The sequence below is a fragment of the Flavobacterium galactosi genome (assembly GCF_048158585.1).
Classification (GTDB): Bacteria; Bacteroidota; Bacteroidia; order Flavobacteriales; family Flavobacteriaceae; genus Flavobacterium; species Flavobacterium galactosi.
This window is the reverse complement of the sequence record NZ_JBLNKV010000003.1, coordinates 230687-461372: the sequence shown is the minus strand read 5'-3', so window position 1 is coordinate 461372 and position 230686 is coordinate 230687. Positions and strand designations below refer to the sequence as shown.

The 230686-nt window shown below is 33.7% G+C and carries 203 protein-coding genes and 7 tRNA genes (2 of these 210 cut by a window edge); 122 read left to right on the top strand and 88 right to left on the bottom strand.

The genetic code is table 11. From position 1 onward, the window contains the following. From sov to ACM55M_RS08745, 13 genes are all read left to right on the top strand, one after another. Positions 1 to 1247 carry the end of a T9SS outer membrane translocon Sov/SprA gene (gene sov, locus ACM55M_RS08805; protein WP_416857207.1) on the top strand. The gene continues 5905 nt to the left of window position 1, outside the view, so the window shows 1247 of its 7152 coding nt (coding positions 5906–7152); the start codon falls outside the window, past its left edge; it ends in the stop codon at positions 1245 to 1247. A 93-nt stretch (positions 1248 to 1340) separates the two neighbouring features. Beyond that, the gene (gcvH, locus tag ACM55M_RS08800) at positions 1341 to 1721 is read left to right on the top strand and encodes a glycine cleavage system protein GcvH (protein WP_416857206.1); all 381 of its coding nucleotides are present in this window, start codon (positions 1341 to 1343) and stop codon (positions 1719 to 1721) included. Further along, positions 1690 to 2097 carry a VanZ family protein gene (locus tag ACM55M_RS08795; RefSeq protein WP_416857205.1) on the top strand — a complete coding sequence of 136 codons (408 nt, stop codon included), beginning with the start codon at positions 1690 to 1692 and terminating at the stop codon, positions 2095 to 2097. The genes gcvH and ACM55M_RS08795 overlap by 32 nt, the downstream gene beginning before the upstream one ends. Before the next feature lie 183 nt (positions 2098 to 2280). Continuing rightward, positions 2281 to 3024, top strand: a complete 744-nt coding sequence (gene deoC, locus ACM55M_RS08790) for a deoxyribose-phosphate aldolase (protein ID WP_416857203.1) — start codon at positions 2281 to 2283, stop codon at positions 3022 to 3024. A gap of 18 nt (positions 3025 to 3042) precedes the next feature. Next, a complete protein-coding gene (locus ACM55M_RS08785; RefSeq protein ID WP_416857201.1) occupies positions 3043 to 5160 on the top strand; it encodes a gliding motility protein RemB in 2118 nt (705 codons plus the stop codon). Between the two features lie 105 nt (positions 5161 to 5265). After that, the gene (gene cyoE, locus ACM55M_RS08780; RefSeq protein WP_416857200.1) at positions 5266 to 6168 is read left to right on the top strand and encodes a heme o synthase; all 903 of its coding nucleotides are present in this window, start codon (positions 5266 to 5268) and stop codon (positions 6166 to 6168) included. A 2-nt stretch (positions 6169 to 6170) separates the two neighbouring features. Further along, positions 6171 to 6758, top strand: a complete 588-nt coding sequence (locus ACM55M_RS08775) for a cytochrome c oxidase subunit 3 (RefSeq protein ID WP_416857198.1) — start codon at positions 6171 to 6173, stop codon at positions 6756 to 6758. 42 nt (positions 6759 to 6800) lie between these two features. Then, positions 6801 to 7778, top strand: coding sequence for a cytochrome c oxidase subunit 3 (locus ACM55M_RS08770; protein WP_416857196.1), 978 nt, complete (start codon positions 6801 to 6803; stop codon positions 7776 to 7778). A 16-nt stretch (positions 7779 to 7794) separates the two neighbouring features. Beyond that, entirely contained in the window at positions 7795 to 8145 is a 351-nt protein-coding gene (locus ACM55M_RS08765) for a cytochrome C oxidase subunit IV family protein (RefSeq protein WP_416857195.1), read from the top strand. Between the two features lie 75 nt (positions 8146 to 8220). Then, entirely contained in the window at positions 8221 to 8862 is a 642-nt protein-coding gene (locus ACM55M_RS08760; protein WP_416857194.1) for a hypothetical protein, read from the top strand. Positions 8863 to 8874: 12 nt separating this feature from the next. Continuing rightward, positions 8875 to 9561 carry an SCO family protein gene (locus ACM55M_RS08755; protein WP_416857193.1) on the top strand — a complete coding sequence of 229 codons (687 nt, stop codon included), beginning with the start codon at positions 8875 to 8877 and terminating at the stop codon, positions 9559 to 9561. Position 9562: 1 nt separating this feature from the next. Then, positions 9563 to 10147, top strand: a complete 585-nt coding sequence (locus ACM55M_RS08750) for a DUF420 domain-containing protein (protein WP_416857192.1) — start codon at positions 9563 to 9565, stop codon at positions 10145 to 10147. 7 nt (positions 10148 to 10154) lie between these two features. Next, positions 10155 to 10406, top strand: coding sequence for a hypothetical protein (locus tag ACM55M_RS08745; RefSeq protein WP_416857190.1), 252 nt, complete (start codon positions 10155 to 10157; stop codon positions 10404 to 10406). A gap of 8 nt (positions 10407 to 10414) precedes the next feature. Here the strand turns inward: ACM55M_RS08745 and ACM55M_RS08740 are convergent, their stop codons facing one another. Next, positions 10415 to 11824, bottom strand: a complete 1410-nt coding sequence (locus tag ACM55M_RS08740) for a DUF4403 family protein (RefSeq protein WP_416857188.1) — start codon at positions 11822 to 11824, stop codon at positions 10415 to 10417. A gap of 227 nt (positions 11825 to 12051) precedes the next feature. Between ACM55M_RS08740 and ACM55M_RS08735 the strand changes: the two genes are divergently transcribed. The 3 genes from ACM55M_RS08735 (at position 12052) to tsaB (ending at position 15517) form a co-directional block, all read left to right on the top strand. After that, positions 12052 to 13455 (top strand): TolC family protein, encoded by a 1404-nt coding sequence (locus ACM55M_RS08735; RefSeq protein WP_416857186.1) that lies wholly within the window; start codon positions 12052 to 12054, stop codon positions 13453 to 13455. 6 nt (positions 13456 to 13461) lie between these two features. After that, positions 13462 to 14766, top strand: coding sequence for an efflux RND transporter periplasmic adaptor subunit (locus ACM55M_RS08730; RefSeq protein WP_416857185.1), 1305 nt, complete (start codon positions 13462 to 13464; stop codon positions 14764 to 14766). An 82-nt stretch (positions 14767 to 14848) separates the two neighbouring features. Further along, positions 14849 to 15517, top strand: a complete 669-nt coding sequence (gene tsaB / locus ACM55M_RS08725) for a tRNA (adenosine(37)-N6)-threonylcarbamoyltransferase complex dimerization subunit type 1 TsaB (protein WP_416857184.1) — start codon at positions 14849 to 14851, stop codon at positions 15515 to 15517. 8 nt (positions 15518 to 15525) lie between these two features. On the opposite strand, the gene ACM55M_RS08720 is transcribed toward tsaB, so the two are convergent. The 4 genes from ACM55M_RS08720 to ACM55M_RS08705 form a co-directional block, all read right to left on the bottom strand. Continuing rightward, positions 15526 to 16353, bottom strand: a complete 828-nt coding sequence (locus ACM55M_RS08720; RefSeq protein ID WP_416857183.1) for a mechanosensitive ion channel family protein — start codon at positions 16351 to 16353, stop codon at positions 15526 to 15528. A gap of 82 nt (positions 16354 to 16435) precedes the next feature. Then, positions 16436 to 16945 carry a YtxH domain-containing protein gene (locus ACM55M_RS08715; protein ID WP_416857181.1) on the bottom strand — a complete coding sequence of 170 codons (510 nt, stop codon included), beginning with the start codon at positions 16943 to 16945 and terminating at the stop codon, positions 16436 to 16438. Positions 16946 to 17246: 301 nt separating this feature from the next. Next, positions 17247 to 17447: a dodecin family protein gene (locus ACM55M_RS08710; protein ID WP_416857180.1), complete on the bottom strand. Its 201-nt coding sequence runs from the start codon at positions 17445 to 17447 to the stop codon at positions 17247 to 17249. A 122-nt stretch (positions 17448 to 17569) separates the two neighbouring features. Beyond that, positions 17570 to 18469: a NifU family protein gene (locus ACM55M_RS08705; RefSeq protein WP_416857178.1), complete on the bottom strand. Its 900-nt coding sequence runs from the start codon at positions 18467 to 18469 to the stop codon at positions 17570 to 17572. A gap of 152 nt (positions 18470 to 18621) precedes the next feature. Between ACM55M_RS08705 and ACM55M_RS08700 the strand changes: the two genes are divergently transcribed. Further along, complete coding sequence (locus ACM55M_RS08700) at positions 18622 to 19620, top strand: PorP/SprF family type IX secretion system membrane protein (protein WP_416857176.1); 999 nt, start codon at positions 18622 to 18624, stop codon at positions 19618 to 19620. Positions 19621 to 19632: 12 nt separating this feature from the next. Next, positions 19633 to 20151: a gamma carbonic anhydrase family protein gene (locus ACM55M_RS08695; RefSeq protein ID WP_416857175.1), complete on the top strand. Its 519-nt coding sequence runs from the start codon at positions 19633 to 19635 to the stop codon at positions 20149 to 20151. Between the two features lie 353 nt (positions 20152 to 20504). Here the strand turns inward: ACM55M_RS08695 and ACM55M_RS08690 are convergent, their stop codons facing one another. Further along, positions 20505 to 21206 (bottom strand): LytR/AlgR family response regulator transcription factor, encoded by a 702-nt coding sequence (locus ACM55M_RS08690; protein ID WP_416857174.1) that lies wholly within the window; start codon positions 21204 to 21206, stop codon positions 20505 to 20507. Between the two features lie 229 nt (positions 21207 to 21435). Here ACM55M_RS08690 and ACM55M_RS08685 point away from each other — a divergent pair, with 229 nt between their 5' ends. Further along, positions 21436 to 21798 carry a hypothetical protein gene (locus tag ACM55M_RS08685; RefSeq protein WP_416857173.1) on the top strand — a complete coding sequence of 121 codons (363 nt, stop codon included), beginning with the start codon at positions 21436 to 21438 and terminating at the stop codon, positions 21796 to 21798. A 1-nt stretch (position 21799) separates the two neighbouring features. Here the strand turns inward: ACM55M_RS08685 and murI are convergent, their stop codons facing one another. The 8 genes from murI to ACM55M_RS08645 form a co-directional block, all read right to left on the bottom strand. After that, a complete protein-coding gene (murI, locus tag ACM55M_RS08680; RefSeq protein WP_416857172.1) occupies positions 21800 to 22576 on the bottom strand; it encodes a glutamate racemase in 777 nt (258 codons plus the stop codon). 108 nt (positions 22577 to 22684) lie between these two features. Beyond that, complete coding sequence (locus ACM55M_RS08675; RefSeq protein ID WP_416849358.1) at positions 22685 to 23185, bottom strand: OmpH/Skp family outer membrane protein; 501 nt, start codon at positions 23183 to 23185, stop codon at positions 22685 to 22687. 20 nt (positions 23186 to 23205) lie between these two features. Continuing rightward, positions 23206 to 24438, bottom strand: a complete 1233-nt coding sequence (locus ACM55M_RS08670; protein ID WP_416857171.1) for an OmpH/Skp family outer membrane protein — start codon at positions 24436 to 24438, stop codon at positions 23206 to 23208. 37 nt (positions 24439 to 24475) lie between these two features. Continuing rightward, the gene (locus ACM55M_RS08665; RefSeq protein WP_416857170.1) at positions 24476 to 27220 is read right to left on the bottom strand and encodes a BamA/OMP85 family outer membrane protein; all 2745 of its coding nucleotides are present in this window, start codon (positions 27218 to 27220) and stop codon (positions 24476 to 24478) included. After that, complete coding sequence (locus ACM55M_RS08660) at positions 27153 to 27893, bottom strand: isoprenyl transferase (protein ID WP_416857260.1); 741 nt, start codon at positions 27891 to 27893, stop codon at positions 27153 to 27155. Before ACM55M_RS08660 ends, ACM55M_RS08665 begins: the two co-directional genes overlap by 68 nt. Before the next feature lie 4 nt (positions 27894 to 27897). Then, a complete protein-coding gene (gene porG, locus ACM55M_RS08655; RefSeq protein ID WP_416857168.1) occupies positions 27898 to 28581 on the bottom strand; it encodes a type IX secretion system protein PorG in 684 nt (227 codons plus the stop codon). Positions 28582 to 28737: 156 nt separating this feature from the next. Beyond that, positions 28738 to 29622, bottom strand: coding sequence for an NAD kinase (locus tag ACM55M_RS08650; protein WP_416857167.1), 885 nt, complete (start codon positions 29620 to 29622; stop codon positions 28738 to 28740). Between the two features lie 75 nt (positions 29623 to 29697). After that, positions 29698 to 30357: a CBS domain-containing protein gene (locus ACM55M_RS08645; RefSeq protein WP_416857166.1), complete on the bottom strand. Its 660-nt coding sequence runs from the start codon at positions 30355 to 30357 to the stop codon at positions 29698 to 29700. A gap of 113 nt (positions 30358 to 30470) precedes the next feature. On the opposite strand from ACM55M_RS08645, the gene ACM55M_RS08640 reads away from it, so the two are divergent. The 11 genes from ACM55M_RS08640 (at position 30471) to ACM55M_RS08590 (ending at position 42042) form a co-directional block, all read left to right on the top strand. Further along, positions 30471 to 31184, top strand: coding sequence for a pyridoxine 5'-phosphate synthase (locus ACM55M_RS08640; RefSeq protein WP_416857165.1), 714 nt, complete (start codon positions 30471 to 30473; stop codon positions 31182 to 31184). A gap of 170 nt (positions 31185 to 31354) precedes the next feature. Beyond that, positions 31355 to 32119, top strand: coding sequence for an alpha/beta fold hydrolase (locus tag ACM55M_RS08635; protein WP_416857164.1), 765 nt, complete (start codon positions 31355 to 31357; stop codon positions 32117 to 32119). Between the two features lie 50 nt (positions 32120 to 32169). Then, a complete protein-coding gene (locus tag ACM55M_RS08630; protein ID WP_416857163.1) occupies positions 32170 to 32514 on the top strand; it encodes a phage holin family protein in 345 nt (114 codons plus the stop codon). Positions 32515 to 32598: 84 nt separating this feature from the next. Then, on the top strand, positions 32599 to 32970 hold the full coding sequence (locus ACM55M_RS08625) for a hypothetical protein (protein WP_416857162.1): 372 nt from the start codon (positions 32599 to 32601) through the stop codon (positions 32968 to 32970). A gap of 146 nt (positions 32971 to 33116) precedes the next feature. Further along, positions 33117 to 34019, top strand: a complete 903-nt coding sequence (locus ACM55M_RS08620; protein WP_416857161.1) for a DUF3347 domain-containing protein — start codon at positions 33117 to 33119, stop codon at positions 34017 to 34019. A 58-nt stretch (positions 34020 to 34077) separates the two neighbouring features. Continuing rightward, on the top strand, positions 34078 to 34782 hold the full coding sequence (locus ACM55M_RS08615; RefSeq protein ID WP_416857160.1) for a DUF3347 domain-containing protein: 705 nt from the start codon (positions 34078 to 34080) through the stop codon (positions 34780 to 34782). A 2-nt stretch (positions 34783 to 34784) separates the two neighbouring features. After that, the gene (locus ACM55M_RS08610; protein WP_416857158.1) at positions 34785 to 35345 is read left to right on the top strand and encodes a helix-turn-helix domain-containing protein; all 561 of its coding nucleotides are present in this window, start codon (positions 34785 to 34787) and stop codon (positions 35343 to 35345) included. A gap of 106 nt (positions 35346 to 35451) precedes the next feature. Then, positions 35452 to 35901, top strand: coding sequence for a heavy metal-binding domain-containing protein (locus ACM55M_RS08605; RefSeq protein WP_416857157.1), 450 nt, complete (start codon positions 35452 to 35454; stop codon positions 35899 to 35901). A gap of 59 nt (positions 35902 to 35960) precedes the next feature. Beyond that, the gene (locus ACM55M_RS08600; protein WP_416857156.1) at positions 35961 to 38495 is read left to right on the top strand and encodes a heavy metal translocating P-type ATPase; all 2535 of its coding nucleotides are present in this window, start codon (positions 35961 to 35963) and stop codon (positions 38493 to 38495) included. Positions 38496 to 38532: 37 nt separating this feature from the next. After that, complete coding sequence (locus ACM55M_RS08595) at positions 38533 to 41178, top strand: multicopper oxidase domain-containing protein (RefSeq protein WP_416857155.1); 2646 nt, start codon at positions 38533 to 38535, stop codon at positions 41176 to 41178. Between the two features lie 45 nt (positions 41179 to 41223). Then, entirely contained in the window at positions 41224 to 42042 is an 819-nt protein-coding gene (locus ACM55M_RS08590; protein ID WP_416857154.1) for an MOSC domain-containing protein, read from the top strand. 174 nt (positions 42043 to 42216) lie between these two features. Here ACM55M_RS08590 and ACM55M_RS08585 read toward each other — a convergent pair whose 3' ends face one another. Next, a complete protein-coding gene (locus tag ACM55M_RS08585) occupies positions 42217 to 42396 on the bottom strand; it encodes a hypothetical protein (RefSeq protein WP_416857153.1) in 180 nt (59 codons plus the stop codon). A 144-nt stretch (positions 42397 to 42540) separates the two neighbouring features. On the opposite strand from ACM55M_RS08585, the gene ACM55M_RS08580 reads away from it, so the two are divergent. The 3 genes from ACM55M_RS08580 to ACM55M_RS08570 all read left to right on the top strand — a co-directional run bounded on the left by ACM55M_RS08580 (position 42541) and on the right by ACM55M_RS08570 (position 43907). Continuing rightward, positions 42541 to 42858: a hypothetical protein gene (locus tag ACM55M_RS08580; protein WP_416857152.1), complete on the top strand. Its 318-nt coding sequence runs from the start codon at positions 42541 to 42543 to the stop codon at positions 42856 to 42858. A 353-nt stretch (positions 42859 to 43211) separates the two neighbouring features. Next, a complete protein-coding gene (locus ACM55M_RS08575) occupies positions 43212 to 43385 on the top strand; it encodes a hypothetical protein (RefSeq protein ID WP_416857151.1) in 174 nt (57 codons plus the stop codon). Positions 43386 to 43529: 144 nt separating this feature from the next. Continuing rightward, positions 43530 to 43907, top strand: a complete 378-nt coding sequence (locus ACM55M_RS08570; RefSeq protein ID WP_416857149.1) for a hypothetical protein — start codon at positions 43530 to 43532, stop codon at positions 43905 to 43907. A gap of 158 nt (positions 43908 to 44065) precedes the next feature. Here the strand turns inward: ACM55M_RS08570 and ACM55M_RS08565 are convergent, their stop codons facing one another. Then, positions 44066 to 45040 carry a hypothetical protein gene (locus ACM55M_RS08565; RefSeq protein WP_416857147.1) on the bottom strand — a complete coding sequence of 325 codons (975 nt, stop codon included), beginning with the start codon at positions 45038 to 45040 and terminating at the stop codon, positions 44066 to 44068. 100 nt (positions 45041 to 45140) lie between these two features. Next, positions 45141 to 45884: a toll/interleukin-1 receptor domain-containing protein gene (locus ACM55M_RS08560; RefSeq protein WP_416857146.1), complete on the bottom strand. Its 744-nt coding sequence runs from the start codon at positions 45882 to 45884 to the stop codon at positions 45141 to 45143. A gap of 434 nt (positions 45885 to 46318) precedes the next feature. Here ACM55M_RS08560 and ACM55M_RS08555 point away from each other — a divergent pair, with 434 nt between their 5' ends. From ACM55M_RS08555 to serB, 7 genes are all read left to right on the top strand, one after another. After that, on the top strand, positions 46319 to 47644 hold the full coding sequence (locus ACM55M_RS08555) for a trigger factor (RefSeq protein ID WP_416857144.1): 1326 nt from the start codon (positions 46319 to 46321) through the stop codon (positions 47642 to 47644). 355 nt (positions 47645 to 47999) lie between these two features. Next, positions 48000 to 48674: an ATP-dependent Clp endopeptidase proteolytic subunit ClpP gene (clpP, locus tag ACM55M_RS08550; RefSeq protein WP_416857143.1), complete on the top strand. Its 675-nt coding sequence runs from the start codon at positions 48000 to 48002 to the stop codon at positions 48672 to 48674. An 86-nt stretch (positions 48675 to 48760) separates the two neighbouring features. After that, a complete protein-coding gene (clpX, locus tag ACM55M_RS08545) occupies positions 48761 to 49993 on the top strand; it encodes an ATP-dependent Clp protease ATP-binding subunit ClpX (RefSeq protein ID WP_416853622.1) in 1233 nt (410 codons plus the stop codon). Between the two features lie 291 nt (positions 49994 to 50284). Further along, positions 50285 to 50698 carry a VOC family protein gene (locus tag ACM55M_RS08540; protein WP_416857141.1) on the top strand — a complete coding sequence of 138 codons (414 nt, stop codon included), beginning with the start codon at positions 50285 to 50287 and terminating at the stop codon, positions 50696 to 50698. A 27-nt stretch (positions 50699 to 50725) separates the two neighbouring features. Further along, positions 50726 to 51166, top strand: coding sequence for an SRPBCC family protein (locus tag ACM55M_RS08535; protein WP_416857139.1), 441 nt, complete (start codon positions 50726 to 50728; stop codon positions 51164 to 51166). Positions 51167 to 51189: 23 nt separating this feature from the next. Continuing rightward, complete coding sequence (locus ACM55M_RS08530; RefSeq protein WP_416857137.1) at positions 51190 to 51624, top strand: VOC family protein; 435 nt, start codon at positions 51190 to 51192, stop codon at positions 51622 to 51624. Positions 51625 to 51819: 195 nt separating this feature from the next. Further along, positions 51820 to 53058, top strand: coding sequence for a phosphoserine phosphatase SerB (serB, locus tag ACM55M_RS08525; protein ID WP_416857135.1), 1239 nt, complete (start codon positions 51820 to 51822; stop codon positions 53056 to 53058). Positions 53059 to 53116: 58 nt separating this feature from the next. Here serB and ACM55M_RS08520 read toward each other — a convergent pair whose 3' ends face one another. Next, positions 53117 to 53266 (bottom strand): hypothetical protein, encoded by a 150-nt coding sequence (locus tag ACM55M_RS08520; RefSeq protein ID WP_416857133.1) that lies wholly within the window; start codon positions 53264 to 53266, stop codon positions 53117 to 53119. 12 nt (positions 53267 to 53278) lie between these two features. Next, positions 53279 to 54802: a GH3 auxin-responsive promoter family protein gene (locus tag ACM55M_RS08515; protein WP_416857132.1), complete on the bottom strand. Its 1524-nt coding sequence runs from the start codon at positions 54800 to 54802 to the stop codon at positions 53279 to 53281. 95 nt (positions 54803 to 54897) lie between these two features. On the opposite strand from ACM55M_RS08515, the gene ACM55M_RS08510 reads away from it, so the two are divergent. Further along, positions 54898 to 55692 carry a DUF2797 domain-containing protein gene (locus tag ACM55M_RS08510; protein ID WP_416857130.1) on the top strand — a complete coding sequence of 265 codons (795 nt, stop codon included), beginning with the start codon at positions 54898 to 54900 and terminating at the stop codon, positions 55690 to 55692. 54 nt (positions 55693 to 55746) lie between these two features. On the opposite strand, the gene ACM55M_RS08505 is transcribed toward ACM55M_RS08510, so the two are convergent. Next, positions 55747 to 58389, bottom strand: a complete 2643-nt coding sequence (locus tag ACM55M_RS08505) for an AsmA-like C-terminal region-containing protein (RefSeq protein ID WP_416857128.1) — start codon at positions 58387 to 58389, stop codon at positions 55747 to 55749. A 183-nt stretch (positions 58390 to 58572) separates the two neighbouring features. After that, positions 58573 to 60333, bottom strand: a complete 1761-nt coding sequence (gene sppA, locus ACM55M_RS08500) for a signal peptide peptidase SppA (RefSeq protein WP_416857126.1) — start codon at positions 60331 to 60333, stop codon at positions 58573 to 58575. A 137-nt stretch (positions 60334 to 60470) separates the two neighbouring features. Between sppA and folK the strand changes: the two genes are divergently transcribed. After that, positions 60471 to 61604, top strand: coding sequence for a 2-amino-4-hydroxy-6-hydroxymethyldihydropteridine diphosphokinase (folK, locus tag ACM55M_RS08495; protein ID WP_416857124.1), 1134 nt, complete (start codon positions 60471 to 60473; stop codon positions 61602 to 61604). Between the two features lie 16 nt (positions 61605 to 61620). On the opposite strand, the gene ACM55M_RS08490 is transcribed toward folK, so the two are convergent. From ACM55M_RS08490 to ACM55M_RS08480, 3 genes are all read right to left on the bottom strand, one after another. Next, positions 61621 to 63792, bottom strand: coding sequence for a T9SS type B sorting domain-containing protein (locus tag ACM55M_RS08490; protein ID WP_416857122.1), 2172 nt, complete (start codon positions 63790 to 63792; stop codon positions 61621 to 61623). 39 nt (positions 63793 to 63831) lie between these two features. Next, a complete protein-coding gene (locus ACM55M_RS08485) occupies positions 63832 to 64368 on the bottom strand; it encodes an RNA methyltransferase (RefSeq protein ID WP_416857121.1) in 537 nt (178 codons plus the stop codon). Between the two features lie 76 nt (positions 64369 to 64444). After that, on the bottom strand, positions 64445 to 64900 hold the full coding sequence (locus ACM55M_RS08480; protein WP_416849315.1) for a DUF1573 domain-containing protein: 456 nt from the start codon (positions 64898 to 64900) through the stop codon (positions 64445 to 64447). A 162-nt stretch (positions 64901 to 65062) separates the two neighbouring features. Between ACM55M_RS08480 and mutS the strand changes: the two genes are divergently transcribed. The 4 genes from mutS to ACM55M_RS08460 all read left to right on the top strand — a co-directional run bounded on the left by mutS (position 65063) and on the right by ACM55M_RS08460 (position 68517). Beyond that, complete coding sequence (gene mutS, locus ACM55M_RS08475; RefSeq protein WP_416857120.1) at positions 65063 to 67669, top strand: DNA mismatch repair protein MutS; 2607 nt, start codon at positions 65063 to 65065, stop codon at positions 67667 to 67669. Positions 67670 to 67817: 148 nt separating this feature from the next. Beyond that, positions 67818 to 67893, top strand: a tRNA-Gly gene (locus ACM55M_RS08470). A gap of 12 nt (positions 67894 to 67905) precedes the next feature. Continuing rightward, a tRNA-Leu gene (locus ACM55M_RS08465) sits at positions 67906 to 67991 on the top strand. Positions 67992 to 68169: 178 nt separating this feature from the next. Beyond that, positions 68170 to 68517 (top strand): DUF1508 domain-containing protein, encoded by a 348-nt coding sequence (locus tag ACM55M_RS08460; protein ID WP_416857119.1) that lies wholly within the window; start codon positions 68170 to 68172, stop codon positions 68515 to 68517. Between the two features lie 164 nt (positions 68518 to 68681). Here the strand turns inward: ACM55M_RS08460 and ACM55M_RS08455 are convergent, their stop codons facing one another. Together ACM55M_RS08455 and ACM55M_RS08450 are read right to left on the bottom strand one after the other, a co-directional pair. Next, positions 68682 to 68924 (bottom strand): hypothetical protein, encoded by a 243-nt coding sequence (locus ACM55M_RS08455; protein WP_416849311.1) that lies wholly within the window; start codon positions 68922 to 68924, stop codon positions 68682 to 68684. 338 nt (positions 68925 to 69262) lie between these two features. Next, positions 69263 to 70510, bottom strand: a complete 1248-nt coding sequence (locus ACM55M_RS08450; RefSeq protein WP_416857259.1) for a 3-deoxy-D-manno-octulosonic acid transferase — start codon at positions 70508 to 70510, stop codon at positions 69263 to 69265. Between the two features lie 231 nt (positions 70511 to 70741). Between ACM55M_RS08450 and ACM55M_RS08445 the strand changes: the two genes are divergently transcribed. The 3 genes from ACM55M_RS08445 to galE are packed head-to-tail and all read left to right on the top strand — an operon-like array spanning position 70742 to position 73353. Beyond that, positions 70742 to 71872 carry a DegT/DnrJ/EryC1/StrS family aminotransferase gene (locus tag ACM55M_RS08445; RefSeq protein ID WP_416857118.1) on the top strand — a complete coding sequence of 377 codons (1131 nt, stop codon included), beginning with the start codon at positions 70742 to 70744 and terminating at the stop codon, positions 71870 to 71872. Positions 71873 to 71877: 5 nt separating this feature from the next. Further along, entirely contained in the window at positions 71878 to 72336 is a 459-nt protein-coding gene (locus ACM55M_RS08440; protein ID WP_416857117.1) for a nuclear transport factor 2 family protein, read from the top strand. Positions 72337 to 72339: 3 nt separating this feature from the next. Then, on the top strand, positions 72340 to 73353 hold the full coding sequence (galE, locus tag ACM55M_RS08435; protein WP_416857116.1) for a UDP-glucose 4-epimerase GalE: 1014 nt from the start codon (positions 72340 to 72342) through the stop codon (positions 73351 to 73353). Between the two features lie 33 nt (positions 73354 to 73386). Here galE and ACM55M_RS08430 read toward each other — a convergent pair whose 3' ends face one another. From ACM55M_RS08430 to ACM55M_RS08405, 6 genes are all read right to left on the bottom strand, one after another. Continuing rightward, positions 73387 to 73638, bottom strand: a complete 252-nt coding sequence (locus tag ACM55M_RS08430) for a hypothetical protein (protein WP_416857115.1) — start codon at positions 73636 to 73638, stop codon at positions 73387 to 73389. Between the two features lie 119 nt (positions 73639 to 73757). Further along, the gene (gene fabD / locus ACM55M_RS08425; protein WP_416857114.1) at positions 73758 to 74633 is read right to left on the bottom strand and encodes an ACP S-malonyltransferase; all 876 of its coding nucleotides are present in this window, start codon (positions 74631 to 74633) and stop codon (positions 73758 to 73760) included. Positions 74634 to 74829: 196 nt separating this feature from the next. After that, a complete protein-coding gene (locus ACM55M_RS08420; RefSeq protein ID WP_416857112.1) occupies positions 74830 to 75780 on the bottom strand; it encodes a bestrophin family protein in 951 nt (316 codons plus the stop codon). A 32-nt stretch (positions 75781 to 75812) separates the two neighbouring features. Then, complete coding sequence (locus ACM55M_RS08415) at positions 75813 to 76538, bottom strand: hypothetical protein (RefSeq protein WP_416857111.1); 726 nt, start codon at positions 76536 to 76538, stop codon at positions 75813 to 75815. Positions 76539 to 76618: 80 nt separating this feature from the next. Next, the gene (locus tag ACM55M_RS08410; protein WP_416857110.1) at positions 76619 to 77893 is read right to left on the bottom strand and encodes a HAMP domain-containing sensor histidine kinase; all 1275 of its coding nucleotides are present in this window, start codon (positions 77891 to 77893) and stop codon (positions 76619 to 76621) included. A 117-nt stretch (positions 77894 to 78010) separates the two neighbouring features. Next, positions 78011 to 78685, bottom strand: coding sequence for a response regulator transcription factor (locus ACM55M_RS08405; protein ID WP_416857108.1), 675 nt, complete (start codon positions 78683 to 78685; stop codon positions 78011 to 78013). Between the two features lie 447 nt (positions 78686 to 79132). On the opposite strand from ACM55M_RS08405, the gene ACM55M_RS08400 reads away from it, so the two are divergent. The 4 genes from ACM55M_RS08400 to ACM55M_RS08385 all read left to right on the top strand — a co-directional run bounded on the left by ACM55M_RS08400 (position 79133) and on the right by ACM55M_RS08385 (position 86085). Further along, positions 79133 to 79732, top strand: a complete 600-nt coding sequence (locus tag ACM55M_RS08400) for an RNA polymerase sigma factor (protein ID WP_416857107.1) — start codon at positions 79133 to 79135, stop codon at positions 79730 to 79732. A gap of 149 nt (positions 79733 to 79881) precedes the next feature. Further along, positions 79882 to 81066: a FecR family protein gene (locus ACM55M_RS08395; protein ID WP_416857106.1), complete on the top strand. Its 1185-nt coding sequence runs from the start codon at positions 79882 to 79884 to the stop codon at positions 81064 to 81066. 158 nt (positions 81067 to 81224) lie between these two features. Continuing rightward, entirely contained in the window at positions 81225 to 84644 is a 3420-nt protein-coding gene (locus tag ACM55M_RS08390) for a SusC/RagA family TonB-linked outer membrane protein (RefSeq protein ID WP_416857104.1), read from the top strand. A 31-nt stretch (positions 84645 to 84675) separates the two neighbouring features. Next, the gene (locus ACM55M_RS08385; protein WP_416857103.1) at positions 84676 to 86085 is read left to right on the top strand and encodes a RagB/SusD family nutrient uptake outer membrane protein; all 1410 of its coding nucleotides are present in this window, start codon (positions 84676 to 84678) and stop codon (positions 86083 to 86085) included. Positions 86086 to 86241: 156 nt separating this feature from the next. Here ACM55M_RS08385 and ACM55M_RS08380 read toward each other — a convergent pair whose 3' ends face one another. Beyond that, positions 86242 to 86604: a DUF983 domain-containing protein gene (locus ACM55M_RS08380; protein WP_416857101.1), complete on the bottom strand. Its 363-nt coding sequence runs from the start codon at positions 86602 to 86604 to the stop codon at positions 86242 to 86244. 138 nt (positions 86605 to 86742) lie between these two features. Between ACM55M_RS08380 and ACM55M_RS08375 the strand changes: the two genes are divergently transcribed. Beyond that, entirely contained in the window at positions 86743 to 87558 is an 816-nt protein-coding gene (locus ACM55M_RS08375; RefSeq protein WP_416857100.1) for an AraC family transcriptional regulator, read from the top strand. 136 nt (positions 87559 to 87694) lie between these two features. Here ACM55M_RS08375 and purT read toward each other — a convergent pair whose 3' ends face one another. The 3 genes from purT to ACM55M_RS08360 form a co-directional block, all read right to left on the bottom strand. Further along, entirely contained in the window at positions 87695 to 88855 is a 1161-nt protein-coding gene (gene purT / locus ACM55M_RS08370) for a formate-dependent phosphoribosylglycinamide formyltransferase (protein ID WP_416857098.1), read from the bottom strand. Positions 88856 to 89090: 235 nt separating this feature from the next. Beyond that, positions 89091 to 90296: a pyridoxal phosphate-dependent aminotransferase gene (locus ACM55M_RS08365; RefSeq protein WP_416857097.1), complete on the bottom strand. Its 1206-nt coding sequence runs from the start codon at positions 90294 to 90296 to the stop codon at positions 89091 to 89093. A 106-nt stretch (positions 90297 to 90402) separates the two neighbouring features. Continuing rightward, positions 90403 to 91497 (bottom strand): fatty acid desaturase family protein, encoded by a 1095-nt coding sequence (locus tag ACM55M_RS08360; RefSeq protein WP_416857096.1) that lies wholly within the window; start codon positions 91495 to 91497, stop codon positions 90403 to 90405. Positions 91498 to 91604: 107 nt separating this feature from the next. Between ACM55M_RS08360 and rsmG the strand changes: the two genes are divergently transcribed. Together rsmG and ACM55M_RS08350 are read left to right on the top strand one after the other, a co-directional pair. Then, the gene (gene rsmG / locus ACM55M_RS08355) at positions 91605 to 92234 is read left to right on the top strand and encodes a 16S rRNA (guanine(527)-N(7))-methyltransferase RsmG (RefSeq protein ID WP_416857095.1); all 630 of its coding nucleotides are present in this window, start codon (positions 91605 to 91607) and stop codon (positions 92232 to 92234) included. A gap of 69 nt (positions 92235 to 92303) precedes the next feature. Continuing rightward, positions 92304 to 92978 (top strand): DUF2490 domain-containing protein, encoded by a 675-nt coding sequence (locus tag ACM55M_RS08350; protein ID WP_416857094.1) that lies wholly within the window; start codon positions 92304 to 92306, stop codon positions 92976 to 92978. 138 nt (positions 92979 to 93116) lie between these two features. Here the strand turns inward: ACM55M_RS08350 and pruA are convergent, their stop codons facing one another. The 12 genes from pruA to ACM55M_RS08290 all read right to left on the bottom strand — a co-directional run bounded on the left by pruA (position 93117) and on the right by ACM55M_RS08290 (position 110501). After that, positions 93117 to 94745 (bottom strand): L-glutamate gamma-semialdehyde dehydrogenase, encoded by a 1629-nt coding sequence (gene pruA, locus ACM55M_RS08345; protein ID WP_416857092.1) that lies wholly within the window; start codon positions 94743 to 94745, stop codon positions 93117 to 93119. A 293-nt stretch (positions 94746 to 95038) separates the two neighbouring features. Further along, a complete protein-coding gene (gene apaG / locus ACM55M_RS08340) occupies positions 95039 to 95425 on the bottom strand; it encodes a Co2+/Mg2+ efflux protein ApaG (protein ID WP_416849289.1) in 387 nt (128 codons plus the stop codon). Between the two features lie 81 nt (positions 95426 to 95506). Next, the gene (locus ACM55M_RS08335) at positions 95507 to 96760 is read right to left on the bottom strand and encodes a type IX secretion system plug protein (RefSeq protein WP_416857090.1); all 1254 of its coding nucleotides are present in this window, start codon (positions 96758 to 96760) and stop codon (positions 95507 to 95509) included. Positions 96761 to 96853: 93 nt separating this feature from the next. Continuing rightward, the gene (locus ACM55M_RS08330; RefSeq protein WP_416857088.1) at positions 96854 to 97624 is read right to left on the bottom strand and encodes a class I SAM-dependent methyltransferase; all 771 of its coding nucleotides are present in this window, start codon (positions 97622 to 97624) and stop codon (positions 96854 to 96856) included. A 140-nt stretch (positions 97625 to 97764) separates the two neighbouring features. After that, positions 97765 to 98583, bottom strand: coding sequence for a type I methionyl aminopeptidase (gene map, locus ACM55M_RS08325; protein ID WP_416857087.1), 819 nt, complete (start codon positions 98581 to 98583; stop codon positions 97765 to 97767). A 44-nt stretch (positions 98584 to 98627) separates the two neighbouring features. Beyond that, the gene (locus ACM55M_RS08320; RefSeq protein ID WP_416857086.1) at positions 98628 to 100016 is read right to left on the bottom strand and encodes a TolC family protein; all 1389 of its coding nucleotides are present in this window, start codon (positions 100014 to 100016) and stop codon (positions 98628 to 98630) included. Continuing rightward, positions 100016 to 101362 carry an HlyD family secretion protein gene (locus tag ACM55M_RS08315; RefSeq protein ID WP_416857084.1) on the bottom strand — a complete coding sequence of 449 codons (1347 nt, stop codon included), beginning with the start codon at positions 101360 to 101362 and terminating at the stop codon, positions 100016 to 100018. The genes ACM55M_RS08320 and ACM55M_RS08315 overlap by 1 nt, the downstream gene beginning before the upstream one ends. 2 nt (positions 101363 to 101364) lie before the next feature. Further along, complete coding sequence (locus tag ACM55M_RS08310; RefSeq protein WP_416857083.1) at positions 101365 to 103026, bottom strand: peptidase domain-containing ABC transporter; 1662 nt, start codon at positions 103024 to 103026, stop codon at positions 101365 to 101367. A gap of 30 nt (positions 103027 to 103056) precedes the next feature. Continuing rightward, positions 103057 to 103728, bottom strand: coding sequence for a TetR/AcrR family transcriptional regulator (locus ACM55M_RS08305; protein ID WP_416857081.1), 672 nt, complete (start codon positions 103726 to 103728; stop codon positions 103057 to 103059). 120 nt (positions 103729 to 103848) lie between these two features. Continuing rightward, positions 103849 to 105366, bottom strand: a complete 1518-nt coding sequence (gene gpmI, locus ACM55M_RS08300) for a 2,3-bisphosphoglycerate-independent phosphoglycerate mutase (protein ID WP_416857080.1) — start codon at positions 105364 to 105366, stop codon at positions 103849 to 103851. A gap of 141 nt (positions 105367 to 105507) precedes the next feature. Continuing rightward, on the bottom strand, positions 105508 to 107925 hold the full coding sequence (locus ACM55M_RS08295; protein ID WP_416857079.1) for a DUF5916 domain-containing protein: 2418 nt from the start codon (positions 107923 to 107925) through the stop codon (positions 105508 to 105510). A 182-nt stretch (positions 107926 to 108107) separates the two neighbouring features. Further along, a complete protein-coding gene (locus ACM55M_RS08290) occupies positions 108108 to 110501 on the bottom strand; it encodes a DUF5916 domain-containing protein (protein WP_416857078.1) in 2394 nt (797 codons plus the stop codon). Positions 110502 to 110689: 188 nt separating this feature from the next. On the opposite strand from ACM55M_RS08290, the gene ACM55M_RS08285 reads away from it, so the two are divergent. After that, positions 110690 to 111412: a murein L,D-transpeptidase catalytic domain family protein gene (locus ACM55M_RS08285; protein ID WP_416857077.1), complete on the top strand. Its 723-nt coding sequence runs from the start codon at positions 110690 to 110692 to the stop codon at positions 111410 to 111412. Here the strand turns inward: ACM55M_RS08285 and ACM55M_RS08280 are convergent. Continuing rightward, positions 111401 to 112987 carry a L,D-transpeptidase family protein gene (locus ACM55M_RS08280; RefSeq protein ID WP_416857076.1) on the bottom strand — a complete coding sequence of 529 codons (1587 nt, stop codon included), beginning with the start codon at positions 112985 to 112987 and terminating at the stop codon, positions 111401 to 111403. The genes ACM55M_RS08285 and ACM55M_RS08280 overlap by 12 nt on opposite strands. Next, on the bottom strand, positions 112980 to 113399 hold the full coding sequence (locus ACM55M_RS08275) for a GNAT family N-acetyltransferase (RefSeq protein WP_416857075.1): 420 nt from the start codon (positions 113397 to 113399) through the stop codon (positions 112980 to 112982). The genes ACM55M_RS08280 and ACM55M_RS08275 overlap by 8 nt, the downstream gene beginning before the upstream one ends. 197 nt (positions 113400 to 113596) lie before the next feature. Between ACM55M_RS08275 and ACM55M_RS08270 the strand changes: the two genes are divergently transcribed. Together ACM55M_RS08270 and ACM55M_RS08265 are read left to right on the top strand one after the other, a co-directional pair. Continuing rightward, positions 113597 to 113669: transfer RNA gene (locus ACM55M_RS08270), tRNA-Gly, on the top strand. A 48-nt stretch (positions 113670 to 113717) separates the two neighbouring features. Beyond that, positions 113718 to 113790, top strand: a tRNA-Gly gene (locus ACM55M_RS08265). 59 nt (positions 113791 to 113849) lie between these two features. On the opposite strand, the gene pepE is transcribed toward ACM55M_RS08265, so the two are convergent. Continuing rightward, positions 113850 to 114557, bottom strand: a complete 708-nt coding sequence (gene pepE / locus ACM55M_RS08260; RefSeq protein ID WP_416857074.1) for a dipeptidase PepE — start codon at positions 114555 to 114557, stop codon at positions 113850 to 113852. A gap of 182 nt (positions 114558 to 114739) precedes the next feature. On the opposite strand from pepE, the gene ACM55M_RS08255 reads away from it, so the two are divergent. The 7 genes from ACM55M_RS08255 to ACM55M_RS08225 all read left to right on the top strand — a co-directional run bounded on the left by ACM55M_RS08255 (position 114740) and on the right by ACM55M_RS08225 (position 120927). After that, positions 114740 to 115492 carry a hypothetical protein gene (locus tag ACM55M_RS08255; RefSeq protein WP_416857073.1) on the top strand — a complete coding sequence of 251 codons (753 nt, stop codon included), beginning with the start codon at positions 114740 to 114742 and terminating at the stop codon, positions 115490 to 115492. Continuing rightward, positions 115479 to 116207 carry a carboxypeptidase-like regulatory domain-containing protein gene (locus ACM55M_RS08250; protein ID WP_416857072.1) on the top strand — a complete coding sequence of 243 codons (729 nt, stop codon included), beginning with the start codon at positions 115479 to 115481 and terminating at the stop codon, positions 116205 to 116207. Before ACM55M_RS08255 ends, ACM55M_RS08250 begins: the two co-directional genes overlap by 14 nt. Next, positions 116197 to 116949, top strand: a complete 753-nt coding sequence (locus ACM55M_RS08245) for a peptidase associated/transthyretin-like domain-containing protein (RefSeq protein ID WP_416857071.1) — start codon at positions 116197 to 116199, stop codon at positions 116947 to 116949. The genes ACM55M_RS08250 and ACM55M_RS08245 overlap by 11 nt, the downstream gene beginning before the upstream one ends. A gap of 79 nt (positions 116950 to 117028) precedes the next feature. Beyond that, positions 117029 to 117532: a DUF6702 family protein gene (locus ACM55M_RS08240; protein ID WP_416857070.1), complete on the top strand. Its 504-nt coding sequence runs from the start codon at positions 117029 to 117031 to the stop codon at positions 117530 to 117532. 65 nt (positions 117533 to 117597) lie between these two features. Continuing rightward, complete coding sequence (locus tag ACM55M_RS08235; RefSeq protein WP_416857069.1) at positions 117598 to 119841, top strand: M1 family metallopeptidase; 2244 nt, start codon at positions 117598 to 117600, stop codon at positions 119839 to 119841. 112 nt (positions 119842 to 119953) lie between these two features. Further along, entirely contained in the window at positions 119954 to 120355 is a 402-nt protein-coding gene (locus ACM55M_RS08230; RefSeq protein ID WP_416857068.1) for a Sec-independent protein translocase subunit TatA/TatB, read from the top strand. Then, on the top strand, positions 120355 to 120927 hold the full coding sequence (locus ACM55M_RS08225) for a phosphatase PAP2 family protein (RefSeq protein WP_416857067.1): 573 nt from the start codon (positions 120355 to 120357) through the stop codon (positions 120925 to 120927). Before ACM55M_RS08230 ends, ACM55M_RS08225 begins: the two co-directional genes overlap by 1 nt. Positions 120928 to 121082: 155 nt before the next feature. Here the strand turns inward: ACM55M_RS08225 and ACM55M_RS08220 are convergent, their stop codons facing one another. Next, a complete protein-coding gene (locus ACM55M_RS08220; protein WP_416857066.1) occupies positions 121083 to 121724 on the bottom strand; it encodes an O-methyltransferase in 642 nt (213 codons plus the stop codon). Between the two features lie 82 nt (positions 121725 to 121806). On the opposite strand from ACM55M_RS08220, the gene rlmN reads away from it, so the two are divergent. Then, positions 121807 to 122850 (top strand): dual-specificity RNA methyltransferase RlmN, encoded by a 1044-nt coding sequence (rlmN, locus tag ACM55M_RS08215; RefSeq protein ID WP_416857065.1) that lies wholly within the window; start codon positions 121807 to 121809, stop codon positions 122848 to 122850. Between the two features lie 57 nt (positions 122851 to 122907). On the opposite strand, the gene ACM55M_RS08210 is transcribed toward rlmN, so the two are convergent. Then, on the bottom strand, positions 122908 to 123792 hold the full coding sequence (locus tag ACM55M_RS08210) for a hypothetical protein (RefSeq protein WP_416857064.1): 885 nt from the start codon (positions 123790 to 123792) through the stop codon (positions 122908 to 122910). 320 nt (positions 123793 to 124112) lie between these two features. Between ACM55M_RS08210 and ACM55M_RS08205 the strand changes: the two genes are divergently transcribed. Continuing rightward, complete coding sequence (locus ACM55M_RS08205) at positions 124113 to 125090, top strand: polyprenyl synthetase family protein (protein WP_416857063.1); 978 nt, start codon at positions 124113 to 124115, stop codon at positions 125088 to 125090. A gap of 213 nt (positions 125091 to 125303) precedes the next feature. Here the strand turns inward: ACM55M_RS08205 and ACM55M_RS08200 are convergent, their stop codons facing one another. After that, positions 125304 to 126377: an ATP-binding response regulator gene (locus ACM55M_RS08200; protein ID WP_416857062.1), complete on the bottom strand. Its 1074-nt coding sequence runs from the start codon at positions 126375 to 126377 to the stop codon at positions 125304 to 125306. Positions 126378 to 126857: 480 nt separating this feature from the next. Between ACM55M_RS08200 and ACM55M_RS08195 the strand changes: the two genes are divergently transcribed. Continuing rightward, positions 126858 to 127625, top strand: coding sequence for a response regulator transcription factor (locus ACM55M_RS08195; RefSeq protein WP_416857061.1), 768 nt, complete (start codon positions 126858 to 126860; stop codon positions 127623 to 127625). Positions 127626 to 128310: 685 nt separating this feature from the next. Next, a complete protein-coding gene (locus ACM55M_RS08190) occupies positions 128311 to 128760 on the top strand; it encodes a hypothetical protein (RefSeq protein WP_416857060.1) in 450 nt (149 codons plus the stop codon). 45 nt (positions 128761 to 128805) lie between these two features. Here ACM55M_RS08190 and ACM55M_RS08185 read toward each other — a convergent pair whose 3' ends face one another. After that, positions 128806 to 132369 (bottom strand): PAS domain S-box protein, encoded by a 3564-nt coding sequence (locus ACM55M_RS08185; protein ID WP_416857059.1) that lies wholly within the window; start codon positions 132367 to 132369, stop codon positions 128806 to 128808. Between the two features lie 293 nt (positions 132370 to 132662). Between ACM55M_RS08185 and dnaG the strand changes: the two genes are divergently transcribed. Next, positions 132663 to 134645 (top strand): DNA primase, encoded by a 1983-nt coding sequence (gene dnaG, locus ACM55M_RS08180; protein ID WP_416857058.1) that lies wholly within the window; start codon positions 132663 to 132665, stop codon positions 134643 to 134645. A gap of 153 nt (positions 134646 to 134798) precedes the next feature. Here dnaG and ACM55M_RS08175 read toward each other — a convergent pair whose 3' ends face one another. Both ACM55M_RS08175 and nadE read right to left on the bottom strand, forming a co-directional pair. Next, positions 134799 to 135428 carry a response regulator transcription factor gene (locus ACM55M_RS08175; protein ID WP_039108911.1) on the bottom strand — a complete coding sequence of 210 codons (630 nt, stop codon included), beginning with the start codon at positions 135426 to 135428 and terminating at the stop codon, positions 134799 to 134801. Positions 135429 to 135536: 108 nt separating this feature from the next. Beyond that, positions 135537 to 136328, bottom strand: a complete 792-nt coding sequence (nadE, locus tag ACM55M_RS08170) for an NAD(+) synthase (RefSeq protein ID WP_416857057.1) — start codon at positions 136326 to 136328, stop codon at positions 135537 to 135539. A 100-nt stretch (positions 136329 to 136428) separates the two neighbouring features. On the opposite strand from nadE, the gene gldB reads away from it, so the two are divergent. Beyond that, a complete protein-coding gene (gene gldB, locus ACM55M_RS08165) occupies positions 136429 to 137385 on the top strand; it encodes a gliding motility lipoprotein GldB (protein ID WP_416857056.1) in 957 nt (318 codons plus the stop codon). After that, the gene (gene gldC, locus ACM55M_RS08160) at positions 137385 to 137720 is read left to right on the top strand and encodes a gliding motility protein GldC (protein ID WP_416857055.1); all 336 of its coding nucleotides are present in this window, start codon (positions 137385 to 137387) and stop codon (positions 137718 to 137720) included. Before gldB ends, gldC begins: the two co-directional genes overlap by 1 nt. 88 nt (positions 137721 to 137808) lie before the next feature. Here gldC and yihA read toward each other — a convergent pair whose 3' ends face one another. Continuing rightward, a complete protein-coding gene (yihA, locus tag ACM55M_RS08155) occupies positions 137809 to 138429 on the bottom strand; it encodes a ribosome biogenesis GTP-binding protein YihA/YsxC (protein WP_416857054.1) in 621 nt (206 codons plus the stop codon). A 30-nt stretch (positions 138430 to 138459) separates the two neighbouring features. Beyond that, the gene (locus ACM55M_RS08150) at positions 138460 to 139233 is read right to left on the bottom strand and encodes an alpha/beta fold hydrolase (protein ID WP_416857053.1); all 774 of its coding nucleotides are present in this window, start codon (positions 139231 to 139233) and stop codon (positions 138460 to 138462) included. Positions 139234 to 139615: 382 nt separating this feature from the next. On the opposite strand from ACM55M_RS08150, the gene ACM55M_RS08145 reads away from it, so the two are divergent. From ACM55M_RS08145 to ACM55M_RS08025, 25 genes are all read left to right on the top strand, one after another. After that, a complete protein-coding gene (locus ACM55M_RS08145) occupies positions 139616 to 140089 on the top strand; it encodes a division/cell wall cluster transcriptional repressor MraZ (RefSeq protein ID WP_416857052.1) in 474 nt (157 codons plus the stop codon). After that, on the top strand, positions 140064 to 140972 hold the full coding sequence (gene rsmH, locus ACM55M_RS08140; RefSeq protein ID WP_416857051.1) for a 16S rRNA (cytosine(1402)-N(4))-methyltransferase RsmH: 909 nt from the start codon (positions 140064 to 140066) through the stop codon (positions 140970 to 140972). Before ACM55M_RS08145 ends, rsmH begins: the two co-directional genes overlap by 26 nt. A 6-nt stretch (positions 140973 to 140978) precedes the next feature. Next, the gene (locus ACM55M_RS08135; protein ID WP_416857050.1) at positions 140979 to 141326 is read left to right on the top strand and encodes an FtsL-like putative cell division protein; all 348 of its coding nucleotides are present in this window, start codon (positions 140979 to 140981) and stop codon (positions 141324 to 141326) included. Beyond that, a complete protein-coding gene (locus tag ACM55M_RS08130) occupies positions 141317 to 143320 on the top strand; it encodes a penicillin-binding protein (protein WP_416857049.1) in 2004 nt (667 codons plus the stop codon). Before ACM55M_RS08135 ends, ACM55M_RS08130 begins: the two co-directional genes overlap by 10 nt. Beyond that, positions 143317 to 144780, top strand: coding sequence for a UDP-N-acetylmuramoyl-L-alanyl-D-glutamate--2,6-diaminopimelate ligase (locus tag ACM55M_RS08125; protein WP_416857048.1), 1464 nt, complete (start codon positions 143317 to 143319; stop codon positions 144778 to 144780). The genes ACM55M_RS08130 and ACM55M_RS08125 overlap by 4 nt, the downstream gene beginning before the upstream one ends. A gap of 6 nt (positions 144781 to 144786) precedes the next feature. Next, complete coding sequence (gene mraY / locus ACM55M_RS08120; protein ID WP_416857047.1) at positions 144787 to 146016, top strand: phospho-N-acetylmuramoyl-pentapeptide-transferase; 1230 nt, start codon at positions 144787 to 144789, stop codon at positions 146014 to 146016. A 1-nt stretch (position 146017) separates the two neighbouring features. Continuing rightward, positions 146018 to 147349 carry a UDP-N-acetylmuramoyl-L-alanine--D-glutamate ligase gene (murD, locus tag ACM55M_RS08115; RefSeq protein WP_416857046.1) on the top strand — a complete coding sequence of 444 codons (1332 nt, stop codon included), beginning with the start codon at positions 146018 to 146020 and terminating at the stop codon, positions 147347 to 147349. Between the two features lie 73 nt (positions 147350 to 147422). After that, positions 147423 to 148712, top strand: a complete 1290-nt coding sequence (locus ACM55M_RS08110) for an FtsW/RodA/SpoVE family cell cycle protein (RefSeq protein ID WP_416857045.1) — start codon at positions 147423 to 147425, stop codon at positions 148710 to 148712. A gap of 60 nt (positions 148713 to 148772) precedes the next feature. Further along, positions 148773 to 149861: an undecaprenyldiphospho-muramoylpentapeptide beta-N-acetylglucosaminyltransferase gene (gene murG / locus ACM55M_RS08105; protein WP_416857044.1), complete on the top strand. Its 1089-nt coding sequence runs from the start codon at positions 148773 to 148775 to the stop codon at positions 149859 to 149861. A gap of 37 nt (positions 149862 to 149898) precedes the next feature. After that, positions 149899 to 151248: a UDP-N-acetylmuramate--L-alanine ligase gene (gene murC / locus ACM55M_RS08100; protein WP_416857043.1), complete on the top strand. Its 1350-nt coding sequence runs from the start codon at positions 149899 to 149901 to the stop codon at positions 151246 to 151248. Beyond that, positions 151235 to 151957: a cell division protein FtsQ/DivIB gene (locus tag ACM55M_RS08095; protein WP_416857042.1), complete on the top strand. Its 723-nt coding sequence runs from the start codon at positions 151235 to 151237 to the stop codon at positions 151955 to 151957. Before murC ends, ACM55M_RS08095 begins: the two co-directional genes overlap by 14 nt. 6 nt (positions 151958 to 151963) lie before the next feature. Beyond that, a complete protein-coding gene (ftsA, locus tag ACM55M_RS08090; protein WP_416857041.1) occupies positions 151964 to 153346 on the top strand; it encodes a cell division protein FtsA in 1383 nt (460 codons plus the stop codon). A gap of 51 nt (positions 153347 to 153397) precedes the next feature. Beyond that, entirely contained in the window at positions 153398 to 155353 is a 1956-nt protein-coding gene (gene ftsZ, locus ACM55M_RS08085; protein ID WP_416857040.1) for a cell division protein FtsZ, read from the top strand. A gap of 341 nt (positions 155354 to 155694) precedes the next feature. Further along, entirely contained in the window at positions 155695 to 156144 is a 450-nt protein-coding gene (locus tag ACM55M_RS08080; protein ID WP_416857039.1) for a GatB/YqeY domain-containing protein, read from the top strand. Positions 156145 to 156218: 74 nt separating this feature from the next. After that, positions 156219 to 156292: transfer RNA gene (locus ACM55M_RS08075), tRNA-Arg, on the top strand. Between the two features lie 82 nt (positions 156293 to 156374). After that, positions 156375 to 157184, top strand: a complete 810-nt coding sequence (locus ACM55M_RS08070) for a zinc-dependent peptidase (protein ID WP_416857038.1) — start codon at positions 156375 to 156377, stop codon at positions 157182 to 157184. A gap of 375 nt (positions 157185 to 157559) precedes the next feature. Further along, a complete protein-coding gene (locus ACM55M_RS08065) occupies positions 157560 to 160283 on the top strand; it encodes a hybrid sensor histidine kinase/response regulator transcription factor (protein ID WP_416857037.1) in 2724 nt (907 codons plus the stop codon). A 409-nt stretch (positions 160284 to 160692) separates the two neighbouring features. Further along, positions 160693 to 162234 (top strand): glycoside hydrolase domain-containing protein, encoded by a 1542-nt coding sequence (locus ACM55M_RS08060; RefSeq protein WP_416857036.1) that lies wholly within the window; start codon positions 160693 to 160695, stop codon positions 162232 to 162234. A gap of 738 nt (positions 162235 to 162972) precedes the next feature. Next, positions 162973 to 164289, top strand: coding sequence for a sugar porter family MFS transporter (locus ACM55M_RS08055; protein WP_416857035.1), 1317 nt, complete (start codon positions 162973 to 162975; stop codon positions 164287 to 164289). Between the two features lie 5 nt (positions 164290 to 164294). Beyond that, on the top strand, positions 164295 to 165893 hold the full coding sequence (locus ACM55M_RS08050) for a glycoside hydrolase family 32 protein (RefSeq protein WP_416857034.1): 1599 nt from the start codon (positions 164295 to 164297) through the stop codon (positions 165891 to 165893). Positions 165894 to 165905: 12 nt separating this feature from the next. After that, positions 165906 to 169055 carry a SusC/RagA family TonB-linked outer membrane protein gene (locus ACM55M_RS08045; RefSeq protein WP_416857033.1) on the top strand — a complete coding sequence of 1050 codons (3150 nt, stop codon included), beginning with the start codon at positions 165906 to 165908 and terminating at the stop codon, positions 169053 to 169055. A gap of 9 nt (positions 169056 to 169064) precedes the next feature. Continuing rightward, the gene (locus tag ACM55M_RS08040) at positions 169065 to 170804 is read left to right on the top strand and encodes a RagB/SusD family nutrient uptake outer membrane protein (RefSeq protein ID WP_416857032.1); all 1740 of its coding nucleotides are present in this window, start codon (positions 169065 to 169067) and stop codon (positions 170802 to 170804) included. Between the two features lie 241 nt (positions 170805 to 171045). Beyond that, the gene (locus tag ACM55M_RS08035) at positions 171046 to 172554 is read left to right on the top strand and encodes a DUF4960 domain-containing protein (RefSeq protein WP_416857031.1); all 1509 of its coding nucleotides are present in this window, start codon (positions 171046 to 171048) and stop codon (positions 172552 to 172554) included. Positions 172555 to 172772: 218 nt separating this feature from the next. Continuing rightward, positions 172773 to 172901, top strand: a complete 129-nt coding sequence (locus tag ACM55M_RS08030) for a hypothetical protein (RefSeq protein ID WP_416857030.1) — start codon at positions 172773 to 172775, stop codon at positions 172899 to 172901. 196 nt (positions 172902 to 173097) lie between these two features. Then, positions 173098 to 173994 (top strand): carbohydrate kinase family protein, encoded by an 897-nt coding sequence (locus ACM55M_RS08025; RefSeq protein ID WP_416857029.1) that lies wholly within the window; start codon positions 173098 to 173100, stop codon positions 173992 to 173994. Between the two features lie 81 nt (positions 173995 to 174075). Here ACM55M_RS08025 and rpe read toward each other — a convergent pair whose 3' ends face one another. The 6 genes from rpe to ACM55M_RS07995 all read right to left on the bottom strand — a co-directional run bounded on the left by rpe (position 174076) and on the right by ACM55M_RS07995 (position 180284). After that, a complete protein-coding gene (rpe, locus tag ACM55M_RS08020) occupies positions 174076 to 174738 on the bottom strand; it encodes a ribulose-phosphate 3-epimerase (RefSeq protein WP_416857028.1) in 663 nt (220 codons plus the stop codon). 394 nt (positions 174739 to 175132) lie between these two features. Then, on the bottom strand, positions 175133 to 175996 hold the full coding sequence (locus tag ACM55M_RS08015; protein ID WP_007137700.1) for a sigma-70 family RNA polymerase sigma factor: 864 nt from the start codon (positions 175994 to 175996) through the stop codon (positions 175133 to 175135). A gap of 163 nt (positions 175997 to 176159) precedes the next feature. Then, a complete protein-coding gene (locus tag ACM55M_RS08010) occupies positions 176160 to 178322 on the bottom strand; it encodes a polyribonucleotide nucleotidyltransferase (protein ID WP_416857027.1) in 2163 nt (720 codons plus the stop codon). 153 nt (positions 178323 to 178475) lie between these two features. Next, positions 178476 to 178742, bottom strand: a complete 267-nt coding sequence (rpsO, locus tag ACM55M_RS08005; RefSeq protein WP_066079886.1) for a 30S ribosomal protein S15 — start codon at positions 178740 to 178742, stop codon at positions 178476 to 178478. 106 nt (positions 178743 to 178848) lie between these two features. After that, on the bottom strand, positions 178849 to 179793 hold the full coding sequence (locus ACM55M_RS08000; RefSeq protein WP_416857026.1) for an energy transducer TonB: 945 nt from the start codon (positions 179791 to 179793) through the stop codon (positions 178849 to 178851). 35 nt (positions 179794 to 179828) lie between these two features. Continuing rightward, positions 179829 to 180284, bottom strand: coding sequence for a GAF domain-containing protein (locus ACM55M_RS07995; RefSeq protein WP_416857025.1), 456 nt, complete (start codon positions 180282 to 180284; stop codon positions 179829 to 179831). A 75-nt stretch (positions 180285 to 180359) separates the two neighbouring features. Here ACM55M_RS07995 and xrtF point away from each other — a divergent pair, with 75 nt between their 5' ends. The 8 genes from xrtF to ACM55M_RS07955 all read left to right on the top strand — a co-directional run bounded on the left by xrtF (position 180360) and on the right by ACM55M_RS07955 (position 187432). Further along, entirely contained in the window at positions 180360 to 180911 is a 552-nt protein-coding gene (gene xrtF / locus ACM55M_RS07990; RefSeq protein WP_416857024.1) for an exosortase family protein XrtF, read from the top strand. Continuing rightward, positions 180886 to 181329 carry an exosortase F system-associated membrane protein gene (locus ACM55M_RS07985; RefSeq protein WP_416857023.1) on the top strand — a complete coding sequence of 148 codons (444 nt, stop codon included), beginning with the start codon at positions 180886 to 180888 and terminating at the stop codon, positions 181327 to 181329. Before xrtF ends, ACM55M_RS07985 begins: the two co-directional genes overlap by 26 nt. Before the next feature lie 58 nt (positions 181330 to 181387). Beyond that, positions 181388 to 182218 (top strand): ATP cone domain-containing protein, encoded by an 831-nt coding sequence (locus ACM55M_RS07980; protein ID WP_416857022.1) that lies wholly within the window; start codon positions 181388 to 181390, stop codon positions 182216 to 182218. 42 nt (positions 182219 to 182260) lie between these two features. Continuing rightward, positions 182261 to 183616, top strand: coding sequence for an MBL fold metallo-hydrolase (locus ACM55M_RS07975; RefSeq protein ID WP_416857021.1), 1356 nt, complete (start codon positions 182261 to 182263; stop codon positions 183614 to 183616). 53 nt (positions 183617 to 183669) lie between these two features. Further along, entirely contained in the window at positions 183670 to 184086 is a 417-nt protein-coding gene (locus ACM55M_RS07970; RefSeq protein WP_416857020.1) for an HYC_CC_PP family protein, read from the top strand. 75 nt (positions 184087 to 184161) lie between these two features. Continuing rightward, a complete protein-coding gene (locus ACM55M_RS07965) occupies positions 184162 to 186171 on the top strand; it encodes a TonB-dependent receptor plug domain-containing protein (RefSeq protein WP_416857019.1) in 2010 nt (669 codons plus the stop codon). Between the two features lie 41 nt (positions 186172 to 186212). Beyond that, the gene (locus ACM55M_RS07960; RefSeq protein ID WP_416857018.1) at positions 186213 to 186554 is read left to right on the top strand and encodes a heavy-metal-associated domain-containing protein; all 342 of its coding nucleotides are present in this window, start codon (positions 186213 to 186215) and stop codon (positions 186552 to 186554) included. Between the two features lie 197 nt (positions 186555 to 186751). Further along, positions 186752 to 187432: a DedA family protein gene (locus ACM55M_RS07955; RefSeq protein WP_416857017.1), complete on the top strand. Its 681-nt coding sequence runs from the start codon at positions 186752 to 186754 to the stop codon at positions 187430 to 187432. A gap of 74 nt (positions 187433 to 187506) precedes the next feature. Here the strand turns inward: ACM55M_RS07955 and groL are convergent, their stop codons facing one another. The 8 genes from groL to miaB form a co-directional block, all read right to left on the bottom strand. Continuing rightward, positions 187507 to 189135 carry a chaperonin GroEL gene (groL, locus tag ACM55M_RS07950; RefSeq protein WP_416844654.1) on the bottom strand — a complete coding sequence of 543 codons (1629 nt, stop codon included), beginning with the start codon at positions 189133 to 189135 and terminating at the stop codon, positions 187507 to 187509. A gap of 120 nt (positions 189136 to 189255) precedes the next feature. After that, entirely contained in the window at positions 189256 to 189531 is a 276-nt protein-coding gene (locus ACM55M_RS07945; protein ID WP_035670228.1) for a co-chaperone GroES, read from the bottom strand. A gap of 136 nt (positions 189532 to 189667) precedes the next feature. After that, on the bottom strand, positions 189668 to 190012 hold the full coding sequence (gene secG / locus ACM55M_RS07940; protein WP_416857016.1) for a preprotein translocase subunit SecG: 345 nt from the start codon (positions 190010 to 190012) through the stop codon (positions 189668 to 189670). Between the two features lie 3 nt (positions 190013 to 190015). Beyond that, positions 190016 to 190870: a tetratricopeptide repeat protein gene (locus ACM55M_RS07935; protein ID WP_416857015.1), complete on the bottom strand. Its 855-nt coding sequence runs from the start codon at positions 190868 to 190870 to the stop codon at positions 190016 to 190018. Positions 190871 to 190950: 80 nt separating this feature from the next. Continuing rightward, positions 190951 to 191454 (bottom strand): LptE family protein, encoded by a 504-nt coding sequence (locus tag ACM55M_RS07930; RefSeq protein ID WP_416857014.1) that lies wholly within the window; start codon positions 191452 to 191454, stop codon positions 190951 to 190953. A 70-nt stretch (positions 191455 to 191524) separates the two neighbouring features. After that, positions 191525 to 192784, bottom strand: a complete 1260-nt coding sequence (locus ACM55M_RS07925; protein ID WP_416857013.1) for a sigma-54 interaction domain-containing protein — start codon at positions 192782 to 192784, stop codon at positions 191525 to 191527. 82 nt (positions 192785 to 192866) lie between these two features. Further along, positions 192867 to 193010 (bottom strand): hypothetical protein, encoded by a 144-nt coding sequence (locus ACM55M_RS07920; RefSeq protein ID WP_416857012.1) that lies wholly within the window; start codon positions 193008 to 193010, stop codon positions 192867 to 192869. 49 nt (positions 193011 to 193059) lie between these two features. Next, positions 193060 to 194505, bottom strand: coding sequence for a tRNA (N6-isopentenyl adenosine(37)-C2)-methylthiotransferase MiaB (gene miaB / locus ACM55M_RS07915; protein WP_416857011.1), 1446 nt, complete (start codon positions 194503 to 194505; stop codon positions 193060 to 193062). Positions 194506 to 194846: 341 nt separating this feature from the next. Here miaB and topA point away from each other — a divergent pair, with 341 nt between their 5' ends. From topA to ACM55M_RS07880, 7 genes are all read left to right on the top strand, one after another. Beyond that, positions 194847 to 197363, top strand: coding sequence for a type I DNA topoisomerase (gene topA, locus ACM55M_RS07910; protein ID WP_416857010.1), 2517 nt, complete (start codon positions 194847 to 194849; stop codon positions 197361 to 197363). Positions 197364 to 197445: 82 nt separating this feature from the next. Beyond that, positions 197446 to 198597, top strand: a complete 1152-nt coding sequence (locus ACM55M_RS07905; RefSeq protein ID WP_416857009.1) for a formimidoylglutamase — start codon at positions 197446 to 197448, stop codon at positions 198595 to 198597. A gap of 274 nt (positions 198598 to 198871) precedes the next feature. Next, positions 198872 to 200278 carry a T9SS ring complex lipoprotein PorK/GldK gene (porK, locus tag ACM55M_RS07900; RefSeq protein WP_416857008.1) on the top strand — a complete coding sequence of 469 codons (1407 nt, stop codon included), beginning with the start codon at positions 198872 to 198874 and terminating at the stop codon, positions 200276 to 200278. 56 nt (positions 200279 to 200334) lie between these two features. After that, positions 200335 to 200985: a type IX secretion system motor protein PorL/GldL gene (gene porL / locus ACM55M_RS07895; protein WP_416857007.1), complete on the top strand. Its 651-nt coding sequence runs from the start codon at positions 200335 to 200337 to the stop codon at positions 200983 to 200985. Positions 200986 to 201030: 45 nt separating this feature from the next. Then, positions 201031 to 202578, top strand: a complete 1548-nt coding sequence (gene porM, locus ACM55M_RS07890; RefSeq protein ID WP_416849212.1) for a type IX secretion system motor protein PorM/GldM — start codon at positions 201031 to 201033, stop codon at positions 202576 to 202578. Between the two features lie 48 nt (positions 202579 to 202626). After that, the gene (gene porN / locus ACM55M_RS07885) at positions 202627 to 203517 is read left to right on the top strand and encodes a type IX secretion system ring subunit PorN/GldN (RefSeq protein ID WP_416857258.1); all 891 of its coding nucleotides are present in this window, start codon (positions 202627 to 202629) and stop codon (positions 203515 to 203517) included. A gap of 100 nt (positions 203518 to 203617) precedes the next feature. Further along, positions 203618 to 204670, top strand: coding sequence for an NAD(P)/FAD-dependent oxidoreductase (locus ACM55M_RS07880; protein WP_416857006.1), 1053 nt, complete (start codon positions 203618 to 203620; stop codon positions 204668 to 204670). A 2-nt stretch (positions 204671 to 204672) separates the two neighbouring features. Here ACM55M_RS07880 and ACM55M_RS07875 read toward each other — a convergent pair whose 3' ends face one another. Further along, on the bottom strand, positions 204673 to 205056 hold the full coding sequence (locus tag ACM55M_RS07875) for a DUF983 domain-containing protein (RefSeq protein ID WP_416857005.1): 384 nt from the start codon (positions 205054 to 205056) through the stop codon (positions 204673 to 204675). Between the two features lie 86 nt (positions 205057 to 205142). Here ACM55M_RS07875 and ACM55M_RS07870 point away from each other — a divergent pair, with 86 nt between their 5' ends. After that, a complete protein-coding gene (locus ACM55M_RS07870) occupies positions 205143 to 207050 on the top strand; it encodes an ABC transporter ATP-binding protein (protein WP_416857004.1) in 1908 nt (635 codons plus the stop codon). A 35-nt stretch (positions 207051 to 207085) separates the two neighbouring features. Here the strand turns inward: ACM55M_RS07870 and ACM55M_RS07865 are convergent, their stop codons facing one another. Then, the gene (locus ACM55M_RS07865) at positions 207086 to 208054 is read right to left on the bottom strand and encodes an App1 family protein (protein ID WP_416857003.1); all 969 of its coding nucleotides are present in this window, start codon (positions 208052 to 208054) and stop codon (positions 207086 to 207088) included. Positions 208055 to 208117: 63 nt separating this feature from the next. Here ACM55M_RS07865 and ACM55M_RS07860 point away from each other — a divergent pair, with 63 nt between their 5' ends. Continuing rightward, the gene (locus tag ACM55M_RS07860) at positions 208118 to 209008 is read left to right on the top strand and encodes a diacylglycerol/lipid kinase family protein (RefSeq protein ID WP_416857002.1); all 891 of its coding nucleotides are present in this window, start codon (positions 208118 to 208120) and stop codon (positions 209006 to 209008) included. On the opposite strand, the gene ACM55M_RS07855 is transcribed toward ACM55M_RS07860, so the two are convergent. Continuing rightward, positions 209001 to 210149 carry a GNAT family N-acetyltransferase gene (locus ACM55M_RS07855; protein ID WP_416857001.1) on the bottom strand — a complete coding sequence of 383 codons (1149 nt, stop codon included), beginning with the start codon at positions 210147 to 210149 and terminating at the stop codon, positions 209001 to 209003. The genes ACM55M_RS07860 and ACM55M_RS07855 overlap by 8 nt on opposite strands. 97 nt (positions 210150 to 210246) lie before the next feature. Between ACM55M_RS07855 and ACM55M_RS07850 the strand changes: the two genes are divergently transcribed. Beyond that, positions 210247 to 210525 carry a 4a-hydroxytetrahydrobiopterin dehydratase gene (locus ACM55M_RS07850; RefSeq protein WP_416857000.1) on the top strand — a complete coding sequence of 93 codons (279 nt, stop codon included), beginning with the start codon at positions 210247 to 210249 and terminating at the stop codon, positions 210523 to 210525. Positions 210526 to 210582: 57 nt separating this feature from the next. Here the strand turns inward: ACM55M_RS07850 and ACM55M_RS07845 are convergent, their stop codons facing one another. Further along, the gene (locus tag ACM55M_RS07845; RefSeq protein WP_416849204.1) at positions 210583 to 211065 is read right to left on the bottom strand and encodes a DUF1761 domain-containing protein; all 483 of its coding nucleotides are present in this window, start codon (positions 211063 to 211065) and stop codon (positions 210583 to 210585) included. A gap of 182 nt (positions 211066 to 211247) precedes the next feature. On the opposite strand from ACM55M_RS07845, the gene ACM55M_RS07840 reads away from it, so the two are divergent. Next, complete coding sequence (locus ACM55M_RS07840) at positions 211248 to 212102, top strand: leucine-rich repeat domain-containing protein (protein WP_416856999.1); 855 nt, start codon at positions 211248 to 211250, stop codon at positions 212100 to 212102. A gap of 822 nt (positions 212103 to 212924) precedes the next feature. On the opposite strand, the gene ACM55M_RS07835 is transcribed toward ACM55M_RS07840, so the two are convergent. Both ACM55M_RS07835 and ACM55M_RS07830 read right to left on the bottom strand, forming a co-directional pair. Next, a tRNA-Met gene (locus ACM55M_RS07835) sits at positions 212925 to 212997 on the bottom strand. 32 nt (positions 212998 to 213029) lie between these two features. Then, a tRNA-Met gene (locus ACM55M_RS07830) sits at positions 213030 to 213102 on the bottom strand. A gap of 117 nt (positions 213103 to 213219) precedes the next feature. Between ACM55M_RS07830 and era the strand changes: the two genes are divergently transcribed. Both era and der read left to right on the top strand, forming a co-directional pair. Beyond that, complete coding sequence (gene era, locus ACM55M_RS07825) at positions 213220 to 214101, top strand: GTPase Era (RefSeq protein WP_416856998.1); 882 nt, start codon at positions 213220 to 213222, stop codon at positions 214099 to 214101. A gap of 213 nt (positions 214102 to 214314) precedes the next feature. Further along, positions 214315 to 215625: a ribosome biogenesis GTPase Der gene (gene der / locus ACM55M_RS07820; protein WP_416856997.1), complete on the top strand. Its 1311-nt coding sequence runs from the start codon at positions 214315 to 214317 to the stop codon at positions 215623 to 215625. 50 nt (positions 215626 to 215675) lie between these two features. Here der and ACM55M_RS07815 read toward each other — a convergent pair whose 3' ends face one another. Both ACM55M_RS07815 and ACM55M_RS07810 read right to left on the bottom strand, forming a co-directional pair. Beyond that, the gene (locus ACM55M_RS07815; RefSeq protein WP_416856996.1) at positions 215676 to 215918 is read right to left on the bottom strand and encodes a hypothetical protein; all 243 of its coding nucleotides are present in this window, start codon (positions 215916 to 215918) and stop codon (positions 215676 to 215678) included. A 137-nt stretch (positions 215919 to 216055) separates the two neighbouring features. Continuing rightward, positions 216056 to 216805 (bottom strand): DUF2490 domain-containing protein, encoded by a 750-nt coding sequence (locus ACM55M_RS07810; RefSeq protein ID WP_416856995.1) that lies wholly within the window; start codon positions 216803 to 216805, stop codon positions 216056 to 216058. A 111-nt stretch (positions 216806 to 216916) separates the two neighbouring features. Here ACM55M_RS07810 and ACM55M_RS07805 point away from each other — a divergent pair, with 111 nt between their 5' ends. After that, entirely contained in the window at positions 216917 to 219742 is a 2826-nt protein-coding gene (locus ACM55M_RS07805) for an outer membrane beta-barrel protein (protein WP_416856994.1), read from the top strand. Positions 219743 to 219838: 96 nt separating this feature from the next. On the opposite strand, the gene ACM55M_RS07800 is transcribed toward ACM55M_RS07805, so the two are convergent. The 7 genes from ACM55M_RS07800 to ACM55M_RS07770 form a co-directional block, all read right to left on the bottom strand. Next, positions 219839 to 222427 (bottom strand): TonB-dependent receptor, encoded by a 2589-nt coding sequence (locus tag ACM55M_RS07800; RefSeq protein WP_416856993.1) that lies wholly within the window; start codon positions 222425 to 222427, stop codon positions 219839 to 219841. Positions 222428 to 222672: 245 nt separating this feature from the next. Continuing rightward, complete coding sequence (locus ACM55M_RS07795; RefSeq protein WP_416856992.1) at positions 222673 to 223086, bottom strand: RrF2 family transcriptional regulator; 414 nt, start codon at positions 223084 to 223086, stop codon at positions 222673 to 222675. A 176-nt stretch (positions 223087 to 223262) separates the two neighbouring features. Further along, entirely contained in the window at positions 223263 to 224060 is a 798-nt protein-coding gene (locus tag ACM55M_RS07790; RefSeq protein ID WP_416856991.1) for a TPM domain-containing protein, read from the bottom strand. Next, positions 224060 to 224497, bottom strand: coding sequence for a TPM domain-containing protein (locus tag ACM55M_RS07785; protein WP_416857257.1), 438 nt, complete (start codon positions 224495 to 224497; stop codon positions 224060 to 224062). Before ACM55M_RS07785 ends, ACM55M_RS07790 begins: the two co-directional genes overlap by 1 nt. Before the next feature lie 149 nt (positions 224498 to 224646). Continuing rightward, complete coding sequence (locus ACM55M_RS07780; protein WP_416856990.1) at positions 224647 to 225240, bottom strand: LemA family protein; 594 nt, start codon at positions 225238 to 225240, stop codon at positions 224647 to 224649. A gap of 57 nt (positions 225241 to 225297) precedes the next feature. After that, complete coding sequence (locus ACM55M_RS07775; RefSeq protein ID WP_035670311.1) at positions 225298 to 225630, bottom strand: MerR family transcriptional regulator; 333 nt, start codon at positions 225628 to 225630, stop codon at positions 225298 to 225300. A gap of 51 nt (positions 225631 to 225681) precedes the next feature. After that, positions 225682 to 226659, bottom strand: a complete 978-nt coding sequence (locus ACM55M_RS07770; protein ID WP_416856989.1) for a M23 family metallopeptidase — start codon at positions 226657 to 226659, stop codon at positions 225682 to 225684. A gap of 384 nt (positions 226660 to 227043) precedes the next feature. Here ACM55M_RS07770 and alaS point away from each other — a divergent pair, with 384 nt between their 5' ends. Together alaS and ACM55M_RS07760 are read left to right on the top strand one after the other, a co-directional pair. After that, positions 227044 to 229692, top strand: a complete 2649-nt coding sequence (gene alaS / locus ACM55M_RS07765; protein ID WP_416856988.1) for an alanine--tRNA ligase — start codon at positions 227044 to 227046, stop codon at positions 229690 to 229692. A 333-nt stretch (positions 229693 to 230025) separates the two neighbouring features. Next, a protein-coding gene (locus ACM55M_RS07760) for a hypothetical protein (protein ID WP_416856987.1) crosses the window boundary here: on the top strand, positions 230026 to 230686 show its 5' portion. It continues 29 nt past the right edge of the window; 661 of the gene's 690 nt are visible here — the first part of the coding sequence; its start codon is at positions 230026 to 230028; its stop codon lies off the right edge, out of view.

Sequence of the window (230686 nt, the reverse complement as noted above, 5' to 3'; positions counted from 1 at the left end):
GATTCCTTGGTTCGTCAAGACCCTCGTTAGGATTTATTTTTGGTAGCCAAGATGATGTGCGATATGAAGCAGCAAAGAACGGATGGCTTACTAATTACCCTGATTTTAATCAAAATTATTCACAAGTAACTAATAAGTTATTTAAAGCTACTGCAAATGTAGATTTGTTGCCTGATTTGAAAATCGATTTGTCATTGGACAGAGCATATTCTAAAAATTTTTCAGAACAATATGATGTAACTGACGGACAATATAATTCGAGATCTCCCTATAGTTATGGTCTTTTTTCAATTTCTACAGTCTTAATAAAAACATCTTTCTCAACTAGTGATGAAAATGCATCTGTTGCTTTTGACGATTTTAGAAATAATAGACTAGCAGTTGCGAATCGATTGGCAACGCAGCGTGGGATAGATATCAATAATCCGGCAAATCTAGACGCGGAAGGATATCCTTTAGGGTATGGAAAAAATAATCAAGCGGTATTATTACCAGCTTTTTTAGCGGCGTATTCAGGAACTAATGCAACGGATGTTTCACTTGGGATTTTTAGAAATTTTCCAATACCAAACTGGGCTGTAAAATACAATGGATTGATGCGTTATACTTTTTTCAAAAAGAATTTCAAACGTTTTTCTATGCAACACAGTTATAGAGCTTCTTATACTATTAATTCGTTTAGATCTAATTTTGAATATGATAAAACGCCAAACGGTGTCGATGCAAGTGGTAATTTTTTTAACAGCACAATTATGTCAAACATCAATTTAGTGGAGCAATTCAGTCCACTTATCAGAATGGATTTTGAATTGAAAAGTTCATTGAAAGTGCTAACCGAAATAAAAAAAGATAGGGCATTGTCAATGAGTTTTGATAATAACTTATTGACGGAAGTAAAAGGAATTGAATATGTTGTAGGACTTGGTTACCGATTTAAAGATGTTATTTTCTCCTCCAGATTGGCAGACAATCCAACGGGAATCATAAAAAGTGATATCAACTTAAAAGGCGATCTTTCGTATCGAAATAATCAAACGATTGTTCGGTATTTAGATTATGATAACAATCAATTGGCGGGAGGGCAAAATATTTGGTCTTTAAAAATTACAGCAGATTATGCCTTCAGTAAAAATTTGACGGCAATTTTTTACTATGATCATTCATTTTCGAAAGCAGTAATATCAACTTCTTTTCCTTTAACAAATATTCGATCAGGATTTACGATGCGTTATAATTTTGGGAATTAATTTTTTTAAAATCTAAAGAAGATTTGAATTGAGATTGTTACATTTGTCACCTAAAATTCAATTATCAATTAATAATTATCAATTAGTATTTATATGAACATACCAGCAAATTTAAAGTACACTAAAGATCACGAATGGATTAGTATTGAAGGCGATATCGCAACAGTAGGAATTACTGATTTTGCACAAAAAGAATTAGGAGATATCGTATATGTTGAAGTGGAAACTTTAGACCAGACTTTAGAAAAAGATGAAGTTTTTGGAACTGTTGAAGCGGTTAAGACTGTGTCTGATTTGTTTCTTCCATTATCAGGAGAGATTATTGAATTTAATGACAAATTAGAAAATACGCCGGAAAGTGTAAATTCTGATCCTTATGGGGCTGGCTGGATGATAAGAATAAAGATTGCAAACGAAGCAGAAATTGATTCTTTACTTACAAGTGAATCTTACAAAGAACTTATTGGTGCCTAAACAATTTTATTTTTGGATAGCTTTATCTTGGACAGGGTTAATAGTCTTTTTTTGTTTGATTAAATCAAGCGATATTCCTGCCGTTCATATTGCGAATCTAGATAAAGTTGTTCATTCCTTTTTTTATTTTGTGTTTACATCGCTTTGGTTTTTCTTTTTTAAGAAGCAATTAAATAGTTTAACTATTTTTAAGCCTTTGTTACTATCATTTATGTTTTCCATTTTTTTTGGAATAGCAATCGAAATAGTACAAACGTTATTTACTACAACTAGAAAAGGAGATTTTTTTGATGTTGTAGCAAATTTATTGGGAGCGATTCTCGCTATTTGCGTAATTTTGTTTTTTAATAGGTACACTAACTTAAATAAAGTTTGATACGGATTAAAATCCCACTTCGGTGGGATTTTTTTATATAAAAAAATGATTTATTTTTTATAATCAAGAATTTATAAAATAAGATTGCATCTTTACGAAGTAGTTCTTAATAGTAATTAAATGTGAATTTAAAATGTATTTTTGTTAATTAGATTTTAACGATATCATGTAACCATAAGAAAAATGAATATTAAACAATATTTAGATTCTACTTATTTAAAAACAGCAATACAGGCAGGACTTAGTAAAGCTGATAATATCATTGTTGTTAAGAAATTTATTCAAGAAGCCATCGATGAGCATTTTAAGCTTATTATGATTCGGCCAAATATGGTTTCTATTGCCAAAGAAATGATTACTAAGGCGAACTCAAGTTTGCTGATAGGTACAGTAATTGATTTTCCGGAAGGCAAGTCTAGTGTAGATGTGAAAATTTCTGAAGCAATTCAAGCGATTGAAGATGGAGCCGATGATTTGGATTTCGTTTGTAATTACGAAGCATTCAAAAATGGGAATATTGATTTGGTTAAAGATGAAGTTCTAAAATGTACGCTTTTGGGACTTGAAAATAATAAAGTTGTAAAATGGATTATCGAAGTGGCGGCTCTCGATGATAAACAGATTATTCAATTGTCCGTTTTGATAAAAAATATTGTTATTTCGAATTTTAAAGAAGAATTGTACCAATCGGTTTTTGTAAAGTCATCAACAGGATTTTATAAAACAGTAGATGGTTTGCCAAATGGGGCTACAATTCCAACCATTATTATGATGTTGGAGAATGCTTCACCACTTCCGGTAAAAGCAGCTGGAGGAGTACGGACTTATGATGAAGCTGTTGAGATGATTCGATTGGGCGTAAAGCGAATTGGAACCTCGGGAGCAAAAGCAATTGCTGATGGGCAAAATTCACAAACTGATTACTAAATTCACAAAGAAAACAACATGAAAAAAGGTTTGTCAACATTACTTTTATCATTTTATTCATTTTTTATTTATTCGCAAGACATTAGTTCGACTCAATCGAGTGTTTCTGCCGAGCGGTTTCCTGTTTTTTTGAATTGTGAAAACTTGCAAGCTAAGGAGTTGGAAAAATGTTTTTATTATCAAGTGCAAAATTTTGTGTTTCAAAATTTTGAAGTCCCTGGAAATCTGAAGCAAAATAATTTCAAAGGTAGTGTAGAAGTACTTTTTGAAGTCGATAGTAATGGTATTTTCAAAGTAATTTATGTAAATGCTACAGAGGAGGATTTGATAAAAGAAACTAAGCGTGTTTTTGCAGCATTTCCAAAGATTAAGCCCTCCACTTATAATGGGAAACCAACGTATTCTAAATATACAATTGCAATTGCTATTCCAGTGAAAAGTCCGGAACAGTTGGCTTCGGATGCGTTAGCTCGGGCAGAAATTTTGCCAAATGAAACAAAGCAACTTACCGAATTAGATAGTATAGTCTATAAAAAATTCAATAATCCACAGTTCGAAAGTCATTTGAGTATTCCTTTTTCACATAGTTATTATTCTCAATTTGATGCTTCTTTGAATCAAGTTGGAAGTAATAATCATACGGCATCAAAACCGTATACTTATGTAGAGGTTTCCAAATATTATGATCTTAAAACAGTGAATGATAAACTCAAAAAAAATGTTTCTGGCTGGTGGGCCAGAAAATTATGGAATGAGAGTACGGTTGAAATTCAGGGAGAAGACTATTGGTTTACTTTGAATCCCATTTTGGATTTGCAAGTAGGTAAAGCATCTCAAACCAAAGCAAATTACACGTATGTAAATACCCGTGGGATTAATTTTCGGGGTGGATTAGGAAAGCAAATTAATTTCACAACGACAGTTTTTGAAAGTCAGGGGCGATTTGCGGATTATTACAATCGTTATGCGGAATCTATAAAGCCAGCTGGGGGGAATCCTGCGATTATTCCGGGTATGGGTATTGCCAAAGATTTCAAAACGGATGCGTATGATTTTCCATTGGCGGAAGCCAATATAACTTTTGCACCCAGCAAACATTTTGATTTACAATTGGGTTATGGAAGAAATTTTATAGGAGATGGATATCGCTCTTTATTAGAAAGTGACGGGGCGAGTCCGCATCCTTATTTCAAAATAAACACTAATTTTTGGAAAATAAAATACACCAACACCTATATGTGGCTTAAAGATGTTCGTCCCGAGGTTACGCTCGAAAGAACTTATGCCGCTAAATTTATGGCAAATCATTATTTGAGTTGGAATGTGTCGAATAAATTGAATCTGGGCTTCTTTGAATCGGTAATTTGGACCGACACAAATAACCGCGGATTTGATGTGAATTTTGTAAATCCAATTATATTTTACCGTTCGGTTGAATTTGCCTCCTCAGCCAGAAGTGGGAATGCGCTTTTAGGACTGACTTATAAATACAAATGGAACAATCAGATCAATACTTACGGACAATTTCTTCTTGATGAATTTTCTCTTGGAGATATTAAAAAAGGGGATAATAGCTGGAAAAATAAATTTGGCTATCAATTAGGAATTAAGTATTACAATGCATTTCAGGTTGATAATTTAGTACTGCAATTAGAGTACAACCATGTGCGTCCGTATGTGTATTCCCATAGTAATCCCATCACAAACTATGGTCATAACAATCAGAGTGTAGGGCATCAGTGGGGCGGAAATTTCAAAGAATTCTTGCTAATTGCCCGGTATCATAAAGACAGGTATTTTGCTGATGCAAAAATAACGATGGGTACTCGAGGATTGGATTTTGATACTACAGAAGACAGTTTTAATTATGGAGGGAATATTTATAAGGATTATGATGAAAAGAGAGCATTAAACAGCGGAGTAAAAGTAGGACAAGGAAATAAAACAGCTGTTTTTATAACGGATATACAAGCGGGCTATTTGATAAACCCAGCAACCAATCTGAAGCTTTATGGAAGCTATATTTATAGAAGTTTTGATCCAACAAAGAATACGGCAACGACTTTCAATGAAAGTACCAATTGGTTTACTTTAGGAATACGTTCCGATGTTTTTAACTGGTATTTTGATTATTAGCATCCGTTTTATTTCGAAAAGAGTTTTTTATGAATTGTTTTTTGTCAAATCCCTTTTGATAAACTACTTTTGCAAAAGTTTTTACAAAGCAAATAAACATTCGTATTGAACGCAACAGAAAATACCCTTTCATTAAAATCTATCTACATTGATTTCCGCGAAATAACCAAAGCGCGTCTCGCTGTTAGCGTCGTCTTTTCTTCTATTGCAGGATTTATGCTTGGGATTACGGATATTCATTCTTTCAGTTGGATGGTATTGTTGAAACTGGCAGTTGGAGGATATTGTATGGTAGGCGCTTCTAATGCTTTTAATCAGGTTATTGAGAAAGATTTAGATGCTTTGATGGATCGGACAAAGAATCGTCCTGTTCCGTCCGGGAGAATGTCTTCAAATGCAGCCTTGATTATTGCCAGCCTTCTTACTGTTATTGGAATTATTTTATTGTATACGATCAATTCTAAAACAGCCATGTTTGGCGCGATTTCTATATTTCTTTATACAAGTGTGTATACGCCATTGAAAACCATGACATCATTGTCGGTTTTTGTAGGGGCATTTCCGGGTGCAATTCCTTTCATGTTGGGATGGGTTGCTGCAACGGGCGAATTTGGCATAGAAGCAGGAACTTTATTTTTAATTCAGTTTTTCTGGCAGTTTCCACATTTTTGGGCTATCGGATGGTTTTTATATGAAGATTATGAAAAAGCAGGTTTTTTTATGCTTCCAACAGGGAAAAAAGATAAATCAACCGCCTTACAGATCATTCTATATACGGTTTGGCTTATCATAGCGTCGCTTTTGCCAGTTCTGGGTTATACGGGTCAGCTATTCATTACACCCATAGCGGCAATTATTGTGTTCTTGCTTGGGCTCTGGATGCTTTATTATGGCGTGCAATTATACAAATTGAGAACGGCAAAAGCCGCAAGGACTTTAATGCTGGTGAGTGTTTCTTACATTACATTGTTACAATTGGTTTATATATTTGATAAATTTTTAAGATAGTTATGGAAATTACAATGACAACAGACGAACATAAATCAAGAACAGCCCGGTCATACAAGTTGATACTGCTGTTTGCGATGGTTAGCATGACGATGATGTTTGCAGGACTTACTAGTGCTTTTGTAGTGAGTAAATCGAGAGCCGATTGGTTGAAGGATTTTCAATTACCAACTGCTTTTTATTATAGTACCGTTGCAATCATTGGTTGTAGCGTTACTTTTCATTTAGCAAAAAAAGCAATTCAAAAAGACAATCAAAAAGGAACAACTATATTTCTTTTGTCTACCTTAGCATTAGGAATTTTATTTGTGATTTTGCAATTCGCAGGCTTTGGTCAAATAGTGTCAAATGGGTATTATTTTACAGGAAGTGAGAGTTCAATAACAACAACTTTTTTGTATATTGTAACCGTTGTACACTTGGCTCACCTTGCTGGGGGGCTAATTTCACTGCTAATTATAATTTATAATCATTTTAAACAAAAATACAATTCAACTCAAACTCTTGGAATTGAACTAGGTGCGATGTATTGGCACTTTCTTGATTTTCTATGGGTTTATTTATTTTTATTTTTATATTTCTTTAAATAATAAAAAAACGTAAATTTGGGAACTTTTTAACGAATAACTTATATGGAAGCGACAGTTACTACTGCAAATAGTGAAGAAAAAACTTGGGGAGGCGGCAATGAGCCAATGGGAGCAAGTTATGGCAAATTGATGATGTGGTTTTTTATCGTATCGGATGCCTTAACATTCTCTGGATTTCTAGCAGCTTATGGATTTTCTAGATTTAAATTTATTGAGACATGGCCATTGGCCGATGAAGTGTTTACTCACTTTCCATTCATGCACGGGGTATCTGCTCCGATGTATTATGTAGCATTAATGACGTTTATTTTGATTTTTTCATCTGTGACAATGGTTTTGGCTGTTGATGCGGGTCATCAAATGAAAAAAGATAAAGTGGTTCTTTACATGTTTTTAACAATCATTGGAGGTATGATCTTCGTTGGTTCACAAGCATGGGAATGGAAAAATTTCATAAAAGGGGAATATGGTGCTGTTGAGACAAAAGGAGGTAGCTTACTTCAGTTTGTTGATAAAGAAGGACACCGTGTAGCACTTGCTGATTTTGCTGCAACCTTACCGGAAGAAAGAGAACAATTGACAAGAAGCAAAGGGAAGTGGTTTATGGATGAGTCTTCATTGGCATCTTATTCAGTTGCTGAAGTTCAAGCAGGTTTCAAAGCACATCCTGATCTTTTGATAAGAACTGAAACGATTACAGCTGAAAAGCAGAAAACTGTTCTTTCGAGAAAAGATTCAGAATTAAGATTAAGTCAAGCTAGTTTAGTGATCGAAGGAGCTAATTTAACGCACAATGAATACGGAAGTAAGTTATTTGCTGATTTCTTTTTCTTTATCACAGGGTTTCACGGTTTTCACGTATTTTCAGGGATCATTATTAATATCATTATATTTTTTAATGTTCTTGTAGGGACTTATGAGAAAAGAGGAAGTTATGAAATGGTTGAAAAAGTGGGGTTATACTGGCACTTTGTCGATTTAGTTTGGGTATTTGTATTTACGTTTTTCTACTTAGTTTAATTTTAGATTTATCATTATGTCACACGAACATGTTTCTAATACAAAAAGGATTTGGACAGTTTTTGGTCTCTTATCTGTAATAACAATTGTTGAGGTAATTTTTGGAATTATTAAACCAGATGTTCTTCACATGAATAGCTTTATGGCAATGAGTTTACTAAACTGGTTGTTTATAATCTTAACACTTGTAAAAGCATATTATATTGTATGGGCTTTCATGCACATGGAAGGGGAGAAAAGTACGCTAAAAAATGCAGTTGTTTTACCAGTAATTTTTTTAATATTATATTTGCTTTTCATTCTTTTGACTGAAGGGAATTATATTTATGAGGTTTTTAAGAATTCTACGATTAAATGGAATTTTTAACAAGATATTAATTCAAAAAAAGGGTACGCATTGCGTGCCTTTTTTTATTTTTGTACTTTAAATTTTATCATTGTAATGAAAAAGAATATCGTCCTTTTTGTCCTTTTTGTTTTACCTATTGTTGCTTATCTTTTTTTTGCATCCGGTATTAATAGTTTTACGAAGTTGCCTGTTATTACACCTAAAATTGCTGATTTTGGAGAATGGAAATCCTTAAACGGGGAAAAAGTCAGTTTGAATAATAAAATAACCATTTTAGGGTTTTCGGGTTCTGAAATTTTAAAAAACAGAGGTAATTTTTTTAATCTAAATGAAAAAATATACCAACGATACCATACTTTCAAGGATTTGCAATTTGTTGTGCTTTGCCCTTTAGGCACTGAAGGCGATACAAAAAAGGTAGTCGATGCTCTGGGTGCTTTTACTGATGTGAGCCAATGGCATTTTGTTTTTGCTTCTCCTCAAGAAATCGAAACGTATTATGATCAACTTAAACTTGTTGGAAATCTGGATAAAAATTTAGGTACTCCAAATGTTTATATTGTAGATAAAGAACGAAATCTGAGAGGGAGAAAAGAAAAGAAAGAGTATAAGGAAGGGTATAATACATTTCATCCTGCTGATTTAAGTAATGAAATGCTAGATGATTTTAAAGTTATTTTGTACGAATATCGTGCCGCACTTAAAAAAAATCATAACGCTACAAAAGAACTTTAATTCTGAGAATTTATGCTTAAAAATAAATCATACATAGGAATCTCCTTTATTATTTTACTTTTTGGGATTTATGCCGTGCCCAAAATAATTGATAGAATACAAAATAACGATATTGTAAAAGGAGATCGTTTGGATAAAGTTGACGCAACAAAAAATGATGATGATAAATTAGTGAAAATCGGTCCTGCTCCAAAATTTGAATTAGTAAATCAGGATAATAAAAAAATTAGTAATGAAACCTATAAAGGGAAAGTGTATGTTTTAGAATTTTTCTTTACAACCTGTCCTTCAATTTGTCCAAAAATGAATTTGAGCATGTTGGCTATTGAGAAGACTTTCTTTGGAAATCCTAACTTTGGAATTGTTTCGATTACTATCGATCCGGCTCATGATACTCCGGCAGTTCTAAAAGCACATGCTAAATTATTAGGAGTTAAATCGTCTAATTGGAATTTCCTGACGGGAGAAAAGGATTATATTTTTAACATTGCCAATAAAGGGTTTAATCTTTATGTTGGGGAAAACAGTAAGGTGAGTGGTGGTTTTGAGCATTCCGGATTGTTTGCCTTGGTAGATAAAAACGGTACTATCCGTTGCAGAAAAGATGACTTTGGCAATCCAATTTTATATTACGACGGATTAGATAAAAAAGGGGTTAGAGACATTCAACAAGATATTAATATTTTATTAAAAGATTAAAATGGAAGACAAATCGATTGAAAAAAAATATAGTAAATGGATTATTACCCTATCTGTACTTATACCAGTGGCTGTAGCTATACTTTTCAAAGTGAAACTGAAAGATTTTGGTATCCATGTTGCCCCTTTGCGTTTCTTACCTTCAATATATGCTACTATTAATGGCGTTACAGCTGTTTTATTGGTTTCGGCAGTCTTGGCGATTAAAAATGGAAAAAGAGTGCTTCATGAAAATTTAATGAAATCTGCAATTGCTTGTTCTATTGCCTTTTTAGTTATGTATGTTGCGTATCATATGACGGCCGATTCCACTATTTTTGGAGATAGCAATCATGATGGTGAAATAGACGTTGCTGAAAAATTGAATGTGGGCAATTTAAGACTGGTTTATTTTTTAATTTTGATTACACACATTATTTTATCGATTGTTATTATTCCACTTGTTTTAGTAACATATGTTCGAGCTTTAGCCCGTAGATTTGATAAGCATAAAAAAATTGCCAAAATAACATTCCCAATTTGGTTGTACGTTGCAGTTACTGGGGTTGTTGTTTACTTAATGATTTCACCATATTATGTTCAATAAAGATAAAATGAAAAAGATGTTAGCGATACGGTTTTCAAGATTTGTAAAGACTAGTTTCTTTCTTCTGATTTCTTTCTTCTTATACTTACCCGTAAATGCCCAATGTGCCATGTGTCGTGCCGCATTATCTGGCGAAGGGAATAAAGCTAAAGCAGCGGCAGTAAATGACGGAATTGTTTACTTAATGGTTATACCTTATCTTCTGGTTGGAGCTATTGGTTATGCTGTTTATCGCATGAGAAAGAATAAATCAAAGTAGATCCATAATTATTTTAAACCGTCAACCGATACATTTACGGTTCCTTTTACTTTTATAAAAGCAATGATTGCCTGATTGGTTAGTTCTATTTTTTGGAATTGAATATCCTCCATTTTCCCGTTTACAAAAACACCTGGCATTGGTGAATAATTTTTCAAATAATTCATCATGCTTTTTTTGCCTTCGTCTAAATTTGGTTTAATCGAATAGCGACAACTTTGCTGAATTTTTCTTAAGACCAATCCTTGAGCCAACCAATTAGCTGTTCGCATTAATTTGTTCTTTGTGTCCAAGGCATAATCTAATTTGTCAAAAAACACTTCTTTCGTTTTGTCATTATATTGTGGGAAACCTGCCAGATAAATGGTTCCGTTTACAGATCCCAATACATCTAAGGCAATTATCATTTTGCCGTTCTTGTGCCAAATAGCTACGTTTTGAACTTTAACTTTCTTACTTCCAGATCCAAATTCCTGTCCGGAGAAATTGGTAGTCATTATTTTTGAAGCTTCGTCATAAGGAGAAACGGCAACAATATTTGCGGTTATTTCTTCTGGAATTTTTATGACGGGTTTTAAAACAATTTTGTTTTTGTCAAATTTTGATTCGGGTTTCTTGCCTATCAATGTTTCCATAGTACATTTCATACCCATGTTTAGCAAAAAAGTATCGTTTTTTAGTTTGGCAGTAGTAGAATAGATTTCAATTGGAACAATACGAAGCCAGCTTTGATATTCTTCATTCATTTGAAAAGGGGTACAAATTTTTTCTAATGCGGAAAGAACATTAGGTTTGAAATCCATAGCTTTTGCTATAGCATCGTCAATTTTTTTTTCAATTTTAGATTTAAAAAGTTTGATCCCAGGATTAATCAGGTAAGTTACAGGCACATTTTTTCCAAAAATGGACATCGTTGGGCTTTCGTTCCAGTCTAATGATTTTAGTTCGGTTTTAGTGTTTAGTTTCCAGTTAATCAATCCGGTTTCACTTATTAAAGTCACCACGCCGTCCAGATTGAATTCTCGTGTGTCATAAAATTCAACACCCATTTTTTTTGTGCCAATTCTATATTTTACAATAGCCTTCAGCGGTAAAATAGTTTTTATTTTATCTCCAGCAACTCCTTTGTCATTTGTAATCGTAATTGGTGCTTGTTTCCAAACTTTCATTTCTATGTCATCATCTTCAATAATGTTGTCTTCATAGATTAATCCGTTTAAGATGGAGTTCGTTTGGTTTTCAATATCTTTTAGTTTTATGCTAATCGGCAAATTAATAAAAGAGGGAATGTTTTCGTAAACTAAGGGAATAGCATCATCGGGTTCCGGTTTTAATGTAGCTATTTTTTGAGAAGTGGAACAACCGGAAATCAACACGATAAGAAGGATAATCAATAAGATTGAAAAGGATTTTAGCATTTTGTTTTAGTTTAAAAGAGCAAAATTAACAAAACAAATATATTTTTAGTATTTTTTGTAACAAATGCTAATTTTCAAAGTCTAATTGTTTTTATAACGGATTCTGTTGTGAATTATTTTATAATATTTCTAAGTTCTTTAATAGAAAAACTTAAATTTGTTTAGCAGTGATACTGCACTTTTATTCGAAATATATGGGAAAAAGAAGTTTTCTTAGTTTAATTCTAATGTTAGTTTTTAGCATTACCATTCAGGCACAATCTAAAAAGTGGACCTTGGAAGAATGTGTGAAATATGCGATACAAAACAATATTTCAATCAAGCAAACCGAATTAGATTCCAAAACGGCTGCAATTGATAAAAAAGGGGCAATAGGAAATTTTCTTCCTTCTTTAAATGCGAATGCCTCCCATTCTTGGAATATTGGATTGAATCAGGATATTACAACAGGACTTTTACAAAATAAAACAACTCAGTTTACTTCTGCAGGAGCAAATATTGGGATTGATATTTATAAAGGCTTGCAAAATCAAAATACACTTCGCAAAGCCAATCTTTCGATAGTAGCCGCAAAATATCAATTACAAAAAATGCAGGAAGATGTAGCGCTAAATGTTGCCAATGCTTTTTTACAGATTCTTTTTAATAAAGAGAATTTAAAAGTGCAACAGGAACAATTAGGGATCAATCAAAAACAATATTCACGTTCAGAAGAATTAGTCAATGCAGGATCAATTCCTCGTGGAGATTTATTGGATATAAAAGCGACTGTAGCGTCTAATAATCAAAATGTAATTTCAGCTGAGAATGCTTTGTTGATTTCAAAATTGAGTTTAGCTCAGTTATTGCAATTAAAAGAATTTGAGCGTTTTGATATCATTGATGATACTAATGCTAAAGATGAAAACAATATTTTAGCACAAACTCCAGCAGCAATCTACGATAAGGCAAAAGAAAATAAAATCGAATTGAAAATTGCCAAAACCAATTTGGAGATAGCGGAGAAGAATGTTGCTATTGCAAAAGGGGCTTTTCAACCGACGCTGCAAGGATTCTATAGTTTTAGTTCCAGAGTTGCTTATAGTGACAGAATTATAGGTGTTCAGCCGAATACATCAAATCCTACATCTGTAGTTGGGTATGTAGAGGGGACAAATCAAAATGTTTTGCAAAATAATTTTTCTCCCGTTTTAGGAAATGCATTGCCATTTTGGGATCAATTTAGTAACAACAAAGGACAATCTTTTGGGGCGCAATTGTCTGTTCCAATTTTTAATGGGTTTTCAGCAAGAAATAATGTGGAGCGTTCTAAAGTAAGTTTAGAAAAATCAAAAATTGCATTAGAACAACAGGATTTGGACCTGCAAAGAAATGTTTTTACAGCCTTTACAGATGCGAAAGGAGCTTTGAATGCTCATGAATCTTCCATTATAGCATTAGAATCAAGACAAGAAGCTTATAATTATGCAAAAGAAAAATATGCAGTGGGATTGATGAATTCTTTTGATTTCAACCAATCACAAACGTTACTTACTAATGCACAATCAGAGGTTCTTAGAACAAAATACGATTACATTTTTAAAATTAAAATTTTAGAATTCTATTTTGGAATTCCAATCATTAAAAACTAGATTATTATGTCAAAAAAAACGATTTATATCTTAATTGGTAGTGCAGTAGTTGTTATTGCAGTATTGATAGTCCTTTCGAAAAAAGGAATTATTGGAAATAAAGATAAAGGTAAAGAAGTCGAAATAGTTCAAGTTGACGCTACTACAATAGTTGAAACTGTTTCTGCTACGGGGAAAATTCAGCCTGAAATTGAAGTGAAAATATCCTCAATGGTTTCAGGAGAAATTATTTCATTACCTGTAAAAGAAGGACAAGTAGTCAAAAAAGGTGATTTATTAGTAAAGATAAATCCGGATTTATATACTTCGGGATTAAATAGAACAGTTGCTAATTTGTCTGGAACTAAAGCAGGTTTGAGTCAGGCGGATGCCTCTTTTAAAGAAGCTAAAGCAAGTTATGACAGAAATAAAACGTTATTCGATAAAGGAATTATTTCCAGATCTGATTGGGATAAATCAATTGCTTCTTTTGAAGTTGCAAAAGCGACCAAACAAACGGCCTATTTTAATGTAAAAAGTGCTTCCGCTTCGGTAAATGAAGCTCAAGATAACCTAGGACGAACAATTATTTATGCACCTGCCGATGGAACCATTTCGGTGCTTAATGTAGAACTTGGCGAGCGTGTTTTGGGAACGCAACAAATGGCTGGAACAGAATTGTTGAGAGTTGCCAACTTGAATAATATGGAGGTTGAAGTTGATGTAAATGAAAATGATATTGTAAAAATAAAAGTAGGTGATGAAGCAAAAGTTGAAGTTGATGCTTATTTGAAAAAACAGTTTAAAGGAATTGTTACCAGTATTTCTAACTCGGCTAGTTCTTCTTTGACGGCGGATCAAGTAACTAATTTTAAAGTAAAAATTAGAATACTTAAAGAATCCTATCAGGATTTATTAGAAGGGAAACCAGACACGTATTCTCCTTTCAGACCTGGAATGACCGCAACAGTTGATATTATTACCAAAACAAAAAAGAATGTATTGTCTGTGCCAATTAGTTCCGTTGTAGTAAAATCAGATACCACTGCAGTGAAGGAAATAAAAATTGAGGATCCTCAATCCGATGAGAAAAAAGCAACACCTAAAAGTGATAAGAAATTGGAATGTGTTTTTGTAAAAGTAGGTGATAAAGCCAAAATAAGAATCATTAAAACTGGAATTCAGGATGATACTAACATTGAAGTTTTGACTGGACTTAAAAAAGGTGATGTAGTTATTACAGGACCGTACACTACAGTTTCGAAAGAACTTAATTCTGGAGATAAAGTAACACTAAAAACAGAAAAAGATAAAGAAGAAAGCAAGAAATAATACATAAAGTACATATATTTGAAAATCACAATTGTAAATTTTATTTTAGGGTTGTGATTTTCACGTTAAAATAAAAATAAAATTGGATTACATACTTAACATCGAAACCGCTACAAAAAACTGTTCTGTTGCTCTTGCAAAAGAAGGAAAAACAATTCTGTGCAAAGAAATAGCAGAAGAAGGGTATTCTCACGCCGAACGATTACATGTTTTTATTGAAGAAATTATACAGGAAGCCGGGATTACGTTCAAAGATTTAGTTGCTGTTGCGGTAAGTCAGGGCCCTGGATCTTATACCGGATTACGAATAGGAGTTTCTGCCGCAAAAGGGCTGTGTTTCGCTTTAGACATTCCTTTGATTGCTGTTGATACCCTGAAAACGTTAGCTTCTCAGGTTAAAGTTTCAAATGGCTTGATTATTCCAATGATTGATGCTAGAAGAATGGAAGTGTACAGCGCCATTTTTACACCTAATTTTGAAAATAAAAGAGGAACTTTAGCCCAAATTATAACTGAAAATTCATTTGAAGATTTACTGGAGACACTTTATTTTGTGGGAGATTGTGCCGAGAAGTGCAAAACAGTTTTAACCAAAGATAATTTTGTTTTCTTGGACGCTATCAAATACCCTTCAGCCAAAGAGATGAGTTTGTTAAGTTTTGAAAAATTCAAAATAAAAGACACGGTAGATGTCGCTTATTTTGAACCATATTATCTGAAAGATTTTATGATTACTACCTCAAAAAAATAATATGTTTATTAAGAATTAGCATTGGATGATTCTCTAACATAAGGCTGAATTATAATATCGGCAGTATCAAATGCTACTTTACAGCTTTCTAAAGTTTGAGAGAAGACTTCGCCAAAATCTTCATTATTTGCCCATGGTCTAACCGCAAGTTGGATGGCATTGTCAGTCAAATTCTTTACGGAAACTTCGGCAACTGGCGTTTTTAGTATTTTGGGGTTACTATTTAAAACAGCGGTAATAATGTCTTTTGCCTTTTTAATATCGGTATCGTAAGAAATGGCAATCGTTAAATCGGCTCTCCTAAATCCTTGCAAGGAATAATTGATAATTGTCCCATTGGATAAAGCCCCGTTTGGAATAAAAATAGTTTGATTGTTCCCGTTGATTAATTTGGTCACAAATATTTGGATTTCGCTAACGGTTCCAATATTACCCTGTGCCTCAATGGTATGTCCTACTTTAAAAGGTTTGAACATTATAATTAGCATTCCCCCTGCAAAATTTGACAAGGAGCCTTGAAGCGATAACCCAACGGCTAGCCCCATTGCACCAAGAATGGCAACAAAAGAGGAACTTTCTACTCCTAGTTTTGAAATGACAGCTACAAATAATAATACTCTTAAAACCCAAAGTAAAACATCAGCCAAAAAGGTGGTCAAGGTAGGATCCAAATCTCTTTTTACCATTGTTTTTCTAATGATTCTATTGATAAGCCGAATGGAGTAAAGGCCGACAAATAAAATAATAAAGGCTGAAATTACTTTAGGGGAATAGTCAATCAATTCTTTGATGAAAGTGTCTGCGTAACCAGTTAATTGATTAGGATTAAGGATCATTTTTTAAATAATAAAAAACCCTCTCAAAAGAGAAGGTTTAGGTTTGAAGCGCAAAAATACAAATAAATTATTTTTCTTTAAATTAATCGGCGTCTTCTTCTGTTTTATTTATGGTTTTTTTGGCAATTTCAGTAGCTTCTGAATCGGCATCATTAGCCAATGCGTTTGTTTTTTTAGAAATAGTTTCAGCATTTTCCGAAACTACTGCTTTGGTTTTACTGGCCGCATCTTCAACTTTGTCAGCGGTTACTTCAGTTTTTTCTTTTATGCTTTCTGCTGCTTTTCCTAAAGCATCACTTGTTGTATCTTTAGCATGACCCGTAAAATCTTCTACTTTAGCTATAATTGGCGCAGCAGTTTCTTTTACTTTATCAAAAGTGTCCTCGGCAAATGTCTCTACTTTTTCTAAAATTGGTGCGGCAGCTTCTTTTGCTTTATCAAATTTTTCTTCTGCAAATGTTTCCGCCTTTTGAATGTAAGGTGCTGCGGTTTCTTTAGCATGTTCAAAAGTTGTTTCGGCTTTGTCTGCTAATTCACTGGCTGTTTCTTTGGCTGAGCCAAACAAATTTTTTAAAAATGAAGATAGTCCCATGTTGTTTATATTTGATTAGACTTACAATATTAAGCAATTTTTTCTAAGAACGCTTTATTAAACCGTTAATAATTTGCTGAAAATCAGTGTTTGGCGCTAAATAAGTTTGGTTATGACAAACGGAAAAAGCGTTTCGTCATTTTTATATTGGGAAGCTAAAAAGAGAGGATTTTAAGTTTGTTTATTTTTGTGGAAATAGTAGCAGTGAAAAGATTGGAAGGATATCGGGAATCCTAAAAATAAATTATAAATAAAAAAAGCGTCTCAAATGAAACGCTTAAATTAATTGGGTCAAATTAATCTATTCGAGTTCGAAAGTTAATTTTAGGTTGACTCTATATTCTGTAATTTCTCCTCCACTTACGGCTGCACTATGGTCTTTAATGTATACAGAACGGATGTGTTTTACGGATTTAGCCGCCTTGGCAACTCCTTTTCGAGCTGTATCTTCCCAACTTATATCTGAACTGGAAAGCACTTCAATTACTTTTAATACTGACATAATTTCTATTTGTTAAGTTAAAGATTAAATGTACCTATTTTTATTTAAAATTTCTATTTAAAACGGTAATTATTTTATGCAACTATAACATTATCAATTAATTGTGTGTTTTTTTAGTTTGTTTATGCGTTTATTGCTTCCACTTTAATTCCTTCATCGTTCAACATGCTTTTCAACATGTTTTCGATACCGCTTTTTAAAGTAAATGTTGAAGATGGGCAACCGCTGCAAGCTCCTTGAAGGATTACTTTTACGGTTTTGTCAGCTTCGTTATAAGAGTCAAATGCAATATTACCTCCGTCAGCTTGTACAGCTGGTTTTACATATTCCTCTAATATGTTGATGATTTGTTGTGAAGTGACATCCAGATTGTCAAATTCTTTTGCTTTAGTGTTTTCTTCAGCTGTTACGGCTTCAATGAAATTTTCATCTAAAACAGTTCCTCCATTTTCAATATATTGCTTGATGAAACTTCTTATTTCTAAGGTGATTTCCTGCCATTCATTGATTTCATATTTGGTTACGGAGATGTAGTTTTCGTCGATGAAAACTTCTTTTACATATGGAAATTTGAATAGTTCTTTTGCCAATGGCGAAGCAGCAGTTTGATCAATGTTTTTGAATTCAATTGCATTTTTGGTCAACATCCGGCTCACCACAAATTTTAAAGCTGCTGGATTAGGAGTTGTTTCTCCGTAAACTGTTATAGGTTGTTTTTTTGTTTTGTTTTCGTCTGGGGTAATGATTATTCCGCCATCGTTTACAAATTTCTCTATTTGTTCTGCCACAGCATCTTTTACATCTTCCCATTCCACAATGCTATATTTTTCGATAGCGATGAAGTTTCCAGAGATGTAAATTGTTTTTACAAATGGTAAATAAAATAGTTGTTGGGCAAGTGGTGAAGATTTAGCCTCATCAATATTTTTGAATTCAAAACTTTCATTTTGAGTAATAAAATCTGCAAATTCAAATTTTAATATCGTTGGGTTTTGTGTTTCTTTTATGCTAATTTTTGTCATGATCTTAGTAAATTTTTACAAATTTAGTAAAGTTATTTTCCACGAATAGCTATATTTGAATTTTAATAAAATAAATTAACAATAATTTAGTTATTAACAAGGTATATATACCTCTTATTGAGTCAGCAATTCCTTTATATATTAGTATTTCTATGTATAACAAAATTAAAATTTTTGCGGTCCTGTTTTTTGTATATCAGTATTCTTTTTCACAAGAAGGAGTTGCTGTATATTCTGATTATCTATCGGATAATTATTATTTGATACATCCTTCAATGGCTGGAGCAGCAAACTGTGCGAAAATTAGACTTACGGCACGTAAACAATGGTTTAGCCAGGAAGATGCGCCAGAACTTCAAACACTTAGTTTTAATGGTCGAATAGGGGAAAAGGCTGGAGCAGGAATTATTCTTTTTAATGATAAAAATGGATATCATTCTCAAAAAGGAGTCAAGTTCACGTATGCGTATCACCTTATGTTTTCAAGAGATGAAATTGATTTAAATCAATTGTCTTTTGGTATTAGCGCTGGATTGATTCAAAGCCAATTAGACGAAACAGAGTTTTTGCAATCAGGTGATTTTGATCCTATTATTGATGGAACAGTTGTACAAAAAGATTCTTATTTCAATTTTGATATTGGAGCATCCTATAATTATTTAGATTTTTATGTTCATGGAACAGTTAAAAATGCCGTTGAAACGAGAAGAGATATTTACACGGAATATGAAAGTGATAATTTAAGGAAATATTTATTGAGTGCCGGTTATGTTTTTGGTGATTCGGATCGAATATTATTGGAACCGTCATTTTTATTTCAACTGGTGGATAAGACAAAAGAAAAATCAATTGACTTTAATATTAAGGCATATAAAAATATGGATTTCGGAAAGCTTTGGGGAGGTTTGTCTTACCGTAGAAGTTTAGACGGAGCAGAATATACTAATGGTTCAGGAGTTTCTAAGCAGAAACTTCAATATATTACTCCTATTGTTGGTGTTAATTTCAATAATTTCATGTTTGCTTATACGTATTCACACGTGTCAGGTGCCGCGAAATTTGATAATGGTGGCTTTCATCAAATCACTTTGGGAATCAACTTATTTTGTAAGCCTGAAAAGTACGAATGTAAGTGTCCTGCAATCAATTAATTTATTTTATTTATGTTAATTAAATCTGTTAACGGAAAAACACCTTCCATACCTGAAGATTGTTATGTAGCCGAGAATGCGACTATTGTTGGCGATGTAAGTTTTGGTTCTTCATGCAGTGTTTGGTTTAATGCCGTAATAAGGGGTGATGTAAATTTCATCAAAATAGGGAATAAAGTAAATATTCAGGATGGTGCCATTATCCATTGTACGTATAAAAAACACCCAACAATTATAGGAAATAATGTTTCTATTGGCCATAATGCCATTGTACATGGTTGTACCGTTCATGACAATGTATTGATTGGAATGGGCGCAATTGTTATGGATAATTGTGTTATTGAAAGTAATTCTATTGTTGGTGCCGGAGCGGTTATTACTCAAAATACGGTTGTTGGTTCTGGGTCGATTTGGGCTGGTGTTCCTGCTAAAAAGGTAAAAGATATAAATCAATCTGATTTTGCAGGGGAAATCGAACGCATTTCGAATAATTATGTGATGTATTCGAGTTGGTTCAAGGAAGAAGAGTAATCTATTTCACTTTTCAATAATTATAAGAATGGGCAAGAAAAAAGATAAGGCTTCACATATATTAAACACTTCGGTAACATTACTTGGGATTTGTTTCATTGTTCTTACCTCAATCCATTTGAATAATACTAAAGAAACTACTATTATTGATCAACTCATTGCAGTTTCTATTCTTATGTTTATGACCAGCAGTATTCTTTCTTTTTTATCTATGCGTAACACCAAAAAAGCCTAATGTAGACATGGAAAAACTGCAGATATGATTTTCTGATTGGACTTTTCTCATTGTTTGTTATCACAATGTTAATTACGCTGAATATTATTAAATAATGGTTTTTAATGAATTCAAGAAACTATAAATTGATTTTTTCAAAGAAAGAATTCTTGTAGCTTTCACTAATAGGAATTCTTTTTTCGGCAATAATAACCTTGTTTTTCTGGATTGATTTCACGTGTTTTATATTGATGATGTAGGACCTGAGAATTCTTGCAAAACCTTTGGATGAAAGTAAGTTTTCCAGTTTTATAAGACTGATTAATGTTAGTGTATACTTGTTGTCAGTGGTGTATATTTTGACATAATCTTTCAATCCTTCGATAAATAAAATATCTGAAAAGTTCAATTTTACATTTTCATATTCAGCACTTACAAACATAAAATCCTGTTCGATTTCAGGTGTGAAAATCAAGTTGTTACTTACAGGTGAATTTTGTGGATTGAAAATTTGTTGTGCCCGTAAAACGGATTTTAAAAACCGATGAAACGGAATGGGTTTTACTAAATAATCGACTGCGCCAAGATTAAATCCTTCAACAGCGTAATTAGAATAAGCGGTTGTAAATATGATTAGCGGTTTTTTCTCTATGGCATTAATAAAATCAATTCCTGAAAAATGAGGCATTTCTATATCCAGAAATATCAAATCAACATTGGACTGATTGATTATCGAAATAGCATCAATGGCGTTTGTGAATGTGTTTACCAGTTCAAGAGAATCCACTTTGCTAACAAATTCTTTGAGCAAATCAACCGCTAATGGTTCGTCATCTATCAATTACACATTTCATCTTTTTATTTTTTTTATTTAAAATGGAATAACTAAAATCAACATCAGGTTTCTTATTAAAAGAAGTTTGAATCTGGTCTAATAATTCTGGGACTACTATAATTGACTCAGAACTGGAATTGGACACCGATAATTAGTATATGCCATTGGAAATAGGAGTGGGTTTAAGCAAGGTTTTTAAGAATAACCTTATCTGATATTTGATTATGGAAAGGGATTGTGGAATAGCACCAATCAATCTGATTTGTATAGAAATTTTGTAAACCAAGATAAGTTTGCACTGGGATTTTCTTATAGTAAGTCAAAAAATATAAGAAGGTATTCGGATAGGATTCAATATTCAACAGGATTGAATTATGATACGGGTTATCTGGAGGTTGATAATAAAAGAATCAATTCAATGTCATTTTCGCTTGGGGTTTCGCTTCCTGTCGAAAACACTTTTTCAGCTTTGAATATTTCGTATTCCTATGGACAGAAAGGAAGAATCAGCGATGGACTTATCAAAGAAATTTATCACAAATTATCGCTTAATTTGGGTTTAGATGGGATTTGGTTTGTCAAAAGAAAATTTGAATAGATTAAAAATCTATTTCTTCAACAGTATATTTATTTTCTAAAATTTCAGTTAAAACCTTTGAATCACTATTGGTATAGAAAATAGGTTCGCTTTTTTCGGCTGACGAAAGCCCTATTTTTTCCTTTAATATTTTTTGAGTTTGTTTAGCAACAGCTTCACCAGAATCGATGATGTGAATGTGTTCTGGCAGTATCTTTTTTATTTGAGGAATCAAATACGGATAATGACTACATCCCAATACTAAATAATCGATGTTAGCTTCAATCATAGGAGTGAGATAGGAGTGGAGTAGTTTTGTCATTTCCGGCGAATTGATATCGCCATTTTCAATCAGTTGTACTAATCCATGGCCTACTTGCTCAATTATTTTGGTGTCCTGATACATTTCGGTAGTCTTATTAAAAAGCTCGCTGTTTAAGGTGCCTTGTGTAGCAAGTATTCCTATGATTTGCGTCTTAGAATGTGTCGCAGCAGGTTTTATGGCTGGTTCAATACCTATGAAAGGGACATCATATTTTTCTCGTAATTCGCGAATGGCATTAGTAGTTGCGGTATTGCAAGCTACTACAATCAATTTACAGTTCATTTTTAGCAGAAAATCAGTATTTTTCATGCTTAAGGCAACAATTTCATCTTTCGACTTTTGACCATAAGGAGCATTCTTGCTATCCGCTAAATAGATTGTTTTTTCATTAGGGAGTAAATCATGAATTGCTCTCCAAATTGAAGTGCCTCCAATGCCTGAGTCAAAAATTCCGATTCGTTTATTGTTGTTCATAGAAACAAAGTTAAGTGCTACCATTTAAATATCCTAAAAATTATTTTAACAAAAAAAAACTGCTCGATCCCAATTTGGGTGAGCAGTTTTTGAACGAGTATTGGTCTTTTAGAAACCTAAATCTTTTTTTACATCAATAGTCAAGTTTGGACCATCAGCAAGTAAAAGAGTAGAACCATCTAATACATATTGAAATCCTTTTGCTTTACCAACTTTTTGGATAGAAGTTCTTACTTTTTCCATTAAAGGTTTTACAATATCAGATTCTTTTTGTTGTAATTCTTTTTGAGCATTGTCTCTAAAATCAACAATTCTTTTTTGCATATCTTGAACTTCTTTAGAACGTTCTCCATTTACAACTTCAGTTACTGTTGCAGATTCTGCTTCGTATTTTTTTAATTTAGTTTGGTATTCTTCAACCATTTTTTTGTAATCAGCGTCATAAGTTCCGCTCAATTTCTCCAATTGTTTTTGAGCTTCTAACATTGCTGGCATTTTTGCCATAATCTCACTTACATCAACGTGAGCAGTTTTTGCTTGTGCATTAATAGTTTGGTTTGCACCAAAAAAAAGTATTCCGGCAATTAGTAAAGTTTTGATTTGTTTCATCGTTTTTAAAATATTTAGTATTAATTTTTGTTTGTATTTTCTTTTAATTTTTCTGCAGCTGCTTTTTTAATTGCTTCTCTTTCTTCAAGAGTTTTTTTTCTTTTTTCTTCTAAAGCCTTTTTACGATCTTCCAAGACTTTTTTACGGTCTTCTAAAATTTTTGCTTTTAGCTCCTCTTGTTTCAATTTAGCATCTTCTACTGTTGTTGTTGAAGGCACTCCAGTTGAATCATTGACTGTTGTTTTCGTTTTTAAATCGTCTATTTTACCAGAGGCAGAAATCGTGCCATTTTTTTTCGCTTCTCTTTCCTCGAGTATTTGTTTTCGTTTCTCTTCAGCTACTTTTTTGCGATCTTCAATCAGTTTTTTACGATCTTCCAGGGTTTTTTCTCGAAGTTCCGCCTGTTTTTGCTTTGCTTCGGCAACAGCTGTTTTTGCAGCTTCAATTTCTTGGGCTTTATCAGTTGCTGTCGATTTTTTACTATCGGTTACAATTCCGGTCTTTTTCGCTTCTCTCTCAGATAGAAGTTGTTGTCTTCTTTCTTCAAATTCTTTTTTCTTTTCTTCTTGAAGTAATTTCCTGTCAGTTATAATTTTATCTCTAGCTGCTTTTTTTTCATCCAATGCCTTTTGTCTGTCAGCCAAAACGGGATTTTCATCTAATGCATCCTCTTTGTTTTCTTTTGCTTCCTCTTCTTTAAGTTGTTTTTTGCTTAATTGTTCTCTCTTTTCAGTTCGATTCAATACGCGTACAACCTGATCGCTGATGTCAAATCTTTTTGCTGCAAAAAGCATTGTCAAATCAGAAGATTTATCAAAAATGAAATCATATTTTTTTGCTTCTGCGATATCCTGTACAGCAGTAAAAACTTGATCTTGTATTGGTTTTGCCAGAACTGATTTTTGTTGAATCAAATCTCCGTTGGCTCCAAATCTTTTTTGTTGGTAATCTAAATTCTCGTTTTCAAGGAACTTAATTTCTGTTTCTCTTTCGTTGATAAGTTCTTTTGTCAATAAAGCTTGCTCAGCCCTTAATGCATTTTTCAACTTATCAATTTCATTTTTTTTAACTTCAATCTCTTGTTTCCATTTTTGGGCTTTTTGCTCTAATTGGATTGTAGCTTCAGTATAATCCGGTACATTCTGAAGAATATACTCCATGTCAATATAACCTACTTTGGTCCCCCTTGTTTGCGCATGAACTGTATTTACTACTGTTAGCGCTAAAAATATAAATAAAAATTGTTTTCTCATAACTTTAATGTATTAGAAAAATTTTTAACTAATTTTTTTAAAATTGTTGTCCAATGATAAAATGGGTTTCCCATCCGTTTGGTTTGGCTGTTCCAGGTAAGGCATCAAAACCATATCCGAAATCTATTCCTAATAATCCAAATGCAGGCATAAATACACGTAAACCAGCTCCTGCGGAACGACTTAATGCAAACGGATTATAGCTTTTGAAATTTGCATAAGAAGAACCTGCTTCTAAAAACGTTAATGCGTATATAGATGCTGACGATTTCAGTGTTATAGGATAACGCATTTCCAATGAAAATTTATTATAAACTGTTGCTCCAATTTGCTCACCAGCACTGTTTACCGGAGTTAATGAGTTGTTTGGATATCCTCTCAACTGAATGGTTTCTCTACCATCCATAGAGTAATTTGCTAATCCGTCACCACCTACATAGAATCTTTCGAACGGCACAACACCTCTTTCTTGGTTGTATGCTCCAAGGAATCCAAATTCAGTTAAAGTTCGGAGTACTAATTTACCATAAATTTTTGTGTACCAATCCGCTTTGAACTTAATTTTATAATATTCTAACCAATTAAATTTCTTCTGATCCACTTTAGCTGGGTCAGCAGCAGCATCTTGGTAATTAGTCACTTTATTTGGAGTAACATTTGTTGTGCTAGGAATAGCTTCAACATAATCTCCTTCATTTACTTGTATTCCGTTTGAACCTGTATAAGTTGCTCCAGTATATTTGTATTTATATTCTTGTTGGTCCCCTAATGTTGCATAATCAGTCCCATTTATCAAAGAGTATGGAGGAGTCACCTTTGCCGAAATACTGAACTCTGAACCGTATGTTGGGAAAATTGGATTTACTCCTTTGTTGCTTCTGGTTAGACCTATTGTATACGCTAAGTTTCTTGAGGTTCCATTTCCAAATGTAAATAATCCTGTGTTGTAATTATGTAAGTCATAATGTTGGTAACTTATAGATTGTGACAATACAAAGAAGTCATCTGGTACCGTTAATCTTTTAGCTAAACCAACTGACAAAGTAAGGATATTAAAACTTTTAGTTTTATCAACTCTTTGTGTTACATAATTATTTAAAAACTGTTTGCTATACGATAGGGATGTGCTAAATTGTACTGGTTTTTTTTGTCCAAACCAAGGTTCAGAAAATGACATACTATAGGTCTGGAAATACGTACTTCCTTGTAATCTCAACGAAACTTTTTGACCATCTCCCATTGGTAATGGTTTGTAAGCATCTTTATTCAAAAGATTTCTTGCTGAGAAATTGTTAAATGATAATCCTAAAGTACCAATGAAACCACCTCCACCGTAACCACCTTGAAGTTCTATTTGGCTAGATCCTTTTTCAACAAGATTGTATTCAATATCAACTGTTCCTGCACCAGAATCTACATTTTTGAATTTTGGATCAATTGCTTCTGGATCAAAAAATCCTAATTGTCCTATTTCACGGATTGTTCTTACTAATTCTTCTTTACTGTATTTTTCTCCGGGTTTAGTTCTTAGTTCTCTATAAATTACACGGTCATTAGTTTTGTCGTTTCCTACAACCGTAATTTTATTAAAATAGGCCAAAGGTCCTTCAGTAACTCTTATCTCAAAATCGATAGTGTCGTTTGCTGTTTTTACCTCTACCGCATTTATATTTGAAAATAAATACCCGTTGTTTTGATATAAATTGGTAATGTCTTCGCCATCAGGTTTAGATTTATCTGCAATTCTTTTTTCTAGAAGTACACCGTTATAGGTTTCTCCTCTTTTAACACCTAAGATTCTGCTTAATAATTGATCTGAATAAACAGTGTTACCTAAAAATTTAATATTTCCAAAATAGTATTTGTTTCCCTCTTCTACATTTATTTTAATTGATAATGCATTTTTGTCTTTGTTGTAAGTAACAGAATCCGAAATTATTCGGGCATCACGATATCCTTTTTCTTTATAAACGGCTATTACTTTTTCTAAATCGGTTTTGTATTTTGCTTGTATAAATTTAGAGGCTTTCAAGACTCGAATAGGATTTTTCTGTTTCGTATCTTTCATTGCTTTACGCAAAACTTTATCTGATAATTTTGTATTACCTACAAAATCAATAGATTGGATTTTTATTTTTTGACCTTTATCAATATTTACAAGCATGTTTACTTGATTTATTGTTGTAGTGTCTTTAATGGTATTTATAGTTACTTTAGTATTGTAGTAACCGTCTTTTTTGTATTTATTTTCAATGTAATTTTTGGTAGTGGTAATTAAATTTTCGTTGACGATTTTGTTTTTAGTAAGACCATTATCTTTAATTAAACCTTCAGTTTTGTTTTTCTTAATACCAACAAATTTCACCTCATTTAACTTAGGTAATTCTGCGATGTTTAAGTCAAGATAAATACTGTCGTTTTGGATTCTATTAACGTAAAATGAAATTTCATCAAAAAGTCCAAGTTTTCCAAGTTTTTTAATAGCGCTGCTTATTTCTTCACCCGGAATTGTAATTTCCTGTCCTTTTTGAAGTCCTGCAAAAGTTACCACGGTCTGAGAATTGAAACTTATTTTTCCAATAACTGCTACATCGGCTAGAATGTATTTTTTTCCCTGGTCAAAAGGAACTCTTTCTTGAGCTTTAATTTGAGTAAAACTACCAAAAATCAAAATTGTAAGGACTGTTTTTATGCTTTTATGTAACACTAAAAAATTATTTAATTTGTTCACTTGTTTTTCCAAATCTACGTTCTCTTTTTTGATAACTAATAATAGCCTCATATAAATCTTGTTCTTTAAAGTCTGGCCACAGGATATCAGTAAAATATAATTCTGCATAGGCTATTTGCCACAACAAAAAATTACTTATTCTATGTTCTCCGCTGGTTCGTATTAATAAATCTACATCAGGTAAATTTTGCGTGTAAAGATGCTCATTTATAATTGAATCGTCAATAGTGTCTATTGAAATTATATTATTTTTAACTTTACTACAAATGTTTTTAACCGCATTGACTAATTCCTCTCTGGAACCATAGCTTAACGCCAGTGTTAATGTCATTTGCGTGTTGTCCTTTGTTTTATTTATTACATCGAGAAGTTCCTTTTGCGCAGATTTTGGTAATTTTTCCAGGTTACCAATAGCATTCAGTTTGATGTTGTTTTTTTGTAATGTGATCAGTTCTTTTTTTAGTGAATTGATCAAAACTCTCATTAACGTTTCTACTTCCAGTTTTGGTCTGTTCCAGTTTTCAGTAGAAAAAGCATAAAGCGTAAGATATTCTATACCTAATTTAGCACTGGCTTCTATTATTTTCTTAACTGATTTTGTTCCACTTTCGTGCCCTAAAGCTCTTAAAAGTCCTTTTTGTTTCGCCCAGCGACCATTGCCATCCATTATAATGGCTAAATGTTGGGGTAAATTTGTAGCGTCTATTGTAGGTAGTAAATCCATTTCTTTAATCTGCACAGTAACAAGGTTTGTTTCCAAAGGTATAAGTAAGGGTTAATCCCGAAAAAACATACCAATCATTATTATTTAAATTTCCAAATCTCAACATTTCTAAATTATCATTCTTCGGATTACTTCCATCCAAATTGTCTGTAAGAGCATATCGTGCTCCAATCTCTGCAGCCAATATAAAATTAGGAGTAATATTTGATTTTATTCCTAAATTAATTGGAATGGCAAAAGAACCTGAACTTTTATCTTTCCTAGTTTCACCTGCTAAAATATATAATTCATCATATCTAAAATAGCTTATTCCGGAATATATATAAGGAGTGATTTTATTCCTCATTTCATGAAGATTAAAATCGAAGAAATTGAATTCAAGGCCTAAAGATACTTCTTTTATGCTATTTTCAAAACGATATCCCCTTTGGTTTCTGCCAGCTTCTTCAGAATCCAAATCGTTTGAAGTGATTTTTGATTGTGTGTACGAAAACTTGTAGGAGTGTCTGGAGCTTTTATTCCATTTGTAAAGAAGTCCTAAAGTGGGTTCGTTTGGAGAAATATAGGTCGTGGGACCAACATCTCCTACATAGTTACTACCTCCCACAAAAACACCAATCTCATGAATTTGAGCTTGGATTACCAAGAAGGGAAATAGGCATAACAATAAATTAAAAACTTTGTTCATTTAGTTAAAATTGCGTGCAAATATAAGAATTATCGATACGATTCAATACCCATCTTGTTAATTGTCTTTTATTTTGAATAATTAACAACAAATAGGCGTTAGATAAATCCAAACGTGAAAAATAGATAGAATCGTATAGTGTTTAACTAAAATGATTTAATTCCTTTTGTCTTCTCCCCAAAGTAATTTGCTGCGAAGTGTTTTTAAAAATGTTTCGTCGGGAATTTCAACCATATTGATTTGAAAAGGAGTTTTCTTAATGGTTAGGATAGATTCGTTTTTTATACTCGTTACTCTGGAGTCCAATGAAACTAAGTAATTTTCCTCTCTACCGGAAACTTTTAACTTAATTTCGGTTTCATCCGGAACAACAAGTGGTCTTGCGGTAAGATTGTGAGGCGCTATTGGAGTAATAACTAAGCTTTTTACAGTTGGGGTCAAAATAGGACCGCCACAACTTAAGGAATATCCAGTAGATCCGGTTGGTGTAGAAATAATTAGACCGTCGGCCCAGTATGAGTTTAAATATTCATCGTCCAGATAGGTGTCAATGGTAATCATCGCAGTGGTATCTTTTCGGCTTACCGTAATTTCATTCATCGCAAAATTAATTTCCTGAATCGATTCGTTTTCTGTAGTACAGGTTAAACTGAGTAAAGTTCTCTTGGAAAGCGTGTATTTTCTCTCAATAACAAATTGCATAAATTCTGCAATGTTTTCTTTCTGAACGGTTGCTAGAAATCCTAATCTCCCTGCATTTATGCCTAATATTGGAATCCCTGAATCTCGGACCAATGTAGCAGCTCTCAAAATAGTTCCGTCACCGCCAATGCTGATGAGCAGATCAAAGCTTTGGTCTAATTCAGTGTGGGAAGAAAAAGTTTTGTATTTTGTTTCTACAATTTTTTTCTCGTTAACCATCGACAAAAAATTAGATTCGATGATCATCTCAACGTTATTCTTGTTAAAAAAATTAAAGATGTCGTTTATAATAGGTTCTGTACTATTTTGATAATATTGTCCGTATATGGCTACTTTCATCTTTTTAATCGTTTAATCGCTGATATGTTTATTGAGTACGGCTTAAATGTTTGTTTTTTTAAACAAACTGCTAAGCTATATATTAAGGTATTTGTCTAAATAATCAGAGCGTTCCTTTAAGTTGTTGATGTAATTGTCTTCTTGATGCTCTGATATGATTTCATAATTATACCTTCTGAAAGTTTGGATGATTTCATTCATGGCTCCCAAACTTATTTTCATAGTTACTTGAACGCTTTCAACATCAGCATCAGATATAAATAAACCCAAAAGCTTCCCGTTATTGCTTTCAACAATTTGGGTAATCTGACTCATTGAATAATCCAAAATCGGTTTTTTGACAACAATAATTCCACCTGGTTCTTTTAAAAAGGGTGTTTCATGAAAAAATTTCATAATATCCACTATTTCATAATAGCCAACATAGTTATTATTTTCATCTAAAACAGGTACTAAATTAGTATGGTTTTTTGCGAAAATTTCTAAAACATCCAACCAAATAGTATTGGTTCTGGTAAAAAATCCTTCTAGCGTAAATCGATAATCAGCTACTTTCTTATCTGTATCAAAAGTTTCTATATCATCGGATGCAATACTGCCAATATAAATTCCCTCTTCAATCACCGGAAAGTGCGAAAAGTGTAATTCATCAAAAAAGTCTTGAACAACCGCAATCGTATCTTGGCTGTCAATCGCTTTAAAATCATTGGTAATATAGTTTGTAATTTCTGTCATAAATCAATCGGCAATATTTGATGCAAAATAATCAAAAATAAGCAAAAACTCCTACCTTTTACTTTGTATTTTTGCTTCATTAAATAGTATTATCACAATCAAAAAGTGTTCCAATGACAAAGTTAAGTGTAAACATCAATAAAATAGCTACTTTACGAAATGCTCGTGGTGGAAATGTTCCAGATTTATTAAAAGTCGCAACCGACATTCAAAAGTTTGGAGCCGAAGGAATCACGATTCACCCGCGTCCGGATGAGCGTCACATTCGCTATCAAGACGCCCGCGATTTGAAATCCATTGTTTATACCGAATATAATATTGAAGGAAATCCAGAGAAAACCTTTATTGATCTTGTTCTCGAAATAAAACCTACCCAAGTGACTTTGGTTCCGGATGCTATTGATGCGATAACTTCAAATGCAGGTTGGGATACGATAAAACATGCCGATTATCTCAAAGAAGTGGTTCAGGAATTTCAGCGCAACGGAATCAGAACTTCCATTTTCGTCGACCCGGTTCTCGAAATGATCGAAGGCGCTAAAAAAATTGGCACGGAAAGAATCGAATTATATACCGAAGCCTTCGCACACGAATACAGTTTGGGTAACCAAAGAGGAATACAGCCGTATATGGAATCAGCGATTTTGGCCAATCAAATTGGATTGGGAATCAACGCAGGTCATGATTTGAGTTTGGATAACATTCAGTTTTTTAAGGAAAATATTCCGGGATTACTCGAAGTTTCTATAGGTCATGCTTTAATTTCCGAAGCCATTTATCTGGGATTGGATAATGTGATCAATATGTATTTGCAAAAATTAAAATAAAATAATTGGGGCGTGACCCGCTGAAAAAGCGGGTCGGGCTTTCAGCTTTATCTCTCCGTTTCACTACGAGGATATCGCTTTAATCCCTCACGCGATCAAAAGGATGCCTAACAGCCACCGGCTGTTCTCCTCTTAATCTCAAATCTCACGCGCTCACCAAATCCCATACTATGCTCTACTCAAAAATAGAAGGCTCAGGAAAACCACTTTTAATTCTCCATGGATTTCTTGGAATGTCTGATAATTGGAAAACACTTGGAATACAGTTTGCTGCTGATTTTCAAGTTCACATCCTCGATTTACGCAATCACGGCCGAAGCCTGCATTCCGAAGAATTCAGTTATGAAATAATGGTTCAGGATGTTTTCGAATATTGTCAAACCCATAACTTAGAAAACATAAATATCATTGGGCATTCAATGGGAGGGAAAGTAGCGATGCTTTTTGCAACTACATATCCCGAATTAGTCGATAAATTGATTGTCGCGGATATCGGGCCAAAATTTTATCCGCAACACCATCAGGATATTTTGGCAGGATTGAACGCCGTTGATTTTTCAATAAAACCAAGCCGAAACGAAGTCGAAGAAATCATGGCAAAATACATACCTGATTTTGGAACTCGACAATTCCTGATGAAAAATTTGTATTGGCAAGAGCCGGGACAACTCGCTTTCCGATTTAATTTGGCCGTATTCAATACTAACATGGACGAAATAGGAGTTCCTTTACCAGAAAATTTAATTTTCGAGAAACCAACGTTGTTCATCCGTGGTGGAAATTCCAATTATATTTTGGACAGCGATTTCGAAAATATTAAACATCATTTTCCAACGGCAACAGTTGAAACGATTCCTAATGCAGGACATTGGCTTCACGCCGAAAATCCGGTTGTTTTTTACCAAACGGTTAGCTCCTTTTTAAAAATACAGTAATCGAATTTAATTTTTTCTTACATTTATTAAAATTTTAAAATAAAAAAACCATGAATTTATTGATTAGAATTCTTGTTACTTCAGGATTAGTGCTACTAATTGCCAATTTTATGCCAGGTGTTCATGTGGCTGGATTTACTACAGCCTTAATTGTAGCGGTTGTTTTAGGTTTACTTAATATATTTATCAAACCAATATTGGTGATATTAACGTTACCTGTTACCATTGTTACATTAGGATTGTTTTTATTGGTTATCAATGCATTGATTATCTTGTTGTGTACCAATATTGTGGGAGGGTTTAGCGTTGATTCGTTTTGGACCGCCTTTATTTTTAGTATCATATTGTCTCTTTCACAATCCATCATGAACGGGATATTAGGAGAGGGGAAATAATCAATTATTTAACAGCTATTTGTGAGTGAATAAATTCACAATGTTTGGTGATTTAATACCTTTGTTCTATAAATCGGTTGATAAATGTCGAAAAAGTTTTACATAGTGCTTTTTGTTATGTTTGGTTTCTTTATGATGCCAAGCATAGCTTTTGCATGTGGAACTAAATCGAATAAAGCGTGTTGTAAAAAAGAAATTTCTTCAAAAACGAAAAAGGCTGACTGTTGTAACAAAGAGCATTCTTCAAAAAAGAAATCACATGGGGGTTGTAATGGAGCCTGTACCAATATTTCTTGTAATGGTGCGACAGTTCATTTGGGGTTAACTTCGTTATTTCACACCGATTTAAACAATAAAAGCGTTAGTTTTTCTTCAGAAAAACAAAATTACTATTATTCAGAAATCTTTATTTCTTCTGATTTCCGATCCGTTTGGCTTCCACCCAAAATAAGCTAAATTCCTTTTTAGACAGCCATAAAAGGGTTTAATTCAAAGCGTTACTGCTTTAAAATCATTAAATTTATAGTCAAATTCAATTTTTAGCAATGCAAACCATTGCTTTGATGTTGTTTGTGACAAACTCACTTCAAATTATTTAAACAATGAACTCAATAAAAAAAATAATGATGGCAATTATAGTATTGCTTTCAGTCACAACGGTTAACGCACAAATTAAAAACGCCAAAACCGAAACGGTGAAAATTTATGGGAATTGCGGAATGTGTAAAACAACAATAGAGAAAGCCGGAAATTTGAAAAAGGTAGCCCAAGTAGATTGGAATAAAGACACCAAAATGGCTGTGCTGACCTATGATTCGCAAAAAACAAACCAAGAGGAAATCTTAAAACGCATTGCTTTGGCGGGTTATGACAACAACGGTTTTCTTGCTCCAGAAGCCGCTTACAATAATCTTCCCGGATGCTGTCAATACGACAGAGAAGCTAAAGTGGCTGTTGCATCCGAAACTAAAACTCATCCGAGCGATAAAGAGCAGGCGAAGCAAATGGGAACTATGACAAATCATGAAAGTCACGATAAAAATTCAGGGACTCTAAATCAAGAACAAAAAACGAATAATCAATTGAAACCAGTTTTTGATAATTACTTTTTGTTAAAAGATGCCATAGTTAAAACAGATACTAAAGCGGCTTCTTCGATAGCAAAAAATCTATTAGCTTCCTTAAATGGGGTGAAAATGGATGAACTGGCGATGGATGCTCACCTGGTTTGGATGAAAGTAATGAAAGATTTGATGGCTGGAGCCAAAAATGTTTCTGAAAAACAAGACATTAAAAAACAAAGAACACTGTTTATGTCTTTGTCAAAAAACATGCACGATTTGATAAAAGTCGCTAAGTATGAAACTCCAGTTTTTTACCAGTTTTGCCCAATGTTTAATGATGGAAAAGGCGCCAATTGGTTGAGCAAAGGGGATACGATTAAAAACCCTTATTATGGTTCACAAATGTTGAGTTGTGGTAAAACGGTTGAAACGATTAAGTAATTTATTTCAGAATTATAATATACCTTTAAATAGAACTAAAAATCAATAAACATAAAATATGAAAAATATAATCCTTTCCTCGATTGCGATCGCATTCTTATTTACGTCATGTAATCAAAAAAGTAAGCAAGCCGAAACAATAAATCCTGAAACAACCAAGAGCTCTTCGGAGTTATATGCCTGTTCCATGCATCCTGAAATTACAGGGAAAAAAGGAGAAGCATGTTCCAAGTGCGGAATGGAATTGACAGAACCTGTTGCTGAAACTGCGAAAACGGAAATAAAAACCACTATAGTTGCATCTGAAACGAAGCCAGTTATCTCCTCTTCGTTTGCTATTGATGGGATTGTGAGCGGCTATTTAAAACTTAAAAATGCATTGATAAAAGACGATTCTAAAGCTGCGGCCAATGCGAGTAAATCAATAGTAGCCGCTTTAAATGAGGCTGGCACAAATGCATTGGATGCAAAACTAAAAAAGAAATACAATGATATTGCGGCTGATGCTAAAGAACATGCTGAACTTATTGGTAACAACGTAGGGAAAATCGATCAACAAAGAGCGCATTTTGCGATGTTGAGTAAAGACATAAATGATTTGATAAAAACCTTTGGAACAAAACAAAAATTGTATCAGGATTATTGTCCCATGTATGACCAAGGTAAAAGCGGCTATTGGATAAGTGAAATCAAAGAAATTAGAAATCCGTATTATGGTTCCGAAATGTTAAGCTGTGGTAGAATAGAAAAAACGATTCAATAATTATGAAGCTCTATATCAAAAATATGGTATGTGATCGCTGTAAAATGGTTGTGAAATCAGAACTCGAAAAAATTGGAATTTTTCCTGTTTCGGTGGAATTAGGTGAAGTTGAATTTTTAGGCGATTTCAAAGGCAATCAGAAGCATGATTTAGAAAAAAAGTTGCAGTCACTTGGATTTGAATTATTAGAGGATAAAACAACGATAACTATTGAGAAGGTTAAATGCCTAATTGTTAATTTGGTTCATCATCAAAATAATGAATTGAAAACTAATTTGTCAAGCTATTTGTCAGAGCAATTAGGGCAAGATTATAATACATTGAGTAATTTATTTTCGGAAGTTCAAGGGACAACTATTGAGCATTATTTTATTGCTCAAAAGATTGAAAAAGTGAAGGAATTATTAATGTATAAAGAATTGACATTAAGTGAAATTGCAATTAAATTGAATTATAGCGATGTAGCGCATTTGAGTAATCAGTTTAAAAAAATTACGGGCGTTACGCCAACTCATTTTAAACAATTAAAAGAAAATAACAGAGTACAAATTGATGGGTTGTAAAATTTACAAATCATTTCCAAAATTCTACAACAAGTCAAAATAATAGGTCTTGTACCTTTGATTTGTAGAAATGAATCTTTAGTTTAATATTTTAATAATAGAAAAAATGAAAAAATTAATTATCGTACTAAGCGTATTCTTAGCAGTGAATTCAATGGCATCAGCTCAAGAAGCTGTGAAATCTTCCCAAAAGGAAATGCATAAAGAAATGTATACGTGTCCAATGCATCCGGATGAAATGAGCAGTAAAGAAGGAGAGTGCAGTAAGTGCGGAATGAAATTGGTAAAAACATTAAAACACGACACCTCGGGTAAAGGGAGAAAAACAGCAGTAGTATCAAAGTACGTTTGTAAAATGGATGGTACAACTTCTGATAAACCTGGAAAATGTTCTAAATGCGGTATGAAAATGACTCCTGAAAAAGTTGAAAAATCAGCCTATTCTTGTCCAATGCATCCGAAAGAAATGAGTGATAAATCTGGAAAATGTCCTAAATGCGGTATGCAAATGACTCCAACAGAAAGTGATAAAAAAGAAGAGAATCATCAACATTAAAGTTTTTTCAAATCGGTTCTATAAAAATTTATAGAACCGATTTTTTTTAATTCAACATTATGAAACATACCTATACAGTCACCGGAATGTCTTGCGACGGTTGTCGTTCCAAAGTCGAAAAAACATTGAATGCTATCGATGGAATTCAAGCAACAGTTACTTTGGATCCGCCAATGGCAACGATAACAATGGATGAACATATTCCCACTGCTCAATTGCAAGAGGTATTGATAGCCTCCGGAAATTATACAATAGCAATGAATAATGGGGTTGATTCTCATGAAACAACTGAAAAGCCAATCGAGAAATCATGTTGCAGTTCGAATAAACCTCAAGAGAAAACGACAATAACTGTACCCAGTAATGCGCAAGGAAAATACTATTGCCCAATGCATTGTGAGGGCGAAAAAGTCTATGATAAGCCAGGAAGTTGCCCCGTTTGCGGAATGGATTTGGTCAAAGAAGCAGCATTGGCAAGTAGTAAAACAATGTACACTTGTCCCATGCATCCCGAAGTAATCAAAGAAGGTCCAGGTTCTTGCCCTATTTGTGGAATGGATTTAGTGCCAATGGAACCTACCGATTCTGAAGAAAATAAGGTATATAATGACTTGGTGCGTAAAATGAAAATTGCAGTAGTTTTTACAGTTCCAGTGTTCTTAATTGCCATGTCAGAGATGATTCCGAATAATCCATTAATGAAAATGATGGATGCTTCAAAATGGAATTGGGTACAACTCATTTTATCGCTTCCTGTAGTTTTTTATGCGTGCTGGATGTTTTTTGAGCGCGCTTGGAAATCCATCATTACTTGGAATCTCAATATGTTTACCCTTATCGGAATTGGTACAGGAGTGGCGTTTTTATTTAGTTTAATCGGAATGTTTTTCCCAACTATTTTCCCCAATGAATTTAAAACCCATAACGGAACGGTTTCACTCTATTTTGAAGCAACAACAGTCATATTAACTTTGGTTTTATTAGGTCAGTTATTAGAAGCCAGAGCGCACAGTCGAACCAGTGGCGCGATAAAAGAATTGTTGAAATTAGCACCTACCGAAGCCACTTTGGTTATCGACGGAGCTGATAAAGTAATTTCAATTCACGACATCAAAAAAGGAGATTTATTGCGTGTGAAACCTGGAGATAAAATTCCGGTGGATGGAAAAATTACTGATGGAGAAAGTACGATTGATGAATCGATGATTACAGGCGAACCCATTCCCGTTGACAAAAAAATAGGCGACAGCATTAGTTCAGGAACAATCAACGGAAATAAATCCTTTGTGATGATTGCCGAAAAAGTAGGTTCGGAAACCTTGCTTTCGCAAATTGTACAAATGGTGAATACTGCCAGTAGGTCTAAAGCACCAATCCAAAAACTAGCGGATAAAATCGCTAAATATTTTGTGCCAATTGTTGTTTTTGCATCGGTAATCACCTTTTTTGTTTGGGCACGATTTGGACCGGAACCCGCATTGGTTTATGGATTTATTAATGCGATTGCCGTATTAATTATTGCGTGTCCTTGCGCTTTGGGATTAGCGACGCCTATGTCGGTAATGGTTGGTGTGGGGAAAGGCGCACAATCAGGTGTTTTGATAAAAAACGCAGAAGCATTGGAAAATATGAACAAAGTAAATGTTCTGATTACCGATAAAACAGGAACAATTACCGAAGGAAAACCTTCCGTTGAAAAAGTATTTGCAATAAATAATGACGAGGATTCTTTATTGCAAAGTATTGCTTCCTTAAATCAGTACAGCGAACATCCTTTGGCGCAAGCCGTAGTCAATTTTGCGAAAGCGAAAGAAGTTTCATTAATCGAAGTAAAGGATTTTGAAGCGATTTCCGGTAAAGGAGTCATTGGTACAGTTACCAATAAAAAAGTAGCTCTTGGAAATAAAAAATTGATGGAGCAAGTGAATGTTTCAGTTTCTGAAGAATTAGAAAATAAAATCACAGCCGAACAAAAACTAGGAAAAACGGTTTCTTATATTTCAGTGGACGGAATCGCGGTGGGATTTGTATCGATAACCGATGCCATAAAAGCAACAAGTGTCGAAGCGATTAAAGAATTGATACGTCAGGGAGTTGAAGTAATTATGCTTACCGGAGATAATGAAAACACGGCAAAAGCAGTGGCGACACAATTGAATTTAAGTTCGTTTAAAGCGAGTTGCTTGCCCGAAGACAAGCTGAAAGAAATAAAACGATTGCAATCCGAAAGGAAAATTGTGGCTATGGCTGGTGACGGAATCAACGATGCTCCGGCTTTGGCGCAAGCCGACATCGGAATTGCTATGGGAACCGGAACGGATGTCGCTATTGAAAGTGCTAAAATTACTTTGGTAAAAGGTGATTTACAAGGCATCGTCAAAGCGAAAAACTTAAGTCATGTCGTGATGCGAAATATCAAACAAAATTTATTCTTTGCCTTTTTCTATAATGTGTTGGGAATTCCAATTGCCGCAGGTGTTTTGTATCCTTTTTTTGGGGTGTTGCTTTCGCCAATGATTGCGGCTTTGGCCATGAGTTTCAGTTCGGTTTCCGTAATTGTTAATGCGTTGCGATTGCGTGGGTTAAAACTTTAAATAAAAATATTTAAAGTTTCTTATAAAATTAAAAAACATGAAAAGTACTGTACTACTAATTGTATTCCTGATGTTTATTTCTCCTTTTGCAAAAGCAGAAAATAAAAATAGAATTACCATTTCCAGAAAAGCATCCATTCTTCAAACACAGCCTGTAACATACACTTGTGTGATGCACCCGGAAATTCATGCGAATAAACCCGGGAAATGTCCCAAATGTGGGATGGATTTAATCAAAGAAAAAGTTAAACCAGTAAAAAAAGCAGTTGTCAAAAAACAAGCGCCAAAAGCAATTGTTAAAAAGCAAATGCCGTTGCGAACCAGCGTGAATCAAACCAAAGCGGCAAGTGCGGATGCGCATCAAAATCATGGGGCTACTCCTATAGACAGCATCACAGTGAAAGCGGAGCCCGTTAAAAGAACAGCGAAAAATGCACCGCCTAGAACCGTTCGGTATGATTTATATGTTCGCGATACCATTGTCACTTTTGGCGATACGCCTAAAAGAGCAATAGCGGTAAACGGACAAATTCCGATGCCAACGCTCACCTTTACCGAAGGCGATATTGCCGAAATTTATGTGCATAATGAGTTAAATGAAGATACTTCGTTGCACTGGCACGGATTGTTTTTGCCTAATAAAGAAGATGGTGTACCCAATTTGACTCAAATGCCAATCAAACCACATACTACCCATAAATATACGTTCCCAATTATTCAACACGGAACACATTGGTATCACAGTCATACCGGTTTGCAGGAACAGATTGGAATGTATGGTTTGTTTATTATGAACAAAAGAAATGAAGATACCACTTTTAGAGAAGGAATTGATGATTTGCCAACGGTGCCAATTATTCTGAGCGAATGGACGGATATGAAACCGGAAAATGTACATCGGATGTTGCACAATGCGACGGACTGGTTTGCGATTCAAAAAGGAACTACACAAAGTTATGCAGAAGCTATAAAAGCGGGACATTTCAAGACAAAAGTCACCAACGAATGGAAACGAATGAATGCGATGGATGTAAGCGATGTGTATTACAATACGTTTCTGATTAACGGCAAAAATGAAAGTCAACTCTCGCAGTTTAAAGCGGGAGATAAAGTGCGATTGCGGATTGCCAATGGCGGCGCCTCTACCTATTTTTGGCTGACGTATGCCGGTGGGAAAATTACTGTGGTGGCCAGTGATGGAAACGATGTGGAACCAGTTGAAGTGGATCGTTTGATTGTTGCTGTATCCGAAACCTATGATGTTGTTGTGACTATTCCTGCCGAGAAGACCGCTTTTGAATTTTTAGTAACTTCTGAAGATCGAACAAAATCCGCGTCTTTGTATGTTGGGGACGGTGTGAAACAATTGATTTCGCCTTTGCCAAAATTAAAATATTTTGAAGGGATGAAAATGATGAACGGCATGATGAAAATGAATGGCGATTTAGATGATATGGGGATGAAAATGTCGCTGAATCAAATGGATATGAATGTAGTAATGTATCCTGAAATCACGGGGCCGATAGATTCTAAAGAAGAAGGACAACAAGAAGTTGAAATGGATCATTCGTCTCATGATATGGGAAAAATGAAAATGGAGGAAACCGCACCGAAGATGGATGGCATGAAAATGACGGAGGAGGATTATAATAGTAATGCATTATCTGACATTACTACTTTGAACTATGCGATGCTGAAATCACCCACGAAAACAATATTGCCAAAAGACGCACCGGTAAAAGAATTACGATTTGAATTATCAGGAAACATGAATCGCTACGTGTGGAGTCTGGACAATAAAGTAGTTTCGGAAGCCGATAAAATTCTAATTAAAAAAGGAGAGAATGTTCGAATCGTACTATTTAACGGCTCCATGATGCGCCACCCGATGCATTTACACGGACACGATTTTAGAGTGCTGAACGGAAAAGAAGCATACGCACCGCTAAAAAACATCATCGATATTATGCCGATGGAAACCGATACGATTGAGTTTAATGCGAATGTTAAAGGCGATTGGTTTTTTCATTGTCACATTCTCTATCACATGATGGCGGGAATGGGAAGGGTTTTTAGTTATGAAAATCAAGAGCCAAATCCTTTGATTCCAAATCCAAAATTAGCGCAACGCAAATTGTTTGCTGATGATCGCGCTTTTCATTTGATGGCCGAAAATGATTTTGCCACCAATGGAAACGATGGAATGGCAATGTTAGGAAACACGCGTTGGAGTATTGGTACCGAATGGCGTTTGGGTTACAGCGATCATCACGGGTATGAAACCGAAACACACATTGGACGATACATTGGGAAAATGCAATGGCTGATGCCGTTCATAGGTTTTGACTGGCGGTACCGAAAAATGGAAATGGGAGCAATGGAAGAAAATCTTTTTGGTCAAGCCAATACCAAAGATAATCGTGCTGTTTTCAGTGCCGGAGTCGAATATACGTTGCCCATGCTCATAAAAGCGCAAGCAGAAGTATTTACCGACGGGAATTTCAGATTGCAATTTGAACGCATGGATATTCCCGTTTCCAAAAGATTGCGCATGAATTTAATGTGGAATACCGATAATGAATACATGGCCGGTTTGCGGTATATTGTCAAGAGAAATTTTGGAATCACAACGCATTATGACAGTGATATGGGATTTGGTTTTGGATTGAGTTTGAATTATTAAAAACGGAATACTTTGTTTTTGTAATTTTGGGAAAAATATAGTGCTATGGTACAACTTTCAGAAATCTGGATTTATCCTGTAAAATCATTAGGTGGAATTAAATTACAAGAAGCTCAAGTGACCGATCGTGGTTTGGAGCACGATCGCCGTTGGTTGTTGGTTGATGAAAATGGATTGTTTCTGTCGCAAAGGGAACATCCGGAATTAGCTCTTTTTCAACCTGAAATTAAAGAGGATTTTCTGAATATTACACATCGGGTGCAATTAGAAACGATACAATTTCCGCTGCAGCACTCTTTTTCGGAAATCGAAACTAAAATTGATGTGATGGTTTGGGAGGACTCCATTCAGGCGTATGAAGTCGATTCGGTTATTTCAGATTGGTTTTCCCGAATATTGGGATTTTCGGCTCGTTTGGTCTACATGCCCGAGGAAAGTCATCGAAAAGTAGAGGCTAAATATGCCGTTACGGAAGCTGATATTAATTCTTTTTCGGATGGCTATCCTTTTTTGTTGATTGGTCAATCGTCATTGGATGATTTGAATTCGCGTATGAAGGAAGCATTGCCTATGAATCGGTTTCGACCTAATTTTGTTTGTACAGGCGGTGACGCTTATGAAGAGGAATCTTGGAAAGAATTTACAATAGGTGAACTAACTTTTTTTGGCGTAAAACCTTGCGGAAGATGCGTAATGACAACTATTGACCAAGAAAAAGGAGTGACCTCAGGAAAAGATCCTTTACGGACTTTGGCAAAATACAGGACAGTGGGAAATAATGTGTTGTTTGGGCAAAACTTGATAGGTTCTGGAACCGGTCTTGTTACTGTTGGTGATGCTATTGCCGTTTTGATTTCGATCTAAGTTCCATTTTCGCTTCGCGAGTGTTTTATCAGTTGGCGAAGTTTCCCGATTTCTTGCTTAAATTTATTACTTATTGAAATAGCTAAAAAGTCGGGAGACTCCGTAGTGCAACCCGACTTTTAATACTATTCTCGTTTATAGTTGTGTGTTGCAACGTATGTACAGGCAATCAAATCAATCTTTTTTATGTTGTTCCGTGTGATTTTGATTTCCGTTAATCGTATTGTCTCCCACATTCATTCCGTTTGACATCCCGATCATAAAGGCAGTAATAATTAGCATAATTTTTCTTTTTGCCCAAAGAATAGGGCGTTTAGATTGCTCTAAACGGGTTTTATGGTTGTGTTTATACATTTTGTAAATGATAAATGATTAGACATTTGGTATCCTCTTTATGCATGGAATTGCATAAATGCGTAGAAATAAATTTCTAGGCTGTGTATAAACCTTTATAGGAATTTCGGGAAGTAATCATCTCATTTATAAAAATGTATTGAGATGCAAATGAACATATTTTTTGATAAAGCTGCGTTTGTAATTTTAGAAGAACTGGAATTTGAAGAGCGTAACTATCTTGAAATTGGAGATAAATTAAGTGAAATAGGAATGCCGTTTTTTCAGACGAATTTACCTGATGGAACACGTATAATTTTGAACGCTTATAGTTTAATTCTCTTCTTAGAATTACGTTCGAGAATTGGTAATAATCTGCCGAATTTGATGGAGAATCTAAAGCACCATCATTCACCATCAGGCCAAAAGCCAGAAAGAGGGAAAGAAGATATTTTAAATACTTTGTCAATTTATTTAATTTGAATTATCAATTTGTGTAAAGCTACTAGGTTTTTGTGGCTAAAATACCATTTATTTTTGGATTAACGTTATTGTATAAATTCATGCTGTCTAGTTACAAATCCGATTTCATGGTTTTTATACTGTGCAAAGTCTCCCGACTTTGTACCAAATCCTTTCTGCCGTTAGCACTTCATATTCACATTATTATTAGCTCATTACTGTGGACGCAAAGAGACGATTGCGCAGCTTGTTTATTGGAAATGTGTGAATTATACAATTATTGCCAAAAATTGTATTACATTTTTACAAATGTATAGGGTTATTTTTGCTTCTTAGTAACAAATTATTTGAATCATCATTTAAAATTATTTTATATGAATAACCCCTCAGCACCAAAGAAAATAACCTGGATTATAGGGTTGATTTGTGGTATACTTGGAATTATTGGACATTTCACACATGTTCAAATTTTAACAGAACATAATTACACACTATTGCTTGTTGGTTTCTTTGTTTTGGCAGTAGGAACAACTGTAAAAGGAGTTTAAATAATTAGAAATTATGTTAGGATGAGAAACAAAGCTCAACAATTAAATGGTTTACAGATCATTGCTTAAAGTGGAAATTAATCTGTCTTCTCAGCGCAGGATTTTTAGAATTAAATACAAGTATTAATATAAAAACATATAATAATGTCAGAAAAAAACAAAAAACAATTTGGTGTCTGGATGGATTCACATCATGCAACTATTGTAGGAAGAGAAAATATAGATTCAGGGGAGTTCGTAATATTAGGTCACGAAAAAGTTGACGGACAAGGTCGTAATTCAAGCGAAAATGCAGCAAACAATGCTGAAAGAGATTTACTTCATAAACTATTCAAAAACATTACTACTCATATGCAAAATGTTGATGAATTGCATGTGACAGGAACTGGTACTGCTCAAGAACAATTTATTAAATATTTGAATGAGACTCCACAATATAAAAATGTTGAGACTAAAGAAAGTACTTCTAATAAAATGGATGATGAAAGTTTAATTGAATATGTGGCTGCACAGTTCAACTAATCGCTTTAAAAAAAGCTATTTTTTATTGGTTAAATGAACTGCCTCCAAAAAAGTCAAAAGCTTTTTGGAGGCATTTTTATGTAGAGAAAAGTCAGAGACGTTTGCGCAGCTTATACGATAAATTTATTCTTTGAATGAACACTTTGCAGAGCTAGGCTTTATTTTCCACACATCATTTGATATCTTTTCTTTGCTGTATTTTCATTAAGATGATTTGGAAATCCATTTAAAATCTTTTCATATTCTTCGTTTCCAATCACTTTACATATGTATGCTTCATGAACAAAATTGACATAATTTACGATATTACTTAAGCATTCATGAAAAGTTTTAAAATCAATTTTTGCATTTATAAACGTTTCAACATCATGATAATTTGCTTTAATTCTTAAACGATACATTATATTTAATACGGTTGTTTCTGGGATTGTTTGATAAATTAAATTCCAATGTTGTTTGCTAAAAGATTTTCTAAATTCGCCTTTTTTATTCACAAACTTTGGGTCTTTATTCGCTTTTAGCTTTTCTCTTTTTGTATCAGCATTTTTTCTTCTTGTTGATTTCAAAAATGAAGCAATTTGAGTTTGAGCCTCATCCAAAGAATTTATCTTTGATAAAACACTATGGTCTTTTAGAAATTTTTTAAACTCTTCTAAACCAATATATTCAAATTGCTCATGAAGACCTTTGCAGTAGAAACTCATAACTTTTGGATAATGACCGTCTTTCACAGAATTTCCAAATACCTTTATGGATTTTTCATGCTGTTCATTTGCAATGCCTTGTGTTTCATGAAAAGCAGTCATACAAAGATATATTGAGTAATATGCTTGTGGAAAAGTCCAATGCATTGCAAATTTATAATAATCATTATTGTCAACTAATGATGAAAGGGAGAAAGCATATTCTGTACTCCATGAATTCCATAGTAATTTGCGAACTTGATCTAATTCAAATTCTGGATTTTTTAGAGTGAGTTTATTGTAATAGTCTATTTTTTTTAATGAGTATTTTTCCTCATTATAATCAAAGTGATAAGAAATTGAGAAGAAGTGATTAAAGAATACTTGTGAAGGGATTGCTTTTTTTCTAGCCTCTTCTTCTTGTTGTTTTAATTTTCCAAATATTCTCATAGTTTTTTAAGCTTACTGATAACGTTCTGGTATTATAGCGGGTTTGGGACTAAATTAAGCCACTTGCCCAAATCAATTGTAGCAAGTGTTGGAGATAGTTTTATTTTATCAATTGATTTTCGAAAGCGTACATGACTCCTTTATCCGTAACTTGTATATAGTTATTTCCTGAAAGCCATTTGACATATCCTAAATTTTCCAATTTCGTTCCTATTACTCGAAACATAATTTTTGAAACGTCTAATTGACTTGCAATATTACTTGAATTAACAAAGTCACCAACACCTTGAGATTGAGCTATTTCCCGCAAAGCATCATGTAGTAATTTTATGTCTCCATCAAGGCTTTCCTTTGCGACTGGCAAAAAAGGATTATTACCTACTGGTGGTTTTTCAAATAATGGTGTATTGTGTATGTTTCTAACTATATCATCATAATTATATTCAAAATCATCATTTTTAGAGAAATTTATATACAACTTGCTTTTTAAAAATGTCGGTAAATTAATTTCTCCCTTTTGTCTAATAATAGGGATGACTTTATTTTCATCAATTCTTTTTAAAAGATTAGAAGTAATAATCATCTTTTCATATCCCACTCCGCCTTCACCATTATTAGCTTTTTCTACATAACGTTCAGTGCACACCATAACTATTTTATCTGCAAGTGCCAAGTTAGTTTCCATAAAATGTGGAACATCATCTCCAGCTTTCAATTCAAATTGGTCGATGATTGCATCAATACCATTATTTCGGAATCGTATAGCCAATTCTAACACCCATTTTTTGTGATCTTGTGAGTCATGTGAATATGATATAAAAACTTTTGGAACTCTTATGCTCATGATTATTAATTTAATGTTTCTTTTATGGAAAAATTATCGCCAACTTGTTTATATGTCTGACAAAATAACACAAAGCGACCCAAATTTTGGTAGATAGATATGATAATTATCACACAATATTTATTTTCAAATATATAAATAAATTATTACAAAATATTAACGCAACTTTATATTGTCGTATACCTCGACCCGCGTGAAGGATGGCAGTGAAAATCCTTTTATGAAGCGAAGCGCAATAAAAGATTGTAACGTACAGCCTGACCCGCAGTTTTTACGGAGGGACACGCCCAAATTATTTTCCTTTTCAGACCCGTGATTTTGTCAAATAACTGCCTAAAATTCAATCCCGAAGGTTCGGCACTAAAAAGCTTGTTTGGGTTGGAAAAATTTTATAATTTTGCAGTCCAATTTTATTATGTAAATTAAAGAAGAAGATGGATATTAAAAGAGTAGCAACAGACGCTGTAACTGAGACAATTGTAATGACAGTTGTTCAAATGGATTACAAAGGGCAAGTAGCAAAAAGAATAAACGAAAAAATGCCTTTGGCAACTGTTAAAGGATTTAGAAAAGGGGCTGTGCCTAAAGATCTTGTTGAAAAACAATACGGTAAAGGGATTAAACAAGAAGAAGTTCAGAAAGTGGTGGATTTAGCTTTAGAGCGTTTCGTACAATCGGAAAGATTAAACCTTCTTGGAACGCCACTTGCTAAAGTAAACGAAGATTTTTCTTGGGATACTGAAGAATTGGTTTTTGAATATGAAATTGGTTTAGTGCCAAACTTCGAATTGGATCTGGAAGCTAAAAACGACATCGTTAAATATGTAGTTTCTGCTGATGATAAATTAATCGAAGGTCAAGTAGAACGCATCCAAAAACAATTTGGAACTGCAATTCCTCAAGAAGTTGTTGCTGCAGATTCAGATGTAACAGGAACGTTCACAAACGAAGAAAAAGGAATTAATAACGCTACCACTATTGCTGCGGATCTTTTCAAAGACAAAGCGACTTTTGATTTATTCATTGGTAAAAAAGTAGGGGATGTAGTGACTGTAAACACTAAAGGTTTATTTGAAGACGATCATCAATTGATGGATGTTATGAAAGTAAGTCATGATGACGTTCACGGATTAGAAGTTAATGTAGATTTTACAATTGAAGCGATCAATACAGCTGAATTGGCTGAATTGAACCAAGAATTGTTTGATAAACTTTTTGGAGCAGGAACTGTTGCTTCACTTGAAGAATTGAAAGCAAAAATCAAGGAAGACGCTGAAAATCAATTTGCACAACAAGCGGATCAAAAATTATTGGCTGATGTTCAGGATTTCTTGATCGAAAACACAAAATTCGACTTGCCATCTGAATTCTTGAAAAAATGGTTGCAAACTGTAGGAGAGAAAAAATTGTCTCCTGAAGAAGCTGAAGTAGAATATACAAGATCAGAAAGAGGATTGCGTTTTCAGTTGATCGAAGGTAGAGCAATGGCTTCAAGCGACATCAAAATAACTTTTGAAGACTTGAAAACATTCACGACAAAAAATATCAAACAACAAATGGCGCAATTCGGGCAAACGAATCCTACTGACGAAGAAGTTCAAGGAATTGTTGCAAGAGTTTTGTCTAACCAAGACGAAGTAAAAAGACTTTCGGACCAAGTTGTTGCGGAGAAATTATTGGAATTGTTCAAAGAGAAAGCAAATCCTACTACTAAAGAAGTAACGTACGACGAATTTATTGCCGCTTCATACGGAGAATAATTTCTAAAAAAATAAGTATATTTGAGCGTCAAAAGAATAATTTTTTTGGCGCTCTTTTATTTGAATTAATTTCAGGAGCCAATCCAGCTATACGTTACAAGTTTTTTCATTGCTGCCTTTTTTGTAAGGTAAAATAAGAGCTTCCTTTGGTCGCTTTTTTTTGCCAACAAAAAAATGCCAGCCATTTCAAAAAGCTTTTCACTGCAAACGAAGTTCACTGAACTCCGCTTAAAATAGAAGACAGGTGAAGTAATCTGGGCTAAAAATAAGACATATTGACATCATTTATAAAGAGGTATGACCTTTGCATTAAATGGAACTCAAGATAATAACGTAAAACTTAGAACAAAAAAATATGAACTACGGTAAAGAATTTAAAAAATTTGCGACAAAGGACCACGGCGTAAACTCTATGTACTACGATAAAATCGTAGGCGCAATGACTCCTAAAAACATGACTCCCTATATCATCGAAGAGCGTCAGTTGAATATTTCGCAATTAGACGTTTTCTCCAGGCTGATGATGGACCGAATTATATTCCTTGGAACAGGAATTGACGACCAAATAGCAAATATCGTTCAAGCACAGTTATTGTTCCTTGAAAGTGCTGATGCTTCAAAAGACATTCAGATTTATTTGAATTCTCCTGGAGGAAGCGTTTACGCTGGATTGGGAATTTATGACACGATGCAATACATCAAACCAGATGTAGCCACTATTTGTACCGGAATGGCAGCTTCTATGGGAGCGGTGCTGTTGTGTGCAGGTGCTGCAGGAAAACGTTCGGCTCTGCCACATTCAAGAGTAATGATTCACCAACCATCAGGCGGAGCGCAAGGAGTTGCAACAGATATGGAAATCAACTTACGCGAAATGTTGAAACTGAAAGATGAGTTGTACAAAATTATTTCGCATCATTCCGGACAAACTTTCGAGAAAGTACATACGGACAGCGAGCGTGATTATTGGATGATTGCCGAAGAAGCAAAAGCATACGGAATGATTGATGAAGTTTTAGTAAGAGGATAAATTTAGTTACAAGTTTAAGGTTTAAAGTTTAAGGTTTCTGTGGGAACTTTAAACTTTAAACTTCTTAAGCTTTAAACAAAAAAAGAATGGCAAAAGTAGTATTAGAGTGTTCGTTTTGTGGAAGAAAGAAGCCAGAAACCAATTTGTTGATTGCTGGTATCAATGCACATATTTGTGATAAATGTATCGAACAAGCACATGGAATTGTTTTAGAGGAATTAAAATCCGGCGGAAGTTCAAAACTGGTTGGAGATTTGATTTTGAAGAAACCAAAAGAAATCAGGGCGTTCTTGGATCAATATGTAATTGGACAGGATCAAACTAAAAAAGTAATGTCGGTTGCAGTTTACAATCACTACAAGCGTTTGATGCAACAGCAATTAGACGATGAGGTTGAGATTGAAAAAAGCAACATCATCATGGTGGGACAAACAGGAACAGGAAAAACATTGGTGGCTAAAACCATTGCAAAAATGTTGGATGTGCCTTTGGCTATTGTTGATGCGACTGTTTTAACAGAAGCAGGTTATGTTGGGGAAGATGTCGAAAGTATTTTGACGCGTCTTTTGCAAGCTGCGGATTATGATGTTGCCAAAGCGGAACGCGGAATTGTATTCATTGATGAAATAGATAAAATTGCACGTAAAAGTGACAATCCGTCTATTACGCGTGACGTTTCTGGGGAAGGTGTGCAACAAGCATTATTGAAATTATTGGAAGGAACTGTTGTGAATGTGCCACCAAAAGGAGGACGTAAGCACCCAGACCAAAAATTTGTTGAAGTCAATACACAAAACATTTTGTTTATAGCCGGTGGTGCTTTTGATGGAATCGAAAGAATTATTTCGAAACGATTAAACCGTCAAGCTGTTGGTTATTCTACTTCTAAAAATGTGGACAATATTGACAAAGACAATTTGTTGCAATACATTATTCCAAAAGACATCAAAGATTTTGGATTGATTCCGGAGATTATTGGTCGTTTGCCCGTATTGACACACATGGATCCTTTAGACAGAGAAACCTTGCGTGCGATTTTGACACAACCTAAAAATGCGTTAATCAAGCAATACGAAAAATTGTTTTTGATGGATGATGTTGAATTCACCATTACAAACGAAGCATTGGATTTTATTGTTGATAAAGCTTTGGAATATAAATTAGGTGCTCGTGGATTGCGTTCTTTATGTGAAGCTATCTTAACCGATGCGATGTATGAATTGCCAAGTTCTGATGATAAAATATTAGAAATTGACGTGGATTATGCAAAAGAAACGTTGAATAAAAACTTATTGAAACGTTTGGAGATTGCATCTTAAAGTTTTAAGAAAAATAACTTTGTCAAAGTTTTAAACCTTGACAAAGGATAGTACTAAACCTGTTCATTTTATTTGAACAGGTTTTTTTATGGATTATTTTCTGCTAATTTTTTAAAGTGATATTTTCGATTATAAAAACAGATCTGATTTTAAATAATGTGTAAATTTATAGTTGAAAATTTGGCTCCGAAGTAGAAAATCCAGAAGCATTGCAACAACAAGGTTGGCAGGCAATTTTGGATAATTTTTAAAAAATAGGTCTAAGGTTTTAAATCTAAAATATAGAAAAAGATGATAAAAAAAGTCTGGCTTAATCTAGCCGTTAAAAATATTGAAATTTCGAAAAAATTCTTTCTTGAAATTGGTTTTTCATTTAATGGGCAGTACGATACGTCGCATTCAACATGCCTGTTAGTTGGAGAAACTAATTTTGGGGTCATGCTTTTTGAAGAAAATCAATTTGCAAGCTGTATTCAAAATAAGGTTACAGATACTACTGTAAGCTCAGAAATTCTAATTTCTATTGATGCAGAAAGTAAAGAAGAAGTGGATGAATTCGCGAAGAAAGTAGAAGAAGCCGGAGGTACAGTTTTCGCTAAACCAGCCGAAAATCAAGGTTGGATGTACGGTTGTGGTTTTGCAGACCTAGACGGACATCGCTGGAATATGTTATATATGGATTTTAGTAAAGTACCAAAACTATAGTTTTAAGTTAATCTAAAAAAACACAAAATGACAACACTGGAATTTAAAATCGAGATAAAAACTCCAAAAGAAAAAGTTTGGGACGTTTTATGGAATGAAGAAACATACAAACAATGGACATCTGTTTTTTGTGAAGGGAGTTATGCGGTAAGCGATTGGAAAGAAGGCAGTAAAATTCATTTTTTATCTCCAAATGGGGACGGAATGAATAGCATTATTTACAAGAAAATTGATAATGAATACATCGCTTTTAAACATTTGAGTGAAATCAAAAACTTTAAGGCAATGCCTGTTGATGATGCAATTCAAGAATGGGCTGGTGCTATGGAAACCTATCAATTAACTGAAAATAATGGTCAGACTGTTTTAGAAGCTAAAATGGATTCAGTTGAAAAATATGTCGATTATTTCAAAACTACCTTACCAAAAGGCTTAGATTTAGTCAAGAAACTTTCTGAAGAAAAATAAAATATTAATCTTAAAATAGCATTATGGCATCAATTAATCCGTATTTAATTTTTAATGGAAATTGCGAAGAAGCATTCCTATTCTATCAATCTGTATTTGGTGGGGAGTTCCCTTATATTGGAAAGTTTAAAGATATGCCGCCGGCAGAAGGGAATCCCGTGCTTTCTGAAGCAGATGGAAATAAAATCATGCATGTTACATTGCCAATAGGTAATGGATCTGTATTAATGGGAAGCGATAGCAATTCAGCAAGTGGGGAAGTTGCTTTTGGACAAAACGTTTCACTTTCAATCAATGCTCAGAGTAAAGAAGAAGCTAATAAATTGTTTAACGGACTGTCGGCAGGAGGAACGATAACGATGCCAATGAATCAAACCTTTTGGGGTGCTTATTTTGGAATGTTTGTAGATAAATTCGGAATCAGTTGGATGATAAATTTTGATGAAAATGAAAAATAATTAGCATTGAAAAGCTTGAAGATTGCTTAGTAAAGTTTGTATTTTTCTCATAAATATAAACCTGTTCATTCATTTGGACAGTTTTTTTTATGGGGAATTTAAACTATTTGTTATTGTTTAAAAAAACAAACATTATTCTTTTTTATCACCATTAGAATGCCGATTTTTGTCCATTGTAAATCAATAGTAATAAAAATGGCAGTAGAAGATAAAGAGATTATTTTATTAAAAGTTTCTGGTCAGGATAAACCTGGAGTAACAGCTGGTTTAACATCCATATTAGCGACTTATGATGCCATTATTTTAGATATTGGTCAAGCCGATATCCATGATACGCTATCTTTGGGTATTTTATTTGAAATACAAGCAGGGTCTAGTTCGGCGCCTGTTTTGAAAGATTTATTGTTCAAAGCCTATGAATTGGGGATTAAAGTTAACTTTATTCCAATTTCTATTCCGGATTACGAAATTTGGGTTAAAGCACAGCGCAAACAACGCTACATCATCAATGTTTTGGGAGAAACATTGACAGCTGTACAATTGGCGGCTGTGACCAAAATAATGTCGGACCAAAATTTGAATATAGATTCTATAATAAGATTAACTGGTAGAATTTCTGTGGTTGAAAAAGAAGAATATCCTCGTTCCTGCGTACAACTATCAGTAACGGGTAATATTGTCGATAAAACGTCGATGACTGCTAGTTTTATGGAAATTTCTAGAACTTTAGATGTGGATATCTCTTTTCAAGAAGACAATATGTATAGAAGAAACAGACGTTTGGTGTGTTTTGATATGGATTCTACCTTAATTCAAACGGAAGTAATTGATGAATTAGCTGAATTAGCGGGTGTAGGCGAACAAGTTAGAGCCATTACTGAATCGGCTATGAATGGCGAAATTGATTTTAGTGAAAGTTTTAAACAACGTATGGCTTTGTTAGAAGGCCTAAGTGAAGATGTGCTACAAACAGTTGCTGAAAATCTTCCTATAACACAAGGAGCGCATCGCTTGATGAAAGCCTTAAAATATTACGGATATAAAACCGCTATTTTATCGGGTGGATTCACCTACTTTGGTCATTATTTACAAAAGGAATTAGGGATTGATTACGTTCATGCCAATGAATTGGAGATTAAAGACGGTAAATTGACCGGTAAATATTTGGGTGAAATTGTTGATGGACAAAAGAAAGCCGAATATCTAAAAGCTATTGCGGAAAAAGAAGGCATAAATATCAATCAAACTATTGCTGTGGGTGATGGTGCAAATGATTTACCTATGTTGAACCTGGCCGGTTTAGGAATTGCTTTTCATGCCAAACCAACAGTCAAAGAAAATGCAGCTACTTCAATCTCTAGCCTGGGTCTCGACGGTGTTTTATACCTGTTAGGCTATCACGACAGGCATATTGATATGATGGATGAGGAATAAGTGCAAATGATAATACATAAAAAAGGCTGTCTTAAAAGTAATTTTTGGACAGTCTTTTTTATGCCTTAATGATAGATACTTTTTTAGGTTTTTCCAATGTTTGTTTTTCGGGAGATTTACAAATTCCTCTGGCTCCACAACGCATTCTGTGTGGTCCGCAGGAACACAAAAAAATTACCGTTATCAAGATGTAAAAGATATTTTTCATCTTCCCGTTTTTTTAAGCTGTTCGAAACTGCATGCTTTTCAATTGCTCCAGATAATCTCTTTGGTTTGATAATCTTGGAATTTTATGTTGCCCGCCCAGTTTATTTTTCCCTTTTAACCAGTCATAAAACAAATTTTTTCGGGCTACATTAATTACTAATTGATTCAATGTCATATTGTTGTAGCGTTTTGCTTCGTAATCAGAATTTAAGGATTGTATGGACTCGTCCAATACTTTCTGAAATTGGGATATATCAGCTGGATTATCTTTAAATTCAATCATCCATTCATGGGCGCCTTTTTCTTTACCATTCATAAATACTGGAGCAACAGTATAATCAACTACTTCCATTTGCGTTATTTTACAGGCTTTGGCAATAGCCTGATCCGTATTTTCAACCATCAATTCTTCGCCAAAAACATTGATATGATGTTTGGTTCTACCAGTGACCCGAATTCTATAGGGATTTAATGAGGTGAAACGTACGGTGTCGCCTATCAAATAGCGCCATAAACCAGAATTGGTAGTAATCACTAATGCATAGTTTTTGAAAAGTTCTACATCGGCCAAACGAATTACTTTTTGATCTGGTGTGCCAAAAGTATCCATTGGAATAAATTCATAGAAAATTCCGTAATCCAGCATTAATAATAAATCACTGGAATAATTTAAATCCTGAATGGCAAAAAATCCCTCGGAGGCATTGTATATTTCGTAATATTTAAAATCTTTTTTCGGGAGTATTTTTTTATACTGTTCTCGATAGGGCTCAAAATTTACACCGCCGTGAAAGTACACTTCGAGATTGGGCCAGATTTCAAATAAATTTCCTTTCCCAGCTTCTTCCAGCATTTTATTCATTAAAACTAACATCCACGAAGGAACTCCTGCAAAACTGGTTACATTTTCGTTTTTCGTTTCGTTTATAATCGCTGCGATTTTTGTTTCCCATTCACTCATTAGGGAAATTTTGCTGCTTGGCGTGCTGCTAAACTCAGCCCAAATAGGCATATTTTCGATTAATATCGCAGACAAGTCTCCAAAAAACGTATTGTTGTCTTCATAGATTTGTGAGCTTCCGCCAAGACGCAGACTTTTTCCAAGAAAGAGTTCTGATTCTTCGTTGTTATTTAAATACAAACACAACAAATCCTTACTTCCTTTATAATGACAATCTTCCAGCGCTTCATTGCTTACCGGAATAAATTTACTTTTGGCATTCGTTGTTCCGCTGGATTTTGCAAACCATTTTATAGGGGCTTCCCAAAAAACATTTTGTTCACCTTTACGAGTTCGCTCAATCAGCGGCTGTAATTCTTCATAAGTAGAAATAGGAATTCGATCAGCAAAAGTTGCATAGGAATTTATCGAAGCATAATCATATTCTTTGCCTAAAACAGTATTTTTGGATGACTGAATTAAATTCATAAGCAATTCTTCCTGAACCTCGTTCGGGTATTTTAAAAAAAGTTCAATCTGATGGATGCGTTGTTTCAGAACCCAAGAGGCAAACGAATTGATTATGGTTAGTGGCATTTTTTAATTATGAATTATGAATTACGAATTATAACTTTACCAAAAATAACAAAATTTGTTTAACTTGATGTGTTAAACCTGAAACTTTAAATAGAATGACTTACGAAGGTGTACTTACAAAAATGCAGACTGAATTTGGAAACCCAATTCAATATTATTTAGTTTTTGAGAATAGTTTTTTGAATGTGAATCAGTTGCTGAATAAAAATCTTGAAATTAATTTTGTGGGATACCAATGTTTGAATTGTGGAAAGAAGAAAAAGATATTCCGTCAAGGATTTTGTTACGATTGTTTCTATTCTAGTGCTGCTGTAGGAGATTGGATTATGAAACCTGAATTGAGTACGGCACATCTTGGAATTCAGGATAGGGATTTAGTTTATGAAGAAAAAGTACAGCTGCAACCGCATATTGTATATTTGGCTTTGTCAAGCGAAGTAAAAGTAGGGGTGACCAGAAAAACACAAGTGCCAACCCGATGGATTGATCAAGGCGCTACCCAAGCGATTTCTATTGTTGAAGTTCCCAATCGATATTTAGCGGGGATTACTGAGGTAGCTTTGAAAAACCATTACGCGGATAAAACAAATTGGCGCAAAATGTTGACCAATAATGTCGAACAAATCGATTTAATTGCTGAAAGATTGAAAGTGGAGAATTTAATTCCAACAGAAGTTCAGGAGTATTTTTATTCGCAAAAAAATGATTTATACGAAATGCATTATCCCGTTTTACACTATCCAAATAAAGTAAATAGTCTGAGTTTAGATAAAACACCTAAGTTTCAAGGAAAACTCACTGGAATAAAAGGGCAATACCTTCTTTTTGACGATGGGACAGTTTTCAATATCCGCGGTTCTGAAGGATATGTGGTGACGATTAATGTATAAAAAAAAGCCTAAAAGTATTGAAACTTTTAGGCTTTTTTTAGTCTATAAAATAGTTTAAGGCGTCGTCTTAGGCTCTTCTGCTTTTTTCTTTTTATTAAACAATCCATTTAATAAATCGGTTGCTTTTGTTTTTACAGCATTCGTAGTTTCTTCCTTTGTTGAAGGAGTTGCTGTTTTTGTAGTATCGTTTGGTTTCTTGTTTTTATTGATATAATCAGTTAAAGCCGAAGTCCCTTGTTTTACTAATCGTTCTTTTTGTTGATTCACTAACTGAGTTGTTAACTTGGTAACGGCACTATTTATATCAGTTGATATTTTTGGATTGGTGAAGTTTCCGGTTAAAATGGCATTTATAGGGAAGTTTTCCAATTTAGCAGCATCAGCAGGAGACAATTTAGCAATTAATGCATTGGCTTCTGAACCCAGATATTTAGCCGGAACATCAAATTTGATATTGTAATTCATACTTTGGTCAAAACCATGAGAACCGCCAATTGTTGCTTTAATATCTTGGTATTTGATGTTAAATGGTTTTACATTCACTTTTCCGTCTTTGAAAGTGATGGCCGCTTTCAAATCATTCAAATTAATTTTACTTACATCAATGAACTTCAGATTAGAGCCCAAAGCCGTTAACAAAGTAGAATTACTCGAATTTATAGTGGTTGAAAGCAACTGGCCCAATAAATCTCCAGTCAGTGTTTTCAAATCAGGAGTTAGTTCTGTTGCATCAAGATTTCCATTCAATTTGATGTTTGAATTTAACTTCCCGTTGATGATTCCGGCAATTGGCGCAATTTTTTTCAATATATCAAGTTGAGTGAACGATTGTGCAATATCGACTTGATTTAATTTTAAATCCATATTGAAAACTGGCGTTTTTCCTTTTGTGGAAACAGCTCCATTTACTCCAATTGTTCCTCCAAAAATTGAAGTTTTTACGTTTTCCAAAGTTACTTTTTCATCCTTTACTATCAGTTTTCCCGAAACGTCTTTTAAGGTCAAATTATCATATAAAACCGTAGTCGCTTTTGCGGTAAGCGTACAATTTAAGAAAGCTGGAATCTTCATTGCTTCCACTTTTTTAGTTTGCTTCGCCTGTTCGCTGTCACTCGGGTCAGTTTTAGTTTTTTCACCGGTTGTCATGAAATCATCTACGGCTAATTGTTTGGAATTCATGTTGAAGTTCCCTTTCAATTCTTGGTTTTTAAAAATAAATCCGTAAAAATTTTCTAAAACTCCCGTTACGCTAATGTCGCTTTTTCCAGTTGTTGCATTAAGCTCTTTCAAATTGACCTGACTCGGATTAAACTGGACTAAGGCATTGCTAATGTTCATCGTTTTACCGTTTTCATCCACATAGTTAAAACCAGACAAACTCATCGTTCCTGAATTATTAATATTTTGATACTGACTTTTCTCTACGGATTGCATGTCAAATTTTGTCGTTACATCTGCTTTTAAAATACCTGATAAATGTTTGTCTAACTTTACAGGATATGCTTTGGAAAGATTGGCCAAGTTGATGGTTCCTTTTAAAGCCGCATCGACAATTGCATTTTGGGTTATATTTTTGATATTGGCTTTAGCATTGAAAACATCCTGATCTATTTTGAAAGAAAGTTTGTCAAGGTTGACATACGTATCGTTCAGAATTCCTGTTTCATTAATGATTTTAGTGTCAATAACTATATTTTGAACCGATTTCGGTAAATTAGGATATTTAAATGAAGCATTGTTTGATGCAATTTTAATGTTGAATTTCGGAACAGTTGTATCAGAATATAATCCTTTTGCAAAACCCATAACTGTGAAATCACCAGTTGTTTTCACATTGTCCAAACTTGCCGCATAAGCCGCTGGGATAACTCCCAAGAAATTTTTGAAAGAAGAAGTTGGCGTTTTGAATTTCAAATCATATTGTTGACCCGCTTCAACCATTTGAATGAACCCATCAAATTCTAACGGTAATTGATTGATTAACGCTTTGTTTTGTTTGAATGTGTATTTACTTTTTTCTAAATCAATACCCAAAACGGCATCTAAAGTCAAAGCGACATCTTTCATATAATTGACTTTATCCATGTCTAGCGTGACTTTTGCTGTTGACTGGGTAACCAAATCCAATTTTTTTGCGGCAAAATCTCCGGTTCCTTCATGGTTTAAACTATCAATTACCATTTTTATTTTTGAACTTTCGTCAAAATATTTGAATTTGAAATTCTCGATTTTATAATTCTGAATTTTTAATGACAAAGGGCTGCTTTTACCCTCATCTTTAGTGTTTTTATCTTTCAGGGCAATGTCATAATTCCCAATCCCGTCTTTATTGAATATGATATTGATTAACCCGTTTTTTGAAGTTACTCCGTCAATATTCATTGCTTCGTTCTTGCCTTTAAAAAGTTCTTTTATGGACATCTTTAAATTCAATTCACCTAATGAAACTAACGTATCACCTTCAAAAGGAGCTTTGTTGATAATGACTAACTTATCCAAAGTCACATTCGCGTTTGGAAAATTTTTGAATAAACTCAAATCGGCATCTGCAAAAGTGACTTTGGCATCTACTTTTTCATTGATAGCTGCGGCAATTTTGGCTTTTATTTGATCTTTAAAAAAATAGGGTATAGCAAATAAAGATAATGCAAGTAGGACAATTAGAATCCCAATGATTTTTAAAATTTTCTTTAGCATAATTTGTTTTCTTAAGAATTTATAAGTTTAGCAAAAACCCTGCCTGACTTCTTACAAAAATAGCGATTATAGTTTATGACATTTGTAATGTTTTCATAAATAACGAAATACACCCTTTTTTCTTTGTAAAAAAATCCGTTTAAGTTTACTTAAACGGATTTTCTATCAGATGTTGTAAGGATTTTATTTGATGTTAATTTCAAAAGGCATCATGGCTTGAACTCCTTTTTGAGCTTGTAATCTTTTTATTTCTTCGATGATTTTATAGTTTTCTTCACCAATTTCTTCCTTGATAAAAGATTCTTTAGACTTACCAAATGGCAGATTAGCTAAAAGATCATTAAAGTCTTTTTCGTATTCAGGATAGTTTTGTGTCGAGTAAGTGTTTGTTTTTGCCAAAGCAGCAGCTTCGTGTATAGCATCATTCAAACCTCCAATTTTATCTACAAGTCCAATTTTGACTGCCTCGGAACCAGCCCAAACTCTTCCTTGTGCGATAGCATCCACTTGCGTAAAAGTCATTTTTCTTCCTTGTGCCACATGCGTAACAAAAGTTTTATAAATGTGTTCAATCTCTTCAAGTGTAACTGCTTTTAGTTTTTCATCCAATGGGACAAAAGGACTGTATCTCGCAGCGTTTTCATGTGTTTTTACTTGTTCTACATTTATCCCGATTTTCTTTGTCAATTGACTGAAATTAGGTAATATCCCAAAAACACCTATTGAACCGGTAATAGTATTGTTTTCGGCAAAAATTTTATTCGCGTTACAAGCAATATAATACCCTCCTGAAGCCGCATAATTTCCCATCGAAACGACCACTGGCTTCACTTTTTTGGTTAATTCAACTTCTCTCCAAATCAAATCGGATGTTAAAGCACTTCCACCAGGGCTATTAATTCTAAGAACAATGGCTTTTATGTTCTTGTCTTTTCTCGCTTCTTGTAATGAACGGCGCATCGATCCTTCTCCTATAACATCTACATCACCTTCCCCGCTACGAATTTCGCCTTGAGCATAAATAATGGCAATTTTATCATTAGCATCAGTGTTTTTTGAAGTTGTAGCTACTTTTTTGGCATAATCTAAAATAGCTACTTTGTTGTAATCTTCTTCTTTGTCTACTTTCAATCGGTTTTTAATAGCATTATGGTACACATCTTCGTAGGCCACAACATCAACCAATCCTTGTGTTTTTGCCATTTGAGGAGTTCTTGCCAGAAGTCCGTTTGCAATTTCGTTTAGTTTCACCACCGATACATTTCTGCTTTTTGAAATTTCTGTTACCACAGAATTCCAAATAGAATTCAATAAAGCCGAAGTTTGTTCTCTGTTAGCATCACTCATTTTATTTTCCAAAAAAGGCTCAACAGCACTTTTGTATTTTCCATGACGAATTACTTCCATTTTAACGCCTGATTTTTCCTGAAAATCTTTGAAAAACAAGATTTCCGCAGACAGTCCTTTAAAATCCATATCGCCAACAGGGTTTAGGTAAATAGGTTTGGCAACTGAATTTAAATAATATTCTTTTTGAGAATAGGAATTAGCGTAAGCCATTACAAATTTGCCTGATTTTTTGAAATCTTCTAATGCATCTCTTAAAGCTTTACTTTGGGCCATTCCTAATTGGGATTCGTCATTCAAAATAGAAATTCCTTTGATGTCATCGTCAGTTTTTGCTTCTTCAATAGCACTGATAATATCGGTGAGACCTATGTTTTTTCCATCAGAAAAAATGGTTACCCAAGGATCTTTGAATTTACCGGCATAATCATTTTTTATATCTTCTAAATTTAATTCGATAACTGAATTGCTTTTTACGCTAATTCCTTCCGATTCACCTCCAAAAATGGCTCCTATAATTAGTATTCCAAAAAAGAATAGCATAAAAAAGATAAAAATACCGATTATGGTCGCCAACACATTTCCTAAAAACTTCATATTTATATTTTTTTAATAAGTCTAAAAAGAGGGCGAATTGTTACAAATTTTAGGTTTTATAATTCTAGAATTAGTTATCAACACTCTTTGCAAAGATACTTCTATTCTAAAATTCTTTTAGTTAATTTGTGCTTAATATGAAATCACAGCATCAAGTTATTTTATCGATAGGAAGCAATCAAGGAAACCGATTAGAAAATATCGAGCGTTGCTTGCAATTGATACATCAGGAAGTAGGAACGGTAATCAAAGTTTCAAGACTCTATGAAACGCCATCTTGGGGTTTTGACAGTGATGCATTCTATAATTGTGCATTAGTGATTCACACTTTTAGCTCAGCAAATAAAATTCTGGCTCAGGTTTTAAAAATTGAAAAACGATTAGGCCGTATTCGCAGTGAAGAATTGGGTTACCAATCTAGAATTATAGACATTGACTTGATTGCTTTCGATTCAGCAATTATTGAAACCGAAAAGCTTCAGATTCCACATCCATTAATGCAAAATAGGAAATTTGTTTTGTTACCCATTCAGGATTTGAATTTAGATTGGAAACATCCTATTCTTAAAAAAACAATATCGGAATTGCTTGAAGTTTCTCCAGATCAAAGCATTTGTAAAGTAGTACAAGATTTAGAAAATCCTTTGCAAAGTATTGCTTTGGAACAATTTAATTATGTTGCTTTTGAAGGGAATATTGGAGCCGGAAAGACAACTTTGGTTATGAAAATTGCTGAGGATTTTAATGCGAAAACAGTTTTAGAACGTTTCGCAGACAATCCTTTTTTACCTAAATTTTATAAAGATCAAAACCGATACGCTTTTCCGCTTGAAATGTCATTCCTTGCCGACAGGTACCAACAATTATCAGATGATTTAGCCCAATTTGATTTGTTTAAAGACTTTCTAGTAGCCGATTATCATATTTTTAAATCCTTGATTTTTGCCAAAATAACGCTGGCTGAAGATGAATATCGTTTGTATCGAAACCTGTTTGATATTATTTACAGAGAAATGCCGAAACCAGATTTGTATATTTATTTGTACCAAAATTCAGAGCGTCTTTTGCAAAATATTAAAAAGAGAGGCAGAAGCTACGAACAAAAAATCCCGGCAGAATATTTGGATAAAATTAATAACGGATATTTGGATTATATTAAATCACAAACGGAACTGAATGTTCTGATTATAGATGTGTCTAATCGGGATTTTGTAAAAAATCAAGAAGATTACCTTTATATTCTGGATCAAATCCAGCAGAAAATCAGTTAATAGAAATTAGAAATAATTATCTTTTTAACGAAAAATGACCTCTTATTTCGGGTTTTGTATTGTCTATTTTTAAAACATACCAATAATCGGATGCAGGCAATAAACTTTTATTTAAGGTTCCGTCCCAAGTCAGTTTTGATTCGTTTAGTTGAATGATTAATTTTCCGTAACGGTCAAATATAGTCACCTCGGCTTCAGGGTAATTAATTAATCCTTTAACTTCCCATAAGTCATTATAGCTGTCATTGTTTGGTGTGAAAAACTTAGGAGCAATTAATACAATAAAGTTTTCTGTATCATAGCTGCAGTCGTTTAATTCTCTCACATAGGCAGTTTGTAGTCCGCTAGGGACATTGAAAAATACATTTGAACTTTGGTAATTGATTCCGTCAACGGAATATTCAAAATAAACTTGTTCTTGTTTTAAATAAATGACTACCGTGGTTTCGTTGACATCAACACGGTCTATCTCAGGAGTATCGTGTTCAATGACAGTAATTTTTTTTGTGCTGCTACAGTTTCCGAGTGCTGTACTTGTTATAGTTACAGAATAGGTTCCCGGCGTAGTAACAGTAATTGATTGCGTTGTTTCTCCAGTTGACCATAAATAAATCATACCAGAAAGTGATGCGTCTAGAGTTATTGTACTCGATTTACATAGTGTCACTATTTGATCTGTCACGGCTGGTGGAAAATAAATGATAATGTCTACAGGGATTCTATTTGTAGAAACACAGCCATTATTTACTGCCTCCGCATAATAAGTGGTGTTTTGAGTACTATTGGGAACTGTAAAACTTGTTCCTGTCGCTTCAATGCTTGTCCCTGTTGAGCTTGAATACCAATTTATAATTCCTATATCTGTAGTAGCCAAGAGTGTTATTGGTCCAGAACCACATTTAGTAACTGGCGTATTTGTTGAAGTTATTGAAGGAATTTTATTTATGGTTGCTATAATTGGTGTTCTTGCTGTTGTGCAACCCGCATCGACATAATAGGTAGTAGTCGTTAATAATATAGGGGTTGTATAGCTGTTTCCAGTGCCAACAGGATTTCCAGCATCATCATACCAATTTACTGTTCCACTAGAAGCAGTTGCTTGGAGCATAACTGTTCCTGAACCACATCTTGAGGCTGGTATTGTGCTGTTTATTATAGGTATTGTGATTGTTATACTTGCTGAAATTTGAAGAGGAAGTTCGCCTGGCATTCCGCCATATTCTACAATATAACCTTTGGGTTGATAATTACCACTTGGATCACCAGTATTAGACAAATCATTCCATGACCCTGGAATTCCAATCCCAGAAGCAGTAATATGTGCATGATCTTCGTTTCCAGCTTGATTTGGTTCGTTTGAATTCCAAAAAGCAAAATTAGGGGTTGAACCATTTGCCAGACCATTCCAAAAAATAGTCCCTATTTCAGGACCCGTTACCCACTTCCATATCCCTTCAGTTTCTGCATCGCTGCCTCCAATCCAACCCGTACCAGGTGCTTGTTTACCGGCTAATTGTGCCTCATCTGCGGCAGTGATTGTGGCTAAATAACCCTGTAGGCCATAATATGTTTTTGTTTCTGCCTCTGCTTTTGCTGCAGACCAAGTGATGCTTAAACTCGGTACATATTCGTAAAAATGACCATTTCGAGGTAAATAATTTGCTTGTCCTGTCCCTAAACTGATAGAAAAGTTTCTAATTCCTGATGGTGAAAGAGATGAATTGTAAAACTCAACATTTTTTATTGCAGTTTCAAAATCACTGTAGGGAACTAAACTAGCTGTTGAGCTGGATAATATTAGTTTTCCTTCAGCAGGAATCCAATTGGATATGATATTAGGATAAGAGCCCGTTAAAGTAAGTTGGTCCTGTCCAATAACATAACCTGATGAAATTTGAATGTAAACCGCATTGGTACTGGTTTCTGCGGGGTCGCTCGTTATTGTTACGCTAGTTGCAATTTTGACATAGGTTTGTGGGCAGTATGTTTGATTTCCCTCGGCCTTAATCTTAGGAGGATCTATAGCAATTGTGTTTTCCTCCAAATTTTTACGTAATGGATTTTTAATCGAATTAGTTTTGTTTCTACCATCTTTTTTGGCGGACAAATTATAGGTACTGGCAAAAGTAGCTTTTGAACAGATAAATAATAGCAGCACTATGATTTTAAAAAAATGACTAAATCTCATTTTGTAAAAGTATTAATTATTTAATGTTCAAAAAAAAAATTATTTCGGCCAATTTAATTTTCGAAACAAATCCCAGACTACAATACCTGCACTTACTGAGATGTTTAACGAATGTTTGGTTCCTAATTGTGGAATTTCGATACATCCGTCGCATAAAGCAACAGCTTCCTGAGAAACCCCATAAACTTCGTTTCCGAAAACTAAAGCGTATTTTTTTTCTTTTTCAACTTCAAAATCTTGAAGAAAAATGGAGCTTTCTACTTGTTCGATTGCAAGTGTGGTAATATTTTCTTTTTTTAATTTTTCAATAACTTCAAGAACGCTGTCGTTATGTTCCCATGCCACAGTTTCGGTAGCGCCAAGTGCTGTTTTATGGATTTCTTTGTTTGGAGGTGTTGCTGTTATGCCGCACAAGTATATTTTTTCTATCAAAAAAGCATCAGCGGTTCTAAATACTGAACCAATATTATGTAAACTTCTAATGTCGTCTAACACTAAAATAAGTGGTGTTTTTTCAGATTCTTTAAAAGCTTCAATAGTTTTTCTTTCGAGTTCGCTGTTTTCCAGTTTTCTCATATATTTTTGGATTTTACTTTAATAAAAAAAGCTTCCGAAATTAGGGAAGCTTTTTTATTATAAATTAATTTAGAATTTAGCTTTTTGCATCATCCCCTAAAACAGTTCCTTTTATAGTAAGTACTTTAGTTGGTTGTCCTGCAGCATTTGAAGTTACAGTTACAGTTTTTGTAAATGCACCGATTCTATCAGTAGCATATTTAACACCAATAATACCTTTTGCACCAGGAGCAATTGGCTCTTTTGGAGTAGTAGGAACAGTACATCCGCATGAACCTTGAGTATTTGTAATAATTAATGGTTTGTTGCCATTATTAGTAAAAACAAATTCACGTTTTCCATCTGCATTGTGTGCAATTGTTCCGTAATCAATAACTTCAGTTACAAATACCATTCCTGCACCATCTACTTTTGGAGTTGAAACTTTAGCAGTTGTAGCTTTTATTTTTTTTGTAACCTTTGATGTTTCTTGTGCATTAGAAGCTGTAACCCCTAATACTAATAATAACGCTAGTGTAACTATTTTTTTCATTGTTCTTGTTTTTTTAATTGGTTAAACAAATTTAAAGAAAAAATCATGCCATTAGCTTAATTTTTCCTTAAAAAAATTAATTTTTTGAAGTGTTACTTATTCGCATTAAAATATTTAAATTCGCTGACACATTTTTTTTTCATTTTTTAAATATAAAATAACTTGGCACCTAAAGAGAAAACGGTTAAAGAAACGCCTTTAATGAAGCAATATAATGAGATCAAAAGGAAATATCCGGATGCGTGTTTATTGTTTAGAGTAGGGGATTTTTATGAAACTTTTGGAGAGGATGCCGTTCGTGCTTCAAAAATTCTTGGGATAACATTGACCAAAAGAGGGGCAGGTTCAGAAACGGAGACTGCACTGGCAGGTTTTCCGCATCATTCTATAAATACGTATTTACCAAAACTAGTCAAAGCAGGGCTTCGTGTCGCAATTTGCGATCAGCTCGAAGATCCGAAAATGACCAAAACCATTGTGAAACGAGGTGTTACGGAACTTGTGACTCCCGGTGTTTCTATGAATGATGAGGTTTTGCAATCTAAAACGAATAATTTTTTAGCCTCTGTTTTCTTTGCAAATAAATCAATAGGGATTTCATTTTTGGATGTTTCCACAGGTGAGTTCCTTACGGCGCAAGGGAATGCAGAATATATTGATAAGTTATTACAGAATTTCAATCCAAGCGAAGTTTTAATTCCAAAAAACAATAAGAATGATTTCCGAGAAATTTTCGGAGATGATTACCATAGTTTTTACTTGGAAGATTGGATTTATAAAGAAGATTACGCATTCGAAACCTTAACCAAGCATTTTCAGACCGTTTCCCTAAAAGGATTTGGAATTGAAGAATTGAAAGAAGGAACTATTGCTTCGGGAGCGATTTTGTATTATTTGTCCGAAACCCAACATAATCGTCTGCAACATATCACGGCAATTCAGCGTATCGCCGAAGATGCTTATGTCTGGATGGACCGATTCACAATTCGAAATCTGGAATTGTATCACAGTTATAATCCTAATGCGGTGACGCTTCTCGATGTGATTGATAAAACGCTTTCGCCAATGGGTGGGCGATTATTAAAGAGATGGTTAGCGCTACCTTTGAAAGACAGTGTTAAAATACAAAGTCGTCATCAAGTGGTTTCTTATTTAAAAGAAAATCAAGAGGTTTTGAAAAATATTCAGAATCAAATCAAGCAAATTTCAGACTTGGAACGTTTGATTTCGAAAATTGCTGCCGGAAAAGTATCGCCCCGTGAAGTAGTTTATTTAAAAGAATCATTGGACGCTATTATTCCAATAAAAACCTTAGCGTTAGAAAGTCCGCAAGAAGCGGTAAAAGTAATTGGTGACAGTTTGCACAGTTGTGAATTATTGCGTGAAAAAATAAAAACGGTTTTAAATCAAGATGCTCCTGTGGCTATTGCCAAAGGAAATGCTATTGCCAAAGGAATTAATGCTGAATTAGATGATTTACGAGCGATATCAACTTCTGGTAAAGAATTCTTGGAAGGAATCGAAAAACGAGAGTCGCAATTGACAGGAATATCATCGTTGAAAATTTCCTTTAATAATGTTTTTGGATATTATATCGAAGTTAGGAACTTGCACAAGGATAAAGTTCCTACTGAATGGATTAGAAAGCAAACTTTGGTCAATGCTGAGCGATACATTACTGAGGAATTAAAAGAATACGAAACCAAAATCCTTGGTGCCGAAGAAAAAATTCATAAAATAGAAGCAGAGTTATTTGAACAATTGGTGAGTTGGATTGCCACTTATATCAAGCCAGTTCAAATGAATGCGAATTTGGTTGCGCAATTGGATTGTTTGTGTTCTTTCACGCAATTGGCTATCGAAAATAAATATGTTTGTCCGGAACTAGACGAAACATTTGAGCTGGAAATCAAAAACGGAAGACATCCTGTTATCGAAAAACAACTGCCTGTTGGAATGCCTTATATTGCAAATGATGTTTTCTTGGATAGAGAAACGCAACAGCTGATAATGATCACGGGGCCCAATATGTCTGGAAAATCGGCTATTTTGCGACAAACGGCCTTGATTGTGCTCTTGTCTCAAATGGGAAGTTTTGTTCCTGCGGATAGCGTGAGAATGGGAATTGTAGATAAAATATTCACCAGAGTAGGAGCGAGTGATAATATTTCGATGGGAGAATCTACTTTTATGGTCGAAATGAATGAAACAGCTTCTATCTTGAATAATATTTCCGATAGAAGTTTGGTGCTGTTGGATGAAATTGGAAGAGGAACGAGTACCTATGACGGAATTTCTATTGCTTGGGCAATTGCAGAGTTCTTACACGAACATCCTTCAAAGCCCAAAACATTATTTGCAACGCATTATCACGAGTTGAATGAAATGAGTGAATCTCTGCCGAGGATTCAGAATTATAATGTTGCTGTCAAAGAATTGAAAGATACCGTGCTTTTTATTCGGAAATTAGTAAAAGGAGGAAGCGCGCATAGTTTTGGAATACATGTCGCTAAAATGGCCGGAATGCCTCAAATCGTAATTTTGAAAGCACAGAAGCTTTTGAAAAAATTGGAAAAGAATCATTCGAGCGATGCGTTGAACGGAATTAAAGCTGCAAAAGACGAAATGCAAATGAGTTTCTTTAATCTGGACGATCCTTTGTTAGAGGAAATCAAAGAAGAGATCATAAGTTTAGATATAAATACCATTACACCTATGGAAGCGTTGATGAAACTTAATGAAATTAAAAGAATGTTGACCAGAAAATAATTTATTTTGTTTTAAAGTTTACGTTATCAGAAAGTTAACTTTTATCTGTGATTTTTTTATAAAAAAGGCTTGTATAATTCAATAAATGTCCTAAATTTGCCTCCGCAATACAGAACAAGTATCGCGGTTCTTTCTAAAAATTGAAAATGCGAAAATAGCTCAGTTGGTAGAGCGCGACCTTGCCAAGGTCGAGGTCGCGGGTTCGAGCCCCGTTTTTCGCTCCAACACTACATAATGCTCGGATGGTGAAATTGGTAGACACGCTGGACTTAAAATCCAGTGAACAGCAATGTTCGTGCGGGTTCAAGTCCCGCTCTGAGTACTAAAAAAGCTTCAAACTATGTTTGGAGCTTTTTTTATTTTATAACAAATCCATTTTAATTTTTTGAATGTCAATTTAAACAGCTGCTATTGCAATGTTTTTAGCGTGGCAAGGGTGAAGAAAGCATATTTGTTAGGAGAGTTAGTTTTTGATGATTTGGTGTATTTAAAGATGTATTATGGGAGCTTTTGTGATTAGTAAAAGAAATAATGACGAGTATAAATTTGTTTTCACTTCTAGAAAAGGGAAAATTATTTTTACAAGTTTAAGTTATGAACTTAAGTTTGAGTGTGAAGAAGATATTGAAAAGTTTAAACAAGACATTGCATCAGCTGATTTTTTAAAGTTTAAATCTTCTAATGGGAAGTACTTTTTTAAATTGATGTCAGGAGGTAATCATTTTGCGACAAGTAGAAAATATACAACTTCCTTGCGTCTTCAAAAAGGAATCAATGAAATTGTACTCTACGGGTCAAAGTCGGAAATATTAGATTTTTCGGAGAATGATTTTATTTTCTCGGATTAAGATTTAGAAAACAATTGTTTTGAAACAAAAAAAGAGAGTATTGGTGATTACCAATGCTCTCTTTTTGTTATTTATCATGAGGTTAAAAAAACGCTACTATAAATAATTAAAAAAGCCATCTCGCTAGGCGGATGGCTCTAAAATTTTTAGAATTTAAGTTCTAATTATTTTTTTGCAGCTTCAGTTGCAGTTTTTGCAGCGTCAGTTGCAGTTGCAGCAGCTTCAGTAGCTACAGCAGCAGCAGAATCAACAACTACAGCAGCAGAATCAACTACAGCAGCAGCAGAGTCAACAACAACAGCAGCAGAATCAACTACAGCAGCGTCACCAGCAGGAGCGTCAGCTTTTTTACATGATACAACAGTTAAAACAGCAACAACAGCTAAACTTAAAAATACTTTTTTCATCTTACTTTATTATAAAAGGTTAATTATTAATTCGTGGCAAAGATATAAATTTTTTAATATGTAAAATATTTTTTTATTTTTTTTTTAAAAAATAATATTTTTTGTCAACATTCTCATTTACAACAACTATTATGCCAGAAGGCTAATGAAGTGAAATATATTGTTGCTAATTTAATGAATGATACTCTTACAAACTTTTTTATAATCCAATTTCGGGGAGTATCAAAGCTTCTTACAGAAAGTTATCAAGAGTTCGCTTAATAACGGATCGTTTGTCTAAAAGAAAATCTTTAGAATAATTTATTGTTAAGAGATGTTTTTATTAAATCAGTATTCAACTAGTAATGTGTTTGAAAATTTGAAATGGTATTCATAATCACATTTGTGGCGCCTTTATTCATTTGTACAAAAGTGCTGCAAATATGTCCCCTTTCTTGTCGTTCTATCTCGTTTAGGATTAAGTTTGTGAAAGCAGCATCCAGTTCCTTTTTATTGGAAACAGAAATGCAGCCTTCCAGATTCATTAAAGCAGTTGCTTCGGCAAAATGGGAATAGTTTGGCCCTATAACTATTGGGACGCCAAAAGTCGCCGGTTCAAGGATGTTATGCACGCCAGGATTTCCAAAACCACCACCAACATAAGCAATATCGGCATAACTGTATATTTTGGTCAGAATCCCGATGGTATTAATGATCAAAACATCATATTCAGCAAGAGTCACATTTTCTTTTTCAGAGAAAAGAATCGTTTTTTTAGTAATACTGTTTTTTAACTGTTGAATTTGTTCGTCTTTTATATTATGGGGTGCTATTATAAATTTGACATTGTAATTATTCGAATTTATAAAATCGACTAATAAATTTTCGTCTTTTGGCCAAGAACTGCCAATTACAATAGTTAAAGTATCGTTTTTAAAAGTAGCAATGAAATCCAAAGTGTTGTCTTTTTCTAAAATTGCAGCAACTCTGTCAAAACGAGTGTCTCCGGAAACCGCTACATTGGTTTTGTTTAATTGTAGTAATAATTTTTTGGAGTTTTCATTTTGAACAAAAAAATAAGTGAATGTATCCAGCGCTTTTCTGTAAAAGCCACCATACCATTTAAAGAACATTTGGTTCTCTCTTAAAATTCCTGAAACCAAGTAAGTGGGTGTGTTTTGTTTCTTAAGTTCGCTTAAATAATTCAGCCAGTATTCATATTTGATAAAAAACACTAAATCCGGGTGGACAAGTTTTAAGAACTCTTGTGCGTTTCTTTTAGAGTCCAAAGGCAAATAAACTGTGACATCAGCAACGGTATTGTTTTTACGGACTTCATATCCCGAAGGGGAGAAAAAAGTAACCACAATTTTGTGTGAAGGGAATTTTTCTTTGATTTTTTCAATCAAAGGCAAGCCCTGCTCGTATTCGCCCAATGACGCAGCGTGAAACCAAATTGTCTTGTCAGAAGGTTTTATTTTTTGTTCTAAAGTAGGGAAAACAGCTTTCCGACCTTCAACAAAAAGTTTGATTTTTGGACTGAAAAGCGCTATGATTTTTAATGAAAAACCAGCAATTAGAATAATAAGATTATAAAGAAAAAGCATCATTGAAATTTTGGGGCTAAAATACGTTTTCTTTATATTAATTTCTTCTGAAAGAAATATTTAAATTTTGGCTCTCAGGAACCCACTTTTTTATTTCAGTTGGAATACTGTTTTTTTAATGTGGGTTTCATTGGTTTAAACTCATTAAATAACTATTTTTGTTTTTCGTTTTAAGAAAGTATTTGTTGTTTTTAGAAACCTTAAACTTTCGAACTTTAAACAAAAATTTCAATGAAAAAAATCCAAATGGTTGACCTTAAAAGTCAATATGATAAAATAAAAGACCTTGTAAATACCTCTATTCAGGATGTTTTAGATACCAATACTTATATCAACGGGCCTCAAGTTCATCAATTCCAAAAATCTTTAGAAGAATATTTAGGCGTAAAGCATGTAATTCCTTGTGCCAATGGTACCGATGCTTTGCAAATTGCGATGATGGGATTGGATTTAAAACCGGGTGATGAGGTAATCACTGCCGATTTTACTTTTGCCGCAACTGTGGAAGTGATTGCTTTGTTGCAATTGACGCCAGTTTTGGTCGATGTAGATATTTATAATATGAATATTTCCATCGAAGGAATTAAACGCGCCATTACGCCAAAAACCAAAGCCATTGTGCCGGTACATTTGTTTGGTCGTGCCGCCAATATGGAAGCAATTATGGCTGTTGCCAAAGAATATAATTTATATGTTATTGAAGACAATGCACAGGCAATTGGCGCCAATTGTAAATTCTTGGATGGAACCAAAAAGAAAGCGGGGACTATTGGACATGTAGGCTCGACTTCATTTTTTCCTTCAAAAAATCTAGGTTGTTACGGTGATGGCGGTGCTATTTTTACGGATGATGATGCATTGGCTCATAAACTTCGCGGAATTGTGAATCACGGAATGTACGAACGCTATCACCATGATGTGGTAGGGGTAAATTCGCGTTTAGACAGTATTCAGGCCGCCGTTTTGAATGCTAAATTGCCTTTGTTGGATGAGTACAGCAAAGCAAGACAAGATGCTGCCCGAAAATATTCAATAGCTTTTGAAGGGCACAAAAATATAATTGCGCCCAATATTTGTGCTATTTGTGATTGCCACGTTTTTCATCAATATACGTTACGCATTATCGATGCCGACAGAAACGGTTTAATGCAACATTTATTAGATAAAGGAATTCCATGTGCTATTTATTATCCAATTCCGTTGCATTCTCAAAAGGCTTATTTAGATTCAAGATACAAAGAAGAAGATTTTCCGGTAACCAATCAATTGGTGAAAGAAGTACTTTCTTTACCCATGCACACCGAATTGGATGAGGAACAAATCAAGTTTATTACGGATAGTGTCTTAGAATTTTTAAAGTAAATAACATGAAATATTTTTTTGCAACTATTGCGGTGGTTTTATTTCAATTTTCAGGTTTTGCTCAAAATAGCTCTAATAATAAGGAAGAAATCGCCGTTGCAGCTCGTGTCGAAATTTTGCGCCAAGCAATGATTGATGCTGATGCAAATAAACTTACGGCAGTAACGTCAACAGATTTAAGTTACGGACATTCTGATGGGCATCTTGAAAATCAAAACGTGTTTATTGGAAATATTGTTAGTGGAGTGTCTGACTTCGTTACAATCGAGTTTCAAAATCAAACCATTACGGTTGTTGGCGACGTTGCTATAGTACGACATGCACTTGCAGCCCATACCAGAGATGCTGGAGTTGAAAAGGACATCAAAATTGGAATAATGCTTGTTTGGCAAAAACAAAAAAATCAATGGTTGTTAATTGCCAGACAAGCTTTTAAACTATCACCACCAAGCGATAAAAAATAAAACATGAAAATAGTAGTAACAGGAGGGTTGGGTTTTATCGGTTCGCATACTGTTGTCGAATTACAAAATCAGGGCTTTGAAGTAATCATTATCGATGATCTTTCGAATTCATCTTTGAAAGTGCTGGACGGAATTCAGAATATTACTGGAAAAATTCCTGCTTTCGAAAAACTAGATTTGCGCGAAAAGGATAAAGTGCAGGATTTCTTTAAAAGGCATCACGATGTTTCAGGAGTGATACACTTTGCGGCTTCAAAAGCAGTGGGTGAAAGTGTTGAAAATCCGTTGTTGTATTATGAAAACAACATTAATACATTAGTGTATATTTTGCAGGAATTGCAACAGAAACCAGAAGCCAGTTTTATTTTCAGTTCGTCTTGCACGGTTTACGGTCAGGCCGAAAAAATGCCAATTACTGAAGATGCATCCATTCAAACGGCGATGTCTCCTTATGGAAATACCAAACAAATAGGGGAGGAAATCATCACAGATGTAGCCAAGGCAACTAATATCAACACCATTTTGTTGCGTTATTTTAACCCGATTGGAGCACATTCCTCTGCCGAAATTGGGGAATTACCGCTTGGGGTTCCTCAAAATTTAGTGCCATTTATTACGCAAACCGGATTGGGTTTACGAAAAGAATTGTCTGTTTACGGTGACGATTACCCTACGCCGGATGGAACAGCTGTTCGGGATTACATTCACGTAGTCGATTTGGCGAAAGCCCATGTTATTGCTTTACAGCGACTATTAAATAAAAAAAATACCGCTAAAGTAGAAACCTTTAATCTGGGAACCGGAACCGGAAGTTCAGTATTAGAAGTTATCCATGCATTCGAAAAAGTAAGCGGTAAAAAATTACCGTATAAAATAGTGGCTCGTCGCGAAGGCGATATTACCTCGGCTTACGCCAATACGGATAAAGCAAATACTATTTTAGGATGGAAAGCAGAAGCTACACTAGAAGAATCTCTGGCCAGTGCCTGGAAGTGGGAACAGAAAATTAGAAAATAAAAAAAAAGCTGTCAATGACAGCTTTTTTTTGGATTATTTTTTTGCTGCTTCTTTTAATTTTTCAGCGGCTTGATTCATTTTATCAGCTCCTTTTTCAAGAGCCTTGCCAGCTTTACTCTTGGTAGAATCAACCGCCGCATCAACTTTTACAGCTGCTGTATCTATCGCCTCTTCCATTTCATTTCCAACAGCTTCGGTAGCTTCTTTTACTTCATCTTTTGTTTCTTTTTTACAAGAAGTTATTAAAGTTGCAACAAATACGAATCCTAAAAGTGCTTTTTTCATTTTTTTTATTTTAAAAAATTAATAATGGAGTGAACTCATCCTATAAAGATAAAAAAATCCTCATAAACTTTCATTTATGAGGATTCTATTTCATATTTTTTTAAATCTGCTGCCTGAAATTACGCATTCGCCGTAACCGCTTCTTTATCAATTTTTCCAATTAATCCAGCCAATACTTTTCCTGGACCCACTTCGGTAAATAAAGTAGCACCATCAGCAATCATTTGTTGTACAGATTGTGTCCATTTTACCGGAGCAGTCAATTGTATGATTAGGTTTTTCTTAATTTCTGCAGGATTTGAAACAGCGCTTGCCGTTACGTTTTGGTATACTGGACATATAGGAGTCGAGAAAGTGGTTGCTTCAATTGCAGCTGCCAGTTCTTCTCTTGCCGGCTCCATCATTGGAGAGTGAAAAGCACCACCAACGGGCAACAACAAAGCACGTTTTGCACCAGCCGTTTTCATCGCTTCACAGGCTTTTTCCACTGCGGTGGTTTCCCCTGAAATCACTAATTGTCCTGGGCAGTTGTAATTTGCAGCCACTACAATTCCGTCAATCGAAGCACAAACTTCTTCGACGATATTGTCAGCTAATCCTAAAACTGCTGCCATAGTGGAAGGCTTTATTTCGCAGGCTTTTTGCATTGCCAAAGCGCGTTGTGAAACCAATCGCAATCCGTCTTCAAAAGACAAAGCGCCATTCGCCACTAATGCTGAAAATTCACCTAATGAATGGCCTGCCACCATTTCCGGTTTGAAATCGTCACCAAGCGTTTTTGCCAAAATCACCGAATGTAAGAAAACAGCAGGTTGTGTAACTTTGGTTTCTTTCAATTCTTCGGCGGTTCCTTCAAACATGATGTCTGTGATGCGGAAACCTAAAATTTCATTGGCTTTTTCGAATAATTCCTTTGCTAATGGAGAGTTTTCATATAAGTCTTTGCCCATTCCTGTAAATTGTGCACCCTGACCCGGAAATACGTATGCTTTCATCTGTATAATTTAAAGATTGAAAAATTTAAAGATTGAAAAAGTAGTTTCAATCAGAACGCAAAAATACTATTTTTTACGGTATTTGAAACCATCTGTTTGGGTTCATTTTGCTCCTGAAAAGTTTACCTTTATGATAAATAATGAGATTCAATCAAAAAAATCCACTCCAATTAAGGAGTGGATTTACAAGTTGAAATTAAAGAACGAAATAAGCATTATTTAAAGGTTGTATGTGATGTGCTTTTGCTTCAGAAGCATATAATTCTTCATCAAATTCATCTCGATATTCGTTAACCATCTGCATAAGGTTTTTTTCAATTGCATTTGAAATGGCACTTACCGGAGTGTCAGTAGGCCTGTTTTCAAATGGATCTTGTAAATGAATAGCCATTTTTTCGATTAAGAAAAAAGCCGCCGCAATAGTTGTGACTAATGGAATTTGAAGCCAGCCAATAGTATTGATTAAACCAAAAGGCAAGAGAATTATAAATAAACACAGCGCAAATCGGATGTACATACTGTATGTAGTTGGAAAAATAGTGTTTTTTATTCGTTCACATTTCCCCATTGAATCACACAATCGCGTTAATGTATTGTCAATTTCCACTTGTTGGTAAACATTTATTTTATGGTTACTAAGTGCCTTTCTTAAATCTTTGGCGTGTAACATTAAAATAGCATTAGGAACATGTTTGTGCCTTTTTACAAAGCGTAAATCATTTTCGTCCAGTAGATCCTTTATTGTTTTTGTAGGATCTTTTTCTCGCAGCATTTGCCCAAGGCTATAGCACCATGCCGCTTGTCTTTTTGCAAATTTTTCCTTGAAATCGTTTGCCTGTACTGAAAAATCGGGATCAGTATAGAAAATTATAATTTGTCGCAATAGTGTTCGGGAATCATTAACAATGGACCCCCAGATTATTCTGGCTTCCCACCATCGGTCATACGCTTGATTGGACTTGAATGCCAGTAGCAATGAAATAATTGTACCAATTATTGTAGGGATTGCGATAGGAATATTAATAGATACAGTTGTGAAAAAATAGCGAAAGATTTCGAATGCAATGCAAAAGAAAATGACTAGTGCTAATTCGTTTTTTATTTTTCCCAATACATATTTCATGGGAATTTTCTTTTTTAGTAACATATATTTTGAATTAAAATTTTAAACAATCATCTTTAATAAACCTCTTCGTATAAAGAAAGGACGGGTAACCCTAATGTCTCGTTAAGAGCAGTTTTTTCTTTTTTTAGGAGCTTTAGTTTCTTGGGTTTTCGTGTTTCGATCAGAATATTTATGTTATTTTTTGATATCGTATCGGTTAAAAAGGGTTCTATTTCATTCGCTTTTTGTTGGTCATTTATTTTAGTTTGACTTACGATTTTTAAAGAAAAAAGGGTGTTTACATAGGTTTGTAAATCTTCTACTTGAAGGACGGAATCTGAATTTTTAATATACAATGCCTGACTAAATACTTCTTCTTCAAAGTTCGTGTTGAGGTGTAAAATGGGACATTTGCTGTTGGAAATGATTTGCAAACAATACATATTTATTTTCTTTTTAGAAGATTTAAATGAAGGAGTAATTATTGTTAAGTCAATAGCGAAATGCTCCATTAGATTTCTAAAAAGGGGAGAAGAAATGCCGTATTGATGGTGGATTTTTAAGGTGCAATTGCTGGATTCCAAAATAATTTCTCTACACATTTGTAAAACATTTTCCTGTGTAGCGCTTAGATCCTGATTGATGTTTCTTAATAAATTGGCAGAGGAATACGTGTCTGGAATATCAGTTATCAGCATCAGGATAAGCTGGCATGGCTCCCCATTAGATGATTGTATTGCTGTTTTAATTGCATTGATTGTATCACTTTGTAATGTCGTAGGAATTAGAATATTTTTCATCTGTATAAAATTTGATTTATTTATACATACAAAATAACAGTACCCAGTTTACAGCAATCTTAAATTAACATTAGAATATTCTAAGAATTAACATTAGAGTCTCTAATGTTGGCGGTATTAAACGTAATGTTTACAATAGTGCCTTGATCTGGTTCAGATTGTATTTTAAGTTCGCCATTATGCATCCTGATTATTTTCATGGCAAGCGGAAGTCCTAATCCATAGCCATTGTATTTTGACGCTTTTTTGCCTCGGAAAAAAGGCTCGTAAAGATGGGGGATGTCTTCTGCGGGGATACCAATTCCAATATCAGTAATCGAAATTTTGATCGAGGAATTGTTTCCCGATAAAGTAACAAAAACGGTTTCATTATCAGAATATTTGACACCATTGGCGATAATGTTATTCAGCGAAAGTTCCAATAAGGATCTGTTACACGGGATTTCCAGTAAACTGGGATCGCTAGGAATTTTATTGATTTTAATTTTTACCCTGTTATTAGGATAAATTTTATCAATATCCGATTTTACATCCATTAGAAGTTCGTCAATTCTCACGACATCTAGTAATTGTTTTTTTCCGTCGTAACCGGTTTGTGTCAGTTTTAAAAGACTTTCGGTGAGATCTCCCAGTCGGGAGGCCTGACTGTGAATGTTTTCTAAAGAGGAGATGTATTCCGTAACACTTCTCTCTTTTAAGAGCATGATCTCTGCTTCGGCAATTATGGTAGTTACTGGTGTTTTTAGTTCATGGGAAGCATTATTGATAAAATTAGCTTGAATTTCAAAGGAGGTTTCCAGTCGGTCCAGCATATTGTTAAAGGTCTTTATTAAATCGCCAATTTCATCGGTGCTTTTGCTTTCGGGAAGTCTGTTGTGGAGGTTTGATGCACTTATTCTTTTTACTTCGTAAGTAATTCTGGCTACGGGATCTATAACTCTTCGCGCTAGAAATCTACCAAAAATATACGCTAACAGTATGAAAGCCAATCCACCAAAAAATAGAATGCGAATAATATAAATGCTGCTGGTATTTCCCCTACGGTCTTTTGCAGTAATGATTATAATGTATTTTTGATTGGATTCGGTAAAAGTCTGGCCATAAAAATAACGGTTGTCATCTTCAATCCATTCAGAACCATTGGTCATCACTTTTGTATAAAAATCAGCAGGTAAATTAAGATTGGTGTTGTATTCAAATGTATTTGCCCCGTTGACTTTAAGAACAAAATCTTCTTCGTCAATCAGTTCTTCCAGTCCCTTTGCTTTAAATTCTTTGAAATAACGCGTTTTTACGGAATCATTTTGATAATGAATCGAAGCGCTGATCTTCGCTCGATCTTGTAGTCTTTTCAAAAAATAATACTGGTTATTTTGTTTGAACAAAAAGAAAACCACCAAGCTCAATAAAAGGGTGCTGAGGGTTGAAAGAGCGATATAGGTAAGGGTAATTTTTTTCTTAATCTGCATTTTTTATTGTTTCAGTACATAACCCAAACCTTTCATGGTGTGAATTAGTTTAGTGTCGTAGGGTTTGTCAATTTTTTTTCTCAAATAGTTAATGTAGACGTCGATAACATTTGTATTCATCTCAAAATTGATGTCCCAAACATTGTCTAGAAGTTGCTCTCTGGATAAAATGGTTTCAGAATTTATGGCCAGATAGTACAAAAGTTTAAATTCTTTGGCTGTCAATAGTATAGTATCGCCATTTCGGGTTACCAATTTTGTTCTGGAATTAATTTCAAGATCCGCAATAACAATAATTTCATGCGGTTTCTGGATCTGACCCGCTCTTCTGGATAGCGCATTAACTCTAGCATCAAGTTCCAAAAATTTGAAAGGTTTTACTAAATAATCATCGGCTCCGGAATTCAATCCGTTTATGATATTCTCACTACTTCCTAAAGCGGTTAATAATAAAATGGGAACAAAATTTTTTGCGGCTCTCAAACGTCTGCAAATTTCGATTCCATTAATGTCCGGTAACATCACGTCTAATAGTACCACATCAAAAGTATGATTAGAAAGTAGCTCTAATGCTGTTGTGCCATCAAGTGCAACACTTACATCGTGATTTTTTTCGGAAAACCCTTTGCGGATAATGGACGAAAGATTAGGTTCATCTTCAACTATTAATAACTTCATCCAGCTTTACTATTTATACAAATCTAATGATTTAACTTTTGGTTTTTTTTAAAATAAGGCTTTAGGGCTAATATTAACAAAAGTTTATTGAAATATTTAATTTTAATTTTTTAAAATCAGATTAAGGGGTTTCTGGTATAATTCATTTTCTTATCGAAACAAATCATAAGGGAAAGATGGTTAGTGTCTGTTAGTCAATAAACGTAAATAGGCTAAATTTTGCTTTTGTACACTGGTTTAATCCAAATTATAAATCGAGTTCAGATTATGAAAAAGGATTTTATGTCAGTTCTACTATTGTATGTTTGTTTATATGTTTAATTTAATTAATATTGTAATTCAAGTTGCTATATTAGTATTGAGTAAGGTTCTAAATGAGAATTTTGATACAAAAAAAGTTATTTTATAGTAAATCAATAATTTGTATGTATATAGAAGCTATTCACAATGTCTGAAACAAAAGCAATTAATAATAAACTATTGGTTACAGCACTTATGGCGGGTAATGAAAAAGCCTTCACTGAACTTTTTAATACCTATTGTAATGATGTTTATGCGTATAGTTTAAGTATGCTTAAAAATCAAGTCCTTGCAGAAGAAATTGTTCAAGATGTATTCTTAAATATCTGGCTGCATAGAGACAGACTTAATACTGATTTGTCATTCAAGTCCTATGTGTTTACCATTACACGCAACTTAACGTTTAATCTTATTAGTACCGTAGCAAACAACCATAAGCTTAAGAAAGAAGTGTTCTACGTAAGTCAAAAGTCATATAGTCCAATTGAGGACATCATTGCTGAAGCCGATTATGATATTATAAAGAATAAAGCTATTGAACAATTGTCTCCCAAGCGTAGAATTATTTTTGAAATGTCACGTAATAAAGAAATGACTTACGAGGAAATAAGCAAGGAATTGAATATTTCTGTAAGTACCGTAAAAGGTCAAATGAGCAAAACCTTAGCAGATATTAGAAATTTTTTGGAAACGCATGGAGATGTTACACTTCTTATTAGCCTTCTTTCCTCCCGTTGGCTGGAATAATGATTCGTTATTATTATCGTTTTTTTTTGCTTCTTTTCTTTTTATTTCTTTTTATTTTTTCTGTATTATTATTTTTTTTTCGAAAAAAATAATAATAGTCAATAGTACTTTTCCTTTTCTCATCTGTATTATATATAAGAAAGTATATTATGCAACACGAGACCCATATCAAAAAATTACTAAAAAAGTTCATTCTGAATCAATGCTCTCCAGAGGAAGTTGATGAAGTTGTACAGTATATTCAAGGCTTGACGGAATCAAGTGGATTACCAAGCGTAGCAGAGGTATTGGTGATTTTGGACGAAAAGCCAATGATGACGGCCCAAGATGCTATTCGCATTCGGAACAAAATACTAGCGATTCCTCAAAAACAACAAAAGACATCGTTAAAAAGGAAATCTCATTTTAGGAACTATACAGCTGCCGCTGTTTTCATAGGGATTTTAACTACCGCTTATTTTTTTAAGGATGTTATTTTCAACAAGCCAGTTCAAGCTATTCCAGTAATAGTCCAGCAAGATGCAAATGCCCTGGAACCAGGTACTGATAAAGCGACACTTACCCTAGGAAACGGATCGCAAATAGCTTTGGTAAATGGGACTTCATTGAAAACACAAAATGCCAAAAGTAATGGGGAGGAAATTATTTATGAAGCTAAAGAAAGAAAAACAAGTGAAGTAGTTTATAATTATTTGACAATCCCTAGAGGAGGTAAATTCTTTATTAAATTATCTGATGGTACCCAAGTATGGTTAAATTCTGAAACTAAATTAAAATTTCCAGTAGCTTTTATTGAAGGACAAACCAGACAAGTAGAATTAGTTTATGGAGAAGCCTATTTTGATGTGTCCCCTAGTACCAAACATAAAGGGGGTCATTTCAAAGTGGTTAGTAATAAACAGGAAGTAGATGTAATTGGAACAGAATTTAATATCAAAGCGTATAAGGATGAAGGGAATACCTATACAACCTTAGTTGAGGGGAAGGTGGATGTAAATATTGAAAACAGAAAACAAAGATTAATGCCAAATCAACAATTAAATTTAAACATCACAACAAGCAGTTCATTTGTAAAAAATGTAGATGTTTATAATGACATATCATGGAAAGAAGGGGTTTTTAGTTTCGAAAAAATAACACTTAAGGATATGATGAAAGTATTGTCTCGTTGGTATGATTTTAATTTTATATTCAAAAATAAAGCAATTGAAAACGAAATTTTTGATGGTGTTCTAAGGAAAACCCAAACCTTAGATGAAATTTTGAGAAGTATTAAATATTTTAAAATTATAAAAAACTATGAAATAAAAGATAAAGAAGTAATTCTGGAATAAAAACAGGGAAGGAAGCATGCATTCCTCTGTGACGCTTACTTCATCACACCATTTTAATCTATTAACCTATTGTATAACCAACCAACCAAAAAAATATGAAAATTATTAAAGTACAGAATGTCTTTATTCCCGCTAGAGAGCGGCTAATTAAAACTGTTATGAGAGCATTTATCTTTTTATGGTGTACAAATGTTTTTTGTCTCAATGGACACAACACATATGCACAAGTGAATGTAATTATTGAAAAGGATCAATCAGCAACAATTTATCAGGTATTTAAAATTATAAAACAACAGACTGATTTAAATTTTGTTTATCCTAGAAAAGTTTTTAAAGACATTCCGAATGTTGAATTAAAAAAAGGTACAATTACAGTGTCTAAATTATTAGGACAATGTCTTTCCAGTAATAATCTAAATTTTGAGCTAACGAAAGATAATACCATCTTAATTAAAGAAAAGACTGTAATTGTTCCTAACAAAGTACAGCAGAAAATAATAAGCGGAAAAATCACTGATAGTTCCGGGCAGCCTATACCAGGAGTTAATATTATCGAAAAAGGAACCACAAATGGAATCCAAAGCGATTTTGATGGGAACTTTTCAATAAAGATAAACAACGAAAAAGCAATATTGGTGGTTTCTTATATTGGTTTTAAAACAAAAGAAATTTTGTTAAATGGTCAAGTTAATCTTTTGATTAAATTAGAAGAAGACTCCGCTACGTTAGATGAAGTAGTGGTGGTTGGGTACGGTTCCATCAAGAAAAAAGACTTGACTGGATCGGTGGTTTCTGTTGGCGCAGAAAAATTGCAAGGCAGGTCAAATAGTAATGTGCTTCAGTCACTTGCAGGACAGGCAACTGGTGTGCAAATTACACAGTCTCAAGGTGCTCCTGGTATTGCTCCTACAATAAAAGTACGTGGTGCTTCTTCCATAAATGCAGGTACTAGCCCGCTTTATGTTATTGATGGAATCCCGTTGGAAGATAGTTCAACAAATTCAACAGATACAGGAATTACTACAGGGAGTAATTTGAGTTTTAATCGAAATCCACTGAATTTTATTAACCCTAATGATATTGAGTCGATTGACATATTGAAAGACGCATCTTCAGCAGCAATTTATGGTTCTAGGGGGGCAAATGGTGTTGTTATCATCACCACCAAGCAAGGGAAGGCAGGTAAAACCAAAATTGACGCGACTTTTGAATCTGGTTTTTCACATGTCAACCGTAAGACGGATATGATGAATGCCTCAGAATTTATTGCCTTCAACTCGGCGGCTAGAAATAATTCATGGGCGACAATTGTTGCCGCAAATCCATCGGCCACAAGAGGAATTAATGTAACTGTTCCTATAGAATTTTCGGATCCCGCTTGGATTGCCCGTATCGGAAATGGAACGGATTGGCAGGATGTTGCATTTAGAACTGCAAAAAACCGTAATTTTCAATTATCGGCTTCTGGTGGTAGCGAGAAAACACAATTCATGGTGTCAATGGGTTATCTGAATTCAGAAGGTGTTGTGGATAGTAACACCTACGAACGAATTAATCTAAGGTCAAATATCAAGCATAAGTTTAATGATAAAGTTCGTATGGGAATGAACATTGGCCTGAGCCGTGCAAATGAAGCGCCATACGGCACAGGTGGAAAAAGCGATGTGGTGAGCTTGGCTTTGCAAAGTGATCCCTTTTTTCCGCTGTATGTTGAAACAGGAAGTCTGGGTTTTAAAGATCCTAGTTCAATTTGGAATACATTTGCTAAATATGGTTTCCAGCTTTGGCATCCTTATTCTTTAACTAGGGAAGCAACTACTAAAAAAATAACGAATATAGCTACGGTCACTTCTTATCTGGAATGGGATATTATTAAGGATTTAACTTTAAAAACTTCTGCAAGTTCTAATATTGAGAATACAGTTCACAATTTCTACTGGAATGCAGGTCAGAACTGGGGATACTCTGGATGGGTGCCAGCGCAGGCTGATTTCAAAACACTACAATCGAATAACTGGATTTCGGAAACTACACTGAATTACAATAAGACATTTAATCAGAATCACAATTTAAATGTATTGGCTGGTTATTCTGCTCAAGAACAACGTACCGATATGAGTAGTATGACAGCGGGTAATTTTTCGAATGATTTAGTACATACCTTGAATGCAGGCGTTGTGAATGCAGGGAACACTTTTTCAGAAGAGTGGTCATTAGTTTCCTATTTGTCTCGTGCCAATTATTCTTACAAAGGTAAATATCTGGCATCTGCAGCAGTTAGAGCTGATGGCTCTTCTCGTTTTGGATCCAATAACAGATGGGGGTATTTCCCATCAGGATCGCTTGCTTGGCGTATGTCTGAAGAGTCATACCTAAAGGATGTTTCTTGGTTAACTAACCTGAAAGTTAGGTTAAGCTATGGAGCAACAGGTAACAATCAGATTCCAAACTACGGATCGATTGGGGTATTGGGGTATAGTCCCTATGTAAGTTCAGGTACTTTGAACCAAGGGATTTATACATCAAACTTTGCAGATAAAAATTTGAAATGGGAAAAAACGGGTCAGACCAACTTTGGGGTTGATTTAAGTGTTTTTAATGGACGTGTGAAATTTACGGGTGATATCTATTATTCAAAAACGAAAGATTTGTTACTTAATGTACCTATTCCAATTCTTTCAGGTTTCTCTTCTACTTTGACGAATATTGGAGAGCTAGAAAACAGAGGGATTGAATTAAATCTTAGTACACATAATATTGACAGTGAATTCAAATGGACTACTGACTTTAATATTTTTGCCAACCGAAATAAAGTATTAAAACTGGGTGTAAACGATGCTCCCATAGATATTAATGTTAGTAGTATGACATCACGCACCGCTGTAGGACAACCAATAGGGATGTATTATGGTTATGTTGTCGAGGGTGTAATCATGTCAAAAGCGGAGTTGGATAGCAAAGCTTATCCAGTATGGCCAGGCAGTGAAGCGGGTGATCCAAGAGTAAAGGATGTCAATAATGATGGCAAAATTGATTCTAACGATCGTACTTATCTTGGCAACAATCAAGCTGATTTTCAATGGGGATTGACGAATAATTTCTCTTACGCAGGATTTGAACTTTCCGTTTTGTTGCGCGGTTCGCAAGGGGGAGAAATCCTGAACCATAATGCCCGATTCCTAAAATCAGGTGTAGGTGGAGGGAACCGTAACATGTATGCTGTAGTAAACAATTACTGGAAATCTGATGCTGATCCTGGTAACGGAATGATTCCTAAGCCGCGTATGTTGCCGACTACTGTTCGTGATTTTGGGTCAAGTTATTGGGTTGAAGATGGATCATTCGTTCGCATCCAAAATATTCGTATGGGGTATAATTTACCTAAAAAATTAGTTGAAAAAATGAAGGTAAGTAACATAAAGTTATATCTGAATATGGAAAATGTACATGTATTCTCTGATTATTTAGGTTTTGATCCAGAAGGTAGTACCTATCAATCGGGTGTGTTGGTAGGCTTTGATTATGGTGCTTATCCAAATCCTTTTACAGCCACCGCTGGACTAAATATTAGTTTTTAAAAATCTAGATAAATCATTAAAACGTAAGAAAATGAAAAAAATAACATATATCATACTTTTTTGTAACGTATTCCTATTAGGTTGCAGTTCCGACTTTTTAGATAAAGCGCCTATTTCAAATGCGAATGAAGAGAATTTTTATAAATCCCAGAAGGATATTGAAACAGCGATGTGGTCTGCTTATAATTCGCTTTATACTTTATACGGTCCTGAAAGTCTGCCGTCGCTCTACGGCGAGTTAATGTCCGATAATGCATATAGTGATAATGCTGCCGGAAGAATACAAGACTATGAAAGCTTTGAATTGCACGCCATGACTATCGATAATGAGTTAGTACTCAATTTCTGGAATAACTATTATAAGGCAATTTATATTGTAAATAATAGTATTGTCAGTGCCGAAAAACTTGATTTTGCGAATCGAGATGCTTTAATTGGGGAAGCTAAGTTTTTACGTGCTTTGTACTATTTTGACATGGTTCGTGCCTGGGGTGATGTACCATTGGTCATAACTCCAATCAGTATTGCTAATGCTTATGCACAAGGGCGCACGCCAAAGGCGCAAGTTTATGCCCAAATTATTGAGGATCTTGATTTTGCGGTAGCGAAATTACCAGTAAAAACAAGTCAACGTTTTGTAGGTGCTGCCAGCCAAGAAGCGGCCAATACTTTACTGGGTAAGGTTTATCTAACTATGGGGAATAAAACAAAAGCTACTGAAACTTTGTTGAAAGTTTATGGCAAGTTTAGTCTGGTACCTTATGCCGATTTATGGAATTTAACTAAGAAAAATGGTGCGTCGTCTATTTTTGAGATTCAATATAAAGGTGGTGTATCCAATCCATACAGTTTATATTGGGCCATGTTCTCACCAGTTGACAATCGTGTGGTTACAGCTTGGGGTGGAGGATTTAATCAGATTGCTAATGATTTATGGAATGCCTATGAAACGGGTGATCCAAGGAGAGACATCTCTATTCAAAATGGGTATCAAACTGCTAACAACTCATTTGTCAACGTAAAATTTCCGATTAAATGGAAAGATACAAAAGCTCCAGTTGCTGGTTTAAGAGAAGCTTCGGATAATAACTTTATCATTCTTCGCTATGCTGATGTTCTTCTAATGCTGACAGAAGCAACTTCAGATCCAAAATACATGAACGAAGTTCGTGCCCGTGTTGGATTACCAGCCTATGGAGCGATAGGTTATCCAGCTCAGTACAATACGGTGAATTTAGCGCTGGAACATGAAAGTCAGGTCGAATTTGCATGTGAGTTCCATCGTTGGTTTGATTTAATAAGAACCGGAAGAGCAATTCCAGTAATTAAAAGCAGTAGTAAAAATATCACTATTACAGAAGCGAAATTATTATTGCCTATTCCTATTTTAGTAATTACCCAAAATCCGGGTGTGATTACTCAAAATGAAGCTTATAAATAGAAATTAGGATTTTAAGTTAGTTAGTTTTGTTAGGAGTATAGACTGCTTCCTGTCGAATAGACAGGTAAGCGGTCTTTCTTTTTTTATTATGTCAGAGAATTATCTTCTTTAAAGATTGACTCTGCAATAGCTGTTTTTAAGGTTTTGTTCTTTTTTTTAATTCGAATAATTTTTAAACATATAAATCCACAATAATCTGGAAAAGCGAATGTTAAAAGAAGCCATGATGACAATTATCACAGCAATAATAGGGATGATTCTTAAATCGAAAGTTTCGGTAAAGAAAAATTGGGCAATAATATAAGTTGCAATTCCTTGCGCTACTGTCAGTCCGTAGTTTACATACATAGCACCAAAGAAATAGCCTGGTTCCTTCTCAAATTTAAATTGGCAATGGGAGCAATAAGGGTTCATTTTAGGGAATCCAATATTAAAAAAAATGTTTTTTTCTTTAAATACTTTGCCTTCAAGGCAATGAGGGCAATCATTATTTAGGATGTGGACGATAGCGTTTGACATTTTGTTGTTTTTATCAAAGATATTTCTAATCCACGTCATGGATGTTTTCTATATTCGCTTATTATAGCACAAAAAAGACATTCAGGGCATATGAAAAAGTATCCTATTTATAACATTCAGCGGTTTAACTGCAATTCCGTGAATAGCGATTTATACATTAATACCTTCAAAAATCACTTGATCGACCATAGTTTTGTGGAGGAACCGCATCGCCATAATTCCTATGTTTTGGTCTTTTTTACCAAAGGATCGGGAACACATGAAATTGATTTTGATGTATTTACGATTCAGCCGGGAAGTATGTTTTTTTTGCAGCCCGGACAAATGCACCATTGGAATTTATCGGATGATGTGGAAGGGTTTGTGATTTTCTATTCGCAGGAAATGTACAATCTCTATTTTGGACAAAAAACCATCGGGGACTATCCCTTTTATTCTTCGGTGGACAATAAGCCTGAAATGGTTTTTGATGCATCTGAATCAAAAGCGATTTTGCCTTATTTTGAAAGTATGATTACTGAGGTTAACGAAAATCAATTACGGAAGCAGGATAAAATCATGAATCTGCTGGATATTATACATATTGAAATTACCAGAAAATATAGTGAAAAACATCTCCATGAAGCGCATTCGTATAATGTGAAAATCAAGGGTTTTGAGGTGCTTTTAGAAAAGAATTTTAAAACGGAAAAAATGCCTTCTTTCTATGCTTCGCAACTTCATATTACGTTAAAACACTTGAACCGGATTTGCAATGAAATCTTGCAAAAAACCACAACCGAAGTAATTACAGATAGAATCATTCTCGAAGCTAAGCGCATGTTGATGGATAAAAAGTTTACTGTCAATGAAATCGCTACGGAATTAGGCTTTAATGATTATTCGTATTTCACACGATTGTTTAAAAAAAATACAGGAAAAACTCCGACGAACTTTCGAATTAGTAAAAAGTGAGTTTGGGATGTGACTGATGAATATTTTAAACGGAGTAAAAAATGTTAGCCACGAATTCCACGAATTTCTTTAAAATTATAATCTATTAATTCGTAAAATCCATGGCAAAACTACAGTTCATCATGTTATGAAATGATTACGAATGCAGGGTAACCAAACGCGCTGCATTTTTCGCTTTTTCTACCACTTCTTCAATTGGAGTTTCTAGGGTGTCATTGACCAAAGCTACTCCCATTCTTCTATACGGTCTTGAAGTTGGTTTGCCAAAAATTCTAAAATCAGTTTTAGGCAAAGAGGCAATTTTTTCGATGCCGGAATACGTCGGGTTTGTTGAATTTTCAGAAGCTAAAATTACGGCACTCGCTCCCGCTTTTTCTAATGTAATTTCGAAAATAGGCAAGCTCAAAATGGCTCTTAAATGCAATTCGAATTCATTGAAATTTTGTGTTCCGGCCAAAGTTACCATTCCGGTATCATGGGGTCTTGGCGATAATTCCGAGAAATAAACGCCGTCATCTGCCAAGAAAAATTCTACTCCAAAAAGTCCCGCTCCGCCCAACACTTCGGTTGCTTTTTCGGCCATGTCTTGCGCTTCGTATAAATCCTTATCGGAAATTAAAGCGGGTTGCCAGCTTTCCTGATAATCGCCACGTTCTTGTCTGTGACCTATTGGCGCACAAAATAGTGTGGGATTGTTATTTTGAACTACTGTCAATAAAGTAATCTCCGAATTGAATTTGACAAAAGCCTCTACAATTACTTCCACCACATCGCCACGGGAACCTTCAACGGCATAATTCCACGCTTTTTCGATATCGGCTTCCGTTTTTATCGTGGACTGTCCTTTTCCAGACGAAGACATTAATGGTTTTACCACGCAGGGCATTCCAACGGCTTCAACGCCTTTTTGCAATTCCTCAGCAGTTGTGGCGTAACGATAATCAGCAGTTTTTAAACCTAATTCTTTGGCAGCTAAATCCCGGATCGCTTTTCGGTTCATGGTGAAATTAGCCGCTTTCGCAGATGGAACTACCGTGATGCCTTGTTTCTCGTACTCATAAAAACGCTCGGTTCTAATGGCTTCTATTTCTGGAACAATGAAATCAGGTTGGTGTTTAGCAACGATTCGATCCAAGGCTTCGCCGTCCAGCATATTGATGACTTCAAAACCATGGGCCACTTGCATTGCGGGTGCATTTTCGTAACTGTCAACTGCAATCACAATTTGTCCGATGCGTTGGGCGGAAATTGTAAATTCTTTTCCTAATTCGCCTGAGCCAAGAAGTAGTATTTTCATATTTATCGTGTTAGGGAAAGCTTGCGAGCTATCCGTACTTTTTCATTGTTTTTGCATGAGGGATAGTAGTGGAAATCCTTTGTATTCCCGTAGCGGTAGCGAAGGTAATAAAAAGATTGCAACAGATAGCCCGACCCACTTTTTCAGCGGGGCATGCCCATAAAAAAATAGTTTAAAGTATAAAGCGAAGAAACTTTAAACCTTAAACTATTTTAAATTTTAAACATATTTTATATTATGCAGGAACTTCGGTTAATGTTACCGCTTCCTTGATTCTGCGTAAAGCTTCTCTCAATAAATCTTCGCTTGTCGCATAAGAAAAACGGATACAGTCCGGGTTACCGAAGGCGTCACCAGTTACAGTTGCTACATTCGCTTCGCCCAAAAGATACATAGAGAAATCGTTAGCGTCTTTGATGAAAGTTCCTTTCAATGTTTTTCCGAAGAAAGATGAAACGTCTGGGAATACATAAAAAGCACCTTCTGGAACGTTGATTTTTACTCCTGGGATGTCTTTTAATAATCCAACCACTAAATCTCTACGGCTATGGAAAGCGTCAACCATGTGTTTTAAAACACTTGGGTCAGCATCTACTGCAGTAATGGTAGCGCGTTGTGCAATACTGTTAGCACCGCTAGTTACTTGTCCTTGAATTTTTGTACATGCTTTAGCAATGAATTCAGGAGCTCCAATATATCCAATTCTCCATCCTGTCATAGCGAAAGCTTTTGCTACTCCATTTACGGTAATAGTTCTTTCTAACATTCCCGGGATGGAAGCGATGCTACAAAAAGTTCCTGAGAAATTAATGTGCTCGTAGATCTCGTCAGCAACAACATAAATGTTTGGATATTTCTCCAATACTTTTGTCAAAGCCGTTAATTCTTCTCTGTTGTATACCGATCCACTTGGATTACAAGGAGAACTGAACCACATCATTTTTGTTTTTGGTGTGATAGCCGCTTCTAATTGTTCTGGTGTGATTTTAAAATCAGTATCTACAGAAGTGGGAACTTCTATAGGAACTCCGCCCGATAATTTTACGATTTCGAAGTAAGAAACCCAGTAAGGAGCAGGTAAAATTACCTCGTCACCATCGTTTAGCATTACTTGCGCAATATTGTATAAGGATTGTTTTGCTCCCGTTGAAACTACAATTTGAGAAGGTTTGTATTCTAAATTATTATCTCTTTTGAATTTTCTGCAGATTGCTTCTTTTAATTCAGCATATCCTTCTACTGGAGAATACGTGCTGTAATTTTCATCAATCGCTTTTTTTGCCGCTTCTTTGATAAAGTCTGGAGTATTGAAATCAGGCTCGCCTAAACTTAAGCTGATGATATCTTTTCCTTGTGCTTTTAATTCTCTGGCCAAAGCAGCCATTGCTAATGTTTGTGAAGTGGCTAAGTTGTTAATTCTGTCTGAAAGTGGATTGTTCATTAAAAAAGGTGTTGAATGCCCTGAATTCCTATGCCGGAAGTAAGGGAGGTTAATTATTATTTTTTAGTTTAATTTTTTGTTGAGACGCACTGCGGTGCGTCTTTTATTATATAAGTTCTGGTTTCATTCCCAGTTCTTTCAAATGCTTAAAGTGAGCAATAACAGCACTCCGCATCGTTTTATATTCGTAATATGGCAAGTCGCATTCTTGTGCGGTTTCTTTTACAATTTTTGCGATTTTGCCGTAATGTACATGACTAATATTTGGAAAAATATGGTGCTCGATTTGGTGGTTTAATCCTCCGGTATACCAGTTTACAATTTTGTTTTTTGGTGCAAAATTGGTTGTGGTAAATAATTGATGAATCGCCCAAGTATTATCCATTTCTCCTAATTCATTTGGCGAAGGATTAGTGGTTTCTTCCACTACGTGTGCCAATTGAAAAACAACACTTAGTATTAATCCTGCTGTATAATGCATTACAAAAAATCCAATAAGTACTTTCCACCACGTGATTCCAATAACGATTGGTAAAACAATCCAAATGGAAACATAAATTACTTTTGTAATGATTAAAGTGGTCCAAAGTATTTTTGGGCTTTTCGCTTCACCATAGGATAATTTTCTTTTTAGGTAACTTCTCATTTGTTTAAAATCAGTCGTTATAGCCCAATTGAAAGTTAATAATCCATATAAAAAAACAGAATAATATTGTTGAAAACGGTGAAAGTTATACCATGTTGCTTCTTTTGTAAAACGAATGACACGTCCAGCATCTAAATCTTCATCATGACCGGGAATGTTAGTATAGGTATGGTGTAAAACATTGTGTTGCACTTGCCAGTTGTATACATTTCCTGCAAGAACATAAATAGTTCCTCCCATGAATTTATTTACCCAATTTTTATTAGAATAAGAACCATGGTTTCCATCGTGCATCACATTCATTCCCACTCCAGCCATACCAATTCCCATGACAATAGTCAATAATACATGTGCCCAAAATGGCATATCCAAGGTTAGTATCAAAAAATACGGCGCAAGAAAAACGGTGAACAGAATTATGGTTTTCAAATAAAGTTTCCAATTTCCTGTTTTTTGAATATTGTTTTCCTTGAAGTAATTGTTTACCCGCGAGTTAAGCGTTCTGAAAAACTTCAGATTGTCTTGCTTTGCAAATGTAGGAGCGGTCTTGTTCATAGAATTTTATAATAATCCCCAAAGATAATTATTATAAATTTTCAATATGCAAAATTGAGTTAAATATTTACAATCTAAAAATAGTACTTTTGTTAAAAAATTAGAACATGGACGAGATTCTTAAGTATTTTCCTTATTTAACCGATATTCAAAAAGAGCAATTCGCAAAATTGGATTTTCTATACCACGATTGGAATGAAAAAATAAATGTCATTTCGAGAAAAGATATTGATGCTTTATACACCAAACATATTTTGCATTCGTTGGGTATCGCCAAAATTATAAAATTTGAACCGGGAACTTATGTTTTGGATGTTGGAACTGGTGGTGGATTCCCTGGGATTCCATTGGCGATTCTTTTTCCTGAAACGCGGTTCTTTTTGATTGATATTATTGCCAAAAAAATCAAAGTGGTTCAGGCTGTTGCCGAAGCATTAGAACTGAAAAATGTAAAAGCCGAACAATTGCGTGCCGAAAATGTAAAAGGTGATTTTGATTTTATCGTGAGTCGTGCGGTAACAAATATGCCTGATTTTGTTTCTTGGGTGAAAACCAAAATCAAAAAAAATAACAAACACGAATTGAAAAACGGTATTCTCTATCTAAAAGGAGGAGATTTAACTGAAGAGTTAAAAGATTTTCCAAAGGCCACAGAATACAATTTAGCGGGCTTTTTCGAAGATGAATTCTTTGAAACAAAGAAAGTGGTTCATGTTCCGTTGAAGTTTGTGGTGTAAGGTTTGTTTTGTAGTGTCGAATTGGTGTCTGTAAACTAGAAAAATACATGATTTAAAAATAATAATTTAATGATAAATAAATTAAAATTAGTTTTCTTTTTGTTGTTACTATTGGCAGCAGTTAATGGTATTGCACAAAAATCAGATGTAGGGAATTGGTTTGCTTATTTGGGCAACCAGAAAATAAATGACAGATGGAATTTTCATAATGAAGTGCAATATCGAAATTTTAATTTCGCAGGAGATCTCGAACAACTGCTTATTAGGACAGGTTTAGGCTATAATTTATCTCAAAATAATAATAATGTATTGCTGGGATATGCTTATATTCATTCAGAACCTTACATAGCAGGAACAGATGAGAAGTCACGAACAGATGAACATAGAATTTTTCAGCAATTTATTACAAAACAACAGTTTGGACGCGTGAATATTTTACATAGATACCGTTTTGAACAACGATTTATTCGAGATGATTTTAAAATGCGTTTGCGTTATTCTCTCTCGTTGAATATTCCAATAAATAAAAAAGTGATGGAGAAAAATGCAGTTTATGCCTCGTTGTCAAACGAAGTCTTCATTAATACAAAGCAAAATCATTATGATAGGGATCGCGTTTATGGTGGTATTGGATATTGTTTCAGTAAATATGTTAAAGTAGAGGCGGGTGTTATGTCCCAAATTTTGCCTGCAACAAGCAGAACTCAATTTCAAATTATGATTTTTAATAACTTGCCTTTTTAATTGTTGCATAATTAGTAAAAACTACGCTTGTTAGATTTAGTTTTTTAATAACAAACCCCACAATACTTCAAAATTATTTGAATTCTTGTGGGGTTTGTTTATTTTTAAAATTAAGAATCTTTATTCAAAAATTTCAAACTATTCTCCTAAAAACGGATATCTGTAATCCTCAGGAGTAACAAAAGTTTCTTTGATGGTTCTTGGGGAAGCCCAACGCAATAAGTTCAATGCTGAACCTGCTTTGTCGTTAGTTCCTGATGCTCTTGCACCACCAAAAGGTTGCATTCCTACAACAGCCCCCGTTGGTTTGTCATTGATATAGAAGTTACCGGCAGCATTTTGTAATTTTGTAGCCGCTTGCTCAATAGCATAACGGTCTTGACTGAAAACAGCACCCGTTAAAGCATATTCTGAAGTGGTATCAACTAACTCTAAAGTTTCTTCCCATTTTGAATCTTCGTAAACGAAAATCGTCATTACAGGTCCGAATAATTCGGTTTCCATTGTGGTGTAATGTGGATTGGTAGTTACAATTATTGTTGGTTCAATAAAATAACCAACAGATTTATCATAATTACCACCAACTATAATTTCGGCTTCAGTATCTTTTTTAGCTTGGTCAATAAAACTAGCCAATTTGTCGAATGAACCTTCATGAATAACCGCAGTAATAAAGTTACTGAAATCTTCTGGCGAACCCATTTTCATGGATTTTGTATCGGTGATTAGTTGTTCTTTTATGGCTGGCCATAAACTTTGTGGCACATACGCTCTTGAAGCTGCAGAACATTTTTGACCTTGAAATTCGAAAGCGCCACGTATAATTCCTGTTGCAACTTGTTTAGGGCGAGCACTTGGATGTGCGATGATAAAATCTTTTCCTCCAGTTTCTCCTACAATTTTTGGGTAGGTTTTATAATGGTGGATGTTTGTTCCAATTTTTGACCAAATATCTTTGAACACATGAGTGGAACCTGTAAAATGGATCCCGGCAAAATCGCGACTTGCCAAAATAGTATCGGTAATCATCAAAGCATCCCCAAAAACTATGTTGATAACGCCATCAGGAACTCCTGCTTCTTTAAATACTTCAATTATGATTTGTGCTGAGAAAACTTGGCTGTCACTTGGTTTCCAGATCACTACATTTCCCATCATGGCAGCGCTTGCAGGAAGATTTCCAGCAATGGCCGTGAAGTTAAAAGGAGTGATAGCGTATACAAAACCTTCGAGTGGTCTGTATTCTAATCGGTTCCACATATCCGAATTGGATTTTGGCTGATCACCGTAAATTTGAGTCATAAATTCTACATTGAAACGTAAAAAATCGATAAATTCACAAGAAGCATCAATTTCGGCTTGATGGATATTTTTGGACTGCGCAATCATTGTTGCGGCATTTATTCTTGCTCTGTAAGGTCCGGCAATCAATTCAGCAGCTTTCAGGAAAATTGCCGCTCTTTGTTCCCAAGCCATATTAGCCCATGCAGTTCTTGATTCTAATGCATTTGCAATCGCTTTTTCAACATGCGCTTTTTCAGCAAGATGATACGTTCCTACGATATGTTTATGATCATGGGGCGCCGTCATGTTTTTTGTATTACCAGTTCTAATTTCTTCGCTTCCAATGTATAATGGCACATCGATTTTAGAATTCCACATTTTTGCGTAAGCGGCTTGAACAGCTGCTTTTTCAGGTGAATTTGGTGCATACCCTTTTACTGGTTCGTTTACCGCTTTTGGTACATGAAAAAATCCTTTTAACATATTTGTAAAGTTATAAAATTAGAAATCCTTGTGGTGTATTTTTAAATATTGCACAAAAGTACGAAGGATTGTTTGAAAAAAAACATTTTTTGCTCTAAACTAAAAGGAATAGTATAGAATGTAGTGTTTTAGCCCAGATAGAAATGGAAAGCTTTTTGTAGGCTCGTTATATTTTTTCTTGTGAAATAAGAGCGACTTCAGAAGCTCCTTATTTTACTTAGAAAAAAATAAAGGAGGCGACGAAAACTTGAAATGAATAGCTGGATGAGCTCCTAAAAAAATGGAGTTAAATTTTAATTCAAGGCAAATGGAGCACACAATCTAAAGGTAGGTACAATGACTTTGAAATTTTTTGTAGAAGTAAAATTAATCATGTTAAAATGCCCTTTCATTGCGCCATAAGGTGACGATAATAGGCATCCTGAGCTGTAGGTGTGAAATTCCCCTGGTTTTAAAACTGGTTTTTTTCCAATAATGCCTTCGCCATCTACTACTTCTATATCATTAAGAGAGTCGAAAATTTCCCAATGGCGAGAAATTAATTGTACAGAATCTTTACTGTGGTTTTCGATTGTGATTTCATAACTAAAGGCAAAGTGAATCTTATAGTTTTTGAAGTAGGTGCCTTCAAAACTAGTCAATACTGATATCTTTATGCCTCTTGTTATTTGAGAAACCATGATAAATAAGTGAATAGGTGCTTAATAATGACAAATTTACAAAAATTTGATTTTGTAAAGTCATTTTTAGAAAAGTTTTTTTTAGTTGATGATATTTAATGAATTTGCCGTCCCTTTTCCGATGGCTCTGTCATATCGATCGGTGTTTTCTCGGTAATATACCATTATGAAATAATCATTTTCTGTTTGATAAAAATTTCCATCAATAGCATTTTCATGATCGATAATTCCTTTGTTGTCTACAATTGTGTATTGGAAATTTGTAAATCCTTGTTTTATTAGAACTGCTTTTTCATAAATACCCTTTTTTTCATTATAATCCATTTTATATTCGGGTGTCAGATTATAATTATTGAACATGCCGTTTATGTAAATGTCTTTATTCATTCTAAAAGTAGGAGCCGAAAGACTAAAATACACCCAGGCATAATCGGCTTCAATTTCATTGTTGGTCGCGTTTATGTTCTTGATGACAAAATTTCCGTTCACGTCTTGTGTTACAGAATAGGGGTAATTTGTTCGTGAATTATTGGTATATAAATAAGAACTATAGATTTCATTATTTGAATCTACGCGGGCTACATTATTATTAGCAGCTCTAATATCTTTGTTTTCAAAATACAAAAACTCGTTTCCTGCCCAAAATTGGGTTTGCGTATCGTATTTATAAATCAAATCATTTCCAATCGTGTATTGGGGGACAATATTTGTAATCGCGTCATTGAACTGTCCATTTTGAAGTAAAACTACTTTCACATTTTTCAATGGATTTTGAAAAGTAATGGTGCTGGATTTAATAGTAAATTCCAGGTTGTGTTTAAATTCCAAATTACTAACGGTTCTGGCTCTTTTTACTTGGATAGGAATTGTGACAACATCTTCATAAAGAATGAATTTTCTGGAGAAAACGGCTTCTTTGTTGTTGTTTAAAATTTTCAGAATGTAATTACCGCTGATTAATAATTGTGTAAACTGATTGGGAATAGCCAGCCTATAATGGGAATAGAGTTGTAAGGCATTGAAAGAATTGGTATAATCTGAAATTCTTTGGTTGTCAAAACCTCTTAAATACTCGCTTTTAGGGATGTCTGTTGGTTTCCAATTATAATCACAATGGGTAATTTCGTAATAATAATCAGCTTCATTACCAAACAAATCGTCAAATTGCAACTGGAATCCTTCTCCTAATTTAAAAATTGGAATAACATTTTGTTCACTTTGGACAAAAGAAATTGTCTTAATATTATATGGCGGAGCAATCTCTTTTTCTACTTGTGCAGTAGCCGAAGTGATTATAAAAAGCAGAACTATTTTTTGAAAAAAAGCTTTAGACATAATATATTGGATTGCTGAAATGTAAATATAGCGAATTAAGCAATACTATTATTATGCCAATTATAAGGTAGCTTTATTTGATTTGTCCTAAATCTATTTGAAACAAACAGGGATGATTTCGCCTTTCGCTAAACAATATTTTTCAACTAGTTTGGGTGCTATTTTATTAGTATAATCTTCTTCAATTACTTTAAAACCAATGCTTCTTAATTTATCAAAATAATCACGACCGTAAATACGAACGTGGTCGTATTGTCCGAAGATTTTAGCACGTTCTTTCTGGTCGGTAATGGTATCGTCTGCAAAAGTACTGGCTCTGGACAACTCTTGTGGAATTTGTAAAATGGCCATTCCGCCTGGTTTCAAAACGCGATATAATTCCTGCATGGCTTTCGTATCATCCGGAATGTGTTCCAATACGTGATTGCAAAGAATAACATCATATTGATTGTCCTCGAAAGGCAAATCGCAAATATCTGCTTTCACATCTGCCAAAGGCGAAAATAAATCGGTTGTGGTATATTCCAGATTTTTTTGATTTCGAAATAATTTATAAAAGGCTTGTTCCGGTGCGAAATGTAGCACTTTCTTTTTTGTTGCCGAGGTGAAAAAATCAGTTTTCTCATTCAAATATAACCACAATAAACGGTGTCTTTCCAAGGAAAGTGTACTTGGCGAAAGCACATTATTTCGTTGTGTTCCATATCCGTAAGGCAGGAACATTTTGAAACTTTTTCCATCAATAGGATCGGTAAATTGCGTTCCTTTTAATGCTAATGCAAGAACGGGACGGGCCACGTAACTTAAACGAATGAGTATAGGACGCGGAATGGTATTGAGTATAAGTTTAAAGAGTTTTTTCATTTTGTTCAGAGAGATTCGCTTTTATAACTTTAGATTTTCTTATATGATCTTAAATCACTTATATGTTTCAAAAAAGGTTAAAGATATAAGTGATTTAAGGTCATATAATTTGGTTTTAATTCTGGTTAGACTAAAATAATTTATAGAACTAAAGGCTCTCTTCTAAACTCCTCTTCTTCATTACTCACAATTCCTAATGCTTTGTAGATGTATCCAAAAGTCGATAAAATCTCCGGTTTTCCATCGATAATTGCAACGTCATGCTCAAAATGGGCACTTGGTTTCCCATCGGCAGTAAGGATTGTCCAGCCGTCTTTTAATTGTTTGATGTTTCGGGTTCCCATATTAATCATAGGTTCAATAGCCACAACCATTCCTTCTACAAAAAGTTTCCCTCTTCCTTTTTTGCCATAATTAGGCATTTCTGGGTCTTCGTGCATTTTTTGTCCTAGTCCGTGTCCTACTAATTCACGAACGACACCATAACCGTGTGCTTCCGTGTATCTTTGAATCGCATTTCCTACATCCTCCACGCGGTTTCCTAATTTTAATTCTCGGATTCCTTCGTATAAAGATTCTTTGGTTATTTGCAATAATTTTCTGGTTTCTGGAGCGACGTCACCTATTTCGAAAGAATACGCATGATCACCATGGTATCCATTTTTATAGGCACCACAATCTACCGAAATAACATCACCGCTTTCTAAGGGTTTGTTATTGGGGATTCCGTGAACTACTTGGGCATTAGGGCTCATGCAAAGTGAATTTGGGAATCCGTATAACCCAAGAAAACTTGGTTCAGCGCCATGATCACGGATGAATTCTTCGGCTAATTTGTCTAAATATAAAGTGGTGACTCCTTCTTTTATTTCAGAAGCAATCATTCCTAATGTTTTGGATACGATTAAGGCGCTTTCGCGCATTAATTCTATTTCTTCACGTGATTTTACAATAATCATAATTTCGAATTTTCAGTTTGCAAAAGTACAATTTTATAAATTATTTAATCCGGATTAGCCATTATTTTAAAAAGTTCCGAATTTGAAATGTAAAAACGGTTCTCCAAAGCTATTTTAGAAAGTTGTGCCACCACTAAATTATTCTCTCTGGTATTGATTAGAAATAAAGAGCTTTCGCCAAAAGAAAACAAGCGTTCCTCAGAATTGAGCATCGTCAGATTGTCTTGTACCAAACCTTTGATTAACGCCTTTTGTTTTAGCAACGATACAATCTCCATTTTTTGAGCATTAATTTTATTGGTTAATTGCACTTTTTCTAAGTCTAATATAAATTCAGTTTCTTGCACTTTATATTTTGCCAGTTTCAAACTGCCGCGTTCTTTTCTTAGAAACAAAGGGAAATAAAAATCCAGTCCTATTTTATAATCCTGAAATTGATAATTATCAATATAACTGGGTTCAGACAAATAGGAGTATCCCACATCAATTTTTGGTAAAAGCAGGTTGGCTTTTAGTTTTCTTTCCACATTCAATATGTCGATTTTGCTTTGTAGCGCATTTATTTTTGGATGATTGGTGATGGAAAAATCGAGATTCAATAAATCATTCGTTTTTAAACTTTCCTGAATTGTAAATTCCAATTGGGTTTCGGGAATAAGCGCATCGGATATTTCCAGCGGAATGTTATTTTCCAGCCAAAGGAAATTAGAAAGTTCCAGCTTGGCTTTAGCCAATTTCAAGTTTGAATCCTCTAAGTTAAGCAGTCTGTTTTTTACAATAATTCCGGCTTCAATACTGTCAATTGCCGGTTTATCTCCTTGCTTGATCAAGGATTGAATTCCTTTGAAACGAATTTGTGCATTACTACTATATTCCTGATACAACTGAACCTCATTAAAATTTTTCTTCCAATTAAAATAGGCTAAAGAGGCATCATACAATACAGCAATAGCTTGAAGTTTTCTTTCGGACTGGCTTAGTTGCATTTGCATTTTTGCTTTTCGAACATCAGCCATGCGTTGGTTTATAAACAACCCTTGTCCAAGCGGAATGGTGATGCCCAGCGAAGTCAATCCCTGATTAGGGATGGTGTTTTGAGGGTTCAGATAAATTCCTTCATTGTTGTCAAAGCCTGCTTTAATCTCAATTCCATACCAGGTTGGGATTTTGAAACTGCTATTTAAAAGTGAATAATACTCTTTGTCTTTAAATTGTTTTTTGCTAAAATCAACTTCAATTTTGGGGTCAAATCCACCACGAGCCATCATCAAATTAGCCTGTGCTTTGTTTATTTCCAAATTAGCGTTTTTAACTAACGGATGGTATTTTTTTACATAGCCTAAGAATTCCGTATACGAAAGCTCATTTGGCGCGTTTTGTTGCGCTGTAGCAGAAAGCGCAAAGAATAAAAATGCGAAAAGTAGTGGTTTCATTATTTTTTTTCTTTGGTTGTTTTTGGTGCGGGTTTGTAATAGTTAGCCGGAAAACCATTTAATGTTCTCCATAATTCGAACCACACGGGAACAGTATTCAGTAAGGCAATAGTTTGAGCGCCCGCTCCTATGCTTAATTGTTTAGGCCATTTGTCTTCATTTTTGTCAGGCGTGATTAAAACTCTGTATTTTCCATTTTCGCTAATAAAGTTTTCAATGGCTACAATTTCTCCCCCAAAAGTTCCATAAGACATATCTGGCCATCCTGAAAACACAATAGTTGGCCATCCATCAAACCAAACCCGAACTTTTTCCCCTTTGTTCAACAACGGCAAGTCCATGGGGTTTACAAAAGTTTCCACTGCAATATCATATTCTGATGGCATAATGGTAGCAATTGGGGTTCCTTCTTTTATAGTTTCGCCTAAACCAGATTGTAAGGCTCTGTTGATGTACCCACTTTGGGATGCTTTGATGTAATACAAGCCATTGCGGATGCTGTAATTTACATATTGGTTTTCAAGTTTGTTGACCACTGCATCGGTGTCGTATTGACTGCTGAGTGCCGTGTATTTATCACTGTTGGCTTTAGAAACTTTTTCAGCATATTCAGCGGTAATTCGGTTTATTTCTACTTTTGCATTTATAAACTCGTTTTTGCTGGTTAAGTATTTGTTTTCTTGAGTTATGATTTTAGCTTCTACTTCTTGTAATTTCAATCTTTTTTCCTCAATATCAGTTAGTGGTTTCAGCCCTTCTTTATTCAACTGCGCCGTACGGTTGTATTGCGTGTTCGCAATTTTTAGTTGGGTTTTTACTGCAACCAAATCCATACTGTCACTTTTTATTTTCAAAAGAGACTGTTTGATTTTATTTTGTGCTTGTTCCAGTTTCAACGTTTTTTCGGTTTCAATAGCTCTAATTTGACCAGAAAGCGTGGTTACTTTTGAACCGTACGATTGCAAAGATTGTTTCTTGGCATCCATCTGTTTTTTTGTGTTTCCCACTAAATTAGGGTCCATGTAATCTTCTTTGATTTCCGATATGAAAAGTATCGTGTCCCCTTTGTTGACAAAATCACCCTCTTGAACGTACCATTTTTCTATTCGACCAGAAATCACACTCTGAATAGATTGGGGTCTTTGGCTTGGTTTTAAAGTGGTTACGGCTCCTGTTCCTGAAATGTTTTGTGTCCAAGGCAAGAAAAGAGCAACAAGGCCAATTATGGAGACAATGGCTATAATTCTGTTTAAAATTTTATAATGAGGTCTGTTGGATAGATTTTTGACTGTTGAATACCGATCCAGAGACGGTAGTTTCGTTTTATTATCGGATATGTTTAGCATAACTAATTCTTTTTAAAATCAAGTTGAATGAGGCCATTTTTCATCGTGATCTTTCGATTGGTTTTGGTTTCCCAATACGGGTTTTTGGAGGACACAATAATCGTCCATGTGTTCTTATCGGAAGTGATAAAATCAATAATTTCATTGGCTACTTTCTCATCCATAATATCAGTTGGATCCTCATAAAAGAGTATTTTTGGTTTATGGATAATACTTCTTGCCAACAGTATTTTTTGTGCATTGGAAGACGACAATTGTCTGCCTTCCGGATAAATACGTTGGTCTAACCCCTTTGGCAGTAATTTTATAAAAGAGGTAAGTTGCACTCCGTCAATTGCCCATTTCAAATCTTCGGAACTTACAGAGTCATCATTAAAAGTAATGTTTTCTAAAAGTGTTCCTTCAAAAGGTTTTTCTCCGTAGATTATGCTTCCTATTTGAGATCGATATTGTTTCAGGTTTATTTTTCGGAAGGTATCGTCATTGATATAAAAGGAACCAGAAGTGGGGTGGAGTAATCCGGATAAGATCCTCATTAGTGTTGTTTTTCCAGAACCATTTTCCCCGTCGATTACTATTTTTTCCCCCTGTACTATTTTCAGTGCAATATTGTTCAGTATTTCTTTATCATAATCTGGGAATTTGAAGCTAAGATTTTCAATTTCCAGAGAGATATTGGCATAGCAAACATCACTTTTAAAGCTAGTTTCTTCTTCTAATGCCAGGTCCGTTACCTGTCCTATTTTTTCAATGGAAGTTAACACGTCATAGAAAGTTTCCAGTCCAATTATTATTTTTTCCAAGGAATTAATTACCAGTAAAATGATGATTTCTGCAGCTACAAATTGCCCAATATTCATTTGTTGTGATAATACTAAAAAACCACCTATCGACAATAAACTAGTTGTAATTATAATTTTAAATACGATCAACTGACTGAATTGTTTCTTGATAATATTAAAATGTTTTTCTCTATAATTCAAATAATCGGCAACTAAAGAATTGTTTTTTTGAAGCGCATAATCGTAATTGAGTTCATTTTTAAAACTATAGCTGTTGCGCGCCATTTCTTGTAGCCAGCTTGCTACTTTGTATTTGAATTTTGATTCTTTTAAACTGGTTTCTAACCCTGATCTATAAGAAAATCGGAAGATGAAATACAAAAGAAAAAAAAGTAAAATACCAAATACAATAAAATAAGGATGGTACAAGGACAATAAAATCACCCCAAAAACAATTTGCAATAAACCTGCCGAAAAATCAATCAATAATTTTGAAGTCCCTTTTTGAATGGACATGGTATCAAAAAAACGATTGGCTAACTCCGGGGGATAACTGTTATGTAGTTCTTCAGTTTTTATTTTTGGTAACCGGGCAGCAAATTCAAACGAGGAGCGAACAAATATTTTTTGTTGTAAATTTTCTGTAATTCGAAGCTGCATTAAAGAAAGAATCCCCACTAAGGCTACACCAAAAACAACTAAAACTATTAATACAATCCACGAAGCGCTCACTCTTCCAGATTGAATAAAGTTCGTGATTGCTTGAATTCCAAGAGGCAGCGATAAACTGATCAGTCCGGCAAATATGGCGTAAAAAATTATTTGGGAGACATCTTTTTTGTCTAATTCAAGTAAATGGTAAAAACGTTTTAGAGGAGTCATAATGGTTTTGGGATTTTCTTTTTAATGTTTTTATTTCAAAACGTTTTCTGCAAGATTCAAGTAAAAATTTGTAGTGCTAACGGAATCATTACAATCTGTAATAGTTTTTAAATGTTCGGTTAGAAAATGTTGATGTAAACTGCCTTCAACTATCGTAGAAATAAGTGATTTTGCATAAGGATATTCTGGGTTTACCTCGGTTACAATACCTACAATTCGATTGATTACCCTTTTATAAATCAAGAAAAAACCTTCGCTGTTTTCTTGATCAATTTCCTTAATATATAGTGTTTTTGTGAACTCAGCAATAATAATTTTGTTTAGAACGGCTTCATTGATATGTGCTGTAGTGTTATCGTCAATTACTTTTTCGGTTACAATAGTTATCGCTTTTTTTAGTTTTTCCTTTGGATCCAAAATATTTGTAGTAGCAAAAACCAGTTTGTATTCCATCCAGCTCCAGTACCAAGAGGATAAATAAACTAAAAGTTTATGTTTGTTTTCAAAGTAACGGTATACCGAGCTTTCGTTCGATCCAATTTTCTCTCCTAATTTTTTAAAAGTAAAATTGTCGAATCCAATTTCGTCGATCAAAAGGATGCTTTGTTCTATTATTTTTTTACCTAAAGAGGAGGTTTCAGGATCCTTTACGTATATCTTTTCGTTAATTTGTATTTTTAAATTGGATAAGATGCTATTCATAATTGATATTATTTCATGCAAATATAATAGTATTACTATCAATAATGAGATTTTAACTTTTATTTATAAAAAAAAGCTACTCGACTGGAGTAGCTTTTTGAGAAAAATTATTTTAATTATTTATAGTAGGGAATGACAAGTCATTACTTCAGGTTTCTCGATCCCCATTAATTCCAAGATAGTTGGAGCGATATCGCCCAAAACTCCATCATGAATTGTTTTTAAGTCTTTGTCTACCAAAATAATTGGAACTGGATTTGTTGTGTGCGCAGTATTTGGACTTCCGTCAGGATTAATCATGGTTTCGCAGTTTCCATGATCTGCAATTACGATTGTAGTATAATTATGGGCTAATGCGGCTGTAATTACTTTTTCGACACATTTATCAACGGCTTCGCAAGCTTTTATGGCAGCACTCATAATTCCGGTGTGACCTACCATATCGCCATTGGCAAAATTAAGACATACAAAATCTACTTCTTCTTTTTCAAGTTCGGGAACTAAAGCATCAGTAAGTTCAAATGCGCTCATTTCCGGTTGCAAATCATAAGTAGCTACTTTTGGAGAATTTTTCAAGATGCGACTTTCGCCAGCAAAAGGCAATTCTCTCCCACCAGAAAAGAAGAAAGTTACGTGAGGATATTTCTCCGTTTCGGCAATACGGATTTGTTTTTTGTGTGCTTTTTCCAAAACTTCACCAAGGGTTTCGGTAATATTATCTTTATTATAAACAACTTTTACGTTTTTATACGTTTCGTCATAATTGGTAAGCGTTACATAATACAAATTCAATTTGTGCATGTTTTGCTCATGGAAATCTTGTTGCGAAAGCGCTTCGGTCAATTCTCTTCCTCTATCCGTTCTGAAATTGAAGAAAATAACAACATCATCATCTTCAATAGTAGCAAGAGGTTTGTCGTTATCATCAACCACAATCATCGGATGAATAAATTCATCGGTTACATTAGCTTCATAACTTTCTATTATCGATGCAACTGGATTTTTAGTGTGAGTACCGGTTCCGTTTACTAATAAGTCGTAAGCCAATTTTACTCTTTCCCAGCGTTTATCACGATCCATTGCATAATAACGTCCAATTACAGAAGCTATTTTCACGGTAGTATTTGCGATATAATCTTCTAAATCCTGAATGTAGTTTTTACCCGATTTTGGATCAACATCACGACCATCAGTGAAGGCGTGAACAAAAACTTTTTGTAATCCGTATTGTTGTGTTGCATCAATCAAACCACGTAAATGTGAAGTATGGGAGTGAACACCACCATCAGAAACCAATCCTAAGAAATGTACTTTTTTATTGTTTTCTTTAGCATAAGTAAAAGCATCAACTAATACTTGTTCTTTTGCCAAAGTATTATGTGCTACGGCAAGATTTATCTTGGCTAAATCCTGATATACTATTCGTCCAGCGCCAAGGTTCATGTGTCCTACTTCACTGTTTCCCATTTGTCCTTCAGGCAAACCTACATTTAGACCATCGGTTCTCAGTTGAGCACTTGGGTAATTTTTATAAAGGCTATTTATAAAGGGTACATTGGCATTATCAATTGCAGATACCTTAGGGTCAGGAGATTTTCCCCAACCGTCCAGAATCATAAGAATTACTTTTTTGTTCATTGGAATATATTTTGAGCAAAGATAAAGCATTTCTAAAAATGTTCGAAGCAATCGAAATCACTATTATTCATTCGTAAGATAACAATAACAAATAATGATAATTTTGTTGTAGAAAACGAGGTTTTCTAAAATTAATGCAACTTAGAATTTATTTTTCACTTCGTTATAATCAATAAAATAACGAATACTTATTGAGAAAATATGTTTTAGCTGATCGTTAGTCAACAAAGTTGTAACTTTTTTTCCAAAATCTTTATCGATTTCTCTTTGGAAATTAGCAGCATTATTTCTATATAAAATAGAAATTTCACTACCTGGGGCAAACCACCAGGAATAAGAAATATCACCATTCCAGGAGAAAAAACTTGAATTTTTATTTTCAGTATAATTGGAATAATCTGTTAATCTGCCGTTTTGTTCTAATGATAAAAAGTTTTTGTTTTCGGCAAAAGACCAGTAATGACGCAAGGAAAGATTAAAAGTCATTTTACTGTTGACGGAGTATTTTCCGGAAAGAGTGTTGGAATACGTAATCACATTTCTATTGGCAAAAATGATAGTGTTTGGCGTTACTGAATTTAAATCATCATTTATACTGTCTATATATCCCTTGTTGTTGTTTTGTCTAAAAAAGCTAAAGTTATAATTCAATGAGAATTTATCATTGAAACGGTATCTTGGACCTATGTCGATACCATAAGAATTTCTTCCAGGTTCACTCAAAACAGCAAATGATGGATTAATGTCAATTGCAAATCTATTATTATAATTCGAAGAAAACATAAACCATCCTCCAAATCGTTTTGGGAAAATTAAATACCTGTTTTCTGTCCTAGGCTCATAATAATCATGGGATTCAATCGGATTGGCATTTATTCCTAATCCAAAATAATGGTTTTGTTTATTGTTTGAATTAATATTAAAATTGATATTATTGCCTTGAATTTTTCCGGTCTCTTTTTGAAACTGGGTGTACATATTAATATTTGTATTGAACGTATTGAAATATTTGGTTGGGTTTAATATCCTATAATTTACATTTCCATAAATTGCATAATAGTTGGTCTCAAAATTGATTCCTAAATCATTGTTGTCGAAATTTTTTGAGAGAATTTCTGTTCCTAAACTATATCTGTATTTTCCAGAAGTCTCCGCAAAGTTTAACGATGTCGCGGTTCCTTTTTTGTCTTCAGTGTCGTTTATGTAACTGTATTTAAAATTTCCGGAAAGATTATAGGTGTTTTTCTTAGTATTTAAATCCCAAACTAATGCAGAAACATTTCCATCACGAAAACTCCCGTTTCGGGTAACATTAGTATTCACAAATGAAATTGAGGAGTTTTTGCGAAAGCGCTGATCGAGAACCAAAACATTATAATTTGCTAAGGGTTCCACCAGTTCTTTTCTTATTTCTTGAGTATCATTGTTTTGTATTGACGCATACGTTTTTTCAGTAACGGCATTTAAGATTCCTATCCCCAAACCATCTTTTGTTCTGCCGGATACTTTTAAGGCATTGATAAGATTAACGCTTGATGGATTATCAATAATTTCTTCATTACTTGCAGCAGTTGGATAATTTGACGGTTTTCCACCAATTCTTCTGGAATAAAGCAAATTTCCTTTGCTGAATAAATCCGTTCCTTCGGTGAAAAAAGGTCTGTTTTCATTAAATTGTTGTTCGAATGGACCTAAATTTAAAATCTGATCATCATATTTTGTTTGGCCAAAATCAGGAATAAGAATAGCATCAAGTGTAAAAGCATCGTTTATGCCATACTTTATATCCAGACCACCTTTGATTGTTCCGTATGTTTTTTGCTGTGAATTTGCATTTACATAAAAAGAAGAATAGGGTAAAAGAAACAGTCTGGTAGGTGTTTTTATATTTTCAATTCCTTCCAAAACTCCAGTTTGTTGTGTAAAAGTTCCAATTTTTGAATCAATAAAATTCCAGCTGTATTTATGTTTATCACGCTTTATTTCTCTAAAAAAATTGAGTCCCCAAGTCTGTTTTTTTTCACCTGAAAATCTCAAAGCCGCATACGGAATTCGCATTTCTACAACCCAACCAAAATCGGTAATAGTTGCTTTGCTTTTCCAAACAGCATCCCATGAATAATCCTCTCCATTCGTGTCCGTCGTTATGCAATCAGCTTGCCCATCTGATGCGGAGACATAAAATTGAAAATCTTGTTGCCCGTCATTAAAACCATTTACAAAAACTCCAAAAAGATCCGAAGCACCAAAGTTGTCTCTTTGTGCTATTTCTTTCATTATTTTATTAGGTTCGTCATCATACATAACTGCAGCGACATAGATGGCATCGTTATCATATAAAACTTTCACTTCTGTTTTTCTATTTTCCGGAATACCCTTTCCATTATCTGGTGCAAACATGATGAAATCCTTCGCAACTGGTAGCGATTTCCATATGTTTTCATCTAGTTTCCCATCTATAATTATATTATCCGAAATGAATTTAGTCTGTAATACTTTTTTTTGGCTGTAGCCAAGAACTGAAAACAAGAGGAAAGTTAGGAAAAGTATTTTTCTCATGATTTTTTTGATTGATGATAAAAGATGCAAAAATATAATTTAAATAATAGACTGTGTTTTTAACAAATTGTTACAGCTTTTAGAAGAAAAAGCATAATTACATTATTACGTCTGCTTCGTAGATTTGAAAAAACGATTGTTTTTGAATTTTATTTTGACAGAACAGCAAGTTGCAAAAAACTTTAAAATTTATTTTTCACCCCATTATAATCAATAAAATAGCGAAGACTAATGGAGAAAATATTAGTCAGGTTACTGTCAAAAACATTTTTGAAATTAGTGGATAAATCTTTCTGAATATTTCTATTGCTTTCTATTGCATAGTTCCGGTATAAAATTGAGATTTCACTACCTGGAGCAAACCACCAGGAATACGATAAATCAAAATTCCAAGAGTTAAAATTCCTGTTTTTATTCATAGAATAATCATTATTTTGAACTAAATACCCATTATCCTGTAAAGTAAGAAATTCATGATTTTCTGAATAGGACCAGTAATAACGTGCCGTTAAGTTCAAAGTCATTTTATTGTTAATAGCATATTTTCCCGTAAGGTCATTTTGTACTATTTCTCTATTACGCTCTGCAAAAATAATTCCGGTATTTCCTTGATCGACCCATCCTCTGTCATTTTTTTTACGGGTATAATCTAATACATAGAACAGTGAGAATTTATCATTAAACCTGTATTTTGGGCCTAAAGCGAGCCCATAAGTAATTCTCCCATCTTGGTCATATAGGGTGAAGCTTGGAGTAAAATCAAAAGTAAAAGCGTTATTGCGGTTGAATTCAGTTCCAAAATAAGAAGCGATTCTTCTGGGGATTTGTAGATACCTGCCGTATGTGCGAGGCTCATAAAAATCGAACGTTTCTAATGGATTGACCACTAAAGAAAATTCAAAATAATTGTTTTTTAGTGTAGTTGCTTTAACGATAGTTTTATACCAGCCTTCTTGTAGTTTCCCAGTAGTATTTTGTATCTCTAAATTTACTTCCTGTTCTATCTTAAATGTATTAAAAAAACGGGTTGGATTTAAAATTCTATAGCTGGCATTGGCATAGGCGTTATGATAATTGGTGTAAAAAATGATTCCTAAATCATTTATGTCATAATCCTGAGATATGTATTTCCCGGAAAGCAAGTACCGATACCTTCCACTTGTTTTTGCAAAGTTTAAGGAAGTTTTGAAACCATCATAATCTTCAATTGTGTTGATTGAACTGTATTTGAAATCGCCATATAAACTATAAGTATTTGATTTTGTATTCAAATCGAATAATAATGCCGAGACATTAGCATCTCTAAAACCTCCATTCCGAGTAGTATTTGTATTTACAAACGTAACGGACGAATTTTGATTGAAACGCTGATCAAAAACTAAAATGTTATAATTTGTAAGTGGTTCTATAACTTCTTTTCGAGTTTCATTAGTACCATTATCCCGAATAGTAGCGTATGTTTTTTTAGTGACTGCATTCAAAAAACCAACTCCTAAACCTTTTTCTGTTCGACCGGAAACTTTTACGGCATTTAGTAAATTAACCGAACTAGGATAATTTATGATTTCTTCATTAGCATCAATTGTGGGTTCTGTGCTTGGAGCTCCACCAATTCTTCTGGAATAAAATAATCCTCCTTTATTGAACAAATCGGTACCTTCTGTAAAAAAAGGTCGGTTTTCATCTAGCTTTTGTTCAAAGGGTTCAAGGTTCAAAATAGCATTGTCAAATTTTGTCTGTCCAAAATCAGGTACTAAAATGGCATCCAATGTAAAGGAATCGTTGATGCCATATTTTATATCTAAACCAGCTTTAAATGTAGTTCCTGAAGCAATATCATTTTCTTGGTAATAGGCAGATGAATAGGGAATAAAGAAAAGTCTGGTCGGTGTTTTTATATTTTTAATTCCTTCTAGAATACCTGCTTGCGGAATTACAGCACCAATTTTTGTGTCCACGTGATTCCAAGTGTATTTTTGATTGTCTCGTTTTATTTCACGCATAAAATTCAGTCCCCAAGTTTGTTTTTCTGCATTTGAAAATCGTAACGCTGCATAAGGGATTTTCATTTCGACTACCCAGCCAAAGTCGGTTATTATTGCTTTACTATCCCAAATAGCGTCCCATGTAAAATCTTCACTTTCTTCTATTGCTAAACAATCCATTTGAACTCCTGCTGAACTCACAAAAAAACGAAAATCTTGTTGTCCGTCATTAAATCCGTTGATACTAACAGAAAAGTTATCCGAAACCCCAAAAACATCACGGTTTGTAATTTCTTTTTTTATTTTATTAGGTTCATCATCATATAATAAAGCAGCAATATAAATGGCATTGTTATCATATAGCACTTTAACTTCTGTTTTCTTTTTAGAACTTATTGGTCTTCCATTATCAGGTTCAAACATTATAAAATCGGTAGCAACGGATTCTTTCTCCCAAATTTCCTCGTTAATTTTGCCATCAATAGTGATGTTTTCTGTAGTAGATTTTGCCAAAAGAACCTTTTTTTGGCTATAGGTATTGAAACTATAGAATAGTAAAAAAAATAGTGCTGTAGATTGAAATTTGGACATAAATTGTGAGTGTATCAAAACAAAAATAACAAAATTAACATAGTAAGTGATTTTTTTGTGAATTTTTACTCAATATTTCCCTCCCTTATCCGTTTTAGTTGGACTAAAGTTTTGTTAAATTATTTTCAATTACTATTTTTTGACGTAGGTTTGCAATCCCGAATTAATCTATAACTTAAAGACAACCAATGATTTATAAGATATTTCCTGCTATTTTGTTTATGCTGCTTTCGTTCTCGCCGAGCAAAGCAAGTTTTTCTGAGTCAAAGACTGTTAAGTCTGCTGTTTATGCCAAAACGGTAAAATCTAGCGTTGAAGCCAATATTGAAATGGCTTATAATAATTTACATTCCAATGAATTTCTTTTGCCTAAATTAGAAAGTTTTTCAGAAGCTTTAAAAGGATACTATTTGTTGAAAGAAAAAGGTTTAATCCAGAAAGACATTTTAACCTTAGTCGATTTTAGTTTGTCATCCAATACTAAAAGACTTTGGGTAATTAACTTGACAACAGGTGAAATCTTGTTCAATACTCTTGTGGCACATGGAAGAAATACAGGCGATGAATTTGCTTCTGCTTTTTCAAACTCAGCGGAATCGTATAAAAGCAGTTTAGGATTTTATGCAACAGGTGAAATCTATAGCGGTAAACATGGAATGTCACTAAAATTAGATGGCTTAGAAAAAGGTGTAAATGACAATGCAAGAGCAAGAGGTGTAGTTATGCATGCAGCCGAATATGTTTCTAATTCATTTATAAAAAACAACCATAGATTGGGCAGAAGTCAAGGTTGTCCAGCGGTACCGGTAGCGTTGTCTAAAGAAATTATCAGTACAATAAAAAACAAATCATGTTTGTTTATTTATCACCCTTCAAGAGCTTTTAAATTGGCTTCAGAGTTAGTTTCTTAATTTGTTATACAAATTGGCATCAAGATTATAAATATCATCTCTGAAAATCAATTTATTGTTTTCACTCCAAGCTGTCCAATACAATAAATGAAAGGAAACATCTTCCTTTATTTTGACAAATTTTGTTCTTTCGTTTTGTAATATGGTTGTGATTTTTTCCAGATCCCAATTGACTGGATCGTTCAGTAAATATTCTGTTAATTCCAGTGGATTGTCAACTCTAACGCAACCGGAACTCAACGAGCGATCTATTTTGTCAAAATAATCCCTGTGATTTGTATCATGTAAATAAACAGAGAAGCGATTTGGAAAAATAATTTTCACCATACCGAGCGAGTTAAAAGTTCCCGGACTTTGAACATATCGATACGTTTCGGCTTGGGATAATTGCCACTCATAAGGATCTACTATTCTTCCATTACTATCATATACTGTAATGTTTGAATTTGTTAAATAGCTTCGGCTTTTCAAAACAGCCGGAATAACATCTTCTCTCAAAATAGTGGGCGGAACAGTCCAAGTTGGATTAAAAACTACCTGAGTTAATTTGGAACTTAGGATTGGTGTTTTTCTTTTTGCTCTTCCCACGATTACTCTGTGTGTTCTCAATGTATCTTTGTCTTTAACTAATGTCAATTTATAGTCTGGGATATTTATGATTACGTATTCTTTTCCCATCTCTTTTGGATACCATTTCCAGCGTTCGAGATTGGCAATGATTTGATGGATCCGTTGTTGTTTTGAAAAATTGAGCGAAGCAATTGTTACTTCTCTAATAATTTCGTCAGTAGCTAAACCATGGCGAGTTTGAAACCTTTTTACCGCCATTACAGTTTCTTCGTCATAAACTGGTGTCAAACTATCTTTAAGTTGTAAATCTTTCCAATAAATCAATCTTTTTTTAATGTCAATTAGGGAAGGATTAGTGTCATTTGGAGTAATGTTCCCTGCAATTTTTAAATTTTTAAAGTTTTCTTTGGGGAAAGTACTAATTAGTTTAAGTGCTTTTTTTAATTTTTTGTAAACAAGATGATTGGGTTTTAATTGTTCTATTTTATAGATTAACGAGTCGCTGTTCAACAATTGGGCAACCGTTTCATTTATATCAATGTGGTTTTCTTTTAAGTCCCAGTTTTTATATAATTTTCTTGGGTCTAATGTTCCGTTAGTTAAATGTGAAATGTATTTTTGTAAACTAGAGGTCAGTAAAACATCATATGTCGCTAAATCCACAGAGTCTAGAGTTGCTAATTTTTTTTCGAAATTACTTAATGCCTTTACTTTGTAATTTTCTGGATTTAATCCCTCTTCATCAGATGTAAGGAGTTCCTCTAAAATTATTTTTCTCTTCTTGTCAGATTGCCAAACGGTTCTATATTCAGTGGATTTATAGAAATCAGTGAGTATTTTGCTATCAAAGGAAATTAGTAAAGCAGAGTCAATTTTAATTGATTTTCCTTCAGGTTGAACACGGGGTTTTGAAGCCTCTTTTTCTAAGACCACTTCGCTTTTTAGTGCTTCTTTTTTACAACTAATCACGATGTATAATAATAGTATTAGAAATAATTTATTCACTATTCATTGTTTTAAACATGATAACGTGTTCTCCAATTCCTTTTATTTCAAAAGGTAACCCTTTTACTTGATATCCCATTTTTTCATAGAAACGAATTGCTTCTTTTCTGGCATTGAACCAAATTAAATTTGCGTTTTGGTCTGAACAATGTTTCTCGGAATTGAGAATGAGTTTTTCGCCAAAACCCTTTTTTTGATATTCTTTCAAAACCGCCATTCCCCGAATTTGAAACTGTTTTTCTGCAACAAATGAATTATTTTTCGCTTCGAATGTTGAAATAACACCAATCAGATTGTTCTGGTCAAGTAAGCCAAAATGAATCGTAGTTTCTAGATTGTCGCCATCGAAATGACAACTATCGATTGATTTATCGGCTCGACGGACAGGATATCTTACTGGAAATGTCTCCAAAGCAGAGATTTGTTTGATATTTTGTATTTTTTTTCAAAGATTTTTTAGGCTTAATAAAGGTATAATATTTTCATAATAAATTCTTTATGATTTACAGATGCTTTATTAAAAAATATTGTGAGGAGAAGATTGTGATTTTTCAGAAAAAAAACTTGCATTGAAGCAGAATTATTATTTATATTTGCACCGTTGTTAATGCGAAAGTAGCTCAGTTGGTAGAGCTCCAGCCTTCCAAGCTGGTTGTCGCGAGTTCGAGCCTCGTCTTTCGCTCTAAACCTCAAATTTTTGGTTTGAGGTTTTTTATTTAAATTTTGTCATGCGAAAGTAGCTCAGTTGGTAGAGCTCCAGCCTTCCAAGCTGGTTGTCGCGAGTTCGAGCCTCGTCTTTCGCTCTTCAAAGCCGAAACTTAATTGTTTCGGCTTTTTTATTTAGGATCAATCCGTTTCTGAATTATTTTATAAAACTCAAATCACTTCCGCTTTCTAATTCTTCAGGAACTTGGTTTTGTCTAAAAAGTCTCGCGGATAAATTGCCTCTTAAAGTTATTTTTTCGCCTTTAACGTCTAACCAGCTTCCTTCTCGCAATCCTAAAACAGGAACGGTATTAAATGCATGAAATTCTTTGATTCGGGTTTCGCGCGTTTCGCCCATGTGTGTTGATTGTTTATCAGCATCTAAATAATGTGGATTCAAATTAAAAGGAATTAATCCCAATGTTTGAAAACTAGGAGGATAAATAATAGGCATGTCATTCGTGGTTTGCATCGTCAGTCCGCAAATATTACTTCCGGCACTCGTTCCTAAATAAGGAGTTCCTGCTTTAACGGAGTCGGCAAGAACGGTCATGATTTTGTTTTTATACAATTGTGAAACCAATAAAAAAGTATTCCCACCACCTGTAAAAATCCCTTCTGCATTTTGGATTGCTTCAGTAGCATTTTCAAATTCATGGATTCCTTTTACGGTTTTATTTATTTTGGCAAAAGCCAAAGCAACTTTTGAGGTATATTCCTCATGTGAAATACCACCTGAACGAGCATAAGGGATAAAAAGTATCGTTTTGCAATTTAGAAAATGTAAGCTTAATTTAGGTAATAAATAGTCTAGATAGTCCCCACTATGAAGGGTAGATGTACTGGCGATAAGTATGTTTCTCATTGTGTTTCTTGTGAAAATAGTTTGTGTTAAAGGTATAAAATTGTCTATTTTAATGTTGTGTTTTACTTTTTTTAATTAACATATTTTTATCAAGTCATTAGTAATTAATTTTGAAGAGAGTAAGATACTTTTACAATATGTCAATAATCGAAATTTGATTGTCATCTGATGAGTAGAGTGGTTTGTCTTTTTTTATTTTAGTTGCTTCTAAAGCCTTTGCGCAAGAAACTGCTCCGGTTAAACTAAACGGTAAAGTAATTGCAGACATGTCTAATCTGGAAGGTATTTATGTTATAAATTTAAAAACTGAAAAAGCTGTAATTACTGAAAAAGCAGGCTATTTTTCAATAGCAGCAGTTGTGGGAGACACACTTCTGTTTTCGGCAGTTCAGTTTAAAGGAATTCGAATCGTATTGACCCAAAAACATTTTGAAAATGATTTTCTTTTAGTGAAAATGGATCCCATCATGAATCAATTAAAAGAAGTTATAGTGAGAAGAGGGTACGATAATATCAATGCAGTTTCGCTTGGTATAATCCCAAAAGGGCAGAGATCCTATACAGAGGCAGAACGTAAACTATATACCGCAACGGATTTTAATGCAGCTGCAAGTTTGTCTGGAATGGCTGGTGGTTCAATTTCGGCAGATCCGTTACTCAATTTTATTTCAGGAAGAACCGGTATGCTTAAAAAACAATTGGAAGTAGAGAAAAAAGAGTCCTATTTAAAACAATTAGAGCGACTCTTTGATATTGACCATTTTGTAAATAAATTAAAAATTCCTTCTGAATATGTAAAAGGATTTGAATATTTTGCAGTTGAAAATACTAAATTCACCAAAATTTTGGATTCGAAGAACGTAACAACCATTGAATTTTTATTAGGTGAATTAGCCACAAAATATAACGAAATAATTGCCAGTGAAAATAAATAATATACTACTGCTGATTTTATTTTTTATAGTCACTGCCACTTTTGGTCAAACTAGTCTTGAAAAAGAAATCCAGGGGAAAATCACTTCTGATACAACCACTGTTGAAGGAATAAATATTGTTAATTCATCTACTGAAAAAGCGACTGCAACGGATAAGAATGGTTTGTTTTCGCTATTTGTAAAAGAGGGGGATGTTTTGGTTTTTTCTGCTTTAAATCTTGTAACTTTACGTAGAAGAATAAATAAGGAAGATTTACAGCAGGTTATTCTTAAGATTCAAATGGCTCCAAAAAGCATTGAACTTAAAGAAGTTATTGTCAATGAAAATTCACAAATAACGGCCGAGAACGTAGGTATTATTCCTTATGGTCAAAAAAAATATACATCAGCTGAGCGGAAATTATATACTGCAACTTCCGGTGGTGGAATCGATGGATTGCTAAATACGATTTCGGGGCGTAAAGCAATGCTTAAAAAAGAAATTGCGGTAGAGAATAAAGAACAATCACTGAACAGACTTGCACCGCTTTTTGAAGATAAATATTATACAGAAACCTTGAAAATTTCGGCTGATTATGTCAAAGATTTTCAATATTATTGTGTTGATGATACCAGTTTTACTGCGGCATTGAAATCTAGAAATAAAACATTGATAGCGTTTTTGATTGTTGGATTGTCTGAAAACTATAATAAAATCATTACAAATGAAAAATAAAATCGTAATACTGGTTTTGTGTTTGTGTTGTCAATTTTGTTTTAGTCAGTTGACAAGAAAAACTTTGTATGGTCAAGTGGTAAATGATTCAATCAAGTTAGAAAATGGGATTGTTTTTAATGTGAATTCTAAGACAGGAACGGTCATCAATCAAAAAGGGTTTTTTAGTATTTTGGCAAAAGCCAAAGACACATTGGTTTTTTCTGGCTTAGCCTTTAAATCCAAGAAAATAGTTATTACTGAAAAAGAAATGTCTACTCCATTATTAAGAGTGAAATTGGATGCATTTGTCAATCTGTTACCTGAACTATTGGTTTCCGGAAAGAAAAACCTAAACCCAATTTCAGGGAATTCGCAAAAATATGTTGATATGCAATATTTTGACGATGAGAAGTCTTCTCCAAAAAACAGAACGATGCCATCTGACGGAAGTATTGAATACGGCATGAATTTTGTTCGAATTTACAAAGATGTATTGAAAATTTTAAGAAAGAACAATCCTGAAAGAACTGATTTCACAACCGACAAAAGTTTTACGGAGCTAACAATGAATAAAGTTGGTTATTCCTTTTTCACCAACACATTGAAGTTAAATGATGATGAAATAGGTCTTTTTCTTATTTTTTGTGAAAATGATTCTAAATCAAAGGCATTTATGAAGTCAGACGATGAGTTTCAATTTATGGATTTTCTGGTTACTAAAAACAAAGAATTTAAAAGAATCACTACTTTTGAAAAATGAAATCGCCATGATTCCAAAATATAAATAAGATTAAGAAAGGCGATACCATACTCCAATAAAAAACAAATAGAATCTTCGTGTGAAAAAAACAATCTTATATACTTTCATTGGAATTTTATTCCTGAGTTTAACCGCTTTTAATGTTCATAAATTTTATATGGCAGTATATCAGGTGAATTATGCTCCTGAAAAGAAAATGCTCCAAATTACATCTCGGATTTTTGTTGATGATTTGAATAAAGCGCTAGAAAAAAAATACAATAAAAAACTGTATTTAGGATCTGAAAAAGAATCACCTGAAGAAATGCTTTTGCTAAAGAAGTATTTTTTGGAGAAATTTTCTGTAAAAGTTAATGGGCAAACAAAGACTGTTAATTTTTTGAGCAAAGAGCTGGATGGCGATATTCTTGTTTGTTATTGTAATGTAAAGGAAATCAACAAGATTAATTCGATTGAAATTTTTAATTCGGTTTTGATAGATTGGAATGCTGAACAGCAAAATATCACTCATGTAACCGTGTTAGGAGATAAAGAAAGTATCCTTTTTACCGATTCTAAAAGAAGCGAAATGTTAAAATATTAATAGAATGCGGGAAATTTGTTAAAAAATTATTAATTTCACGCTCTAAAATAATTTGCATTCCAGAGATGAAAAAAATCACTTTATTATTTATTTTTCCAGTAATTCTATTTGCTCAAGAAAAAACAACTACGGTAACCCCAAAACAATCAGGAAGGTACGACACAAACAAGTTTAGCCAAATGTACGATTTGTTGGCAACGCCCAATATGTTTCGTACAGCATCTGGAGCTCCAGGGCCGGCTTATTATCAACAGCAGGCTGATTATAAAATAGACGTAGAGCTAGACGATAAAAATGCGAAGTTGAGCGGATCGGAAACAGTAACTTATTATAACAACTCCCCAGATAGTTTGGAATATTTATGGGTACAGTTAGATCAAAATCAAGCTGCAAAAAACTCACAGTCCCCGTTGGCTGAAAATGAAAAAATTGATCAGGTTTTACCTGCTGAAAAGTTTGCTAATCAATATTTGAAGCAAGGATTGGATCGCGGATTCAAGATTGAATACGTAAAAGATGCGAAAGGAAATCCTTTGTCTTATACTATAAATCAAACCATGATGCGTATTAATCTGGTTACTCCCCTTAAGCCAGGTGAAAAATTTATATTTTCTATTAAATGGTGGTACAATATCAATAACTACATTCAAGATGGCGGTCGCTCCGGTTATGAACCATTCGAAAAAGAAGGGAATAAATTATATGTAATTGCTCAATTTTATCCTAGAATGGCAGTTTACAATGATGTAGAAGGTTGGCAGAATATGCAATTTTGGGGAGGAGGAGAATTTGCTTTGCCTTTTGGAAATTTTGATGTAAATGTTACTGTCCCTGCGGATCATGTTATGGATGCAACAGGGGAGTTGATGAATAGAAGCGAAGTGTTTACGCCAGCACAAGTTAAAAGATATGAACTGGCTCAAAAATCATTTGACAAACCAGTTGTCATTGTAACTCAGGCGGAGGCTGAAATTGCTGAAAAAGGCTTTTCTGATAAGAAAAAAACATGGAAATTTAGCGCTAAAAATGTGAGAGATTTTGGAATAGCCACTTCAAGAAAGTTTATTTATGATGCTATGGCAGTACAATTGAGTACTAAAGTGGTTATGGCAGAATCGGTTTATCCTAAAGAAGCGAATCCGCTTTGGGGTGAAACTTCTACAAGAACGGTTGCACATACTTTAAAAAGTTATTCTTCGCATACTTTTGATTATCCTTATCCAAAAGCGGTGTCCGTTTCGGCAGAAGATCAAGGAATGGAATATCCTATGATTTGTTGGAATTATGGTCGTCCAGACGAAAATGGAGTGACTAGCGAGCGTACTAAAAATGGAATGATGGGAGTAGTAATTCACGAAGTGGGTCATAATTTCTTTCCTATGATTGTAAATTCTGACGAACGTCAATGGACTTGGATGGATGAAGGATTAAACTCGTTTATGCAATATATGGCTGAACAGGAATTAGGAACTAATTTTCCTTCTAATCGCGGAATCCCGAGTAAAATTGTTCCTTACATGAGTGGTGATCAAAAATTATTGGAACCTATAATGTCTAACTCAGAGAGTATAATTCAATTTGGTAATAATGCTTATGGAAAACCGGCAGCAGGACTTAACATTTTGAGAGAAACTATTATGGGAAGAGAATTATTTGATCATGCTTTCAAAGTATATGCAAATAGATGGAAATTCAAACATCCTACGCCAGAAGACTTTTTTAGAACAATGGAAGATGCTTCGGCAGTAGATTTAGATTGGTTCTTCAGAGGTTGGTTTTATTCGACAGATTTTGTTGATATTGGTATCAATGAAGTAAAACAATATTATGTTTCTGAAACTCCAACGGCAGATTTGAAAGATGTTAAAGTGAGAAAAGGGCGTTTTGGTTTAGATAAAGGTCCATTTGTATATTTAATATCAGATAAAAACGGAGAATTAAAAGGATCAGAGAAAAAAGCTTTGAAAATGGATGAAGTAAAATTGCTTTCAGAATATGTAGATCAAAAACTTACAGCAGAAGAACGCGCCACTTTAAAAACACCTAAATATTTCTACGAAGTTGAATTTAATAAACCGGGAGGAATGCTGATGCCTATTCTTGTTGAAATTACTTATGAGGATGGCATGGTTGAAAATTTCAAATATCCAGCTCAAATTTGGAGAAAAAATAATGATACAGCCAAAAAGGTATATGCCACTGAAAAAGCAATTAAAAAAATTCAGATTGATCCAAAACTTGAAACCGCTGATATAGATGTAGCCAATAACAGCTGGCCAAAAACAGAAGTGAAATCAAAATTTGATTAATATCAATTAAAATAGAATAAAAAGACTCCCAAATGGAGTCTTTTTTTATGAAAAAATTAAAATACTGCGATTCAAAATTTGATATATTTGTATCCAAGAAAAATCTAAAATTATGTTTGGTATAGGTGGAGGCGAATTAATTTTTATAATGTTTATTGTACTTATGCTTTTTGGCTCAGATAAAGTGCCTGAAATAGCGCGTACTATGGGAAAAGCGATGGCGCAAATAAAAAATGCAACCAACGATATAAAAAGTGAAATTCAAAAAGGGGCAGATGCTAATGGTTTTGATGCAAAATCATTAAGCGATATAAGAGGCAGTATTACATCTGAAATCAACAAAGCGAAAGATAATCTATTAGGAGATACAAGCTCGTTGACTGATATAACCAGTAATATAACCTCAGAAATCAATAAGGCCAAAGAAAACCTTTTGAGTGAAACAACTACTCAAATAGAAACAACAAAAGAAGGAATTGACGATATTACAGGACCGATAAAACGTCAAATGTAATGTTGGAAAAAATCCTGTCTCTCGATACTGAGTTATTTGTTTTTCTTAATGGTCTGGGTTCTGAAACCTATGATGGATTATGGTTGTTTATTACCAAACAAAGCAATTGGATTCCGTTATTTTTACTGTTAGCATACGTGCTTTATAAAAAATTGGGTGCAAAACAAACGTTGTACATGCTTTTGTTTATAGCTGTTTTAGTGACAATTACTGACCAGACAGCCAATTTGTTTAAAAATGGATTTCAAAGATTGCGACCATGTAATAATCCAGAAATAAGTTCATTTATTCGCGTGGTGCAATTTCGTAATTCCTTTAGCTTTTTCTCTGGACATGCGGCAAATTCTATGGCAGTAGCTACTTTTTTATTTTTCAATTTTAAACACAAAATCAAATACTTCGGTTTTCTGTTTTTATGGCCGTTAATATTTGCCTACAGCCGCATTTATCTAGGATTGCATTACCCATCGGACATTTTAACAGGGTATTTGGTTGGATTTATTTTTGGTTTCTCCATGTTTAAAATATACAAAGCAGCACAATTAAAATATTTTCCTCGATCAGATAATTAGTAACTTTTGGAGCTATTTCCTGCTTTTCGCTCGTATCTTTACTTGCTTAAAGAACGCAAGTAAAGGATACCGCTTCTATCAGGGCTAGGGCATTAGTTTCCCAAAAGGCGTTTTTAAATAGAAATAATTTGAATCCAGAATGCTGTAATTGACATCTAAAGAACTCTGCTCACTGTTAATCCATCGCGGATTGGTAATAAAACCGTTTCTACTCGGGGATCGTTTGCTAATAGAGTATTGTATTCCAATAATATTTTTGTACTCAAATCTTTAGAATTTAACGGTTCTAGAACTTTACCACTCCACAACACATTATCCGATAAGATAATGCCGCCTTTATTCATTTTTGGAACAATCAATTCAAAATAGTTGAGGTAATTTTCTTTATCGGCATCAATGAAAACCAAATCAAATTTCATATCAAGCGTTGGAATGATATCAGTTGCTTCTCCCAAATACTGGAAAATTTGCTTTCTCCAAGGTGATTTATCAAAATGTTTTCGCTGAAAATCAACTAATTCTTCCTTAATGTCAATCGTATGTAGCGTTCCGTTTTCCTGCATTCCTTCACATAAACACAAGGCAGAATACCCTGTATAAGTCCCAATTTCGAGAATATTCACTGGCCGAATCAATTTCGATAACATACTCAAAACACGCCCTTGAAAATGGCCACTCAACATTCTTGGTAATAAGATTTTTTGATAGGTTTCTTTATTCAAAGCAGCTAATAAAGCGGGCTCTTTTTCAGAATGTTGCTCGATATAATCTTCTAATTCTTGGGAAATGAAATGCATTTTTGGATTTTTTTTTCAATTGGAAGCAAAGTTATCAAATTATCAAATCAACAAATCAACAAATTGTCATTAAATTTGCACCATGCAAATCGAGAAAAAAGACATACGAGCCTTATCAAAAGAACAATTACGCGATTTTTTTGTGGCTAACAACGATAAAGCCTTTCGTGGAAACCAAGTTTATGAATGGTTGTGGAGCAAAGGTGCACACAGTTTTGAGGATATGACCAATGTTTCTAAGGGAACACGTACTATGCTTGAAGCTAACTTTGTTATCAATCACATCAAGGTAGATACCATGCAACGCAGTGAAGACGGAACCGTCAAAAATGCAGTTCGTTTGCATGATGGTTTGGTGGTGGAGTCTGTCTTGATTCCAACTAATACTAGAACGACAGCTTGTGTTTCCAGTCAAGTGGGTTGTAGTTTGGATTGTAATTTTTGCGCTACAGCGCGATTAAAAAGAATGCGAAATCTGGAACCTGCAGAAATTTATGATCAGGTTATTGCCATTGATAAAGAAAGCCGTTTGTATTACAATCATCCGTTGTCCAATATTGTTTTTATGGGAATGGGAGAGCCGCTCATGAATTACAACAATGTGTTGAAAGCAATCGAAATGATTACTTCTCCGGAAGGTTTGGGAATGTCTCCCAAACGTATTATGGTTTCGACTTCGGGAGTTCCTAAAATGATTAAGAAACTAGCTGATGATGATGTGAAATTCAAGTTGGCTGTTTCCTTACATTCTGCAATTGATGAAATTCGTTCTAGAATCATGCCTTTTAGTGAAAATTTCCCGTTGGCAGATTTACGTGAATCATTGGAATACTGGTATAGAAAAACCAAAAGTAAAATCTCTTACGAATATGTGGTTTGGAAAGATATTAATGATAACAAAGCTTCAATTGATGCCTTAGTGAAATTCTGTAAATATGTTCCTTGTAAAGTTAATTTGATTGAATACAACCCAATCGATGACGGCGAATTCCAACAAGCCTCCGAAGAATCTATTAATGCTTATATCAAAGCACTTGAAGCTAGCGGTATTGTTGTGAAAGTACGCCGAAGCCGTGGAAAAGATATAGATGCTGCCTGTGGTCAACTGGCAAATAAAGAAGCATAAAAAAAGGAGTTCAATTTTAGAACTCCTTTTTTGGTTTTATATCTATGGATAAGTCTTTTAATTACCTAAAGTAATTTGAGTTGCTGCACCACCATCAATAGATAGCATGGCTAAATTATCACAATCACCTGTTCCATAATCAATTGTTGCGTAGTGTGAATTTTTAGAAAGTTTTACTATTCCAGATACAGGAAATGGCATAGGAACTGGTATTAAACTACAGGCTGTTTTATGAACTAATGGAGTCGCTGACTCAATTAAAGAATTAAAGATAGTACCATTTGGGTGAGTTGTTGTAAATGTCCCGTAAGTCGAATATACATCATCCGTTGGACTTAAACGGGTTAGAAATCCAGCAGTCATTTCTCTTACGCGATCTCCATTACGCGTGTAAACTCCAGTTGTAGTGGTTAGTGTCATATTGGTCATGGTAAATGTGGTTTTTGGATGTAAATTGTCTCCAGTACCGAGCATTTCTCTTTTCCAAGTTGACGTGCCTTCTAATTTGTTATCATTAAAGTAAAAATTATTATAGGTAATTGTCATGATTTTAGGAAAAGTGGTTCCAATAGTTCGGGTTAAAATAATTTGCCCTTTTAGAGAATGGCCTCTAAAGACACATGGAGAACCTGCAGTTCCAAAAGTAATAGTTATAACTCTAACAGAAACGGTTGAGCCTAAATCACTTATTGTAGCACAGTTTGGGAGAATTGAATAATAATAATTCCCAACACTTTTTCCAGTTGTTGAACCTTCACTTATTTCATATTGATTATCAGTAATAAGTGAAACATCGTCAATGGCATTATCCATTTTCTGGGTTGCGGTGACATCGTTGCTGGTAACAGTTGCTTCTGTTGTTGCAGAATTAGAGTCTTGCGAACAGCTTGTGAATGCAAGAATACTCAAAATCATTCCAAATAATAAAATTTTCTTTTTCATAATAAATAGGTTTTTGGTTAAAGCTTTGATTTGTAAAAGCATAAAGGTTTAATTGGGGCATAATTAAGTTATAAAAATACAAAAAAATCATTTAGATAATTATCGTTTCATAAGTTTAGTTCTATGAGAGCGCTATTTATAGTTTTGTAAATGTATAATATGTAGTTAATGTATAAATTTTAATTGGCATCATGATTAATTTTTCTTATAAAACGGAACGAGCATTCAAATTGATTTTAAATAGAAATTGAGTAAAAATACATATAACTATAGGAAATAGACAGAGGTTTTTATTTAAAAATAGTATATTTGAAATCTAAATGAATGTCACCTCAAAAATAAAACAGCCCATTTTCAATGAAATGGAACTTTTTGAAAAAAAGTTCTACGAATCGATGACTTCAAAAGTGGCTTTGTTAAATAGAATTACCTATTATATTGTAAACAGAAAGGGAAAGCAAATGCGTCCCATGTTTGTTTTTCTCACTGCCAAAATGGTTTCGGGAGGGATCGTAAATGAGCGAACCTATCGCGGAGCCTGTGTTATTGAGCTTATTCATACCGCTACATTAGTTCATGATGATGTTGTGGATGACAGCAATCGCCGAAGAGGTTTTTTCTCCATCAATGCACTTTGGAAAAATAAAATTGCCGTTTTAGTTGGTGATTATTTGTTGTCCAAAGGATTGTTGCTTTCTATTGATAATGGTGATTTTGATTTACTCCGAATTATTTCTGTAGCCGTACGCGAAATGAGTGAAGGCGAATTACTTCAAATCGAAAAAGCTCGAAGACTTGATATTACAGAAGATATTTACTACGAAATTATTCGAAAAAAAACAGCAACACTTATTGCTGCCTGTTGTGCGCTTGGTGCACAATCAGTTATTGAAGATGAAGTTCAGGTGGAGAACATGCGTAAATTTGGAGAACTCATCGGAATGGCTTTTCAAATAAAAGATGATTTGTTCGATTATACGGATGAAGCCATTGGAAAACCAACAGGAATTGATATCAAAGAACAGAAAATGACTTTACCTCTTATTCATGTTTTGAATACTTGTACTTCCAAAGAAAAAAGTTGGTTGATCAACTCCATTAAAAACCATAATAAAGATAAAAAACGCGTCAAAGAAGTTATTGCTTTTGTGAAAAATAATAATGGATTACTTTATGCGGAGCAAAAAATGGTAGAATTTCAGCAAGAGGCACTTTTACTTTTAGATAATTATCCAGATTCTGAGTTTAAAGACGCGTTGATTTTGATGGTCAATTATGTTATTGAAAGAAAAAAATAGACTTGTTTTGTCATTCCAATAAAGGATGAATCTCACTTTTATTTTTTTTAATCTTCATGCAACCTTTTGCAATCCATCTCGTATAGCTAGTAGAAGTATTTTATTACTATCAGGAATCTAATATTTGAAGCTGCAATCAAGAAATGAAAGTAATCCGCTTAGCTATTAACGCCTGTTAATTTTTAGATACTAGTTTAGTTAAAAATGTAAGGCCTATACATTAGGAAAAAATATTTTTATGCTTGTACCTTCAATTTTATTTGAAATAATTGTAAAAACTCCATTTGATTTTTCAATAATATTTTTACTTAAAAAAAGACCGAGGCCTAATCCTTGTTGTTCTCTTGCTTCTCTATTGAATTGTTGAGTAACTCCTATTTTTTTTAATTCTTGTTCGCTAAATCCAATTCCAAAATCTCTTATGATTAATTCATAATATTCATCATTAACCCGTTTGCCGGATATGATTATGACTTTGTTATCTGGAGAAAACTTCAATGCATTATCGATTAATTCAAAAAGTATAAATGACAAGTTTTTGTTACTTATTTTTATTCGTGCTTCTTCGACTTCAAAACGGATTCTTTTTTCTTTATTTTTATAAATTTGAAAAATATTTGTTTTTGTATCAATGAATGTTTTTAATATTTCTGAGCTTGAAATATCGTTAAAATCAATCCTATTGTTTTTTATATTTTCATAAAGAATTAGGTTTTGCATGGTTCTATTCAATCGTTCTCCAGATGTTTTAATTGATTTATAAAATTCTAAAATTTCTTTTTTGTCTAGAGTTTCTTGGTCCTCTATTAGAAGGTCAATTGATGCTAGAATTCCATTGAGAGGCGTATTAATTTCATGTACAAAATATTTTTTTTTGCCTATGTATAAATTATTTTGAACATTCTTTATTTTTTCAAAACGTTCTATTTTGGTTTGTATTATTGTTATTATTTCTTTTATTTTAAATGGTTTGGATATAAAGCCGTCAACGCCATCCAGAAGGCATTTCATCATCAGATCAGTTTCTTTTTTGGCAGTCAAAAAAATAAAAGGTATTGAATTTAAAGATTCGGTTTCTTTAATTATTTCATGCAGAGTGTTGCCATCCATCACCGGCATCATTATATCACATATAATTAAGTCTGGTATCCAGTATTCTAACAAATTTAATGCTTCTTGACCGTTAGAAGCAGTTTTGACCTCATAATTTTGATAAGTAAGGAGTTCCTTTATAGTTTCTCTTAAATTTAATTCATCATCGACTAAGAGAATTTTATTTTTGTTCATATAGAAAAAATGTTTTTATTATAGAGGTTTATCAAGTTTATGGTTAGATTTTTCTGCTCAAAAAAATCTATAAATTTTTTGTAATTGCTAAAAATAGACCTGAACTCAATTAGCGTTTTTGGATCTGTACAGGAGCTGTTAAAATGGCTTATTTCCTTGTAATAATCTATAGAATCTTTTTCGATCTTGAGAATATAGCATCCATCCATTTTATAGCTTATACCAAATAGTGCAATGTATTATTTTGGGTAACTTCAATATGAATAATAAATTACCAGTAAATAATTTTTCGTTGTTTATAGCGCTACGTTATAAAAGAGTTTGTCTTTTATAAACATGTTAAATGGTTTTTATTTAATTTGACAATTGTACTTAGAATACTTTATAAAAGTATTTAAATTAAAATAGTATACTTGTTTAATTACGGATAGTTTAAAATAAAAGAGGTTTGATTAAAATAGAAATTGTTAATTTAGTAAAATGGAAAAGTACAAATTAAAAATAGTTTTAATTGAAGATGATTTGGCTTTAGGAAGCGCTATTTTGGAGTTATTGATTCTGAGTGATTTCGAGGTGAATTGGCTAAAAGATGGAGCTGAAGGTCTAAAGTATTTAGAAAAAAATATACCGGATGTAATTATAAGTGATTTAATGATGCCAATTATGGGTGGAGGAGAATTATTTTTAAAAATTAGAAAAAACATTAAATTCAAAACGGTTCCATTTATTGTAATTACTGCAAATATGGATGATGACATAAAATTTAAACAGTTAGAAAATGGAGTCAATGATTTTATAATGAAGCCATTTAACGTAAAGGAATTGATATATAAAATTAAAAATGTAATTGAACTTAAAAAAAGTATAGAAAAAAAACACACTCCTGATCCGTTTTCAAAAGTTACCATTAAATTATCCGAAAAAGATTTCTTGACCTCATTAAATGAAATTCTTGTAAAGCACCTAAAAATAAAGATTGACATGAACGAATTGTCTAGTCAGCTTTTTATAAGTAAATCAACATTAGATAAAAGAGTCAGGAAACTTACAAATAAAAATGCCAGTCAATATATTAGAGAGTTTAAATTAGATTATGCGGTTGAACTTATTCATTTAGGAGAAAAAAACATTCAATACCTTGTTGATCAAACCGGATTTAGTTCGTTTTCTTATTTTTCTACAAGCTTCAAATTGTATCTTAATGTTACTCCTAGGGATTATATAAAATTAATCCAAAATGAAAATTAATCTTTTTTTTACCTACTGTGAATATTTACTTCAATAATCATCCCTTATTAAAATTAATTTTTTTAATCTATAAAATGAATAGAGACAAGCACTTTTAAAAGAGTGTTTTTTTTATTGTTTTAAATTATAAGTTTATTTTTTTAAATTATTAATAAAAATATATTAAATCTAAATAGATAACCTATTTTTCTTTAGAATTAATAAAAATGTTTAAAAAGGAAAATAAAATAATGAGAATTAGACCCTCTGAATCTGTTTGGGATGAATTAAATGAATTATTGTTAGATAGTAAGAAGGCATTATTAGAAAATGATTTACACATAGTTGCATTGTTTATTGTTGGGATCGGATTAATTTCGATTATTTCTATTTGTCTATTAAATATTTGTTTTTAAAAGAAGGATTGCCTCTAAATCCTTTGTTTCAGAAATTTTTAAATTGGTTTCTTGTTAAAGAATATTTCTAACGGAATAAATTTCTCATAAAATATAAAGTATTAGTATTTTTTTTAAAGCTATAAGCTAAAAAAGAATTAAATATAAATTGATGATATATTTTTACAGAATGATTTGGGTTCTTCTTACCTAGCAGCTTGCTTAGATGTTTATTGGGGGCAATAAATTATAATTTAGTAGATGTAAGCTGTTTTGGTAAGAATTTTTAAATTTAATTCGATTAGCGAAACATGAATAGAAATTTTACATCTACAACTGAAGGCGAAAAAATTTTAGAGGAAAATCCTCTTTTTATAATTTCAGAATCAAAAGTTGTTTTTAAAAATGAAAAATTAAGTTTTTATTTGAATCAAATTTCAAGTGTCAGACTGGTAAAAAATAGAGATTTTAATACTAATATTATGTTGTTAGTTTTTTTAATTTTATCCTATAAATTGATTTCATCTCCTATGAATTCTATTTTTTATTTTTTGAAATTATTCTTTATTACAATTTCTCTAATTGTAGTTTGTCGTATAAAAAAAGATTCTTATAAAATTATTATAAATATAGGAAAGTATGGTTTTAAAGAAATCTTAATTTCTAAAAAAAATCTTTCTTTTGCCATAATTTTTATTTCTAAGTTTATGATTGATAGTAAGGAAAATCCAATCAAACTAGAAACAGAATTTAATTGTTAAAATCGATAATAGGATATAGTTTGTTTTATTGAATTCCAGTATAACTTAATTATGTAGTGGAAAACGCATTGTTATTTTAGTTCCTTTTCTTAGCTTACTTTCTAATTGGATGGTGCCTGAGTTTTTCTCGACAAACGTTTTTGCTATATAAAGTCCTAATCCAGTACCTTGAAAACCTTCGGTATTACTCGCTCTGAAAAAGGTGTTAAACAGTTTGTGTTGGTCGTGATGTGGTATACCAATTCCAAAATCAATAATTTCAAGTACAATAATGCCATCAATTGTAAAAAGATTTAGATTAATGTTTTCCATGCCTTTAGAATATTTAAATGCATTATTTAATATATTAAAAATAGAATACTCCATTAATTTTTTATCAGCAATAACAGAGAAAAGATCACCAGAAAAGCTTGTTGTAACCTTTGGATTGTTCATTTCATCGAGATAGTAGGTGTCAATTATTTCAAGACAAATTTGTTTTAAATCGAATTTGGTAGGATTAAAGTTTGTTTTTCGAGAATCTTCTTTTGAAATTGTTAATACTGCATTCATTAATTCAACGATTCGGTCGATTTCTTCTGTAATAATAGTAATTCGTTTTTGTAAACGATCTCCATTTTCTAAATTCTGGTTTTCTAAGTACATAGAAATTAATTCAGCACTCGTTCTTATGGTAGTCATTGGGGTTCTGAATTCGTGAGAAATAGTAGAGACCAAGTTTATGCGTAGTTCGTTTAATTCTCGTTCTTTTAATAGTGCTTTTTTAATAGCCTCTTCTTCCTTTTTTCGAATTGTTATATCTCGAGAACTTGACTGAAAACCAGTTATATTTCCCTCTTTTTCAATTGAATTTACTTTTGTTTCAAGCCAAATATAATTTCCGTTTCTTGCTTTGAACCTAGTAATTATACTCTCATCGTCTTTTTTAGAAATTAAACGATTAAAATTATCTTGAAGGCGTTTTAAGTCTTCTGGATGGGCTAAATTTAGGGGTGATTTTCCTAACAGTTCTTCAGGAGCGTAATCTAAAAGTTTTTGTATTGAGGGTGAAACATATTGGAAAGTAGTGTCCAGATTATGCAAACAAACCAAGTCAACCGTATTGTCTGCTAGAAGACGGTACATGTTTCGGGCTTCATCAAGCTGAATGGTTCTGTTTTGGTTATTTTCTTTGGTTAATAATTTATTTTCGTCTTCTATTTTTTTCCTTTCAGTAATGTCTATTATCTGTACTATATAATTAATTCCAGTCGTATTGTTTTTTGCTGTCGAAACGGACCTGTGTGCCCATACGATAGATTTATTTTTATGGATGAACCTCTTTTCTGAACTGAAGTTAGAAATCTTTCCGGTGTCTAATTTTTCTTTACAATCCAAATCAAGAGTCAAGTCTTCATAATGGGTGATTTCTAGGAATTTGAGGGACTTCATTTCTTGACTGGAATAGCCAAACATTTCGCAAAGTCTGTCATTTACTTCGATAAAATATCCTTCATTATTTATCAAAGCCATTCCTACTGCAGAATTCTCAAAAGCGCCTTTAAATTGTTCTTCGCTTTGTTTTAATTGGTCTATAAGTATTTTATTTTTACTAATATCTCTCATGGCTCCAATCATGCGGATTGCCTTACCGTCATTATTTCGTATCATTACTGCTTTGTCATTTACAAAGGCATAAGTACCATCTGATTTTAGATAACGGTATTCCTCTGACCATCTGTTAAGATCTCCATTTATGAACTTGTTCATGCTTTCAATGTAGGCTACTTTGTCTTCTGGATATATAAAATTTTCGTACTCTTGTCTTTTGATAATGTTATTCTCAAAGTGATGCCCAAAAAGAATAGAATAACTTCCTCCAACAAATATTTCATCAGTAATCATATTCCAATCCCAAATTGCATCAGACGTTGCCTTGATGGAATACACAAAACGTTCATTACTGATTTTTAAAGCATCTTCGGCTTTTTTTTGTGCAGTGATCTCAATGAAAGAGCATATTGCATATAGAAATTCATTTGAATCTCCAAAGACGGGACTAGCGTTAACCAATAGCCAAATTAGGTTGTTATGCAGGGGGCGATAAATGCCCATGACAACATTATTTATTGGTTTCAAATTTTTTATCACCTGTGGTACAGGATGTTCATCGGATAGGAAAGTTAATCCATCTAGATGAATCACTTTCCACTGAGGGTCAAAACAGGTTTTACCAAGTAATTGGTCCTCGGTGAGACCTAACATTTCACAAGCGGCTTTGTTGTTTTCTAGTATTTCGGATTGTGGTCCCTGAACTAAAATTCCAACACCCACATTTTGAATAATACTTTTTGTTAGTTGTCTGCTTTTGACTATTTCTTCTTGAATCCTCTTACTTTCAGTGATGTCAACACCAAAACCTACCATCATTTCTAAGGCTCCATCGTTACCAAAAACAGGAGTGAATTTTCTGGTGTGATACGTTCTTTGACCATCCAGCCGTTCAATAGTATCTTCCCATTCAATTGTACTCCTGGATTCTAAAGCTTGAAAAAAATTGATACGTCTGCTTTTCGCAAATGCATCATCTCTACCAGTATGTTTAGCATATTGAAAATCGTTTTTTCCTATAATGAATTTTCGTAGTTGGTCATTTTTAATAGCAGCTGGATTTAAATAAGTATATCTATGATTACTGTCAAAAACCGCAACATCTGTTGGGAGACTGTCTAATATTTTTTCGTAAAATTCTTTTTGTACTTCAATTTTTTGTTGTGCTTCAACATATTCAGTTATGTCTCTACAATTGCCCACATAAATTTTTTCGCCCTCTTTTATCAATAATTTCAAATTGGAAGAATGCCATAGATAATGTCCGTTTTTATGTGAAATTCGGTAAGCAATTTCGTTATCACTTTTTCCGGTTTCTAATACATTATTCAAATGATTTATGCACATTTCCATATCTTCAGGATGTATAAATAAAGAAATGCTTTTCCCAATAATTTCATCAGCTTGATGACCAAGAAAACTAATTAAGTTTTTAGATGCATAAGTGAATATTCCGTAAAGGTTAAGTTCATATAAAATTTCTTTTGAATTATCTATAAAAGATTGAAATTGAGTTTTTTTTTCTTTAATTTTATGGTGTAACTCTTCATTTTGAATATGCAATTTCAACAAAGACTGAATTTGTAATACAGCATGGTCTAGGGTCTTTAATTGTATTGGAGAGAGTTTTTTAGGTTTCGAATCCATTATGCAAAAAGTTCCGATCACTAAATTCTCATTGATGCAAATAGGAAGTCCTGCAAAAAAATCTAAATGGGTTTCTAATGAATTTAAATTGTCGGATGGATTACAAATATTTTTATTAAAGCCTGAAACTATAGTGATTTTATTTTCACGAATAATCGTCTCATTAAACGCTACTATATTATGTGGTACGGTTGTGAAAGTCACACCTATTTTTGCTTTAACAGTTTGTCCAACCACATCATTAAATGAAATAAAAGAATATGGAACTTGGCATATTTCCGAAACAAATAATAGAATGTTATTGAAATCTTGTAGAAAATCTATGTTATCAAATAATTTTCTTAATTTTTTTTTATTCTGTAATAATGGCATAGGTTTTTTTTAAGTAATTGATTATACGGCAATAAATTGGCATTTTGATTGGGGCTATCAAATACAAAATAACGCTTATTTTACCATAAATAAAAGTTTGTAAAAATTAAAGAATTCTTTTAGATAAATTCTTCTGCAAGAAGAGAATGTTTCGTTATTTACAAATTAGTAAATCTGTTTTTTTAAATTATCGAACGGAATGATTCAGTTGTATTATTACAGTTAATTTTATTGAAACTTCCGATAATTAGTAAAACTAAACGTTGTAACTTTGGACTTAAAAAATAAATAAATTGATTTCAAAAGCCACTATAGATACTGTTTTCGAAACTGCTCGTGTTGAGGAGGTTATTGGTGATTATGTACAGTTGAAACGCGCAGGAAGTAACTTCAAGGGATTAAGCCCTTTTTCTGAAGAGCGTTCTCCATCGTTCATGGTTTCCCCTGCCAAAGGTATTTGGAAAGATTTCAGCTCCGGAAAAGGGGGCAACTCTGTGGCTTTTTTGATGGAACACGAAAAATTTACCTATCCGGAAGCCATTCGTTATTTAGCTAAAAAATACAATATCGAAATCGAAGAAACGGAACAAACAGATGATGAGAAAGCCAATACTGATGTTCGGGAAAGTATGTATTTAGTTTCGGAATTTGCGAAAACCTATTTTCATAATACACTTTTAAACTCTGAAGAAGGAAAGGCTATTGGCTATTCTTATTTTAAAGAAAGAGGTTTTACCAATGAGACTATTAAGAAATTTGGATTGGGTTATTCTCCTGAAACCTGGGATGCTTTTACAAAAGAAGCATTAGGAAAAGGATATAAATTAGAATTCCTCGAAAGTACAGGATTGACAATTGCTAGAGAAGACAGACCGTTTGACCGTTTTAAAAGTCGTGTAATGTTCCCGATACAAAGTATGTCAGGAAGAGTACTCGGTTTTGGAGGTCGTATTCTTACTAATGATAAAAAAGCGGCAAAATACCTGAATTCTCCAGAGAGTGATATTTACCATAAAAGTAAAGTTCTGTATGGTATTTTTCAAGCCAAACAATCAATCGCTAAGCTGAATAATTGTTATTTGGTAGAAGGATATACGGATGTAATTCAGTTCAATCAGGCTGGGATTGAAAATGTGGTTGCTTCTTCTGGAACAGCTTTGACACCAGACCAAATCCGTTTAATAAATAGATTGACAAAGAATATTACCGTTCTTTTTGATGGAGATGCAGCGGGACTTCGTGCTTCTATTCGAGGAATCGATTTAATTCTTGAGGAAGGGATGAATGTGAAAGTGTGTACTTTTCCTGATGGAGAGGATCCGGATAGTTTTGCCAAAAAAACATCCTATGATGATTTAGTTTTATATCTCGAAAATAATGCTAAAGATTTCATTCAGTTCAAAGCATCGCTTTTGATGAATGACGCCAAGAATGATCCCATAAAAAAAGCGGATTTAATCCGGGATATGGTAGTGAGTATTTCGAAAATTCCAGACAGAATACAACGAGAAATTTATATTCAGGAATGTTCCCGAATCATGGATATTTCGGAACAAGTTTTACTAAGTACTTTAGCGCAATTAGTTCAAAAAGATGTTGTTGAAGTTGGGAAAAAACAAAAACAGGAGCAATTGCAGAATGCTTTTGACTATATTAAAAATGAAGATACAGTCGAGACGGATAAAGTAGATTCCCTGTATCGATTTGAACGTAAAATAATTGAAATCCTTTTGCTGTATGGGAATAAAACTGAAAATTTTGAAGAAGTTTTATTAAAGTCCAATAGTGAAGGAGAAATTATAGATGTCGTTGAAATTAAGGAATTAAAAGTTTTTCAGAAAATATATTTGAGTTTGCAAGATGACGAAGTAGAATTTGCAAGTCCTATATTTAGAGAAATTTATAAAGATTTAATCGATTATTATTTACAAAATGAGGATTCTGGACTTGAAAAATATATAAATCATTTTCAGTCCGCTATTCCCGATGAAGTGACTAATATCATTATGGAGGAGGAGAAAAATGTATTGCATAATTGGGTAGGTCAAAATATTTTTCCTAAAACCAAAGAGGAAATGTTAAATCAGGATGTTTCGGATACATTACTTACTTTAAGATGGTTTCTGCTTAGTGAAATTATAGAAGAATTAAAAAATTCTGTCTCCAATGATCCCGATTCTGATAATATGGAGTCACTGTCTTTAGTGATGAATTATATTGAGTTAAGAGGGAAATTTTCAAAAAAACTAGGAAGAGTTGTGGTGCGATATCATTAAAATGATTTTACTCCATGTGTTTATGAATTAAAAAACTCTGTATTATCAGAAGTAAATTCCGATAATACAGAGCTCATGTCTGTGATTATGGATTATAATATGTAATCCATTCTTTTTCAAAAAAATTAGAAAGAGTAATCTGTTTAGATAGTACTAAACAATTTCTAATGTTTTTGCTTTGTTTACTAAATCTACTAAATTGGTAACATTTAGTTTGGTTAGTAATCTTAATTTGTAAGTACTAATTGTTTTTTCGTTGAGTTTTAGAATTTCGGCTATTTCATGATTCTTTTTTCCATCACTTAAATAGCGTAATACTTCTACCTCACGGTTAGAAAGCTTTCGATACAATCGTTCGCTCTTACTTTGTTTTGCAATTAATGCTAGGTTTTTCTTAACGGTTTCGTTAATAATTATCTTTCCTTGATGTACTTTGATAATTGAAATTCCTAAAGTTTCAAGTTTTTCTTTTTTGTGAATAAACCCTGAAACTCCAGCTTTTATAGCATTAGGTGCATAAATTTGTTCAGAAAGACCACTGAATATAATAATTTTTGTTTTTGGGAAGTTCTTCAAAACTGATTTTACTTCGAAAATGCTTGAAAGCCCCTCTAATTCCAAATCCAATATTAATACATCAATCTCTTTGGTAAGCAGTATATCTCGTACCATCAAAAAATTACCAACATTGGCAACTATTGATATCTCAGCATGGTCTTTAAAGTAAGATTTTACTCCAAAATGCACTACGGGATAATTGTCGGCTAAACATACTTTAATCATGGTATTTAATTTTATTTAAGTGTTGTTTATCTTTTGGATAGTAAATTTAATAAAAAAATTCTGTAATTAATTGAAAACCAATATAAAATATGATTTTTTTTAGAGTTTTTATATCAAACAAACCGGTATTGCATTCATTTTGTGTTTGTTGGCAGTATTTAATCGTTTGTAAATTTCAAAAACTACCTTTTCTCTGCCAGTAAAATTAGTTGCTGATTTTCCTGCTTCATCCTCATTCATTGCCCATTCTAGCTCATCATAACTGGCTCCCAACTGATCTTCATCTGTTCTTTCATCACCAAATAATCCATCAGATGGAGATGCTTTTAAAATAGAATCGGGGACTTCTAAATACGCTCCCAAACTATAAACTTCAGATTTCAATAAATCAGCAATAGGACTCAAATCTACTCCGCCATCACCGTATTTAGTGTAAAATCCAACACCAAAATCTTCTACTTTATTTCCTGTTCCTGCAACTAATAATCCATAAATTCCAGCGAAATAATACAATGTGGTCATTCGTAAACGGGCTCGCGTATTGGCTTGGGATAAGTGGAGCTTATGGCTATCAACATTCTCCGGAACTATTTTTTTGAAACTTTCAAAAACATACGTTAAATCAGCTTCAACACTTGTTACATTTGGGAATCTATTTTTTAATTGGTCGATATGTTCACGTCCACGAGTTACATGGCTATGCGGCTGATGGATTGGCATTTCAACACATAAAACTTGTAATCCGGTTTGTGCGCATAATGTAGAAGTGACTGCTGAATCTACTCCTCCTGAAATCCCGATGACAAATCCGTTAACTTTTGCATTTTCTGCATAAGTTTTTAACCAATTTACTATATGAGTATTCACTTTTTCAACTTGGATTGTACTTTTTTTAGTCATAATAGTTTACGTTTTAAAAAGCAGGAATGTATATTTGCAAACTAAATTAGTTGCGCATTCGTTTCCTTAAATTCTTAGGACACAAATTTAATTAATAAATATGAAAAAAAATCTATTTTTTGTAGTCTTTTGTCTCTTTTTCTTATCCTGCGAGAAAAAAAATAAGATCGAAAATACCGTTTCAGCAATTCCTTTAGAAGTGAAAGTAGCCCGCTTTGATAAAATATTTTTTGAAACTTCCCCCAAAGATTTGGACGAGGTAAAAAAAGAATTTCCTTTCTTTTTCCCTGTAGGAAATGACAATAGTGTTTGGTTAAATAAAATGCAGGATCCCATCTGGAGGGAATTATATACAGAAGTTCAAAAAAAATATGCTGATTTTGAACCTGAAAAAGTGGAATTGGAATCGCTTTTTAAACACATTAAATATTATTTTCCTCAAACGAAAACACCAAAAGTTATAACTATAATCTCTGAAATGGATTATAAGAACAAGGTTATTTATGCAGATAGTCTAGTCATTATTTCACTCGAATTATATTTGGGGAAAAATCATAAATTTTATCAATTTCCAAATTATATTAAGCAAAATTTTGAGCAAAGACAAATCATGCCAGATGTAGTTTCGAGTTTCTCATTACGTAAAATTGTTCCTGTTACAGATAAAAATATGCTTAGTCAAATGATTTATTTTGGCAAACAATTATATTTAAAAGACTTACTTTTGCCAAATTATACTGATGCGGAAAAAATGGGATATATTCCTGAACAAATAAAATGGTGTGAAGAAAATGAAAGTTATATGTGGCGTTATTTTATCGAAAAAGAAATGCTCTATAGTGATGATCAAAAGTTGATACCACGATTTATTAATCCAGCTCCGTTTTCTAAATTTTATCTGGAAATTGATAATGAATCACCAGGACAAGTCGGTGTCTGGATAGGTTGGCAAATGGTACGGTCCTATATGAAAAATAATGAAGTAGCTATAGCTGATTTGTTGAAAACCGATGCGAAAGAAATATTTATGAAATCAAAATACAAACCTAAAAAGTAATGTCAAATCAAAATACCTCAGAAATTAAGTTTCTAATAGAATTAGACGATAACCGTGTTCCGGAAAAATTAATGTGGTCTGCACAGGATGGTGGAGTAGATCAAGAAGAAGCGAAAGCTATTATGTTGTCCATTTGGGATAGTAAAGTAAAAGAAACGATGCGTATCGATTTATGGACTAAAGATATGCCAGTTGATGAAATGAAAATTTTCTTTCATCAAACTTTGGTTGCTATGTCTGAAACGTTCAAACGTGCCACTGATGATGAGAAAATGGCGGACACCATGAAAGATTTCTGTGATTATTTTGCTGAAAAATTGGAGTTAACGAAATAAATTAGGCATTGTTTAAAATGAAAAAACCCAAAACTGCTTTTTGAAGTTTTGGGATTTTTTATTTTTAAAATATGACGGAGAGTATTTTCTAAAACTGACTGTTGTTTTTGAAAACTTCTTGATTCACTTCGTCAATATAACTTAATAACTCCTCTTTTCCAGTAGATTCAGTTGCTGAAGTGACAAAATAGTGAGGCATCTCCGCCCAGTTATTAGCAAACATTTTCTTTTTGTAAGCCGCAATATGAGAGTCGATTTTTACTTTACTGATTTTGTCAGCTTTGGTAAAAACAATACAAAAAGGGATTTCGCTTTCGCCCATATAAGACATAAATTCGATATCTATGGTTTGGGCTTCATGACGAATATCAATCAAAACAAATGCACAAACTAGTTGTTCTCTAGTTTCAAAATAATCAGTTATAAATTCCTGAAAAATAGATTTCGTTTTTTTAGAAACTTTCGCATAACCATAACCGGGTAAATCGACTAAGAACCAGTTGCTGTTGATCAAAAAATGATTAATCAACTGCGTTTTTCCTGGTCTTCCTGATGTTTTAGCTAGCTTTTTATGATTAGTTAGCATGTTTATCAAAGAGGATTTTCCAACATTTGATCGGCCTATAAAAGCGTATTCCGGCATAAAGTCTTTGGGACATTTGGCCACATCGGAATTACTAATTATAAATTCGGCGGTATTAATTTTCATTTCTTTTAGGTATAAAATTCTTCTTTAAGATTAGTGTACTGCTAAATGGGTATGGGTTAGCCAATCCTCTAGCAAACGATTAAACTCATTAGGATGTTCCATCATGGCAGCATGACCACATTTGTCTATCCAATATAAAGTTGAATTAGGTAATAATTTATTAAACTCTTCGGCAACATCTGGCGGAGTAACTTTGTCATTTTTCCCCCAAATAATACACGTTTGAACATGCATTTTTGGTAAATCTTTTGCCATATTATGACGAATAGCACTTTTTGCAATTGTCAATGTTTTTATCAATTTTATTCTGTCATTTACGGATTCATAAACTTCATCAATAAGTTCTTTGGTAGCTACCTTTGGATCATAAAATACATCTTCCGCTTTTTTCTTAATGTATTCATAGTCGCCTCTTTTTGGATAACTATCACCCATTGCGCTTTCATAGAGTCCTGAGCTTCCTGTTATTACAAGTCCGGATACTTTTTCAGGATACATTTTAGTGTGATACAAAGCGATGTGACCACCTAATGAATTTCCTAGAAGTATTACTCTTTCTAGTCCTTTGAATGTGATGAAATCCTTAACGTATTTTGCAAAACTTTTTACATTCGTTTTTAAAATATTCTGAGTATATATAGGTAAATCTGGGATGATTATTTTATATCCCTTTGTCGAAAAGTAACTGGCAACAGCATCAAAGTTGCTAAGTCCTCCCATAAGTCCATGTAAGATGACAATTGGAGTTCCTTCACCAGCCTCATAATAGCTGTATCTACCTTCTTTTTTATAGTGTTTTTCCATTTTTTTTGAATGCGGATTTTCAATTTTGACAAATATAGGATTTAATAAATAAAAATGAATTTTTACAACAATTTTTAATTATTAAATTCTAACTGCAAATATGAAAACAGGGGTCTTTTTTTGTGTATTTACCCGCAATTTTATGATTATACTCTTTTTATTCCTATTGATTTTAAAGGATGCTTCATACTCTTTTAATCTTGTCTTTTTTTATAATATTACCTTTCTTACAAATAAAAGAAATGTAACCTAACCCTCTGATTGTCCAAAAATTAAGGGTTTTTGTCTAAAAGTGGTTAAACTTATCAACAAAGTGGTATTTAGTGGTAAATTGTGGTAATATTTTTTATATTTTTGCTCAACATCATTAATAACTTTTTACTTGGATACAATTATTGGAACATATGAATGTAAAGTTGATGCTAAAGGAAGGTTGCTGTTACCGGCGCCTTTAAAAAAGCAGTTGGCTTCTTCTCTTCAAAACGGTTTTGTTTTGAAGCGTTCCGTGTTTCAGCCTTGTTTGGAGTTGTATCCTATGAAAGAGTGGGATTTGATGATGCAAAAAATTAATAAACTGAATCGATTTGTAAAGAAAAACAATGATTTTATCCGCAGGTTTACCGCAGGAGTAAAAGTGGTTGAGATAGATGCTTTGGGTCGATTACTAGTGCCTAAAGATTTAGTGATTTTTGCAAGTATTGCTAAGGATGTTGTGTTTTCATCGGCTGTGAATATTGTTGAGATTTGGGATAAAGATTTATACGAAAAATCAATAAATGGTGAAGATGTTGATTTTGCGGATTTGGTAGAAGAAGTAATGGGAAATATAAATGACGACGACAATGGAATATCATAATCCGGTTTTGCTTCAGGCAACAGTAGATGGTTTAAGTATTAAGCCAGACGGCATTTATATAGATGTGACTTTTGGTGGTGGAGGGCATTCAAAAGAAATTTTGAAAAGACTGGGGCCAAACGGAAAATTATTTGCTTTTGATCAAGACGAAGATGCATTAGCGAATGCTTTGCCAGATGAAAGATTTACACTTATTAATGAGAATTTCCGTTTTATAAAAAGGTTTTTGCGTTTTTACGGAGTAAAAAGTGTTGACGGTATATTAGCAGATTTAGGTGTGTCTTCACATCAATTTGATGTTCCGGAAAGAGGTTTTTCTACTCGTTTTGATGCTGGCTTAGATATGAGAATGAGTCAGAAAAATGATTTGAATGCGTATCGTGTTGTCAATGAATATGATGAAGCGAATTTAAAAAGAGTGTTTTTGGATTATGGGGAATTGAAAAATGCACCTGCTTTGGCAAGAACAATTATAGAAGCCAGAGAGGAGCAGCCAATCAAAACAACAGATGAATTGAAAGCCGTTTTGGCGAGATATTTACCTGAAAGAGTTAGAAATAAAATATTGGCTCAAATCTACCAGGCCATCCGGATTGAAGTAAATCAGGAAATGGATGTTTTGAAAGAATTCTTGGAGCAATCGTTAGAGATATTAAATCCAGGCGGCAGATTAAGCGTGATTTCGTACCATTCTTTAGAAGATAGATTGGTGAAAAGATTTGTAAAAAATGGGATGTTCGAAGGAGAACCAGAACGTGATTTTTTTGGTAATTTTTCAGTTCCATTTAAAACTATTGGTAAATTAATTGTTCCGGATAATGCTGAAATAAGAGAGAATAATAGAGCAAGAAGTGCTAAATTAAGAATAGCTGAAAAGAGATAATTAGTTATGAAAAACGGAGTTTACAGCTTATTAAAAGCTAGATTTCTTATAGATGATGATGCTGTTAAAAACTGGCGATTCATTGTTTTTGTAATTATTTTGGCGATTGTTATGATTGCTAATACACAACGATTTGAGCAAAAAGTATTTATGATTGCCGATTTGACAAATCAAGTTAAAGAATTACGTTCTGAGTTTGTGGACAGACGTTCAGAATTAATGAAATTGAAAATGGAATCTACTGTTTCTGAAAAAATGATAGAAAAACAAATTTTTCCGTCAACAGTTCCTCCAGTTAAAATCAAAGTTAAAAAAGAAGAAGAAAAAAGCTTTTTCAAAAAAATATGGCAGTAGAAGATAAATACATATCGTACAGAATTTATCTGGTTGCATTCGCTATCTTTTTGATGGCCATTGCGATTGCTGTAAAATTGACAAATATTCAATGGGTCGAGGGTGATTATTATAGAAAATTAGCCAAAGAAAGAACCGTTAGGAATTTTGTGATTCCTGCTAATAAAGGCAATATTTATTCTGCTGACGGGAGTCTTTTAGCGACTTCTATTCCTAATTATGAAATTAGATTTGATGCTGTTGCTCCAAAAGCAGAAGCATTCGAAAAAAATGTTAAGTCATTATCAGATTCATTGGCTTTAGTTTTAGGAAAATCATCAAATTTTTTCCAAAACGAATTAAGAAAAGCCAGAGCAAACAAGAATAGATATTATTTGATTGCCCGTAATTTGAGTTACACGCAGTATTTTAAAATTAAAGGTTTTCCATTGTTTAAATTAGGAGCTTACAAAGGTGGAATTATAATCGAACAAGAAACCGTAAGAGAACATCCAATAGGGAAAATTGCAGAACGAACTGTTGGCTACGAAAGAACTTCGCATGGTGCATCACTCGATGGAAAGGGAATAGAATGGGCTTTTAGAAAATACCTGAACGGTAAAGACGGAAAAATTTTAAAGCAAAAAATCGCAAAAGGGCAATGGAAACCAATACGTGACATCAATGAAGTTGATCCTCAGGATGGATATGATGTGATATCCACAATTGATGTTTATATTCAGGATATTGCGCATCATGCTTTGCTAAAACAATTAGAATTGTATCAGGCAGACCATGGTTGCGTTGTGGTTATGGAAACAAGTACGGGTCATGTAAAAGCAATTTCGAATTTAGGAAGAGCTACAGACGGAACGTATTTCGAAACAACTAATTATGCTGTAGCCGAATCTCACGAGCCAGGTTCTACCTATAAATTAGCGGATTTAATGGCACTTCTTGAAGACAAAAAAGTAGATACTAGTGCGGTTTATGACAGCAATGGTGGGGTCGTTGTTTATTCTGGAAGAAAAGTTCGGGATTCACACGAAGGCGGTTATGGGAAAATTTCTTTAGCAAGAGGTTTTGAACTTTCGTCGAATACTGTAATGGTTCAGGCCGTTTATAATAGTTATAAAAATGAGCCTTCAAAATTTGTAAATCACCTCAATAATTTTGGACTAAACAGACCTCTGGGACTTTCGATTAAAGGAGAAGGTCGTCCCTATGTTCCACAGCCAAGTGATAAACACTGGTCAAATATTTCACTTCCTTGGATGGCTTTTGGATATGGAGTTTCTATTACGCCAATGCAAACATTAGCTTTTTATAATGCTGTTGCTAATAATGGAGAAATGGTTAAACCCCAGTTTGTTTCTGAAATTAAAGAATGGAACAGAACAATTAAAAAATACGATAAAGAAGTTTTGAATCCTAAAATATGTTCGCAAGAAACTATTTTGAAATTGAAGGCTATCTTATTGAATGTGGTTAAAAAGGGTACCGGCTCTAAGCTTTATTCTAAAGATTTTTCCATGGCGGGAAAAACAGGGACAGCCCAAGTGAATTATGCAAAAGATGGTGGTTCAGGTAAATATTATGCTTCTTCATTTGTTGGTTATTTTCCGGCAGATCATCCTAAATACTCCTGTATAGTTGTAGTACATAAACCAAGTACAGCGTTAAATAATTATTATGGTGCTGATGTGGCAGGTCCAGTTTTCAAACGTATTGCGCAAAAGATTTTTACCGATGCGCCTTCAACAAATGAGATAAAAAACTTAGACAGAAAAATACAAAAGCAAGAGCGTAATTACGATTCGTATTTTGTTAAGTCACAAAAGAAAGAACAATTAATACCTAACGTGAAAGGAATGTCAGGAATGGATGCTGTAGCCTTATTAGAAAATTTAGGTGTAAAAGTAAAAGCTATTGGAGTTGGAAAAGTGAAAAAACAATCGCTTCAGGCTGGACAAAATATAGTTAGAAACACAACAATCTTATTAGAATTATCGTGAAAATCTTAAAAGACATATTGTATAAAGTAGCTATCGAAGCCGTAAAAGGTTCGACGGATATTGCTATAAACAAAATGGATTTCGATTCTAGAAAAATCGAGGTCAATGATGTTTTTGTCGCTATTCGTGGTTCCATTTCAGATGGTCATGATTATATAGAAAAAGCAATTCAGCAAGGAGCTGTAGCCGTTATATGCGATATGTTTCCGGAGAATATTGTAATAGGAATTACCTATGTTCAGGTAAAAAACACCAATTCAGCCTTAGCATTTATGGCTGCAAATTATTTTGGAGATCCTTCTCAAAACTTGAAATTAGTTGGAATCACAGGAACAAACGGAAAAACAACGATTGCTTCTTTGTTATACCAATTATTTAAAAAAGCAGGTTTTAAAGTTGGATTACTTTCCACAGTAAAAATTTTAGTTGACGATGTCGAATATAAAGCGACTCACACCACTCCGGATTCAATTACAATAAACCACTATCTAAAAGAAATGGTGAAGAACGGTGTTGAATATTGTTTTATGGAAGTGAGTTCTCATGGAATTCATCAAAAACGAACAGAAGCATTGCATTTTGTTGGCGGTATTTTTACCAATTTGTCTCACGACCATTTGGATTACCATCCAACATTTGCAGAATACAGAGATGTAAAAAAATCGTTTTTCGATAATTTACCTAAAACTGCATTTGCATTGTCCAATATTGATGATAAAAATGGGCAAGTCATGTTGCAGAATACTGCAGCTAAAAAATTGACTTATGCTTTAAAAACTTATGCTGATTATAAAGCGCAAATTCTTGAAAATCAATTGTCAGGTTTGTTGTTGAAAATAAATGGAGAGGAAGTTTGGGTAAAACTAATAGGAACATTTAATGCTTATAATTTATTGGCTATTTATGGAACTGCGGTTGAATTAGGGATGGAAAGTCTGGAAGTGCTTCGATTATTATCCGATTTAGAAAGTGTTTCGGGACGTTTTCAATTTATTGTTTCGGCTTCAAATATTACAGCGATTGTAGATTATGCGCATACACCGGATGCATTAGAAAATGTGCTAAAAACAATCAATGACATTCGTACTAAAAACGAACAATTGATTACAGTTGTAGGTTGTGGTGGTAATAGAGACAAGACTAAACGTCCAATTATGGCTGGAATTGCGTCTGATTTGAGCGACAAAGCAATTTTTACTTCGGATAATCCAAGAAATGAAGACCCGGAAGTTATTATTACTGAAATGGAGCAAGGAGTTGCACCTCAAAATTATAAAAAAACATTGACTATAACAGATAGAAAGCAGGCTATAAAAACTGCTTGCCAATTGGCTCAGCCAAATGATATTATTTTAATTGCTGGAAAAGGGCATGAGACGTATCAGGAAATAAATGGCGTTCGTCATGATTTTGACGACATGAAAATAGTTAAAGAAATATTAGATCAACTTCATAAATAGAAAAATATGCTGTATTACTTATTTGAATATTTAGATAAAACATTAGACGTTCCTGGGACAGGCGTTTTTCAGTACATTACTTTTAGATCTGCATTGGCATTAATGCTTTCGTTGCTGTTATCTACGATTTATGGAAAAAGAATTATCAGTTTTCTGCAAAGACAACAAGTAGGAGAAACGGTTCGTGAGCTTGGTTTGGCAGGTCAAAATGAAAAAGCTGGGACGCCAACAATGGGAGGTTTAATCATCATATTTGCCACTTTGGTTCCGGTTATACTTTTTGCAAAACTGCATAATATTTATATCGTTTTATTGATTGTGACCACACTTTGGATGGGAATAATTGGTTTTATAGACGATTATATCAAAATTTTCAAAAAGGACAAAGAAGGACTAAAAGGAATTTTCAAAGTTGTAGGACAAGTAGGTTTGGGTTTGATAGTTGGGACTGTTCTTTATTTTAGTCCGGCAGTTACCGTTCGTACTGATACGGCAAAATCGGATATTTTTAAAGTACCGACCGAAACGGTTATTACGCCAGCTCCAATTGAAGAAAAATCTACGGCAACTACGATTCCTTTCTTTAAAAATAACGAATTTGATTATGCTGAATTATTAGCTTGGACAGGTGAAGGGTATGAAAAATGGGCTTGGTTGATTTTTATTCCGGTTGTTATTTTCATTATTACTGCTGTTTCCAATGGTGCTAATTTAACGGATGGTATTGATGGACTGGCTGCAGGAACTTCCGCTATTTCAGTCCTCGCACTAGGAATATTTACGTTTGTTTCGGGGAATATTATTTTCTCTAATTACTTGAATATAATGTATATCCCTAGTTCAGGGGAAATGACTGTTTTTATCGCTGCTTTTGTTGGATCATTGATTGGATTTCTTTGGTATAATTCCTATCCGGCATCTGTTTTTATGGGAGATACAGGAAGTTTGACTATCGGCGGAATTATTGCAGTTCTGGCAATTGCTGTTCGAAAAGAAATGTTGATTCCATTATTATGCGGAATTTTTCTTGTCGAAAATCTATCAGTTGTTTTACAAGTAAGTTATTTTAAATATACCAAAAAACGCTTTGGCGAAGGCCGAAGAATATTCCTGATGTCGCCTTTGCATCATCATTATCAGAAGAAAGGGTATCATGAAAGTAAGATTGTAACCCGTTTTTGGATTGTTGCCATAATGCTGGCCATATTGTCAATTGTCACTTTAAAATTAAGATAATATGAGGCTAGTAATTTTAGGTGGAGGAGAAAGCGGAGTAGGAACTGCTATTCTGGGTAAGAAAAAAGGATACGATGTTTTTGTGTCTGATTTTGGAAAGATAAAAGGAAATTACAAAGAGGTTCTTATCATTAATGAAATTGCTTGGGAAGAAGAAAAGCACACGGAAGATTTGATTCTGAATGCTGATGTGGTGATGAAAAGTCCAGGAATTCCAGATAAATCTCCAATAATAAAAAAGCTATTAGCCAAAGGAATTCCAGTGTTGTCGGAAATTGAGTTTGCGGCTCCTTTTACAGATGCAACTATAATAGGAATCACCGGAAGCAATGGAAAGACTACCACTACGATGTTGACCTATCATTTGCTGAAATCAGCAGGGTTGAATGTAGGATTAGGAGGGAATATAGGGAAAAGTTTCGCTTGGCAAGTTGCTGAAAATAAATACGATTCTTATGTGCTTGAATTGAGCAGTTTTCAATTGGATGGGATTGTGAATTTTAAGCCACATATTGCGATTATTACGAATATTAGTCCGGATCATTTAGATCGTTACGATTACAAATATGAAAATTATATTGATTCAAAGTTTAGAATTACAATGAATCAAAGCGAGGAAGATTACCTCATTTATGATGCAGATGATGAAGCCATTGCAGAATGGTTTAAAACACACACAACAAAAGCCAAATTAATTCCTTTTTCATTGACAAAAACTTTCAGCGAAGGAGCTTATATAAAAAACAACAAAATGGAAATTTCAATCAATCAAGAAGAGTTTACAATGGACACAGAGCATATTGCCTTAGAAGGAAAACATAACATGAAAAACGCAATGGCAGCAACTTCTGTGGCGAAATTAATGCAAATAAGAAAGTCTACAATACGTGAAAGTTTATCTAATTTTCAAGGAGTAGAACATCGTCTTGAAAAAGTATTGAAAATCCAAAATGTACAATATATCAATGATTCAAAAGCAACTAACGTAAATGCTACTTTTTTTGCATTAGACAGCATGAATACGCCTACGGTTTGGATTGTGGGTGGAGTTGATAAAGGAAATGATTACAATGAATTGATGTCATTAGTTCGTGAAAAGGTAAAAGCTATTATTTGCCTTGGTGTGGACAACAAGAAAATAATTGATGTTTTTGGTAATGTGGTTGACATGATGATTGAAGTTGACAATATGAATGATGCTGTGAGAATGGCGCAACGATTATCAGAAAAAGGGGATACGGTATTACTGTCGCCAGCCTGTGCTAGTTTTGATTTATTTGAAAACTATGAAGATAGGGGAAATCAATTTAAGCAAGCGGTTAAGAATTTATAAAAATGTTTAATGTTTAAAGTTTAAGGTTGAGAAACGTTAAACTTTAAGCACAAAAACTTTAAACAAAAAAGAAATGAAACAACTAGTTAACAGTTTAAAAGGAGATAAAGGTATTTGGTCATTTGTGGCCTTATTAGCCTTGTTTTCGTTTATGCCTGTTTTTAGTGCGAGTAGTAATTTGGCTTATATTGGCCAAGGGAACGGAAATACATTGGGCTATCTGGTAAAACATTTGGCGCATATTTGCATAGGTTTCGCCATTATTTATTGGGTGCATAAAGTGCCGTATCATTATTTTCGGGCTATTTCTAAAGTTGGATTGCCTGTTGTTTGGATATTATTGGGTTATACATTAATCAAGGGAACTGTTATTGCTGGTGCCAATGCGAGTCGCTGGATTCAAGTTCCATTTATCGGAATAACCTTCCAGACATCAACATTGGCATCCATAGTGTTGTTTATATTCGTGGCGCGCTATTTGTCAAAAACAAGAGAGGAACCAATTGAATTTAAGGCTTCTTTATGGGAGCTTTGGTTACCGGTATTTTTTACATTAATACTAATCTTACCTGCTAATTTTTCTACTACTGCCTTGATTTTCTGTATGATATTGATGCTGACTTTTATTGGTAAATACCCATTAAAATATATTGGAATTATTATTGGTTCTGGAATTTTATTTCTCGCTTTTTTTGTGCTTCTTTCAAAAGCTTTTCCAGATTCCAGATTTTTTAGCAGAGTAAATACTTGGGAAAGTAGAATCGAAAATTTCAGCACGGATAAACCGGATGAAGATGATTATCAGATAGAGAAAGCTAAAATTGCTATTGCATCTGGTAAAATTTACGGATTGGGTCCGGGTAAAAGTGTTCAGAAGAATTTTTTGCCACAATCTTCTTCCGATTTTATTTACGCCATTATTGTAGAAGAATATGGCCTTTTAGGAGGCTTGGGAGTTCTTGCGTTATATTTATTATTGTTATTTCGATTTGTCATTGCTTCACATAAAGCCAATACATTGTTTGGGAAATTAGTGGTTATAGGATTAGGTTTTCCCATGATATTTCAGGCAATGATTAATATGGCGGTTGCAGTAGAATTATTACCAGTTACAGGACAAACATTGCCATTAATAAGTAGTGGAGGAAGTTCTATCTGGATGACCTGTTTCGCACTTGGAATTATCATCAGTGTAACTAAAAAAGAGGAAGAAATCGCCCAAGAATTAAAGGATGCTGCCAAAAGAGAAGAAGCACTGCAAAAATTAATCGATAGAGAATTAGGAGAGGAAGATCTAATAGAAGAAAATTATTCTATTGAAGATAAAGCTACGAATCCAATGCATGCAGTTTTAAATAAGTAATTCGATTTTCAGAGAAAAAGTAAATTATAAAAACTAAGGAACTCAGTAACTTTAATAAAAATGAAACAGTATAAATTCATATTAAGCGGTGGCGGAACAGGCGGACATATTTATCCGGCAATTGCAATTGCCAATGAATTAAAATTTCGTTTTCCTGATGCCGAAATTCTTTTTGTAGGTGCCAATAATAAAATGGAAATGCAAAAAGTACCTCAAGCAGGATACAAAATCAAAGGACTTTGGATTGCAGGATTACAACGAAGACTGACATTTGATAATGCGCTTTTTCCAATTAAATTACTTTCAAGTTTATTAAAATCCAGAACTATACTAAAAGAGTTCAAACCGGATGTTGTTATTGGAACTGGAGGTTTTGCGAGCGGACCTTTATTGCAGGTAGCTGGAATTGCTGGTATTCCAACAGTAATTCAGGAACAAAATTCCTATCCTGGAATCACCAATAAATTATTGAGTAAAAAAGCAAGCAAAATTTGTGTTGCTTACGAAAATCTGGAACGATTTTTTCCAAAAGGGAAAATGATTTTGACTGGGAATCCAGTGCGTCAGGATTTAATTGATATCGAAAGTAAAAGAGCGGAAGCCATTCAATATTTTAATCTAGATTCTAAAAAGAAAACATTATTAATTCTTGGAGGAAGTCTGGGAGCAAGAAGAGTCAACCAATTGATCGAAAAAGAATTGGAAAATATTCTTTCTCAAAATGTTCAGGTGATTTGGCAATGCGGAAAATTGTATTTAGAAGATTATAAAAAATATAACAAAGAAAATGTTCAGGTAGTCGCTTTTATCGAAAGAATGGATTTAGTCTATGCTGCTGCGGATGTTATTATTTCACGAGCAGGTGCGTCATCAGTTTCGGAATTGTGTATTGTTGGGAAACCAGTAATTTTTATTCCTTCACCAAATGTAGCTGAAGATCACCAAACTAAAAATGCACAAGCTATTGTTGATAAAAAAGGAGCATTAATGCTCAAAGAATCGGAGCTTGATTCCCAATTTGGTCTTGTTTTTGAAGCCTTGTTGAAAGATCAGGGAAAACAAAACCAGTTGAGTGAAAATATTAAACAATTGGCTATGCCAGAAGCAACAAAACAAATTGTTGATGAAATTGTGAAGTTGATTAAATAGAAAGAAAAAAGATAATAGTGCAAAGACTTAAAATAATATGAACTTAAATCAAATACATAACGTCTATTTTATAGGAATTGGAGGCATCGGGATGAGTAATCTGGCTCGTTATTTCAAGAATTTGGGAAAACAAGTCTCAGGTTACGATAAAACACCTTCAGCTCTTACCAATGAATTAATGGAAAGCGGAATTTCAATTCATTTTGAAGACAGTATCGATTTAATTCCTACAGATTTTTATGTAGAAAATACTTTGGTGATTATTACGCCAGCAGTTCCAAAAGCGCATTCAGAATGGAATTATTTTTTGGAAAGAGATTTTCAAGTTAAAAAAAGAGCAGAGGTTTTAGGGATAATCACAAAAGATACTTTTTGTTTTGCAGTGGCGGGAACACATGGAAAAACGACTACTTCAGGTATTTTAGGTCATATTTTGTATGAAAGTGGTGCTGATGTTACTGCTTTTATTGGTGGAATTGTAGAAAATTATAATTCGAATTTAATAGGAAGCGGAAAAACAGTAACTGTTGTTGAAGCGGATGAATTTGATCGTTCATTCTTGCATTTGCATCCTAATATTGCCTGCATTACATCAATGGATGCGGACCATTTGGATATTTATGGAACCAGTGAAGCGATAGAAGAATCTTTTGTTGAATTTGCTTCTAAAGTTGAAGATAAAAGGAATCTTTTTATAACGAAAGAATTGCCTTTAGAGGGTATTACTTGTGCCGTAAATGAAGAGGCGATTTTTAAAGCTTTTAATGTTAGAATAGGAAATGGCAGTTATGTTTTTGACGTAAAAACGCCTACTGAAGTTATTAAGGATTTGTATTTTGGATTACCAGGAAAACACAATTTGATGAATGCATTAATGGCTATTGCAATGGCAAATACATTCGGCACCCCAACCGATGCCATTGCAAAAGCCATTGCATCATTCAAAGGAATTAAAAGAAGATTTTCGTATCAAATTAAAACGGATAAGTTAGTTTATATTGATGATTATGCGCATCATCCAACGGAAATAAATGCAGTACATCAGGCGGTTAGAGAATTGTATCCAAACCAAAAAGTTTTGGCAATTTTTCAACCACATTTATTCAGTAGAACGAGAGATTTTGCGGATGATTTTGCCAAAAGTTTATCTGCTTTTGATGACGTTATTTTATTAGATATTTATCCGGCCCGTGAATTGCCAATGGAAGGCATAAATTCACAATGGTTGATGGATAAAATGACCAATAATCATAAAAAAATTGTTTCTAAAAGCGATTTAACACCAACAATTTTAGCTAGCGATGCTACCGTTATCGTAACAATTGGAGCGGGAGATATTGGAGAATTAGTGCCATCTATTAAAAAAGCGATAAATGAAACTCTTTAATTGGACAAATATTCGGTTAATACTAATGTTTATAGTAGTAATTTTTCTGTTTTCGTTTACGTCAAATCGAAATAAAAATAGAAAATTGACTAAATCCGTAGTGGTTTTTGTTGGAGATAATGCGCCTTTTGTTAAACAGGAAACGGTTAATAAATTGTTAATAGAAAATAAAAGAGATGCATCAGGCATTCAAAAAGTTAAATTAGATTTGAATAAACTGGAAAGAACTCTAGATGCACAAGAAATGATTGAAAAATCAGATGTATTTGTGAGTATTGACGGTGTGTTGAAAGCAGTAGTAAAACAAAAAACTCCTATAGCTAGAATTTTTGACGGAGGTGGTTCTTTTTATATTGATTACGAAGGGAATAGGATGCCATTGTCAACTAATTTTACAGCGAGAGTTCCACTTGTATCCGGGGGGATAAATAAAAAAAATAACGAAGATTTAGCCGACTTATTTCGCGCAATCTATGACGATGCGTTTTTGAAAAAAAACATCATTGGAATTGAAATTATGCCGAATGGTAGCTTAAAAATGCTCAATAGAAATTTCGATTATCAAATTGATTTTGGTAGAATGATAAATGTGGAGCGAAAATTTAAGAATTACAAAGCTTTTTTTCAAAAAGCGGTTTTAGATAGTTCGTTGTATAAATATAAAAAGATTGATCTCCGATTTACGGAACAAGTAGTTTGCACTAAATAATAGATAATGGAAAAAGAGAATATTGCAGTAGGTCTAGATATTGGGACAACTAAAATAGTTGCCATGATAGGCAAGAAGAATGAATATGGGAAACTAGAAATTTTAGGCGTTGGAAAATCTAAAAGTTTAGGTGTGGCCAGAGGTGTTGTAAATAACATCACTCAAACCATACAATCGATACAACAAGCGATACAAGAAGCCGAAAATAATTCAGGCTATAAAATAAAAGATGTAGTGGTGGGAATTGCGGGTCAACACATCCGTAGTATCCAGCATACAGATTACATCAGCAGAAACAATCCCGAAGAAGTAATTGGAGGGTATGATATTCAGCTTTTGATTGACCAAGTAAATAAATTGGCCATGTTACCTGGCGAAGAAATAATTCATGTTTTGCCACAAGAATTTAAAATTGATGGACAATCTGAAATTAAAGAGCCTATAGGAATGTATGGCGGAAGATTAGAATCTAGTTTTCATGTTGTAGTAGGGCAAGCTTCATCGATTCGTAATGTAGGAAGATGCATTCAAAGTTCAGGAATTGAATTGTCAGGTTTGACATTAGAGCCGTTGGCTTCAGCTGATGCGGTTTTGAGTCAGGAAGAAAAAGAAGCGGGAGTTGCACTTATCGATATAGGTGGTGGAACAACTGATTTAGCCATTTTCAAAGATGGGATTATTCGTCATACGGCGGTAATTCCTTTTGGAGGAAATGTAATCACAGACGATATTAAAGAAGGATGTTCTATAATTGAAAAGCAAGCTGAATTGTTGAAAGTTAAATTTGGATCTGCTTGGCCGGGGGAAAATAAAGACAACGAGATTGTTTCTATTCCGGGATTAAGAGGCAGAGAGCCAAAAGAAATTTCATTAAAGAATCTTTCTAAAATTATTCATGCTCGTGTTGTTGAAATTATTGACCAAGTTTTTACGGAAGTGAAAGCATACGGACACGAAGATCCTCGTAAAAAATTAATTGCAGGAATAGTGCTTACTGGTGGTGGTGCTCAATTGAAACACATCAAGCAGTTAGTGGAATATATCACAGGAATGGATACGAGAATAGGATATCCAAACGAACATTTGGCTGGAAATTCAGATGAGGAGATTTCAAGTCCTTTGTATGCTACTGCTGTAGGATTAGTAATGAACAGCATTGAAAATAATACTCAAAGTGCAGTAAGAATGGATGCAATTGAACAACCAAAAGCACCAGTTTACAGACAGCCTATAGTTCAAGCGCCAGTCATTGAGGTTTCTGAAGAGGAAGTTGAGGAAGAGGCACGAAATACGAATGAAAAACAGAATTCGACAGTGAACAGAATTCAGAGAAATTTCTTTGACCGTTATGTGGATAAGATTAAGGATTTCTTAGATAATGCAGAATAAGGGCAGTGCCCAAAAAACACAATAAATAATAAATATCAAAAACCAAATAAAATGATGAGCAACTCAGAATTTGGAAGTATTTCATTTGATTTACCAAAGAACCAATCAAATGTAATAAAAGTTATTGGTGTAGGTGGAGGCGGAAGTAACGCCATAAATCACATGTTTAAACAAGGGATCAAAGGCGTAGATTTTATCGTATGTAATACAGATTCTCAAGCCTTACAAAGTAGTTCTGTGCCTAACAAAATACAGTTAGGGGTACATTTAACGGAGGGACTTGGCGCTGGAGCAAATCCTGATGTAGGACAACAATCCGCTATTGAAAGTATTTCCGAGATTGAAAAAATGTTGGATCGCAATACTAAAATGGTGTTCATCACTGCCGGAATGGGTGGTGGAACAGGAACTGGAGCTGCACCAGTAATCGCGCAATTGGCTAAAGAAAGAGATATTCTTACTGTAGGAATTGTGACATTACCTTTCTTATTTGAGGGGAAAGTGCGTCAGGAACAAGCATTAATTGGTATAGAAAAGTTACGTAAACAAGTCGACTCTTTAATTGTTATCAATAATAACAAATTAAGAGAAGTGTATGGAAATCTTGGTTTCAAAGCTGGGTTTTCAAAAGCAGACGAAGTTTTGGCAACAGCCTCAAGAGGAATTGCTGAAGTAATCACGCATCACTATACTCAAAATATCGATTTAAGAGATGCCAAAACAGTATTGTTTAATAGCGGAACGGCTATCATGGGATCTTCTGTTTCTTCAGGCGAGAATAGAGCTAAGGAAGCAATTATTGCTGCTTTAGATTCTCCTTTGTTAAATGATAATAAAATCACTGGTGCCAAAAACGTATTGTTGCTTATCGTTTCTGGAACTAATGAAATTACAATTGACGAAATTGGAGAAATCAATGATCATATTCAAGTTGAGGCAGGTCATAATGCTAATATTATCATGGGGGTTGGTGAAGACGAATCGCTTGGAGATGCTATTGCAGTGACTATAATCGCTACAGGTTTTGATATTGAACAACAAAATGAAATCGTAAATACAGAGCCAAAAAAAATCATTCACACATTAGAAGATGAGCAGAGAAGTGTTCATAATCTAAGTAATAAAATGGTAACTGGATTCGATTTAAATACAGAATCTCCAGTTTCTAATTCAAATGAAAGAATTGTTTTTGATTTGTTAGAAGATACTGTAGTTGCGCCTGAACCAGTGGTGATAATACCAACACCAGCGCCAACAATCAACAAAGAAGAGTTGATAGTTATGTCTGAATTTATTAAAAATTTAGATGTTACTTTCGAAATCGTTTCTCCTATTACTGATATTGATTTCACAATCACATCTCCAGTAGCCGAAGTTAAAGAAGTAAAAACGGTACAGCCAAAAGTTATTGAAAGACAAGAACAAACTACTTTCTCTTTTGATTTGCCACTTTTCAAAACAGAGCCGGTAGCACAAGTGGAAGAAAACAAAGTTTTGTTTGAACTGACAAATGAAACTCGTGATATTAAAGTAAATGAAGCAGTTCAATTTGTTCCGGTAACGGAATTGACTGACAACGGAATTATCAAGTATTCTCTTGAAGAATATATGGAGCCAGAGAATGATTTCATGGCTAAGCCAGTTGCTAAAACGCCAGAAGTTGTCATTCCGGCAGAGTTGAACATTACCATGAAACAAGTGAATACACCAGTAAATACGCCTGTTGACTTTGATACTATTTCTCCTATGGAAATGACCATCGAAGAATCATTGCGAATGAGAGCTGATGAAAGAAGAAAAAAATTAAAAGAATTCAACTATAAGTTTCATAACAATGTTTCTAAAATTGATGAGTATGAAAAAGAACCTGCTTACAAAAGATTAGGAATAGACATTTCAAACAACAAAACTAATAATACAAATTCGAGAATTTCTGTTGGAACAGACAGCAACAACGATCTACAGTTGCGTTCTAACAACTCGTATTTGCATGACAATGTAGATTAACTAACTCAAACCAAAATGAAACAGCCCGAAAATTCAATTTAATTTTCGGGTTATTTTTTTGTGTAGTGAGAAGAAAGCAATCTATTGTTAATTCCAGTAAATTTCTTTAAATTTGTCGGGCCTTAATCCAGCTGTCGTTTCAAGTTTTTTCTCGAAAATGCTTTTTTCTAAGTCCTTAAAAGAGCTTCTAAAGCCGCTTTTTAAGTCCAAGAAAAAATCCATTCTCTCTTAAAAAGGCTTTTCACTACCATCTGGGGCATTAAAAAGCAGTCGTTTTCATAATTAGCATTTCAACAATCGATTAAACAAATAATCGATTAACAAAATTAACAATAAAGAATATGAGTTTATCAGTACAAATCATGGACGAAATGAAAACCGCCATGAGAGCCAAAGATACCGTTGCACTAGAAGCTTTAAGAGCTATAAAATCTGAAATCCTATTAGCGCAAACAGCAACAGGATCTAAAGAAGAAATAACGGAAGACGACGAGGTTAAATTGCTTCAGCGCTTAGTAAAAACCCGTAAGGAAAGTGCTAGAATTTTCACAGAACAAAACCGTTTGGATTTGGCTGAACCAGAATTAGCTCAAATTGCAGTAATCGAAAAATTCTTACCGGCACAATTGAGTGAAGCAGAAGTAGAAGCCGTGATTGCAAAAATCATCGCCGAAACTGGAGCTGCAGGTATTGCTTCGATGGGTAAAGTTATGGGATTGGCTGCTGCACAATTAGGTGGAACTGCCGAAGGAAAAACCATTTCTACACTAGTTAAAAAATTATTGACATAAAAATAAATAGGTTGTTGATTAACGAGTTTAAATATAAAATCGGAACTCGTTGATCAACACTCTAAAATCATAATGACTGCGTAGTTCAACTGGATAGAATATCAGATTTCGACTCTGAGGGTTGCAGGTTCGAACCCTGCCGTGGTCACGAATAAACAATATACTCTAAAATAATTTCAAGTAAACTTGATTATTTCGGAGTATTTTTGTTTTAAAAGCATACAAAAAATATGACAGGACAACTCTTTATTTCTATACTTTTTGGGACATTATTCCTTATAATAATTATTTTTAGAGTTCTGGAACCTGCTTACCTCTTACTATTTAATAAACCACTTTATATTCATTGGTATCCTTTATCAAAGAGGTTAAAATCAAACCAACGCCAAATTTTAGTCAAGAATTTTCCGTTTTATAATAGGCTTTCCCCTAAAAGGAAAATGTATTTTGAACATCGGGTAAAAGAGTTTATTGCTAATTATCAGTTTTTAGGCAACAAAATTATCATTACGGAACAAATGCAAATACTGATTGCAGCAACTTACGTGATGTTGACTTTTGGTATGAGAAATTATCTTGTCAGTTTGTTTGACAAAATAATTATTTATCCTTCCAGTTATTTTTCTACCGTAAATCAAGAATATCATAGAGGAGAATTCAATCCTAAAATGAAAGCAATAGTTTTTTCATGGGAAGATTTTTTGCTGGGGCATGAGACTTCAAATGATAATGTCAATCTTGGTTTACATGAGTTTTCACATGTGCTGCATTTTCATTGTTTAAAAAGTAATGATCCAAGTGCCATTGTCTTTTTTGATGAATTCAATGAAGTGATAAAATATTACACGGATCAAAATTTAAATAAAGAACTGCAACAAAAAGGTTATTTTAGGCTGTATGCCTATGAAAATCAATTTGAGTTTTTATCGGTAATCTTGGAGCATTTTTTTGAAACGCCACGTATTTTTAAAAACACACATCTTGAATTATATGCGCATCTTGTTAAGATGATCAATTTTAAAGAAGAATATTTAAATTAAAGGGAAATAAATTTCAAGTATCTCTTTTACTTTTTTATCAGCTTAATTCGGTTTTATATTTTATAATAAGTTCTTTTTCATAAAAACCGACAGTAAGTTCCTAAAAAGAAAATCGTTATCTAAAATGAAATAGTAATGCCATATTTTTATATATTTGTCCATAATTGTAATAATCATTTTATACTCAAAAGAAAATGATATTAGTTCTACAAAAAAGAACAATTGCTACACCATTTGAAATTATCATTATCAGGAATCATTTTTGTACCGTTAAGAAAGTCTATAATCATGGATGTTATTTATGGAAATGATTTTAGAAAAATCAATTACAAGAATAACTGAAATTACTTTAAATTTTTTATGATCATAAATCGTATGTCAAGAAGAGGCTGTTTTATACTACTGGCAAGTTTTGTATGTTTACTGAATTCCTGTAATTCATCAGAAGACAATAAAAGAAAAATTTCTATTGGATTTTCACAAAGTCTTAATGACGATATTTGGAGAACATCGATGAATCATGCAATGGAGGTAGAAGCCTCACTTCATCCAGAGGTTAGCCTGAGAATTTATAATGCGAATCGTCAGCCCAAAAAACAGATTCATGATATTGAAAAGTTCATTGAAGATAAAGTAGATGTCATCATAGTTTCTCCTTTTGAATCAGATTCTATTGTCCCAGTAATAGAAAAAGCAAAGAGTAAAGGTATTCCGGTAATCGTAGTTGACAGAAAAGTAAATACGACTAATTATACAGCATATTTAGGTGCAGACAATATTGAAGTGGGACGATTAGCGGGTAAACATCTCGTTTCAATTTCTAAAGGACATGCAAATGTGATTCAAATTTATGGGGATTTAAATACATCACCTGGTTTAGAAAGAAGCTTGGGATTTAAGCAAATTATTAAACAATATCCTGGTATTAAAGTTTTTGACATTGATTCAGATGACTTTGGACATCCAAAAATAAATTATATCAAGTTATTAGATAGTGTGTTTAATATTGATTACGTATATGCCTTTAATGATTTAATTGCGTATAATGCATGGAAAATTGCCAAGGATAAAGGGTTAGATAAAAAAATAAAATTTATTGGGGTTGATGGGCTTAATGGACCATTCGGAGGGATTCAATATGTTAAAGATAAAATTTTAGAAGCAACCGTTTTATACCCAACAGGCGGTAGCGAAGCGATACGATTAGCGTTGAAAATAGTCAATCAAGAAATAGTTCCTAAAAATAATAAATTGAATACGATATTGATTGACTCTCTTAATGCAGATATAATGAGCAATCAATTTGATAAAATAACAATTCAACAATCTGATATTGAGCAACAACAAAAGATTATTAAAAATCAGGAAAAGAAATATTCAACTCAGAGTAATCTTCTGAGACTTTTAATTTCTTTATTTATAATTGTGCTAAGTTTAGCCATATATAGTATTTATTCTGGAATTACAATTCGTCGTAAGAAGAAAGAATTAGAGGAAACTAATAAAAAAATCGTCAGCCAAAGAAATGAGATTGAAAAATTTTCTGAAGAATTAAAACTAAGTAACGAAGCAAGACTTAATTTTTTTACAGGTTTGTCTCATGAATTCAAGACGCCGTTAACGTTGATATTGAGTTCTATAGAATCTTTAGGAAATGAATTTAGAAATAAAGGGGTTTCCGTGAATAAGGAAATTAATCTTATGTATAACAACTCCAGAAGGTTACTCCGGTTAATTAATCAATTATTAGACTATAGAAAAACAGAGGATCAAAAATTTACTCTGCGAGCATCAAAAACTAATATTCTAGATTTTTCAAAAAGTATTATTAGTGATTTTGATCGGGAAGCGAAGAAAAGAAATATTGATTTTTCATTGACAACTAACAATCCAGAACTGGATGTCTATATGGATCGAAATTTAATGGATAAAGTCTATTTTAATTTGTTGTCAAATGCCTTTAAATTCACCCCTGAAAAAGGTAAAATTTCGATTGTAATAAAAGAAGATAAAGGTAATAATACAGTTAAAATTTACTTTAAAGATTCTGGTATAGGGATCCCAGAAAATGAATTGAAGGAGGTTTTTAATGCTTTTTATCAAGGTTCAAATAATTACAGGAACAGTTCTGGAATAGGGCTGCATTTGTCAAAAAGTTTTGTCGAGCTACACAAAGGAAAAATAGAGATTAATTCAAAAAATGGAACAGAATTTATAATTACATTACCATTAGGAAAAGAACATCTTGATGAAAAAAATATAATTAAAGAGCCAATTCTGGATTTTGTTCATGAACCGGATTATCTGGATTCAGAGTTTATTCAGACTGTTGAACCAAAAAACACCGAAGATAAATATTCGATTCTATATATAGAGGACAATAAGGAGCTTTTAGATTTTGTGTCTCATAAATTTTCGGCAGAATATACTTTTTTTGCTTCTGATGGTACCAATGCAATTGAAAGAACATTGGAGTTAATTCCAGATATTATTATCTGTGATTTGAATTTGCCTGAAAAGAATGGTTTCCAAATTTCTGAAATACTCAAGAAAGATTTAAGAACATCACATATTCCTATTATAATGCTTACCGCTTCGGATGATCAAGATTCGTATTTAAAGGCTCTGGAAAGTGGTGCCGATATCTTTTTGACAAAACCATTCAATTTAAAAGTATTGGCTCAATCTATTAAAGGATTGCTCTTTAATAGAGAAAAACTACGGTTTTATTATACCAATAATATTTTAAATATTGAGGATGGTGATTTTGGTGTTTCTGAACAAGATTTTCTAAGAAAATTGAATGATCTTATTGCAAAAAACTTGGATAATTCGGCTTATACTGTTGAAGATCTTGCACGAAGTTTAACTATTTCACGGGTACAATTGTATCGAAAAGTGAAAGCTATATTAGGAATTAGTATCAGTGACCATGTTAATAATATGCGATTGGATAAATCAAAAGAGCTGCTGAAAAAGGCAGACTTAAATATTTCAGAAATTGCCTATGCGGTTGGTTTCTCTTCACCAAATTATTTCTCCACTTCCTTTAAAAATAAATTTGGAGTTACACCTAAAGAATATAAAAGTAAAAAGTAGATTGTTTTTTATGGAACCATTTTCTTTCTAATAAAAATAGCGTAACATAATTGTACTTTATGTAACATAAGAGCAACTACAACGAAGTAGTTGCTCTTGTGTTTTTATATGTAATTACTTTATATATAGATGATTAGTGTTTTTTTAAATAATTTTTAGAAGCATTGAATGAAAAAGAAACATCCTCGAGATAAAAGCTAAATTTTTACGAATATATTAGTAATTCAATTTAATTTTTTAATTGATTATAAATTACCTCTGTAAAAAAGTCAGAGAACGATTAATTATTATTTAATCAAATAATACGGAGGTTTTTCATTTCTTAATCAATCATTTTTATAAAATTTTTTAATCTGAGGGTGTTGAATGTCTTTAGGATATTTGATAGTTCTCGTAAAACTAACAAAATATGAAAATAAATCTTAAGGTTTTATGTCTTCCACTTTGTGTTGCATTATTTTATAATTGCAGTAGCGATAATAAACCAGTAGCTGAAAACCCGGGTGCCGAAACAACTGCGCCAGCTTGTCAGACGACTGTTGAATCGGCAAATCAGTATACCACTTTTTATAAACCAACTACCGGTTGGGTAGGAGATCCTATGCCATTTTATGAAAACGGAAAATTCCATATTTTCTATTTGTATGATGCGAGAAATACATTGCCCACATTTCATCCTTGGTACAAAGTAACCACAACTGATTTTGCAACATTTAATGACAATAGCGAAATGATTGCCACAGGAACTGCGAATCAGCAGGATGGTGCATTGGGAACTGGATCCGTTTTTAAATTGAATGGTACTTATTATGCGTTTTACACAGGACATAACGGAAATCTTGATCCTAAAGAAAAAATTATGCTAGCAACGTCTACAGATTTAAAAAATTGGACAAAAGACACTTCCTTTTTATTGCAGGCGTCTTGGGGCTATGATCGCAATGAATTTAGAGATCCAATTGTTATAGAGGATAAAATTACTGGGAAATATAAAATGTTGATTGCGACACGTTCTGAGGTTGGTTTAGTTTCTAATAGTACTGTGCCATGGCGGGCTGTTATCGCGCAATACAGTTCTATTAATTTAAAAGATTGGATCTTAGAAAAACCATTTTATGAGGATACAACCACTTTTATAACGGAATGTCCTGACATATTTAGTATGGGTGATTATCAGTATTTGATTTATTCTAATATTGATGATCGTATGGTACATTATAAATATCGTCCATTAACATCAAATACTTGGATTACTCCTGTAAATAATAAGTTAGATGGAATCGCCTTTTATGCTGGAAAAACAGTTACAGACGGTACCAATCGATATATAACAGGTTGGTGTCCTACGAAAAATAAAGATATTGATTCTAATAAATTTGATTGGGCCGGATCACTGGTAGTACACCGTCTTGTTCAGCATGCTGATGGAACTTTTGGTGTATCTATCCCTGAGGGTGTAAATAACAAGTTTATTATTAATAAACTACTGAATCCAGTAATAGATTTTGGTTCTGTTAAACAAGGTGAGGCCTATACGTTGAAGGCTAATGGCACTGAAAAAGCATATTCAGTATTTGACAGAGAAACTGGAGCATTTAAAATTAAAACACATATAAAAGCGACATCATCCACTCAATTTGGTTTTGAATTTGGAGCCTGTGGAACACGAAATGAAGTATTTGCCATTGTATTTGATTTAGCCAAAAATCAATTAAGATTAGATAAGGTTATAAAAAATGCGTCCTCCTTAAATGTAACGCAGCTTCCGCTAAATGTCCCGGCTAATAAAGAGTTTGATATTACAATCATTTCTGAAAATTCAGTGTGTGTGATATACATTAATGACGAAATCGCTTTTACAAACCGTATCTATAAAATGAATCAGAATCCGTGGGCTATTTTTGCTGATAATGGTGAAGTAACTTTTTCAGACTTAAAAATTTTTAAATAAAACGAGTATAGAAAAGGATGACTTTAATCTTTATTATAACGTTAGTTTTTATAAAGGTTCAGGTTTAGTAATTAAAATTAATTCTGTTCATTTTTTACTTTTCGTACTAGTTTAATGTTACAATCAGAACCATCAAAATCTAATTTTGATGGTTTTTTTATGGCTTTTTTTCAATGCAATAATTCTGCTGCTTTCCACACTGGATGCAACTATTCGAAATCTGAGTTCGAGTGCCTTTTGCATAATAAAACGGAGCAGAAAATATATTGGGAATTGTTTTTAATTATAAATTGTTTTGTCCTTGTTGCAATTCCTGTAAGTAAATACGTGGATATTGAGGTTACAATGTATTTCATCTGCGTGATTTTTTTAAACCTTTAGAATGCTTTCGTAATATGGAATTAACAAATTCATTTTTTTTATGGATTATTTTTAAACTTCCTGTATAAATAAATTTAAAATTTTAGTAATTGAGTAAAATCAGTCCAGTAGCTTTTTTTATTGATCTATATCCAAGTTTTTTTCTTAAAACTGGGGTAACATAAATGTAACAGGTGTAACATAATTGAACTACAACGAGGTAGTTCTTTATTTGTTTTTAGTGGTAACCACCTGTAAAACAATAACTTATATTTTATTCGCGATTATAAAACAGTATTAAATGAAATTGTAACATACTCAAAATAAAAGCAAAATTTATGCGGATATCTTAGCAATCTAATTTAATATTTTTTGATAATGAAAAAAATTGTTGTTTGGGCTTTGATTGCGTCATTAGCAGGCTTCCTATTTGGTTTCGATACTGTTGTTATTTCTGGAGCAGATAAAAAGCTTCAAGTTCTTTGGAATTCTTCGGATGCATTTCACGGGACAGTTGTTATGGGAATGGCATTATGGGGAACTGTACTTGGGGCAATATTTGGAGGGATTCCCACTAATAAGATAGGAAGAAAAAATACCTTATTGTGGATAGGGATTTTATTTTTGTTTTCTGCAATTGGATCTGCATTTGCAAATAATCCATTTGTGTTTGCCGCATTTAGATTTATTGGAGGTTTGGGTGTTGGAGCATCGACCATTGCAGCACCTGCATATATATCAGAAATTGCTCCTGCAAAAGATAGAGGCAAGTTGGTTGCTTTTTATCAATTCAATATTGTTTTAGGGATTCTTATGGCTTTTTTGTCTAATTATCTTTTAAATGATGTAGGTGAAAATTCTTGGAGATGGATGATGGGAGTACAAGCAATTCCATCTGTAATTTATCTTTTATTAATGATTTTGATTCCTGAAAGCCCAAGATGGTTATTGTCTAAATTAAAGAATGACGAAGCTAGAAAAGTTTTGCAATTAATGGGGCAAGAAGCGGATTATGAAAATATGAAGAAAGAAATAGAAATTGATAATAATAATGCGTCACTTGCAAATGACACTATATTTTTAAAGAAATACAGAACACCTTTGGTATTGGCGTTTTTAATGGCGTTTTTCAATCAATTATCTGGGATTAATGCTTTTTTATATTATTCCAGCAGAATATTTCAAGAAGCGGGTCTAGGAGAAAGTACTGCGTTACTTAGCAGTATCGGAATAGGAGTAGTGAATTTAATTTTTACACTATTGGGCGTTTTCTTAATCGACAAATTAGGGCGTAAAATATTAATGTACATTGGTTCTGTAGGATATATTATATCACTTTCACTTGTTGCAATGGCTTTCTTTTTTCACTGGGAAGGAATGGCTGTTCCAGTTTTCTTATTCTTATTTATTGCTGCACATGCAATAGGTCAAGGTGCTGTAATTTGGGTTTTTATTTCAGAAATTTTTCCGAACCATCTTAGAGCATCAGGACAATCCTTTGGCAGTACCACACATTGGGTTCTAGCGGCTATTATTCCGTCATTAATTCCGTATCTATTTTCTACAGTAGGACCTGGAGTAGTATTTCTGTTTTTTGCAGTGATGATGGTTTTTCAACTTTTGTTTGTTGCTTTTATGATGCCGGAAACTAAAGGGATTTCTTTAGAAGAATTAAGTAAAAAATTAATTAAATAATAATTATGAAGACAATAATTAAAAAAGAATTTTTCTGGATTATGTGTTTCATCATAGGTGCAGTAGCTTTAGTTGGATGTAAGCAATCTTTATTTGAAGAAAAGAAGAGTTATACAGAATCAGAGTTATATAGACCAAATTTTCATTTTACTCCCAAAAAAGGCTGGATGAATGATCCCAATGGGATGTTTTATTACAATGGATATTACCACCTTTTTTATCAATATTATCCTGATTCAAATGTATGGGGACCTATGCATTGGGGACACGCTATCAGTACTGATCTTATAACATGGGTTGAGAAACCCATCGCACTTTATCCAGATGAAAAAGGATATATTTTTTCGGGAAGTATAGTTGTTGATGTAAAAAATACCTCAGGATTTGGAAGCTTAAAAAATCCTCCAATGGTTGCGATGTTTACTTATCATGATATCAAAAAAGAAAAAGCTGGTGAGAATAATTTTCAGTCACAAGGAATAGCCTATTCATTAAATGAAGGGTTGACGTGGACGAAATATGAAGCTAATCCAATTATTAAAAATCCAAATATTAAAGATTTTAGAGACCCAAAAATGACTTGGGATGCCATTCATCAACAGTGGATTATGGTATTGGCAGCAGGAGATAAAACGATGTTTTATGGTTCTAAAAATTTGAAGGACTGGTCACTGCTTTCAGATTTTGGGAAAGAGACTGGAGTTCATGGAGGTGTTTGGGAATGCCCGGATTTTTTTCCTATGCTGGTTGATGGGACTAATGATTACAAATGGGTTATGTTATCGAGTATTAATCCTGGAGGACCTAATGGTGGTTCAGCTACGCAATACTTTGTAGGTGATTTTGACGGAAAAAAATTCTCGATCGATGAAACTTTTTCAAAAGATGTAAAGCAACAAAAGGGGCTTTGGATTGACTATGGAAGAGATAATTATGCAGGTGTTACTTGGGCTAATATTTCTGAGGTTGATGGTAGAAAATTATTTATTGGGTGGATGTCAAATTGGGATTATGCACAAAAAGTACCAACAGAAACATGGAGAAGCAGTATGACTATACCTAGAGAATTAGTACTTGTTAAAGATAGCGGTCATTATATAGTTTCTTCTAAACCAGTAAAAGAATTACAAAATTATATTGCTAAAACTATTAAAAAAGAATCTCTTAAAATAGATAAGGAAACCGTTTTGGTAGATAAGTCAGTAGTCGATTTATCAAAACTAGATATTCATTTTTCTTTAAAGAACCTTAAAAAGGATGTTTACACTTTTTCGTTATCAAATGATGCTAAGAATACAATTCAATTTGGAATCAATAAAAAGGAGAATTACTTTTTTATCGATAGATCAAAATCTGGAAAATTAGCTTTTTCTAATCTTTTCGCAAAAAACATTTCAAAGGCTCCTTTTAAGGGGGACTTTGATAAAATGGATGTAAGAATAATCGTTGATAAAACCTCAATTGAAATTTTTTATAACAATGGAAAAACAGTTATGACTGAAATATTTTTCCCGGATAAACCTATGAAATATTTTTCAGTTTCTAAAGCTAATACAGAGTATACCATTGAAAACTTAATTATTAACCAACTAAATTTTAACTAAACTAACTAAATTATGAAACACAAAATTATTCTTTACTTAATCCTTATGGGGTCGTTTTTTTCTGTATCGGCCCAAAACATAGGTATCAAAGGAGTGGTAACTTCCTCCGAAGACGGAATGTCTCTTCCTGGTGCATCAGTACTGGTTTCTGGGACAAAAGCAGGAACTTCAACTGATCTCGACGGTCAGTTTTCGATTAACAATCTAGACAAAAATGCAACTTTAATATTTAGTTATACTGGATATGAATCTCAGTCCGTTAAACTTAACGGACAAACTACTTTGAAAATTTCATTGAAAGCAGAGTCTTTGAAACTACAAGAAGTTGTTGTAACAGGTTATGGCAAAGAGAAAAAAGCCGATTTAACCGGTGCTGTTACGGTGGTAGAACTAAAACCTATTACTGGGCAAACCATGAGTTCGGGAAATGCTATGCAAGCTTTGCAAGGAAGAGTTGCTGGTTTGAATATAGAGAAATCAGGAGACCCAAGTGGGGCAAATAGTAGAATATTAATTAGAGGGGTAAGTACACTTGGTAATACAGATCCATTGTATGTTATCGATGGGGTTCCTACAACAAGACCTGAGGTTTTTGCTAGTTTGAGTCCAAGTGCTATCGCATCTATTCAAGTTTTAAAAGATGCATCGGCTTCCTCTATTTATGGTTCTAGAGCTGCCAATGGGGTAATCATTGTTACCACTAAAAATGCAGCAAAAGGGGGAGTGACAAAAGTATCTTACAGTACAAACGTTTCTGTTCTCTCTGAGAAAAAACAACGATATAAAATGCTAAACGCTTTGGATAGAGGAAAAGTGTTATGGCAAGCCTCTGTTAACGATGGAGCAAGTCCGTCTGGTGGATATGGTGAAATCTATAATTTTGATTGGAATAATGATTTCAGTAATCCAGTATTAAACAGCGTGAGTGTAAAGCCGTATGTAGGAGGAGACACTAATGTTCCTGTAGGAGATACTGATTGGCAAGATACTGTATACAAAACAGGGCTTCTTATTAACAATGATTTATCTGTATCTGGAGGATCTGATAAAGCGAATGCAGTATTGAACTTAGGATATTTAGATAATTCCGGGATGCTAAAATATACTAATTATGAGCGATATTCTGCAAGACTTAATGCTAATTTCAAGTTATTCAATGACAAAGTGCGATTTGGAGTTAACTCGCAATTTACACAGTCGAATGAAAGAGCTGCTGCCAATGATGTTGGAAACGCACCAACACCAGGTTTAGCAATAACCTTAGCACCAACTATTCCAGTTTACACTGCATCTGGTGATTATGCTGGGCCATTAGGATCGGGTTATTCAGATAGAAACAACCCATTATTAATGCAATATTTGAACAGATGGGATAATAGCAAAAAAATGGCTTTGTACGGTAATGTTTTTACTGAAATTGACATTTTAAAAGGGCTAACCTTCAGAAATAGTATTGGGATGGATTTTAATGATTTCAGCAGAAAAGACATTGAGCCAATTGTAAAAAATGGATTTGTTAATAGAGGTAATAATAGTTTAACTTTTGATACTAATAAATATTCTAGTTTAACAATTTCAAATACTTTAAATTATAATCTTAATATTTCTGAACATAAATTTGGAATCCTTATAGGAACTGAATCAACCAAAACGGATTTGAATACTTTGTATGCTCGTGCTGAGGGATTCGCGGTTGAATCAGAATCTTATTTTACACTATCTGCGGCTACTGGAGCTAGAACAAACAACGGAATTTCAACTGGTAGTAGATTACTTTCTCAGTTTGGTAAATTTAATTATGCCTTTTCTGACCGATATTTAGCTTCATTCACTATTCGTAGAGATGGTTCATCAAGATTTGGTCAAGACAATAGATATGGTATTTTTCCAGCGGTTACTGCAGGATGGAGAATCAATAATGAACAATTCCTTAAAAATGTAAAAGCAGTTTCAAACTTGAAGCTACGTGCTGGTTATGGAGAAGTAGGAAATCAATCAATTGGGGATAATGCCCGTTTTGGTTTATACGAAGCTAGATATGGCCCGAATCAAAATGTGTATTATCCAGATTTTTTCAATATTTATTATAATGTAGGAACTGCCTATGATTTGAATGGAGCTAATACTGGAAATTTACCTTCGGGTTTTGTATCCATACAAGCGGCGAATTCAGGGTTAAAATGGGAAACTACCAAAGAGGTTAATGTAGGTTTGGATTTTGGTTTTTTCGAAAATAAATTATCAGGTTCCTTTGATTATTTCTCAAGAAAGACAGAAGGAATTTTGATTAGACCACCAGTTGCATCTGCTGTAGGAGAAGGGCAACAGCGTTTTGTAAATGGAGCTTCAACTGCAAATAAGGGTTGGGAACTTACAGTAGGTTATGCTGATAAATTAGAAAATGGATTGTCTTTTAATGTTACCACAAATTTTGGAGCAACAAAAAATAAGATTACAGATTTACCAGCTGAAGTTAGAGCAGCTTATCCAGGAACTGCAGCTAATTCAATAATAGGGCATTCACAATTTGAAGTTTTTGGATTTAAAACAGACGGTTTGTTCCAAAATCAAACTGAAATTAATGAATCTCCAACTCAAGTAGGTTCTCGATTAGGAGGTATTAAGTTTGTTGACATCAACGGTGATGGTGTTATAAATTCAAATGACAGAACTTTTATTGGTACAACACTTCCAAAATTAGAATACGGTATTAATATTAGTTTAGCGTATAAAAATATTGATTTCGCCATTTTTGGTTCTGGTGTAGCTGGAAGAGTTGGGGTTGATCCTTATGTTTTTTGGAATAATTTTGTTCAAGGAAGAGATAATGCAGGGCCAGGAACATTGAATGCTTGGACACCAACAAATACAAATACTGAGGTACCCTCTCTTTCATTAGCAAAAAATGATACACAGATGTCAGATTATATCTTAAGAAATAATTCCTATTTCAAACTTAGAAACATACAAATTGGATATTCATTATCAGATGAGTTAGTTCAAAAATCGGGATTTATTACCGGTTGTAGAATCTATGCTCAAGGAGAAAATTTATTTTGGTTTACTCCAAAAGGATATATTGGTTCCGATCCAGAACGAACAGATGTTAATAGAATACCAGTACCAACTACATTCTCATTAGGTGTAAACTTTAATTTTTAATTAATTATCATGAAGAAATATAATAATATAGTTATCATTTGTTTGTCAATTTTATTCTTGACATCATGTAGCTCCGATTTTTTAGATTATGAACCAACAGGCGTATTGTCTTCTGGAAATGTGGCGACAGCTGCAAATGCAGAAGCACTTGTAAATGCGGCCTATGCTGCAATTGGGAATGACGAAATGGTAGGCCCAATAACAAACCAATGGGTTTATGGAAGTGTTCGATCTGATGATGCTTATAAAGGCGGAGGTGGTCGTGGCGATGTTGATGTTATTGACCGATACGAACAATACAACACTACCATTGCAGATTATGGAGATTGGATGTTGCCAAGAACTTGGACAAATCATTATAAAGCTATTTCTAGAGCTAATTTTGCATTGTCGGTTATTAATGCAATTCCTGATGCAGATTATCCATTAAAAAAAGTAAGACAAGCAGAATTGCGTTTTTTAAGAGCTCATTCTCATTTTATGCTAAAGTTATTGTTTAATAAAGTTCCTTATATCACAGAAGACCTTACACAGGAAGACATATTAAAAACATCAAATGATTTGTCAAGTGATGCTTTATGGGACAAAATTGCAACTGATTTTCAATTTGCATATGATAATTTATCACAAAAGCAAGATCAGGTGGGTAGAGCAGATAAAAACGCTGCAGCTGCTTATCTTGCGAAATTAAGTTTATATCAAGCATATAAGCAAAATGATGCGCATCAGGTAACTAGTATAGATGCTGCAAAATTACAAAAAGTAATAGATTATGCAGATAAAGTGACAGGTGCTTTGGAAGTAGATTACGGAAATAATTTTTTGGATGGTCATGACAATGGTTCTGAATCAATCTGGGCTGTTCAGTTTTCGATTAACGATGGTACAAATACAGGAAGAGTAAGTTTTGTTACAGGGTTAAATTCTCCTCATGGAACTCCTCTTTATGGATGTTGTGGTTTTCACTTGGCTAGCCAAAATATGGTGAATGCATTTAGAACTGATGCTAATGGCTTACCATTATTAGACACTTTCAATAATTCAGATATTTTTAATACAATTACTAATGGTGATGCTCCACTAGCAGCTGGAGTTACTTTAGACCCAAGAATTGACCATACTGTTGGTGTTCCGGGAAGACCATTTAAATATAAAAACACTTTGAAAACTTCAGGAGATATGGTCTACAAATTGAGTTGGGCTAGAGATCCAGGAGTTTATGGATACTTTGGTAATATGAAAGAGCAACAATCTCCAGACTGTTCCTGTTATGTGAAAAATGGACCATTTATAGGTACTTCTAAAAACGTTGATTTTATTAGATATGCAGATGTTTTGTTATTTAAAGCGGAGGCGTTAATTCAATTAAACAGATATACTGAAGCACTACCTATAATTAATCAAGTTAGAGCAAGAGCTGCAGCCAGTAAAACAATGCCATTGGCAGCAGGAGCTTCAGATGTTTATAAAATTGCTCAATATGCTTCTTTTTCTTCAAAAGATTATGCTATGAAAGCACTTATGTTTGAAAGACGATTGGAGTTTGGAATGGAAGGCCCTCGATTTTTTGATTTAGTAAGATGGGGTATTGCTGAGCCAGTTTTAAATGCTTACCTTAATGTTGAGAAAACTAAAAGAGATTTTCTTTCTAATGCTAAGTTTACTGCCGGCAGAGATGAATATTATCCAATACCTCAAAGAGAGATTGATTTTACAGGAGGTTTATATAAACAAAATCCTGGATATTAATTGAAAGGATTATAGTTTTTGAGTTAGTTTGGTAATTCCAGAAGAAATTAATTAAAAATGGTTTCTTCTGGATATCAAAGGATTAATCATAATCATATAATTATCAAAAGAAGTTATGAAATCGAAAAATGAAATTAAATTTTTTATCTCAGTTCTTCTGTTAAGCCTTTTATTGGGGTAAGCAGTTGTCAAACGAATGATGATTTACTAACTATAAAATAACAACTAAAATAAGAAAATCATGATTAAAATTATTAAAAGAATATCGATGTTTTTAGTGTTCGGCATCTTATTAACACTAACTTCATCATGTGAAGATATAGAATGGGGCGGAATAACGCCAACTATTGCTCAAAAGGTAAGCGGATTAAGTGTTGCTTTAAATGGTGACGATGCTGTTTTAACTTGGACGAATCCGTCAAATGTAAGTGGCATAGTTGTAATTCATACCGATGGTGTTGCAATCATTGAAAGTGCGGCAACAACATTTAGCTATGGCATTATTGATGTAAATAAGGATTATACATTTACCGTAAAAACAAAAGATGCTAATGGTAATCTTTCTTTAGGTGAAACTGTTAGTTTACGTAGGGAAGGTCCAGAAGCTGTTCGCAATTTTAAGGTCAAACAAGATGGTAGGGACGTTATTCTTACATGGGAACTAATAGAAATTGGTTTAAAAAGTATAAAGCTACAAATTAATGATCAAGTGGTAAATTTACCTGGAAATGCCACATCTTATACTATTACTAATGTCGCTGAAGGAAATTATGCTTTTAAGATTAACACTTTTAACACTGCTAATGTCATTTCACCTTCTAGAATTATTAAATATCTTGTGAGTTTTGATATTAGAAAAATCGCATTTTTAGGTGCTGCTGCAGAAAACACACCAGCCGCATGGAATGCCTGCAATGGAGGAGATTTTACAGTAGATGACGATGAAACGGCTGCGACATGGTTTCCAAATATTGCAGGGCCATTAACAGAAGTTACATATCATTCGTTTACTGATGTAGCAAATGGTGTAGTTGATTTAAGTACTTATGATGCCATTTGGATTCAGTATGATGGAGGCTGGTGGGGAGATAGAGTAGCTCAATTTCCTAAAAATGGTGCTAACTGTATAATAGGCGAGGGACCTGCAGATGGTCCTGCGTGTTCAGATTTAGCCGATAATTTAATTAAAAAAGTTAAAACCTATTATCAAGCAGGTGGAAATATACTTGTAAGTAATTTCGCTGTATTTATTTTAGATGATATTGGTGTAGTGGATGGCAATGGAGTTCCTAATCAAGCATGGGGAGGTACAGGATATGAAGATTGGGCAACAGGTGGCTCTTGGGGTGGTAGTTGGACAGCAGATACTTCTAGCCCTTACTTTGCTGGCGTATCTTCAAGTACAGGTAGCTGTATTGGTACAAATTTTGAGACTTTAGCCGCTGGTACTAAAAAAAAGAATAGAGTTGCTCAATATAATATGGATTTTGGTCCATGGAAAGCCGCGACATTGAATGAAACGAGGTCAAATTTTGAAGCTGCTGTAGGTGGTAAAATTCTTTGGGGTAACTGTGGAGGTAACGAAGTTTGGGGTGTAGAATGGCCATCAAAAGGAACAACTGGTACTGTAGTTTGCGCGATAGGAGGAACTTGGGACTGGGAAGTAGGAGGTGTGTCTAATGGTAATAACATGAAGATAATTACTGAAAATATTTTAAGCCATTTAGCAGATTTAGGTCTTTCAAACTAATAACATATTTAATGGCAGTGTATTCTAATACACTGCCATTGTTAAAATTATTTAATAGCGATATTTTTAAAAAAAGAAAAAATCACTCATGAAATATAAAGTTATAAAAGTGTAAGATACTAAGTTTATAATATAGAGAATTTGGTTATTGTTTTGTTTAGTTGAATTTTTCCAGAGGATGTTAAATTTAACTTCTGTAATTTTTTAAAGGAAATAGTATGTTTTGGGATGTATTTCCAACACATAGTAAAATTGGTGGAGCGCCTTTAAATCTGGCGAACAGGTTACAATTAATGGGGAATGACGTTACCATAATTAGTGCTATTGGTGAAGGTGAACTTAAGTGAAACCTTAACAGTTCATAATAAATAGATTTGTTTATTACGATAAAAAAAATATTAGAAAACTATGGATAATAGTGTTTCTAATAACACGATTGCGAGTTTTAATAATGTGTTTAATAAATAAATTTGTTTTAAGTAGTGTTTTAAATTAAATTGAGGGTAGACTTTTGTTTATCCTCAATTTTTAATCTTTTGTAATATGAATACAAAATATATGCTAAGTGTAGTTAGCTTTGGAGAGGTTTTATGGGATCTTTTTCCAACTCATAAAAAAATTGGAGGGGCGCCTTTGAATGTTGCACTTCGAATGAATTCTTTGGGGGCAGAAACAACAATCATAAGTCGTGTTGGTGCAGACGAAGATGGGAACGAAATTATATCTTTTATAAATAATCAGGATGTGAGTTCGGATGCTATCCAAATAGGGGAAGATTATAAAACAGGTGTAGTAAATGTTATGATTAACGAAAAGGGAAATGCTTCTTATGATATTCATTACCCGTCTTCCTGGGACAAAATTACACCTAGTAAAGAAATGGATGAAAAAGTTTCGGAATCAGATGCTTTTGTTTTCGGGAGTTTAATATGCCGGGATGAGGTTTCCAGATCCACGCTGTATGCCCTTTTGGACAAAGCTAAATATAAGGTTTTGGATGCAAATCTAAGGGCTCCGTATTATACGGCAGATGTCCTTTATGAATTAATGTTAAAAGCAGATTTCATTAAACTCAATGATGAAGAATTATATGAGATAAGTCAGCAATTGGAATCACCCTATAATTCCTTTGAGCAGAATATTAAATTTATCGCTGAAAAAACGAATACTAAACATGTTTGCGTTACCAAAGGGGCATTTGGAGCTGTCTTGTATTACAATGATAAATTTTATTACAATAGCGGTTATTTTATAAAAGTAGTTGATACTGTAGGAGCAGGGGATTCTTTCTTAGCCTCCCTGATAGTCAAATTACTTAGAGGGAAATCACCACAAAAATCGTTGAATTATGCTTGTGCTGTTGGGGCTTTAGTGGCTGGTCATGAAGGAGCCAATCCTAAAATTTCCGAAAAGGAAATAAGTAAATTCATGAAGCTTTGATAAAATAGTAGCATAAGATTAAATGTATAAAAAAAGCCAAAGAAGCAATGTCTTTGGCTTTTTTATGCAATTTAGTGTGAACTAAAAAGAAGTCAATTTCTTCAAATCGGCAATCGTCACTGTTGGATTTTCTGCTTTAAAAACATAACTTCCTGCCACAAGAACATCGGCTCCGGCTTCTACAAGTTGTTTTGCGTTTTTATCAGTAACGCCGCCATCAATTTCTATAATGGTATTGGCTCCTTTTCTGGTAATTAATTCTTTTAATTTTTGAACCTTAGCGTAAGTGTTTTCTATAAATGATTGTCCACCAAAACCTGGATTTACACTCATAATACAAACCAAATCGATATCGTTGATAACGTCTTCGAGTAAATCAATATTTGTATGCGGATTTAACGCTACTCCGGCTTTCATGCCTTCGGCTTTAATGGCTTGCAAGGTTCTGTGTAAATGGGTACAGGCTTCATAATGTACACATAATATGTTTGCTCCTAAATCAGCAAAAGTTTTGATGTATCGGTCTGGGTCTACAATCATTAAATGAACATCGATTGTTTTTTTTGCATGTCTTGAAATAGCTTCAAGAACGGGCATTCCAAAAGAAATGTTTGGTACAAAAACGCCATCCATGATGTCAATATGAAACCAATCGGCTTCGCTATTATTGATCATTTCGATGTCGCGTTGCAGATTAGCAAAATCAGCAGCAAGAACTGATGGAGCAATAAGTGTATTCTTCATTGTGTAGTTGTATTGTTTGTGCAAAAGTAGTTTTTTTAGAGCAATTGGCGAAAGTTTTTTCGGAAGAAGGGACAACTAGCAAGTTGTCCGTACATTGCGTAAGGGATTGAAGTGGAAATCCTTTTTGTTTTTTTTTAAATAAAAAGATTGCAACGAAAAGCCCGACCCGAAGTTTTTACGGAGGGATACGCCTAAATGATTTTAAACAGGAATAGGTTCAAGAGAATCTGAAATGAATTCAAGAATCTGTAATGAATTCAGATTAAAAAATAAAACTCCGGTAATCAGCCGGAGTTTCAATCATCAATCAAAAAACGAACAGTCAATCAAACTGTTGTTCATTTTGAATTAAAAGATTTAAAATTTAAAAATTTTAATTGGGGAATATTGTGAATTAACCTAAGTAGGTTTTTAATATTTTACTTCTGGAAGTGTGTTTCAATCTTCGGATTGCTTTTTCTTTGATTTGACGTACACGTTCACGAGTTAAGTCGAAAGTTTCTCCAATTTCCTCTAATGTCATTGGGTGTTGATCACCAAGACCAAAGTACAAACGAACAACATCGGCTTCTCTTGGAGTCAATGTTTCTAATGAACGCTCGATCTCAGTACGCAATGATTCGTGGATTAATTCTCTGTCTGGATTTGGAGATTCACCAGAACGCAATACATCGTAAAGGTTAGAATCTTCTCCTTCTACAAGAGGAGCATCCATTGATAAGTGACGACCGGAGTTTTTCATGCTCTCTTTTACGTCATTTACGGTCATATCAAGTTCTTTTGCAATTTCTTCAGCAGATGGTGGACGCTCGTTAGATTGCTCTAATAAAGCGTACATTTTGTTGATTTTATTGATAGAACCAATTTTATTTAAAGGCAAACGAACGATACGGGATTGTTCTGCCAATGCTTGTAAAATAGATTGACGAATCCACCAAACGGCATACGAAATGAATTTGAAACCACGTGTTTCATCAAAACGTTGTGCTGCTTTTATCAATCCTAAATTTCCTTCGTTAATCAAATCTGGAAGGGTTAACCCTTGATTTTGATATTGTTTTGCTACCGAAACCACGAAACGTAAATTGGCTTTTGTCAATTTCTCTAATGCTTTCTGGTCACCGGCTTTAATCTTTTGTGCTAATTCTACCTCTTCGTCAGCGGTAATAAGGTCAACTTTTCCAATTTCTTGTAAATACTTGTCTAATGAAGCAGTTTCACGATTGGTTACCTGCTTGGTGATTTTTAGTTGTCTCATGTTTTTTTGTCTCCTAAATTTTAAGTGTACAAATGATTATACGTATGGGGTTGCTAAAAAGTTACAATAGTTTTGAAAATAAATTAAATAAAAACAAAAATCCCGTTTCAAATACATGAAACGGGATTTTCTATAAATAAACCTTTAGTAAACTAAGATCTGATTACTCTTTTCTTTCCTCACGTAGAGGTCTTGCTTCCTCACGTGCAGGTCTTGGTAAAAGTGCTTTTCTTGACACTTTTTCTTTTCTTGTTTTTGGATCCATACCTAAGTATTTCACTTGAAAAACATCACCCATTTTCACAACGTCAGAAACATTTTCAGTACGTTCCCAAGCTAACTCAGATACGTGAAGCAATACTTCATTTCCTGGCGCAGCTTGGTATTCAACCACCGCTCCAAAATCAAGCATTTTGATTACTTTCACTTCATAAGCATCACCAACAACTGGTTTGAATGTCAATGAGTCAATTTTACGTAAAACTGCTTCAATTCCGTCTGGATCAGTTCCAAGAATTTCAACTTCACCTTGTTCGTTCACTTCGTTGATAACGATAGTTGTGCCTGTAGATTTTTGTAATTCTTGAATTACTTTTCCACCAGGTCCAATTAACGCGCCAATAAAGTTACCAGGAATAGTTACTTTGATAATTTTCGGAGCATATTTCTTAACAGTTGGTCTTGGCGTAGCTAAAGTTTCTGTTATTTTTCCAAGGATATGCAAACGACCATCACGAGCTTGAGCTAATGCTTCTTCCATGATGTTATAAGCCAATCCTTCAATTTTGATGTCCATTTGACAAGCAGTAATTCCATCAGCAGTTCCGGTTACTTTAAAGTCCATGTCCCCTAAATGATCTTCATCACCTAAAATATCAGACAATACAGCAAAACGACCTGTTTTTTCATCAGAAATTAATCCCATTGCAATACCAGAAACTGGTTTGATCATTTGAATACCAGCATCCATTAATGATAATGTTCCAGCACAAACTGTTGCCATAGAAGAAGAACCGTTAGATTCTAATACTTCAGAAACGATACGAATTGTGTAAGGACAATCTGCAGGAATCATGTTTTTCAAAGCACGTTGTGCTAAGTTTCCGTGACCTACTTCTCTTCTTGAAGTTCCTCTTAAAGGTTTTGCTTCTCCTGTAGAGAAAGGAGGGAAGTTATAATGCAAGTAGAATTTCTCTTCACCTTGTTGTGATGGAGAGTCAATTTGGTTCGCTTCTCTGGAAGTTCCTAAAGTAGTTGTTGCCAATGCTTGAGTTTCTCCTCTTGTGAAAATTGCAGAACCGTGAACTGATGGTAAATAATCTACTTCAGCCCAGATAGGTCTGATTTCAGTAGTTTTTCTTCCGTCAAGACGTAAGCCTAAATCAAGGATTACATTACGAACTGCTTCTTTGCTTGATTTTGAAAAGTATTTAGAAACTAAATCTCCGTTTTCAGCTAATTCTTCTTCAGTAAATAAAGATTTTACAATCTCTTTTACTTCAGCAAATTGGGCTGTTCTTTCGTGTTTCGCTGTTCCTTCTTTTGCAATAGCGTAACATAAATCGTAAGATGCCGTTTTTACTTTGTCGTAAATTGCAGTATCTTCTTTTTCTTGCTCGTATGTTCTTACTTCTTTCTTACCAAAAGCAGCAACTAATCTTTCTTGTGCAGCAATTTGTAATTTGATCGCTTCGTGAGCAAATTTAATTGCTTCAACCATTTCGTGCTCTGAAATTTCTTTCATCTCACCTTCTACCATTGCGATAGAATCTTTTGAAGCACCAATCATCATGTCAATATCTGACAATTCTAATTGAGTACGACTTGGATTGATGATAAATTTACCGTCAACTCTAGCCACACGAACTTCAGAAATCAATGTTGAAAAAGGAATGTCAGATAAAGATAAAGCTGCCGAAGCGGCTAAACCTGCTAATGCATCCGGCATAACATTTTCGTCATGAGACATTAACTGAATCATCACTTGCGTTTCAGCGTGATAATCATTTGGGAAAAGTGGACGCAATACACGGTCAACTAATCTCATCGTTAATATTTCATTATCACTTGGTCTTGCTTCTCTTTTGAAGAAACCACCTGGAAAACGTCCAGCGGCAGCAAATTTTTCGCGATAATCTAATGTTAAAGGCAAGAAATCAATTCCTGGACTTGCTTTTCTGGCAGATACAACCGTTGCAAGCAACATGGCATCTCCCATTTGTACTACTACAGAACCATCGGCTTGTTTGGCCAATTTTCCTGTCTCGATTGAGATGCTTCTGCCATCTCCTAAATCGATAATTTCTCTTGAAACTTTTGGAATCATAATTTTAATTCTCTTTAGATTAAACAATGGGTTCTAGTTGTGTTGTAGTTGTTGTTGTGCGTAGTTAATGCCTAAAACCCAATGAAAAACCAAACTTTTTTATTGTTGTATGTAAAAACAAAAAGAGGCACTTTCGCACCTCTTTCATATTGATTATTTTCTGATATTCAATACTTTGATAATCTCACGATATCTGTTGATTTCTGTTTTCTTTAAGTAATCCAACAAAGATCTTCTTTTACCTACTAGCAATACTAATGAGCGCTCTGTGTTATAATCGTGACGATTTTTTTTCAAGTGCTCAGTTAAGTGGCTAATTCTGAAAGTAAACAAAGCAATTTGAGCTTCTGATTTTCCAGTGTTTGTTTTTTCTCCGTGTTTAGCGAAGATCTCTTCTTTAATCTCTTTAGTTAAATACATTCCAATATTTGTTTAATGATTTTTATGTATGTCGTACATCCATTGTAAGACGGCTGCAAAAGTAAAGAATAATTATGAATTATGAATTATGAATTATGAATTATTTTTATCGAGCAGTTTGTATTGTAATTGGTAAAGTATATTTGGATTTTACTTTTATTCCTCTAATTTCTCCCGGATTCCAGTTGCCATAACTTTCTAATATTCTTAAAGCTTCAACATCTGCGTCAGAGCTAACACTTTTAATGATTTTTGGCTCAGTGATTTTGCCTTCTTTATCTACAATAAATGATATAAAAATTTTCCCTCCCGTACCTCGAGGTAACTTGTTAGTGTTGAATTTTTGGCCTACATGTTTATAGAAATCATTGTATCCCTTTTTTGGTATGGGTTTCAACTCTGCAATTGTGTAATTATGAACCACTTTATTTGAATCGATACTTACACCTGAAATTAACTTTGAATTGTTATATGTCTCTGTAAAAGTATAGTTCATTTTTTTGTCATAACCTTCCCAAGTGCCATCTTTCAAACCGTTTTTAATATTTCCTTTTGCATAGAAATATTTAAAAATTTCTTCATAATAACCTGATCCATCAATAACTTTTTGAATGTTTTTGGTATCCCAAAATTGATTGATTTTTAATTCAGTAGAATATGTTTTGTCATCTGCTATATATTCTCCTTCCAATCTTTTATCCCCATTTTCATACCATTCTAATTGTTTACCATTTAATCTTGATTTTTTATAATTGGAGATTTGTTTTTTATTACCATTCTCATAATAATAAATGAATTCGCCTTCTCTTGTTAAATCATTTTTTGTCTTTGAAGAGCCTTCCATTTGCAGCAATCCATTTTTATGGTAATCGTAGATTTTATAATTGTCTTTTTCAGAATAATAATCTTTGATAATTCTGTAATATTTATGATTTCCTTCAACAGTTTCTTTCCAGATGGAATCTAAATAAATAGTTTTGTCATTTGAGTTTTGTGAAAAGAAAATAGTTGGTGTTAAAATTAATAGGAGAATAAGTAAATTGGATTTCATAAAATGAGGTTGGTTAGAAATCAAATGTAATAATTCTAATATAACTTCGCAATTTCCTTATTTACAAACTCTAGGAATTGTTCGTCATCTTTAGTAAATGGATCGATAATATGGCTGTCAATATCAATTTGCCCTATATTTTCTCCGTTTACGAAAAGCGGAACCACAATTTCTGATTTTACTGTAAAACTACAGGCAATGTAATTGTCTTGTGCTGCAACATCAGGAACCACAAAATTTTCATTAGAAACCGCCACTTGTCCACAAATGCCTTTTCCAAAAGGAATCACCGTATGATCTGTTGCTGCTCCTACATAGGGACCTAAGTGCAAAGTTTTAGTTTCTTTATTTGCAAAATAAAACCCTACCCAATTGTAATAGTCAATGGAGTTACTTAGAAGCTGACAAATAGACAAAAGTTTTTCGTCTCTTGAAAGCGTTGTGTTTAGTGTGATTTCGGTTACTTTTGGTTGTAATTCTTGAAATGTCATGGTTTTTATTTATATTTATACAAAAGTATTTAAAGCAGGTTTCAAAAATTATATAAATTTGTTAAAAAATAGATTTTGAAAAAATATTTTATTCTCTACAAACCTTTTTTGTTTTTTCTGGCTACCTTTTTTTTGACCTATATCGTTCTTACGTTTTTGTACCAAGAATATCTTAATAGTTTTGGAGAAAATAAATTGGACGCAATTACAAGATTGGTAGGTAGAAATACAAAGCAAGTATTGCAATTGTTTGATCATAGTGCGACTGTTGAAGATAATAAATTTGAACCTTACATTAAGTTATTTTATAACCAAAAATATATGGCTCGAATTATTGAAGGCTGTAATGCTATTAGTGTTATTATTTTGTTTGTGTCCTTTGTGGTAGCTTTCTCAGGAAAATTAAAACCAACACTACTTTTTATTTTTGGCGGAAGCCTATTTATCTATGTACTGAATGTATTAAGAATAGGTTTTTTATGTGTATTGATGTTTAATTTTCCAAATCAAAAGCAATTTTTACACGGAGTGCTTTTTCCTTTATTTATTTACGGAGTCGTTTTTATTTTGTGGTTAATTTGGGTTAATAAATTTTCAAAATATGCTTCAAAAACTATTAAAAAATAAAATTAGATTGGTGCAATTTATTTTTTTAGTTGCATTATTAGTGCTTATTCGTGCCTATGAAGATCAATTGTTTTATGATCCCTTTTTAGATTACTTCAAAGGTGATTTTACTAATTTGCCATTGCCAAATTTCAATTCATTCCAATTGTTTTTAGGACTACTTCTCCGTTATACATTGAATACCGTTATATCATTAGGCATAATCTATGTCCTTTTCGAAGAAATACAGATGGTGAAATTTGCCTTAGTTTTATATTATTTTTTCTTTATGATTTTAATTAGTGCTTTTTTCTTTATAATTTTCTACTGCAGAGAACATAGTAATTTAGTTCTTTTTTATGTTCGACGGTTTTTAATCCAACCCATTTTTGTTATGTTATTTGTTCCGGGATTTTATTTTCAAATGCAAAATAAGTAATCTTTTTTATTTATCTTTAATGTTGAATTAATTTGTTAATTATCAACACGGTATGGGTATGAAGATAGTAAAACATTCCGGGGATATTGTTGAATTTAATGCTGAAAAATTAAAAAAATCCTTATTAAAATCAGGAGCCAATAACGATGTGGTTGAAAGAATTTTACAGTCAATTCAAAGCGAAATCTACGAAGGAATTGCTACGAAGCAAATTTACAAAATGGCTTTTGCAATGTTAAAAAAAATAGCGAATTCGCATGCAGCACGCTATAATTTAAGAGAGGCAATACGATTATTAGGGCCTGCAGGGTTTTTCTTTGAAAAATATATAGCCCGACTTTTTTTTGCTGAACAATATGAAACCGCAACCAACTTGACTTTGCAAGGGAAATGTGTTTCGCATGAAATTGATGTTGTAGTCAAGAAAAATGGCACTATTGCGATGGTTGAATGTAAATATCATGCCGGTAGAGATGCTGCTTCTGATGTGAAGGTTCCTATGTATATATTGTCCCGGTTTAATGATTTAAAAGGAAATCAGCATGCTATTTTTGGCAAGGAAGAAATTATTTCAAAATGTTGGATTGTCACCAATAACAGGTTTACAACAGATGCTGTCGATTTTGCTAACTGTTCAGGATTGAATTTATTAAGTTGGAATTATCCCGAGGACAATAATTTAAAAACAAAAAATGACAACAGTAATCTCTATCCTGTAACTTGTTTAACTACATTGTCACTCGCCGAAAAGGATAAATTGTTAATCTTGAATGTGATTTTGGTGAAAGAGATTATAAATAATTCAGATTGTTTGGAAAAAATTGAATTGAGCAATAGCCGAATTAAAAATGTATTAAAAGAAGCTTCGGATTTGTGTAGGTATATTTAAAAATGATGGGTTTTGGATTGTTTAATTTTAAATTCAAATTAAATGAAAATTAAATTTATTGGAGGAGCAGGAACTATAACCGGTTCTAAAACATTAATCGAAAGCAATGGAGTTCGAATTTTGATAGATTGTGGCCAATTTCAAGGGATTAAACCGCTGCGTGAACTCAATTGGGAATCATTGCCTATTTTACCTTCAACAATAGATTTTGTTTTGTTAACCCATGGACATTTAGATCATTGTGGCTGGTTGCCAAGATTAGTTAATCAAGGTTTTAAAGGGAAAATTTATTGTACAAGCCCTACTATGGCTGTTGCTAAGTTGATTCTTCTGGATAGTGCTAAAATTCAGGAAGAAGAGGCAAGAATAGCTAATGAAGGGAAATTTTCTAAACATGAAGTTGCTGAACCGCTTTATACAGTAGAGCAAGCACAAAAAGTTTTTCCACATTTTAGAGTCATTAAAATCAATGAATCCATTGCCTTAGATGCAGAAATTTCGGCTGTTTTTTTTAATGCAGGACATATTATTGGCGCCTGTAGCATTGAAGTAACGCTTGAAAATAAGACGTTAGTTTTTTCAGGAGATATTGGGCGCGATAATGATGTGTTAATGCATCCGCCAACCAAGCCCAAAAAAGGTGATTATATATTTCTAGAAAGTACCTATGGAGACCGACTTCATCCTAATACGGATGCTGAACTAGAACTTGAAATGTACATCAATAATACATTTGAAAAGGGAGGTACAGTCATTATTCCCAGTTTTGCCGTTGAACGTGCCCAAATGATTATGTACTTGCTATGGCGACTTAAAGAAGAAGGTAGAATTCCCAATATTCCCTACATTATTGATACACCAATGGGAATTAATGCGTTGGAAATTTTTATCAATAATAAAAATTGGCATAAATTATCGGTGCATGATTGTACCGAAATGAGTAAAATGTTCACACTGGTTTCTGATTATCAGGAAACTATTGAAACTATTTTTGATGAACAGCCTAAAGTAGTGATTGCGGCAAGCGGAATGGTTACTGGTGGCAGGGTTTTGACTTATCTGGAGCATTATATAGGTTTGCCTGAAACGACGGTAATCATTGTTGGTTATCAGGCTGAAGGAACACGCGGAAGAAAATTATTGGAAGGAGCAAAAGAAATTAAAATTCATGGTAAATATTATCAAGTTCTTGCAAAATTTCTTGAAATAGAAGGATTGTCAGCGCATGGCGATCAAAAAGATTTGCTGAATTGGCTTTCTGCATTGGAAAATAAACCTAAAAAAGTATTTTTAGTCCATGGTGAAAATGCGCCTGCTGATGAACTTCGAATAAAAATTCAGGAGAAATATGGTTTTGATTGTAAAGTTCCTTTGATGGGACAAGAGTTTGAGCTTTAATTTTTTAACAGAACTTTGATTTTATAGATTGATTAAATCAGTATTTTTGCAAAATGAAATTCAAAAAGCACATCAGTATTCTTCTTGCTTTTTTCCTGTTGGTTTCCAATGTGGGATTGGCTTTTGATGTGCATTATTGTGGAGAAAAGGTAGCCTCAATCCAGCCGTTTTACTTGAAATCTAGTGGAACTTCAAATTCAGTTGAAAAAGGATGTTGCGAAAAAAAAGTTTCAAAAAAAGACAGCTGTTGCAAGAATAAAGTAGTTCATTTTCAAAAAAAATCAGATAATGTGCTTATAAAAGCATTTTCTTTAAATGCTGCTGATACCCCATTTTTAATAAAGGAATGGAATCCGATTATTTCTTCTGAAATTATTGTTTTTAAAAGCTTCGAGAATAACGCTTATTACTGCGAGGCTCATTCGCCGCCACTTTTTAAGCTTTACAGCCAATATATTTTCTACGCCTGATTTTAATGTTTTTTAAAAGCCAAATCATTTTGTATGATTTGAAATTACTTCTTATAAACATTAAAATATTTTGCCATGCAAAAATCAATAACGCTATTTGTTATTATTTTGTTTTCAATTCCGCTCTTTTCTCAAGAAAAACTGGATGAAGTCAAAGTGATAAAAAAGCAAAAAGGGATTCAGAAATCATTTACGGTAACGGGTAATACCACGCTAATTACAAGCAAAGAATTGCTTAAAGCAGCCTGTTGTAATCTAGCCGAAAGTTTTGAAACGAATCCATCGATTGATGTTAGTTTTTCAGATGCTTTGACAGGCACAAAACAAATAAAAATGCTGGGATTGACCAGTCCCTATTTGATGATTACCGAAGAAAATATCCCATCAGTTCGTGGCGCTTCTCAAGCATATGGGTTGTCATTTACGCCGGGAACTTGGGTGGAAAGCATCCAAATTACAAAAGGAGCAGGAAGCGTAGTCAATGGATATGAAAGTATTTCTGGACAAATTAATACCGAATTAATTAAACCGATAAATGATATTCCATTTTTTTTGAATGCTTATGGTTCGTCAGATTCTCGCTTTGAATTAAACACCCATTTCAATAGAAAAATATCAGAGAAATGGAGTAGCAGTCTGTTTCTTCACGGAAATACAAGAATTGCAAAAACGGATATGAATAATGATGGTTTTTTGGATAATCCGTTAGCCAAACAAATCAATATTCTTAATAGATATCAATATTACAATCCTGAAAAAGGTTGGGTGAGTTTTATTAATTTCAGGTATATGAATGATGAAAAACAAACTGGAGAATTAGACTTTGATTCAGACAAAGACAAGGGAACTACAAATTATTGGGGTTCTGAAATCAACACGGAGCGATTGGATGTTGCCACAAAAATAGGGTATGTTTTTAAAGACTTGCCTTATCAGAGTATTGGTTTTCAGAATGCTTTTAACAGCCATAATCAACAGTCTTATTTTGGTTTGAACCAATACAATATTAAACAAAGCAATTATTATTCGAACTTGATTTTCAATTCGATTATCAGTAACATAATGAATAAGTTTGCTGCGGGTTTGAATTTTACATATGATAAATACCAAGAATTTGTCAATGTAAATGACTTTTCTAGAATTGATAATTCAGTGGGCGCTTTTTTCGAATATACCTATGATAATGCAGATAATTTTAGTGTCATTTTGGGAGGAAGAATTGATAATCACAACCGTTTGGGGGTATTTTTAACCCCACGATTGCATGTGCGATACAATCCTTGGGAAAAAGGAGTTTTGCGATTCTCAGCCGGTAGAGGAAAACGCAGTGCTAATATTTTTGCCGAAAATCAACAGCTTTTTGCGAGTTCAAGAACATTTGATGTTTTAGACTCAAACGGTAAAATATATGGATTGAATCCAGAAATCGCTTGGAACTATGGTGTGAGTTTTGTTCAAAAATTTGTACTCTTCGGCAAAAGTGCAGATGTTGGGTTTGATTTTTACAGAACGGATTTTCAGAATCAGGTAATTGTTGATGTTTTACAAAGCCCACAACAAGTTTTGTTTTATAATTTGAATGGGAAGTCGGTTGCCAATAGTTTACAAGTGGAATTCAATTATGAAATTTTGGATCATTTCAATTTCCGCTCAGCCTATAAATTTTATGATGTAAGGACGGATTATATTTCTGGAAATTATCAAAAGCCGTTGCAAGCGAAACACCGATTTTTTGGAAATTTGGAATATGAAACCCACATTGGAGAGAAAGGGAAACAATGGAAATTTGATTATACTTTCAATTGGATTGGAAAACAGCAATTGCCCAATACAACAAGCAATCCAATGAATGATAGATTACCGGAATTTTCGCCTTCTTATTCGTTGATGAATGCTCAAATTACAAGAACTTTTTCTTCCACATTTGAAATGTATGTAGGTGGGGAGAATATTGGGAATTATACACAGGAAAAAGTGATACTTGGCAGTGAAAATCCTTTTGGACCAAATTTTGATACTTCAATTGTATACGCACCTGTTTTTGGACAAATGTATTATGCGGGATTGCGATTTAAAATAAAATAAGCACAGCGTAAAATTATTAACCACAATAAAAAAAAGTAAAAATGAAAAATATTATTTTAATACTAATGGTAAGTTTTCTTGGATTTGCTGTTCAGGCTCAAGAAAAGAAGAATAAAAATGCTAAATATGTAACTGAAGTAAACGGGAATTGTGAACAATGTCAGAAACGAATTCAAAAAGCGGCTTATTCAGTGGCTGGAGTGAAATCAGTAATTTGGAGCATAGAAACCCATCAGTTGAGTTTGATACTGAATGAAGAAAAGACGTCTCCATTAGATGTGAAAAAAGCGATTGCTAAAGTAGGTCATGATACGGATGAAGTGAAAGCGACAAGCGAAGATTATCAAAGTCTTCATACCTGTTGCTTGTATGAACGAGAATAATTTTAAACCCAAAGTGAAAGTTTTGGGTTTTTTAATTTTGTTTAAATGATACGATTTAAAATGGGTTTGTAATTAAGTTTATCGCGCTTGCTTAATGCTTTTATGCGTTAATTAAACTTTAAAGTATGGCAATAAATTGTGGTTGAGCTAAATTATTCTTACTTTCACGACCAATAAATTTAATTACAAATCGTTTTATGAATAATTTTGATTGGACACAATTACTTAATCCGGAATTTTATATTAACCTTCAAATAGGAGAAGTTCAAATAGGTTTGTATATCGTTTTATTTATAATTTTTGCCGAAACTGGTCTTTTTGCCGGTTTTTTTCTTCCTGGAGATAGTTTGCTTTTTCTTGCGGGAATTTACAGTAAAGATTTGGTCCAAAATATGGTTACTATAGAAAGTGATTTTATTAATGTAACTTTATTGTCGCTATTGGTTGCTGCCGCAGGAATTGTGGGAAATATGGTTGGCTATTGGTTTGGAGCAAAAAGCGGGTATTATTTATTTAAAAAAGAAGATACTTTTTGGTTTAAGAAAAAATATCTTTTGCAATCAAAAGATTTTTTTGAAAAATATGGTGGGAAAGCCATAATATTTGCTCGTTTTTTACCAATTTTCAGGACTTTTGCGCCAATTGTAGCTGGTATTGTATCTATGGATAAAAGTAAATTTATGTTCTTCAATATTTTAAGTTCTTTTTTATGGTCCTTTATTTTGATTTTCTCCGGACATTATTTGTACGGTATTTTTTTAGAGAAATTTGGAATTGATTTGAAAGAACATATCGAATATATTATAATCATCATTGTTCTTATTACTACGGTTCCAGTTTTATTCAAGCTTTTGAAAAAAAGGGTTCATATAAAATAATGATTAACAAGCATAAATAAAAAACTCCGTTTCAATTAAGAAACGGAGTTTTTTTATTTAAAAATGAGAATGAATTACATCATTCCAGGCATACCACCACCCATTGGGTTTCCGCCACCATGATCTTCTTTAATATCAATCAAAGCACATTCGGTAGTCAAGATCATTCCTGCAACAGATGCTGCATTTTCTAATGCCACACGCGTTACTTTCTTAGGATCGATAATACCAGCTTTAAGCATATCTACATATTCGTCAGTTTTTGCATTGTAACCAAAATCACCTGAACCTTCGGCAACTTTTGCAACAACAACTGAACCTTCAAGTCCTGCGTTTTCAACAATAGTTCTTAATGGAGACTCTACAGCACGAGATACAATTTGAATTCCTGTTGCTTCATCAGCATTGTCCGCTTTGATAGTGCTTAAAACATTTTTAGCTCTTAATAAAGCAACACCACCACCAGCAACAATTCCTTCTTCAACAGCAGCACGCGTTGCGTGAAGTGCATCATCAACTCTGTCTTTTTTCTCTTTCATTTCTACTTCAGAAGCAGCGCCAACATAAAGAACAGCAACTCCACCAGCTAATTTAGCCAAACGTTCTTGTAACTTTTCTTTGTCATAATCAGAAGTTGTAGCTTCCATTTGACCTTTGATTTGGTTTACGCGGTTTTTGATCATATCAGCTTCGCCAGCACCACTAACAATTGTTGTGTTGTCTTTATCGATAGTAACTTTTTTGGCAGTTCCTAACATTTCGATAGTTGTGTTTTCCAAAGTGTATCCTCTTTCTTCTGAAATTACGGTACCTCCAGTTAAGATGGCAATATCTTCAAGCATTGCTTTTCTTCTGTCCCCAAAACCAGGAGCTTTTACTGCAGCGATTTTCAAGGCTCCACGTAATTTATTTACCACCAATGTAGATAATGCTTCTCCATCAACATCTTCAGCAATAATCAATAATGGTTTTCCAGATTGAGCAACTGGTTCCAAAACTGGTAACAATTCTTTTAATGACGAAACTTTTTTGTCGTATAAAAGGATGTAAGGATTTTCCAATTCTACTTCCATTTTTTCTGAATTGGTCACAAAATAAGGAGAAAGATATCCTCTGTCAAATTGCATACCTTCTACAACGTCAACGTACGTATCTGTTCCTTTAGCCTCTTCAACAGTGATAACTCCTTCTTTTCCAACTTTTGCAAAAGCGGCAGCGATTAACTCACCAATTACTTCATCATTATTAGCAGATATTGAAGCAATTTGTTTGATTTTTTCAGAATCACTTCCTACCACTTTGGCTTGTTTTGCTAGGTCAGCGACAATAGCTTCAACAGCTTTGTCGATACCACGTTTCAAATCCATAGGATTCGCTCCTGCAGCAACGTTTTTCAAACCTTCTTTTACAATAGCTTGTGCCAAAACAGTTGCAGTTGTAGTTCCATCTCCAGCTAAATCATTAGTTTTAGATGCAACTTCTTTAACCATCTGAGCCCCCATATTTTCCAATGGATCTTTCAATTCAATCTCTTTTGCAACGGTAACACCATCTTTAGTAACAGTTGGCCCACCAAAAGCTTTTCCAATAATTACATTACGACCTTTTGGTCCTAAAGTTACTTTTACTGCATTTGCCAATGCATCAACACCACGTTTTAATCCGTCACGTGCTTCAATATCAAATTTTATGTCTTTTGCCATTTCTTTTTTGTTTTCCTCACCCCGGCCCTCTCCAAAGGAGAGGGAGCCAAGATGAAATATTATTAAATATTTTATTTGTTTATTTCGTCTCCTCCCCTTCGGGGAGGTTGGGAGGGGATTTTAGATAATTGCTAAAATATCGTCTTCACGCATTATCAAATAATCTTTTCCTTCTAGTTTCAATTCAGTTCCAGCATATTTTCCGTAAAGAACAGAATCACCAATTTTTACAGTCATTGTGTGGTCTTTTGTTCCGTTTCCAACAGCAACTACAGTTCCTTTTTGTGGTTTTTCTTTAGCTGTATCTGGAATAAAAATCCCTGACGCAGTTTTAGTTTCAGCTGCTACTGGTTCGATAAGAACTCTGTCTGAAAGTGGTTTAATGTTTAAAGCCATGATTTTATATTTTTTTTATTATTTTTATGATTGCATTTAAGATTTCAGAAATTGTGCCATCCTATTATAACTGACATATTTTCTTATAAAAAATGCCAGCTTTGACAGGCTGGCATTTAGAATAAAAGGTGTTGTTTTATTTTGCTGGATTTGTTTCAGCAGGTGTGTTTTGAACTGGAGATGCTGGAGCAGCAGTTGCCGGTGCAGCAGTTCCTGTTTGTTCAATAATTTTAGAATCATTATCACTTAATGCTCCTGTAAAGCTTAAACTTGAAAGTAATATAAGTGCAATTAAAATAGTAGCAAGTGTCCAAGTGCTTTTGTCTAAAAAATCTGTTGTTTTTTGTACACCACCTAACATTTGAGAACCACCTATAGTAGAAGATAATCCACCACCTTTAGGGTTTTGAACCATTATTACTACGATTAATAGGAAACAAACTATTGTTATTAAAACTAAAAAAATTGAAAATGTGCTCATTGTTTAATTATTGTTTTGTTGTAAAATCTTAATATCCGCTATGCGGTCTGCAAAGAAACTACTTTTTTCTGGATATTTCAAAATTAATATTTCATAAGCTTGAATCGCTTTTTGATATTTTTTTTGTTCCAAATAAACTCGTGCTAAAGTCTCGGTCATCAGATAGGAATTGTCATCTTTATTAAGGTCAAAAGTAACTGTTGACGGAACACCATGTTTTACAGGCGAAATCTTTGGGCTGGTTTCTATAAATTTATCAATTAACGCTGCTTTTTTCTTTTTGTCTTCATCTTCAATTGGCGGAGTTTTAGAAATATTCACACTTTCAGTTTCTCTAAGAATAGGCTGTGTTCGGGATAATTGAAGCCATTCTTGGAAAGAATGTTGTTCGCTTATGGAAAAATCCAAAGGAGTTCCAATGGCTAATTTTTCTTCTGTGGTTTTCGAATTTTCATTAGATTCTAACGGTAAAGCTTCCTTTATAGAAGTAAGAATCGATTGTTCCAGCGTATTTATCTTGTGCTCCAGTTTTTCTTTATGAATAATTATCTCACTATCAACTACTGTAATGTCAAGAAGCGCTACTATTTTTTTATCGTATAAATCTTTTTGAATCGCAGTAAAAGTATCCGAAGTAATAAAGTCAAACAATACCGTTCTGTCAGTCGTATGTGCGGCAGTAACTTTCAATGCAAAATTATACTTAAAACTATTTTGGTTATAAAGACCTTTTAAACGTAAAGCTCTGGCGCTTTGAAAATATGGAAATTCATCCAATACATTTCCCAATGCTTCCGTTTGCTTTTCATTGATAGCATCTGGTCTGTTTATTAAATAAGTATAATCGGTTACGTTCATAAAGGTTATTCGTTTATTTGGCTATTCGTTTATTTGTTCTTCGATAACCGAATCAACAAATTACCGAATCAACACCTCATTTACCATTTAGCAAGAGAGTCATTAAAGATATCTTGGGTTATTCTTTCGAAGATTTCTTTCAATGCACTATTCAAAGTAGAACCTACAAGTTGTTGCTCAGCCGGATAATCATAATAAAACTCAAATGTTTTTTCAAAATCATCTGTCTCTTTATTTTTATTGGTAAAACGAACATTTACTCTTATTTTCAATCTGTTTTGAGAAGCTTGTTGATCGGCAGTTGCGGTCATAGGGCTTATTCTATAATCTACAATTTCCCCTTCGTAAGTCAAATCTGCACCGCTTTTTACTAAATTTAAGTTGGTTTGATTCTGAATAATGTCTTGTAATGCCAACGTAAAGGTTCTGTCAATACCAGGTTCAATTAATTCAGCATTATTTTGGAAAAAATTAACCTGAAATGTTTTTGCATCAATTTTCCCTGTCCCTGTAAAGTTGTAAACGGAGCAACTATTGAAAGTTACTGCGATTAACAAAATAAAAATATAGTGTATGTTTTTCATTATAAATTTTAAAAGTGCTTCGCCCGTTCGCTAATCATGGGCCAAAGATATTCATTTTCAATTTGATTTTTTACAAATCGAATTGTTTGATTTTTCGATATAAAGTTCTTTCGGAAATCCCTAATTCATCTGCGGCAGCTTTTCGTTTTCCTTTATTTTTTTCCAATGATTTTTTAATCATTTCAATTTCTTTCTGCTCTAATCTTAAGATTTCCTCTTCCTCTTCTATTGTTTCAGCAAACAGGTAGCTATCGTCATTCTCTTGATAACGTTCTTCTTTATTTGGAGTAGTAATCAAAGCGGTTCTTGGTTCTTCTTCAAAATCTATTTCGCTGTCATTTTCTTGAGAGCCATATATTTTTTTGATTAAATTTTGATTTGTTTCCTGCACTTTAGAACTTCCACTTTGCATCAGTTCCAAAGTAAGTTTTTTCAAGTCATGCAAATCACTTTTCATGTCAAAAAGTACTTTGTACAAAATTTCTCTTTCGGTATTGAAATCGCTGTCGCCTTTCTTGTCTTTAATTACTGACGGCAAGTTGGTACCTTCAACTGGTAAATAAGATTGTAAAGTTGCTGCCGAAATTTCACGGTTCGTTTCCAAAACCGAAATTTGTTCTGCCACGTTTCTCAACTGACGGATATTACCGCTCCAACGAAATTTTTGCAAAACAGCAACAGCACTTTCGTCTAATTTTAAAGGCGGCATCTTGTATTTATGTGCAAAGTCAGATGCAAATTTTCTAAATAGCAAGTGAATATCTTCTTTTCGTTCTCGCAACGGAGGTAAAGTAATATCTACGGTGCTCAAACGATAATACAAATCTTCACGAAATTTCCCTTTTTCGATAGCATTAAACAAATTAACATTGGTAGCAGCTACAATTCGCACATCAGTTTTTTGCACTTGTGAAGAACCTACTTTTATGAATTCGCCATTTTCCAAGACACGAAGCAACCGCACTTGAGTAGTCAAAGGCAATTCACCAACTTCATCAAGGAAGATAGTTCCGCCATCAGCCACTTCAAAATACCCTTCACGTGTGTTAGTTGCGCCAGTAAAAGCTCCTTTTTCATGTCCAAAAAGTTCACTGTCAATCGTTCCTTCAGGAATGGCTCCACAGTTTACAGCAATGTATTTTCCATGTTTTCTATGTGAAAGCGAATGAATGATTCTCGGGATATTCTCTTTTCCAACACCACTTTCACCAGCAACTAATACCGAAATATCAGTAGGAGCAACTTGAATGGCTTTTTCTATGGCACGATTGAGCTTTGGGTCATTCCCAATAATCTCAAATCGTTGTTTTATAGCTTGAACTGATTCCATATTTTTTTATTTTGCACGAATTTCGTAAATTATTAAAACTGATTTTTTTTGTTTAAATAATATATTCGATTCGTAGAATCTACTATTGTGGTTTTGTTAATGTGTCTTTCAAAGGGACTGTTTTTTCAACTTTATGTTTTGGAAAATAGGCTCTAATGATAAAGAATGTAATTCCAAATCCAATTATAAAAGTAACTAAACCAATCATTATATTTTTTCTTAACATTTTACTCTTTTAAAATTTTCTTTATGAATTTAAATTTCAGCTAATTTTTCTAATTCATTTCACTCAACCCAACTGCTTCTCCTTTCAAAGTTCCGCTGGTACAACTCAAAATTCTCACATTCACAAAATTCCCAATATTATAATTTTCTTTGGGGAAAACTACGGTGATGCTTTGTGAATTCCTTCCTGAAAACTCTTCAGTCGATTTTTTGGAAACTTTCTCTACCAAAACTTCTACGGTTTGACCAATGAATTCTTCACTGCGCAACCAGGCATGTTTTTGTTGTAAATCGACAATTTCCTGCAATCTTCTTGCTTTTGTTTCGTCGGTTACATCATCTTCCATTTTTCTTCCTGCTAAAGTTCCCGGACGTTCGGAATACGAATACATATAACCAAAATTATACTTCACATATTCCATTAAGCTCATTGTATCTTGATGATCTTCCTCGGTTTCTGTCGGGAAACCAGCAATCATATCTTGCGAAATGGAGCCATTGGGAATAATAGTTCTGATTTTATCAATCAAAGTCATGTATTCTTCACGCGTGTGCAAGCGGTTCATTTCTTTTAGGATTCTATTGCTTCCGGACTGGACAGGCAAGTGAATGTGCTTACATATATTAGGATGTTTTGCAATCACATGTAAAATACTTTCGTGCATGTCCTGTGGATTTGATGTCGAAAATCGAATACGCATTTTAGGAAAACCAACCGCTACCATTTCTAGTAATTGATCGAAATCTACAGCTGTTGCTTTTTGCATTTCGGTGGCATTTTCGAAATCTTTCTTCAATCCGCCGCCGTACCATAAATAACTATCCACATTTTGACCCAAAAGTGTAATTTCTTTAAAGCCTTTGTCCCACAAATCCTGAATTTCTTTGATGATACTTTGCGGTTCACGGCTGCGTTCTCGTCCTCGGGTGAAAGGCACCACGCAAAACGTACACATATTATCGCAACCGCGGGTAATAGAAACCAAAGCCGTAATTCCGTTGCTCATCAATCGCACAGGCGAAATATCTCCATAAGTTTCATCCTTCGATAAAATCACGTTAATCGCATCGCGTCCTTCTTCCACTTCTTGCAAAAGGTTCGGTAAATCTTTATACGCATCAGGACCCACAACTAGGTCTACAATTTTTTCTTCTTCCAGAAATTGACTTTTCAAGCGTTCCGCCATACAGCCTAAAACGCCCACTTTCATCTTTGGATTAATGCGTTTTACCGCATTGTATTTTTCTAGACGTTTGCGAATCGTCTGCTCCGCTTTGTCCCTAATAGAACAGGTATTAACCAAAACCAAATCGGCTTCCTCCAGCACTTGAGTGGTATTATATCCGTTTCCAGATAAAATAGAAGCTACGATTTCACTATCCGAAAAATTCATCGCACAGCCATAACTTTCTATAAATAATTTTTTGGTATTCTCGGGTTTATGTTCTAGAACTAGACTTTCGCCTTGTTTACTTTCTTCAATAATCTTTTCCATCCTATATTTTCAAAGCACAAAGATAACGCAATTCAAATAAATATGACAAGATGTCAGCCGAAGAATTAACATTGTTTTAAGGCATTGTTTCCAAGGAGCTATCTCCCGCTTTTCGTTACAATCTTTTTATTAGCCGAAAAAGGCAAATAAAAAGGATTTTCACTGCAAATGAAATTCACTGAACTCGAACTAGAATAAATGTATTGTGAAGTAATCGGGGGTAAAAAACTTCTCTTTACTAAATCATTTCTTTATAAATCTTCGCCTAATAGTTTTAAAAATGAATTCAAAATCTCAATATTTAAAAAAAAAAGATACTTTTGTTCCAGAAAAATAGAGCAATGGCAAAGAATTTAGTTATAGTTGAGTCCCCTGCAAAGGCAAAAACAATCGAGAAATTTCTAGGAAGTGATTTTCAAGTAGAGTCCAGTTATGGGCATATTGCTGACTTACCTTCCAAAGAAATTGGTGTAGATGTAGAAAATGGTTTTAAACCCAAATATGAAGTTTCTGCCGATAAAAAAGCATTGGTAAGCAAATTAAAGACTTTAGCCAAAAATGCCGAAATGGTCTGGTTAGCAAGTGATGAGGATCGCGAGGGAGAAGCAATTTCTTGGCATTTAGCCGAAGAATTAAAATTAGACAAAAAGAAAACCAAGCGAATTGTTTTTCACGAAATCACTAAAACTGCGATTCTAAAAGCGATTGATAATCCACGAGAAATCGATTATAATTTAGTCAATGCACAACAAGCCCGTCGTGTTCTAGATAGATTGGTTGGGTATGAATTGTCGCCTGTACTTTGGAGAAAAATAAAAGGTGGACTTTCTGCCGGTCGTGTACAATCGGTTTCAGTTCGTTTAATTGTGGAACGTGAAAGAGAAATTCAGAATTTCAAAGCCGTTGCAACGTATTCCATTGTAGCAGAATTTACTAACGAAGCTGGAAAGTCATTCAAAGCCAAACTGCCTAAAAATTTCAATACTAAAAAAGAAGCCGAAGATTTTTTAAATAAAAATATTGGTTCTACCTATAAAGTTTCAGATTTAGAAACGAAGCCTACCAAAAAATCACCAACTGGTCCATTTACGACTTCAACTTTACAACAAGAAGCGGCTCGTAAACTGTATTTGCCTGTTGGAATTACGATGCAATTGGCACAACGTTTATACGAAGCTGGACTTATCACTTATATGAGAACGGATAGTGTGAACTTATCCAAAGATGCAATGGAAGCTGCTCAGGCAGAAATTATCAAATCTTATGGAAAAGAGTTTTCAAAGCCTCGAACTTTTGTCAATAAAAGCAAAGGTGCACAAGAAGCACACGAAGCAATTCGTCCTACGGATATGTCGCGTCACACGGTAGATATCGATAGAGATCAAGCGCGTTTGTATGATTTGATTTGGAAAAGAACATTGGCTTCGCAAATGAGTGACGCGCAATTAGAACGTACTAACGTCAAAATTGAGGCGAACAATCATGGCGATATTTTCACGGCATCCGGTGAAGTTTTACTTTTTGAAGGTTTCTTGAAAGTGTATTTGGAAGGTCATGATGACGATGAAGAGGAGCAGGAAGGCATGTTGCCTGCGATGAAAGTCAACGAAAAATTACAAAACAATTATGTTACAGCTACCGAAAGATATTCTCGTGCAGCTGCAAGATATACCGAAGCTTCTTTGGTAAAAAAATTAGAAGAATTAGGAATAGGCCGTCCTTCTACTTACGCACCAACAATTTCTACGATTATCAACAGAAATTATGTGGAGAAAGGAAATCTTGACGGTCAGGAGCGTAATTATACACAGCTGACTTTGCAATCAGGAAAAGTTGGTGAGAAATTGCTGAAAGAAAATACAGGTTCTGATAAAGGAAAATTAGTGCCTACAGATATCGGAACAATTGTTACGGATTTCTTGGTTAAGAATTTCGGAAACATTTTAGATTATAATTTCACTGCAAAAGTGGAACAGGATTTTGATGAAATTGCAGAAGGAAATATCGAGTGGACAAAAATGATGCAAGAGTTCTACGATAAATTTCACCCAACAGTGAAAGATGTTGAAGCCAATGCGGAAAGAGAAAGCGGCGAAAGAATTTTAGGAACAGATCCAAAAACGGGGAAACAGGTTTCGGTGCGTTTAGGGAAATTTGGTCCAATGGCTCAAATTGGAGCTGCAGATGATGAAGAGAAAAAGTTTGCCAGTTTAATGGCGGATCAAAATATTGGAAATATTACTTTAGAGGAAACTTTAAATTTATTTTTGTTACCAAAAAATCTTGGACAATATAAAGATGAGGAAGTTGAAGTGAGTAATGGTCGTTTTGGACCTTATATTCGCCACGGAGCAGCTTTTGTTTCTTTGCCGAAAGGCGAAAATCCCTTAGACGTAGATTTTGAAAGAGCGAAAGAATTAATTGACGAAAAAGCAATAGCTGATGCGCCAATTGCAGTTTATAAAGGCGAAGGTGTTCAAAAAGGCGTGGGTCGTTTTGGTCCTTTTGTCAAATGGAACGGTTTGTTTATAAATGTAAGTAAGAAATACAATTTTGATAATTTGTCACAATCAGACATTGAAGAATTGATTGAAGATAAATTACAAAAAAATATTGATAAGGTTTTACACAACTGGGAAGACGAAGGAATTTTGGTCGAAAAAGCCCGTTGGGGACGTTCGGTGATTACCAAAGGGAAAATCAAAATTGAATTGAGCAAAGATGTTGATGCCACAAAATTAACATTAGCAGAAGTTCAGGAAATGATTGCCAAGAAAACACCCGCTAAAAAAGTAGCTGCCAAAAAAGCTCCAGCAAAGAAAGCTGTTGCTAAGAAACCAGCAGCTAAAAAGAAATAATAATAATAAATTCCAGTTTCGTCCCCCTCTCTCCCGACACTTCGGGATGGAGGGGGTTGGGGAGAGGAAAAAAAGAAATAAAATGGAATTTGATTTTCTGAAACCCGTAGACGATGAAATCCTTAGTTATATAAACGGATTAACTTCTCAGCAATTGGGAAGTAAAATTGTATTGCATACAAAAGAACAGTTTCCGGATTTAAATAAGATTAAAATTGCTGTAATAGGCGTTTTAGAAAATCGAGGAGATAAAAAAGCTGTTTCGGATGTTGATTTAATACCACTTAGAAAAGAATTGTATGGATTGTTTCCAGGGAACTGGGATGCTTCAATTGCAGATTTAGGGGATATCCTTGCTGGAAATTCGGCTGCGGATACTTATTTTGCATTAAAAAAAGTAGTTGCAAGCCTAATCAAGAAAAAAATTACTCCTATAGTTATCGGAGGTTCTCAAGATTTGACATATGCACTTTACAGGGCTTATGATGATTTGGAACAAATGGTCAATTTAGTTTCCATTGATAATAAATTTGATTTTGGTAAGGATGAAGAAGAAGTTTCAGCCTCTTCTTATTTGACTAAAATAATTGTAGACGAACCTAATAATCTTTTTAACTATTGTAACATTGGGTATCAAACGTATTTTAATTCACAGGAAGAAATAGATTTGATAGAGAAATTATTTTTTGATGGCTATAGATTGGGTGAGATTTCTAATAATATTGCCCTTGCTGAACCAGTTTTTAGAGATGCTGATTTAGTGAGTATTGATTTGAATTCAATTAAATCATCTGATTCAGGGAATTTTATTTCGTTTGCGCCTAATGGATTTAATGGTAAAGAAATTTGTTCGTTGTCCAGATATGCAGGAATAAGTGATAAGGTATCTTCTTTTGGATTATTTAATCATAATAATTCGGTTCAGGAATCTGTCATTATTGCACAGATAATCTGGTATTTTATAGAAGGATTTCATTATCGTTCTAATGAATATCCTTTTGGAAGCAAGGAAAACTATTTGAAATATATCGTTCCATTGGAAGAAGAGGAGCTTGTTTTTTATAAAAGCGATAAAACGGACAGGTGGTGGATAGAAATACCATTTATTTCAAACGGTAATAATAAATTAAAAAGAAATACGTTATTACCATGTTCCTACGATGAGTATTTATTGGCATGTAATCAAGAATTACCTGAAAGATGGTGGAAAGCGCAAAGAAAAAACATTTTATAATTAATGTTTTTTGAAATTTATCTAAATACATAAAATCACCTTTAATGCTTAAGATAATTTTATACGTGTAATATTACAAAATTCACAAAAAAATCACTTTTAACGTATTGCATCGATTTTTTTTAGCACTTTATCGGTAAAATATTTTTTTTGTATTTTATTTAACTTTATTTTTGGCCTTGAATTAATTTAACAATGAAAAATATTGTTTTATTAATAAATAATAAATAGGTTTACGCAATTTTAAGACAAAGAATAGATAATCCAAACTTATATGAAGAATTTCATTGTATTTACGGCAATTTTGACACTGTTAATTGGCTGTGGTAAATCAAGCGACAAAGGAGAATTAGTTGGTATTAATGGAGGGAAATGGCATCCGGAAAAACCTTATGGAATGGCTTTAATTCCAGGTGGTGCTTTTATTATGGGTAAATCAGATGATGATTTAGCCGATGTTGAAGATGCGCCTACAAAAACAGTAACTGTTCGTTCTTTTTATATGGACGAAACTGAAATTACCAATAGTGAATACCGTCAATTTGTAGAATGGGTAAAAGATTCTACTATGAGGGTGCGATTGGCTATTCTTGCAGATGAAAGCGGGCAAAAAGCAGGTGATGGAAAAGGGAAAGGTAAAAATGCCGGAAGTATCGGTGATTTTGCTTTTAATGATTCTGATCCTGAAAAGATGACTGCATATGATAAATATATGTATGATAATTATTACAGTATAGGTACTGCTGATGATCCTTATGCGGGAAGAAAATTGAATAAAAAAGTGAAATTAATCAAAGATACTAAGTTATATCCTGATGAATATTATACTGAAGTGATGGATTCTATGTATTTGCCAATAGAAGCGTCCTATAATGGATTACGTACAATAGATGTAAATAAATTGAAATTCCGTTACTCATGGATGGATATTCAAGCTGCTGCCAAAGCTAAGGTAGGGAAAAGAAAAGATTTTATTAAAACGGAAGAAGTTAATGTATATCCTGACACCACTGTTTGGATTAAAGATTTTGCATATTCCTATAATGAGCCAATGCATAATGATTATTTTTGGCACAAAGCGTATGGAGATTATCCAGTTGTAGGTGTAAAATGGACTCAAGCAAAAGCTTTTTGTGCTTGGAGAACGTTGAATAAAAACACTTATATAAAGTCTAAAAAGAAAGGCCACGATTTGATAAATTCTTTTAGATTACCCACTGAAGCAGAATGGGAATATTCGGCTAGAGGAGGATTGCAGTCTGCAACATATCCTTGGGGTGGACCATATACTAAAAATGACAGAGGCTGTTTTCTTGCTAATTTTAAACCAAATAGGGGAGATTATGCAGCAGATGAAGCTTTGTATACTGTAGAGGCAAAATCGTATGAGCCAAATGGTTATAATTTGTATAACATGGCAGGAAACGTTTCGGAATGGACAGACTCTTCATATGATCCAAATGCATACGAATATGTGTCTTCTATGAACCCTAATGTTCTGGATGCTTCAAATAAACGCAAAGTAGTTCGTGGAGGTTCGTGGAAAGATGTTGCTTATTTCCTACAAGTAAGCACAAGGGATTTCGAATATGCGGATTCTGCAAGAAGTTTTATTGGTTTTAGAACCGTTCAGGATTACATGGGATTGCAAACTACCGGAAATAACAAAAGAGGTAAATAATAAATAACTATAAAAGAAACCAAATCTTTAAATAATTAACCCCAAAAAAAAATATTATGGCATTACTTAGCAAAAAAACAATGAATTTCGCATACGGAATGGGAGCGGCAGTTGTAATCATTGGAGCATTATTCAAAATTACTCACCTTGAATTCGGTTTTATAACTGGAAATTTAATGTTAACCATTGGACTTATTGTAGAAGCTGGAATTTTTGCACTTTCAGCATTTGAACCAGTTGATGATGATTTGGATTGGACGTTAGTATATCCTGAACTGGCAAATGGTAAAGCAACTGGCGTAAAAAAAGCAAAAATTGAAACTCCATCAGATGCTCAAGGATTGTTGTCTCAAAAGCTAGATGCAATGTTAAAAGATGCTAAAATTGACGGTGAATTAATGGCGAGTTTGGGGAGTAGCATTAAAAATTTCGAATCGGCTGCAAAAGGGCTTGCGCCAACTGTAGATTCTATTAATTCTACTAAGAAATATAGCGAAGAGCTGACTTTGGCTGCAGCCCAAATGGAATCTTTGAATAGTTTATACAAAATACAATTACAAAGCGCTTCAAGAAATGCACAAATAAATGAAGAAGTTGCTGAGAATAACTTAAAATTAAAAGACCAAATGCAGTCTTTGACATCTAATTTGTCATCACTTAACAATGTATACGGAGGAATGCTTTCTGCAATGCACAATAAAGGATAATTAGTTTCAAACTATATAAAAATAACAAACTAATTAGTAGAAAATATGGCAGGAGGAAAACTAACCCCTAGACAGAAGATGATAAACCTGATGTACTTGGTTTTTATCGCAATGTTAGCATTAAATATGTCCAAAGAAGTGTTGTCAGCTTTTGGAATTTTAAATAATAAAATAGTAGAGTCTAACTCTATAACTGACACTCGAAATCAATCTTCATTTGAACAATTAGCTCAAAAGGCGGTGGATCAGCCGGGGCAATTTGGAGATAAAAAAGCAAAAGTAGAAAAAATCAGAGCTTTGTCTAAAGATTTTACTGACTATTTAGAGAATATCAAAACTACTGTTACCAGCAAATTTGTAAGAGACGCAGAAGGGAATTTGCCATATGAGCAAATGGATAAAGGCGATTTGATTGACAGAAAGTTCTTTACAGGGGATAGAGTTTCTAAGGAAGGACAAGAGTTTTTAGATAAGATTAATAATTTCTCAACTCAAATCAAACAAATTGGCGGAAGCTCAATTGCTGATTCTGAAATGAAAAAAATTGAAGCCAGATTTGCCACTAAACCAGTTTATTCTGAAAAAGCAGGGGCGAAATTAGCTTGGATTGATTATAATTATAAAGGATATCCACTTATTGCTACAATTACAAAATTGTCTCAATTACAAGCTGATATTAAAACAACTGAAAGCGATGTAATGACTGGAATGTTCCAATCTGATTTAGTTGCTGCAGCCTCTCTTACCGCTTATCAACCGATAGTGGTTCTTGAGAAGTCAGTTTTCTTTCAAGGAGAAGCGGTTAAAGGAAAGATTATTCTCGGAAAATTCGACCCTTCATTAAAAGCTAAATCAGTAATTGTGAATGGTTCAAGTATTGCAGCACAAGCTGGTCAAGCTAATTTTTCTTTTGGAGCAGGTAGCATAGGGGAGCACCCAATTGGTGGTTCTTTCAATTTTGATGAAAATGGAAAAGTAGTTAGTTTACCTATTAAAGATAAATATGTAGTTGTAGCAAGACCAAAATCGGCTACAATTTCTGCCGATAAAATGAATGTTGTTTATAGAGGTGTCGTAAATCCTATGACAATCTCTTTTGCGGGTGTATCAGCTGATAAAGTTACGGCATCTGCTCCAGGATTGAGTTCTGCAGGTGGAGGAAAATACAATATGAGCCCAGGAGCAGGAACTGAAACTGTTATCAATGTGACTGGAACACTTCCTGACGGTTCTAAGGTTTCGGATAAAAAAACCTTCAGAATAAAAGGTATTCCTGGACCAACTGGAACTATTAGAGGAGAAATGGGTGTGGTAAAAGGACCTAAATCAAATTTACAGATTGCTACAATTGGAGCTAAATTAGTTGATTTTGATTTTGAAGTTGGTTTAAATGTAGTTGGCTTTAATTTGAAAGTAACTGGTCAGCCTACTGTTGTTGTTCAAGGGAATAAATTGAATGCACAATGTAATGCAGTTCTTTCTAAAGCGGTTAGGGGTGACCAAGTGACTATTTCTGAAATTAAAACAAAACTTGTAGGTGCGGGTAGTTATTTATTGCCAAGAACTGCTCCAGTAATTTTTGAAATACAATAATAAGTAGTTATACAAACCACTACTTCATTAACTTATAATGAAATCATGATGAATCTAAGAAATTTTTTAATAGCTATTATCTCCGCCACGTGGAGTTTTGCATCTGTAGCACAATCTAATTTGCTTAATGCTAAAACACCAGATCAGATAGGACTTAAAACTGCGGCACAGCTCATTTCTGATAATGACAAACCATTGGCTTATGGTTATGTGCATGACAGAGACGTTTTGATGGGTAAAACAACATGGGAAATAATCGATTTAAGCGAAAAGATTAATTTTTCTTTGTATTTTCCTATTGATACTGCTAATATCGGTTCTGATAGAAGGTCTTTATATGATGTTTTGACAAAGGCAATGAGAAATGGTAAAATAACAGAAGTGTATACTGACAGTTATTTTAATACCAAAAAATCTATGAAAGATATTCAAGGTTCATTGACCCGTATTGACACAACTGACGCAGGAAGAGAGCAAATAAATGCAGGAGCTCAGATATCTCCTGAGTATATTTTAAAATCAGATCTTACAGCACAAGATGTTACCCAATATAAAATTAAGGGATACTGGTATTTTGACAAACGTCAAAGTGAATTGAAGTATCGTTTACTTGGAATTTGCCCTGTTACACCAGATGTGTTTACAATGAACACTGATGAAAAAGATTACATTGAGCTATTTTGGATATTTTTCCCTGCTGCAAGAGACGTATTACATGAAGCAAAAGCTTTCAATGATAAAAATTCTGCTATGCCCGTTTCTTTTGATCAAATTCTTAATTCAAGGAAATTTAACAGTGTCATTTACAAAGAAGAAAACGTTTATGGAGACAGATCAATTGCTGAGTATATGAAAGATAATGCCCAGAATCAATTGTTAGAATCAGAAAGAGTGAAAGAAAAAATTCGCAATTTTGAACAAGATATGTGGAATTATTAATTTCAATTTTACAAAATAAAGTGAAACTCTTACTGTAATGGTAAGAGTTTTTTTGTTTTAATGTGTTTACTTTGTATTTATTTTAAAAGTTTTATTTCAAATGATTGATTATTTAATAATAGGTTCTGGGTTAGCGGGTATTTCATTTGCAGAGATTGCGTTGCGTAATGAGAAAACTATTTTGGTGTTGGATAATAATTCCCAAAATTCATCTAAAATTGCCGGAGGTTTGTATAATCCGGTTATACTAAAACGCTTTAGTGAAGTATGGCAAGCCCAAGAGCAATTAATAATGATGAACGAGTTTTATACTTTTTTAGAAAAAAAACTAAAATGCAAAATAGATTTTAAAAGACCTATTCTAAGAAAATTTTTCTCTATCGAAGAACAGAATAATTGGTTTGCTGCGTCAGATAAAGTAGCATTGGCTCCTTTTTTATCCACACAATTAATTTCTAAAAAGTATTTAGGAATTGATTCGCCTTACGGGTACGGAAAAGTCTTGCAAACGGGCTATGTGGATACAGCCTTGTTATTAAATAAATACAGAGAATATCTGGAACAAAACAATCTCTTTAAAGAAGAATCGTTTGATTATGATGTTTTGCAAATAGAGACAGACGGTATTCGGTATAAGGAGATTCAGGCCAAACATATAATTTTTGCTGAAGGTTTTGGTATGCATTCAAATCCATATTTTAAACATTTGCCGCTCGACGGAACTAAAGGTGAGCTTTTTATTATAAAAGCACCTCAATTGGATTTAGATGTAATCGTAAATACCAGTGTCTTTATTTTGCCTTTAGGCGATGATCTATTCAAAGTAGGAGCTACTTATAATTGGAAAGATAAAACGGATTTGCCTACAGAAGAGGGAAAGATAGAATTAGAGGAAAGGATAAAAGAAATTATAACCTGTAATTTTGAAATTGTGGAGCATTTTGCTGGAGTTAGGCCAACTGTAAAAGACCGAAGACCATTAGTAGGCACACTTAAAAATTATGAATCAATACATATCCTGAATGGTTTGGGAACAAGAGGAGTTATGCTGGCACCCGCAATGGCCAAAGCATTATTTGACACTATAGAACATCAAATTCCTTTAAATAAGGAGATTGACATTAACCGATTTCTCCCTAAAGGGCAGCAATAATATTATTTTAGTTTTGTTTTTGGATCATATGAAACAAACATATTGATATATATGTTTCTTGAGAAACGCAAAACAAACGGGAAGGAGAGAATTAATGCCACACTTATTGAAATAAAGGCAACTTTCAGGCTGGAGCCAAAAATTATAAAAGAGATTATAAAAGCAGCGATTCCAATTGCAACATTCAATCCATAACTGACATACATTGCTCCGTAAAAAAAGGAAGGTTCGATCTGATATTTTAAACCACAATGGCTGCAATTTTCATGCATTTTTAAAATTTTAGTGAAATGCAGTGGGTTTTTATCCAAATACATACTCTCATTCTGACATTTAGGACAAGTTCCTGTTAAAATGCTATATAATTTGGATCCTTTTTTTAACATTTGCAAAAAATTTAATTTTTCCTTTTTTAGTCCCGACAATTCGGGATACAAATTTACAAATTCAAAAAGGAATAAAATAACAATACATGCTTAATATACACAATTTATCCGTTTCGTTTGGTGGTACTTATTTATTTGAAGAAGTAACCTTTCGATTGGGTGCTGGAGACCGTGTAGGTCTTGTTGGGAAGAACGGGGCCGGAAAATCGACCATGCTTAAAATGTTGGCAAGAGATTTTGCTCCTGATTCAGGTGTTATTTCTCAAGAGAAAGACCTTCGAATGGGATTCTTGCGTCAGGATATCGATTTTGAACAAGGAAGAACGGTTCTAGAAGAAGCTTATGAAGCTTTTACGGAGATTAAAATTGTTGAGAAAAAACTTGAAGAGATTAATCACTTGTTGGTTACCCGTACCGATTATGAAAGTGACGAATACAGCCAAATTATAGAAGACTTATCTGATTACACCCATCGTTTTGAATTATTGGGCGGATATAATTATGTTGGAGACACTGAGAAGATTCTTCTTGGCTTAGGTTTTAAAAGAGAAGTTTTTGATAATCAAACCGAAACTTTTTCCGGAGGATGGAGAATGCGTATCGAGTTGGCTAAATTATTATTACAGGCAAATGATGTTTTGTTGCTGGATGAGCCTACAAATCACTTGGATATTGAAAGTATCATTTGGTTGGAAAGTTTCCTTCGTAATTATCCTGGCGTTGTGGTGATTGTTTCGCACGATAAAATGTTCTTGGATAATGTGACCAATAGAACCATAGAAATTTCTCTTGGGAAAGCCTATGATTTCAACAGGCCCTATTCTCAATATTTAGAATTGCGTCATGAAATCCGTGAAAAACAATTGGCAACACAAAAAAATCAAGCCAAAAAAATTGAAGAAACCGAGAAATTAATCGAAAAATTCCGTGCTAAAGCTTCTAAAGCTTCGATGGCACAATCGATGATTAAAAAACTCGACAAAATAGAACGTATTGAAGTGGATGAAGATGACAATTCTGTAATGAACATCACTTTTCCAGTTTCAAAAGAACCGGGGCGAGTGGTTATTGAAGCCGAAAATGTAACTAAGAGCTACGGAGATAAAACGATTTTGAAAGACATCAATCTTTTGGTTGAGCGAGGAAGTAAAATTGCATTTGTTGGACAAAACGGGCAAGGAAAATCAACTTTCATCAAGGCTATTGTAGACGAATTTGAATATAAAGGAAATATCAAGTTAGGGCATAATGTACAGTTGGGTTATTTTGCACAAAATCAAGCAGAATATCTTGATGGTGAAATCACCTTGTTGCAAACTATGGAAGATGCTGCAGCGGATACCAATCGTTCTAAAGTACGCGATATGCTGGGTTCTTTCTTGTTTCGTGGTGATGATGTAGAGAAAAAAGTAAAAGTCCTTTCTGGAGGGGAAAGAAACCGTTTGGCATTATGCAAACTGTTGTTACAACCCATCAATGTTTTACTGATGGATGAGCCTACAAATCACTTGGACATCAAATCTAAGAATGTTTTGAAAGCGGCGTTGCAAAAATTTGGTGGTACTTTATTGTTAGTTTCTCATGATAGAGATTTCTTGCAGGGAATGTCAAATTTGGTATATGAATTCAAGGATCAAAAAATAAAAGAATATTTAGGAGATATTAATTATTTCTTGGAACAACGCAATATGGAGAATATGCGTGAAGTGGAGAAAAAAGATGCTCAAAAAGCAGCAGCTCCCAAAGAAAGCAACAAAGCTTCTTACGAAGATCAAAAGAAAGGGAAAGCCCTGCAGAATAAATTAAGCAAAGTGGAGAGTCAAATCAAGCAATTAGAAAAAGACATTCAGCAAGATGATAAAATGCTTGCGTCTAATTACGATAAACACATTGAGGATGCTAAATTTTTCACAGCATACAACAAGAAGAAAGCAGAGTTGGATAAATTGCTTTTAGATTGGGAAGGCGTTCAAGAAGAAATTGATAATTTATAAAAGAAAGAGAGTTCCAAATTTTTGGAACTCTTTTTTTATACAATAATTCCAATCATTTTAGAGTGTGCAATGGCTTCACTGCTATTTTTGAAATAACAAACCGAAACTTTCAAGGTTTCTAAATTTTTCAAAATAGCGGCTACTTTTTCTTTTTTAGAGTCGCCGGTTTGTCGGATATAAACTGCTTTTACTGTAACAGGGAAAATTTTACAAATTGCTTCGTATAAAAAGGCATCATGCTGTGAATCGTCACCCAGCAGTACATATTCTAAATTGGGGTAGAATTCCAGAATATGTTTTATTTTGTCAAACTTATGATTGTGATTACCTCTTCCGGTCAGAAAAAAATCAGTCAGACTCGTCTTAATATCTTTCAATAATAAAACTGCTTTTGGCAGTTGATGTAGTTCAGTGAATTTTATAATAAAACGGTACAAATTCCATTCGCTACTCGAAACATAAAAAAAAGCATTGAATTCTTCTTTGTTTTCTCTTCCAGCCGTACTTAATGCCTGATAATGTGTGACAACGTCTTCGTAAATTTTTCTTTTATTTATGTTTTTGAATAACAAAACATATAATTTCTTAAAAGGATTCAGTGTATGTGATACTAAAAAGGTATCGTCGATATCGGATATAATTCCTAAATTGCCTTTGTGTGGGCGAATGTAACTGTCTTTGGTAGTTATCGTTTCGTCATTATAAACAATACTTACTTCATAGTCAATCCATCCATAAAAGGCAAATTGGTCTAATGGTACGCAAAATTTAAAATAACCGTCATTCAGTGTTTTGGTATGGATTTTTATTTTATTATGGTCTAAATAGACATCAGCATTTGCTTGTGTTTTAATTCTAAACATACCAATGACTGAAGTTGCATTTTTGATATTTTTTTTCTGAAAATCATAATCTTTGGCTGTTGTCGGTCTAAAAACATGACCCATAACTATTAATTCCTGTTCATTAGCATAGCCGCGGTATAATTTTAAAATAGGTTTCATTTATTTAGTACTTTTGGGATGAATTGTAAGCTGTAAGTTTTCACCAATAAAAGTAGGCAAATTTTGAGAAAGAATATCATAATGGTCGTTAATCCTATTTCTGGAGATATTGATAAAGCAGAACTTATTGCAAGTGTAACGCTTTTTGGCGAAAAAGAAAACCTGAATCTTGTCATTTATACTACTTCGGGAGTTGATGATATTGTCAATATAAAAGCGCTTTATGAAACCTACAAGCCAGAACGAATCATTGTGGCGGGTGGTGATGGAACAATAAAAATGGTTGCTGAGGCAATGGAAAAACAGAATGTGATTCTTGGGATTTTACCTGCTGGTTCTGCCAACGGTTTAGCAGTAGATTTAGATTTACCATCAACACTGGAAGAAAATTTAGCAATAGCGTTCCATAATAATTATATGGAAATAGATATGATTTCCATCAATGGAAAAAAAAGTATTCATCTAAGTGATTTGGGGCTTAATGCGGAAATGATTAAGAACTATGAAAAAAGTACCATTCGTGGTAAATGGGGCTATTTTTTACAAACTTTTAGTACTTTGATTGATTTAGAGGATCCTTTCACGGCTACTATTACTGGTGATTTTGAAACAATTGAATGTGTGGCAAGAATGATTGTAATAGCTAATTCTAAAAAATATGGCACAGGAGTTTCCATCAATCCAAATGGAGTTATGGATGATGGGAAGTTTGAATTGGTTATTTTGAAAAACTTGGATTTGGTAACACTCGGGAAAATTATCACTGGGAATATGCCAATAGATTCCGAAGATATAGAGATAATTTCAACCGATAGAGCAACAATAACGACAAATGTACCAGTTAGTTTTCAAATTGATGGAGAATATTTTGGAACAAAAACAAAGCTGAATATCGAAATTTTACCTAAACAGATGAAAGTAGCAATTCCTAATCCATCTAATGAAATTATTTAAATGGATTTCGTTCTTGCCAAATAGTTTCAGGTTCTAAATATTTAAAAATTTTAGGCATGTAGGAATTAAGTATGGGATTGCTGTGCTCTATAAAACCATACATTTTTACAGGTTTTGCTCCTACAGAACTTTTAATTTCCAAAGCCGTTCTTGCAAAAACAATTTCCTTAAAACCTTTATTGATAGAATAGGCAATCATATCGTATAACATATTCAAATACAACATTTTTTCACGTTGGATACTATCATCATATCCTAGAAAATAGGTATCCATCACATCGCCATTTTTTATTAAAGTATTAAAACCAATTAGTTTTCCATCAATGAAATAGCCATAAAAAAGGAATTTATCTTTGAAGGTTTCTTTAAAAGTTCTAAAATGATTTTTCGGAAGGAAAAAAGTATTGAAAGGGGCATTTTTGGCTACATGAATATACAAATCATAAATGGTCTCTTCATTTGCAATGATGTCTTCGAGATGCATTTTTCTTTTTTCAACCACAGCTGCTTTTTTTCGGGCTCTTTTGTATTGATCTCGGTATTTTTTTGAAAGTGAGTCAATGTAATCTTGCTCTGATTTCCAATTTTCATTAATCGAAAAAACCATATTTGGCTGTGTCGAAAACTGATAATCGGTTTTAAATTCTGGAATGTCAAAGTTTTTAATTTCTTCTTTGTCAAAATCTTTAAAGGAGATGATATGAATCTTTTTGCCTTTGGATTCAAACATTTTTTTCAATGCAGCTGTCGCCAATTTTAATGTTTGTAAAGCTTTCTTTTTATCTATAGTATTTGAAAAAGAAAAAGAATTTTGTCCGGTTAACATATTGTTGCCAATGAGTAATACATTGGAACAAAAGTTTCTGAAAGCAAAATTCCGTAAAGCGGTTTTGACACATTTATCCCGTTCTCCAAAGGATTCCAATTTATTTAAATCTAAAAATTGTGAAACGGCAATACCAACTAAAATATCATTTTTAAAAATTCCGATAAAATGACAAATCATGTTTTCTGGAGGTGATTTTTCTAGTACTTCCAGATAGTTTTTGGATAAAAAAATAGTTGATATAGCTAAATCATTCCAATTTTTTGGAAGTTGAGCGGTTGAATTATAAATTTTGAAAGAATAAGATGTATTCAAATTGAATTTTAATTTTTTACCAAAATTAGTTAATAAAGTTAAAGTATTGTTCTATGATTCTAATTTAGCTAACTTTATATGAATAAAAAAATAAATTATGAAAACGTATACAGAGCAAACAGTTCAATCCCAATTAAAAGAGCTTAACAACTGGCAATTTATTAATAATGGAATAGAGAAAAAGTTTAAATTTTTAGACTTTACTCAGGCATTGGGTTTTATAGTTCAGGTAGGAGTGATGGCTGAGAAAAGAAATCATCATCCGGAATTATTTAATGTATATAATAAAGTGACCATTCGGTTGACTACTCACGATGCTGATGGAGTCACAGATAAGGATGTTGAGTTAGCAAAAGCTATTGAGCAAATCCAATAAAAAATAAATTTCGTCTTGTATTATTTGAAGACGAAATTTATTTTAATTTTTTTCTAATTATTTCCAAGCGCAAATAATTCCTCCCATAATCATAAAGCATACTATCCAAAAACCGCCTGTAACTAGCGTGTATTTGAAGCTTCTTCTTTCGTATAAAGCGTTTGTGCCTATAACTGGTAACGCCAAAAACAGACCAGTCATAAAACCGTGTAATGCTCCGTGCTTGAAAGTCCTAAACGCTGATCCATAATCGGCCATGAAAATTTCGTAGGACGGTTTTGCGATGCTAGGATCTCCGCCAACCATTCCTAATGCACCAGTTTGATGTATTGTAACGAACTGAAGTACGAAGCTTATAAAAAAAGCGTATAGTAATGATATTCCAAATGTTAAGAGCATATTTCCTCCTTTCATTTTTTCTTCGGTCATGCCAGATTCTTTCATCCAAACTGTTCCAAAAACTTTTGGATTGTACCAAACAAATCCTACTACAAGTGTGGACAAAGCAGCAACAAAAAGTGCTAAAAAATTCATTTCCATAAAATTGATTTTTAAAGGTTAGTGAATCAAATTTAGTGAATTATTATTTAACAAATAATTTGTATTTTTTGTAGGATATAACTCTATAAACAATACAAAACAGTGCGTTTTGTCGATTTTATTTGCGAGTTACTCTTATTGTATGTAGATTTAGATAAATAAAAAGCAAAAAACTTTAAGTTATGAAAAATCTAACTACTCTATTTTTAACCGTTTTGTTTTCCTTTTCCATGTTGGCTAATGTTTCTCTTTCAGAGAAAGATGCACTTGTAAAATTATATCAAGCAACAAATGGAAATCAATGGACTGTAAAATGGGATTTATCATCACCAGTTTCTACTTGGTACGGAGTTAAGTTGCAAGGTGAGAAAGTGGTTTCAATAAATTTGGCTGATAATAATTTAAATGGTGAAATTCCATCTGATATTGTCAACTTAGTTAGCCTGCAAGAATTGAATTTGCACAAAAATTACCTTTCTGGAAAAATTCCATCTGATATTGGAAACTTAAAAAACTTGAAAGTGTTAAACCTTTCGTTTAATAATTTATCAGGGACAATACCTTCCTCTGTTTGTCAAATGAATAATTTAAAAGACTTAGAGTTATATATGAATATGCTTTCAGGTGAATTGCCTGCACAAATTGGGGCTTTAAAACAATTAGAAGTTCTATCATTATATAACAACGAAATAACTGGACAAATTCCGACTTCGCTTTATGATGTGAAAACAATAAAAATTTTACTTCTAAGTAGTAATAAATTTATTGGGGTGCTAAGTCGTGATGTGGTAAATATGTCCTCTCTTGAAAATCTTAGTTTATTTGACAATAAAATGAATGGTCAAGTGCCATTTGAATTAGAAAAATTGAATAAGCTTAAAGAAATGAATATTTCTTATAATATGTTTAATGGACTAGTATCTAAAGATTTAGCAGTTTTGGATACCTTGAATATGACAATGATAAATGATAGAGGTGTTGCCGTTTTATTAGATGTAACTTCTAATAAAAATACAGCTATAGTTTCTGAAGATTAGTATTTGAAATAAATATGAGGTTTAGTTTTTTTTTAAATAAGTTTAATTTAATAAGTTTAGTTAGAAAAACCTGTGTAGCTTTTTGCTTCACAGGTTTTTTTGTACCAATAAATCAGATTAAGTTGTGGGAAATAAAAAGCTTCTGATTTCTGTGAAGCTTTTCTGACGGTCTCACCCGCATAAACTGCTAACTGATATTTTTTTATAATAATAAAAGCCTTATTTAGGACAGTTCTTTTTGGTCAATCTCATACCAGTTCGAGTATCAAGGAAGCTTACGAGTTTGTCAACATTGTCTTGATTCCAACTGGATAGTTTGGTTGTGGGAGCATATCATCACATAAAACCCAACTGTTTTTACAAATTGAAGTTTGGTCTAAAGTTTCGTATTTTTCTGGCCAAGTATACGCGAAATTTAATCAAATTTTTCGATTTGATTGTCTTTTATTCATTCATTTGCATCTCTGCAAAGAATTGTTAATCTCCCATCTGATTCAAATTATTTATTTTTTATTGATAAATAATCCGCACTATTATCAATTGAAATCTTAGAGTTTTCGTTCGAAGCATTCTTAATCCAAGAAAGAAAGACCTGTTCCTGTACTAAGTTCTAAAAGACTCCAATTGGTTTAGAGTTTACAAGGGTTCGTGGTAAGGTAAGATGCTAATTGGTTCTAATATATATATATAGGTATAATCGTACTAACCACAATTAATTATAGCAAAGTAGGACTATAAAGAGAATCTGTTTTGCAGTTAATATCAATGCTACCTTAAATTTTTTCCATAAAAAAACTCCAGATTTCTCTGAAGTTTTTCTAGTAGCGGGAACTGGACTCGAACCAGTGACCTTCGGGTTATGAGCCCGACGAGCTGCCTACTGCTCTATCCCGCGATGTGCGTTTGTAATTTCAATAAAATTATTAGTAGCGGGAACTGGACTCGAACCAGTGACCTTCGGGTTATGAGCCCGACGAGCTGCCTACTGCTCTATCCCGCGTTGTTTCGGGTGCAAATATACGACGAAATATGTTACTTTCAACAAAAAATTAAAAAAATGTTTTATTTCGTCTATTGGCTTGATATGTCTACCTTTGCAAAATAAATTATAATAAAAATGTCACATAAAGCAGGTTTTGTAAACATCATAGGGAATCCAAATGTTGGGAAATCAACATTAATGAATGCCTTTGTTGGAGAAAGATTGTCAATAATCACGTCAAAAGCACAAACAACACGTCATAGAATTCTGGGAATTGTAAACGGAGAAGATTTTCAAATGATCTTATCGGATACACCTGGAATCATCAAACCAGCATACGAAATGCAGGAATCGATGATGAATTTCGTTAAGTCCGCTTTTGAAGATGCTGATGTTCTGATTTATATGGTTGAAATTGGAGAACAAGAGTTGAAAGACGAAGCGTTTTTTAATAAAATAATCCATGCCAAAATCCCTGTTTTATTGTTGTTGAATAAAATTGACAATTCAAATCAGGCGCAACTGGAAGAACAAGTGGCTTTCTGGACTGCGAAAGTTCCCAATGCAGAAATTTTTCCAATATCGGCATTACAGAATTTTAATGTGCCGGAAGTTTTTGGAAGAATCATCGAATTGTTGCCGGAATCTCCTGCATATTATCCAAAAGATCAATTGACGGATAAACCGGAACGTTTCTTTGTTAATGAGACAATCCGTGAAAAAATCTTGTTGAATTACAGTAAAGAAATTCCATACGCAGTAGAAATTGTTACTGAAGAGTTTTTTGAGGATGAAAACATCATTAGAATCCGTTCTTTGATTATGGTGGAGCGTGAAACCCAAAAAGGAATCATTATAGGTCATAAAGGTGCCGCTTTGAAGAAAGTAGGAATGGAGTCTCGTGTTGATTTAGAAAAATTCTTTGGAAAACAAATTCATATTGAGTTGTACGTGAAAGTGAATAAAAACTGGAGAAGCAACGCGAATATGTTGAAGCGTTTTGGGTACAACCAATAAGAGTTGATTTGTTTATTCGATTATTTGTTTAATCGTTTGAAAATAAAAGCTATTTGATCTGGAAATGCCCTAGCCCTGATAGTAGCGGCATCCTTTTTCTGGCTTTTTAGACAGGAAAAGATACAGCGGATAGCAGGAAAAAGCTCCTTAAAACTTTAAAGTTGAAAGCTTAAACAAAAAGCATACCTTTGCAAAATATTTGAAATTAGGATTATGAATAACATTGTTGCCATTGTAGGAAGGCCAAACGTAGGAAAATCGACGCTTTTTAATCGATTGATACAAAGAAGAGAAGCGATTGTAGATTCAGTTTCGGGTGTGACCCGTGATAGAAACTACGGAAAAAGCGAATGGAACGGAAAGGAATTTTCTGTAATTGATACAGGCGGTTACGTGCGTGGGTCGGATGACGTTTTTGAAGGTGAAATACGTAAACAAGTAGAACTTGCTATAGATGAGGCTGATGTTATCATTTTTGTAGTTGATGTGGAAGAAGGTATTACACCAATGGATGACGCTGTTGCGAGATTATTGCGTAAAGTGACGAAACCGGTTTTACTTGCTGTAAATAAGGTGGATAATGCGATGCGTGAGAAAGATGCGATTGAGTTTTACAACCTTGGTTTAGGTGAATATTATACGTTTGCCAGTATTTCTGGAAGTGGAACAGGGGATTTATTGGATGCGTTGATAGATGCTTTTCCTGTTAAACCTGAACCAACCCAGGAAGAAGTTGTGTTGCCTCGTTTTGCAGTTGTAGGGCGTCCTAATGCTGGAAAATCAAGCTTTATCAATGCGTTGATTGGTAAAGACAGATATATAGTTACTGATATTGCGGGAACTACCCGTGATTCTATTGATACAAAATTTGACCGTTTTGGTTTCGAATTTAACTTGGTTGATACGGCAGGAATCCGTCGTAAAGCGAAAGTAAAGGAAGATTTAGAGTTTTATTCGGTAATGCGTTCCGTTCGTGCAATTGAGCATGCTGATATTTGTATTTTGATTATTGATGCCACCCGTGGTTTTGAAGGTCAGGATCAAAGTATTTTTTGGTTGGCTGAGAAAAACCGTAAAGGAGTTGTAATTTTAGTGAACAAATGGGATTTGGTCGAAAAAGAAACGATGTCAACTCGTGATTATGAAGCTAAAATCAGAGAAGAATTAATGCCATTTACCGATGTGCCTATTCTTTTTGTTTCTGCATTAACGAAACAACGTTTATTGAAAGCATTGGAAGCTACTGTAAAGGTTTTTGAAAACAGACAACAACGTATTGCGACTTCAAAATTCAACGAATTTATGTTGAAAGTGATTGAAGCATACCCACCACCAGCGACAAAAGGGAAGTATGTAAAAATTAAATATTGCATGCAGTTGCCAACACCAACACCACAATTTGTGTTTTTTGCCAATATGCCACAATATGTAAAAGAACCTTACAAACGTTATCTGGAAAATAAAATTAGAGAAAACTGGGACTTTTCAGGAGTGCCAATTGATATTTATATCAGAGAGAAATAAGAAAAAATCCCGAGTAATCGGGATTTTTTTGTAAATAGCTATTATAAATATTACTGTTTTTCTTCTTCTTCTTCTAAAGTTTCCATTGGATGGTCACCGTACCAATCTTTAAAAGTTCTTACCGTTTTGTAATCATCATGTAGAACGGTGTATACCATAAACAAGATTAATGGTATACCAATGCAATACAGGGTCATTATTACCGGTAAAGTAACGTTAGTTTGACATAAACCGGCAAATACAAAAGCATAAATGGTGGTAAACCACACGAGTTTGATTGCAAAATTTTTCATAGCTATATCTTTTATTAAAGTTACGCCATAAAAGTTAAATTATTAGTTAATTAGCTCATAATCAATATTTAAATATTTATTAATACTGATTGATTAATTTTTTTGTTATTGTGGTTTTTCGTCCAATCAAATGTAGCCTATATAGTTTTAACCTTTTTTTGTAATCTTAGTTTGTGGAAAATACTAAATCGGATAATGTCTCTATTAAAGTAATCTACTCCGTTGGCCCTTTGTTGAAAACTGTTTAAATATCCAAGTTCTACAGCGAAATTTTTATTGATCCCGTATTGTATCGCTCCATAAATTCTATTTTGATCAAAGGTGTTTTTGATTATTTTTTTACCGAAATTAATCATTATTTCATCGGATACTATAGCTTTTAAAAACTGGTTTTCTTTTTTCCAAAAAGTATAATCACCTTGAATACGATATCTAAATCTCCAAGTAAAAGTAGTTCCGGATAATAATTCTTGTTTACTGGCATTGTGAATAAATCGTTCTTCCAGTTGAAAACGCTGATTGAAAGTGATTTTGTCCACCTCTTGTTTCCAAGTAATATCTTGTTGTCCTCTATATTCGGGGATGTTAAAATCGTAATTTAGTTCAGGTTCTTGCGTAGCGACAGAGAAATGGACAAAACCAATTCCTGTTTCTAAGTGGTCATTGATTTTATAGCGCCCTTGCACGCGTATGACATATAAATTTTCGGTAACAGGTTTTAGAAAAACCCTATTATCAAATTCAGAATTTAAGGACCATTTGTTGTTTAATATCAATTGGTTATTATAGCGTGTCCAAAGGATGCTTTGATGGTCTATATTTTTTTCGGTTTGAGCTCGGGATATAAAGCCGACTAAGAAAAAGAAAAGTATTTTAGTTATTTTCATGAAGGTTCATTCAATTTTTGGCAAATTTACATAAACTCTATAAAAATGATGGGATAGATTAAACCTTTTATTCATTTTAGTATCTTATCATTTTATCTAAATAAAGTTTACATGTCTAAGTTCTACTCCTTTTTACTTTTTTTGCTTTTTTGTTTTTCTGCTAATGCTCAGGATGAGTTTACTATTAAAGGAACTGTGCTCGATGTTACTACCCAGATTCCTTTAGAGGCAGCAACAGTTTATTTTTCTAATGTAAAAGATTCTACAGTATTAGAATATGCTACTACTGATAAAAATGGTCTTTTTAAAATTATGACCAAGAAATACGATAAACCAGTTTTTTTGAAAGTTTCCTACATGGGATACCAGAGTTATGTTGAGGAACAAAAAGAGATTGCTGAGAATAAAGATTTTGGTAAAGTCTATTTATTAGAAAGTGTAAATGCATTAGCTGGTGTAGTTATAAAAAGTGAAGCTCCTCCCATTCGTGTAAAAAAAGATACATTAGAGTTTAATGCCAATTCTTTTAAGGTACGCCCAGATGCCAATGTAGAAGCCTTATTAAAACAATTGCCCGGTTTTGAAGTGGATAGTGATGGTAAAATTACTGTAAACGGTAAAGAAGTGACCCAGTTTTTGGTAAACGGGAAAACTTTTTTTGATAGAGATGGGGCAATGGCTTTGAAAAACTTGCCAGCTGAAATCATTAATAAAGTTCAGGTTTCTGATTTTAAAACCAAAAAAGAAGAATTGTCTAAACAAGAATCAACTTCAGATTATTCGAGTATCAATTTGACTATAGATGAGAAGAAAAACAAAGGGTTCTTTGGTAAATTCTTGGGTGGCTATGGTACGGATGATCGTTATGAGGGCAGTTTTGTGATGAACTTTTTTAATAATAAACAAAAAATAAGTGTTTTAGCTTCCTCAAATAACATCAATTCTACCGGTTTTTCAATGGATGAGGTATTTGATAGTATGGGTGGTGGAAGAAACACTAGAGGAGGAGGCAGTGGGGCTTCAGGAAGCGGTAAGGGAATTACCCAATCTAATTCGGCCGGATTCAATTATACTGATGAATGGTACAAAGGTTTTGATGCTACTGCAGGTTATTCTTTTTCGAATACAGTTACCGAAAATGAAAGTAAGTCGAAACAAACCAATTTCTTGCCTACGGGTAACTTCTCCACCGAATCGGAGTCGAAATCAAGAGATGAGAATACTGGAAATAAAGTAAACTTGGAGTTTGAATATAAAATTAATCCAACGACACGAATTGCTTTTATGCCAAAAGTGAATCTGTCAAATTCTAATAGTAATTCTAGTGCTGAAAGTTTATCCAGAGGTGAAGATGAAGAACTTTTAAACGAAAGCATATCAAAATCATATAGAGAAAATAAATCAACTAATTTTGGGAACACAATAAATTTCAATAAGTCTTTCCAAAAAAAGTCTCGTAATTTAAGTTTTGTTTTCACTAATAATAATACCAGTAGTGGCTCAGATGCTTTAACGGAATCTAAAACTATTTTTTATCAAAATGGTCAATCTGATGATGAGAGAAATCAAAAGAGTAAAAATGAAAACACCTATGATTCCTATTCGGCTGATATTGAATATACAGAGCCGATAACCGATTCTATACGAGTTCGTTTTGGTTCTGATTTTGGATGGACGAAGGAGATTAAAGATTTGAAAACATTCGATTTTGAGGATAATTCTCAATCGTATTCTGTTTTAAATGAGTCCTTGTCTAATTTTATTACTTCCGGTCAAAATTCCATTAGTCCAAAAGTAGGCATCACTTTAGAAAAAAATAAATTTACGTTTAATTTGAATTCCAGTACTTCCATTATTGATTTCAATAATCATTCACTATACTTAAATAAAGCAACCGATTTGAATAAAAAATATGTGCTGCCTTATGGAAGAGCGCAAGTCAGATACAAGTTGGATCGTTCAAAATTTATTACTTTGCGATATGATTATTCAAATAGTCTGCCTTCTTCCAGTCAATTACTGGCGGTAGAAAATTTAGCTAATCCTTTGAATACGATAATAGGAAATCCTAATTTGAATCCTAATGAAAAACATAGTGCCAATATCAATTTTAGGAATTTTGATTTCCGTACCCGTTCTGGTTATAGTTTGTTTGTAAGGGGAGATTATAATAATAGTGAAGTGGTTTCCATTTCGGTATACGATGCCAGTAGAAAAAGGACTACGACTTATGAGAATATTTCTGGAACATACACTACTGCTATAGGAGGAAATTGGAATCAAACGATAAAAAAAGAAGCACATGCGTTCCGATATGGGATTGGTTTAAACAGTAGTTATTCTTTGGATAAAGGCTTTACCAATGGCGTTTTGTATAGTGCTAAATCATTGGGGATTACACCAAGGGTATATGTAAATTATGATTATGGAGAATTGTTGACTATAGCTCCATCATATAGTTTATCTTATAATGAGTCGAAATATTCAAATTATGTAACCAATGGAAGCTCTAATGTGGTACACCGAATTAATTTACAAACTACCAGTTACTGGCCTAAAAACTGGATTTTTGGAAATGATTTCGGATATACCTATAATTCCAGAATTGCAAGTGGTTTTAAGAAAGATTTTTATTTATGGAACACCAGTTTATCTTACAGCTTCTTTGATAAAAACATGATTGCGAAAGTAAAAGTATATGACGTTCTGAATCAAAATCAGAGTTTTTCCAGAACAATTTCGGCTACTACAATTCGTGATGAAGAAAATACAATTTTAAAACGATATGCCATGTTTTCGCTAACCTATAAAATTCAAGATTTTTCAGGTATGAAAAAGCTTCCAAGAGGAGAAAATAGAGGGCAAGGAGGATCAGGAGAAGGAAGAGAAGGTAGAGGAGGAATGGGAGAAGGAAGAGGAGATTTAATGGGGAATTAAAAAAAAGCGGTTGTTAATTCACAACCGCTTTTTTTTGCTATATATTGTCCCGTCCTGAAATAGAGATATCATTAAATAACGGATAGAAAAACTTAACTATAATGAATAACGAAGGGTAATTCCATAAGTTCTTTGGTCTCCTAATACACCAGCATATTGTCCGGCATTACCACCCGCAGGTAATAATTGTTCAAAATAATCCTTATTCAATAGGTTGCGTCCCCATAAGTAAACGGATAAACCTTCTGAAGCTCGGAAACCGATACGACCATTAAGTAGCGCATAAGAATCAACTACTAGATACTTAGAAGGAGACGCACTCGAAGAAAATGAAGAGCGATAGTAAGTGTCTAAGGCTAAGAAAAACTTCCCTACATTACCAAATAATTTACCCGAATCAGAGATTTCACCTCCTAATGATCCTGCCCATTTTGAGATACCAGGAAGTACACCACCCGAAATATCCTTAGCATATATCGCATTATTATTTGCATCTTTTAATCCGGTTTCTTCCAGAGGCAGTGGTGCGTTCTTGAAAGAAACATATTTACCATCAGTGTAAGATACGGCACCGGTGAACGATAGATATTTGTTGACAGTAACACTAGCATCAAGCTCAGCACCACGTACACGTACCTTTTCTGCGTTAGCAAGATAACCACGGTTTAGACTCACATCAGGACTTTGAACCAGCGTTTGAAAGTTTTTGATGTTTGTGTTATAAAGAGTAACATTCAGTATAGTACGGTCAAAAGGGGAGGTTTTTACTCCAACTTCAAAATGATTTACTTGTTCTGGTTTTATTTCAGCAAGTGCTAGTATCGGACCATTAGCATCAGTAGGTATTCCACCTACATTAACACCTACAGGTTTATAACTTCTCGCATACGTTGCAAAAGTATTGACACGGTCTGAGGCTTTGTAAGCCAATGTTAAATTTCCAGAAAAGTTGGTGTCGTCTACATCCACTTTGAAAGCCTGATTAGAATAAACCTTCTTTTTCAAGGCAAGTAAAGCTGGATCGGTTGTTTGAAGGCCTCCGTAAGTTTCTCTACTGTAGTCCAATTTTTTCTTGTCATAATTATATCTTAGGCCAGGCAGTAAGTGAAGACCTTCAGTGATTTCCCAATCAAGTTGACCAAATAGTGCCCCACTGAATGTGTTTAGTGTGTTTTTGGTTTTGATTCCGTATCCATTTAAAAGACCAGGTGTCTGCCATAATGAGTAGCCATTAGAATCGTTTGGTGTATCTTGAGAAAAACGCCACTGAGCGGATCCAGCTTCTTCAATTTGGATAGGATCTGCTTTAAGTTCTTGTCCGATGGCGAATACGCCAATTACACCACTTAATCTACGGGAGAAATCTCCTGCATAGCGAACCTCTTGAGACCATTGTTGGTGTTTTGATGTGGCTTGCGATAGTTTAAGTACTTGAAGACCTGTAAAATCTCTATCATTGGATGGATCCCAATTCCAATAACGCCATGCTGAGGTTGAAGTAAGCGTTCCTTCTCCAATTTTAGTTTCTACATTTAGTGATATACCTCCTAAATCCTGTCCGGAACGCCAAGGAGTATCGTGGTCGATCTTACGGTCGAATGCATTCTGACTTGGAAGACTATAGTTTAAATCAGCAATAATCTGATTAAATTGTCGATAAGCGGCACGTTTTGTTGGGGCAACACCAGCAATAACTTGCGCATATCCATCGGGACGTTGACGCGAAAAATCAGCAGCTAATGTAATATCTGTATTTTCTGTTGGTTTATAAAGTAGCTGTCCTCTAACTCCTTGATTATTCAAATCGTTCACCCATTTTCCTGTTGCTACATTTTCTATCAGACCGTCACGTTGCGTTCCTGAAAAAGATAATCTTCCGGCAAGCTTTTTACTTAAAGCACCTGTGATAGAAGCTTTAGCCTGAAGGAATCCGTAATTTCCAAAGCTAACCTCAAAGTTGGCACCTGAAGTAAAACTAGGTTTGCGAGTGGTTACGTTAAAGGCACCCGCAGTCGTATTTTTACCAAACAATGTACCTTGTGGTCCACGCAATACCTCAATTCGATCGATGTCAATAAAGTCTAATGTTGTAGCAGCAGGACGGGCGTAGTAAACACCATCTACATAAAAACCCACACCCGGATCAATACCATCGTTAGTAAGTCCAAAAGTAGAACCCAGACCTCGAATGTTAATGGTTGTATTTCTTGGATTTGATGAATACAATTGAACTGATGGAACTAGTTCCTTCAAACGGTTAACGTTGAAAGCTCCAGCTTCCTCGGCCTGTTTTCCACTCACAACAGAAATTGGAATGGGAACGTTTTGTGCTTTTTCAATTCTGCGTCTGGATGTGATGACCACTTCAATAAGTTGATTTTCCTCCGAAAGGATTATTTCTAAGGGTGTATCTTGTAGTTCAGTAATTGTAACTTCTTTAGATTTATATCCCACATATTGTATAATAAGCGAAAAAGGAAGTTTTCCTTGGGTGTCAATTGTGAACTTGCCGCTGGAATCCGCAGTAGTACTATATTTAGTGCCTTTTAATACCACATTAGCACCTTCTAAGGATGATTTTTGACTATTTGTAACCACTCCAGTAACCGCGGTTTGTGCAAAAGATGGAGAGAATATGAATAGTAATAATAGCGTTGTAATTATTTTTGTGTAAATAGTTTTCATTATATGTTTATTATATGTAATTAGTAGAGTTTAAATTAAATTTTTTTTACTAGCACATACACATCATTTGATTACTCTTTTCTTTACTTGCAATTACTTGTTTATTTCCTAGTTGTTCATTTAAAATAACGAACGTTCTTAAATACGTTTTCATACGTTTGAAATTGGATTATTAATTATGCGTTAAATTCAATGCAAATATATAATTAATTCTATAAAAATAGTAGAGTTTAAAAAATATTTTTTTATTTTTTAACTAATGAGGAAATTGTAATGCCTTGCATAGCCTTTAAAGTTTCGTCTCGAATAGTCATTAATCCGTGTCTTAATAGGCACTCAGACTCATTTGTGCAGTCGGAGCAGGGCTCGTAAAAATTTAATGAAGCACATGGAAGTAATGCAATTGCACCATCAAATAATCGATGAATATCAGCTAAGGTAATTTCATTTTTGGATTTTAAAAGATAATAGCCGCCAAATTTACCTTGTTTGCTCCCTACAAAATGGCCACGTTTTAAATCCAATAAAATCTGTTCCAAAAACTTTTTTGGAATATTGGCTGCTTCAGCAATTTCAATAGTTCTTGAAATGTGATTTTCGTCTTGTTGCGCTAAAAAAAGTAATGCCTTGAGAGCATATTTGGCTTTATGTGAAAGCATTTTTAATGTGTTTTATAATTGTAACTTTTAAATTAGATGCAATTTCAAATTTATAAAATGAAAGTAAAACAAACATAAACTATTTTAATTTATAATTTTATAAATAATGCTGATTTTTGAATGTCGAATTCTATTTTGAAAGTATTATTTATTAGCTAAACAGAATGATTTTAAATCTACCAATCTCCACCTGATCCACCGCCTGAGAAACCTCCGCCACCAAATCCACCACCGAAACCTCCGCCGCCGCCGGAAGAACCTCCAAAGCCTCCACCGCCACTGCTTCTGCCTAGGCTACTAAGGATGAGAACATCAAGTAAACTAGGTCCGCCACCTCTGTTACCAGAATTCCCACCTCCACCTTTATTTCTTGAAATTAGCACAAGAATAATAATGACAATAACTATAATTGGCATAATTGGAAAACCTTTCTCTTTTCCTTTGATTTGTTTTCGTTCTCCTTTATATTTCCCCTTAAAAACATCAATTATAGCATCGGTCCCTTTATCAAGACCTCTATAATAATTTCCGGTTTTAAATTCTGGAATAATAATGTTTCTGGTAATTTCTCCGCCAATTCCCGCCGTTAAGCGATCTTCAAGTCCGTAACCCGGTGAAATCCATATTTTTCTTTCGGCTTTAGCCAATAAAATAAGGACCCCGTTATCGTCTTTTGTAGTTCCACCGATGCCCCAAGTTTGTGCCCATTTGGGAGTAAGAATGCCAATGTCTTCGCCTTTTAGGCTTTCAATGGTAATAATCACAATTTGGGTTGTGGTCGAATCAGAATATTTAATAAGTTTTTCTTCCAGCTGCGCTTTTTCAGTTGCGCTTAAAACAGTTGCATAATCATAAACTGAAGTCTGAAAACTTGGTTTTTCAGGAATCGTAAATTGAGCAAAACTAAATTGTGTAAATAAAAAACAAACAAATAGCTTTAGGGCAATTAGGGTATTCTTTTTTTGTAATAGCATTATCCTCTAGATATTTCGTTTGATAATTCATTCGTATCGCCTTCTTGCCAAGGGAAATGTTTTTGCAATTGTTCACCGGCTCTAGCAATTCCATCGATAAGTCCTTGCTTAAAATCTCCTTTTTTGAACTCAGCCACCATGATATCACGAGTGCAATTCCAAAAATCATCTTGAACCACATCATTAATACCTTTGTCACCACAAATTACAAAATGTCTATCTTCTACAGCTAAGTAAATTAAAACGCCGTTTTGAAGTTCAGTTTCATCCATTTTCAGTTCATGAAAAACTTCCATTGCGCGATCATAAGCATCAATAGAAGTTGTTTTTTCTATATGAACTCTAATCTCACCAGAAGTATTTTTTTCGGCCATGCGAATAGCTTCAACAATTGCTTGCTCATCTTCTTTGGTTAAAAAATCTTCTACTTTAGACATTGAAATATTTTTTGAGTTAAGATTAGCGATTTTTGATTTCAAAATTGTTAAATCTGAAATCAAAAATCGTAATTTTTAAAGGTTGTTTCTTCAATTTAAATTTGATTTATTTTGACTTCTAAAAATCTAAGAAGTCTAATAATCTAACTTTAGAATTTTACTTCAACGGGTTTGTCTGCACCTTCAACAGCATTAAAATATGCTTTTTCTTTGAAACCAAACATTCCTGCAAATAAACTATTTGGAAAGGTTTTTATATGAGAATTATAAGGTTTAACAGCTTCATTGAAACGGGTTCTAGCCGTTAGAATTTGGTTTTCTGTACTGGCCAATTCGTCTTGTAATTTTAAGAAATTTTGGTTGGCTTTCAATTCAGGATACGCTTCAACGGTTACTAATAATCTTGATAAAGAGCTGCTTACACCGCTTTGTGCTTTGTTGAATTCAGCTAATTGTTCTGGAGTAATATTTGCGGGGTCAATTTTTACGGAAGTGGCTTTTGCTCTAGCTTCAATAACGGCTGTCAAAGTTGATTTTTCAAAATCAGCAGCTCCTTTTACAGTATTTACTAAATTCCCAATAAGGTCATTTCTTCTTTGGTAAGCCGTTTGTACATCTCCCCACGATTGTTCTACCGTTTGATTCAGAGTTACTGCGGTATTGTTAATTCCTTTAACCCAGCTGTAAATTCCAATAATTACAACTACTGCGATAATCCAAGGTAAAAATTTTTTAAAATCCATTTTTTGTTTAATTTAAAGTTTAGTGTTTAATTGTTATATAAAATCTGCAATCAACAGTTATAGTTGATTTTTAATATTTGTTAATTGTGTTCGTATGGTTTCCAGTTTTCGAATAATTTCAAATTTATCCAATGTTTTCTTCTGACCTTCTTTTAAATGTGTTTTGGCACCTTCCAGTGTAAAACCTCTTTCTTTCACTAAATGGAAGATGAGTTGTAGATTAGTCACATCTTCGGGAGTGAACATGCGATTGCCTTTGGCATTCTTTTTCGGCTTCAGAATATCAAATTCATTGTCCCAAAAACGAATCAGTGAGGCATTCACGTCAAATGCTTTGGCCACTTCGCCAATGCTGTAATACCTTTTATCTTTAGAAAGTTCAATATGCATATTGTTTTTATTTGACTTTTTATTTTTTCTGAATGCTGAATCCTTTAGGTATTAGTCTAATGACTGATTTTCTTGGTTAGCCAATTTTGAAATGGCAACATACTCAATCGCTGAAATATTTCCATAATAAAAATTTAATGGATTCACGACATTCCCATCTTTGTGCACCTCATAATGCAAGTGCGGTCCTTCGGATCTTCCTGTGCTGCCCACATATCCTATAACATCGCCGCGTTTTACGTGTTGTCCAGCCCGGACTTTATATTTACTTAAATGTCCATATAAGGTTTCATAACCGTAACCGTGCTTAATTACGATATGATTTCCGTAACCTGATGCCGTATTATCCGCCTTGGCTATTACGCCATCTCCCGTAGCATAAATGGGAGTTCCAGTATTTGCAGAGAAATCCATTCCTTTATGCATTTTTCTCGCTTTCGTAAATGGATCCGTTCGATATCCAAAACCAGATGCCAATTGTTTCAAATTCTCATTCCTTACGGGCTGAATAGCTGGAATCGCTGACAATAATTTATTTTTTGCTTTTGCTAAGTCCAAAATAATATCCAGTGATTTTGACTGAATCGCTAATTCTTTGCTAAGCACATCAACCCTTTTTGTCGTGTTGATTACCAGTTGGGAATTGTCATAACCTTCTAATGCTTTATACCGATTGATATCACGAAAACCTGATTTTCGTACCGAGTCAGGAATCGCAGAGGTATTGAAATAAACCCGGTATAAATTATTATCCCTATCTTCAATGTCTTCAACAACACCATCAACTTGATCCATTTTCTTGTTCAAAATAGAAAAATTCAACTTCAAATTGTCAATTTCACGCGCTTGTAAACGATCTTTTGGCGTTTCAAAATACGGAGTGTTCAATAAAACTATAAAACATAAAAATCCAAACAAGGCCGATGCTATTAAAAATAAGGCTACAACACCAAATTTCTTTCTTTTTCTTACTTTTATTTTTCGGTATGCTAGATTTTCGGAATCGTAATAATATTTTACTTTCGCCATATTTTAAAATACCCTATTTTTGCACCTTTGTAAAAGGTTAGTCGAACAAATTTAATAAATGTTTCATTCGTTCCCCCCTTTTTTAAGGAATAAATATAATAATGTGCCTATTCCAGCTATTCGTTGCAAGTTCTAGTCTTGAAATCTTTTTTTCTATTGAGCCAGCAGGGGCTTCCTCCGGTCGCTCTGCCATCTCAAGAAAAAATAAATTTCAAAGCCACGAAGCTTTTCACTATAAACACGAAGTGTTCAGTGAACTCCGATGAAAATAAGAGCGTGTGAGATAATCTGGGGGCAAAATAACAATAATATAATTCAAATATTTAAAGATAGTTTTAGGTTTAACAAACTTTTAAACTTTAGACTTTAAACAAATTTTAGTAAATGAAATCACAAGACGTACGTAAACAATTTCTGGATTTTTTCGCATCAAAAGGACACTTAATCGTTCCATCAGCACCCATAGTTCTAAAAGACGATCCAACCCTGATGTTCAACAACTCGGGAATGGCACAGTTCAAAGAATATTTTCTTGGGAACGCCACGCCAAAAAGCAATAGAATTGCCGATACGCAAAAATGTCTTCGTGTTTCAGGAAAACATAATGACTTAGAAGATGTAGGTTTTGATACGTACCACCACACCATGTTTGAAATGCTTGGGAACTGGTCTTTCGGTGATTATTTCAAAAAAGAAGCCATCAACTGGGCTTGGGAACTTTTGACCGAAGTCTATAAAATCCCAAAAGAAAATCTATACGTTTCTGTATTTGAAGGAAACCCGGAAGAAAACGTACCATTCGATCAGGAAGCTTGGGATATTTGGAAAGGATTGATTGACGAAGACCGAATCATTCTTGGAAACAAAAAAGATAATTTCTGGGAAATGGGCGACCAAGGACCTTGTGGACCGTGTTCTGAAATTCATGTTGATTTACGCCCGGAAGAAGATAAATTAAAAGTTTCCGGAAAAAGCTTAGTAAACAATGACCATCCGCAAGTAGTGGAAATCTGGAACAACGTATTCATGGAGTTCAACCGTAAAGCCGATGGTTCTTTAGAAAAACTTCCTGCACAACATGTTGACACCGGAATGGGATTTGAGCGTTTGTGTATGGCATTACAAGGAAAAACTTCCAATTATGATACCGATGTGTTTACGCCACTTATTGAAAAAGTAGAGCAAATTACAGGATTAAAATACACGACCAATGATGTCATTCTGAACGATAGTGAAGAATCTCAAGAGCAAAATAAAACCAATATCGCTATTCGAGTAGTGGTAGATCACGTTCGTGCGGTAGCTTTTGCTATTGCTGACGGGCAATTGCCATCAAACACAGGTGCTGGTTATGTTATTCGTAGAATTTTGCGTCGTGCGATTCGTTACGGATTTACGTTCTTGAATATAAAAGAGCCATTTATCAATCAATTGGTAGCAGTTTTGGCGGATCAAATGGGCGAATTTTTTCCAGAAATCAAATCGCAACAACAATTGGTTACCAATGTGATTCGGGAAGAAGAAGCATCGTTCTTAAGAACGTTAGACCAAGGATTACAATTACTGGAAAATGTGGTTGCCGAAACGAAAGGGCCAACCGTTTCTGGTACTAAAGCATTTGAATTATACGATACTTTCGGATTTCCAATTGACTTAACCGCATTGATTCTTAGAGAAAAAGGATTCGAACTGGACGAAGCTGGTTTTAACGTTGCTATGCAAGCTCAAAAAGCTCGTTCCAGAGCTGCATCAGAAGTTTCCACTGAAGATTGGTCCGTGTTGATCCCAGGAAATGTTGAAACATTTGTAGGTTACGATCAATCAGAAAGTGACGTAAAAATCACTCGTATCCGTAAAATTGACAGTAAAAAAGACGGAGTTTTATACCAAATCGTTTTAGATAACACGCCATTCTATCCAGAAGGTGGAGGTCAAGTGGGTGATAAAGGAACTTTGGTTTCTGCAAATGAAACGATTGAAATCATCGATACCAAAAAAGAAAACAACCTGATTTTACATTTTGCAAAAAAATTGCCAGAAAATGTAAACGCCAGTTTTGTTGCTAAAGTGAATCAGGATTTGAGAAGTTTGTCTTCCAGAAATCACTCGGCTACACACTTAATGCACCAAGCGTTGAGAAGTATTCTTGGAACACACGTAGAACAAAAAGGTTCGTTGGTAAACCCAAATTATTTGCGTTTTGACTTTTCTCATTTTGCTAAAATGACGGAAACCGAATTGCAACAAGTAGAGGATTTTGTAAACGCAAGAATCCAAGAGCAATTGCCATTAATTGAAAGAAGAAATATTCCAGTTCAACAAGCTTTAGAAGAAGGCGCAATGGCCTTGTTTGGTGAAAAATACGGAGATAATGTACGTGCCATAAAATTTGGTAAAAGCATGGAATTATGCGGAGGAATACACGTGAAAAACACGGCTGAAATCTGGCATTTCAAAATCGTTTCAGAAGGAGCGGTTGCTGCGGGAATTCGTCGTATCGAAGCCATTACAAGTGATGCCGTTAAAGCACATTTTGCATCGTATGAAAATACATTGAATGAAGTAAAAAATGCATTAAAAAATCCTCAGGATATTTTGAAAGCTGTTCATTCGATGCAAGAAGAAAATGCCAAATTGGCCAAACAAATTGAGGCTTTGGTGAAAAACAAAGTTAAAATTTTGAAAGCGGGTTTAACAGCTGAAATTGAGGAAATAAACGGCATACAATTCCTCGCAAAACAAGTGGATTTAAATCCGGAAGGAGCAAAAGATTTGGCGTATGAATTAGGAAATTTAGGGAATAACGTATTTCTAGTTTTGGCTACAGCCGACGAAGAAAAACCAATGTTAACCTGTTATATTTCTAAAGAATTAGTTGCTGATAAAAACCTAAATGCTGGACAAGTAGTTCGTGAATTGGGGAAATTTATCCAAGGAGGCGGCGGAGGACAACCGTTTTTTGCAACAGCCGGAGGAAAGAACACAGCTGGAATTCAGCAAGCTTTGGAAAAAGCGATTGAGTTTGTAAAGTAAAACAAATTTAGTTTTTATACTAGAAACCCTTTTAGAGCATTCGTTCTAAAAGGGTTTGTTTTTTGCTCAATTTACTATAGTTATATACTCTTTATGTAGTGTTATGGGGAAGTTAAAAATAGTAGTTTAACCGAAATATAGGGATTGTAACGATGAATATTGTAGCTTTTGTTTTATTTTTTTAGGTTTGATTTATATAGAACGAAAAGGTTTGATAAGGGGCTATGGAATTTATTTAGTATTATGAAAAAAACAAAAAATATATTTTGTGTCCTATCGATTTTTTTATTGACTCTTTGTTCGTGTTCAAATGATAAAGACGATAGCATAAAATTGTTAAAAAAAATAGTTGCTACTTCCGCAGATGGAATTTTCGCAACAACTTTGTTTACTTATAATGGCAATAAAATTGTAAGTATTGATGGCATTCAGAAACATGTTGATTTTACTTATACGGATGGTTTAATTTCAAAAACAGTAACGTTAAACAAAATAAATCAACTTCTCGAAACTATAGAATATACTTATGTTGCCGGTGAATTGATACGTACAAAGTCTCCAAATAATTATATAATAAATTACATTCATAATTCAGATAAAACTATTTCCTATGAAAAACTAGCCATTAATTCAGCGTATAAGGAAGTGAAAATGTATCATGGAATTTTATATTTCCAAAACGAAAATTTCATCAAAGATGAAAGAATATTAGACAATGCAGCAGTAGGAGTTACTTCTAGTTACAGTATAAGTTTTGATTATGATTCTAAACACAATCCATTGTTTAATGTATTGGGATATAAAAAAATATTGGATTATAATGAAGCAATTTCATCGAATAATAGTTTGATAAGTACAGTGATTATAAGTACTACCAAAGACGAGCAAATAGCCTCTTCCGCTAAATTTTATAAAAGTTCTTTTACATACGATTTAGAGAATTATCCAACGGAGCAGGTTTCGGAAACAGCACTTTTTGCGAATGGAAATAGAG

Excerpts from the sequence above, each read along its gene's own strand:
- ACM55M_RS08190 (WP_416857060.1), top strand. The coding sequence starts at position 128,311 with ATGAATAGAAATTTTACATCTACAACTGAAGGCGAAAAAATTTTAGAG.
- gpmI (WP_416857080.1), bottom strand. The coding sequence starts at position 105,366 with ATGAACAAAAAAGTAATTCTTATGATTCTGGACGGTTGGGGAAAATCT.
- ACM55M_RS08230 (WP_416857068.1), top strand. The coding sequence starts at position 119,954 with ATGTTTGGTATAGGTGGAGGCGAATTAATTTTTATAATGTTTATTGTA.
- map (WP_416857087.1), bottom strand. The coding sequence starts at position 98,583 with ATGATTATTGTAAAATCACGTGAAGAAATAGAATTAATGCGCGAAAGC.
- ACM55M_RS07840 (WP_416856999.1), top strand. The coding sequence starts at position 211,248 with ATGAAAAATCTAACTACTCTATTTTTAACCGTTTTGTTTTCCTTTTCC.
- ACM55M_RS08210 (WP_416857064.1), bottom strand. The coding sequence starts at position 123,792 with ATGAAAAAGAAAATTTTATTATTTGGAATGATTTTGAGTATTCTTGCA.
- ACM55M_RS08310 (WP_416857083.1), bottom strand. The coding sequence starts at position 103,026 with ATGACTCCTCTAAAACGTTTTTACCATTTACTTGAATTAGACAAAAAA.
- clpP (WP_416857143.1), top strand. The coding sequence starts at position 48,000 with ATGAACTACGGTAAAGAATTTAAAAAATTTGCGACAAAGGACCACGGC.
- ACM55M_RS08460 (WP_416857119.1), top strand. The coding sequence starts at position 68,170 with ATGGGAGCTTTTGTGATTAGTAAAAGAAATAATGACGAGTATAAATTT.
- ACM55M_RS08040 (WP_416857032.1), top strand. The coding sequence starts at position 169,065 with ATGAAGAAATATAATAATATAGTTATCATTTGTTTGTCAATTTTATTC.
- ACM55M_RS08010 (WP_416857027.1), bottom strand. The coding sequence starts at position 178,322 with ATGATTCCAAAAGTTTCAAGAGAAATTATCGATTTAGGAGATGGCAGA.
- ACM55M_RS08195 (WP_416857061.1), top strand. The coding sequence starts at position 126,858 with ATGGAAAAGTACAAATTAAAAATAGTTTTAATTGAAGATGATTTGGCT.
- ACM55M_RS08045 (WP_416857033.1), top strand. The coding sequence starts at position 165,906 with ATGAAACACAAAATTATTCTTTACTTAATCCTTATGGGGTCGTTTTTT.
- ACM55M_RS08585 (WP_416857153.1), bottom strand. The coding sequence starts at position 42,396 with ATGTATAAACACAACCATAAAACCCGTTTAGAGCAATCTAAACGCCCT.
- ACM55M_RS08600 (WP_416857156.1), top strand. The coding sequence starts at position 35,961 with ATGAAACATACCTATACAGTCACCGGAATGTCTTGCGACGGTTGTCGT.
- ACM55M_RS08405 (WP_416857108.1), bottom strand. The coding sequence starts at position 78,685 with ATGAAGTTATTAATAGTTGAAGATGAACCTAATCTTTCGTCCATTATC.
- ACM55M_RS08000 (WP_416857026.1), bottom strand. The coding sequence starts at position 179,793 with ATGAAATCCAATTTACTTATTCTCCTATTAATTTTAACACCAACTATT.
- rsmH (WP_416857051.1), top strand. The coding sequence starts at position 140,064 with ATGACGACGACAATGGAATATCATAATCCGGTTTTGCTTCAGGCAACA.
- gldB (WP_416857056.1), top strand. The coding sequence starts at position 136,429 with ATGAAAAAAAATCTATTTTTTGTAGTCTTTTGTCTCTTTTTCTTATCC.
- ACM55M_RS08700 (WP_416857176.1), top strand. The coding sequence starts at position 18,622 with ATGTATAACAAAATTAAAATTTTTGCGGTCCTGTTTTTTGTATATCAG.
- rsmG (WP_416857095.1), top strand. The coding sequence starts at position 91,605 with ATGGACGAGATTCTTAAGTATTTTCCTTATTTAACCGATATTCAAAAA.
- ACM55M_RS07780 (WP_416856990.1), bottom strand. The coding sequence starts at position 225,240 with ATGGATTTTAAAAAATTTTTACCTTGGATTATCGCAGTAGTTGTAATT.
- ACM55M_RS08620 (WP_416857161.1), top strand. The coding sequence starts at position 33,117 with ATGAACTCAATAAAAAAAATAATGATGGCAATTATAGTATTGCTTTCA.
- ACM55M_RS08285 (WP_416857077.1), top strand. The coding sequence starts at position 110,690 with ATGATTTATAAGATATTTCCTGCTATTTTGTTTATGCTGCTTTCGTTC.
- ACM55M_RS08360 (WP_416857096.1), bottom strand. The coding sequence starts at position 91,497 with ATGAACAAGACCGCTCCTACATTTGCAAAGCAAGACAATCTGAAGTTT.
- ACM55M_RS08750 (WP_416857192.1), top strand. The coding sequence starts at position 9,563 with ATGGAAGACAAATCGATTGAAAAAAAATATAGTAAATGGATTATTACC.
- ACM55M_RS08050 (WP_416857034.1), top strand. The coding sequence starts at position 164,295 with ATGAAGACAATAATTAAAAAAGAATTTTTCTGGATTATGTGTTTCATC.
- ACM55M_RS08320 (WP_416857086.1), bottom strand. The coding sequence starts at position 100,016 with ATGAAACCACTACTTTTCGCATTTTTATTCTTTGCGCTTTCTGCTACA.
- murC (WP_416857043.1), top strand. The coding sequence starts at position 149,899 with ATGAACTTAAATCAAATACATAACGTCTATTTTATAGGAATTGGAGGC.
- ACM55M_RS08630 (WP_416857163.1), top strand. The coding sequence starts at position 32,170 with ATGAATTTATTGATTAGAATTCTTGTTACTTCAGGATTAGTGCTACTA.
- ACM55M_RS08775 (WP_416857198.1), top strand. The coding sequence starts at position 6,171 with ATGGAAATTACAATGACAACAGACGAACATAAATCAAGAACAGCCCGG.
- ACM55M_RS08760 (WP_416857194.1), top strand. The coding sequence starts at position 8,221 with ATGAAAAAGAATATCGTCCTTTTTGTCCTTTTTGTTTTACCTATTGTT.
- murI (WP_416857172.1), bottom strand. The coding sequence starts at position 22,576 with ATGAACAACAATAAACGAATCGGAATTTTTGACTCAGGCATTGGAGGC.
- ACM55M_RS08385 (WP_416857103.1), top strand. The coding sequence starts at position 84,676 with ATGAAAAAAATAACATATATCATACTTTTTTGTAACGTATTCCTATTA.
- ACM55M_RS08530 (WP_416857137.1), top strand. The coding sequence starts at position 51,190 with ATGGCATCAATTAATCCGTATTTAATTTTTAATGGAAATTGCGAAGAA.
- ACM55M_RS08755 (WP_416857193.1), top strand. The coding sequence starts at position 8,875 with ATGCTTAAAAATAAATCATACATAGGAATCTCCTTTATTATTTTACTT.
- ACM55M_RS08650 (WP_416857167.1), bottom strand. The coding sequence starts at position 29,622 with ATGAAAGTAGCCATATACGGACAATATTATCAAAATAGTACAGAACCT.
- ACM55M_RS08445 (WP_416857118.1), top strand. The coding sequence starts at position 70,742 with ATGAAAAAAATCCAAATGGTTGACCTTAAAAGTCAATATGATAAAATA.
- ACM55M_RS08235 (WP_416857069.1), top strand. The coding sequence starts at position 117,598 with ATGAAAAAAATCACTTTATTATTTATTTTTCCAGTAATTCTATTTGCT.
- ACM55M_RS08185 (WP_416857059.1), bottom strand. The coding sequence starts at position 132,369 with ATGCCATTATTACAGAATAAAAAAAAATTAAGAAAATTATTTGATAAC.
- ACM55M_RS08415 (WP_416857111.1), bottom strand. The coding sequence starts at position 76,538 with ATGAAAAATATTCTAATTCCTACGACATTACAAAGTGATACAATCAAT.
- ACM55M_RS08110 (WP_416857045.1), top strand. The coding sequence starts at position 147,423 with ATGAAACAACTAGTTAACAGTTTAAAAGGAGATAAAGGTATTTGGTCA.
- ACM55M_RS08080 (WP_416857039.1), top strand. The coding sequence starts at position 155,695 with ATGAGTTTATCAGTACAAATCATGGACGAAATGAAAACCGCCATGAGA.
- ACM55M_RS08330 (WP_416857088.1), bottom strand. The coding sequence starts at position 97,624 with ATGAAAAAACTCTTTAAACTTATACTCAATACCATTCCGCGTCCTATA.
- porG (WP_416857168.1), bottom strand. The coding sequence starts at position 28,581 with ATGAACAAAGTTTTTAATTTATTGTTATGCCTATTTCCCTTCTTGGTA.
- porL (WP_416857007.1), top strand. The coding sequence starts at position 200,335 with ATGGCATTACTTAGCAAAAAAACAATGAATTTCGCATACGGAATGGGA.
- ACM55M_RS07850 (WP_416857000.1), top strand. The coding sequence starts at position 210,247 with ATGAAAACGTATACAGAGCAAACAGTTCAATCCCAATTAAAAGAGCTT.
- ACM55M_RS08745 (WP_416857190.1), top strand. The coding sequence starts at position 10,155 with ATGAAAAAGATGTTAGCGATACGGTTTTCAAGATTTGTAAAGACTAGT.
- ACM55M_RS08715 (WP_416857181.1), bottom strand. The coding sequence starts at position 16,945 with ATGGGACTATCTTCATTTTTAAAAAATTTGTTTGGCTCAGCCAAAGAA.
- ACM55M_RS08565 (WP_416857147.1), bottom strand. The coding sequence starts at position 45,040 with ATGAGAATATTTGGAAAATTAAAACAACAAGAAGAAGAGGCTAGAAAA.
- ACM55M_RS08675 (WP_416849358.1), bottom strand. The coding sequence starts at position 23,185 with ATGAAACAAATCAAAACTTTACTAATTGCCGGAATACTTTTTTTTGGT.
- ACM55M_RS08175 (WP_039108911.1), bottom strand. The coding sequence starts at position 135,428 with ATGATTAAAGTATGTTTAGCCGACAATTATCCCGTAGTGCATTTTGGA.
- gldC (WP_416857055.1), top strand. The coding sequence starts at position 137,385 with ATGTCAAATCAAAATACCTCAGAAATTAAGTTTCTAATAGAATTAGAC.
- ftsZ (WP_416857040.1), top strand. The coding sequence starts at position 153,398 with ATGATGAGCAACTCAGAATTTGGAAGTATTTCATTTGATTTACCAAAG.
- porM (WP_416849212.1), top strand. The coding sequence starts at position 201,031 with ATGGCAGGAGGAAAACTAACCCCTAGACAGAAGATGATAAACCTGATG.
- ACM55M_RS08025 (WP_416857029.1), top strand. The coding sequence starts at position 173,098 with ATGAATACAAAATATATGCTAAGTGTAGTTAGCTTTGGAGAGGTTTTA.
- ACM55M_RS08065 (WP_416857037.1), top strand. The coding sequence starts at position 157,560 with ATGTCAAGAAGAGGCTGTTTTATACTACTGGCAAGTTTTGTATGTTTA.
- serB (WP_416857135.1), top strand. The coding sequence starts at position 51,820 with ATGGCAGTAGAAGATAAAGAGATTATTTTATTAAAAGTTTCTGGTCAG.
- ACM55M_RS07955 (WP_416857017.1), top strand. The coding sequence starts at position 186,752 with ATGAATAATTTTGATTGGACACAATTACTTAATCCGGAATTTTATATT.
- fabD (WP_416857114.1), bottom strand. The coding sequence starts at position 74,633 with ATGAAAGCATACGTATTTCCGGGTCAGGGTGCACAATTTACAGGAATG.
- ACM55M_RS08735 (WP_416857186.1), top strand. The coding sequence starts at position 12,052 with ATGTTAGTTTTTAGCATTACCATTCAGGCACAATCTAAAAAGTGGACC.
- ACM55M_RS08395 (WP_416857106.1), top strand. The coding sequence starts at position 79,882 with ATGCAACACGAGACCCATATCAAAAAATTACTAAAAAAGTTCATTCTG.
- ACM55M_RS08615 (WP_416857160.1), top strand. The coding sequence starts at position 34,078 with ATGAAAAATATAATCCTTTCCTCGATTGCGATCGCATTCTTATTTACG.
- ACM55M_RS07995 (WP_416857025.1), bottom strand. The coding sequence starts at position 180,284 with ATGACATTTCAAGAATTACAACCAAAAGTAACCGAAATCACACTAAAC.
- ACM55M_RS08770 (WP_416857196.1), top strand. The coding sequence starts at position 6,801 with ATGGAAGCGACAGTTACTACTGCAAATAGTGAAGAAAAAACTTGGGGA.
- ACM55M_RS08390 (WP_416857104.1), top strand. The coding sequence starts at position 81,225 with ATGAGAGCATTTATCTTTTTATGGTGTACAAATGTTTTTTGTCTCAAT.
- ACM55M_RS08480 (WP_416849315.1), bottom strand. The coding sequence starts at position 64,900 with ATGAAAAAAATAGTTACACTAGCGTTATTATTAGTATTAGGGGTTACA.
- ACM55M_RS07905 (WP_416857009.1), top strand. The coding sequence starts at position 197,446 with ATGGAATTTGATTTTCTGAAACCCGTAGACGATGAAATCCTTAGTTAT.
- ACM55M_RS07920 (WP_416857012.1), bottom strand. The coding sequence starts at position 193,010 with ATGTTAAGAAAAAATATAATGATTGGTTTAGTTACTTTTATAATTGGA.
- miaB (WP_416857011.1), bottom strand. The coding sequence starts at position 194,505 with ATGGAAAAGATTATTGAAGAAAGTAAACAAGGCGAAAGTCTAGTTCTA.
- purT (WP_416857098.1), bottom strand. The coding sequence starts at position 88,855 with ATGAAAATACTACTTCTTGGCTCAGGCGAATTAGGAAAAGAATTTACA.
- ACM55M_RS07970 (WP_416857020.1), top strand. The coding sequence starts at position 183,670 with ATGAAATTCAAAAAGCACATCAGTATTCTTCTTGCTTTTTTCCTGTTG.
- ACM55M_RS08150 (WP_416857053.1), bottom strand. The coding sequence starts at position 139,233 with ATGGAAAAACACTATAAAAAAGAAGGTAGATACAGCTATTATGAGGCT.
- ACM55M_RS08430 (WP_416857115.1), bottom strand. The coding sequence starts at position 73,638 with ATGAAAAAAGCACTTTTAGGATTCGTATTTGTTGCAACTTTAATAACT.
- ACM55M_RS08720 (WP_416857183.1), bottom strand. The coding sequence starts at position 16,353 with ATGATCCTTAATCCTAATCAATTAACTGGTTACGCAGACACTTTCATC.
- ACM55M_RS08605 (WP_416857157.1), top strand. The coding sequence starts at position 35,452 with ATGAAAAAATTAATTATCGTACTAAGCGTATTCTTAGCAGTGAATTCA.
- ACM55M_RS08070 (WP_416857038.1), top strand. The coding sequence starts at position 156,375 with ATGACAGGACAACTCTTTATTTCTATACTTTTTGGGACATTATTCCTT.
- ACM55M_RS08135 (WP_416857050.1), top strand. The coding sequence starts at position 140,979 with ATGAAAAACGGAGTTTACAGCTTATTAAAAGCTAGATTTCTTATAGAT.
- ACM55M_RS07815 (WP_416856996.1), bottom strand. The coding sequence starts at position 215,918 with ATGAAAAATTTTGCAATCAAACTCGTGTGGTTTACCACCATTTATGCT.
- ACM55M_RS08035 (WP_416857031.1), top strand. The coding sequence starts at position 171,046 with ATGATTAAAATTATTAAAAGAATATCGATGTTTTTAGTGTTCGGCATC.
- ACM55M_RS08635 (WP_416857164.1), top strand. The coding sequence starts at position 31,355 with ATGCTCTACTCAAAAATAGAAGGCTCAGGAAAACCACTTTTAATTCTC.
- ACM55M_RS07935 (WP_416857015.1), bottom strand. The coding sequence starts at position 190,870 with ATGAACGTAACCGATTATACTTATTTAATAAACAGACCAGATGCTATC.
- era (WP_416856998.1), top strand. The coding sequence starts at position 213,220 with ATGTCACATAAAGCAGGTTTTGTAAACATCATAGGGAATCCAAATGTT.
- ACM55M_RS08765 (WP_416857195.1), top strand. The coding sequence starts at position 7,795 with ATGTCACACGAACATGTTTCTAATACAAAAAGGATTTGGACAGTTTTT.
- ACM55M_RS07785 (WP_416857257.1), bottom strand. The coding sequence starts at position 224,497 with ATGTCTAAAGTAGAAGATTTTTTAACCAAAGAAGATGAGCAAGCAATT.
- ACM55M_RS08570 (WP_416857149.1), top strand. The coding sequence starts at position 43,530 with ATGTCAGAAAAAAACAAAAAACAATTTGGTGTCTGGATGGATTCACAT.
- deoC (WP_416857203.1), top strand. The coding sequence starts at position 2,281 with ATGAATATTAAACAATATTTAGATTCTACTTATTTAAAAACAGCAATA.
- ACM55M_RS08505 (WP_416857128.1), bottom strand. The coding sequence starts at position 58,389 with ATGCTAAAGAAAATTTTAAAAATCATTGGGATTCTAATTGTCCTACTT.
- folK (WP_416857124.1), top strand. The coding sequence starts at position 60,471 with ATGAAATCACAGCATCAAGTTATTTTATCGATAGGAAGCAATCAAGGA.
- ACM55M_RS07870 (WP_416857004.1), top strand. The coding sequence starts at position 205,143 with ATGCTTAATATACACAATTTATCCGTTTCGTTTGGTGGTACTTATTTA.
- ACM55M_RS08670 (WP_416857171.1), bottom strand. The coding sequence starts at position 24,438 with ATGAGAAAACAATTTTTATTTATATTTTTAGCGCTAACAGTAGTAAAT.
- ACM55M_RS08535 (WP_416857139.1), top strand. The coding sequence starts at position 50,726 with ATGACAACACTGGAATTTAAAATCGAGATAAAAACTCCAAAAGAAAAA.
- porK (WP_416857008.1), top strand. The coding sequence starts at position 198,872 with ATGAAGAATTTCATTGTATTTACGGCAATTTTGACACTGTTAATTGGC.
- ACM55M_RS08350 (WP_416857094.1), top strand. The coding sequence starts at position 92,304 with ATGATAAATAAATTAAAATTAGTTTTCTTTTTGTTGTTACTATTGGCA.
- clpX (WP_416853622.1), top strand. The coding sequence starts at position 48,761 with ATGGCAAAAGTAGTATTAGAGTGTTCGTTTTGTGGAAGAAAGAAGCCA.
- der (WP_416856997.1), top strand. The coding sequence starts at position 214,315 with ATGAATAACATTGTTGCCATTGTAGGAAGGCCAAACGTAGGAAAATCG.
- ACM55M_RS08560 (WP_416857146.1), bottom strand. The coding sequence starts at position 45,884 with ATGAGCATAAGAGTTCCAAAAGTTTTTATATCATATTCACATGACTCA.
- gcvH (WP_416857206.1), top strand. The coding sequence starts at position 1,341 with ATGAACATACCAGCAAATTTAAAGTACACTAAAGATCACGAATGGATT.
- galE (WP_416857116.1), top strand. The coding sequence starts at position 72,340 with ATGAAAATAGTAGTAACAGGAGGGTTGGGTTTTATCGGTTCGCATACT.
- rpsO (WP_066079886.1), bottom strand. The coding sequence starts at position 178,742 with ATGTATTTAACTAAAGAGATTAAAGAAGAGATCTTCGCTAAACACGGA.
- ACM55M_RS07865 (WP_416857003.1), bottom strand. The coding sequence starts at position 208,054 with ATGAAACCTATTTTAAAATTATACCGCGGCTATGCTAATGAACAGGAA.
- ACM55M_RS08645 (WP_416857166.1), bottom strand. The coding sequence starts at position 30,357 with ATGACAGAAATTACAAACTATATTACCAATGATTTTAAAGCGATTGAC.
- ACM55M_RS08305 (WP_416857081.1), bottom strand. The coding sequence starts at position 103,728 with ATGAATAGCATCTTATCCAATTTAAAAATACAAATTAACGAAAAGATA.
- ACM55M_RS07930 (WP_416857014.1), bottom strand. The coding sequence starts at position 191,454 with ATGAAAAACATACACTATATTTTTATTTTGTTAATCGCAGTAACTTTC.
- ACM55M_RS08060 (WP_416857036.1), top strand. The coding sequence starts at position 160,693 with ATGAAAATAAATCTTAAGGTTTTATGTCTTCCACTTTGTGTTGCATTA.
- ACM55M_RS08695 (WP_416857175.1), top strand. The coding sequence starts at position 19,633 with ATGTTAATTAAATCTGTTAACGGAAAAACACCTTCCATACCTGAAGAT.
- ACM55M_RS08220 (WP_416857066.1), bottom strand. The coding sequence starts at position 121,724 with ATGCATTTCATTTCCCAAGAATTAGAAGATTATATCGAGCAACATTCT.
- alaS (WP_416856988.1), top strand. The coding sequence starts at position 227,044 with ATGAAATCACAAGACGTACGTAAACAATTTCTGGATTTTTTCGCATCA.
- rlmN (WP_416857065.1), top strand. The coding sequence starts at position 121,807 with ATGCAAATCGAGAAAAAAGACATACGAGCCTTATCAAAAGAACAATTA.
- ACM55M_RS08485 (WP_416857121.1), bottom strand. The coding sequence starts at position 64,368 with ATGAGAAAACTGGAAAACAGCGAACTCGAAAGAAAAACTATTGAAGCT.
- ACM55M_RS08365 (WP_416857097.1), bottom strand. The coding sequence starts at position 90,296 with ATGAACAATCCACTTTCAGACAGAATTAACAACTTAGCCACTTCACAA.
- rpe (WP_416857028.1), bottom strand. The coding sequence starts at position 174,738 with ATGAAGAATACACTTATTGCTCCATCAGTTCTTGCTGCTGATTTTGCT.
- ACM55M_RS07805 (WP_416856994.1), top strand. The coding sequence starts at position 216,917 with ATGTCTAAGTTCTACTCCTTTTTACTTTTTTTGCTTTTTTGTTTTTCT.
- ACM55M_RS07880 (WP_416857006.1), top strand. The coding sequence starts at position 203,618 with ATGATTGATTATTTAATAATAGGTTCTGGGTTAGCGGGTATTTCATTT.
- nadE (WP_416857057.1), bottom strand. The coding sequence starts at position 136,328 with ATGACTAAAAAAAGTACAATCCAAGTTGAAAAAGTGAATACTCATATA.
- ACM55M_RS08200 (WP_416857062.1), bottom strand. The coding sequence starts at position 126,377 with ATGAACAAAAATAAAATTCTCTTAGTCGATGATGAATTAAATTTAAGA.
- ACM55M_RS08515 (WP_416857132.1), bottom strand. The coding sequence starts at position 54,802 with ATGCCACTAACCATAATCAATTCGTTTGCCTCTTGGGTTCTGAAACAA.
- ACM55M_RS08665 (WP_416857170.1), bottom strand. The coding sequence starts at position 27,220 with ATGAGGCTATTATTAGTTATCAAAAAAGAGAACGTAGATTTGGAAAAA.
- secG (WP_416857016.1), bottom strand. The coding sequence starts at position 190,012 with ATGAGCACATTTTCAATTTTTTTAGTTTTAATAACAATAGTTTGTTTC.
- ACM55M_RS08785 (WP_416857201.1), top strand. The coding sequence starts at position 3,043 with ATGAAAAAAGGTTTGTCAACATTACTTTTATCATTTTATTCATTTTTT.
- ACM55M_RS08455 (WP_416849311.1), bottom strand. The coding sequence starts at position 68,924 with ATGAAAAAAGTATTTTTAAGTTTAGCTGTTGTTGCTGTTTTAACTGTT.
- ACM55M_RS08205 (WP_416857063.1), top strand. The coding sequence starts at position 124,113 with ATGAATGTCACCTCAAAAATAAAACAGCCCATTTTCAATGAAATGGAA.
- apaG (WP_416849289.1), bottom strand. The coding sequence starts at position 95,425 with ATGGTTTCTCAAATAACAAGAGGCATAAAGATATCAGTATTGACTAGT.
- ACM55M_RS08660 (WP_416857260.1), bottom strand. The coding sequence starts at position 27,893 with ATGGATTTACTACCTACAATAGACGCTACAAATTTACCCCAACATTTA.
- ACM55M_RS07945 (WP_035670228.1), bottom strand. The coding sequence starts at position 189,531 with ATGGCTTTAAACATTAAACCACTTTCAGACAGAGTTCTTATCGAACCA.
- ACM55M_RS08245 (WP_416857071.1), top strand. The coding sequence starts at position 116,197 with ATGAAAAATAAAATCGTAATACTGGTTTTGTGTTTGTGTTGTCAATTT.
- murG (WP_416857044.1), top strand. The coding sequence starts at position 148,773 with ATGAAACAGTATAAATTCATATTAAGCGGTGGCGGAACAGGCGGACAT.
- ACM55M_RS07795 (WP_416856992.1), bottom strand. The coding sequence starts at position 223,086 with ATGCTTTCACATAAAGCCAAATATGCTCTCAAGGCATTACTTTTTTTA.
- pruA (WP_416857092.1), bottom strand. The coding sequence starts at position 94,745 with ATGTTAAAAGGATTTTTTCATGTACCAAAAGCGGTAAACGAACCAGTA.
- groL (WP_416844654.1), bottom strand. The coding sequence starts at position 189,135 with ATGGCAAAAGACATAAAATTTGATATTGAAGCACGTGACGGATTAAAA.
- ACM55M_RS07790 (WP_416856991.1), bottom strand. The coding sequence starts at position 224,060 with ATGCTATTACAAAAAAAGAATACCCTAATTGCCCTAAAGCTATTTGTT.
- ACM55M_RS07980 (WP_416857022.1), top strand. The coding sequence starts at position 181,388 with ATGAAGATAGTAAAACATTCCGGGGATATTGTTGAATTTAATGCTGAA.
- ACM55M_RS08490 (WP_416857122.1), bottom strand. The coding sequence starts at position 63,792 with ATGAGATTTAGTCATTTTTTTAAAATCATAGTGCTGCTATTATTTATC.
- murD (WP_416857046.1), top strand. The coding sequence starts at position 146,018 with ATGAGGCTAGTAATTTTAGGTGGAGGAGAAAGCGGAGTAGGAACTGCT.
- ACM55M_RS08625 (WP_416857162.1), top strand. The coding sequence starts at position 32,599 with ATGTCGAAAAAGTTTTACATAGTGCTTTTTGTTATGTTTGGTTTCTTT.
- mraY (WP_416857047.1), top strand. The coding sequence starts at position 144,787 with ATGCTGTATTACTTATTTGAATATTTAGATAAAACATTAGACGTTCCT.
- ACM55M_RS08295 (WP_416857079.1), bottom strand. The coding sequence starts at position 107,925 with ATGAGAAAAATACTTTTCCTAACTTTCCTCTTGTTTTCAGTTCTTGGC.
- ACM55M_RS08420 (WP_416857112.1), bottom strand. The coding sequence starts at position 75,780 with ATGTTACTAAAAAAGAAAATTCCCATGAAATATGTATTGGGAAAAATA.
- ACM55M_RS08555 (WP_416857144.1), top strand. The coding sequence starts at position 46,319 with ATGGATATTAAAAGAGTAGCAACAGACGCTGTAACTGAGACAATTGTA.
- ACM55M_RS08440 (WP_416857117.1), top strand. The coding sequence starts at position 71,878 with ATGAAATATTTTTTTGCAACTATTGCGGTGGTTTTATTTCAATTTTCA.
- porN (WP_416857258.1), top strand. The coding sequence starts at position 202,627 with ATGAATCTAAGAAATTTTTTAATAGCTATTATCTCCGCCACGTGGAGT.
- ACM55M_RS08030 (WP_416857030.1), top strand. The coding sequence starts at position 172,773 with ATGTTTTGGGATGTATTTCCAACACATAGTAAAATTGGTGGAGCGCCT.
- ACM55M_RS08705 (WP_416857178.1), bottom strand. The coding sequence starts at position 18,469 with ATGACAAAAATTAGCATAAAAGAAACACAAAACCCAACGATATTAAAA.
- ACM55M_RS08520 (WP_416857133.1), bottom strand. The coding sequence starts at position 53,266 with ATGAAAAATATCTTTTACATCTTGATAACGGTAATTTTTTTGTGTTCC.
- ftsA (WP_416857041.1), top strand. The coding sequence starts at position 151,964 with ATGGAAAAAGAGAATATTGCAGTAGGTCTAGATATTGGGACAACTAAA.
- ACM55M_RS08380 (WP_416857101.1), bottom strand. The coding sequence starts at position 86,604 with ATGTCAAACGCTATCGTCCACATCCTAAATAATGATTGCCCTCATTGC.
- ACM55M_RS07770 (WP_416856989.1), bottom strand. The coding sequence starts at position 226,659 with ATGGCGAAAGTAAAATATTATTACGATTCCGAAAATCTAGCATACCGA.
- ACM55M_RS08610 (WP_416857158.1), top strand. The coding sequence starts at position 34,785 with ATGAAGCTCTATATCAAAAATATGGTATGTGATCGCTGTAAAATGGTT.
- yihA (WP_416857054.1), bottom strand. The coding sequence starts at position 138,429 with ATGAAAATTAATACCGCCGAATTTATAATTAGTAATTCCGATGTGGCC.
- ACM55M_RS08575 (WP_416857151.1), top strand. The coding sequence starts at position 43,212 with ATGAATAACCCCTCAGCACCAAAGAAAATAACCTGGATTATAGGGTTG.
- ACM55M_RS08710 (WP_416857180.1), bottom strand. The coding sequence starts at position 17,447 with ATGTCAGTATTAAAAGTAATTGAAGTGCTTTCCAGTTCAGATATAAGT.
- ACM55M_RS08510 (WP_416857130.1), top strand. The coding sequence starts at position 54,898 with ATGACTTACGAAGGTGTACTTACAAAAATGCAGACTGAATTTGGAAAC.
- ACM55M_RS08055 (WP_416857035.1), top strand. The coding sequence starts at position 162,973 with ATGAAAAAAATTGTTGTTTGGGCTTTGATTGCGTCATTAGCAGGCTTC.
- pepE (WP_416857074.1), bottom strand. The coding sequence starts at position 114,557 with ATGAGAAACATACTTATCGCCAGTACATCTACCCTTCATAGTGGGGAC.
- ACM55M_RS07875 (WP_416857005.1), bottom strand. The coding sequence starts at position 205,056 with ATGTTAAAAAAAGGATCCAAATTATATAGCATTTTAACAGGAACTTGT.
- ACM55M_RS08640 (WP_416857165.1), top strand. The coding sequence starts at position 30,471 with ATGACAAAGTTAAGTGTAAACATCAATAAAATAGCTACTTTACGAAAT.
- ACM55M_RS08595 (WP_416857155.1), top strand. The coding sequence starts at position 38,533 with ATGAAAAGTACTGTACTACTAATTGTATTCCTGATGTTTATTTCTCCT.
- ACM55M_RS08590 (WP_416857154.1), top strand. The coding sequence starts at position 41,224 with ATGGTACAACTTTCAGAAATCTGGATTTATCCTGTAAAATCATTAGGT.
- ACM55M_RS07845 (WP_416849204.1), bottom strand. The coding sequence starts at position 211,065 with ATGGAAATGAATTTTTTAGCACTTTTTGTTGCTGCTTTGTCCACACTT.
- ACM55M_RS08315 (WP_416857084.1), bottom strand. The coding sequence starts at position 101,362 with ATGCTAAACATATCCGATAATAAAACGAAACTACCGTCTCTGGATCGG.
- ACM55M_RS08095 (WP_416857042.1), top strand. The coding sequence starts at position 151,235 with ATGAAACTCTTTAATTGGACAAATATTCGGTTAATACTAATGTTTATA.
- sppA (WP_416857126.1), bottom strand. The coding sequence starts at position 60,333 with ATGAAGTTTTTAGGAAATGTGTTGGCGACCATAATCGGTATTTTTATC.
- ACM55M_RS08400 (WP_416857107.1), top strand. The coding sequence starts at position 79,133 with ATGTCTGAAACAAAAGCAATTAATAATAAACTATTGGTTACAGCACTT.
- ACM55M_RS07800 (WP_416856993.1), bottom strand. The coding sequence starts at position 222,427 with ATGAAAACTATTTACACAAAAATAATTACAACGCTATTATTACTATTC.
- ACM55M_RS07975 (WP_416857021.1), top strand. The coding sequence starts at position 182,261 with ATGAAAATTAAATTTATTGGAGGAGCAGGAACTATAACCGGTTCTAAA.
- ACM55M_RS08580 (WP_416857152.1), top strand. The coding sequence starts at position 42,541 with ATGCAAATGAACATATTTTTTGATAAAGCTGCGTTTGTAATTTTAGAA.
- ACM55M_RS08540 (WP_416857141.1), top strand. The coding sequence starts at position 50,285 with ATGATAAAAAAAGTCTGGCTTAATCTAGCCGTTAAAAATATTGAAATT.
- ACM55M_RS08015 (WP_007137700.1), bottom strand. The coding sequence starts at position 175,996 with ATGAGACAACTAAAAATCACCAAGCAGGTAACCAATCGTGAAACTGCT.
- topA (WP_416857010.1), top strand. The coding sequence starts at position 194,847 with ATGGCAAAGAATTTAGTTATAGTTGAGTCCCCTGCAAAGGCAAAAACA.
- ACM55M_RS08335 (WP_416857090.1), bottom strand. The coding sequence starts at position 96,760 with ATGTCTAAAGCTTTTTTTCAAAAAATAGTTCTGCTTTTTATAATCACT.
- ACM55M_RS07965 (WP_416857019.1), top strand. The coding sequence starts at position 184,162 with ATGCAAAAATCAATAACGCTATTTGTTATTATTTTGTTTTCAATTCCG.
- ACM55M_RS08130 (WP_416857049.1), top strand. The coding sequence starts at position 141,317 with ATGGCAGTAGAAGATAAATACATATCGTACAGAATTTATCTGGTTGCA.
- ACM55M_RS07775 (WP_035670311.1), bottom strand. The coding sequence starts at position 225,630 with ATGCATATTGAACTTTCTAAAGATAAAAGGTATTACAGCATTGGCGAA.
- ACM55M_RS08225 (WP_416857067.1), top strand. The coding sequence starts at position 120,355 with ATGTTGGAAAAAATCCTGTCTCTCGATACTGAGTTATTTGTTTTTCTT.
- ACM55M_RS07925 (WP_416857013.1), bottom strand. The coding sequence starts at position 192,784 with ATGGAATCAGTTCAAGCTATAAAACAACGATTTGAGATTATTGGGAAT.
- ACM55M_RS08290 (WP_416857078.1), bottom strand. The coding sequence starts at position 110,501 with ATGTCCAAATTTCAATCTACAGCACTATTTTTTTTACTATTCTATAGT.
- ACM55M_RS07960 (WP_416857018.1), top strand. The coding sequence starts at position 186,213 with ATGAAAAATATTATTTTAATACTAATGGTAAGTTTTCTTGGATTTGCT.
- ACM55M_RS07985 (WP_416857023.1), top strand. The coding sequence starts at position 180,886 with ATGCTTCAAAAACTATTAAAAAATAAAATTAGATTGGTGCAATTTATT.
- ACM55M_RS07810 (WP_416856995.1), bottom strand. The coding sequence starts at position 216,805 with ATGAAAATAACTAAAATACTTTTCTTTTTCTTAGTCGGCTTTATATCC.
- ACM55M_RS08450 (WP_416857259.1), bottom strand. The coding sequence starts at position 70,510 with ATGCTTTTTCTTTATAATCTTATTATTCTAATTGCTGGTTTTTCATTA.
- ACM55M_RS08730 (WP_416857185.1), top strand. The coding sequence starts at position 13,462 with ATGTCAAAAAAAACGATTTATATCTTAATTGGTAGTGCAGTAGTTGTT.
- ACM55M_RS08740 (WP_416857188.1), bottom strand. The coding sequence starts at position 11,824 with ATGCTAAAATCCTTTTCAATCTTATTGATTATCCTTCTTATCGTGTTG.